This window comes from Streptomyces sp. NBC_00654 (assembly GCF_026341775.1).
Lineage (GTDB): Bacteria > Actinomycetota > Actinomycetes > Streptomycetales > Streptomycetaceae > Streptomyces.
Map to the genome: position 1 here is coordinate 1945614 of NZ_JAPEOB010000001.1, position 230686 is coordinate 2176299.

The following is a 230686-nucleotide window of genomic DNA, read 5'->3' on the forward strand; positions in this document are numbered from 1 at the left end:
GCTCCGGCACCGTCCCCTACGGCCGCGAGGTCCGCCCCACCGGCTGGAAGCCGTGGCGGGGCAAGCTCTCCGCCGCCCCGCTGGGCTGCGCGGCGGGCCGCTACGCCGTGGTCTGCCGCCGGACCGACGGATCGTACGAGGCGCTGTCGGCCGCCGACGGCAGGAAGCTGTGGGACTACGCGGCCGAGGAGGAGGGCAATGCCCCGGGCGCCCGGGTCAGCCCGACCGGACAGTTCTTCATGCCCGGCGGCTCCACGAGGCCGGCCATCCACGGTGACACCGTCTTCCTGGCCGCCGGGAACCGGCTGCTCGCGCTGGACTCCCGTACGGGGAAGACCCGTTGGGAGAGCCGGACCGGTGGGGCGTACTGGCTGGACAGCACTCCGGCGGTGGCCGACGGGCTGGTGTTCGCCGACATCGGCGACACCCCGTACGGCGCGCGGGTGGCCGCCTTCGACGTCCGCACCGGCAAGGAGAAGTGGCGCAAGCCCCTCGTCGGCGAGGACATCGCCAAGGCCGAGTGGTACGACTACTGGCCGCTGGCCACCGAGGACGGGGTGCTCTACATCCTCGGCCAGGACGGGGTGCGTGCGCTGCGGACGAAGGACGGCGAGGAACTGGGCCGGGCCACCGACGAGAACGCGTCCCGGTGCCAGGACGCGCTCGTGCGCCTGCCCGTCGTCTACTGCTCGGCCTACTCCTCCATCAAGGACGGGGCGGACCTCACCGTGTACCGGCTCCGGGCGCCCTCGCTCAAGCTGACCGGAGAGGTTCCCGTCCCGCCCGGACCGGCCGTCGCCACCGGACTGACCTTCGCCACCGGGCTGGTGGCCGTCGACGACGACGTCATGGTCCTCCGGCGCGGCAGCGCGCCCTGGGAGGGGGACGACGGGAACGCGGCGGAGATCGTCGTGGCCCCGCGCGACGGCGGCACCCCGCTCGGCCGGTACCCCCTGGACCAGGACGCGGGCGACGGCCGGCGCAATCCGGTCTCCGCCCCGGTGATCGTCGCCGACACCGTCGTCTGGGCGGACAGCACCACGCTCTACAGCGTCCCGCTGAACGGCGCCTCCACGCCCGGGAAGCTGCGCAGGACCCCGCTCAAGGGCGCACCCGGACCCTCGGTCCCGCCCGAGTACGACGAGCTCGATTGGGGCGTCCAGTTCGACCAGGAACTGCTGCCGCCGGAGATCCTGCCGGTCGGCGGTGCCGTGTACGTCCTGTACGACCAGGGCACCGTCCTGTCCGTGCCGCTGCCGGGACCGGCCGCGTCGTGATCGAACCGCTCGCCCCCGGCGCCCGTACCCGGGTCGGCCCGTACCGGCTGCTCGGCCTGCTCGGCGCGGGCGGGATGGGGGAGGTGTTCCTCGCCCGGCCGGGCGACCAGGTGACCGCGCCGGGCGATGATCCGCTCGCCGGGCTGGTCGCGCTGAAGACCGTGCGCGACGGGCTCGACCTCGACGACGGGTTCCGGATCCGCTTCCGCCGGGAGATCGCGGCGGCCGGAGCGGTCCGCAGCCCGCACTCGGCCGCGCTGGTCGGCGGGGACGCGACCGGGGCGCTGCCCTGGCTCGCCACCGAGTACGTCCCGGGCCCCTCGCTCGCCGAGGCCGTCTTCCGTACCGGGCCGCTGCCCGAACCGGTGGTACGGGCGGTGGGTTCGGGGCTGGCCCGCGCGCTGGCCGACATGCACGGGGTACGGGTGCTGCACCGCGACCTGAAGCCCGGCAATGTGCTGCTCGCCGCCGACGGGCCCAAGGTCATCGACTTCGGGATCGCGCAGGCCTTCGAGGCCACGCAGCTGACCCGGACCGGTGTGGTGGTCGGCACTCCCGGCTACATCTCGCCCGAGCACGTCAACGGTTCGCAGGCGCTGGTACCGGCCTCGGACGTGTTCTGCCTGGGGGCCGTGCTCGCGTACGCCGCGTCCGGGCGCGGCCCCTACGACGACCCCGACGTGGCCGCCGTCATCTTCCGCATCGCCCATGGGGAGCCCGAACTCGGCGGTGTGCCGGAGCGGTTGCGTCCGGTGATCGAACGCTGCCTGAGCCCCCGGGCCGAGGACCGGCCGACCCCGCAGGAGCTGGCGTGGCTGCTGCGGCCGGGGGAGTACCCGGACCCGTTCCCGTGGCACGACGCGGTGCGCGGGACGTTCGCCGCGTACGCGGAGGAGGCGCGCGCGTGCGCGCGCTCGGCCGCCGCGGAGCCGCCGCCCGCCGTGGCGCCCGCCCCCGTACCGCCCGTTGCCCCGCCACCCGCACCGCCCGCACCGCCTGTTCCCGCAGATTCGGCGCGGCCCCGGCGGCGGGTGCTGTGGACCGCGGTGGCCGCCGTCGCCGTGGCGCTGTGTGTGGTGCTCGGCGTCGTACTGCTGCCGGGGCTGCTGGACGGCGGGAAGAAGGGGAACGGAGCCGGTGGCGGCGGCGGGCCCGGGGCGTCCGCCTCCGCCTCGCCGTCCGCCCGGCCGGACTCCGCCACGGTCGTGCCGGGCGCGGACGCGGGGCAGACCGACGACTTCGGGGAGCGGGGCGCCGACCGCGCGGTCCGGCCCGCGGGCTGGAAGCCGTGGACCGGGCGGAAGGGCACCGGCGAGTACGGCTGTGCGCTGTCCGGGGCCACGCTGGTCTGTTCCGGCGAGCGCGGGGTGACCGCGCTGGCGGCGGCGACCGGTGTCCAGCGGTGGAACGTCCCGGAGAAGACCCCCGTGGCGGCGGGCACGGCCGGCCGCTCGATCGCGGCGGTCGCCGACGGCATCGTGTACGCCTTCCTGCCGGAGGCGCTGGTGGGTCTCCGCCTCACCGACGGCAAGGAGGTGTGGCGCAGACCGATGCGGAAGGGGTACCTGGGCACCGGGTCCGTGTACGCGGACGGGGTGGTCCACTATGTCTCGCAGATCCGGGGCGGCTCCACGGGCCGGCTGGTCGCGCAGCAGGTGACGGGCACGGAGCGGAAGGAGAAGTGGAGTGTGGAGTACAGCGAGTTCCAGTTCTCCCTGCTGGCCGCCGAGGGGCGGGTGGTGGCGGTCGGGTCGGACATCGAGGTCTTCGACGCGGAGACCGGAGAGCGGCGGCCGGGGGTCGTCCAGGGCGACCTCTCGTGCGGAGAGGCGGTGCTGCGGAAGGCCGAGCTGCTCTGTCCGGGCGAGGACGGCATCACCGTGATCGACATGGCGGCTCCCGCCCGGCGCAGGACCCTGGCCCCGTCGATGGCCCATGTCCACAAACCCGCCGTCTCCCGGGACGGCACCGTCGTGGTCTCCGCGCCGGGGCAGACGCGCGCGTTCCGGCTCTCCGACGGCAAGGAGCTCTGGCACCACGTCTCCGACCTGGCGCTCGCGGGCCGTACGTCGGTCTCGGGCGACACGGCCCTCGTCACCGACGGGCAGGTGGTGGACGGCTTCGCGCTGGACGCCGACGGCAGCGTCGACAGCCCGGAGCGCAAGCTCCTGAACGGCCCGCTCGGCGACGGTTCCCGCCTGATCGCCTCCGGGGACGTGCTGTATCTGTCCTTCGACAACGACGGGACGGTCCTGTCCGGCTTCACGCCCTGAACCCCGGCGGTCCGGGGTCCGGGGCGTGCGGGGCGTCCGCTCAGCTGTCGTCGCGGTCGTCGTCCCGGTCGTCCCGGTCGTCCGCGCGGTCGTCGTCCCGGTCGTCGTCATCCTGGTCCACCGTGACCTTGCCGTTCTTCGCGTCGACGCGCAGCTCGTGGTGCTTGCCGTCCTCGCCGGTGATGTCGATGTCCCAGCGCAGAACCTCGCGCCCGCGGCCGTCGTCGTCATCGTCGTCGTCCAGGTCGACGGAGGTCACGCTGCCGGGCGCGGTCCTCAGCGCGGACTGGACCGCGGAGTTCAGCGAGACGGAGGCCGACCGGGGCGCGTGCCGGTCGCGGTCGTCGTTGTCGTCGTCGCGGTCGGTGAGCACCGTGCCGTTGCGGGCGTCGACGGTCACGTCGTGCCAGACCTTGTCGGCGCCGAACACATCCAGCTCCCAGACGTCGCGGTCGTCGTCATCGTCGTCGTCCAGCTCGGCCCCGGTCACCTTGCCGGGCACGCTCTTCAGCGCGGCGGCGATGGCGTCGTCGAGGGTGACCCGGCCGTCGCCCCGCAGCGCGGCCTGGGCGTCGTCCCCGCCGGTGGTGATCGTCTTCGGAGCCGTACCGCCGCTCGTGCTCGTGCTCCCGTCGCGGCGGTCGCCGTCGTCGTCCGCGAAGGCCATGGTGGCGGCCGCTCCGCCGCCGATGAGCACGGCCGCGGTGACGGCGGCGATGGTGATGTTGCGCTTCATGAGGTTCCTCCCCGAGGGATGGGCCGGTTCGACGTGACCCACACTGCCGGGGCGATGCTGAACGCAGCCTGAAGCCACCTGAAGCCGTCTTCAGCTCCGGTTTGCGACCCTGTGCACATGCGCCTGTTGATCGTGGAGGACGAGAAGCGACTCGCGGTGTCCCTGGCCAGGGGGCTGACCGCCGAGGGCTTCGCCGTGGATGTCGTGCACGACGGCCTCGAAGGCCTGCACCGGGCGGCCGAGGGCGTGTACGACCTCGTCGTCCTGGACATCATGCTGCCGGGCATGAACGGCTACCGGGTCTGCGCCGCCCTGCGCGCCGCGGGCCACGAGGTACCGATCCTGATGCTCACGGCGAAGGACGGGGAGTACGACGAGGCGGAGGGGCTGGACACCGGCGCCGACGACTACCTGACCAAGCCGTTCAGCTACGTCGTGCTGGTCGCCCGGGTCCGCGCGCTGCTGCGCCGCCGGGGCACCGGCAGCGCCTCGCCCGTGCTGACCGTCGGCGCCCTGCGGATGGACACCGCCGCCCGGCGGGTGCACCGGGGGGAGGCGGAGATCGCGCTGACCGCCAAGGAGTTCGCCGTACTGGAGCAGCTGGCGCTGCGGGCGGGCCAGGTGGTGAGCAAGGCGGACATCCTGGAGCACGTCTGGGACTTCGCCTACGACGGTGACCCGAACATCGTCGAGGTCTACATCAGCGCCCTGCGGCGCAAGCTCGGCGCCGCGTCCATCCGTACGGTGCGCGGCGCCGGCTACCGGCTGGAGGCGCTGTGAGATCCGTACGGGCCAGGGCCGCGCTCGGGGCCACCCTGGTCGTCGCCCTCGCGCTGATCGGCGCCGGGCTCGCCGTCCTCATGGTGCTGCGCGCCAACCTGACCGACCAGGCGGACCTCCAGGCGGAGGTGGCCGCCCGCGAGGTGGCCGGGCAGCTCGCCCTCGACACGGCGTACGACGCGCTGGACCTGGAGGACGAGGAGGACCACCCGGTCCAGGTGACCGACGAGGACGGCCGGGTGGTGGCCGTCTCCCAGGACCTGGAGGCGATCTCGGGGACGGGCTCCGATGTCGTCCGCCCGGCCCCCTCGGCCCCGGCCGGCACGTCCGGCGATGACGACGACGATGACAGCGGCGAGGACGGGGACGACGACAGCGGCGACCCGGCCCGCGGCGAGGTGTCCTCCGACGACCCCGACTTCAGCAATGGCACCGCCACCGTCGACGGCCACGCCGCCGACTACCGCTTCGCGGCCGTCGAGGCGACCACCTCCGCCGGGGTGACCCTGACCGTGCACGCGGGCGCCCCGCTCGCGACCGAGCAGGAGGCCGTGGGCACCGTGCGCGGCGCCATGCTGACGGGGCTGCCCGTGCTGCTGGTCGTCGTCGCCGGGGTGACCTGGCTGGTGACCCGCAGGGCGCTGCGGCCGGTCGAGGGTATCCGCCGGGAGATGGCCGCGATCACCGCGTCCGAGGACCTCAGCCGCCGGGTGCCGGAGCCCGACTCCCGTGACGAGATCGCCCGGCTGGCCCGGACGACCAACGAGACCCTGACCGTGCTGGAGGCGTCGGTGGACCGTCAGCGGCGCTTCGTCGCGGACGCCTCGCACGAGCTGCGCAGCCCGATCGCCTCGCTGCGCACCCAGCTGGAGGTGGGCGCCGCCCACCCGGAGCTGCTGGATGTGCCGGGCGCGGTCGCGGACACCGTACGGCTTCAGGTCCTGGCGGCCGATCTGCTGCTGCTGGCCCGGCTGGACGCGGGGGAGAAGCCGGGGCGCACACCGCTGGACCTGGGCGCACTGGTGCGCGAGGAGGTCTCCCAGCGCGTCGGCGACCGGATCCCGGTGACGGTCTCGGTGCCGGAGGAGGGCGCGTACGGGGTGAACGGTTCGCGCGGTCAGCTGGCGCGGGTGATCGGCAACCTGCTGGACAACGCCGAACGCCACGCGGAGGGGCTGGTCGCGGTCTCGGTGAGCGGTGCCGGCACAGGTGCCGGTGCCGGAGTGAGCGTCGAGGTGCGTGACGACGGGGCGGGTGTCCCGGAGGACGAGCGGGAGCGGATCTTCGAGCGGTTCGTCCGTCTCGACGACGCCCGCAGCCGGGACGACGGCGGGGCCGGTCTCGGCCTCGCCATCGCCCGGGACGTCGCGGCCCGCCACGGCGGAACACTGACGGTGCACCGGGCGGCGGAGGGCGGCGCGCTCTTCCGGCTGCGGCTGCCCGCCACCGGGCCGTGACGAGGCTCGCGTGGCGGGGCCCATGACGCGGCCCCGTGACGACGGTGCCGTGACGACGCTGCCGTGACGACGGTGCCGTACGCCGTCCTGCCCCGCCGCCCTGCCCGCCCGGGTGCTACGCCTTTCCGCGCCGTCCGCGCAGATGCTCCGCGACCGGTGCCAGCGCCGCGTGGAGGTCCGCCAGGGCCTCGGGGGACAGCAGGTCCATGAAGTGCTTGCGCACCGAGGCGACATGGTGCGGCGCGACCTTCTGCATGGTCTCGGCGCCGAGCGCGGTCAGTACGGCGTACAGCCCGCGGCGGTCCGACTCGCAGTTCGTGCGGCGGACCAGCCCCGCGGTCTCCATGCGGGTGATCTGGTGCGAGAGCCGGCTCTTGGACTGCAGCGTGGCCGCGGCGAGATCACTCATCCGCATGCGCTGGTCCTCCGACTCGGAGAGATTGACCAGGATCTCGTAATCGTTGTTGGTCAGGCCGAACGGCTGGAGGTCCTTCTCCAGCTGATGCATCAGCAGCCTGCTGACGTCCAGGTGGGTGCGCCAGGCGCACTGCTCCGCGTCGTTCAGCCAGCGCGTGGCCGTCTCGGTCTCCATATATGGATTCTACCTAAGAAGTTGAAAGCCGGACGAAAATAAGGGATGTGATGCCCGGCACCGCCGGGCATCAGGGCCGGGACCGTACCCGGAGGCCGTGCCCGGAGGCCGGTCGCAGACGTTCGACGTCACACTCCGCAGACTACCGCTCACAAACCGAAGCGCCGCTGGAGGTCCCCCAGCTGGCCGGGCAGACGGGGGGTGGAGCCGGGTTGACCGGAGCCACCCGGACCACCCGCACCACCGGGCACGCCCGCCTGCTGCGCAGTCGCCCCCACGGCCCGCTCGGGCATCAGCACCTCGGTCGACTGGAGCAGTACCGTGCCCGCCCCGACGAACTCGAACTGGTGCTCCTCGCCCGACGCGCCGCCGATTCCGGTCAGTGACCGCAGCCCGCCCATGATCCCCGACATATAGCCGTGGTCGTAGTGGTGGCAGGGCGAGGGGCAGTCGGCCCAGCCCACCAGCGCCTGCGGATCGACCCGCAGCGGCGGCTCCATGAAGACCACCGGGCCGTTGGACGCCGCCACGAACTTCCCCGTACCGATCAGGGTCACGAAGCCCGGCACGATCGACTGCTTCAGCGCCAGCGTCGGCTGGTAGGCCAGCAGATTGCCGGAGCGGATCGTCAGGTTGCCGTTCTCCAGGTCGTAGGAGTTCACATCGAAGGCCCGGTCCGCGAGCAGCATCTTCCCGCTGCCCTCGGCCACCACCCAGTCGCTCGCGTGCAGGGGGGAGTGGAAGCTCGTACGGACCAGCCGCTCGAAGCGGCCGTGTCCGATCCCGTTGAACTCGATCCGCCCGTAATAGGCGATCATCTTTCCCTTCTGGAGGAACCACTGGCTCCCTTTGAGTTCCACACAGAAGGTGTACGCGTTGACGTTGTCGTCCGACGGCAGCGTCATCGGGTCGAGGACCACGGGCGTGCTCACAGCTTCTCCTCCGACGCCTGGACGTACACCGCGCCACTGCCGCTGAGCTCCAGCTGGAACGCCTCGCCGGAGCCGCGCCCCACCATGTCCCGCCAGCCGAGCGCGGTGGAGAGCTTGTTCCTCACGTCCCCGTGGTGGGCGACGTACGCCTGCGGATCCACGTGCACCTCCCGGCCCGGCACGATCGGCAGCTCGATCACCCCGCCGTGCGCCATCACCGCGACCGCGCCGTGTCCCTTCAGCGTGGTGGTGAACAGCCCCTGCCCGGTGACCTGCCCGCGCACCATGCCCATCACCCCGCCCTGCGAACCCATGAACATCGTGCCCTGGTCGAGGGTGCCGTCGAAGGCGAGCAGCCGGTCGGCCTCCACGTACAGGGTGTCGCCCTCCAGGTCGATCACCTGGATGTGATGGCCGCCGTGGCCGAACATCACGGTGCCACTGCCCTCGACCGTCATCAGCGGGGTCGCCTCGCCCGCCACCCGGCGGCCGATCATCGAGGAGATCCCGCCGCGGCCGCCCTGGAGGTTCGGGGTGAACGACACCTCGCCCCGGTAGGCGAGCATCGCGCCCCGCTGGCTGTACAGCTTCCGGCCGGGAACCACCGTGGCCTCGACCATCTTCGAGTTGATCTCACGGAACGGCATCAGACATCGCCCCCGACCGTGTTCCGCTCGCTCGGCTGTACGTAGACGAGCCCGTCGCCCTCGAAGCGGATCTGGAACGCCTCGCCGGACCCCTCGCCCATCAGCGTGCGGAAGTTCACCCCGGACTGGAAGTGCTGCTGGAGGCTGCCCTGATGGGCGATGTAGGCGCCCGGGTCGACCGTGAGCGGGTACTGCGGTGTCACCCGCAGCAGGACGGCCGAGCCGTCCGACACGATCGCCGCCTGGCCGGTGCCCTCCACCGTGGTGGTGAACAGCCCGTTGCCGCTCGCCCCGCCGCGCAGCCCGGTGAAGGTGGTCCCGGTGCGCAGCCCGGCGTCGGCGGCGAGCAGATTGCTCGCCTCGACGTACAGCTTGTCGCCGCGCAGCGAGACCAGGTTGATCTCGCTCGCCCGGTCGGCGAAGTAGCAGGTGCCCTGCCCCTTCACCTCCATCACGGTCATCTGTTCGCCGGTCAGCCGCCGGGTCACCATGCCGCGGACGCCCTCACCGCCGCCGGACATCTTCTTGAACGCCATCCGGCCGTCGTACGCGACCATCGAGCCGTTCTTCGCCTTGACGGCATCGCCCGTCAGATCGACGGCGAGCGTCTTGCTCCCCTGGAGCCGGAACATTGCCACGGTGCGACGGTAGCCGCACCGGTGGTGGCCGGACCAGTGCCCCGGGTCCCGAACCGCCCCCGACAGGCTCTGGGCGGACCCCGATGGGCGGCGACGGGTGATCCGGATGTCCGGCGGTACGTGACCTGGCACACGGACCGGCCCCCGGGGCCGGGAGCGCGGGGCGGCGATGCCACAATGGGCAACGCTTGTGCCTGCGTTCACAAGCCGTCACGACCCTCCCACCGAAGGTGCCCCCGTGGACATCAAGACCGCTACCGCCCTGCACCGGCTGCGCCTCATCTCGATTCCCGAGGCGCTGTCCTTCCCGGCCCTGATCCTCTTCGGCTCGATCCTCAGCCGCGTCTCGGACATCGACTTCCTGATGATGCCGCTCGGCATCCTGCACGGTGTGCTCTTCGTGATCTACGCCGTGCTGCTGCTCGACGTATGGGCCAAGACCAAGTGGCCGCTGAAGCGCGTCGCCCTGTTCTTCGTGCTGTCGCTGCTCCCGTTCGGCGGGCTCTACGGCGACAAGCTCCTCAAGCGGTACGAGGCCGACGGCGCCATCGCCGCCCGCGCCCGCCGCGAAGGGGTGGTCAGCGCGTGATCGTCGCCTTCTCGGTCTCCCCGCTGGGCGTCGGCGAGGACGTCGGTGAGTACGTCGCCGATGCCGTACGGGTCGTCCGCGAGTCCGGACTGCCCAACCGCACGGACGCCATGTTCACCTCCATCGAGGGTGAGTGGGACGAGGTCATGGACGTCGTCAAGCGCGCCGTCGCCGCCGTCGAGGCCCGCGCGGGGCGCGTCTCCCTGGTGCTGAAGGCCGACATCCGCCCGGGTGTCACCGACGGTCTGACCTCCAAGGTGGAGACGGTCGAGCGCTATCTGGCGCCCTGACGCCCACCCTCGGAGCCGTGCTCCGCGTCCACCCGACGAGCCCCCGGTGCCACACGGCCGGGGGCTTCGCGCGTCACGCGCTCACCGGCACGGGCTCACCGCGAGCCGCTCACCGTCACGTGCTCACGGAGACGCCGCCAGCGCGATCCCGAGCGGGGTGCGCTCGTAGAGCACCTGATGCCCGTACCGCCGCGAGACCAGCAGCCCCGCCCCGCGCAGCACCGACAGATGCGCCGATACGGAGGAGGGGGCCAGGGCGAGGCGGTGGGCCAGCGCGGTCGTCCCGGCCGGCTCGTCCAGCGCGCACAGCACCTCGGCCCGCACGCGGCCGAGCAGCCGGGCGAGGGCGTCGGGCGTCCGGTCACCGGCCTCGCTCCACAGCCCGCCGATCCCGCGCGCCGGATAGATCACCGCCGGCAGCCAGGGCTCCTCGTACCCCCCGACCACCTCCGGCCAGACGAAGGCGCTCGGCATCAGGACGAGCCCCTGCCCGCCGAGGACCCGGGCGTGGTTCCCCCGGGTCCCGACGATGGTGAGGGTGGACCGCGTCCACCGCAGCCGCGGACTCAACTCGCTCAGCAGCCGCTCGAAGCCGATCTCCGCCAGACGCCGTGAGTGGTAGGCGATATCGGCCTCCAGCAGGGCACGCAGCCGCGGCCAGTGCGGCTCGACCAGGGTCCGCCACGCCCGCTCCAGCAGATCGGCCAGCTCCCGCACCGTCCGTGCGGGATCGGCCAGCATCCGCTGCCCGGCGGCGGAGGCCAGGCCGCCGGGCCGGTCCGCCAGGGCCAGCGCCATGTCCGCCCGCGCGACCTCCGGGTCGACCGACCGGACCCCCGCGATCTCCTCCTCGAACGTGGCGAGGGGGCCGAGCGGCGGCGGGCAGATGAAGTCCGGATTGTGGCCGCCGTCCGGCATGAGCTGCCAGAGCGGCGAGAGGTCCAGTGCCGCGGCCTCGTCGCGGATCCGCCGCAGCCAGGGCAGGTGGTAGCCGTGGCGGTAGGCGCGGTCCAGGGTGCGCACGGCCTCCTGGGTCTCCCAGAGCGGCGAGAGTGCGAAGCGGCAGCGCCCCAGGTCCGCCTCGTCGAAGTGCAGTTGGAAGGGCATACCGGGCCTCGCGAAGATTCGGCGTCAGCCGAAAGTCTACCGACGGCCGCCGCCGCCGGGACAGGCTCGCCCCATGCCGAGCGATACCGACACCCCGGCGGGCACACCCCGCGACCAGTCCGCCCCCGAGGTACCGCCCTCGGCTACGCCCCCGGAGCGCGCCGCCCACCCCGACCCGGGCCCCGCGGCGCCGCTCCGGGAGGCCCCTGGCCCGACCGCCCCTGGTCCGACCGCCTCCGGTCCGACCGCCCCCGGCCCGACCGCCTCCGGCCCCACCGCCCCCGGTCCGACCGCCCCTGGCCCGGCCGCCTCCGGTTCGACCGCCTCCGGTTCGACCGCCTCCGGTCCGACCGCCCCTGGTCCGACCGCCTCCGGTCCGACCGCCCCCGGCCCGACCGCCCCCGGCCCCACCGCCTCCGGTCCGGCCGCCCCCGGTCCGACCGCCCCCGGCCCCACCGCCCCGGCACCCGGACGCGGCTACCGGTCCGTGTTCGCCGTGCGGGAGTTCCGGGCCGTCTTCGGCGCGCACCTCCTCTCGCTCCTCGGCGTCACGGTCAGCGAGCTGGCCCTCACCGTGCTCGTCTACAGCCTCACCGGCTCGCCCCTGCTCAGCGCCCTCACCTTCGCGCTCGGCTTCCTCCCGTACCTCGTGGGCGGCACCCTCTTCGCCGGGGTCGCCGACCGCTACCCGGCCCGCCGGGTCCTCGTCACCTGCGACCTGATCTGCGCCGCCTGCGTCGCCGTGATGGTCCTGCCCGGCACCCCCGTGGCAGGACTGCTGGCCCTGCGCTGTCTGGTCGCCGCGGTGGCGCCCGTGTTCACCGGGACCCGGATGGCCGCCCTCACCGACGTCCTCGGCGACGGGGACCTCTTCGTGCTGGGCCGCTCGCTGCTGCGGATCGTCTCGCAGAGCGCGGCCCTCATCGGCTTCGGCGCGGGCGGACTCCTGCTCGCGGTGGTGTCCCCGCGCGGGGCGATCACGATCACCGTCGGTACGTTCCTCTGCTCGGCGCTGCTGCTCCGCTTCGGCACCCGCGCCCGGCCCGCCCGGAGCGGCGGGGGCGGCGCGCTGCTCAAGGAGTCGCTGGCCGGGGCCCGTACCGTGCTCGGCGACCGCAGGATCCGGGCGCTGATGCTGCTCTTCTGGGTGCCCGCCCTGTTCGTCGTCGCCCCGGAGGCCCTCGCCGCCCCGTACGCGGACGCGATCGGCGCGGGGCCGGCCGCCCTCGGGCTGATGATGTGCGCGATGGCGGTCGGACACATCGGGGCCGAGCTGTACGCGGGCACCGCGCTCGGCCCCCGTACCCGGTCCAGGATCGTGCTGCCGGTCGCCGCGGCCGGGCTGCTGCCGCTGCTCGTGTACGCGGTCCGCCCCGGCGTGCCCCTGACCGTGGTGGCCCTCGCGCTGGCCGGGGCGGGCTCGGCGTACATCATCGGGCTCGACCAGTGGTTCGTCGACGCCGTCCCGCCGGAACTGCGCGGCCGGGCCATGACCCTGCTCACCGCCGGGCTGATGACGGGCCAGGGCATCGGCATGGCGCTGGCCGGGCTGGCCGCCGAGTTCTTCCCCGTGCACCAGGTGGTGACCGGGGCCGGGATCATCGGAACCGTGTGCACGCTCCTGCTGGTCGCCGAGGTCCGCGGAACCGCCCCCGTACCGGTCCCCGGTACCGAAGTGCGAGACACTGCTGACCGGCATATGACCAGTCGGTAAGGTCGGTGCCGTGCCGAAGCCGCTCAGCCTTCCCTTCGATCCCATCGCCCGTGCCGAAGAGCTCTGGCACCAGCGCTGGGGACCCATGCCCGCGATGGGGGCGATCACCTCGATCATGCGGGCCCAGCAGATCCTGCTCGCCGAGGTCGACGCGGTCGTCAAGCCGTACGGGCTGACCTTCGCCCGGTACGAGGCGCTGGTGCTGCTCACCTTCTCCAAGGCGGGCGAGCTGCCGATGTCCAAGATCGGCGAGCGGCTGATGGTGCACCCCACCTCCGTGACCAACACCGTCGACCGGCTGGTGAGGTCCGGGCTGGTCGGCAAGCGCCCCAACCCGAACGACGGGCGGGGCACCCTCGCCTCCATCACCGCCAAGGGCCGTGAGGTGGTCGAGAAGGCCACCCGGGACCTGGTGGCGATGGACTTCGGACTCGGGGCGTACGACTCCGAGGAGTGCGCCGAGATCTTCGCCATGCTGCGCCCGTTGCGGGTCGCCGCACACGATTTCGAGGAGCAGTAGTCCACGCGTGCTGCGGGACGGGGCGCTGCAAGATCGCCCCGGCGGTCCGGCTACGCTCGATGCCATGAAACGCAGCGTGCTGACCCGCTATCGGGTGATGGCATACGTCACCGCCGTCATGTTGTTGATCCTCTGCCTGTGCATGGTCTTCAAGTACGGATTCGACACCGGTGAGGGCGTCACCCTCGTGGTCTCGCAGATCCATGGCGTGCTCTACATCATCTACCTGATCTTCGCCTTCGACCTCGGCTCCAAGGCGAAGTGGCCGGTCGGGAAACTGCTCTGGGTGCTGATCTCCGGCACGATCCCGACGGCGGCGTTCTTCGTGGAACGCAACGTCGTCCGCGAGGTCGAGCCGCTGATCACGGACAGCTCCCCGGTGACCGCGAAGGCCTGAGCGGCGCCCGTCACCGGCACCGGACCGCACCGCCCGCACCACCCCGAACCGCCCCGTGCGAAAGCGCCGGGCGGTTTGCCATCGACATTTACTAGGACGTCCTAGTAAATTTGAGGTATGGACGCTGACGCGATCGAGGAAGGCCGCCACCGCTGGCAGGCCCGTTACGACAAGGCCCGCAAGCGCGACGCGGACTTCACCACGCTGTCCGGGGACCCGGTGGAGCCCGTGTACGGGCCCCGCCCCGGTGACACGTACGAGGGATTCGAGCGGATCGGCTGGCCCGGCGAGTACCCCTTCACCCGGGGGCTCCACCCCACCGGCTACCGGGGCCGTACCTGGACCATCCGCCAGTTCGCCGGCTTCGGCAACGCCGAGCAGACCAATGAGCGCTACAAGACGATCCTGGCCAACGGCGGCGGCGGACTCAGCGTCGCGTTCGACATGCCGACGCTCATGGGCCGCGACTCCGACGACCCCCGCGCGCTCGGCGAGGTCGGGCACTGCGGCGTCGCCATCGACTCCGCCGCCGACATGGAGGTCCTCTTCAAGGACATCCCGCTCGGCGATGTCACCACCTCGATGACGATCAGCGGCCCCGCCGTCCCCGTCTTCTGCATGTACCTGGTCGCCGCCGAGCGTCAGGGCGTCGACCCGGGTGTGCTCAACGGCACGCTCCAGACCGACATCTTCAAGGAGTACATCGCGCAGAAGGAGTGGCTCTTCCAGCCCGAGCCCCATCTGCGCCTCATCGGCGACCTGATGGAGCACTGCGCCCGCGACATCCCCGCCTACAAGCCGCTCTCCGTCTCCGGCTACCACATCCGCGAGGCCGGGGCGACGGCCGCGCAGGAGCTGGCGTACACCCTGGCCGACGGCTTCGGATACGTGGAGCTCGGCCTCTCCCGCGGGCTCGATGTCGACACCTTCGCCCCCGGGCTCTCCTTCTTCTTCGACGCGCACCTCGACTTCTTCGAGGAGATCGCCAAGTTCCGTGCCGCGCGCCGGATCTGGGCCCGCTGGATGAAGGAGACGTACGGCGCGAAGACCGACAAGGCGCAGTGGCTGCGCTTCCACACCCAGACCGCCGGGGTCTCCCTCACCGCCCAGCAGCCGTACAACAACGTCGTGCGCACCGCCGTCGAGGCGCTCTCCGCCGTCCTCGGCGGCACCAACTCGCTGCACACCAACGCCCTCGACGAGACCCTCGCCCTCCCCTCCGAGCAGGCGGCCGAGATCGCCCTGCGCACCCAGCAGGTGCTGATGGAGGAGACCGGCGTCGCCAATGTCGCCGACCCGCTGGGCGGTTCCTGGTACGTCGAGCAGCTCACCGACCGGATCGAGGCCGACGCCGAGAAGATCTTCGACCAGATCAAGGAGCGCGGCACCCGGGCCCACCCGGACGGACAGCACCCGATCGGGCCGATCACCTCCGGCATCCTGCGCGGCATCGAGGACGGCTGGTTCACCGGGGAGATCGCCGAGTCCGCCTTCCAGTACCAGCAGTCGCTGGAGAAGGGCGACAAGCGGGTCGTCGGCGTCAACGTCCACCACGGATCGGTCACCGGCGACCTGGAGATCCTCCGCGTCAGCCACGAGGTCGAGCGCGAGCAGGTGCGCCAGCTCGGCGGCCGCAAGGGAGCCCGCGACGACGCGAGGGTGAGTGCCGCGCTGGACGCGATGCTGGCCGCCGCCCGCGACGGCTCGAACATGATCGCGCCGATGCTGGACGCCGTACGGGCCGAGGCGACGCTCGGCGAGATCTGCGGGGTCCTGCGCGAGGAGTGGGGCACCTACACGGAGCCGCCGGGCTTCTGAGACCGCCGAAAGCCGTACGGGGGCGGGGCCGGGCCGTCCGGGGCCGCCCGCTCCCGTACGCGTCACCGGGCCCGGCCGGCCACTACCAGGTCTGGGCGCCGGCCAGTCCCAGCAGCAGCAGCGAGGTGAAGCTGTCCGCCCACTCGGCGTCCACCGGCTCGGCGCTCACCAGTGTCCGGTGCACCACGGCGCCCGCGATCACGTCGAAGATCAGGTCCGCGTTGCGGGCGGCGGAGGCGGCGTCGTTCTCGTAACTCAGCTCGCCGCGGGCCTGCGCGCGTTCCCGCCCGAGGATCACGAGCCGCTTCTGCCGGTCGACGATCGCCGATCTGATGCGCTCGCGCAGCAGCTCGTCCCGGGTCGACTCGGCGACCACCGCCATCAGCGCGGTCCTGGTCTCGGGCCGCTCCAGCAGCGCCGCGAACTGGAGCACCACGCCCCGCACATCGGCCGCGAGGCTGCCCCGGTCCGGGAGTTCCAGCTCGTCGAAGAGGACCGCCACCGCGTCCACGACCAGTTCGTTCTTGCCCGCCCAGCGCCGGTAGAGGGTCGTCTTGGCGACCCCCGCCCGGCTCGCCACATCACCCATCGTCAGTTTCGACCAGCCGAGGTCGACCAGGGACTCCCGCGTCGCCTCAAGGATCGCGGCATCGGCCGCGGTACTGCGCGGGCGTCCTGTTCGTGGGGGTTCGGGGTCGCCGTGGCTCAGCATGCGGCGACCATACCGGTGAGTAGGGAAAGGGGCCGGGCCCGGTACCCGTGAGACAGATCACCGGTACCTCCTGTCCGGGAGGGGCACCTGACAGTTACGCTACGGGTCGTAGCGTAAGGAAGGCGGTCCCGCCGTCCGCGCGCCACGAACGAGCGACAGCCACAGGCGCCGGGTGGGGACCCGGCAGCCGCACCGGGCCTTTCAGGGGCCCACCGGGTCTTCAGGGGCCCACCGGGCCCGACAAGGCCCGACCGGGGTCTTCTCTGGGCCCCGGGCACCGCGTCCGTCCGCCCGCCCCGCACTCCGGCCGGGGCGGCCGAGCGGACCGGTTCACGTATCGCTTTCCGGAACGGTGTGCTCAGGGGGGAGGATGTACGTATGCAGCCTAGGAACATGTCCATGAGCGGCGTCGTCGACCTCGCCGCTGTCAAGGCGGCCGGCGAGGCCAAGGTGAAGGCGGAGCAGGCCCGCGCGGAGGCCGCCCGCAAGGGAGGCACCGGCGCCGTGGCGCCCGCGGCCCTGGTGATCGATGTCGATGAGGCCGGCTTCGAGCACGATGTCCTCCAGCGCTCCGCCGAGGTCCCGGTCGTCATCGACTTCTGGGCCGAGTGGTGCGAGCCGTGCAAGCAGCTGGGTCCGCTCCTGGAGCGCCTGGCCGTCGAGTACAACGGCCGCTTCCTGCTGGCCAAGGTCGATGTCGACGCCAACCAGATGCTGATGCAGCAGTTCGGGATCCAGGGCATCCCCGCGGTCTTCGCCGTGGTCGCCGGGCAGGCCCTCCCGCTCTTCCAGGGCGCGGCCCCCGAGGCCCAGATCCGGGAGACGCTGGACCAGCTGATCCAGGTCGGCGAGGAGCGGTTCGGTCTCACCGGAATCCCCGTCGACCCGAACGCCGCCGAGGCGGGCGAGGGGGAGCCTGCCGAGGTGCCCGCCGGGCCGTACGACGCACTGCTGGAGGCGGCCGCGCAGGCGCTGGACGCCAATGACTTCGGCGGCGCGGTCCAGGCGTACAAGAACGTCCTCGTCGACGACCCGGGCAACCCGGAGGCCAAGCTCGGCCTCGCGCAGGCCGAACTGCTGGCCCGCGTCCAGAACATGGACCCGCAGCAGGTGCGCAAGGACGCCGCCGACGACCCGTCCGACGTGGCGGCCCAGATCGCCGCCGCGGACCTGGATCTGGTCGGCGGTCATGTCGAGGACGCCTTCGGGCGGCTCGTCGAGGCGGTCCGCCGGAATGTCGGTGACGACCGGGACGCGGCGCGGGTGCGGCTGCTGGAGCTCTTCGAGGTGATCGGCCCCGAGGACCCGCGGGTCAGCACCGCGCGGACCGCGCTGGCGCGGGTCTTGTTCTGATGTGACAACACGGCCGCGGTACCCGTCGGGTACCGCGGCCTTTTTCGCGCGCGGACGATAAGAGACGCCTCCGCTTTACCAAATCTTGATAAAAGTACGTGCTGTTACTCGCAGTAAATCGGTCTCAGTGTTCTGTCCGGTTCGGTACCCGATTCCCACCATTCATTCGCCCCTTTCGTGACACCCTGTGTGGCCGCGCGATGGCCATGGGTCGCGCCTCGGTTATCGGGCCGTTACTAGTGAGTAACGAGCCCCCTTGTGCCCCGGGCGCGAATGCACCACGATCGGCCACGCTCGGTCCAATACCTGCGTCCCGGTCTCCAGCCGGTGCCGGAGGGCCTGTTGGGTCCCCACCGGGTCGGCCGGCGGCTGTGACGCCGGCTGCGGACAGGGGGGTTCCTGCTGACCGGCAGGGCCTGTCCGACCGGTCGCGCAGAACGCGCGGCCAGTGGTTGTCGCTCGGGGGTGATCGCCGGTGAATCGGATGCGGTACGCGCCTCCGGTACGGGCGCTCTCCTTCCCGAGGACGTAGCACTTCTCCCATCCCAGGACGGGCACGATGCTCATCCGGAGATGTACGTCCGAGAAGGAGGAAATTTATGAGTTCCCAAGTTCGTGGTGGGACGAGATGGAAGCGCTTCGCTCTGGTCATGGTGCCGAGCGTCGTCGCGACCGCGGCTGTGGGTGTCGGCCTCGCGCAGGGCGCGCTCGCCGCGTCGTTCAGCGTGTCCGGCCAGAGCTTCAAGGTCAGTACGGACAGGCTCGTCGGTGAGAACTTCGTCCAGTACGGCAGCGTCGCTGTCGGCAAGGACCTTGAGGGCAAGGCGGCGGCGCACCCCGTCGCGGTGTCGGGCTTCAGCAAGGCCACGATCACCAACATGTGCCAGTCGGTGGTCACGCCGAACCTGCCCTTCGGTCTCGGCAGCGTCAGCCTGGAGCTGAACGCCGGTACGAACCCGAAGAAGCCGGTCAAGGCGACCAACCTGTATCTCGACATCTCGCAGCTCGACGCGGACGCGTACTTCGAGAAGATCGACATCGGGGTGGCGGCGGGTTCCCTCAAGGACCCGGACAACCCGGAGAGCATCGGCATCCAGCCCGGTACTCAGGCCAACCCCAACGGCTTCTCGCAGCGGGCCGACAGGGCTGTCCTGACCGGTGTCGAGCAGACGGCCTGGGCGACCACGGCCGGCACCTTCAAGCTCAGCAACCTGAGCCTGAAGCTGCACAAGGGCGTCAAGGAGTGCTTCTAGCACTCGCCCGGGTGGCCGGAACGCTCCCTGCGGGCCTCCGGCCGCCCACCCTTTCTCTTCTCACAGCAGTACCGGTTCCAGGGAGCTGTTTTCCATGAGCCCCGAGTCCACAGGGCAGAACGAGCACTACCTCACCGTCTTCCGGCGGGGATTCCGTACCTGGCGGGGTAACCGGCCGTTCTGGGCGGGTCTGTTCACCATGGTGGGCGGTGTACCCATCGCCTACTTCCCGTACGCCAACATGCACCTCGGCAATATGACGCTGGCGATGTCCACCACCGCCGGCGCCGGATCCCTCATCATCGGGATCCTGCTGATCACGCTGGGTATGACGATGTGGTTCCACCACATCGTCCGGGTGTTCGCCGGCGTCGCCGCGATCCTGCTGGCGCTGATCTCCATACCGGTCGCCAACATCGGCGGATTCCTGATCGGCTTCCTCTTCTCCCTGCTGGGCGGAGCGCTGTCCATCTCCTGGGCTCCGGGCGAGCCGGCGAAGGACGGGGCCGCACCCGGCGAGGACGCCGCCGCGAGCGGGGCGTTCGAGGCGCAGCGGCAGGAGGAAGCGTTCCACGGCGCGGCCGTTCCCCAGCAGCAGGGCGGGTACGACACATCGGCCGAGGCCGATGGCGGGAGGCATCATGCGGGGTGACGACGGACAGCGGATCGACTCCGCCACGGGCGAGGAACTCCGCGAGCGAAGAGGACCGCGTCACGCGGCCCCCAAGAAGTCGCTGCTGACCAAGCTGCACATGCCCAGCGGCAAGAAGGCGTTCGCGCTCGCCGCGATGCCCACGGCGGTCTTCGTGGGCATGGGCCTGACGCCCAAGCTGGCACTGGCCGACGACCACACGGACATCCCGTTCGCCCCCGGCCCGTGCGTGACCCGGTCCGACGAGCCGAGCGAGTCCGAGTCGCCGAAGGCCACACCGTCCCCGTCGGCCACGTCCACGGACGGGGCGGGCAAGGGCGAGGAGGCGGGCGAGGAGCCGGGCAAGGACGGCACCACGTCCCCGAAGCCCTCGGCCAGTTCCCCGGCGGGCGCGAGCCCGGCGGGCGACACGGCGAAGGAGAAGTCCGCCGCGACCGCCGCCCCCACACCGACGCCCACCACGTCGAAGAACCCGCTCGACCCGCTCGGTGTCGGCGACGCCCTCCGGGACCTCTTCGACGGCCCGGACGAGGAGACGGCGAGCCCGTCCCCGAGTGCCACCACCGAGACCCCGAAGCCGTCGGAGTCCGCCACCGACAAGCCCGCCGACAAGGCCGGGGACCAGGTGAAGGACGGGGCGAAGGGAACGGCCGACAAGACCGCGGACGCCATCCGCGACGCGGCGGACCGGGCGGGCAAGGACGTCGAGGAACTCGACGAGGACGTCAAGGGACTCGACCCCAAGAAGGACGAGGACATCCCGGACGGCGCCAAGCCGCGCTTCCCGTGCCCCACCGCCGACCCCGACGCGCTCGCCGCGGCCGACCTGGAGCAGGGCCTGCCGCTGCTTCCGACCGACCCGTGGATCCTGGAATCGTCGCTCCTCACGCTCAACGGCCTCGACTACAAGGGCATCGTCGAGGTACGGAAGGCGGACGGCAGCATCAAGAAGGTGCTGAAGTTCACCGCGAGTTCGATCGACATCAAGGATCTCCACCAGCTGACGACCGGCCCGGTGCCCGGCACCACGGGCCATGTGAAGTCACGTCCGGGGTCCACGTCGACGATCCGCGACGGCACGGTGACGATGTACACGGAGGAGCTGAAGGGCAATCTCTTCGGCCTCATCCCGATCACGTTCAACCCGCAGACCCCGCCGCCGCTGAACGTACCCTTCGCCTTCTTCACCAAGGTGAAGGTGGTTCAGGCCGGCCAGTTCGGCGGCTCGCTCACGGTGCCGGGTCTGGAGAACTTCTACACCGGCGGCAACGGCTGACCGCCCACCGGCCCGTACGGGAGCCGCACAACGGCTGTGGCCCGCACCCCTGGACGACGGGGTGCGGGCCACAGCCGGCTGTCACGCGGACAGGGATCAGTCGCGCTCGCCGCCGCCCAGGTGGTGGACCCGGACCATGTTGGTGGTGCCGGGGATGCCGGGGGGCGAGCCGGCCGTGATGACCATCGTGTCGCCGTCGTTGTAGCGGTTCAGCTTCAGCAGCTCCGCGTCGACCAGCTCGACCATGGCGTCGGTGTTGTCCACGTGCGGCACGACATGGGCCTCGACGCCCCAGCTCAGCGAGAGCTGGTTGCGGGTGGACTCGTCCGTGGTGAAGGCCAGGATCGGCTGCGCGACGCGGTAGCGCGAGAGACGGCGGGCCGTGTCACCGGACTTGGTGAAGGCGACCAGGGCCTTGCCGTCCAGGAAGTCCGCGATCTCGCAGGCCGCACGGGCCACCGAACCGCCCTGGGTACGGGGCTTCTTGCCCGGGACCAGCGGCTGGAGGCCCTTGGACAGCAGCTCCTCCTCGGCGGCGACGACGATCTTCGACATCGTCTTCACCGTCTCGATGGGGTACGCGCCGACGGACGACTCCGCGGAGAGCATGACCGCGTCCGCGCCGTCCAGGATGGCGTTGGCGACATCGGACGCCTCGGCGCGGGTCGGCCGCGAGTTGGTGATCATCGACTCCATCATCTGGGTCGCCACGATCACCGGCTTGGCGTTGCGGCGGCACAGCTCGACGAGGCGCTTCTGCACCATCGGGACCTTTTCGAGCGGATACTCGACGGCCAGGTCACCGCGGGCCACCATCACACCGTCGAACGCCATGACGACGCCCTCCATGTGCTCGACGGCCTGCGGCTTCTCCACCTTGGCGATGACGGGGACCCGGCGGCCCTCCTCGTCCATCACCTTGTGGACGTCCTTGACGTCCTCGGCGTCCCGCACGAAGGAGAGCGCCACCAGGTCGCAGCCCATCCGCAGGGCGAAGCGCAGGTCCTCGACGTCCTTCTCGGACAGGGCCGGGACGTTCACCGCCGCGCCGGGCAGGTTGATGCCCTTGTGGTCGGAGATGACACCGCCCTCGATGACGATGGTCCTGACCCGGGGGCCCTCGACCGCGACCACCTTGAGCTCGACGTTGCCGTCGTTGATCAGGATCGGGTCGCCCTTGGCGACGTCGCCGGGCAGACCCTTGTAGGTCGTGCCGCAGATCGACTTGTCGCCGGGGACGTCCTCGGAGGTGATGATGAACTCGTCCCCGCGGACCAGTTCCACGGGACCCTCGGCGAACTTCGCCAGGCGGATCTTCGGGCCCTGGAGGTCGGCGAGCACGCCCACCGCGCGGCCGGTCTCGGCGGCCGCCTTGCGGACCCGGTCGTAACGGCCCCGGTGCTCTTCATGGGTGCCGTGGCTGAAGTTGAAGCGGGCCACGCTCATGCCGGCCTCGATCAGAGCGACGAGCTGCTCATGGGAGTCGACGGCGGGACCGAGGGTGCAGACGATTTTGGAACGGCGCATGAGGCGGATCCTATCGGTTTGTTTCGCTGCGGAATATTCCGTCTGGTGGAAGATACAAAGGGGCGCGGGGGTGCTCAGTTGTCGACCTGTCCGACGCCGTTCGGTCCGATGAGGGCGAAGGTCTGGTTCGCGATCTCCAGCTCCTCGTCCGTCGGCACCACGGCGACGGCCACCCGTGCGTAGTCCGGCGAGATCAGCCGGGGTTCGGCGGACCGTACGGCGTTCAGACCGGCGTCCACCGCCATGCCGAGCTCCGCGAGCGGGGCGATGGCGGCCTCCCGTACGGGGGCCGAGTTCTCCCCGACCCCCGCCGTGAACACCACCGCGTCCACCCGGCCGAGGACCGCCGTATAGGCGCCGATGTACTTCTTCAGACGGTGGATGTAGATGTCGAAGGCCAGCGCGGCCCGTTCGTCGCCCTCGTCGACCCGGCGGCGGATCTCCCGCATGTCGTTGTCGCCGCACAGCCCGACCAGGCCGCTCCTCTTGTTGAGCAGCACATCGATGTCGTCCGCCGACATGCCCGCCACCCGCTTGAGGTGGAAGGTGACGGCCGGATCGATGTCCCCGGAACGCGTACCCATCACCAGCCCCTCCAAGGGGGTCAGCCCCATGGAGGTCTCCACGCACCGCCCGCCCGCCACCGCGGAGGCCGAGGCGCCGTTGCCCAGGTGCAGCACGATGAGGTTGAGGTCCTCCGGCGGGCGGCCCAGCAGCTCCGCCGCCCTGCGCGAGACATACGCGTGCGACGTGCCGTGGAAGCCGTAGCGGCGGATGCGGTGCGCGTCGGCGGTCTCCACATCGATCGCGTACCGCGCCGCGTGCTCCGGCATCGTCGTGTGGAACGCCGTGTCGAAGACCGCCACCTGCGGCAGATCGGGGCGCAGCGCCCGCGCCGTACGGATACCGGTGATGTTCGCCGGGTTGTGCAGCGGCGCCACCGGCACCAGCCGCTCGATCTCGGTGAGCACCTCATCGGTGATCACCGTCGGCTCGGTGAACCTCAGCCCGCCGTGCACCACCCGGTGGCCGATCGCCGCGAGTTCGGGGGAGTCCAGGCCGAGCCCGTCCGCCGCCAGCTCCTCGGCCGCCGCCTTCAGGGCCGCCTCGTGGTCGGGGATCCGGCCGGCGCGCTCCCGGGGTTCCGCGCCGCCGCCGCCGAGCGGGGTGTGCGCCAGGCGGGAGCTCTCCTCGCCGATCCGCTCGACCAGGCCGACCGCGAGCCGGGAGTGGTCGCGCATGTCGAGGAGCTGGTACTTCACCGACGAGGAGCCGGAGTTGAGGACGAGTACGCGATGGGGTTCCACAGGGGCCGGACCTTCGTCGGTGGGGGTGGTCGTGGGGGACATGGCGTTCACTCCTCGGCCTGCGCCTGGATCGCCGTGATGGCCACCGTGTTGACGATGTCCTGGACGAGCGCGCCGCGCGACAGGTCGTTGACCGGCTTGCGCAGGCCCTGGAGCACCGGGCCGACGGCCACCGCGCCCGCGGAGCGCTGCACGGCCTTGTAGGTGTTGTTGCCGGTGTTCAGGTCCGGGAAGATCAGTACGGTGGCCTGGCCCGCCACCTCGGAGCCGGGCATCTTCGTCGCCGCCACGGACGGCTCGACCGCCGCGTCGTACTGGATCGGGCCCTCGACGCTCAGGTCCGGCCGGGACGCCCGTACCCGCTCCGTCGCCTCCCGCACCTTGTCGACGTCCGCGCCGGAGCCCGAGGTGCCCGTCGAGTACGACAGCATCGCGATCCGCGGCGCCACCCCGAACCGGGCGGCGGTCGCCGCCGACTGCACGGCGATGTCCGCGAGCTGCTCCGCGTCGGGGTCCGGATTGACCGCGCAGTCGCCGTACACGAGCACCTTGTCGGCCAGGCACATGAAGAAGACGGAGGAGACGATCGAGGCGTCCGGCTTGGTCCTCCCATCGCCCGCCACCGCCCTGCCTGACGAGCTTCGCTCGGCCCCCTTCGTTCTGATGATCTCGAAGGCCGGGCGGATCGTCGCCGCGGTGGAGTGCACCGAACCGGAGACCATCCCGTCGGCCAGGCCCTCCTGGACCATCAGGGTGCCGAAGTAGTTCACATCGGCGACGACGTCGTACGCCAGCTCCACCGTCACCCCGCGGTGCGCGCGCAGCGCCGCGTACCGTTCCGCGAAGCTCTGGCGCAGTTCCGAGGTCTGCGGGTCGATGAGCTGTGTCCCGGCGAGATCGATGCCGAGGTCCGCGGCCTTCTTGCGGATCACGTCGACATCGCCGAGGAGGGTCAGCTCGCAGACGTCGCGGCGCAGCAGCACATCGGTGGCGCGCAGTACGCGCTCCTCGGTGCCCTCGGGCAGCACCACCCGGCGCCGGTCCGCGCGGGCCTGCTCCAGCAGTTCGTGCTCGAACATCATCGGTGTCACCCGGCCGCTGCGCGCCACCGAGATCCGGTCCAGGAGCCCGGCGGTGTCCACATGGCGTTCGAAGAGGCCGAGCGCGGTCTCCGCCTTCCGGGGCGTGGCCGCGTTCAACTTTCCTTCCAGCGCGAAGAGTTTCCCGGCTGTCGGGAAGGAGCCGTCGGCCACCGAGACGACCGGGGTGCCCGGTGCCAGCCGTGCGGCCAGCGTGAGTATCTCCTCGCCGGGCTGCTCGTCCAGGGTCAGCAGTACGCCCGCGATGGGCGGGGTGCCCGCGCTGTGCGCGGCCAGCGAGCCCACCACCAGGTCCGCCCGGTCCCCGGGGGTGACGACCAGGCAGCCCGGGGTCAGCGCGTTGAGCAGGTTCGGCAGCATCGCGCCGCCGAAGACGAAGTCCAGCGCGTCCCTGGCCAGGCCCGCGTCGTCGCCGAGCAGCACCGTGCCGTCCAGCGCGGCGGAGATCTGGGAGACGGTGGGCGCCGAGAGCGCCGGATCGTCCGGGAGCACCGAGACCGGGACGGGCAGCCGGGCCGCGAGCCGTTCGGCGATGATCTCGCGGTCCTCGGACGCGACCCGGTTCACCACCATCGACAGGACGTCGCAGCCGAGCCCGGCGTACGCGCGGTAGGCGTTGCGGGTCTCGGACCGCACGGACTCCGCGGTCTGCCCCTTGCCCCCGACCACCGCGATCACCGAGGCGCCGAACTCGTTGGCCAGACGGGCGTTGAGCGCCAGTTCGTCGGGCAGCTGGGTGGCGGCGAAGTCGCTGCCGAGGACCAGCACCACCTCGTACTCCCGGGCCACCCGGTGGAAGCCCTCGACGAGCCGGGAGACCAGTTCGTCGGTACCCTGTTCCGCCTGGATCGCCGAGGCCTCGTGGTAGTCCAGGCCATAGACGTCGGCGGGGCTCTGGGAGAGCCGGTAGCGGGCCCGCAGCAGCTCGAAGAGCCGGTCGGGACCGTCATGGACCAGCGGGCGGAAGACCCCGACCCGGTCCACCTGACGCGTCAGAAGCTCCATGACTCCCAGCTCGACGACCTGACGGCCGTCTCCCCGGTCGATCCCGGTCACGTACACGCTGCGCGCCACGCGTGCTCTCCCGTCCTTATTGGGCAGATTTGGCTGGCATTGCCTCTTGACGATACCTGCGCGGGCGACTACGCCGCCCGCCGGAGTGACCCATTCTCGGGGCCCGGACCGGGGTCCGGGCCGAGGGGTGCCCGAAGGACGGGTCAGAGGTCCCGCGCCACCCGGACACAAGGTCCCGGGGCGGCGGGACGTCCGGCCCCGTCCGCCGCGGGCCTTCGCCCCCGGTTGTCCCGTCGTGCGCCCACTGGAGTAGCCGAAAGCGCGGGGGCCGGACCCGGCGTGGGACAATCGTCACGGCTCACGGTACGGGGGATTCATCGGCTGGCCCCCGAACAGCGCGGCACTAGCGAGCAGGAGACACAGCACGATGCGCATCGGAATTCTCACCGCAGGCGGCGACTGCCCAGGCCTGAACGCAGTGATCCGGTCGGTCGTGCACCGCGCCGTCGTGGGTCACGGCGATGAAGTCATCGGATTCGAGGACGGGTTCAAGGGCCTGCTCGACGGCCACTTCCGGCCGCTCGACCTCAACGCGGTCAGCGGCATCCTGGCCCGCGGCGGCACCATCCTCGGATCGGCCCGGCTGGAGCGCGACCGGCTGCGCGAAGCCGCCGAGAACTGCGACGAGCTGAGCCGCCGTTACGGCATCGACGCACTCATCCCGATCGGCGGCGAGGGCACGCTCACCGCGGCCCGGATGCTGTCCGACGCGGGCATGCCGGTCGTCGGCGTACCGAAGACCATCGACAACGACATCTCCGCCACCGACCGCACCTTCGGCTTCGACACCGCGGTGGGCGTCGCCACCGAGGCCATAGACCGGCTCAAGACCACCGCCGAATCGCACCAGCGCGTCATGGTCGTCGAGGTGATGGGCCGGCACGCGGGCTGGATCGCGCTGGAGTCCGGAATGGCGGGCGGTGCGCACGGCATCTGTCTGCCCGAGCGGCCGTTCCAGGTCGACGATCTGGTCAAGATGGTCGAGGAGCGCTTCGCCCGCGGCAAGAAGTTCGCCGTCATCTGTGTCGCCGAGGGCGCGCACCCGGCCGAGGGCACCATGCCGTACGCCAAGGGCGAGATCGACCAGTACGGCCACGAGCGTTTCCAGGGCATCGGCAACCGCCTCGCCGTCGAGCTGGAGTCCCGGCTCGGCAAGGAGGCTCGACCGGTCATTCTCGGCCATGTCCAGCGCGGCGGCACGCCGACCGCGTACGACCGGGTGCTCGCGACCCGGTTCGGCTGGAACGCGGTCGAGGCCGCGCACCGCGGCGAATTCGGCCGGATGACGGCCTTGCGTGGAAACGCGATCGAGATGGTGCCGCTCGCCGACGCGGTCACCCGGCTGAAGACGGTGCCCGCGGACCGGATGTACGAGGCCGAGTCGGTCTTCTGACCGTTTCCGTGCCCGTGCTCCGGCCCGGGGCAGCACCAGCGGCCCTGACCGTCCCCCCTGGACGGTCGGGGCCGGAGCCCCGATCAGGGACCGGAGTGGCGCTGCACACCCGCCGTCCGCCAGAACTGGTCGACGGCCCGTGCCAGGAACGCACGCCCCGCGTCCCCCGTGGCTTCCGACCGTTCCTCACCGGTACTGCTCCAGCTCAGCGTCGACACCATCAGCGACCGGTAGTCGGCGTGCAGCTGCTCCAGCACGTCCTGGACCAGGCGCCGGTCCAGCGGGACGAGCTTGGACACCGGGCGCACATACGCCTGCCAGCGCGTCGTCAGAGCACTGCGCAGCAGCGCCGCCAGTTCCTCGTCCCGGCCCGCCGCCGTGAGGAACTGCGCCGCCGACAGGCCCAGCACCTCGCGCAGCGCGGCGGACTGCCGCTCGTTGCCCCGCCAGGGGCCCGACTCCTCCATCCGCAGATACGCCGACGCGGTCATCCCGACCTGCCGGGCCAGGTCGTCCACCGAGAGGTCCCGGGTCATCCGGTGCTCCCGCAACGTGGAGGCCGCGGCCAGCAGTTCGCCCGGTGCGCACCACAACACCCCGGCGAGCGCCGTGAGTTCCCGCTCGGACGGCGTCTCCGCTCCGCGCTCCCAGGCGATCACCGTCTCGGCGCTGACGCGGAGCCCGTACTGCGCGGCGAGACCGTAGGCGACATGGCCGGGTGCCATCCCCAGAGCCTCGCGGAGTCGGCGCGCGGCGGGGGAACTGAAGGGCGGGGTGGGGTGCACGGCCCCACCGTAGAAGTCGGGAACGGGCCTGGCTACGGTACGTTCCGCCCAGAACATGCTTCGTAGGAACCTCCTAGGGCGAATCGGGCCTGTTCGAGACCCCCCGGAACCCCCGGCCGCCCCTCACCCCTTGACCGCGCCGCCCAGTGCGAACCCGCCGCCCAGTCTGCGCGAGATCAGGAGGTACAGAAGCAGTACGGGGGTGGAGTACAGGATCGAGAACGCCGCCAGCTGCCCGTAGATCACCGAGCCGTGGTTGCCGAAGAACGTGAAGATCGAGACGGACGCGGGCAACTGCTCGGGAGAGAGCAGCAGCATGAAGGGGACGAAGAAGTTCCCCCAGAGCATGATGAAGGTGTAGATCGTCACCACCCCCACGCCCGGCCCCATCAGCGGCAGCACCACCCGCCACAGCGCCTGGGGCACGGATGCCCCGTCGGTCCAGGCCGCCTCCTCCAGGACCCTCGGTACGCCGTCCATGAAGTTCTTCATCAGCCAGATGGCGAACGGCAGTTGGGACGTGGCGAGGAACAGCGCCGTGCCGTGCGTCGTGTCGATCAGGTCCACCTGGACGAAGAGCCCGTACACCGGGACCATGACCGCGGTGATCGGCAGACACGTCGTGAACAGGACGGTCAGCAGGAACGGCCGGTTGAAGCGGGAGCGGTGGCGGGAGAGCGGGTACGCCGCGAGCACCGCGCACACCACCGTCAGCAGGGTCGCACCGCCGCACAGCAGCAGGCTGTTGAGCATCGGTGTGAAGGTGATCTCGTCGGTGAGCACCGCCTCGAAGTTGGCCGTCGTCGGCGATTTCGGGGGCCGCACCCGCAGGTTCGCCCCGCTGTCCAGCGAGGCGAACAGCAGCCACAGCAGCGGCAGCGCGAAGGACGCGCCCACCAGCAGCAGCGCCCCGTCGGCCGCGAGCCGGGCCCGGGTACGGCGGGCCGTCATCACACCTCCACCTTCATCAGCCGCAGATAGACGACGGAGAACAGCGCCCCGACCAGGAGCAGCAGCAGGGCGACCGCCGTCCCGTAGCCGATCAGGCTGTTGACGAACGCCTGGTCGTACATGAACACCGGGAGGGTCTGGCTGCGATTGCCCGGTCCACCCCTGGTCATGGCCCAGATCAGCCCGAAGACGGAGAGCGTGGAGAGGGTGTTCAGCATCAGATTGGTGCCGATGGAACGGCGGATCATCGGCAGCGTGACATGCCAGAGCCTGCGCGGCCCGCTCGCCCCGTCGACCGCGGCGGCCTCCCCGATCTCCTGCGGGATCCCGGAGAGCGCCGCCGAGTAGATCAGCATCGAGAACGCCGTGCCGCGCCACACGTTCGCGAAGGACACGGCCAGGATGGGCAGCGTGAACAGCCAGTTCTGGGACGGCAGATGGAGCCAGCCCAGGATCATGTTCAGAGTGCCCTCGCGGCGGAAGAACGCGTACAGCAGGAACGCCGCCACGATCTCCGGCAGCACCCAGGACGCGATGACGAGCGCCCCCGTCACCGTACGGACGGGACGGGACGCGGCCCGCATCAGTCCGGCCAGTGCCAGGCCCAGCGTGTTCTGGCCGACGATCGAGGACAGGAAGGTGAAGACGAGGGTGAGCAGGACGGCGTTGCGGAAGTCGCCGTCGGCGAACGCCCGGCGGAAGTTGTCGAAGCCGACGAAGGAGGAGCCGGACGCGCCGGTGAGCTGGGTGTCGGTGAACGCGATCCATACGCAGTAGCCGATCGGCCCGGCGAGGAAGAGCAGCAGCAGTACCGTGGCGGGGGCGAGGGGCAGCCACCGCACCACCCGCCGGTGTGCGCCGGTGCCATCCGTGCCCGGCCGCCCCCGCCGAGGACCCGCGCCGCCCGCCGTGCCGCGCGCCCCGTCGCCCGGCCCGGTCCCGCTCACCCGCCGACGACCGCGTCGCCGACGATCGTCCTCAGCTGCTCGTCGTACTCCTTCGCCGCCGACTCGGGCGAGCCGTCCCCCGTCGTCACCTTCTCCATCGCCTCGCCGATCGCCGTCGACACCTGCGGATAGACGGGCAGCGCCGGACGGTAGTGGGTGTGACCGACCAGTGCGGTGAAGAACGTGATGCCCGGCATGGACTTCAGATACTCCGGGTCCCGGGCCACGTCCTCCCGGACGGCGATCTGCGCACCCACCACATCCCACCTGACCGCGTTCTCGGCCGTCTGCAGCGTCTTGATGAACTCCCAGGCCAGGTCGGGGTTCTTCGCCTTCCGCGGGATGGCCCAGGCCCAGCCGCCGGACATCGACACCTTCCCGGGCGCCCGGCCGTGCTGCGTCGGCATCGGGGCCTGCCCGAGCGCCGTCTCCCACTCGGGCCACGCCCTCGGCCCGCCGTTGATCCAGTTCTGCCCCATCCAGGAGCCGTCCAGCGAGATCGCGAGCTTCCCCTCGGGGAACCACTCGGTGGCCACCTTGGTGCCGATGTTCGGGTCCAGGGCGTCCGAGGGGTCCGGGCCGAGCTTCTCCCCGTACACCGTCTCCACGAAGGCGAGCGCGTCCTTGAAGCCCTGGCCGCCCGCCACCCACTTCTTGGCCGTCGTGTCGTAGAGGGGGTCCGCGCCCGTCCCGTACAGCAGCATCTCGAAGCCCTGCATCACCGCCGCCTCACCCGGCCCCTTGCCCGTGTACACGTTCAGCGGGATGACGCCGGGGACCTTCTGCTTCACGGTGCGTGCCGCGTCCAGGACCTCGTCCCAGTTCTTCGGCTGCCAGCCGGCCGGCAGCCCCGCCCTCGCGAAGATCTCCTTGTTGAACCAGAGGCCACGGGTGTCGGTGCCGTCGGGGACGCCGTACGTCCGGCCGTCCCGCGCCTTCGCCGCCTCCTTCGCCGTGTCCACGAACCGGTCCCAGCTGTCCCACTTCGCCAGATACGGATCCAGCGGCCGCAGATACCCCGCCTCGATGTCGGAGCTGATCCGGAACGTGTCCTCGTAGACCAGGTCCGGGGCCGTCCTCGGCGAGCGCATCATCTGCTGCGCCTTGGTGGCGTAGTCGTTGTCCGGCGCCTGGATCGGCAGCAACTCGACCTTCTTGCCGGGGTGTTCCTTCTCGAACTGCTCCTTCACGGACTGGAAATGCTCGTCCTTGAAGCGGATCTTGTTGTCCGTGGAGCGGTTGTACGCGACCTTCACGGTGTCCGGGTCACTGCCGGAGCCGGAGGAACAGGCGGTGAGCGAACCGGCGGTGAGCACGGTGGCTGCGGCGGCGAGGATCAGTGGGGCGGTGGGGCGCACGGGCACGACCTCCTCATGGCCACGAGGGCTGACCGTGACCGTAGGTCCGGCCCGTCGAGGAGGTCAATGCCCGTGCGGCAAGCGCTTGTTGTGCCCCGGGGCCCGTGGGGTCAGCGCTCCTGCGCCAGCCACCGGTAGTGCAGTTCCGGGCGCCCCACCTGACCGTAGTGCGGGCGCCGTGCGGCGCTGCCCACCGTCACCAGATGCTCCAGGTAACGGCGCGCGGTGATCCGTGAGATCCCCAGCTCCTCCCCGGCGGCGGCGGCCGTCACCCCGTCCGGGGCCGCCCGCAGCACCCGGGTCACCGCCTCCAGCGTCGGGCCGCTCAGACCCTTGGGCAGCGCGGCCGGATGCGCGACGCGCAGCGCCCCGAGCGCCCGGTCCACCTCCTCCTGCCCGCTCGCCTCCCCGGCCGCCGCGCGGAACTCCGCGTACCGCACCAGCCGGTCGCGCAGGGTGGGGTACGTGAACGGCTTCAGCACGTACTGCACCACCCCGAGCGACACGCCCTCGCGCACCACCGCGAGATCGCGCGCCGACGTCACGGCGATCACATCGGCACCATGGCCGGCCGCCCGCAGGGCCCGCAGCAGCTGGAGCCCGTGCCCGTCGGGCAGATACAGATCCAGCAACAGCAGATCCACCGGCGTACGCTCCAGCGCGCGCACCGCCTCCGCCCGGGTGTGGGCCACCGCCGCCACCTCGAAACCCGGGACCCGCTCCACGTACAGCTGATGGGCGTCGGCGGCCACCGGATCGTCCTCCACCACCAGTACCCGGATCATGGGCCGACCTCCTTCGCCTCACGTACGTTGTCGCCGGGGTTCGGCGTACGGCCGCCGAGCGGCAGCCGCACCGTGAACCGCGCCCCGCCGTCCGGGCCCCGGTCCAGCTCGACCGTGCCGCCGTTGCGGTGCGCGGCCTGCCGCACCAGTGCCAGCCCGAGCCCGCGCCCGGCGCCGCGCGTCGACCAGCCCCGCCGGAACACCTCGGCCGCGTCGTCCGGGCCGATGCCCGCCCCCGTGTCGGCCACGCGCAGCAGGAGCAGACCGTCGACGGCGAGGGCGGTCACAGTCACCCGGGCGCGTGAGGAGGCCCGCGGGGCGGGCACCGGAGCGGGAGTCCGGGCGGGTGCGGGGACCTGGCCGGCCCCTGGTGCGGCACCAGCCCCCCGTTCGGCACTGTGCTTCGGTTCCGTACTGGCTCCCGGTTCGGCACCGGCCCCTGGTGCGGCATCGTGCTTCCGTTCGGCACCGTGCTCCGGTTCCGTACTGGCCCCCCGTTCGGCATCGTGCTTCTGTTCGGCACCGTGCTCCGGTTCCGTGCCGTCGTCCGGGGCCGGACGCTTCTCCGGTCCTCCGCTCGCCGCCTCCGACGCCGCGTCCACCGCGTTGTCGATCAGATTCCCCAGGATCGTCACCAGATCGCGCTGCGCCGGGCGGTCCGGCAGCGCCCCGTCGTCGATCAGGCTGTCGTCCGCCAGCACCAGCTCCACCCCCCGCTCGTGCGCCTGCGAGGCCTTGCCCAGGAGCAGCGCGGCCAGCACCGGTTCCGCGACGGCGCCCACGACCCGGTCGGTCAGCTCCTGTGCCAGCTCCAGCTCCGCCGTCGCGAAGCCCACCGCCTCCTCCACCCGGCCCAGTTCGATCAGCGACACCACCGTGTGCAGCCGGTTCGCCGCCTCGTGCGCCTGGGAGCGCAGCGCCTGGGTGAAACCGCGCTCCGAGTCCAGCTCGCCCGACAGCGCCTGCAACTCGGTGTGGTCCCGCAGCGTCACCACCGTGCCGCGCTGTTCCCCGCCCACCACCGGACGGGTGTTGACCACGATCACCCGGTCCGCGGTCAGATGGAGTTCGTCGACACGTGGTTCGGAGGCCAGGAGTGCCCCGGTCAGCGGGGCCGGCAGCGCGAGTTCGGCGACCGTCCGCCCGACCGCGCCCGGCCCGAGCCCCAGCAGCTCCCGGCCCGCGTCGTTGATCAACGCGATCCGGCGTCGCCCGTCCAGCATCAGCAGTCCCTCGCGCACCGCGTGCAGCGTGGCCTGGTGGTAGTCGTGGAGCCGGCTCAGTTCGGTGGCGTTCATGCCGTGGGTGTGCCGCCGCAGCCGGGCGTTGATCACATAGGTACCGAATCCGCCGAGCGCCAGCGCCCCGCCCGCCGCGAGCCCCAGCGCGCCCAGCTGGTCCCGTACCTGGGTGGAGACCCGCTCCACCGTGATGCCCGCGCTGACCAGGCCGGTGATCCCGCCGCCGTCCCGGACGGGGGTCACCACCCGGATCGAGGGACCGAGCGTGCCGGTGTACGTCTCCGTGAACGTCTCGCCGCGCAGCGCCTGTTCGGTGTGGCCCAGGAAGGTGTCGCCGATCAGCCCGGAGTCCGGGTGCGTCCAGCGCACTCCCTTCGGGTCCATGATCGTGACGAAGGCGATCCCGGTCTCCTCGCGCACCTGTTCCGCGTACGGCTGGAGCACGGCGGACGGATCCGGGGTGCGGATGGCCTCCCGTACGGAGGGAGAACCGGCCACCGCCAGTGCCGCCGCCCGCACCTGCCGGGCGGCGGTCTCCTCGGCCTGCGCGCTGCCGGAGACATACGCGAAGACCGCGCATCCGGCGACCACGGCGGCCACCAGCACGACCTGCATGGCGAAGAGCTGGCCGGCCAGGCTGCGGGGGCGGGTACGGGGGAGGCGCATGGCACCCAGTCTGCCTGCCCCGGCCGGCCGCTCACCGGGTGGCCGGAAAGCAGCTGTGAACGATATGAACGCAAGGGTGACCGGGGTCACAGGGAGGTGGATAGTCACCGGAGCCCCCAGGGACGGGGTGCGCCCACGACCGAGCCGAGGAGGCCCCCGTGGCAGTGTCAGCCGCACAGCGGGACCGAACCCACTATCTGTACATCGCCGTGATCGGTGCCGTGGTTCTCGGCATTCTCGTGGGCTTCGTGGCCCCCGGGGTCGCCGTGGAGCTGAAGCCGATCGGGACCGGCTTCGTGAACCTGATCAAGATGATGATCTCGCCGATCATCTTCTGCACGATCGTGCTGGGCGTCGGCTCGGTCCGCAAGGCCGCCAAGGTCGGTGCGGTCGGAGGGCTCGCACTCGGATACTTCCTGGTCATGTCGACGGTCGCTCTCGCGATCGGCCTGATCGTCGGGAACATCCTGGAGCCCGGCTCGGGCCTCCACATCACCGAGGCGGCCCGCGCGGCGGGCGAGAAGCAGGCGGCGGGCGCGAGCGAGTCGACCGTCGACTTCCTGCTCGGCATCATCCCGACCACCATGGTCTCCGCCTTCACCGCGGGCGAAGTGCTCCAGACGCTGCTGGTCGCGCTCCTCGCGGGCTTCGCGCTCCAGGCCATGGGGCCGGCCGGTGAACCGGTCCTGCGCGGCATCGGCCACATCCAGCGCCTCGTCTTCCGCATCCTCGCCATGATCATGTGGGCGGCGCCGGTCGGCGCCTTCGGTGCGATGGCGGCGGTGGTGGGAGAGACCGGTCTGGACGCGCTGAAGTCCCTCGCGATCATCATGGTCGGCTTCTACATCACCTGTGCGCTGTTCGTCTTCGTGGTGCTCGGCACGATCCTGCGGCTGGTCGCCGGGGTCAACCTGATCTCGCTGCTGAAGTACCTGGGGCGCGAGTTCCTGCTGATCCTGTCCACCTCGTCCTCCGAGTCGGCGCTTCCCCGGCTGATCGCGAAGATGGAGCACCTGGGCGTCAGCAAGCCCGTCGTCGGCATCACGGTGCCGACCGGCTACTCCTTCAACCTCGACGGCACCGCGATCTACCTCACGATGTCCTCCCTGTTCATCGCCAACGCGATGGGCGACCCGCTGAGCGCGAGCGAGCAGATCTCGCTCCTCGTCTTCATGGTGATCGCCTCGAAGGGCGCGGCGGGCGTCACGGGCGCCGGGCTCGCCACCCTCGCGGGCGGTCTCCAGTCGCACCGCCCCGAACTGGTCGACGGCGTCGGTCTGATCGTCGGTATCGACCGCTTCATGAGCGAGGCCCGCGCCCTGACGAACTTCGCGGGCAACGCGGTCGCCACGGTCCTGGTCGGCACCTGGACCAAGGAGATCGACAAGGACCGTGTCGGGCAGGTCCTCGCCGGAAAGGTCCCGTTCGACGAGAGGACGCTCGTCGACGACCATGCCCCGGCGGAGACGGCGGACGTCCCGGAGCCGCGCGGGGACGGCAAACTGCCGGCGAAGGTCTGACGTCCGGAACACCGACCCACCCGCTCCGACGCACGAGCACCGACGCACGAGCACCGACGCACCCGCACGGGGCGGCCGAACCGTAAACGGTCCGGCCGCCCCGGCCCGTTGGTGAACAGCGGTACAACCCCCGGGGGAGGGCAGCTGTCTTCCGTACAGCAACGAGATCCGTCCACGTGCCGCACAAGGGGACCCCATATGAACCAGACCCGGACCAGTCGTCGCGTCCTGCGCGGGGGAGTCGGTGCCCTGGCCGCCGTCGCCCTGACCGGGCTGGGCGCCACACCGGCGCTCGCCGACGAGGAGGAGCCCGACCTCGGGATCGGGAATCTCGCCCGGATCACCGGAGCCGAGCCCGGCGGCGGCTTCGGCATGCCGTTCTCGGTGCTGAACAAGGGGACCGAGGAGGTGGCGAAGGTCTGGGTCTCCTACGCCGTGTCGCCGGGCCTCCGCGCCGCCGACTCGTACTCCAACTGCGAGTACGCGACCGCCTACTCCCACGACGAGAGGCCGGACTCGCACTACGCGGTCTGCGCGATCGACCAGCCGCTGAAACCCGGTGTCGTCTACGTTCCCGAGCGGCCGGTCGGGCTCAAGGCGCTGGACAGCGCGATGTACGACGACGTCTACATGACGGTCAACGGCACCGAGCCGGCCCCCTCCGGCGACGGGGAATCCGACCCCGTACCGGGCACGGGCGCCCCGCTGAAGCTGGTGGAGAAGGGCCCGGCCGACGAGGCCGACCGCGAGAAGCACCCCGAGCGGTACGCCATGGCTGACGTCACCTCCGACAACACCGCCGACTACGCGCTGACCGGCGCGAAGCTCAGCGGCAAGGTGGGCGACAAGGTCACGGCCGCCGTGAAGTTCATCAACAAGGGACCGGCCTGGGTCTACCTCGAACAGGGACAGGGAGCCGCGACCGTCGACATCCGGATACCGGCCGGGACGTCGGTGGTGAAGCCGGACGGCTTCTGCGACAAGGTGACCACATCGCACTACCGGTGCGGGACGTCGCAGTCCTGGGTCGACGAGAACGCCGGCGAGACGTACTCCTTCGTGCTCCGGATCGACAAGGCCGTGGACAACGCGGTGGGCAAGGTGAAGTTCACCGGGAAGGCCCGGCCCTTCGACAGGAACCCGGCCAATGACACCGCCGAGATCGTGATCAACGCCGGTACGGGCGGTACGGGCGGCTCCACCGGCACCACCGGCGGCTCGTCCGGCTCCGCGTCCACCGGCGGCTCCACCGGCTCCACCGGCGGCTCGTCCGGTTCCACCGGCACCACCAGCGGCTCGTCCGGTTCCACCGGCACCACCAGCGGCTCGTCCGGCACCACCGGCGGCTCCACCACCGGCACCACCGGATCGCAGACGACGGCGGGCGGCGACCTGGCGGCGACCGGGGCCACCTCCACCGGTCCGATGATCGGCGCGGCGGCAGCGGCGCTGGCCGCCGGCGGCGGGATCCTCTACGCGGTGCGCAGGCGCTCGGCGGCACAGAGGTAGAGCGGCGCCCCGGCTCCGGGGGCACGGCGTGGCCGGTACGGGAACCACTTCCGTACCGGCCACTCGCATGCTCACGGAGAGTGAGTGGATCCGGCGCTTGCCTTGACGTCGGCGTCAAGGATTACGGTCATGTCATGCGAATCGGTGAGCTGGCCGAGCGGGCCGGGACGACGACACGGACTCTGCGGTACTACGAGTCACGCGGACTGCTCCGTGCGCGGCGTGCGGGGAACGGCTACCGCACCTACGACGAGAGCGACCTGCGGATGCTCCGGCAGATCCGGACCCTTCAGGACTTCGGGTTCGATCTGGAGGAGACCCGCCCCTTCGTCGAGTGCCTGCGCGCCGGGCACGCGGCCGGTGACGCCTGCCCCGCCTCGCTCGCCGTCTACCGGCGCAAGCTCGACGAACTCGACGCGCTGATCGGGCAGTTGCGCACGGTCCGCCACGAAGTCGGCGCACAGCTCGCACGGGCGGAGCTCGAAGCGTCCGCCGAACGTCCCGGCGGTCCGGAACCACGTTGTGAACTGGGAGGATGACAGATGATCCATGCAGAAGGTGTCGCCGAGGTCACCGATGAGACCTTCGACCAGGAGGTACTGGCGGCCACGGACCGCCCCGTCCTGGTGCAGTTCACCGCCGACTGGTGCGGCCCCTGCCGCCAGATCGCCCCGGTCCTGAGCCAGATCGCCCAGGAGGACGCCGACCGCCTCAAGGTCGTCCAGCTCGACGTCGACCACAACCCGGGCATCGCCATGCGGTACGGGGTCCTGTCGATGCCGACCCTGATGGTGTTCCGCGCGGGCGAACCGGTGAAGTCGATGGTGGGCGCCCGCCCGAAGCGGCGCCTGCTCCAGGAACTGGAGGACGTGTTCGCGCTCCGGGTCTGACCGGCCGGGGAGGGCCAGGTGTCCAACCGGCGTGCCCGGACGGAGGGGTGGGAGAGCCCTCCGCCCGGTTGCCGGTCTTGTTGCTGTGGCGTGGCTTGATTTCCGGCCGCCTGTTGAGATCGCCCGGCCCGGCTCCGATGATGGTCGTGAATCACCGGCGCCCCGCGTCCCTGCGAGCGGCGTTGTCCTCGGTGGTGCATGAGCGGGGGGCGCGGCGTGCGCGGAAGCGGCGAGAGCATGGACGGCGGCTCATGAGGCAGCGTCTGCAACTCGCGCTCCAGATCGTTCTGGTGCTTGTCGCCAGCCTGCTGGGCATCGTCACCAACTACGCCACCAACGTGGACGACGTGCCCTGGCTGTTACGCGTACTGCAGCAGGCCTCCGTGCCCGCCATCGGCCTGCTCGTCATCGCCATGGTGGTCGGGCAGGTCGTTGTCTACCGGCTGGAGAACCCCGCCCCGGCCCAGGTGGACTGGCCGCGTGACCGTGTGCCGTATCCGGGGCTCGACGCGTTCGACGAGGACGAGGCCGGGGCCTTCTTCGGCCGGGACGCGCAGGCCGCCGAGCTGACACGCAGGCTCCATACCTCGTCACGGCGACCCGGTGACCGGTATCTCGTCCTTGTCGGAGCATCCGGGAGCGGCAAGTCCTCATTGGTCAGAGCCGGCGTGATGCCGCGGTTGCGCGGGCGCCGATGGACGGTTCTGCCTGCCTTCGCGCCGGGGCCGAACCCGCTCGGTGCCCTGGCCGGGTCCCTCGTGACGGCCGGTGGAGGGCAGGAACAGGTGAGTACCGTCCTGAGGCGCCTTCGGCAGACCCCTGCCGCCCTGCCGGTGGAGTTGTCGAGGCTGCGCGGAGGCCGCTTCCGGCACACACTCCTGGTGATCGACCAGTTGGAGGAAGTGGTCACGCTCGCCGGGGAGCGGGAGCGGGAGCAATTCCTCGAAGCGCTGCAGACCTGTGTGGCGCAGGACTCCACGATCAGGGTTCTGGCCACTCTGCGAGTCGACTTTCTCGGGCAGCTTCTCGCCACCGGATTCGCCGATCTCGTACAACACCCCATTGCCATCGGTGCTTTGAGTTCAGGACAGCTCGCGCAGGCCGTGGAGAGGCCCGGAACGCTGGTGGGCCTTTCGTTCGCTCCCGGGGTGGTCAACAGCATCGTGGACGAGGTGGGCACGGACGACGCCCTGCCGCTGCTCGCCTACCTCCTTCAGGAGCTCTACTTCGCCTCCGGGCCCGGCGAGACCGTGACGGAGGAGCTCTACCGCGACCTGGGCGGTGTCGCCGGGGCACTCGCCCGGCAGGCCGACCAGACCGTGGCACAGATCGGAGCTGATTCCGGTGCGGGGGACGGCGGTATCGGTCTCGTACTCCGCGTTCTCCTCAAGTTCGTCACCGTCCAGGGGCAGGAGGTGGCACGCAGGCGCGTCCCGCTGTCCGAACTCACCGACCGGGAGCGCCATATCGTCGACGCGTTCGTGGACGCCCGGCTTCTGATGTCGGGCGTCCACGGCGAGGGCGCTTCCGGCCCGGAGCCCTACGCCCAGGTGACTCACGAAGCGCTCTTCCGCCAGTGGGCGCCCCTGCGGCAGGAAGTCGAAGCGCGCGTCGGGCAGCTGCGCCAGCGCGCCGAACTCGAACGATGGGCCGACGACTGGGCTCGATCCGGTCGCAGTACCGACTACCTGCTCACCGGTGAACGGCTGTCCCTCGCCCAGCGCTGGGTCGTGGCGCTGGAGGAGACCGGCCGGACGTCCGAGTCGGCGCGCCTGCTCATCGAGTCCTCGCAGCGACGCGATCAAGCCTTTTTGCGCCGTGTCTCCGACAACATCGGCAGGCATGTGCTCGAAACCGCCGCGAGCCATCCGGAGCAGGCGATACTCCTCGCCCTCGCCGCGGTCGGCGAGTGCGCGCCGGTGCCGTCCGCCCGCCGCGGACTGATGACGGCACTGGCATCCAGCCACGCACGCATGCGGCTCGACGGACACACCGACACGGTCCGCCACATTGCCTGGTCACCTGATGGTGACGCGCTGGCGACGGCATCCAGGGACGGCACCGCCCGTGTCTTCGACGCGAGGTCCGGACGCGTACGGGTGGTGCTCCCGTCGGACGGAGTGATGGTCGAGGGAATCACCTGGTCCCCTGACTCCTCCCGGATCGCCACCGCAGGCCGGGACAGGGTCGTACGGATCTGGAACGCGGTTTCGGGAGACCCCGTTCGGTTGCTGACCGGCGCCACCGACATCGGACGCCAGGTGGCCTGGTCGCCCGACGGCCGGTTCGTTGCCGCCACGTCGAAGGACCGCGTCGTCAGGGTCTGGGACGCCGGAACCGGTGAACTCGTCCACGAGCTGCACGGGCACCGCGACGACGTGTGGGGTGTCGCCTGGGCGCCGGACAGCACACGCCTGGCTTCGGCCTCCCATGATCAGACGGCGATCGTGTGGGATCTGGCAACGGCCTCGGCGCTGACGACGCTGACCGGCCACGCCGACTTCGTCGAGGGCATCGCCTGGTCCCCGGACGGACTCAGCATCGCCACCGGTTCGGGCGACCACACCGTGAGGATCTCCGACGCACGCAGTGGAGACCTGCGTATGCTCCTGCGCGGGCACGACGACTATGTGTGGAACGTCGCCTGGTCCCCGGACGGCCGGACACTAGCCTCCGCTTCTTCCGACCGGACCGTACGGGTAGTCCGTGTCAGCGATGCGCAGGTTCTGGCAGTACTTCGGGGCCACACCGAAACCGTATGGGGAGTTGCCTGGTCGCCCTCGGGGCGTCAGCTCGCCACCAGCTCGACCGACGGGACCGGTCATGTGTGGGATCTGAGGCCCAGAGGTGCCGAAAGCGTATTGTTCGACGGGCACGGCGGCCCCGTGAACCAGGCGGCCTGGTCCGGTGACGAGCGCCGCATCGCCACCGCCTCCGACGACGGCACCGTCCGGCTGTGGGACGCGACGACGGGCAGTCCCACCGGGCAGTGCGCAGAGGTGGACGACCGTGTATGGAGCGTGACTTGGTCGCCGCACGGGGGCCGGCTCGCCTTCAGCACCAACGCCGGGGCATTCCGTGTCATGGACCAGGACCTCACCACCGTCTTCGAGCACCGACGCGAGGTCATCGAGGCCTGCGCCTGGTCGCCCGACGGCAGCCGGATCGCCACCGGCGGCCATGACGGAACCGTACGGGTATGGGCGGCCCACTCCGGCACCGAACTCGTCACCCTGACCGGGCATCAGGACTGGGTCGGCCGCATCGCCTGGTCACCCAGCGGCCGGATGCTCGCCAGCTCTTCCGACGACCGCACGTGCCGGGTGTGGGACGTCGCGGAGAGCCGCCAGTTCACCGTCCTGCGGGGACACGAGAACTATGTGGACGATGTCGCGTGGTCTCCGGACGAGCTGCGCATCGCCACTGCCTCCGGTGACTGGACCGCCGGCGTATGGGACACCACCACAGGGCGCCGAATCGACACCATGAAGGGACACGAAGGGCGTGTCCGCGCCGTGGCCTGGTCGCCGGACGGGCGGCATATCGCCACGGGTTCCGACGACCGCACTGTACGGATCTGGTCCGCCGGTACCTTCGAGGAGGTCATGGTTGTCGGAGTCCATCAGGACAAGGTGACCTCTGTCGGCTGGTCGAGCGACAGCACCCGACTGTTGACGGCCTCCAGCGATGGAACGGCCCGGGTCTGGTGTGCGGAGCCGGACTTCGGCCAGTTGGAGGCGCACGCGCGAGGACGGGTCTTCCGGACACTCGGGGAGGAGGAACGGGGCCACCACATGCTTCCCCTCACGCCGCAGTAGCCGATGTCAGTAGCGCTCCTCCACGGTGCGGTCGTCGGTGTGCACCAGGTAGGTGTCGGGGTCGAGTCCCATCTCCTCACGGGCCGGTGAGGACCAGTAGAAAGCGTTGCGCTCGGCGAACGTCTCGGGACCGTCGTACGAGATCAGCCAGACGAAATGGCTGCGCTCCCGGTCGACCCACGCTCCGCCGATCGTGAAGCCCAACTCCAGTCTGAGCGGGACGATTTCCTCACGCCACCGTGTCACCCACTCATCAAGCATTCCTTCACGGACGGTGTAGGTGCGGAGCTGGGTGGTTCTGGGCATGGAACAGACCTCCTTGGTCCTGGTTCGACAGGCGGCAACAGCACATGACGACCACGAGCGGCGGCACTTGTGGGTTCGGACAGGCCGAGCGGCTGACACCGTACCGACTCCCCTCAGTAGGAGCCACCGCAGCCGCTCCCGGATGAGCAGCTGTGGTGGGCGGCGCCGTCGGGCGGGCTGCTGTGGCTGTCGCCGCTGTCGTCCGCTCCCGGTCCCGGGTGTCTGTCGTCCTCGCGGTCCAGGGCCTTGCCGAGCTTGACCAGGGTCCGCCCGACCGAGGGGAAGCCGTGGTGGGTCCCGGGAGGTGCCCGCCTCGGCGCGGGTTCCCCGGGCAGTCCGGTCCGTTCGCCCGCGATCACGGCCACGAGGTCCGAGGCTGCCCACGGGGCGCCGCGCCGCAGTCGGGCGAGCCACCGCCGGCCCGCCGGTGTCAGCTCGCCGTGTGTGGGGCACGCCACCCGTACGGTCAGGCCGCAGGCGGTGAGGGTGAGCAGTGCCACCGGGTGCGGCAGCTCCAGGGCGAAAGCGGACACCGTGAGCGCCGCTGTCGCGCACACGGTGCCGAGGAGTACCCGGCCTGTGATCCGCCGCGCCCGCGCGTGTCCGGGGCGGAGCAGCAGGCCGTCATGGACGAGACGGGTCCCGGTCTCCCGCACGGCGCCGCTGCGCACCGCACGGGCCCGCAGCCGCGCGGGCGCCGTACCGCCCGGGGCCCGCCATGCCGCGATCAGGGCGCGCTCCACCGGGCCGTCGATGCCCTCCGGCGGTGCGGGGAGCCGGAGCCGCCCCGCCGTACGGGCGGGCACGGCGCTGTCGCCCCACAGCCGGTGCAGAGCGGCTTCCACCACGCGCTCCGGTCCGCCCGCGAGACGCGCCGCCTCGTACGGATCGGGATCACGGGCCGGGGCGCGGCCGCTGCGCCGTCCGCGGAGCGCGAGCGAGAGGGCGCAGAGCACCGACACGGTCACACCGTCGGCCCATACGGCCATGGTCCACACAACGCCCCCGACTCCGTGAAACCCCCAGGAGCTGGATACTTGCCCGAATGTCGGTATCTGGCAAGCAAGTGGGTTCTCTGCAGGCCGCGTTCACCACAGGGACCGTGCCCGCCGCTTCGGCGGGCCGAGTGCGCGGTGTGTCCGGCGGACCGGTGTCAGGCGGGGCGGAACCACACCGTCGCCAGCGGCGGCAGCGTCACCGCGACGCTCGCCGGCCTGCCGTGCGCGGCCACCGCCTCCGGCCGCACCGGTTCCTCGTTGCGCACCCCGCCACCGCCGTAACGGACCGCGTCCGTGTTCAGCACCTCCACCCAGGCCTCCGGCGCCTCGGGGACGCCGAGGCGGTAGTCGTGCCGTACGACGGGGGAGAAGTGGGAGACCGCGAGCAGCGGTGAGCCGTCCGCGTCGTACCGCAGGAACGCGAACACATTGTCCTCGGACGCGCCCCCGTCCACCCAGCTGAAGCCCTCCGGCACCGTGTCGCACTGCCAGAGGGCGGGCAGCGCCCCGTAGACCGCGTTCAGATCGCCGACCAGGGTGCGTACGCCGCGGTGGTCGGCCGACGCCCCGTACGACGGGTCGAGCAGCCACCAGTCCGGACCGTGCCCCTCGGACCACTCGGCTCCCTGGGCGAACTCCTGTCCCATGAAGAGGAGTTGCTTGCCCGGGTGCGCCCACATGAAGCCCAGGTACGCCCGGTGGTTGGCCCGCTGCTGCCACCAGTCGCCGGGCATCTTGCTGACCAGCGAACGCTTTCCGTGCACCACCTCGTCGTGCGAGATCGGCAGAACGTAGTTCTCGCTGTACGCGTACACCATGGAGAAGGTCATCTCGCCGTGGTGGTACTTGCGGTGCACCGGCTCCTTCTCCACGTAGCCGAGCGAGTCGTGCATCCAGCCCATGTTCCACTTCAGCCCGAAGCCGAGACCGCCGAAGCCGCCGGGGCCCGCATGGTGCGTGGCGCGGGTGACACCGTCCCAGGCGGTGGACTCCTCGGCGATGGTGACGACCCCGGGGTTGCGCCGGTACACGGTCGCGTTCATCTCCTGGAGGAAGGAGACGGCGTCCAGATTCTCCCGGCCGCCGTGCTCGTTCGGCGACCACTCGCCGTCCTCGCGGGAGTAGTCGAGGTAGAGCATCGAGGCGACGGCGTCCACCCGCAGCCCGTCGATGTGGAACTCCTCGCACCAGTAAGTGGCGTTGGAGACAAGGAAGTTACGCACCTCCTTGCGGCCGAAGTCGAACTCCAGGGTCCCCCAGTCCGGGTGTGCGGCCCGCGAGGGGTCCGAGTGCTCGTACAGCGCGCGCCCGTCGAATTCCGCCAGCGCCCAGTCGTCGCGCGGGAAGTGCGCGGGCACCCAGTCGGCGATCACGCCGACACCCGCCCCGTGCAGCGCGTCCACCAGGAACCGGAAGTCGTCCGGCGTCCCCATGCGTGAGGTCGGCGCGAAGAACCCCGTGACCTGGTAGCCCCAGGAGCCCCCGAAGGGGTGCTCGGAGACCGGCATCAGCTCCACATGCGTGAAGCCCAGGTCCTTGACGTACGAGGGCAGTTGGTCCGCGAGCTGACGATAGGTCAGGCCCGGTCGCCAGGACGGAAGATGCACCTCGTAGACCGAGAAGGGTGCCTCGTGCACCGGACGGTCCCCCCGGTGTGCCATCCACTCGGCGTCCTGCCACTCGTGGTGCGAGGCCGTGACCACCGAGGCGTTGGCGGGCGGCACCTCGGCGTGCCGGGCCATCGGGTCGGCCCGCAGAGTGTGCGAACCGTCGGGGCGGCAGATGTCGAACTTGTACAGGGCGCCCTCGCCGACGGCGGGCACGAACAGCTCCCACACCCCCGTGGAGCCGAGCGAACGCATCGGGAAGCCCGTGCCGTCCCAGTAGTTGAAGTCGCCGCTCACCCGCACCCCGCGAGCGTTCGGCGCCCACAGGGTGAACCGGGTCCCCGCGACTCCCTGGTGTTCCATGGGCCGGGCGCCGAGCGCCGTCCACAGCTCCTCGTGCCGCCCCTCGCCGATCAGATGCAGATCGAGATCACCGAGCGCGGGCAGGAAGCGGTACGGGTCCTGTGCCTCGGCCTCGTTGTCCTCGTAGACCACGTGGAGCCGGTACTCGGGTACCGAGGGCATCGGCAGGATCCCGGAGAAGAAGCCGTCCCCGTCCTCGTGCAGTTCGGCACGCAGGCCCTTGCCGAGCACCGTGACCGAGCGGGCGAACGGGCGCAGCACCCGCAGGACCACCCCGCTCCGGGTCAGACGCGCTCCCAGCAGATCGTGCGGCGCGTGGTGCTCGCCGGCCAGCAGCCGGGCCCGTTCCCCGCCGTCCAGGGGAGGGGCCGGCCGGACACCCGCCCCGCCCCCACCGTGCCGGGGCCGGGGCGGGGCGGCTGCGGGTACGGCGGCCGGAGCGGTGATCCCGCCGGGTGGGGGCTGCTGAACGGGCGCGACCTCGACGGACTCGGCGGCCCGGACGGCCCGGACGGCCTCGGTGACCTCGGCGGCCTGGACGAACTCGACGGCCTCGGTGGCCCGGACGGCCTCGGCGACGGCCTCGACCGCCTCGGCGGACTTGCGTGAACGGGACGGCTTGCGGGACGGCTTGCGGGCGGTCACGGGGGACTGCCTCCTCGGAGGGTGTCGGGAACCAGGGGTGTGGAGGGGGCGGTGGCCAGGACGGTTCAGGCCGTGGGGGCCGTGGCCAGCCGGTGGATGGCGGCCATCGGGACCGGCAGCCAGTCGGGGCGGTGCCGGGCCTCGTACAGCACCTCGTACACCGCCTTGTCGGTCTCATGGGCGCGCAGCAGCTCCGGTTCGCTGCGCGGATCGGCGCCCGAGGCCTCCGCGTAGCCCTCGCAGTACGCGGCACGGCAGCGGGCCGCCCACTCCGCGTTCCACGGGTGGTGCGAGCGGGCCGCGTAGTCGAAGGAACGGAGCATGCCCGCGACATCGCGTACCGGTGGCTGCGGGCGGCGGCGCTCCGGGAGCGGGCGGGACGGCTCGCCCTCGAAGTCGATCAGTGACCAGAATCCGTCGTCGGCGCGGAGCGTCTGGCCGAGGTGCAGATCGCCGTGGATCCGCTGGGCGGCCCAGTCGCGGCCCTGGTGCCCGAGGGCGGTGACGGCGTCGAACGAGGTGCGCAGCCCGGGGACGTACGGCACGAGGTCCGGCACCGCCTGCGCCGCCGCCTCCAGCCGTCGGGTCATCCGGGCGACGAGGTGCGTGGTCTGCGGGCCCTGCAGCGCGGGAGTGGGCAGGGCGGCGGCGAGCGCGGTGTGCACCTCGGCGGTGGCCCGGCCCACCGCCCGCGCCTCGGGGACGAAGTCGCGGCCCTCGGCCAGCGCGGCCAGGGCCAGCTGCCAGCCGTCCCGGGCGCCGCGCAGAAAGGGCTGGAGCACCCCCAGGGTGAGCGGTTCGGGAGCGGCGGCCTCGAACCACGCGACCGGGGCCGGTACCCGCCCGCATCCCTCGCGGGTCAGCGCGAGGGGCAGTTCGAGGTCGGGGTTGGTGCCGGGGAAGACCCGCCGGAAGATCTTGAGGATGTACGCGTCGCCGTAGACGAGCGAGGAGTTGGACTGCTCGGCGTCCAGCACCCGTGGGGCGAGCCCGGCCGGGACCGGGGCGGTCCGCTCGAAGCGGAGGGGGCCGAGGGAACCGGGTCGGCGGAATCGTTCCAGCAGCAGGCCGGCCAGGCGTGGGTCGTGCAGCCCGTCGTACACGGTGCGCCCGGCCAGCGGCCCCTGGGTCACCTCGCCGATCAGCGCGGGTGCGAGCAGGGGAGGCAGTGACTCCCGTACGCCGAGCAGGAGTTGGTAGCAGTCGTCGGCGGGGCGGGCGGACAGGGACGGCTGCTGGACCTGGACGAGCAGATGGATCAGTCCGGGGCCGGGGCCGTCCACCGGCAGCATCTCCGTCGCCGATACGAGGGAGAAGCCGGTGACCGGCTGCCCCTTGCCGGCGAACCACCGCTGCCGGGGCAGCCATTCATGGAGCAGGGGGGCGAGGGACGGAAGCAGCGCTCCGTCCACCGGACCGCCCGGCGTCGGACCGTGCTTCGCCGCGCTGTTCCTTGTGCTCTTCGCCAGGGCGACGTGAGTGGATGCAGCCTCCGACATGGCATCGCGTCCTTTCCCCGGGCACACCACAGGATGCGAAGAGTGTCCCGGATTGCGGCAATGGCTGTCCGGCTGTGCGGGACGTGTCGGGTGAGGATGGTCCGTACGGACTCGGCCCGATGAGCCCCGAAGGGCCCGGCGGAGTCCGGAAGAGCTCGATGTGGGGGAGAGTGCCCCGTGCGGGTCGGTGGAAACCGCGGCGCACGGGGCGGCGGTGGCATCAGGCCGCCGGGGCGTCCTTGCGCAGCCGGAACCAGTAGAAGCCGTGTCCCGCGAGGGTCAGCAGGTAGGGCCACTGGCCGACGGCGGGGAAGCGGACCCCGCCGATCAGCTCCACCGGATGACGCCCGGTGAACGACCGCAGGTCCAGCTCCGTGGGCTGGGCGAAGCGCGAGAAGTTGTGGACGCACAGCACGAGGTCGTCCTTGTACTCCCGCGTGAACGCCAGCACCGCCGGGTTCGAGGAGGGCAGTTCGTCGTACGAGCCGAGGCCGAAGGCCGGATTCTGCTTACGGATCTCGATCATCCGCCGCGTCCAGTGCAGCAGCGAGGACGGCGAGGCCATCGCCGCCTCGACATTGGTGACCTGGTAGCCGTATACCGGGTCCATGATCGTGGGGAGGTAGAGCCGCCCGGGATCGCTGGAGGAGAAACCGGCGTTCCGGTCGGGTGTCCACTGCATCGGCGTCCGGACCGCGTCCCGGTCGCCCAGCCAGATGTTGTCGCCCATCCCGATCTCGTCCCCGTAGTAGAGGATCGGGGACCCGGGCAGGGACAGCAGCAGAGCGGTGAACAGCTCGATCTGGTTGCGGTCGTTGTCCAGGAGGGGCGCCAGCCGCCGCCGGATGCCGATGTTGGCGCGCATCCGCGGGTCCTTGGCGTACTCCGCGTACATGTAGTCGCGCTCTTCGTCCGTGACCATTTCGAGCGTCAGCTCGTCGTGGTTGCGCAGGAAGATGCCCCACTGGCAGTTCTTCGGGATCGCCGGTGTCTTCGCCAGGATTTCCGAGACCGGGTAGCGGCTCTCGCGCCGTACGGCCATGAAGATCCGCGGCATCACCGGGAAGTGGAACGCCATGTGGCACTCGTCGCCGCCGGCCCGGTAGTCGCCGAAGTAGTCGACCACGTCCTCGGGCCACTGGTTGGCCTCGGCGAGCAGCACGGTGTCCGGGTAGTTGGCGTCGATCTCCTTGCGGACCCGCTTGAGGAATTCATGGGTCTCGGGGAGGTTCTCGCAGTTGGTGCCCTCGCGCTGGTAGAGGTAGGGCACGGCGTCGACGCGGAACCCGTCGATGCCGAGGTCCAGCCAGAAGCGCAGCGCGGAGACGATCTCCTCCTGCACCGCCGGGTTCTCGTAGTTGAGATCGGGCTGGTGGGAGAAGAAGCGGTGCCAGTAGTACTGCTTGCGCACCGGGTCGAAGGTCCAGTTGGACGTCTCGGTGTCGACGAAGATGATCCGGGCGTCCTGGAACTGTTTGTCGTCGTCGGCCCAGACGTAGTAGTCGCCGTACGGGCCGTCGGGATCGCTGCGGGACTGCTGGAACCAGTCGTGCTGATCGCTCGTGTGGTTCATGACGAAGTCGATGATCACGCGCATGCCGCGCTGGTGCGCGGCGTCCACGAACTCCACGAAGTCGGCGAGATCGCCGAACTCCGGCAGCACGGCGGTGTAGTCGGACACGTCGTAGCCGCCGTCGCGCAGCGGTGACTTGAAGAACGGCGGCAGCCAGAGGCAGTCGACGCCCAGCCACTGTAGATAGTCCAGCTTGGCGGTGATGCCCTTGAGGTCGCCGATGCCGTCGCCGTTGGAGTCCTGGAAGGACCGGACGAGTACCTCGTAGAAGACGGCGCGCTTGAACCAGTCGGGATCGCGGTCCTTGGCGGGAGTGTCCTCGAACGTGTCGTGGACAGGCTCATTGACGATCATGGTGTGGGTGACCCTCCGGTCGGCGGGGACGGTCGCAGGACGACGATGTGCGCGGGCGTGATGCCCGGCTCTAGGCGCACATAGAAGGTCCTGCCCCAGTGATAGGTGTCGCCGGTGAGCTCATCGCGCACCGGTACGGTCTCGTGCCAGTCGAGGCAGAGCTTCGGCATGTCCAACGAGACCGTGGCCTCCTGGGTGTGGTGCGGATCGAGGTTCACCACGACCAGAACGATGTCCGGGCCGGAGCGCTTGCTGTACGCGATCAGCGCCTCGTTGTCGACGTCGTGGAAATGCACGTCGCGCAGCTGCTGGAGCGCGGGGTGGCGGCGCCGGATCCGGTTGAGCGAGGTGATCAGCGGGGCCAGCGAACGGCCCGCACGCTCGGCCGACTCCCAGTCCCTCGGCCTGAGTTGGTACTTCTCCGAGTGCAGGTACTCCTCGCTCCCCGGCCCCGCGGCGGTGTTCTCGCACAGTTCGAAGCCCGCGTACACCCCCCAGGACGGGGCCAGCGTGGCGGCGAGCACCGCACGGGCCTCGAAGGCCGGACGGCCGCCGTCCTGGAGATAGCCGGGCAGGATGTCCGGCGTGTTCACGAAGAAGTTGGGCCGCATGTACGAGGCGGTCTCGCCGGCCAGTTCGGTGACGTACTCCGTGAGCTCCCGTTTGGTGTTGCGCCAGGTGAAGTACGTGTAGGACTGCTGGAACCCGATCGCGCCGAGCGTCCGCATCATCGCGGGGCGGGTGAACGCCTCGGCCAGGAAGATCACATCGGGGTCGGTGCCGTTGATGTCGGCGATCACCTTCTCCCAGAAGACCACCGGCTTGGTGTGCGGATTGTCGACGCGGAAGATCCGTACCCCGTGGTCCATCCAGAACCGAAGGATGCGCACCGTCTCGGCGACCAGGCCGCGCAGATCCCTGTCGAAGGCGATCGGATAGATGTCCTGGTACTTCTTGGGCGGATTCTCGGCGTACGCGATGCTGCCGTCCGGCCGGTGATGGAACCACTCGGGGTGTTCCTTCACCCAGGGGTGGTCGGGGGAGCACTGGAGCGCGAAGTCCAGCGCGATCTCCATCCGCAGGGTGCGGGCCGTCGCGACGAAGTGGCCGAAGTCCTCCAGGGTGCCCAGCTCCGGGTGGACGGCGTCGTGACCGCCGTCGGCCGAACCGATCGCCCAGGGCACCCCGGGGTCGTCGGCGCCGGGGGAGAGGGAGTTGTCGCGGCCCTTGCGGTGGGTGGTGCCGATGGGATGGATCGGCGGGAGGTACACGACGTCGAAGCCCATCGCGGCGACGGCGGGCAGCCGCTCGGCGGCCGTCCGGAAGGTGCCGCTGACGAGGCGGGTGGGGGCGGGGCCCGGCCGGGCCGCCCTGCCCCGGGCCCTCTTCCCCGGGGGCTCGCACGGCTCCGCCCCGGCGCCCTCGGAGCGCGGGAACAGCTCGTACCAGGAGCCGTACAGGGCCCGCCGGCGCTCCACCATCACCGGCAGCGGGCGGGAGCGGGTGACCAGTTCGCGCAGGGGATGACGGGCGAGCGCCGCGTCCGCCGCCGGGGTCAGCGCCGCCGCCAGCCGCGACGCGGCCGGGCGGGCCGTGTCGCGCAGCGCGTCGGCCGCGGCCAGCACCGCCTCGCGCCCGTCCCTCTTCGGTACGCCGGCGGCGGCCCGCTCGTACAGCGCGGCGCCCTCCGCCAGCACCAGGGCCGTGTCGATGCCCGCCGGGATCTTGACCGCGGCGGCGCGGCGCCAGGTGGTGACCGGATCGCTCCAGGCCTCGACCGTGTACGTCCAGCGTCCCTCGCTGCCGGGTGTGACCCCGGCGCCCCAGCGGTCCGTACCGGGGGCCAGCTCACGCATCGGTGTCCAGGGGCCGGTGCGTCCGTTCGGATCGCGCAGCACGGCATTGGCGGCGACCGCGTCATGGCCTTCGCGGAAGACGGTGGCGGTGACCTCGAAGGTCTCGCCGACCACGGCCTTCGCCGGCCGTCTTCCGCAGTCGAGACGAGGACGGACGTCCAGGACGGGAATTCGACCGATCATGGAATCACCTGGGGGCTGGGCGTGCACGGGGTGCGGCACGGATGCGGAGGACCGACCGCGCATGTCGCGATGATGGGGATCTGTCCTTTTTAGCTGCTCCGTTGTCGGGTGACGGGCTGTGGGCATGGCCGCTCCTGTCCGCGTTCACTCCAATGGCACTCGAATGGATGGGTCGCGGGTGTTCACACACGGATGACGTGCGCGAAGAACGTGTGGGGGCCCGGGCGGGCCGCGTACCGGGAAAGCCTTCCCCGAGGCCTCGGGTGGGCAATCCGGCGCCCGTGTCAACGACCCGGTCGTGGCCGGGCTCCCGGCGCGCGCCCCGGTGGGCGTACGGGGCCGGGGCGCCTCCACAGGTTTCCGGATACCCGTTGTGCGGCGCCACACGGCAGCCTTCCCTGTGGTGCGAGGGTCCACAAGGCCGCGCACGGAGGAGAAACCGGCCAAACCCCCAGGTGAACGGTGAGGCGGAACGGTGCCCGCGGTGACAGTGGGGCGTCCGGGAGAGGTGCGCGAGAGGTGCGGGGGCGGGCGGGGCGGGAAGCCACCGGACCCTGTGAGCCGTCCGCGCGCCGTGGCCGCTGTCGGCGGGCCGCCACTAGGGTCGGTCGTCGAGGGTGACGGAGCGGCGCACACCGTGGTGCGTCCCCTCGGATCCGTACGTCCCCTGTAAAGGTGGAATACGTGAAGGCCATTCGTCGATTCACCGTGCGTCCCGTCCTCCCCGAATCCCTGCGACCCCTCCATGACCTCGCCCGCAATCTGCGCTGGTCCTGGCACAACGAGACCCGTGAGCTCTTCCGGTCCGCCGACCCCGAGGGCTGGCGGCCCGCGGACGCCGACCCCGTACGCCTGCTCGGCTCCCTGTCCGCGGGACGGCTCGCCGAGCTGGCCCGGGACGAGGAGTTCCTGACCCGGCTCGCCGGGGCGTCCGAGAACCTCCGGCAGTATCTGGAGGACCCCCGGTGGTACCAGAACCGACTGGCCGAGGGTGCTGAACTGCCCGCCGCCATCGCCTACTTCTCCCCCGAGTTCGGGGTGACGGCCGCACTGCCGCAGTACTCCGGCGGACTCGGCATCCTGGCGGGCGACCACCTCAAGGCCGCCAGCGACCTCGGCGTACCGCTCATCGGGGTCGGCCTGCTCTACCGGCACGGCTACTTCCGCCAGACCCTCTCCCGCGACGGCTGGCAGCAGGAGCACTATCCCGTCCTGGACCCCAACGAACTCCCGCTCGACCTGCTCAGGGAGGCCGACGGCACCCCCGCCCGGGTGGTGCTCGCCCTGCCCGGCGGACGCTGTCTGCACGCCTGCGTCTGGCAGGCCCGGGTCGGCCGCGTGCCCCTGCTGCTGCTCGACTCCGACGTCGAGGAGAACGCGCCGGGCGAGCGCGATGTCACCGACCGGCTGTACGGCGGTGGCAGCGACCACCGGCTCCTCCAGGAGATGCTGCTCGGCATCGGCGGAGTGCGGGCCGTGCGCACCTACTGCCGGCTCACCGGGACGCCGGACCCCGAGGTGTTCCACACCAATGAGGGGCACGCCGGATTCCTCGGCCTGGAGCGGATCCGGGAACTCTCCGGGGACGGCCTCGGGTTCGACGCGGCGCTGGAAGTGGTCCGGGCCGGCACCGTCTTCACCACGCACACCCCGGTCCCCGCCGGGATAGACCGGTTCGACCGGCAGCTGATCGCCCGCCACTTCGGCGAGGGCGGCGAACTGCCGGGCGTCGGCGTCGAGCGGATCCTCCGGCTCGGCCAGGAGACCCACCCCGGCGACGGCGCGCCGGACCTGTTCAACATGGCGGTCATGGGGCTGCGGCTCGCCCAGCGCGCCAACGGGGTCTCCACCCTGCACGGGGCCGTCAGCCGCGAGATGTTCTCCGGCCTCTGGCCCGGCTTCGACCCCGCGGAGGTGCCGATCACCTCGGTGACCAACGGGGTCCACGCCCCGACCTGGGTCGCCCCGGAAGTCCTCCGGCTCGGCGCCCGGCACTTCGGCACCGACCGGGCGCAGGACGCCCTGACCGGCGGCGAAGTGGCCGGTGAGCGCCGCTCCGGTACGCCCCGGCGGTGGAACGCCGTGACCGCCGTCCCCGACCGGGAGATCTGGGACCTGCGCCGGACGCTGCGCGAACAACTGGTGAGCGAGGTGCGCAAACGGCTCTACGCCTCCTGGCGCAGGCGTGGCGCCGGCACGGCCGAACTCGGCTGGATCGACGGTGTCCTCGACCCGGACGTCCTCACCATCGGCTTCGCCCGCCGCGTCCCCTCGTACAAACGGCTCACGCTGATGCTGCGCGACCGCGACCGGCTGCGGGCACTGCTCCTGCACCCGGGCCGGCCGATCCAGATCGTCGTCGCGGGCAAGGCGCACCCGGCCGACGACGGCGGGAAGCGGCTGGTCCAGGAGCTGGTGCGGTTCGCGGACGACCCGCAGGTGCGCCACCGCATCGTCTTCCTGCCGGACTACGGCATGGCGATGGCGCAGAAGCTCTACCCGGGCTGCGACGTCTGGCTCAACAACCCGCTGCGCCCGCTGGAGGCGTGCGGCACCAGCGGGATGAAGGCGGCGCTGAACGGCTGTCTCAATCTCTCGGTGCGCGACGGCTGGTGGGACGAGTGGTTCGAGCCGGACTTCGGCTGGGCGATCCCGACCGCCGACGGTTCGGCCGTCGACGAGGACCGGCGCGACGAGCTGGAGGCCAACGCCCTGTACGAACTGATCGAGAACCGGGTCGCGCCCCGCTTCTACGACCGCGACGGCGAGGGACTGCCCGAGCGCTGGGTCGAGATGGTCCGCCGCACCCTGGTCACGCTGGGCCCCAAGGTGCTCGCGGGACGCATGGTGCGTGAGTATGTGGAGCGGCTGTACGCCCCCGCCGCACGGGCCAGGCGGGCTCTGGGGCCGGAAGCGGCCCGGGAGCTCGCGGAGTGGAAGGCCCGCGTCCGGGCCGCCTGGCCGAAGGTGTCCGTCGACCATGTGGAGGCCGTGACCGGCAGCGCCGCGGGCGGTTCGGCGGAGCTGGGCTCCACCCTGGCGCTCCGGGTCCGCATCGCGCTCGGCGGTCTCGACCCGGACGACGTGGAGGTGCAGGCGGTCGCCGGGCGGGTCGATTCCGGGGACGCCATCGCGGACGCCCAGGTCTTCCCGCTGAAACCGGCGGGCGGCCATGACCTGGAGGGCCGGCTGCTGTACGGGGGGCCGCTGGCCCTGGACCGCACGGGACCGTACGGCTACACCGTGCGCGTCCTGCCGGCCCACCCGCTGCTGGCCTCCGGCGCCGAACTGGGCCTCGTCGCGCTGCCGACGGACGCGACGGGGGAGGGCGAGGGAGCGCCGACGCGCTGAGGGGCCGCCCCGGCGGGGTGCTCGGGAGACCCTGACGCACGCGGACGGCCCGGCCTGATCCGGGGGATGGCCGGCGCGGACGCCGGAACGGCCCGGGAGGACGGAATCCTCCCGGGCCGTTCCTGTGCGCGGTGCGTGCGACCCGTGCGGGCGATCGGAGGCGTCCGGCCTCCGCCCGCGACTAGAAGGTCAGCTTGAAGCTGTTGATGCGTCCGGTGTCCTGCGAGGCGATGTCCTGGACCTTGAGCTTCCAGGTGCCGTTGGCCACCTCGGACGAGGCGTTGACCGTGAAGGTCTCCACCACGTTGTCCGCGGAGTCGCCGGAGGAGGAGTTCTTCAGGCGGTACGCGGTTCCGTCCGGCGCGACCAGGTCGACGACCAGGTCACCGCGCCAGGTGTGGCTGATGTCCACGCCGACCTTGAGGGCGCTGGGGGCGTTGCCCGTACGGCCGGTGACGTTGACCGAGCTGGTGACGGCAGCGCCGTTGTCCGGGATGGCGACCGCGGTGGTGTTCTCGAAGACCACACCGCCCGGGTCGGTACCGCCGGGACGCGCACCGACGTTGATGCCGGCCCAGGCGTGGGCCACGGCCGCGTACTCGGGGCTGGTGGCGCCGTACAGCTCACTGGCCACGGCGAGCGTGCCGGTGCGGGCGGCGGCGTAGTTCGTCGTGGAGGTGAACTTGGTGGTGAGCGCCTTGAACCAGATCTGCAGGGCCTTGTCCCGGCCGATGCCGGTCACCGGCAGACCGTCGGAGGTCGGGGAGTCGTAGTTGACCCCGTTGACCGTCTTGGCGCCGCTGCCCTCGGAGAGCAGGTAGAACCAGTGGTTCGCCGGGCCCGAGGAGTAGTGGACGTCGACGTTGCCGATACCGGAGTACCAGGCGTCCTTGGACGCGCCGTCCTTGCTCGGCTTGTCCATGTAGCGCAGCGGGGTGCCGTCGCCGTTGATGTCGATCTTCTCGCCGACGAGGTAGTCGCCCGGGTCCTGGGCGGTGTTGGAGTAGAACTCCACGCCCGCGGCGAAGATGTCGGAGGTGGCCTCGTTCAGGCCGCCGGACTCACCGCTGTAGACCAGGTTGGCCGTGGCGGCGGTGACGCCGTGCGTCATCTCGTGGGCGGCCACGTCGAGCGAGGTCAGCGGTGCGGCGTTGCCGCTGCCGTCCCCGTACGTCATGCAGAAGCAGCTGTCCTGCCAGAACGCGTTGACGTAGTTGTTGCCGTAGTGGACGCGGGAGTACGCGCCGACACCGTCACCGCGGATACCGGTGCGGCCGTGCACGTTCTTGTAGTAGTCCCAGGTCTCGGCGGCGCCGTAGTGGGCGTCGGCCCCGGCGGTCTCGACGTTCTGCGGGGTGCCGTCGCCCCAGATGTCGTCGGAGCCGGAGAACAGCGTCCCGGTGCCGGACGAACCGTGGTTCAGGTTGTACGTCTTGTGGTTGCCGCGGGTGGTGTCCGTCAGGGTGTACGACGGCGCGGTGCCCAGCGTGACCTGGCCGCTGTACTGGGTGTTGCCGGTGCCGTTCTCGACACCCTGCCACTCGTACAGCTTGGCGCCGGTGGAGGCGTCGGTCACGACGTGCAGCTCGTTGGGGGTGCCGTCGTGCTGGAGACCGCCGACGACGGTCTCGTACGCCAGCTGCGGGGTGCCGCCGGCCAGCCAGACGACCTTGCGCGGGGCCTCGCTCGCCTCGGTCTGCTTCGAGCCCTCGGCCTTCGCCGCGCCGAGTGCCTGCTTCTCGGCGGCGGCCGGGGCCACGTCGGCCGAGAGGCCGACGGCCTTCAGCTGGGCGGTGGTCGCCCGCGATGCCTTGGTGACGCCCTCGGTCTTCCCGGCCTTGGTCTGCTGGACGACCAGGTCGCCGCCGAGGACGGGCAGCCCGGCGAGGGTGCGCTCGTAGCGGGTGTGCGTGGTGCCGTCCTGGTCCTGCACGACATCGCGGACGACGAGCTTCTCCCCGGACCCGAGTCCGAGCTCCTTGGCGGTGGCCGCCCTGGTGGAGTTGGCCTCGCTGATCAGCTCGGCGCGCTCGGCGGGCGAGAGCTTCGCGGGGAGCGAACCGGGGTCGGCCTTGGAGGCCGCCGCCGGGACGGCGCCGGGGGCGCTGCCGGGGGTGGCGGTCGCGGTGCCGGACTGGACACCGACAGCGAGGAGGGCTGCTGCGGCTATCAGAGCGCCGGTCGCGGTGGCACGACGGCTGGGCGTGGATCTCACGCGGACTCCTTCTGCGAGGGGGGTACCGGCGGCGCTGGTGGCCGTCCGGACAGTGCAGGCGGTGCGCAGAACGGGGGAAGAGTGTCAGCAGATGCGTACTCGTGTCAGGACCGCGTCAACAAGTTGGCCGGAATTCGTTCGTTGCCGAAAAGGTCATGTTCGTTAAGCGGACGTTTCGTCGATCATCACCGCAATGTCACCCGGGGGGCCCGGGAGCCCGTATTCACAGCGTGCGCACAGGATTGGCCGTCAGTCGTCGTGTTCGAACAGCGAACGGGGAAGCGGCATCCGACCACTTGTTGAGACCGAGCGCCGCTCTGGCGCGTTCCGGCCACCGCTCGCGTGCCGTTCGTGCGCCGCCCATGCGCCGTGCGCGAGTGCGGGAGCGGTCTCGGGCGGGCCGTCACCCGGGCATGGCGAAGCCGGCGCCGCCCGTTCGGCGGCACCGGCTTCGTCACGCCCCCGGCGACGGGGACGAGGGCCCGGGGGAGGGGAGCGGTCAGGCCAGGCTGTCCCGCCACGCTCGGTGCAGACCGGCGAACCGGCCCGTTCCGCCGATCAGTTCGGCCGGGGCGCCGTCCTCCACGATGCGGCCGTGCTCCATCACCAGCACCCGGTCCGCGATCTCCACGGTCGACAGCCGGTGCGCGATCACCACCGCCGTACGGCCGTGCAGCACCGTGTCCATGGCCTGCTGTACCGCGCGCTCACCGGGGATGTCCAGCGAACTGGTCGCCTCGTCGAGGATCAGTACCGCCGGGTCGGCCAGCAGGGCCCGCGCGAACGCGACCAACTGGCGCTGACCGGCGGAGATCCGGCCGCCCCGCTTGCGTACGTCCGTGTCGTAGCCCTCGGGGAGACCGGCGATGAACTCGTGCGCCCCGATGGCCCTGGCCGCCCGCTCGATGTCCGCGGGCGTCGCGTCCGGGCGGCCGATCGCGATGTTCTCGGCGACCGTGCCGGAGAACAGGAACGCCTCCTGGGTCACCATCACCACCCCCTTGCGCAGCCCGGCGGTGTCGAGGTCGCGCAGGTCGACGCCGTCCAGCAGGACCCGGCCGTCGGTCGGATCGTAGAACCGGGCCAGCAGCTTGGCGAGCGTCGACTTCCCGGCGCCCGTGGATCCGACCACGGCCACGGTCTGCCCGGCCGGGATGCTCAGGCCGAAGCGGGGCAGGACCTCGCCGCCCGTGCGGTAGGCGAAGCTCACCCCGTCGAACGTGACCTCGCGGCCCGGGTGTTCGCCGGAGCGGGCGGGCAGCTCCTTCGGATCGGCGGTCTCCGGAACGGTGGGCGTCTGCGCCAGCAGCCCGGCGATCTTGTCCAACGACGCGGCGGCCGACTGGTAGGAGTTGAGGAACATCCCGAGCCGGTCGATCGGGTCGTACAGCCGCCGCAGATACAGCACCGCCGCGGCCAGCACCCCCAGTGCCAGCGTGCCGGACGCCACCCGGTAGGCGCCCCACAGCACCATCCCCGCAACCGCCGTGTTGGCGACCAGCCGGGAGCCGACGACATAGCGGGCCATCTCCAGCAGCGCGTCCCCGTTCGTCCGCTCGTGGCGGTGGTTGAGCGTGTCGAACGCCGCGTCGTTGGTGCGCTCCCGGCGGAAGGCCTGGACCGGGCGGATGCCGTTCATCGTCTCCGCGAACTTCACGATGACCGCGGCGATCGCCGTGGACCGGGCCGCGAAGACCCGGCCCGCCCGTCGCCGGTACAGCTGCACCAGCAGATACAGCGGTACGAAGGAGAACACCGCGATCGCTCCGATGCCCAGGTCCAGCCAGAGCAGCATCACCGAGATGGAGACGAACGACAGGACCACGCCGATCAGTTCCTGCAGCCCCTCACCCAGGAGTTCGCGCAGTGACTCCACATCCGTCGTGGACCGCGAGATCAGCCGGCCCGAGGTGTAGCGCTCGTGGAAGTCCACGCTGAGGGCCTGGGCGTGGCGGAAGATCCGCCCGCGCAGATCGAGCAGGACGTCCTGGTTGATCCGTGCGGCCGCCCTGATGAACGCGTACTGGAGGACTCCCGCGCCGATGGAACAGAGCGCGTAGCCGACGGCCACCGCGATAAGCGGCCCGTAGTCGTGGTCCCGGAAGGCCGGCACACCGCGGTCGATGGCGTACGCCACCAGCAGCGGGCCCGCCTGCACGGCGGCCTGCTGGAGGAGCAGGAAGAGGACGGCGACGACGACCCGCCCGCGCATCGGCGCGAGCAGCGAGGCCAGCAGCGCCCTGGTCGCCCCGCGCGGTGCGGGCAGGGCGTCCCGGTCGAACGAGTCCCCGGAGTCCCCTGAGTCCCCCGAGTCCCCGGAGCCCTTGGTGTCCTCGGCGGCCCCGGGGCGCGGCGCGGCATCGCGCGCCAGGTCGTCGTCCGCGGGTGCGGCGTCGTCGGTGGTGGTCGTCATCGCGTACTGCCCTCCTTCGAGGGGGTGAGCTCGGCGCCCGACATCAGCCAGGCGTACTCGGCGTTGCCACGCAGCAGTTCCTGATGGGTGCCGACCGCGCTGATCCGGCCGTCGGAGAGCAGAGCCACCCGGTCCGCGAGCATCACGGTGGACGGCCGGTGGGCGACCACCACGGCGGTCGTGTGCTCCAGCACGCGCCGCAGCGCCGCCTCCACCAGGGTCTCCGTGTGCACGTCCAGGGCCGAGAGCGGGTCGTCGAGCACCAGGAAACGGGGCTTCCCGACCACCGCGCGGGCCAGCGCGAGCCGCTGCCGCTGGCCGCCGGAGAGGCTGAGCCCCTGCTCGCCGACCTGGGTGTCGAGCCCGTGCGGCAGGTCGTACACGAAGTCCGCCTGCGCGACCGAGAGCGCCCGCCGCAGCTCCTCCTCGCCGGCCCCCTCGGCGCCCATCAGCACGTTCTCGCCGACGGTCGCCGAGAAGAGGGTGGGCTCCTCGAACGCCACCGACACCAGTTCGCGCAGCCGGGGCCGCTCCATCGCGGCGATGTCCTCGCCGTCCAGGGTGATCCGCCCGGCGGTCAGCTCGTGCAGCCGCGGGACCAGCGCGGTGAGCGTGGTCTTCCCGGAACCGGTGGCCCCCACCAGGGCCATCGTCTCGCCGGGCCGGATGCGCAGATCGATCCGCTTCAGTACGGGCACGGAGCCGGGGGCGGCGTCGGGGTAGCGGAACCCGACCCCCTCGAAGGCCAGTCCGCCCCGGTCACGGTCACGGTCACGGTCGCCGGCACCGGATGGGGCGGGCAGAAGGCCCGGGGAGAGGGAGCGTGAGGAGGAGTGCGCGGGCGCGGGGCCGGTGTCCGGTCCGGCCTTGGCCGCCGCCTCCGTACCGAGCTCCTCCGCCACGTCCATGACCTCGAAATACCGCTCGGTCGCGGTCGCCGACTCCTGACTGATCGCCAGCAGGAAGCCGATCGACTCCACCGGCCAGCGCAGCGCGAGAGCCGTCGACAGGAACGCCACGAGCGTGCCCGCCGACAGGTCCCCGTCGGCCACCTGGACCGTACCGAGCACCAGCGCGGCACCGATCGCCAGCTCGGGGATGGCGGTGATGAGGGCCCAGATACCGGCGAGCAGCCTGGCCTTGCCCAGCTCCGTGGTGCGCAGCCGCCGCGAGAGCTCCCGGAAGGCCAGCGCCTGGCTGCGGTGCCGGCCGAAGCCCTTGATGATGCGGATGCCCAGGACGCTCTCCTCGACGACCGTCGTGAGGTCCCCGACCTGGTCCTGGGCCCGGCGCGCGACCACCGCGTACTTCGTCTCGAAGAGCGAGCACAGGATCATCAGCGGGACCGCCGGTGCCAGCAGCACCAGACCGAGCGACCAGTCCTGAGCGAACAGGATGAGGAAACCGACCACGATCGTGGTGGCGTTGACCAGCAGGAACGTCAACGGGAACGCCAGGAACAACCGCAGCAGCATCAGATCCGTGGTTCCGCGCGACAGCAACTGCCCCGAGGGCCAACGGTCGTGGAAGGCCACCGGCAGCCGCTGCAGGTGCCGGTAGAGGGCGGCGCGCATCGACGCCTCCACCCCGGCCAGCGGCCGGGCCACCAGCCATCGGCGCAGCCCGAACAGCAGCGCCTCCACGATGCCCAGCAGCAGGAGGTACAGCGCGCCGAGCCAGACACCGCCCGGGTCACGGTCCGCGACCGGGCCGTCCACCATCCACTTCAGCACGAGGGGGATCGCCAGCCCCAGACAGGAGGCGAGGATCGCCACGACAGCGGCGCTGACCAGGCGGAATCGGACGGGGCGGACATAGGGCCACAGGCGCAGGAGGGAGCGCACGGCGGACCGTTCCGTGTGCTCAGCAGGTTTTTCGGGCATCAGAGCCGACCCTACGTTTCACCACGGACATCGGTCCTGTGGATTTCCGACCGACGTCACCGGCCCGGAGGTCGTAGCCCGGCATCAACCGATCGGCTGATGCCGGTTCGAGCGGTCCGGCCGATACCGCCGGACCCCGCCCGCCGGAATCCTTGTGGTCATGGCGATCATCGAAGTGAACGGACTGCACAAGGCGTACGGGGGGCGGCCCGTGGTCGACGGGGTGAGCTTCCGCGTCGACGAGGGGGAGATCTTCGGGATCCTCGGTCCCAACGGCGCGGGCAAGACCACCACCGTCGAATGCGTGGAGGGACTGCGCGTCCCCGACGCCGGTACGGTCCGGGTCGCCGGGTTCGACCCCGTCGCCGACCACGACCGGGTGACCGGGCTCCTCGGCGCCCAGCTCCAGGAGAGCGAACTCCAGGCCCGGCTCACCGTGCGCGAAGCGCTGGAGCTCTACAGCGCGTTCTACCCGGCCCCCGCCGACTGGCGGCCACTCGTCGGGCGGCTCGGCCTGGAGGACCGGCTCACCACCCGCTTCGGGAAGCTCTCCGGCGGCCAGAAGCAGCGGCTGTTCATCGCGCTCGCCCTGATCGGCAACCCCCGGGTCGTCGTCCTCGACGAGCTGACCACCGGTCTGGACCCACGGGCCCGGCGAGACACCTGGAAGCTCATCGAGGACATCCGCGAGAGCGGGGTGACCGTCCTGCTCGTCACCCACTTCATGGAGGAGGCCCAGCGCCTCTGCGACCGGATCGCGGTCATCGACCGGGGCCGCGTCGTCGCCCTGGACACCCCGTCAGGACTCGTCCGGCAGGCCACCGGCTCCACCGTCGTCTCCTTCGTCCCCACCCGCGCCCTCACCGGACCGGAGCTCGCGGACCTCGCCGGGCTGCAGGGCGTCGCGTCCGTGACGCCCCCGGACGGCGACGGCACCGTCGTCCTGCACGCCACCGACGACACCGTCACGCCGCTCATCTCGCTGCTGGCCGGGCTCGGCATCACCGCCCACCGGCTGCGGGTCACCGAAACCACCCTCGACGAAGCCTTTCTCGACCTCACCGGACAGGACGCCTGACATGACCACCGCGCCCACCACCCGGGACACCCCGGCCCCCGCTCCCGCCGGCACCGGGACCGTCGCCCGGCGCCGCGGATCCGCACGCGCCGTCCTGAGGGCCGAGACCCGGCTGTTCCTCCGCGAACCGGGCGGTCTCTTCTGGACCCTGGCCTTCCCCTCCGCCCTCCTGGTGGTCCTCGGCTTCGTCCCGCCCTTCATGGAAGCGCAGGACGACCTGGGGGGACGCCGCGTCATCGACCTGTACGTCCCGGTCTCCGTCCTGCTCGCCATGATCATGGCCGGGATCCAGACCATGCCCCCGGTGCTCACCACCTACCGCGAACGCGGCATCCTGCGCCGGATGTCGACCACGCCTGTGCGGCCGTCCGCCCTGCTCACCGCCCAGATCGTGCTGCACGGAGCGGCCGCGCTCGGCTCGGCTGCCATGGCCCTCGCCGTCGGCCGGCTCGCCTACGGCGTCCGGCTGCCCGGACAACTCGCCGGATACACACTGGCGCTGCTGCTCGCCGTCGCCGGTGTGCTGGCCCTCGGCGCCACGATCAGCGCCCTGTCCCGCACGACGAAGGCGGCCGGAGCGGTCGGGTCGGTCTCCTACCTCGTGATGATGTTCACCGCCGGGGTGTGGCTGCCGGTCCAGACGATGCCCGGCACTCTGCGCCGTATCGTGGAGATCACCCCGCTCGGCGCCGCCTCCCAGGCCCTGGACCAGGCGGTCTCCGGTCAGTGGCCGAGCTGGGCCCACCTCGGGACCGTCGCCCTGTGGACCGTGGTGCTGAGCTTCACGGCCAGCCGCGTCTTCCGGTGGGAGTAGTGACGGGTACCGGGCGCCCGGGGGAGACTGTGCGCATGACGCAGGCGCTCCGTACCCCGAACATGCCCGGAGCGGGCGGTCCGAACCGGGCCGACCAGCGCTGGGAGCAGTTCTACCGCTACGGCTCCTACGCCATCCTCACCCTCGCCACCCTCGTCGCGGCCGTCGCGGCCGGCCTGATCATGACCCGTACCGAGATGTACGTGGCCGGGGTGCTGGTCGCGGCGGCGTACGCCCTTCAGTTCTGGTGGGGCCGTGTCCGCCCGCGCACCGCCCCCGGCGCCCCGGCCGGTCAGGTCTACTACGCCCTGCGCACCGTCCTCGCCTTCGCGCTGAGCTGGCTCAACCCCTTCTTCTCGATCTACGCGGGCCTCGGCTACTTCGACGTCGAACCCCTGCTCCCCAAGCGGCTGCTCCGTGTCGGGCTGTTCGCCACCGCGGTCACCATGGCCGGTTCGGAGAGCGGGGGACTGCCGCCCGCCTCCCTGCTGAACTGGGTCGCCTTCGGGGCGCTGTTCGTCCTCAACGCCTCGCTGGTCGAGTTCTTCAGCAACGTCGGGGCCAAGGAGGCGGAGAAGGCCCGGATCCAGGCCGAGACCATCGCCGAACTGGAGCGCACCAACCTCCGGCTGGAGGCGGCCATGGCCGAGAACGCGGCCCTGCACGCCCAACTCCTCGTCCAGGCCCGTGAGGCCGGGGTCGACGACGAACGCCGCAGGCTCGCCGCCGAGATCCACGACACCCTCGCCCAGGGCCTCACCGGCATCATCGCCCAGCTCCAGGTCGTCACCTCCCTCGCGGAGAGCGACCCGGCAGCCGCCCGCGTCCACCTCGACCGGGCCGTCGGGCTCGCCCGGCACAGCCTCGGCGAGGCCCGGCGCTCCGTCCACAATCTGGCCCCCGCCGCCCTCGACCACGACGACCTGGTGGGCGCGCTGAAGGGGATGGTGGCCGACTGGGGCCGGCAGCACCGGGTCCGGGCCGACTTCACCGTGACCGGCACCGTCGAGCCGGTCCACGACGAGATCGCCGCCACCCTGGTGCGCATCGCGGGCGAGGCCCTCGCCAACGCCGGGCGGCACGCCGGGGCGGGCCGGGTGGGCGTCACCCTGTCCTTCATGGACGACGAACTCGCCCTGGACGTCCGGGACGACGGACGCGGTTTCGACCCGGACGCCGTGCCCCCGGCGGGCCGCACCGGCGGATTCGGCCTCGGCGGCATGCGGGCGCGCGCCGAACGGGTCGCCGGTTCGGTCGACGTGGAGTCCGGACCGGGCCGGGGTACGGCGGTCTCCGCGCGGCTGCCCCTGGTCCGCCAGGGGTGATCACGCGTACCGTTCGGCCTGCCATGACTGAGGAATCCGCACGCGTCATCACACTCATCGTCGTCGACGACCACCCCGTCGTACGCGACGGTCTGCGCGGCATGTTCGCGTCGGCCCCGGGCTTCCGGGTCCTCGGGGAGGCCGGGGACGGGCCCGAGGGCGTCGCCCTGGCCGTCCGCCTGGACCCCGATGTCGTCCTGATGGACCTGCGGATGCCGGGCGGCGGCGGGGTCGCGGCCATCGCCGAGCTGACCCGGCGCGGCACCCGCTGCAGGGTCCTCGTCCTCACGACGTACGACACCGACTCCGACACGCTGCCCGCGATCGAGGCGGGCGCCACCGGCTATCTGCTCAAGGACGCCCCGCGCGAGGAGCTGTTCGCCGCCGTCCGGGCCGCCGCCGACGGCCGCAGCGTCCTGTCGCCCGCCGTCGCCTCCCGGCTGATGACCCGGGTCCGTACCCCCGCCGCCCCCGTCGACGACTCCCTCTCCGCCCGGGAACGCGAGGTGCTGGCCCTGGTGGCGCGGGGCACCACCAACCGGGAGATCGCCGCCGAACTGTTCATCAGCGAGGCGACCGTGAAGACCCATCTGACCCATGTCTTCGCCAAGCTCGGCGCCAAGGACCGGGCCGCGGCCGTTGCCGTGGGCTACGACCGGGGCATCCTCGGCTGACCGCCCGCCTCTCGCCGTCTCGCCCCACGCCGTCTCGCCCTTACCCGGTCACCCGCAGCAGCAGCACCGAGCGCGCCGGTACCGTCACCTCCGCGCCGCCCGGGTGGACCGTGCCGGGCGCGGCCGACTGGTCCTCCCGCGAGGTGTCCAGGAGCAGTTCGTAGCCCGCCCCCCAGGGCGGCCCCGGCAGCCGGAAGCGGATCGCCTCCTGACCGGCGTGCAGGACCGTCAGAAAGCTGTCGTCGGTGACCTGCTCGCCCCGGGCGTCCCGGCCGGGAATGTCGCGGCCGGAGAGGAAGAGCGCGAGTGCCGAGGCCGGTGCGTACCAGTCGGCCTCCGTCATCTCCGTACCGTCCCGGGTGAACCACGCCAGGTCCCGCAGCCCGTCCGGTGCCTGCGGGCGCCCGGCGAAGAACGCCCGGCGGCGCAGGACCGGGTGGGCCTGGCGCAGCGCCAGCACCCGCGCCGTCAGCTCGGTCAGCTCCCGCCACCGCGGGTCCTCCAGCAGTGACCAGTCCAGCCAGCCGGCCTCGTTGTCCTGGCAGTACGCGTTGTTGTTGCCGCCCTGTGTACGCCCCATCTCGTCGCCCGCCACCAGCATCGGGACACCGGTGGAGAGCAGCAGCGTGGTGAGGAGGTTGCGCAGCTGGCGGCGGCGCAGGGCGTTGATGTCCGGGTCGTCGCTCTCGCCCTCCGCACCGCAGTTCCAGGCGCGGTTGTCGTCGGTGCCGTCCCGGTTGCCCTCGCCGTTGGCCTCGTTGTGCTTGTGCTCGTAGCTCACCAGGTCGCGCAGGGTGAAGCCGTCGTGCGAGGTGACGAAGTTGACGGAGGCGTACGGCCGCCGGCCGCCCCAGGCGTACAGGTCGCTCGATCCGGTCAGCCGGTACCCGAGATCCCGTACGTCGGGCAGGGCACCGCGCCAGAAGTCCCGCACGGCGTCGCGGTAGCGGTCGTTCCACTCCGTCCACAGGGGCGGGAAGGCGCCCACCTGGTAGCCGCCGCTGCCGACGTCCCACGGTTCGGCGATCAGCTTGACCCGGCGCAGCACCGGGTCCTGGGCGATCACCGCGAGGAACGGGGAGAGCATGTCGACGTCGTGCATCGAACGGGCCAGCGCCGCCGCCAGGTCGAAACGGAAGCCGTCGATACCCATCTCCGTGACCCAGTACCGCAGGGAGTCCGTGATGAGCCGCAGCACCTGGGGCTGTACGACGTGCAGGGTGTTGCCGCACCCCGTGTAGTCCGCGTATCTGCGGGCGTCGGGCTGGAGGCGGTAGTAGCCGCGGTTGTCGATGCCGCGCAGCGACAGCATCGGGCCCAGCTCCCCGGCCTCGGCCGTGTGGTTGTAGACCACGTCGAGGATGACCTCGATCCCGGCGTCGTGCAGCGCGCGCACCATCCGTTTGAACTCGCCCACCTGCCGGCCCGCCGTACCGCTCGCCGCGTACCCGGCGTGCGGGGCGAAGTAGCCGATGGAGTTGTAGCCCCAGTAGTTGTGCAGCCCGCGCCGCAGCAGATGGTCCTCGTGCGCGAACTGGTGCACCGGCAGCAGCTCGACGGCCGTCACCCCGAGCCGTCGCAGATGGCCGGTCGCCGCCGGGTGCGCGAGACCGGCGTAGGTGCCCCGGAGCTCCGGCGGGATGCCGGGGTGCAGCTTGGTGAAGCCGCGTACGTGCAGCTCGTAGATGACGGAGTCCGCCCACGGCGTCTTGGGGCGGCGGTCCTCCACCCAGTCGTCGTCGTCATGGACGACGACCCCCTTGGGGACGAAGGGGGCGGAGTCCCGGTCGTCGCGCACGGTGTCGGCGACCTGCTGGTGCGGCCAGTCCCGCACATGGCCGTACACCTCGGCCGGAAGGGTGAAGGAGCCGTCCACCGCGCGGGCGTACGGATCGAGGAGCAGTTTCGCCGCGTTCCAGCGGGCCCCGGTCCAGGGGTCCCAGCGGCCGTGCACCCGGTAGCCGTAGCGCTGTCCGGGCCGTACGCCCGGCAGGAAGCCGTGCCAGATCTCATGGGTCAGCTCGGTCAGCGGGCGGCGCGTCTCGGTCCCGCGTTCGTCGAAGAGGCAGAGCTCGACGGCCTCGGCACCGCCGGCCCAGAGGGCGAAGTTGGTGCCCGCCACCCCGTCGGGGCCGACCCGGAAGCGGGCCCCGAGCGGCATGGACGCACCGGGCCACACGGCGGGGGCCGCCACCCCGTCCCCGGCCCGTTCCCGCTCCCCGGCCGGTTCCCGCGCGGTCTCCCGCTCGGCTGCGCTCGACACCTGTCGGCCTCCTGCGGCTCGTACGGACGGGTACCGGAGGGAGGGCGCGCGGCGTCCCGGCCGCGGCCCTCCCGGTGCGGTGCTCCCCCCCTGTTCTTCCCAGGGGACGACGGGGGCAGCCCTCGGGGCCGTCTGCGCGCCCACGTTTCCCCCGACCGGCCCTGGTCGTTGGGGGAGGCGTGAACCACGAAGCGAAGAGAGCACGGGCGGGTTCGGCCGCCGTGCTGACATGGGCAGGACTACTCACCGTGCTGGCCGTACTGACCGGCTGCACCGACGGAACACCCGCCGTCCTCAACGGCAAGCCGCGTACGCCGGACGACTCGATCCGGATCGTCCCCGCGGACGGTGCCAAGGATGTCGGGGCGGACACCCGGATCGAGGTGACCATTCCCGACGGGCACCTGGAGAGCGTGCAGGTGCGGCGGATCGAGGACGCGCAGCGGGAGGAGGTGGCGGGCCGGATCTCCCGGGACGGGCTGTCCTGGGCTCCCGAGCCCGGCGCGGTCCGGATCGGGCCGGCCGCGAAGTACAGCGTCGACGCGGTGGCCGTGGACGGCGAGGGACGCCGCTCGGCCCGCCACACCACCTTCACCACCGGAATCCCCGAACACCGCTTCATCGGCTACTTCAAGCCGGAGAACCGGTCCACCGTCGGGACCGGGATGATCGTCTCCTTCTCCTTCAACCGGCCGATCACGAACCGGGCCGCGGTTGAGAAGGCCATCCGGATCACCGCCGAACCGGCGGTGGAGGTCGTGGGCCACTGGTTCGGCAAGGACCGCCTCGACTTCCGCCCCGCCGGCTACTGGAAGCCCGGCACCGAGGTCACCGTGGACGTGGGGCTGCGCGATGTGCAGGGTGCCCGCGGTGTGTACGGCAGCCAGGACAAGAAGGTCGCCTTCACGGTGGGCCGGTCCCAGGTGTCCCTGGTGGACGCGGAGGAGCACACCATGGAGGTACGCCGCGACGGGGAGCTGATCAGCACCGTCCCGATCTCCGCGGGCGCCGAGAAGACGACCACGTACAACGGGAAGATGGTGGTCACCGAGATGCACGAGGTGACCCGGATGAACGGTGACACGGTCGGCTTCGGCGGTGAGTACGACATCAAGGACGTGCCGCACGCCATCCGGCTCACCGAGTCGGGCACCTTCCTGCACGGCAACTACTGGGCGTCGCACGACACGTTCGGCGAGGTCAACACCAGTCACGGCTGTGTGGGGCTGCGCGATGTGAAGGGCGGCAGCGGCGACACCCCGGCGGGCTGGTTCTTCGACCGGACGCTCATCGGGGATGTGGTCGAGGTGATCAACTCCCGCGACAGGAAGGTCGCTCCGGACAACGGTCTCGGCGGCTGGAACCTCGGCTGGAAGCAGTGGAAGGCGGGCTCGGCCCTGCGCTGATCCCCGGGCGGTACGGCGTCGGCTCCGGCCCGGTCCGGGGCCGGCGTCCCGGTCCGGCCCGCCCGCCGAACCCGGCACCCCGCACCACCTGCGCAGGTCCCGGACGGGTTGGGACTGAACGGTGACATTCGAGGCACAGACCTCCCACTCCCGGTGTGATTATCTTGCGCAATGCGTGCACGAACAGCGCGCGGGGGTGCGGGCCATGGCGGGGCCAGGCCGTGCGAGGGGAGACGACCACATTGAACGGGCAGCCGATATCGGGGGCATCGGCCGGGGCGGGCAGGGGACGGCGCGGGCGCGGGGGCCCGGGACTCCTGGCTCTGGTACTGGGTGCGCTGCTGTTGCTGGTGACGGCATGCGGCGGCGGGGACACCGCGGGGGGCAAGGGCGGCTCGGGTGACGGCGGGAAGGCCGAGGACACCAGCGCCTCGCAGGCGGTGGTGACCGTCGCGCCGAAGGACGGTGCCGAGTCCGTGGCGACCAGCGGAGCGCTGAAGGTCGCGGCCGAACAGGGCAAGCTGACCACGGTGAAGGTGGCCGACCCGAAGGGCAACGCGGTCGAGGGCAAGATCGCCGCCGACGGGGCCAGCTGGACGCCGGAGCGGCATCTGGCCGCTGCCACCAAGTACACGGTGCACGCGGTGGCCAAGGACGAGAAGGGCCGTGAGTCGGCCAAGGACACGTCGTTCACCACGCTGGTTCCGCAGAACACCTTCATCGGGCAGTACACGCCGGAGGACGGTTCGACCGTCGGCGTCGGGATGCCGGTGTCGATCCACTTCACCCGGGGCATCACGGACCCGGACGCCGTGAAGAACGCGATCAAGGTGACATCGGAGCCGGCCGTCGAGATCGCCGGCCACTGGTTCGGCAACGACCGCCTCGACTTCCGCCCGGAGAACTACTGGGCCGCGGGCACCAAGGTGACCGTGGAGCTCAACCTCGACGGCGTCGAGGGACGGCCGGGGGTCTACGGCAAGCAGTCCAGGACGGTGAAGTTCACCATCGGCCGCAGCCAGGTCTCCACGGTCGACGCGAGCACCCACCGGATGAAGGTGGTCCGGGACGGCACGGAGATCAAGGACATCCCGATCTCCGCGGGCGCCCCGGCGACGACCACGTACAACGGGCAGATGGTCATCAGTGAGAAGCTCAAGGTGACCCGGATGAACGGCGACACGGTCGGCTTCGGCGGTGAGTACGACATCAAGGACGTGCCGCACGCGATGCGCCTGTCCACGTCCGGCACCTTCCTCCACGGAAACTACTGGGGCAGCTCGGGCATCTTCGGCACGTCCAACACCAGCCACGGCTGCGTCGGTCTGCGCGATGTGCGCGGCGGCTACGACGGCCAGACCCCGGCCGCCTGGTTCTACAACAAGTCGCTCATCGGTGACGTGGTGATCGTGAAGAACTCCAACGACAAGACGATCGCGCCGGACAACGGCCTCAACGGCTGGAACATGGACTGGTCGGAGTGGACCAAGTAGGTCCGCCGCGGACGGAGAAGTGAAGGGGCCCGGTGCTGTGACCAACAGCACCGGGCCCCTTCGCGTTAGCGTTGGTTAACCTGCTTCCCATGACCGTAACCCTGGAAGTACGCGACAACGTCGGCACGATCCGGCTGGACCGGCCGCCGATGAACGCCCTGGACATCGCCGTCCAGGACCGGCTGCGCGAGCTGGCGGACGAGGTGACCCGGCGCGACGACGTGCGCGCCGTGATCCTCTACGGCGGTGAGAAGGTGTTCGCGGCGGGTGCGGACATCAAGGAGATGCAGCAGATGGACCACACGGCGATGATCGTGCGGTCCAAGGCGCTCCAGGACTCCTTCACCGCCGTCGCCCGCATCCCCAAGCCCGTCGTCGCCGCGGTGACCGGCTACGCCCTCGGCGGCGGGTGCGAACTGGCGCTCTGCGCCGACTTCCGGGTCGCGGCGGACAACGCCAAGCTCGGCCAGCCCGAGATCCTGCTCGGGCTGATCCCGGGGGCCGGGGGTACCCAGCGTCTGGCCCGGCTGGTCGGTCCGTCCAAGGCCAAGGACCTCATCTTCACCGGCCGGCAGGTGAAGGCCGACGAGGCGCTGGCGATGGGTCTGGTCGACCGGGTCGTGCCGGCCGCCGAGGTGTACGAGCACGCGCACGCATGGGCCGCCCGGCTGGCGAAGGGGCCCGCGCTGGCCCTGCGCGCGGCCAAGGAGGCGGTGGACGGCGGGCTGGAGACCGACATCGACACCGGGCTCACCATCGAGCGGAACTGGTTCGCCGGTCTGTTCGCCACGGAGGACCGCGAGCGCGGCATGCGCAGCTTCGTGGAAGAGGGTCCGGGCAAGGCCAGCTTCCTCTGACCGAACGTCAGTTGGGTTGTCCTTGACGGTGGTTCATCCGTGCGGGCGGATTATGCGGGCCTTAAGGCAGCCTTAAGGCCCGCGTGCGCTCCGGCGCGGCGATTCCCGACAGGGGGAGCGTCCCCGCAGGTCAGCCCGGCTGAAGGGGTGGACCTCTTGCCTGTGGTATATGCCGAACCGCCTGCCTGGAATTGGCCGTTCCGGGGGGCGGATTCCCCCGGAACGGCCCCGGAAGGCGCATGGTGCGGCCATGATGGTGGACATGGCGGGCCTGGAGGGTGTGGAACAGCCGCGACCGCGCAGCAGCGCGACAGCGGCACGCTTGACGTCGACGATCGAGGACGAACAGGCGTTCAAGGCACTGGAGTTGTACGGAAATCCGACCGAAGGTGAGGTCCGGCTCCCGTCCCGGCCGGAATCCGCGGCGACCGCGCGGCGGCTGACCTCCTGTGTGATGCTCCGGCAATGGGCGCTCTCCCCGCAGACCGCCGAATTCGCCGTGCTGCTCGTCTCCGAGCTCGTCGGCAACGCGGTGCGGCACACGGGCGCCCGGGTCTTCGGGCTGCGGATGCTGCGCCGTCGCGGCTGGATCCGGATCGAGGTGCGCGACCCCTCGCGCGGGCTGCCCTGCCTGATGCCCGTCCGCGAGATGGACGTCAGCGGGCGCGGCCTGTTCCTCGTCGACAAGCTCTCCGACCGCTGGGGGGTGGATCTGCTGCCGCGCGGCAAGACCACCTGGTTCGAGATGCGGATCGCCGACCGCTGACGCACGTGACACGTGTGACGCGCAGAAGCCCCCGGTCGGCCGTGGTGCGGCGCTGCGGGGGCTTCTGCGGGAGGCCGTGAGCTGGGGGGTGTGTTCACGGCCGCTTGTGACGACCTTGCCCGGGTCAATGGGGGTCGTGTCACCGACTATGGCAGACGGGCGACCCCGGTGCCAAAGTTGCATTTCGCCCCATAGTGCCCAAAAGCGGATGGGTGGTGGGTGAATCGTAGGTGTGTTGGGTCACTCGCCTGGTATTCGGTGAATTCTTATGGCATTCGATGGATATTTCATAGATCATCTATCGGATCGGTCAATCGTTAAATATCGGGCACGCCGCCTCTACTGTGTCGGCCATGAACGGTCGCGAACCAGAGGTGTGCCGACGCGGTGCCCTGCGCGCGGGCGCCGCGGCGCTCACGGCCGGCGCTCTCCTCGCGGGCTGTGCGGATCGCCGGGGCGACACGCGCCCCACGGTCGCCGCGACCTCCGCGACCTCCGCGACCTCCGCGACCTCCGCGACCTCCACGGCCGCCGCCCCCGCCCACGCCCCGGCCCCCACCCCACGCCGCTTCCCGGGGCAGCCGGTCCAGGTGGACCACGGCCCCCGGGCCCGGCCCCGCGTCGCCCTCACCTTCCACGGACAGGGCGACCCCGCCGTCGCCGGAGCCGTACTCGCCGAGGCCGAACGGGCCGGGGCCCGCCTCACCGTGCTCGCCGTCGGCAGCTGGCTCGACGAACACCCCGGCATGGCCCGCCGGATCCTCGACGGGGGTCACGACCTCGGCAACCACACCCAGCGCCACCTCGACATCAACACGATGAGCGAGAGCGAGGCGTACGCGGAGATCACCGCCTGCGCCCAGCGGCTGCGCCGGCTCACCGGGTCCATCGGCACCTGGTTCCGGCCCTCGCGCACCCGGTACGCCACCCCGCTCGTCCAGCGGCTCGCCCGCCGGGCCGGATACCCGCACGTCCTCTCGTACGACGTGGACTCCCTCGACTTCACCTCGCCCGGCGTCGCGGCCGTCACCCGTAAGGTCGCCGGGGAGATCCGCAACGGATCCGTGGTGAGCCTGCACTTCGGCTACGCGGACACCGTCGCCGCGCTGCCCCTTCTCCTCGCCGAAATCAACCGGCGCCGACTGCGCGCGGTGACGACCACGGAGCTGCTGACCTGATGCTTCCCACCACGCGCCCCACCACCACCGCAGGCACCGCCGTACTGCTCGGGGGCCTTCTCGTGGCCGCGCTCGCCGGCTGCGCCGGGCCCGCCGACCAGGACCGTCCCCGGGCCCGGAACACCGAGGCCGCCGCCCCCGCGAAGCCGGTCCGTGCCGCCACCCCGCCCGCACTGCCGGGAATGCCGCCGGTGCTCGACCCGAAGGACATCTACGCGGCCGACCGGCCGGGCAGGCTGGCCCCGGCGGTCAGGAACTTCCCGCCCCGCGTGTACGTCCCCAACACCAGCTCCAACACGGTGTCGGTGATCGACCCGAAGACGTACAAGGTCATCGAGACCATCCCGGTCGGCAACCAGCCGCAGCACGTGGTGCCGTCCTGGGACATGAAGACGCTCTGGGTCAACAACGACCTCGGCGACAGCCTGACCGCCATCGACCCGGCCACCGGGAGGACCGGCCGGACCGTCGAGGTCTCCGACCCGTACAACCTCTACTTCACCCCGAACGGCAAGTACGCCGTCGTCATGGCCTCCATGGACCGCGAGCTGGTCTTCCGCGACCCGCGGACCATGGACCGGGTCAAGACGGTCCCGGTGACCTGCGCGGGCGTCAATCACGCCGACTTCTCGGCGGACGGCAGGTACTTCATCGTCTCGTGCGAGTTCTCCGGCGAACTCCTCAAGGTCGACACGGAGCGGATGAAGGTCGTCGGGCAGCGGAAACTGCCGCGGGCGGGCGCGATGCCGCAGGACGTCAAGCTCTCCCCGGACGGGAAGACCTTCTACATCGCCGACATGATGGCGCACGGCATGTGGGTGCTGGACGGGGAGAAGTTCACCGCCCCGAAGCTGCTGCCCACCGGCAAGGGCTGCCACGGTCTCTACGTCAGCCGCGACTCCCGGGAGATGTACATCTCCAACCGGGGTGAGGGCTCGGTGTCCGTCTTCGACTTCGCGCGGAACCGGCTGACGAAGAAGTGGCACCTGCCGGACGGCGGCAGCCCCGACATGGGCGGCGTGTCCGCCGACGGCAAGGTGCTGTGGCTGTCGGGCCGTTACGACGCCGAGGTGTACGCGATCGACACCGGCAGCGGCAAGCAGCTGGCCCGCATCCCGGTGGGCGGCGGGCCGCACGGGCTCGCCGTGTACCCGCAGCCGGGCCGCTACTCGCTGGGCCATACCGGCATCTTCCGCTGATCCGGCCGCGGCGCCCCGGGCCGCCCCCGCCACGTCCCGCCGCACGGGGCGCAGGGGCGGCCCGATAATCTGACCTCGACAGTCGGCATGACGAAGGGGCGGAACAGTGGCGGACATCGAGTCGGCGCGCAAGGCATTCGAGCGGTTCGACCAGAACGGCGACGGCCTGATAACGGCAGCCGAGTACAAGAGCGTGATGGCCCAGCTCGGCGACCCCTATGTCACCGAGACGGTGGCACAGGCGGTCATCAACTCCCATGACGTGAACGGTGACGGACAGCTCACCTTCGACGAGTTCTGGGCAGCTCAGAACAAGGCCTGACCGCCGGGGGACCCCCGGCCCCACCGGCCGGGGTCCGTCGCCGCCCACGCACGCTCCCGAAGCCGCCGCGGGCCTACCGGGGCCAGCCGCCCAGCTCGTCGTCGCGCGGGGCCAGGACCACCGCGGGCGCGCCGGGGCCGAAGCCCATGACCGGGCGGGTCGCGTCCCAGGACTGCCACCCGGGATCGCCCGTGGCGGCGAACCCCACCCACGCCGCGTGCATCGCGTCCGCCAGCTCCTGCGGGGCGTCCGGGCCGGTCAGGGCCACGGTGTCGGGGTGGGCGAGGGTGTCGAACACGAAGCCGATCTCCAGCGCGTGGCAGGCTCCGAGGCCCTGCACGGGGGAGGGCCAGCCGAACTCGAAGAGGTACGTCGCCCCGGCGGCGTCCGTGCGGGCGTCGGCCAGCCGGTTCAGCGGCACCCGCAGCAGCAGGTCCGTGGCGAGCGCGCCCAGCAGCTCACCCGGCGTGGCACCCGGACGGTTGGCCCGGTAGGTGCGCGCGGTGGCGGCGGGCACCTTGAACTTCAGCAGGGCGAGCCGGAGCTTGAACCTTCCCAGCTTCTCGATCAGACCACTGGGGACGAACCAGAGCCGGTACTCCTCGGCGGTCGTCCCCATCAGCAGATCGACATCGGACGCCATGCCGTCCCGCAGCGCCTCGGCGGGGTGGCGCGGCAGCAGATCGCCGTCCACCACGATCTGGAAGGAATTCCCGCCGGTCAGCGGTGATCCGCCGCTCGTCACCGCGGTCTGCGCGGCGAGCAGCTCCGCCGGGTCCACGGCGGCCAGCGCGGCGGCCGTCGCCGGGACACCGAGCCGTTTCGCGATCAGTTCCGTCGTGCCGCGGCCGGCCTCCACGGAGAGCGCGGTGGGCGCCCCGCTCTGGAGCACCGCCCGCCGGAACAGCCCCGCCGCCCGGGGTGCGGCCAGCAGCGCCCCGATGCTTATCGCGCCCGCCGACTCACCGGCCACCGTCACCCGGTGCGGGTCGCCGCCGAACGCCGCGATGTTGTCCCGCACCCACTCCAGGGCCGCGATCTGGTCCAGCAGCCCCCGGTTGGCGGGCGCGTCCGGGAACACCCCGAAGCCCTCGATGCCCAGGCGGTAGTTGACCGAGACGAGCACCACCCCGTCCCGGGCGAACGCGGCCCCGTCGTACACCGGCACCGCACTGGAGCCGTGCAGCAGCGAACCGCCGTGGATCCACACGATCACGGGCAGCCCGGCCGGTTCCGTCGACGGAGTCCACACATTGAGGTTCAGCCAGTCCTCGCCCGGCACCTCCGGGTCCGGCAGCAGTTGGTCCAGCGGCGGGGAGTAGGGCCGCTTGGGGGCCGTCGGCCCGTAGGCCACCGCCTCCCGGACGCCCTGCCACGGCTCCGGCGGCTCCGGGGCCCGGAACCGGCGCGCGCCCACCGGCGGCGCCGCGTACGGAATGCCCCGGAAGACCGCCACGCCGTGTTCCACCGTGCCGCGCACGGTGCCGTGGGCGGTGTGCGCCCGCGGGGGTATCTCCACCTTGGTATCGGACATGGTGTGCATCAGCCCTTTCGCGGTTCGACGGCCGAGGCGCCGTGCGGATGATGGGTGGACCGGTGATCCGATACATACCCGTTCCGGCGCGGCGGCCGTCGGAACGCGGTGGCCGGGCCCGGGACGGGTGGCAGTGAGGACGGGGCGGCGGTCAGGACGGGGTGGCCGGGGCTCAGGACGCGGTGGCGGTCAGGGCCCGCTTGAGGATCTTGCCGGTCGGGCCGAGCGGCAGCCGCTCGGTGAACCGGACGATCCGCGGGTACTTGTGCCGCCCCAGCCGCTCCTTGGACCAGGCGATCAGCTCGTCCCCGGTGACCGGTTCCGCGTCCGGCCGTACCACCACGACCGCGCAGATCTCCTCACCGCGCTCCTCGTCCGGCACCCCGATCACCGCGACCTCGCTGACCGCCGGATGCCGTATTAGGACCTCCTCGACCTCGCGCGGGTAGATGTTGAACCCGCCCCGGATGACCAGGTCCTTCTTGCGGTCCACGATGCGCAGGAAACCGTCCTCGTCCCGCACGCCCAGGTCCCCGGTGCGGAACCAGCCGTCCACGATCGCCGCCGCCGTCGCCTCCGGGTCGTCCAGATAGCCCGCGAACACACAGTGCCCGCGCACCACGACCTCACCGGTCTCCCCGTCCGCCAGCAGCCGCACCTCGTCGTCCACCGCGGCGTCGGCGATCCCGATCTCCACCCCCCACACCGGATGCCCGACCGTACCGGGCCGCCGGCCCAGCTCCGGCTGGTTGAACGTCGCGGCCGGGGAGGTCTCCGTCAGCCCGTACCCCTCCAGGACCTGCGTCGAGAACGCCGCCTCGAACCGCTCCAGCACCGCCACCGGGAGCGCCGCGCCGCCCGACACGGCCGCCCGCAGGGTCGGCCCGGCCGCCGCCTCCCCGCTCCGCGCCGCCGCCTCGACCAGGGCGTGGTACATCGTCGGCACGCCCATGAAGACGCTCACGTTCTCCGCCGCCAGCGCGGACAGCGCCCCGGCACCGGTGAAGCGCGGCATCAGCACGAGCGTCGCGCCGACCCGCATCGTCGCGTTCATCGCACAGGTCTGGCCGTAGCTGTGGAACAGCGGAAGGCAGCCCAGCACCACATCGTCGGGGCCGAGACGGAGCAGGTCCGTGGTGATCACGGACGCGTTCATCACGATGTTGAGATGGGTCAGCAGGGCACCCTTGGGGCGGCCCGTCGTCCCGCTGGTGTACAGGATCACGGCGATGTCCTCGGCCCCGGCGGGCTCGGCGGCGGTGAGCGGCTCACCGTCCGGAGCCCCGTTCAGCCCCCGTACGCCCGCCGCCCGCGCGGCCTGTTCGGCCAGCGGCCACAGCGGTCCCGCACTGATCAGCGCCACCGAACCGCTGTGCCGCAGCACGTACGCCACCTCGTCCGCGACGAGCAGCGCGTGCACCGGGACCACCGTCGCCCCGGCGGCCAGCGCCCCGTAGTACGCGTACAGGAAGTCCGCGGAGTTCGGCAGCAGCACCGCCACCCGGTCGCCCGGCCGTACCCCGGAGGCCCGCAGCGCCCCCGCGCAGCGCAGCGACCGCTCCCACAGCTCCGCGTAGGTCAGCCGCACCTCGCCGTCCACCACGGCGGTACGGGCGGGATACCGGCGGGCGGACTCGCCCAGGACAGAGGCGACGGTGAGAGACATGGCACGCTCCGGGAAACAAGGCGTCAACACGGCTGATGCCCCCCAGAATCGGTCGTCGCCGTATCTCCGCACAATGTGCAGGTGCCCACCATCCAGCCCGCTCACCTGGGCAGCGGCACCCGCAGTCGTGCACCCGTCGCGGCATTCGCCTAATCTCGCTGTCATGGCGTCCGCACCAGCCCCCCGGAGTTCCCGGAGTGTCCCGAGCCCGCAGGACCCGCGGAGTGCGCGGTCCGACGGCGGCGAGGACATCGCGCTGCGGCGCACCCTCGCCGCCGCCCTGCTGCCGGAGCTCGACGAGCTGACCCACCGGGTCGTCGACGACATCCACGCGCACAGCGGCACGTACGCCGCGCAGAACCTCGTCAGCCGCGAGGACCTGTGGCGCATCTGCCGCGACAACCTGGTCTGCGCGCTGGAGGACTTCGGCGGGCTGCCGCCCACCGGCGGCGACCTCGAACACGCGGCGCGCGAGACCGGACGGCGCAGGGCCGAGCAGAACCTCCCGCTGGACACCGTGCTCCAGGCCTACCGGCGCGGCGGCCGGGTGATGTGGCAGGTCATGGCCGAATATCTGCGCGCGGGCACCGGCCGCACACCGGGAAACCCGCAGGAGCCGGAACCGGAACACGGGGGGCCGGGGCACGGGGGGCCGGGGCACCGGGAGGCCGCCAGGGTGGACCGCCGTGATCTGGAGCTCGACATGGCGGGCGCCGTCTGGGAGACCATCGACCGGTACTCCCTGGTCATGGCGGAGTCGTACCGGCTGACCCAGCTGGAGATGCAGGGCCGCCAGGACACCCGGCGCGTCGCCCTCTTCGAGGCGCTGCTCGACGGGCGCGGCTCCGACCCGGCGGTCGCCTCGGCGGCCGCCGCCGCACTCGGCGTACCGCTGCACGACCGGTATGTGATCGTGGTCGCGGCCCAGGACCCGGCCGCCCCGCCCAATCCCGCACCGGTGCTGGACGAGCACGGCCTCTGGTCGTTCTGGCGGCCGCGCTCGGGGCGGTACGCGGGCATCGTGCGGCTGGCCGCGGGGGAGTCGGGCATGCTGCTGGAGCTGCTGCGCGAGCGGACCGGGGCGACCGCCGGGGTGTCCCCGGAGTTCGACCGGCTGGACGGGGCCGGCCGCGCCCTGCGGCTGGCCGAGCAGACGCTGCGTACGCTGCCCGCCAAGAGCGGCGAGGCGGCGGCGTTCGACGACCGGCTGACCGAGGTCCTGCTCGCCGGGCGCCACGAGATCGCCGACCGGATCGTCGCCCGGTACCTCGGCCCGGTCCTGGACACCACGTCCGAACGCGAGGCCCTGCTCGGCACGCTGCGCATCTGGCTGGACAACGGCTGTTCGGCGGCGCGGGCCGCCGAGCTCCTCTACTGCCACCGCAACACGGTCCTCAACCGGATCGGCCGGGTCGCCGAACTCACCGGCGGATCCGCCGAGTCGGGTGAGGACCGGCTGGGGTGGGCACTGGCCCTGCGGGCCCTGCCGCTGTCGGGCACCGGCGGCGAACCGGTGCCCGACGACGGCTACTGGGAGGGAACTCCTCCCTGAGGCCTACTTGAGGTAGACGAGCCCGTCCGTGGTGAGGGCCGGCCGGCCCGTCGTGCCGACCACCACGATCTTGACGGTGTGCTTGCCGCTGGAGGCCCAGGACTTCGTCCAGATCGCCTCGCGGTACTTGGTGGTGGAGGACCTCAGGTCCACCGTGGCCGCCTTGACGCCGTCCACGTAGACGTACGCCTGACCGGAGGTCGAGGCCCGGGAGACCACCCAGGCGGCCGACCGGCCGGTGAACGTCCAGGTCAGGCTGGAGTTCTTGGTGCTGCTCGCGTACGACCTGCCGCCGAGGTAGCTGGAGGAGGACTTCGTCGACCAGGTGCCGGACTTCTTCGCCGCGGACTCCTGGAGGATCACCGGAGTGCCGGTGACCGAGGCGGCCGCGGTGTTGCCCGCACGGTCGTACGCCGTCAGCCTCCAGGCGGTCGCCACGGCGGGCTTCGCCGTGTGCGAGGCGCTCGTGGTGGCCGGGCCGTAGGTCTTCGCGACGGGGGCGGTGAGCCTGACCTCCTTGAGGGAAGCCGCGTCGGTGGCCTTCCACTTCAGCGTCAGCGGGACGGACGTGGTGCTCACCGTGCCCTTGCGCAGCGACAGGTTCGGCTTGGTGGAGAAGACCGGTGCCGTACGGTCGGCGACCACGGTCGCGACGGCCGAGAGGCTGGTGCTCCCCGACTGGTGGGTGGCGCGGACCTGGACCCGGTGGCTGCCGGCGGCGAGTGCGGCCCCGGCGGATACGGCGTTGCCCTGGGTGGTGGCCACGGCCTTGCCGTCGACCAGCAGTTCGTACTTCGTGATGAAGGCGGCGGGAGTGGCCGCCTTCCAGCCGACGGTGATGTTCGACTTGGTGTAGTACGTGCTGCCGGAGGCGCTCGCTCCGGTCACCGACGTGATGGCGAGACCGGTGACGGGCCCGGCGGCGAGAGCGCGGACGGCGGAGAGCTGTCCGTAGAGCTTCGTGCCGGGGCACTGGGTGTTGAAGCCGTCCCGGTGGCCGGAGATCTGCTTGAAGGTGTACGCGGACCCGGCGGTGAACTTGGTACCGGCGAAGTTGCCGCCCGCCGCACCGGCCGTCAGCGTCGTCGAGCCGGCCGGGTTTCCGCCGTACTGCCCGAGCTTCCAGGCGGCGATCCGGGCGACCGAGGCGGTCGCGGCGCTCGCGGCGTTCGTGTCGGTGTACATACCGATCACGGCGATACCGGCGGTGTCACGGTTGAAGCCGTAGGTGTGCGCGCCCTGGACCGGCCGGTCCACGCCGCCCTTGCGGCCTTCGAAGATCTTTCCGCACTTGTCGACCAGGAAGTTGTAGCCGAGGTCCTTCCAGCCGTTCGACTGCACATGGAAGGCGTGCAGACCGCGCACGATGGCGGCCGAATCGGCGCAGGAGTAGCTGTTGGTCTGTGCGGTGTGGTGGACGAAGACGGCCTTGACCTTGTCCAGGTAGTCCGGCTGCTCGCTGTTGAGCGATTCGACCGCGCCCCAGCCGGCCCGGGAGGTGATCGGCGGCTGCGGGACCGTGGACTGCGGGGCGGGCGGCAGCGCCGCCGTCGGCTCGGCGGTCACGGACGGCGCCGTGGAGGCCGGCCCGGACGGATCCGGGGACGTCGGGTCCGGTTCCGGTTCGGCACTGGGGGTTTCGGGGGGCTCCGTCGTCGCGGAGGGATCCGGAGCGGCCGTGGTCTCCGCCGGATCGGGCGACGGCGGGGTGACGGGCGGCTCCGTCGGCTCCTCGGTGGCCGCGGGGTCACCGGTGGGCTCGGCCGGCACGAGGTCGGCGGCCACGTGGGCGGCCGGTCCGGCGGCGGCGTACGCGGCCGGGGCCGAGCCCTTCCCGGGATCCACGGTGTCCAGCCGCAGTCCCGCGGGGAGTCCCGCCGACACGCCGTTCCCGGCGCTGACGCGGACCTCGACGCCGTTGGACGGGCCGACCCAGCGGGGTTCGGTGGTGCCCCGTACGCCGGGGCGGCCGGTCTCGGTGCGACCGTCGATCTCCGTGTCGAGCGGCAGCCAGCCGGTCCACCTGCCCGTGACGGCGGACCGGGTACGTGCCTCGACCTCACCCGTCACCCTGGCGGCCGGGTCGGTCCAGGTGACGCCGAGCAGGCTGAACGGTTCCGCGTCGGGCTGCCGCAGGGAGGCGGAGCCGCCGTCCGCGGACACCTTCAGCGCGGTCCTGCGCACATCGACCTGTGCGGGACCGGACTTGGCGTCGGAGCCCTCGCCCGAGGGGGATGTGCCGGTCACCCCCTGGAAGACCAGGACACCCGCCACGGCTGCCGTGGTGACGGCAGCCGTGGCCCATATTCTTCGTTTTGCTCTCACGTGATTCCCCGGGGACGTTGGTGGAAGGAACTGCGTTCCGACAGGTGATGCGCTGTCTGGGGGAACAGCGGCTCGATCGGCTCTGCCGACGGTCACCTGCGGATGTATACGCTTCAACAGTCTTCCATGCGATCATCTCTGATCTGTCCCGCCCTGTCCCGACCTGTCAGGACTCGGTCCGGTCACGGTTGAGCGGGACCCGGGGCCCCCTCGGCGGGGATTCCCCGGGTCCTGCGAGCGACGTCCGGTTCCGTGCGGTGCGGAACGGCTCTCTCAGGCGGCGAAGTACTGGGACAGCGAGTCCCGCTCGTCCGGCTCCACCAGATCGGGACGGGTGTACCGCTCGGCGCGCGCGTGGTAGTCGAAGTCGCCCCGCACGAGCCCTCGGTAGTCGTGTACGCAGCGTTCCAGGGCGGCCCGGGTGCGCCCGCCGATGCCGGCCGCGGCGATCTCCTCGGTCAGCTCCCGTTCCGCCCGCCGCACCCGCTCGGCGATCCGGGCCAGCTGGATCCCGGCTTCGTCCACCGCCTCCTGGAGGGTGGATCCCCGGTCCCGCTGGATGAGCCGTACGGCGTTGTGCTCGTAGCCGAGCGCGGCCTCCTTCTCGAACGAGCAGATGTCGTTGCAGAGTCCGGAGTGATCGGTCACCGCGTCGCGAAGGGCGATATAGGCGGGCAGACTGCGGGCGGAATCCGGGAGGTCGATTCCCGCGGCGATCTCGTGCAGATCCAGGAACGGCTGCATCGCCACCGAATCCCGGCGGTGCTTCACGAAGTCGGCCCGGCTCGGCACCTGTCCGGCCGCCCGCTCGACTGCCTCGGCGTAGTAGGTCCACAGCCAGGCGACGGTGTCCCGCCGGAACTGCCGTACCCAGCGCGCGGACCGGTCCCGGCAGGTCCGCTCGCGCAGCCCCTCCAGGGCGTGCTCCATGGGGCCGCGCGGTGCGGCTCCGTCGAGCACGGCGACCAGCCGGGCGATCGCCTCCTCGCACATGCGGGGATCACGCCCCGCCGGTCCGTCGTCGAACTCGTCGTCCACCAGGAACGCCCAGAACAGCCATTGACAGAAGAGATCGAGATGGCGCTGGGAAGCCGTGGGGAATATCAGCGAGATCCAGAGCTCGGGACGCGTCCGGAGCATCTTCTTGCGGGCCGGCGGATCCAGGAAAAGATCATGGGATTCCGCCCACTCCCAGGCGGCCTTCCTGGTCTCCTCCATTCCCGGATTGCACCCTGTGCTCTTGAACGGCATATGAAACGTCGGTAAGGCGATCTGGCTCATTGGTGCCCCTCGTCGAAACGGAACGGGTGAACGATGCGAGCGGGAATATCTCGTGATCGCGCATGGGGCCGACTCGGTGAGCGGGGGTGCGCCGGGCGCCCTCCGGCCGTGGCCAAAGGGTCACCGTGCGAGGTGGGGCGGTCATTACTGTCCTCTTTACTCCGCCGGGGGCCGGGGCATCGGAGCCGGTTCCGCGTGCCGGTGGGGGCGACCGCTTCACCATGCGTGAGCCCCAGTCAACCCCTTGTAGGTGTGTGTGGGAACCCTATTTGTGACCGAAATTGCTTGATCATCGCGAACGTCTGAACGGCAATGAGCAGTTGGTGAATCTCCGGGAGTGCCGACGCAGCCCGGGACGGGTGGGCCCGGCTCGTGTTATGGTCCTCCGCATGTCTACGTTGTTCGGGTGGTATCCGCGCTTTACGCCGGCTCCGGGTGGAGCCGGTGGTCACATGCGCTGATCACCGACCGAGCACCCGGAGCCAGCAGGGCAGAGACGTTCGTCTCTGCCTTTTCGTCGTTGAGGCGGCTGGTAGCGGGTGATGCGGACGTAGCACCGCGGGACCGGGACCCTGCCTCGGCACAGAGACAGGATCACCCCATGACCACGCCCACGACGGGCCACCCCCGCACCGACGCGCCGCGCACCAACGACCTGCGCGTCACCGGTTTCCAGCCCCTGATCGCCCCGTCCGCCCTGCTCGCGGACCTGCCGCTGGGTCCTGCCCGCGCCGCGCTGGTCCAGGACAGCCGACGCGCCGTCAGGGACGTCCTCGCCGGCGAGGACGACCGCCTGCTGGTGGTCGTCGGCCCGTGCTCCGTCCATGACCCGGCCGCCGCCCGGGAGTACGCGCAGCGCCTCGCCGCCGCCGTCGCCCCGCTCGCCGACGACCTCTGTGTGGTGATGCGGGTGTACTTCGAGAAGCCGCGCACGACGCTCGGGTGGAAGGGCCTCATCAACGACCCGCACCTGGACGGGACGCACGATGTCCAGCACGGGCTGCGGACCGCCCGCCAGGTGCTGCTCGATGTGCTCGACACCGGACTGCCGGTGGGCTGCGAGTTCCTGGAGCCGAACAGTCCGCAGTACATCTCGGACGCGGTGACCTGGGGCGCGATCGGCGCGCGCACTCCGGAGAGCCAGGTGCACCGCCAGCTGGCCTCGGGCCTGTCGATGCCCGTGGGCTTCAAGAACGCGACCGACGGCGTCGTGCAGCCCGCCGTCGACGGATGCCGGGCCGCCGCGGGCGAGCACGTCTTCTTCGGCCTCGACGAACAGGGCTGCGGCTCCATCGTCTCCACGAGCGGCAACCCCGACTGCCACATCATCCTGCGCGGCGGGCGCGGCGGCCCCAACTACGGCCCCGAGGACGTCCGCGACGCCCTGGCGGTGCTGGCCGGAGCGGGGATGCGCGAACGTCTGGTCATCGACGCCAGCCACGCCAACAGCGGCAAGGACCACCACCGGCAGGCGGCGGTCGTCGTCGAGATCGCGGAGCGGATCGCCGGGGGCGAGGAGGGGATCGCCGGGCTGATGGTGGAGAGCTTCCTGCGGGAGGGGCGCCAGGAGCCGGGCCCCCTCGACACTCTGACGTACGGGCAGAGCGTGACCGACGCCTGCGTCGGATGGGAGCGGACCGAGGCGCTGCTGGACGCGTTGGCGGCAGCGGTGCGCGGGCGCCGCGCGGCGCGGCGGGAGTCCGCGGCGCAGCACCCGCCCCGCTGATCACGCCGGGTCCGCCGGGCGGTCACAGGACAACGGGCAGTGCCCGGAACCCGTTCGAGATGAACGACTCCAGGGGCACCAGGTCCTGCGGCCCCCCGGCGAGCGCCAGACCGGGGAACCGCTCGAAGAGGGCCGGCAGGGCGATGCGTGCTTCGAGGCGGGCCAGCGGCGCCCCGACACACATGTGCACACCGTGACCGAACGCCAGATGCCCCTGCGCGGGCCGGGTGATGTCGAACGAGCCGGCGTCCGCCCCGTGCTGTGCGGGGTCCCGGCCCGCCGCGGCGTAGGCGGGGAGGATCGCCTCGCCCCGGCGGATCGTGCGGCCGTCGGGGAGCGGGATGTCGTCCACGGCGAAGCGCAGCGGCAGACTGGCCACGCTCGGTGCCCAGCGCAGGGTCTCCTCGACGACATCGCTCCACGAAGCCTCGCCCGCGACGACGAGCCGGAGCTGCCCGGGGTGGGTGAGGAGCGCGTGCACCGCGTTGCCGATGAGGTTCACGGTGGTCTCGAACCCGGCGGAGATCACGAGCCACAGCGTGTGCATCAGCTCCTCCTCGCTCAGCCGGGCGCCGCCCTCGTCCCGGGCGGAGATGAGGACACTGGTCATGTCGTCGCCGGGGTCGGGGCGCTTGAGCGCGACCAGTTCGCGCAGTACCTCCTGGATCTCCTGCCAGGTGGACGCGGCCTCCTCCGGGCCGATGTCGGTGTCGAAGATGCGGGCGATGACCGCCGCGGTACGGGGCCGCAGCCCTTCGGGGATCCCGAAGAGCCGGCACATGACCTGCATCGGCAGCGGGTGCGCGTACCGGGCGCGCAGATCCACCGTCCGGCCGGGCGGCTCGGCGGCCATGGAGTCGAGCAGCCGCCCGGCCACCTTCTCGATGTCGCCGGCCAGCTCCTCGGTGCGGCGGGCGGTGAACGCCGGGGCGACGAGTTTGCGCAGCCGCCGGTGGTCCTGCCCGTACGCCGTGAACATGTTGACCACGCCGAGCCAGGTGTGCAGCCAGGAGTCGGGGGTGATCTCCCCCCGCTGCCAGGTGGGCCAGTGCGCGCGGGGGTCCTTGCTCACCCGGTCGTCGGTGAGGAGCTGCTTGATCAGCGAGTGATGGCTGACGGCCCAGGCGGTGACCCCGCCGGGCAGGGTCACGGGAGTCGCGGGTCCGGCCGCGCGGAGCCGTGCGCCCTCGCCGGGAATGTCGCTCCCGGCCGGGTCGATGGCGAAGGGCACGTCCACGGTACGGCTCCTGTACTGGTCGTGGGGGGACCGGGGGTGGGTAACGGGCGAAACAGCGGGGGACGCCCGCCGGTATCAGGCTGTCCATGATCAGGCTACTGATCGGCCGCCGTCCGGTCCGCGACCGAGGGCGCATTGAGCACGATGGAAGACGTGCCCCCTGTACACCTTCGATGCGTGGGTGGACGCGGTCGCGGCGATCGTCGCCACACGGGCTCGAAGCACGGTCGAGGATGCCGCGACACGGACCGGCCGTCCGGGCGGGGACGTAGCCGCCCGTGCCGGTTCGAGAGGGCTTCGAGGAAGGCCCCGGCACGGCCCGGAGTCCTGCGCGGTGATGCCTCGCGCACGTGAGCCCAGACCGTGACTTGACCTCAAGTTTGGTTGAGGTAGCCCAATGGGGACCGGCTACCGGCCACGGCCGAACAACCGGAGGAGAGCGCTATGACGACTGAACACACCGACCGCGACCAGGTGGATTTCTGGTTCGACCCCCTGTGCGGCTGGACCTGGCTCGCGTACCAGTGGTTACGCCAGGTGGAAAGCGTGCGTGAGGTGTCGGTGCGCCTTCGTCCCACCGGGCTCGCGCTGATGCGCGCACGGACCGGGCAGGTGGATGTGAACCCGGAGTACCACGAGCTCGCGCAGGGCCCGGCACGGGTGATCGCGGCGGCCCACGCCCTGCGCGGCGACGAGATCCTGGCACCGCTCTACGACGCGGTCGGTTCGCGCCTGCACGCCCCGGGCGGCGTCCTGGAGGGCACCTTCGGGCGGGCGCGCGATCTGTCGCCCGAGGACCGCAGGCTGGTCCAGCTGGAGGTGCTGGGGAAGGCCGAAGGGGCGGTCGCCGCCGCACTCACCGAGGTGGGGCTGTCACCGGACCTGACGGAGCAGATGCGCTCCACGGAGTGGGACGGGGCCCTGAGCGACTCCCACGCCTCGATTCCCCTCGACGGCCGGCGGATCGAGCTCATCGGTGTCCCGGTGATCTCCGTCAAAGGCGGCAACGGCTGGTTCGGCCCCGTGCTCAGCGCGATCCCCGCGGGGGAACGGGCGGGGCGGCTGTGGGACGGTTTCCGGCTGGTCGCGGCCGAGGAGCTGGTCGGCGAGATGAAGGTGGTCGGGGACCGTACGGTGCCCCGGCCGCGGCTGGTGTTCTGACCGTCATGGCCCGATCCGAGGAGGGATGTACCAGCCATGGCTGAGGCAGTCGCCGCACATGAGGATCCGAAGTACCCCGAGCTCAGCCGGCGGACCATCACCCTGGTGGTGACGGGGCTCCTGCTCGCGGTCTTCATGTCCGCACTCGACGGCATGATCATGGCCACCGCGATGCGGACGGTCGCCGACAACCTGCACGGGCAGACCCTGCAGGCCTGGGCCACCACCGGCTATCTGATCACCGCGACCATTTCCCTGCCGCTCTACGGAAAACTCTCCGACATCTACGGCCGCAAGCGGCTGTACATGATCGCGATCGTGCTCTTCCTGCTGGGTTCGCTGCTCTGCGCGATGGCCCAGTCGATGTACGAACTCGCCCTGTACCGCGGCATCCAGGGGCTGGGCGGCGGTGGACTGGGCTCGGTCGCCCTGGCCGTGCTGGCCGACATGCTGCCGCCGGAGCAGCGGGTGCGCTACCAGGCGAACTTCGGCGCGGTCTTCGGGATCGCGAGCGTCCTGGGCCCGGCCGTGGGCGGGCTGTTCGCGGGCATGGACAGCTTCCTGGGCGTCGCGGGATGGCGCTGGATCTTCCTCATCAATCTGCCGATCGGTCTGATCACGCTCGTCGTCGTCGGGAAGCTGTTCACGTTCAGGAACGTCCGGATCCCCCAGCGCGTCGACTACCGGGGGGCCACCGCGCTGGTCGCCGGGCTGGTGCCGCTGCTGCTGGTCGCCGAACAGGGCAAGCAGTGGGGCTGGACGTCGCCGCTCTCGCTGGGGCTGTTCGTCCTGGGCGCGGCCGGCCTGGCGTGGTTCCTGCTCGTGGAGCGCAGGATGGGCGACGAGGCGCTGATGCCGCCCCGGCTCTTCCGCAACAGCGCGTTCACCCAGGTGAACGTGGTGAACTTCATCGGCGGTATCGGCGCCTTCACCTCCATGACGTTCCTGCCGCTCTACCTCCAGATCGTGCAGGGCCTGTCGCCCACCACCGCGGGCCTGCTGCTGCTTCCGCAGTCGCTGGCGACCACCGTGGGAGCCAAGTTCGCCGGCCCCGTCGTCGCCAGGACCGAGCGCTACAAGTTCATGCTGGCCGGCGGACTGGCCATGCTCGGCGCCACCTACCTGGTCCTGAGCACGGTCGGCGTGGACACCTCGCTGTGGGTCATGGGCGCGCTGGCCGTCGCGATGGGCCTGGGGCTCGGCATCTTCATGCAGACGGTCCTCACGGCCCTGCAGAACAGTGTTCCCCCGCAGGACATGGGTGTGGCCAGCGGGCTGTACAGCTTCTCGCGGCAACTCGGCGCGATCTCCGGTACGGCCGTCTTCCTCTCGGTCATGTTCGGTATCGCCGCCGGCCGGATCATCGACTCCTTCGCCTCGGTGCGGAACACGCCCGCACTGCAGGCCGCGATGAACGACCCGGCGGTGCTGTCCAGCGCGGCGGACCAGAAGGTGCTCACCGGGCTGCTCGGCGGCACCGAGGGCATCGACCTCGACAACACGGCGGTGCTCGACACCCTCGACCCGCGCGTCGCGCGCCCGATCCTGGAGGGCATGGGGAGCAGCATCAACACGGTCTTCCTCGTCCTGGGCGGCCTCGGCCTCCTCGCGGCACTCGTATCGCTCACGATCAGGGAGAAGGCCGGATCCAAGGCGCCGGCCGAACAGAGCGACGGGGCCGGGGAACGGCTCGCCGCCACGGAGTGAGCCCCGCGGCCGTGGCCGGGATCACCCAACGGGAGCCCCCACCGGACCGGGTCCGGTGGGGGCTCATTTCCCTAGCACTCGATGATGTTCACCGCGAGCCCGCCCCGCGCCGTCTCCTTGTACTTGACGCTCATGTCGGCGCCCGTCTCCTTCATGGTCTTGATGACCTTGTCGAGGGAGACCTTGTGGCTGCCGTCGCCGCGCAGCGCCATCTTCGCCGCGGTGACCGCCTTGACGGCCGCCATGCCGTTGCGCTCGATGCACGGGATCTGGACCAGGCCGCCGACCGGGTCGCAGGTCAGGCCGAGGTTGTGTTCCATGCCGATCTCGGCGGCGTTCTCGACCTGCTCGGGGGAGCCGCCGAGGACCTCGGCCAGCGCGCCCGCGGCCATGGAGCAGGCGGAGCCGACCTCGCCCTGGCAGCCGACCTCGGCGCCGGAGATGGAGGCGTTCTCCTTGAAGAGCATGCCGATGGCTCCGGCGGCGAGCAGGAAGCGGACGACGCTGTCCTCCTTCTCGGCCTCGGTGCAGCCGCCGGCCGCGAAGTTCATGTAGTAGTGCAGGACGGCGGGGATGATGCCCGCGGCGCCGTTGGTGGGGGCCGTGACGACGCGGCCGCCCGCCGCGTTCTCCTCGTTGACCGCCATCGCGTAGAGGGTGATCCACTCCATCGCGTGGGCCTGCGGGTCGCCCTCGGCGCGCAGCTGGCGGGCGGAGTTCGCGGCGCGGCGGCGGACCTTCAGGCCGCCGGGGAGGATGCCCTCGCGGGACATGCCGCGCGAGACACAGGCCTGCATGACGCGCCAGATGTCCAGCAGACCCGAGCGGATCTCGTCCTCGGTGCGCCAGGCCTTCTCGTTCTCCAGCATCAGCGAGGAGATGGACAGGCCGGTTTCGCCGGAGAGCCGCAGCAGCTCGTCGCCGGTGCGGAAGGGGTGCTTGAGGGCGGTGTCGTCCGGGACGATCGGGTTCTCGCCCTGGACCGCGTCCTCGTCCACGACGAAGCCGCCGCCGACGGAGTAGTAGGTCTTCTCCAGGAGCGGGGCGCCCTCGTGGTCGTACGCGAAGATCGTCATGCCGTTGGCGTGGTACGGCAGGGCCTTGCGGCGGTGCAGGACCAGCTGCTCGTCGGCGTCGAAGGGGATCTCGTGCGCCCCGAGCAGGTTGATCCGGCCGGTGGCGCGGATCTCCTCGACGCGGGCGTCGGCGGACTCCACATCGACGGTGCGGGGCGACTCGCCCTCCAGGCCGAGCAGGACCGCCTTGGGCGTGCCGTGCCCGTGGCCGGTCGCGCCGAGCGAACCGTACAGCTCGGCCCGTATCGAGGCGGTGTGGGCCAGCAGGCCCTCGTTCTTCAGGCGGCGCGCGAACATCCGGGCGGCGCGCATCGGTCCCACCGTGTGGGAGCTGGACGGGCCGATACCGACCGAGAACAGGTCGAAGACCGAGATGGCCACGGGATGACTCCTAAGGGTGGGAAGACGCCGTTGTCTGCCGGGTGGTGCGGTACGGGCCGGGTCGGCCCGAAGAGCGAGGACAAGGGTGGGGGCACCGCGCTCACTGTCCAGTGTGCGTGGTGCCCCGCCCGAAACGTGCGAACTGCTTCCGGACTACTTCAGACCGGGGTACAGCGGGAACTTCTCGGCAAGTGCCGTGACACGGGCCTTCAGGCCGGCGGCGTCGTACGACGGCTTCAGCGCGGCGGCGATGATCTCCGCCACCTCGGTGAAGTCCTCGTTCTGGAAACCGCGGGTCGCCAGGGCCGGGGTGCCGATCCGCAGACCCGAGGTGACCATCGGCGGCCGCGGGTCGTTCGGGACCGCGTTCCGGTTGACCGTGATGCCGACCTCGTGGAGGCGGTCCTCGGCCTGCTGGCCGTCCAGCTCGGAGTCGCGCAGGTCGACGAGGACCAGGTGCACGTCCGTGCCGCCGGACAGGACGGAGACGCCGGCCTCGGTGACGTCCGGCTGCACCAGACGCTCGGCGAGGATGCGGGCGCCGTCCAGGGTGCGCTGCTGGCGCTCCTTGAACTCCTCGGTCGCCGCGACCTTGAACGAGACCGCCTTGGCCGCGATCACGTGCTCCAGCGGGCCACCCTGCTGACCGGGGAAGACCGCCGAGTTGATCTTCTTGGCGAGCTCCTGCGTCGACAGGATGACGCCACCGCGCGGACCGCCGAGGGTCTTGTGCGTGGTGGTCGTGACGACATGGGCGTGCGGCACCGGGTTGGGGTGCAGACCCGCGGCCACCAGGCCCGCGAAGTGCGCCATGTCGACCATCAGGTACGCGCCGACCTCGTCCGCGATGCGGCGGAAGGCGGCGAAGTCGAGCTGGCGCGGGTAGGCGGACCAGCCCGCGACGATCAGCTTCGGCTTGGTCTCCTTGGCCAGGCGCTCGACCTCGGCCATGTCCACGGTGCCGGTGTCGTCGACGTGGTACGGGACCACGTTGTAGAGCTTGCCGGAGAAGTTGATCTTCATGCCGTGGGTCAGGTGACCGCCGTGGGCCAGGTTCAGGCCCATGATCGTGTCGCCCGGCTTCAGCAGCGCGAACATCGCGGCGGCGTTCGCCTGCGCACCGGAGTGCGGCTGGACGTTCGCGGCCTCGGCGCCGAACAGGGCCTTGATCCGGTCGATCGCGATCTGCTCGACCACGTCGACGTGCTCACAGCCGCCGTAGTAGCGGCGGCCGGGGTAGCCCTCGGCGTACTTGTTGGTGAGGACGGAGCCCTGGGCCTCCATGACGGCGACCGGAGCGAAGTTCTCCGAGGCGATCATTTCGAGGGTGGACTGCTGACGGTGGAGCTCGGCGTCGACGGCTGCGGCGACGTCCGGGTCCAGCTCGTGGAGGGAGGAGTTGAGAAGCGACATCAGGGGATCCCTAGGGTCTCAGTTGCCGGAGAACGCGGTGTATTCGTCGGCGGAGAGCAGGTCGTCCGGCTCCTCCGCCACCCGTACCTTGAACAGCCAGCCGCCCTCGAACGGAGCGGAGTTCACCAGCGACGGGTCGTCCACGACGTCCTGGTTCGCCGCGACGACCTCACCCGTGATGGGGGAGTACAGGTCGCTGACCGACTTGGTCGACTCCAGCTCGCCGCAGGTCTCGCCCGCGGTCACCGTGTCGCCGACGTCGGGGAGCTGCGCGTAGACGACGTCACCGAGCGCGTTGGCCGCGTACTCGGTGATACCGATCGTGGCGACACCGTCCTCGACGGCCGACAGCCACTCGTGCTCCTTGCTGTACCGCAGCTGCTGGGGGTTGCTCATGACCTGAATTCTCCTGTACGCGGGGGAGTGCTGATGAACGGTGGTCTTACGGTGTGAGACGCGATTACGTCACTTCCGGGGCGGTGCGATGCCCGGAATGTCACTTCTCGCGCTTGTAGAACGGCAGGGCGACGACCTCGTAGGGCTCGTGCGTGCCGCGGATGTCCACGCCGACGCCCTCGGTGCCGGGCGCGGCGAACGCCGCGTCCACGTACGCCATGGCGATCGGCCTGCCCAGGGTGGGCGACGGGGCGCCGGAGGTGACCTCGCCGATCACCTCGCCGCCCGCGACGACCTGGAATCCGGCGCGCGGGACCCGGCGGCCCTCGGCGATCAGGCCGACGAGCTTGCGGGGCGGGGCGGTCTCGGCGCGCGCGGCGGCGGCCACGAGGGCCTCGCGCCCGACGAAGTCGCCCTCCTTCTCGAACTTCACGACCCGGCCCAGGCCCGCGTCGAACGGGGTCAGCGCGGTCGTCAGCTCGTGCCCGTACAGCGGCATGCCCGCCTCCAGGCGGAGCGTGTCACGGCAGGAGAGCCCGCAGGGGATCAGGCCGTGCGCCGTACCGGCCTCGGTGAGCGCCCGCCACAGCTGCTCGGCGTGCTCGGGGGCCACGAACAGCTCGAAGCCGTCCTCGCCGGTGTAGCCGGTACGGGCGATCAGCGCGGGCACCCCGGCGACCGTGCCGGGCAGGCCCGCGTAGTACTTCAGCCCGTCCAGGTCGGCGTCCGTGACGGCCTTCATGATCGCGGGCGACTCCGGGCCCTGCACGGCGAGCAGCGCGTACGCGTCACGGTCGTCGCGCACCTCGGCGTCGAAACCGGCCACCCGGTCCCGCAGCGCGTCCAGCACGATCTGCGCGTTGCCCGCGTTGGCGACGACCATGTACTCGGTCTCGCCCAGCCGGTAGACGATCAGGTCGTCCAGGATGCCGCCGTCGCTCCCGACGATCATCGTGTAGCGGGCGCGGCCGGCGCCGACGGTGGCGATGTTGCCCACCAGCGCGTAGCTCAGGAAGGCGGCGGCCTGCGGCCCGGTGACCGTGATCTCACCCATGTGGGACAGGTCGAAGAGACCCGCCCGGGTGCGTACGGCGTTGTGCTCGTCGCGCTCGCTCGCGTACCGCAGCGGCATGTCCCAGCCGGCGAAGTCGGTCATGGTGGCGCCCAGCGAACGGTGCAGGGCGTCCAGGGCGGTGAGACGGGGGGCGTTGCTCATGGATTCGGCTCCAGGGCATGACGACAGAGGACGATCCCTCCCCATCTGTCATCGGAACCTGAGAGGTTCGCCGAAAGGCCCTGAAGGGGGTCAGCCCTCGCCGGGTTCGGCTTGCACCTTGGGTGGAGCCGCCGGGCGGCTCGCTTTTCAGATCTGCCTCATCCACGCGGTACGGGGCCTGAGAGATTCAAGGGAGGAACTTGCTCCTTCGGCGCCCGGTACACACAGTGACCGGAACTCTCCCGCGCGGATTCAAACGGCCGGTATGCAGTTGGCGGGGTCATCATCGCACGGCTTGCGGAAGAGTGGGGCGTCCGGTCTCCCACCCGACACGGGCCGCAGGCCCGGTTGTGCCGCATTACCTTTTCTTTACACTTCTTGGGCAGGTGTGGGTGACCCGACAGGGGGAGGGCGATGGACTTGCAGCGGTACGCGACGACCGCGGGGGTCGCGCACGGCGCGATGCCTGCGCAGCCGGGCGCACCCGCCCGGGAAATGCTGGGCACGCACGCGCCGGTGGTACGTGACCTCCGGGGGCGCGCCGGGCGCAGCCCGCACAGCCTGGACTTCGCGTCCGGCGATCTCGTGGTGGTCTCCGGGCTGCCCGGAAGCGGAAAGTCGACACTGATCCGGCGGGCCGTCACGGACCGCGCCATCGATTCCCAGAACACCCGGGACACCTGGGCCGGGGCCCTGCCCCGCTTACTCCCGTACGCCCTCTACCGCCCGCTGGTCCGGGTGGCCCACTACTACGGGCTGTGGCGGGCACTCCGCTCCGGCGAGTCCGTCGTGGTGCACGACTGCGGCACCCAGGCCTGGGTGCGCCGCTGGCTGGCCCGGGACGCCCGGCGGCGGGTCCGCACCCTCCACCTCGTCCTGCTCGACGTCACGCCCAAGGTGGCGCGGGAAGGGCAGCGCGAGCGCGGCCGGGGCGTCTCCGGGTACGCCTTCTCCCGGCACCGGCGCTCGGTCGGCCGGCTGCTGCACGACACGGAGCGGGGTCTGCTGCCCCCGGGATGCGCCTCGGCGGTGCTGCTGGACCGTGAGGCGGCGGGGGTGCTCGGCCGGATCTCGTTCGCGGACGAGTAGGGCTCGCGGGGCGTACGGGGCCGAGCGGGGCGTACGGGGGCCGAGCGGGGCGGGCGTCACGCGCGGGCCCCGTACGCAGGCGCACCGCCGGCGGGCTCACGGCCGGCGGGCGCCCGCCGGGCCGTCCGGCTGCCGGACGGCGGGCGGGCACGCCGTCGGACACGCCGCCGGGCAGTGGACCCGGGAGGCTAGGGTTTCCGCCGGAACGCAGGTCGAGAGAGGGACACAGGGGCAGTGGACATTCCGGTACCGGCACAGACATATCCGCACCAGGGATGGCCGGCCAATGAGCTCGAAGAGGTGCTCGCCGCCTCGATCGGAGTCCCGGAGGCGGGCGGCCGGCTCGTCGAGGTGCTCGGCCGCAGCGCGCTCTGGGTGCCGCTGCCCAACGGCGGCAGTCCCGAAAGCCCCGATCTCGACCTGCCGATGATGGAGATCGACGGCGTCGCCTACGTCCCCGTGTTCAGCTCCGAATCGCAGTTCCTCGGCTGCGTCGGCACCCAGATGTCCTTCACCGTGGCGCCCGCCCGGGACTTCGCCCGCGGACTGCCGCCGCAGGTCGGGATAGCCGTGAACCCGGGCGGCGCGGTCGGCGTGCCACTGCCGCCCCCCGCTGTCGCCGAGCTCTGCCGGGCCGGCCGCACGCCCCTGGACGGGCCCGCGAGCGGCGCCCGGGTCCGCCTGTTCGAGCCCGACTGGCAGGAGGAACCCGTCGACTTCCTCGCCGCGGTGGCCGGGGAGTTCCAGGAGAGCGGCGTGGTGAGCACCGCCCGCCGGACGCTCGCCAGCATCGAGGGCGGCGACCCCGTCCTTTTCATCGGCGTCGAGTTCGCCACCTGGGACGGCGCGGGACAGAGCGCCCCGATGGACGCGCTGGGCCGGGCGCTGGGCCGGGTCCAGGTGCCGTGGCCCGTCAACCTGGTCCTGCTCGATGTGGCCCAGGACCTCGTCGGCGACTGGATGCGGGAGAAGGTCCGGCCGTTCTACCGGCGTGAGGGGCACTGATCCACCGGTGTGAGGGGCTTTGACCGCACCGCCGGCGAGGGTGCCGGCCACACCCGGGGTCGGGGTCAACCGTCGTTGCCGGGTGGCGACGTCGATCCTTGGCGTCAAGTCGGTGTCAGCGGCGGCGCATAAGCTGGTTTGATGGCGGGGTCGCTCCCGTGTGCCCGGGAGCGGGGACGCGACACAGCGGATCGATGAGGGGCGGAACACAGGGTGAGTGCAGGCACTGCGGCGGCCGGGCAGGTCGAGCACATGCTGCGCCAGGTGACCCCCGGGCGCTACGACGCCTACGAGGCGCTGCTGGCGGCCCTCGCCGACGGCCGGATCTGGATGCTCCTCTGGCACGGCACGGCCGGTTCGCCCGACGCCCAGTACGGGAACATGGAGATCGACGGCCAGGGATACGCCCCGTGCGTGACCTCCGCCCAGGAGCTCTCCGCCAGCGGCTGGAACCGGGCCCACGAGCTCGTCACCGGCCGCGACATCGCCCGCGCCCTGTTCCCCGACCGCTGGGGAATCTGGCTCAACCCGCATGCCCCGGGCGGCGGCGTCGGTATTCCCTGGCTGGACCTGCGCCGTATCGCCACCGGCCTCGACCGGCTGCCCGCCGGACCCCTGCGGCTCTCCGAGCCCGCCGTCGACATCCCCCAGTTCTACGCGCTGCTCACGCAGAACGCCCACCGCACCCCGGCGGTCCGCTCGCTGCGCCGTGCCTGGGTGCATCCCGCCGTCGGTGTTCCGTACCTCGCGATCGGCCTCGATCTCTACGACACGGGCCGCGCCTCCGTCGACTCGGTGCGCGAGATGATGCGGCAGTCGATCGGCGCGGTCCCCGAGGGGCTGCCCGTCTCCACCGTCGCCATGTCCGACGAGTACGACCCGGTCGCGATGTGGCTGCGCGCCAACTCCCGCCCGTTCTACGACCGTGAGGCGCACGCCCAGGCCGGCCCGCCGCCCGCCGCCGTGCCCGGCTACGGGTACCCGCACCGGCCCCGCTGAACCGCGACGAGCGCGACGTTCGGTCACCGAGCGTCGAACACCCCTTGACGTCCGGCTTGTTGGCTTCCCGCGCGAGGATGTCCCGGAACTGGACGGTTTGTTTACTGTCCGGGTCTCGACTAGGTCTCACCGCTATCCGGACTGTTCTCTTGCGGCGGGCACCGTCTGTAGTGTGCGGCCATCAAACCTCACCACATGGCGAACCAGGGGTGGACCCATGCGAATATTCAAGTCCCGGGCTGTCCGGGCGATCACGACAGCGGTCGCTGTCGGTCTGATCGCCACGGGCTGTTCCAGCGAGCGGGACGAGGGCGGCTCCAAGGGGGGCGACAAGGACACCTTCGTCTTCGCCGGAGCTGGTGACCCCGGTTCCCTCGACCCGGCCCTCGCGAGCGACGGCGAGACGTTCCGCGTCACCCGTCAGGCCTTCGAGGCGCTCCTGGAGCACGAGCCCGGCGGCAGCAAGCTCGTCGGCGGTCTCGCCGAGAAGTGGGAGAGCGACAAGGCCGGCAAGGTCTGGACGTTCAACCTGCGCCAGAACGTGAAGTTCCACGACGGCGAGGCGTTCAACGCCGCCGCGGTCTGCGCGAACTACGACCACTGGTTCAACTGGAAGGGCACGTACCAGTCCAGCGCGGTCTCCTACTACTGGCAGACCATCATGGGCGGGTTCGCGAAGAACGAGGACGCCGAGGCGCCCAAGCCCAACTACAAGTCCTGCACCGCCAAGGACGAGAACACGGCCGTCATCGAGGTGAACGAGCCCTCGGCGAACCTGCCGGGCGGATTCTCCCTCCAGGCGCTCGCGATCCACTCGCCGAAGGCGATCAAGGAGTACGAGAAGCAGGACGCGACCGCCAAGGGCGACGCGATCACGTACCCCAAGTACAGCCAGGAGGCCGGCACGGTCGCCGGCACCGGCCCGTACAGGATCACGAAGTGGAACAAGGGGAACAAGGAAGTCTCCCTGCAGCGCTTCGACGACTACTGGGGCGCCAAGGCCAAGGTGAAGAACCTGGTCTTCCGCACCATCTCCACCGAGGAGACCCGCCGCCAGGCGCTCCAGGCGGGTGACATCGACGGCTACGACCTGGTCGCGCCGGCCGATGTGACCACGCTGGAGAAGGAGGGTTACGAGGTCCCGACCCGTGACGTCTTCAACATCTTCTACCTCGGCATGAGCCAGTCGGCGAACCCGGCGCTGAAGAAGCCCGAGGTCCGTCAGGCCATCACGCACGCCATCGACCGCGAGAACCTTGTCAAGACCCAGCTGCCCGAGGGCGGCAAGGTCGCGAGCCAGTTCATGCCCGACACGGTCGCCGGCTTCTCGGACAAGGTGAAGACGTACCCGTTCGACACCGCCCGGGCGAAGAACCTCCTCAAGCAGGCCGGCGAGGAGAAGCTGAAGATCGACTTCTGCTACCCGACCGAGGTCACCCGCCCGTACATGCCTGCCCCGCAGGACATGTTCGAGCTGATGAAGGCCGACCTGGAGAAGGCCGGCATCACCATCGTCCCGAAGGCCATGAAGTGGGCCCCGGACTACCTGGACGCCACCGAGGCGGGCTCCTGCGCCCTGCACATGCTCGGCTGGACCGGTGACTTCAACGACGGCTACAACTTCATCGGCACCTGGTTCGCCGGGCCCGACAAGCAGTGGGGCTTCAAGGACCAGAAGGTCTTCGACGCCGTGAACGCCGCCTCCGAGGTCGTCGACCCGGCCGCCCGTACCGAGGCCTACAAGAAGGCCAACGAGGCGATCGCGGAGTACGTCCCGGGCGTGCCGATCTCGTCGTCGCCCCCGGCCATCGCGTTCGCCAAGAACGTCAACCCGCCGAAGGTCTCCCCGCTGACACAGGAGAACTTCGCCGAGGTCTCCTTCAAGTAATCGCACACCAGCGGGTCCGCCCGGCCACAGCAACCAGGTGGCCGGGCGGACCCGCATCGATGCACGTGAGAAAGGGGCATGCGGGGTGCTGCGACTCGTCGTAAGAAGACTTCTCCAGCTCATTCCCACCCTGCTCGGCCTGTCGGTCCTGCTGTTCCTCTGGCTGAACCGACTGCCCGGCGGACCCGCGTCAGCGATCCTGGGCGAGCGGGCGACCGAAGCCGAAGTAGCGAGAATCAACCGGGCACTCGGGCTCGACGAGCCGGTCCACGTCCAGTACTGGCGGTTCCTCAAGCGCATCTTCGAGCTCGACCTCGGAACCTCCACCCAGACCGGCCAGCCGGTGTGGGACGAATTCACCCTTCGCTTCCCGGCCACCGTGGAGCTCAGCGTCGCCGCGATCCTGATCGCCGTGGTCGTGGGCATCCCGATGGGCTACCTGGCGGCCAAGCACCGCGGCGGCTGGCTGGACGTCGCCTCCGTCTCCGGATCACTGCTCGGCATCTGCATCCCGGTCTTCTTCCTGGCGATGCTGCTGCGCGGGATCTTCTCCGTGGAGCTGGGCTGGTTCCCGAGCCAGGGCCGGCTCACCACCGGACTCGACGCGACCGACATCACCGGATTCTCCGTCCTGGACGGGTTGCTGACCGGTGAGTTCGACGCGAGCTGGGACGCGATCATGCACTTGATCCTGCCCGCCGTCGCGCTGGCCTCGATCCCGCTCGCCGTCATCGTCCGGATGACCCGCGCCAGCGTCCTGGAAGTGCTCGGCGAGGACTACATCCGCACCGCCGAGTCCAAGGGCCTGGACAAGCGCGTCGTGCGTGGCCGCCATGTGCTGCGCAACGCCCTGCTGCCCGTGATCACCGCGGTCGGCCTGCTGACCGGCAGTCTGCTGTCCGGTGCGGTGCTCACCGAGTCCGTCTTCGACTTCGGCGGCATCGGATCCTTCATCCGTACCGCGATCGACGGGCGCGACTACCCGGTCCTCGTCGGGTTCATTCTCTTCATCGCGATGGTGTACGTGCTGATCAACCTGCTGGTCGACCTCGCGTACAGCATCATCGACCCGAGAGTGCGGGTGCACTGACGTGACGATCCTGACCAACAAGGCAGACAAGATCGACCGTCTCGCCGAGCTGACCCAGAGCTCCGAGACGGTCGCCGGCACCAGCCTGTGGCGCGAGGCGTTCCGCCGGATGCGCTCCAGCAAGATGGCGGTCATCGGCGCGGTGATCATCGCCGTGTTCGTCCTCGTCGCCGTCGTCGGGCCGATGCTGGCCCCGCACGGAGCCACCGCGCAGAACTGGCGCAGTGAAGTCTTCCCCAACCAGGGCAAGTTCGTCGGCATGCGCGGCGAGAACTGGTTCGGCCTGGACCACCTGGGCCGGGACATGTTCTCCCGCTGGCTCGTCGGGGCCCGGCAGACGCTGCTCGTCGGTGTCGTCTCCATGCTCATCGGCCTGATCGTCGGCGCCCTGGTCGGTGTGCTCTCCGGAGCCGCCGCCACCCTCGGCGGCAAGGCCGGGCAGCGCGTCGACACCGTGATCATGCGCTGCACCGACATCATGCTGTCGCTGCCCTCGCTGCTGCTCGCCGTCTCCATCGCCGCCGTGCTCGGCCAGTCGCTGACCACCGTGATGATCGCCGTGGGTGTTGTCCAGATCCCCATCTTCGCCCGCCTGCTGCGCGGTTCGATGCTCGTCCAGGGCGGCGCCGACTACGTGCTCGCCGCGAAGGCGGTCGGCATCCGGCGCAAGCGGATCGTGCTCACCCAGATCCTGCCGAACTCGCTGAGCCCCGTGATCGTCCAGGCCACCCTGAGCCTGGCCACCGCGATCATCGAGGCCGCGGCCCTGTCCTACCTGGGGCTCGGCAACCCCGACCCGGCCGTTCCCGAGTGGGGCGTGATGCTCTCCCAGGCACAGCGCTTCTTCGACAACGAGCCGATGATGGCCGCTTATCCGGCTGTCGGGATCATCATCACCGCCCTCGGCTTCACCCTGCTCGGCGAGGCCATGCGCGAAGCCCTCGACCCGAAGTTGCGAGGCTGAAGTCCCATGTCACTGCTCTCCGTTGAGGAACTCAGCGTCACCTTCACCGCGCGTGGCCGCAAGGACGCCACAGCCGTGGACGGCGTCTCCTTCGAGGTCGACCAGGGCCGGGTCGTGGGCCTGGTCGGCGAGTCGGGCTGCGGCAAGTCCGTCACCTCGCTCGCCCTGATGGGCCTGCTGCCCCGCAAGGGCGTGCGCGTCGGCGGCCGTGCCGAGTTCGACGGCCAGAACCTGCTGACCATGAACGAGCGGAAGCTGCGCGACCTGCGCGGCAGCCAGCTCGCCATGATCTTTCAGGACCCGCTCTCCTCGCTGAACCCGGTCGTCCCGATCGGCATCCAGGTCACCGAGATCCTTCAGCGCCACCGCGGGCTGAAGGGCGAGAAGGCCCGCAAGGAGGCCGCGTCGCTGCTCGACCGGGTCGGCATCCCCGACCCGACGCGGCGGCTCAAGGAGTATCCGCACCAGCTCTCCGGCGGTATGCGCCAGCGGGCGCTGATCGCCATGGCGGTCGCCTGCGCCCCCAGGCTGCTGATCGCGGACGAGCCGACGACCGCACTGGACGTGACCATCCAGGCGCAGATCCTGGAACTCCTGAAGGAACTGGTCGACCAGGAGGGCACCGCCCTGCTGATGATCACGCACGACCTCGGTGTCGTCGCCGGACTCTGCGACGAGGTCAACGTCCTCTACGCCGGACGGGCGGTGGAATCGGCGGGCCGCCGCGAGCTGTTCGCCCACCCCACCCACCCGTACGCGCACGGCCTGCTCGGTTCCATCCCGCGCCTGGACGCGCCGCGCGGCGAGCCGCTCAACCCGATCCGCGGATCCATCAACGACAAGATCGCCTGGGCCGACGGCTGCGCGTTCGCACCCCGGTGCGACCACTACACGATGGAGTGCCTCACCGGCACCCCCGAACTGACCGAACCACGCACGGCCGGACACCAGGTGCGCTGCGTCAACCCGGTCCTGCCCAAGGCGGAGGTCCCGGCATGAGCCTTCTCGAACTGGACGGCGTCAAAGTCCACTTCCCGGTCAAGAAGGGCCTCTTCTTCGACCGTACGGTGGGCCATGTCTACGCGGTCGACGGTGTCTCGCTGAGCGTCGAGGCCGGTCAGACGTACGGCCTGGTCGGCGAGTCGGGCTGCGGCAAGACGACGCTCGGCCGCGCGGTGCTGCGGCTGAACGACATCACCGAGGGCGGGGTCGTCTTCGACGGCACCGACCTGGCGAAGCTGCCGTCCGAGGAGATGCGGGCCTTCCGCCGCCGTCTCCAGATGGTCTTCCAGGACCCGCTGGGCAGCCTCAACCCCCGGCAGAACATCGAGTCCATCCTCGCCGAGGGCATGGCCGCCCACGGCATCGGCAAGGACCAGGCGGAGCGCCGGGAGAAGATCGAGTCCATCCTCGCCAAGGTCGGCCTGCCGTCCAACGCGATGTCCCGCTACCCGCACGAGTTCTCCGGCGGCCAGCGCCAGCGCATCGGCATCGCCCGCGCGCTGGTGCTGGAGCCGGACGTGATCATCTGCGACGAGCCGGTGTCCGCGCTCGACGTGTCGGTCCAGGCGCAGGTGATCAACCTGCTGGAGGAGCTCCAGGAGTCGCTGGGCCTGACCTACCTGGTCATCGCGCACGACCTCGCCGTGGTCCGGCACATCTCGGACGTCATCGGGGTGATGTACCTCGGCGGGCTCGTCGAGGAGGCCCCGAGCGACGCGCTGTACGCGGGGCCCCGGCACCCGTACACCAAGGCGCTGATGTCGGCGGTCCCGGTGCCCGACCCCGAGGTCGAGGACCGCCGCGAGCGGATCCTGCTCCACGGCGACCTGCCCTCCCCGGCGAACCCGCCGGCCGGCTGCCGGTTCCACACGCGCTGCCCGTGGGTGCAGGAGACCAAGTGCGCCACGGAGCGCCCGCCGCTGCTGGACACCGGCGACGGGCACAAGGTGGCCTGCCACTTCACGGCGGAGATCGAGGCCGGGACGGTGAAGCAGACCCTGGCCACGGGCATCGACGCGGTCACCGGCACGGAAACGGTGGCGGCCGAAGCGGTGGAGACCGCGGAGGGCGACGCACCCGAGACCTCCGCGGAGAAGCCCGCGAAGGTGCCGGGACAGGCCGGAGCACCCGTCGCCGCACCGGCGGAGGACAGTCCGAAGGGGTAGTACCGGCACAATTGCCCGGTGCTCAACGAACTGTTCACGCCCTCCGTCCAGCATGCGCTCGACATCGCCGGGATCTTCGTCTTCGCGATCTCCGGCGCACTGCTCGCCGTACGCAAGAACTTCGATGTCTTCGGCATCGCGGTGCTCGCCGAGGTGACCGCGCTGGGCGGAGGGCTGTTCCGTGACGTGATGATCGGCGCGGTCCCGCCGGCCGCCTTCACGGATCTCGGCTACTTCACGACGCCGCTGCTCGCCGCCGTGCTGGTGTTCTTCCTGCACCCCCACGTCGAGCGGATCCAGGTCGGCGTCAACGTCTTCGACGCGGCGGGGCTCGGCCTGTTCTGTGTCACCGGGACGGTCAAGGCGTACGACTACGGCCTCGGCCTCACCGCGTCGGCGGCCCTCGGCCTGGCCACCGCGGTCGGCGGCGGTGTGCTGCGGGACGTGCTGGCCAACGAGGTGCCCTCGCTGCTGCGCTGGGACCGGGACCTGTACGCGGTGCCCGCGATCGTCGGCGCCGCCATGGTCGTCCTGTGCATCCGCTTCGACACCCTCAACGCCTTCACCAGCGGTACGGCGGTGATCGCCGCGTTCGCCCTGAGGCTGCTGGCGATGCGCTTCCACTGGCGGGCCCCGCGCGCCTACAACCGGCGTTCGGCCACGGCCGAGGACGGCGGGTCCGGCTGATGGGCGACCCCCAAAGCTACCGCTCAGTAATGGGATCGGTGTACGGTGCATGGCATGGCACAGGCAGCAGCGCAGGCGGCGCAGAGCACGCGGACCACGCAGGCGACCATCGGGGACAGCGAGTTCGACCGCGACACCGCTGTCACGCTCCGCGAGGAAGGCGTCTACGACGCCGAGCTCTCCGCGGGCTGGACCATCATCCGCGCCGTCAACGGCGGCTATCTGCTGGCCCTGCTCGGCCGCGCCCTGGGCGACGCGCTGCCGCACCCCGACCCGTTCTCGGTCTCCGCGCACTACCTCACCGCCTCCGTGCCCGGCCCCGCGGTGATCAGGACCCAGGTCGTCCGGGCCGGCCGCGGCCTCTCCACCGGTTCGGCCTCCCTCTTCCAGTTCGCGGACGACGGCACCGAGGTCGAGCGCATCCGGGTCCTGGCCACCTACGGCGACCTGGACGCCCTCACCGACGAGGTCCGTACGTCGGCCGAGCCGCCCGCCATGCCGCCCCGGGAGCACTGCCTCGGCCCGGCCGACGGCCCGGCCCCGATCCCCGGCAGCTCGGCCATCACCGAGCGCCTCGACATCAGGCTCGACCCGGCGACGGTCGGCTGGGCCGTCGGCGCACCGTCCGGCAAGGGCGAGATGCGCGGCTGGTTCGGCCTGGCGGACGGCCGTGACGCGGACCCGCTGTCCCTGCTGCTCACCGTCGACGCGCTGCCGCCGACCTCGTTCGAGCTGGGCCTGAAGGGCTGGACCCCGACCGTCGAGCTCACCGCCCACATCCGCTGCCGTCCCGCCCCGGGCCCGCTGCGGGTCTCCATCACCACGCGCAACCTCGCGGGGGGCTTCCTGGAGGAGGACGCGGAGGTCTGGGACAGCACGGACCGTCTGGTCGCCCAGTCCCGCCAGCTGGCGAAGGCCTCGCGCGGCTGAAACGGCACCGCCTCGCTCAGGCGGTGCCGGTGCCCTGCTGCGCGGGCGGACGTGATCCCCCCGGGCATCACCGGCGTACATCCCTCCGGGCATCGCCCGCGCGTCGCCCGCGGACTGCCCGCGCACCGTCCGTGAACCGTGCGTGGGCGCCGGTGTGCGACGCACCGGTGTGCGTCCCGCCGGGGGCTCGTAGAATCGAGCCCACCATGGCCTACCTCGACCACGCAGCGACCACTCCGATGCTCCCGGAGGCGATCGCGGCGATGACCGCCCAGCTCGCCGTCACCGGCAACGCGTCCTCCCTGCACGCCGCCGGGCGCCGGGCCCGCCGTACCGTCGAGGAGTCCAGAGAGACCCTCGCCGACGCCCTCGGCGCACGCCCCAGCGAGGTGGTCCTCACCTCCGGCGGCACCGAGGCCGACAATCTCGCGGTGAAGGGTCTCTACTGGGCCCGCCGCGACGCCGACCCCCGGCGCACCAGGGTCCTCGCGGGCCCCGTCGAGCACCACGCCGTCCTGGACGCCGTCGACTGGCTCGCCGAGCACGAGGGGGCGACCGTCGAGTACCTCCCCGTCGACCGCTACGGGCGGGTGCACCCCGAGGACCTGCGCGAGGCCGTCCTGCGCAACCCGGACGACATCGCGATGATCACCGTGATGTGGGCCAACAACGAGATCGGCACTGTCATGCCGGTACGTGAACTGGCTTCCATCGCCCGCGAGTTCGACATCCCCATGCACGCCGACGCGGTACAGGCCTTCGGTCAGCTGGAGGTCGACTTCGCGCGGTCGGGGCTGTCCGCGATGACCGTCAGCGGGCACAAGATCGGCGGCCCGTTCGGGATCGGCGCGCTGCTCCTGGGCCGCGAGTACACCCCCGTACCCGTGCTGCACGGGGGCGGGCAGGAACGTCATGTGCGCTCCGGCACCCTGGACGTGCCCGCCGTCGCCGCGTTCGCCGTCGCCGGCCGGCTGGCGGCCGAGCGGCGCGAGGAGTTCGCGCACCGCGTCGGCGCCCTCCGGGACGACCTGATCACCGCCGTGCGCCGGGCCGTACCGGACGCCGTGCTCGGCGGCGACCCGGACCCGGGCGGGCGCCTGCCGGCCAACGCCCACTTCGGCTTCCCCGGCTGCGAGGGCGACTCGCTCCTGCTGCTGCTGGACGCACAGGGCATCGAGTGCTCCACCGGTTCGGCCTGCACCGCCGGGATCGCCCAGCCCAGTCACGTCCTGCTGGCCACCGGCACCGACCCCGACCTGGCCCGGGGCACCCTGCGCTTCTCGCTCGGCCACACCACCACGCGGCAGGACGTCGAGGACCTCGCACGCGCCATCGGCCCGGCGGTGGAGCGCGCCAGGACCGCGGGACTCAGCTGAGGGCCGGGGGCCGCTGCGAGGCCCTGAGCCCCGGGGGCCCGCTACGAGGACCGGATCACGCGGCCCCGGAGCCCGAGGGCTTCGCCGGCTCCGTCGGCTTCGTCGTCGCGGCCCGCCGCACCAGCTTCAGATAGCGGTCCCAGTCCCAGTGCGGACCGGGGTCGGTGTGGTCCGTGCCGGGCACCTCCACATGCCCGATGATGTGCTCGCGGTCCATGGGGATGCCGTACCGCCCGCATATCGCGGCCGTCAGCCGCGCCGACGACTCGTACATCTCCTTGGTGAGGTCCCCAGGGCGGTCCACGAAGCCCTCGTGCTCGATGCCGACGCTGCGTTCGTTGAACGACCTGTTGCCCGCGTGGTACGCCACGTCCAGCTCACGGATCATCTGCGCCACATGGCCGTCCTTGCGCACCACGTAGTGCGAGGCGGCGCCATGGGCGGGGTCCTGGAAGACCCGGACCGCGCTGGCGAAGCTGCCCTGGGTCACATGGATGACCACCCGGTCGATGCCGTAGTCGTCGGGGCGGTCCGCGCGCCGCCAGTTCGCCTCCGAGGCCGCGACCCACCGGGCGTCCGCGTAGTCCAGCTCGCCCGGCCTGCGGGGCTTCTCCACGCCGGGCACCCGCCACCAGACATGCCTGAGCTCGTCGCGGGCCAGCACGACGGCACCCGTCGCCGTCACACCGCCGCCGATCAGCAGGGCACGCCTGCTGATGCCCGGCGCGGGCCTCTTCCGCGAAGCCCGGTCGTTTCCCTTGGTCCCCATGTGAGCGACAACGCATATCCGCGAGCGTTCGGTTCCCGGCGACCCGTACCCTGGTGAGGCTATGACCCATACTTCCCAGCGCCCCCTCCGAGTGCTCGCCGCGATGTCGGGCGGTGTGGACTCCGCCGTCGCCGCGGCCCGCGCCGCCGAGGCGGGCCACGACGTGACCGGTGTGCACCTCGCCCTGTCCGCGAACCCGCAGTCCTTCCGTACCGGGGCGCGCGGCTGTTGCACGATCGAGGACTCCCGCGACGCCCGCCGCGCGGCGGACGTCATCGGCATCCCCTTCTACGTCTGGGACCTGGCGGAGCGCTTCCGCGAGGACGTCGTGGAGGACTTCGTCGCGGAGTACGAGGCGGGCCGCACCCCCAACCCGTGCCTGCGCTGCAACGAGAAGATCAAGTTCGCCGCGCTGCTCGACAAGGCTCTCGCGCTCGGCTTCGACGCCGTGTGCACCGGCCACTACGCCACGGTCGTACTCACCGAGGACGGCAGCCGCGAGCTGCACCGCGCCTCCGACATGGCCAAGGACCAGAGCTATGTGCTCGGCGTCCTGGACGAGAAGCAGCTCGCCCACGCGATGTTCCCGCTCGGCGACACCCTCACCACCAAGGACGAGATCCGGGCCGAGGCCGAGGCCCGGGGCCTCGCCGTCGCCAAGAAGCCCGACAGCCACGACATCTGCTTCATCGCCGACGGCGACACCCAGGGCTTCCTGGCCGACCGCCTCGGCGGCAGGGCAGAGGGCGACATCCTCGACGAGTCCGGTACGAAGCTGGGCACCCACGACGGCGCCTTCGGCTTCACCATCGGCCAGCGCAAGGGCCTGCGGATCGGCCGCCCCGCGGCAGACGGCAAGCCGCGCTACGTCCTGGACATCTCCCCGGTGAACAACACCGTCACCGTCGGCCCGGTCGAGGCCCTCGACGTGACCTCGCTGACCGCCATCAAGCCCCGCTGGTGCGGCACGCCCCCGGTGGGCCCCGGCACCTACACCGCCCAGCTCCGCGCCCACGGCGGCGAGACCGAGGCCGGCGCCGAACTCGTGGACGGCACGCTGCACGTCACCTTCACCGAGCCGGTACGGGGCGTGGCCCCCGGCCAGGCCGTCGTGCTGTACGACGGCACCCGGGTGGTCGGCTCGGCCACGATCGCGACGACGGCGCGGCGCGAGACGGTGGTAGCGGGCTGACCCGTCTGCAGGGCTGGCACCGGTCGGACAGGCGTCATAGGCTGCACCTGCGGATCGTCCGCAGGTGGTGTACGTACGACGGGGTCCGCCTCCCCGTCCTGCCGGGAGGCCGAGGGTGCTGCTGCGTTTCCGGGTGGCCAATCACCGCTCGATCCGTGATGAGTGCGAGCTGTCGCTCATCGGACCGGATCACGGTGGCGGCAACGCCCGAGTGACCGGACTCCGCCATGACGGGCACGACGTGTCCGCTCTGCCGGTCCTGGGCATCTTCGGTTCCAACGCTGCGGGCAAGAGCAACATGCTGAGCGCGCTGTCCGACATGCGTCACGCGGTCCGCACATCGTTCGCCGACTGGACGAAGCTGCCCGGTGTGCCCCGCGAGCCCTTCAAGCTCGACCCCGCGTGCGCGGAGGAGACCAGTCTGTACGAGGTCGACCTCTCCCTCGGCCGCAGCGGTACCCGCTTCACCTACGGCTTCGAGCTCTCGGACGAGCGCGTCGAGGCCGAATGGCTGCACGCCTACCCCGGGGGCGAGCGGGAGACCTGGTTCGACCGGGAAGCGGGCCGTCCCGATGCGGAGGGCGGGGAGTTCGTCTTCGAGGGCGAGGGCTTCAAGGGCAATCGCGAGCTCCTGGTGTCCGTCACCCGCGAGGACGCCCTGTTCCTGTCCACCGCCGCCACGCTGAACGACCCCCAACTCTCCGCCCTGCACCGGTGGTTCCTGGACAACCTGTGGCTCGTGACGCCCGGCGAGGACGTCGGGCACCGCACCAGGTGGACCCTCGACCTCATCGAGCAGAACGCGAAGGACGGATACCGCGAGCGGGTCCTCCATCTGCTGGCCGCCGCCGATCTCGGCGTCACCGGCATGGAAGTCGACCCGGATACCGGGGCGGTCAGGCTGCGGCACCGCACGGGGGACGGAACCGATACCCCGCTGGACTTCCTGACCGAGGAGTCTTTCGGCACGCACGCCTGGTTCGCCTTCCTCGGGCCGATGTTCACCGTGCTCGACAAGGGGGCGGTGCTGCTCGTGGACGAGCTGGATTCCTCCTTGCACCCGACGCTGGCGGCTGAGGTCGTGCGGATCTTCCAGGACCCGAAGGCCAACCCGCGCAACGCGCAGCTGATCTTCACCACGCACGACGCCACCCTCCTCGGCAGTGAGGTGCTGGACCGGCCGCTCGGCCTCGACCAGGTCTGGATCGCGGCCAAGGGCCGGTCGGGTGCGACGGAGATCTATCCGCTGACCGCCGCCCACCCGAAGGACGGCGAGAACCTGGAGCGCGGCTATCTGCGCGGGCGCTACGGCGGGGTACCCCGAGTCAGCGCGGGGGAGATCGCCCGCGAACTGTCCTGGCAGGAGGAGAAGGCAACAGCGTGAGTACGCGGGGCGGGCAGCAGGTACAGCACGACCACCAGGGGCAGACGGACGAGCAGCCCCGGCGGAAGCGTAAGAGCCGCAAGGGCGAGGAGAAGCCGCTGGTGGCCCCCGCGCCACCGCTACCGGCCGATACGCGGGCGCAACGGGTGCTGTACGTCGGCTGCGAGGGCGAGTCCACCGAGCCGGACTACCTCAACTACCTCAACGAACGCTTCGGGGACGGCAGCGTCACCGGCGGACGACGGTTCCGTATCCAGCCGGTGTACGCCAAGAACGGACTGACACCGGCCAGAGTGGTCGCCCAGGTTCAGGCCAAGGCGGAGGAGGACGAGGCCTGGGCCCTCTTCGACCGTGACCAGCACCACGACATCCCCGAGGCTCTGGATCTGGCGGCCGAGCAGGGCACCGAGGTCTGCTTCTCGCACCCGTCGTTCGACCTGTGGCTGCTGCTCCATTTCCAGGCGTTCGGTGGCAGGCGCAGCGGCAGCAGCGAACACGTGGTGGAAACGCTGCGGCAGGCGGACCCGGCGTTCAAGAACTTCGACAAACGGAACGACAAGAGCGTCAAGGACGGGCGTCGCGCGGCGTTGACGAAGAAGGAGTCCGCCGCCGTCAGCCATGCGCGGGGCCTGGTCGCCCAGTGCGAGCATGGCGCATGCAAGGCAAAGTCCACCCGGAAGGACCGCCACCAGTGGGAGGGCGCTCCGGAGCGCCCCGATCCACTGATCCCGCACTCGGGCCACGCCGACGACTGCCCGGTCCTCGACCGTGACCCGTCCACCGATGTCTGGCGGCTGCTGGTAAGTCTCGAAATCGTGGACGCCTGATCGCGCGGGAGCCCGCCCGATCCGGCCATCGGTCCGCGTCGCATCCGCGGGACGTCTACGCTTCCCTGAGCACTCCGATCCGCTCACCGTACGTACGAAGGAATGGCGCGTGGCCAGAATCACCCTGCCCGAGCTCGAACGGCACCTGTATTCGGCCGCCGACATCCTGCGTGGTCGGATGGACGCCTCCGAGTACCGGGACTACATCTTCGGGATGCTCTTCCTCAAGCGCGCCTCGGACGAGTTCCAGCCCGAGTGGGACCGCGTGTACCGGGAGGCCCTGGACCGGACGAAGGACGAGACGAAGGCGCTGAAGCGGGCCAACGACCCGGACTCGTACACCCAGGTCTTCTACGTACCGCCCCGGGCGCGCTGGTGGAAGGGACCCCACCGCGACCTGGAGGCCCCGAACAATTCCGCGCCCGGTATCCAGACCCTCACCAGCCAGGTCGGCGAGCGGCTCGACCAGGCGATGGTGGCGCTCAGTGAGGGCAACGAGCGTCTCGCCGGTGTGACCACGCACATCAGCTTCAACGAGGTCGTCGGCACGAAGCCCCGTTTCACCGACGCCGAACTGTCCCAGCTGATCCGCCACTTCACGCTCTACCGGCTGCGCAACGAGGACTTCGAGTTCCCCGACATGCTGGGCGCGGCCTACGAGTTCCTGCTGGGGGAGTTCGCCGACTCGGCCGGGCAGAAGGGCGGGGAGTTCTACACCCCGCGTGCTGTCGTACGCATGATGGTCCGGCTCGTCGACCCGAAGGCCCGGGAGTCCGTCTACGACCCGTGCGCCGGCTCCGGCGGCATGCTGATCGCGGCCCGCGAGCATGTGGAGGAGCATGGTGAGGACCCGACGCATCTCTCGGTCAACGGCCAGGACAAGAACGGCCCCTCCTGGTCCATGGCCAGCATGAATATGGTGCTGCACGGCATCCGGGAGTTCGACCTCCAGCACGGTGACACCCTCACCGAACCGCTGCACTTCCAGCCGGGCACCACGCGACTGCGCCGGTTCACCAAGGTCCTCTCCAACCCGCCGTTCTCCCTGAACTACGACGCCTCCCTGGTCAGGAAGGCCGATGAGGACCACGGGAAGCGGATGAAGCACTGGGCGCCGGAGGGCGGCAAGAAGGCCGACCTCATGTTCGTCCAGCACATGGTGGCCGTGCTGGAGGAGGAGGGCGTGGCGGCGATCGTCATGCCGCACGGGGTGCTGTTCCGGGGCGGCAAGGAACGTGACATCCGCGAGCAGCTCCTCAAGGACGACTGCATCGACGCGGTCATCGGCCTCGGCCCGAACCTGTTCTACGGGACGGGCATCCCGGCCTGCGTGCTGGTGCTCCGCCGCCCGCACCGCAAACACGAGGACCGGACGGGCAAGGTCCTGTTCATCAACGCCGACCGGGACTTCACGGTGGGCCGGAACCAGAACGAACTCCGCCCGGAGCACGTCGAGAAGATCGTCACCACGTACCAGCAGTGGCGCCAGATCCCCCGGTACTCGCGTGCGGTCGAGGTCGAGGACCTGCGGGCTGCCGAGGCCAACCTCAACATCCGCCGTTGGGTGGACAACTCGCCGCCCGCCGAACCCCAGGACGTACGAGCGCACCTGTACGGCGGCGTACCGGTGACCGAGGTCGCGGACCGGGCCGAGCTGTTCCGCTCGTTCGGCGTGGACGCGACGGAGCTGTTCGCCGTACGGGACACCGACCCGGACTACTACGACTTCATGCCGGAGGGCCCCGACGCGACGGCGGCCCGCATCCCGTGGCTGGCGGAGAAGAAGAAGTCGGAGCTGGACGAGGTGTACGGCGCGTGGTGGAAGGCCCACGCACCGCTCTTCGCGGGGCTGGCGGCCGACCGTGAGCTGATGAAGCTGCGGAGTGGGCTGCTGGACTCGTTCAAGCGGGACATCGGCGCCGTCGGTGTGATCGACGAGTTCACCACGGCCGGCATCATCGCGGACTGGTGGGCCACCAACCGCTACGACATGAAGGCGCTGGCGGCAGGCGGGTTCGAGCGGGTGCTGACCGGCTGGGTCGACTCGGTCGAGGCGATCGTCGAGCCCGTGATCCCAGACGACGACACCACTACCCGTAAGACAACGGTCACGGCCGCTGACCGCCGCCGCGCCATGGACCAGCCGGTCGTACGCGTACTGATTCCGGAGTTCCTGGACGCGGTAGCGGCGGCGGATAAGGCAGTCACCGAGGCCGACGTGGCGCACAAGACGGCTCTGGAAGCGCTGGCCGAGGCGGAGGGGCCGGAGGCGGCGGACGGGGACGCGGAGGCGGCTGCGGAGGGCGCGGAGCCGGAGGAGGACGCCGCTCCGGTGGCCTCTGCGGAGGAGATTACCGTGCTGGCCAGTGATGTCGCGGCGGGCAAGAAGGCTCTGGCGGCTGCCAGGAAGAAGCGGAAGGGCCTGGACGAGGTGTTCCTGCCCCAGTTGAGGGCCGCGCGGGACGTGGTGAAGGACGCGGAGGAGGGCGGCCCGGAGCGGGTGGTGCTGGAGGTCCTGGACGCGGACCTGTCCGGTCGCCTGGACTCGGCGACGGCCGCACGACGGCGCGAGTTGGTAGCGGCGTTCCGGAACTGGGTGGAGAAGTATGCGGTGTCGCTGACGGACCTGGAGGCGGAGAGCGACGGGGCTGCGGACGAGCTGGGGAAGTGGCTGGAGGAGTTGGGTTATGTCTGACCGCGCGAGTGATCGCGTCGACTGCCTGGTGCTGGACCACTATCTCCGCGATATCGACACTGGGAAGAGCCCGACAGCGGAGAACACACCGGCTGGAGACGGGGAATGGGGGGTGCTGAAGGTCAGCGCTGTCCAGGAGGGCTGGTTCCAGTCACATGAGAACAAGGTGATCCGAGACGCGGCACACATTCACCCCCGCTTTGAAGTACGTCCGGGTGACCTCCTCATGACCAGGGCGAACACCGAGGATCTGGTCGGACTGGCCTGTATCGCTGCAACGCCGTCGCCACGACTCATGCTGAGTGACAAGACACTTCGGCTGGTAGTCGATGAGGAGGTTGCCGACCCAGCGTTTGTCGCCCTCGCTCTGCTGCGCCCGTCCGCGAGAGGGCAAGTCCGGGCAATGGCTACGGGCACCAGCGCTGGAATGAAGAACATCAGCCAGCGACAGATCCGCAATTTGAAGGTACCGCGTGCATCCCTGGAGGAGCAACGCCGGATCGTCGCCGTGCACGCCGCCTTCGAGCGGCGGATCGGTGGGCTGGAGCGGGAACTAGACAAGCTCGATCATCTCCGGCGTGGCCTGCGAGATGGAGTCGTATCAGGGCCGCTGACGCGGCTCGGGGAGGTGCTTGCCGAGAAGCCCAAGAATGGATACTCCCCATCCGAAGTACGTGAGTGGACCGGCCTACTGGCTCTTGGCCTGGGGTGTCTCACCAGCGAGGGCTTTGTTCCCAAGCAGTTGAAACGAATTCCAGACAGCCCCATGGCTCACAGATTTAGGTTGGTGGACGGCGACCTGCTCATGAGCCGGGCAAACACCCGTGAACTCGTGGGGTTGGCCGGTCGCTACCAGGATGTCGGGCAGTCTTGCATCTACCCAGACCTCATGATGAGGCTGCGCCCGGACGAGCAGCGCTGCCTCTCCGCATATCTGGAAATGGCTTTGGCTTCTAGCTCTGTTCGCGCAGCCGTCCAGGCCGAGGCCCGAGGAACCAGTGAGAGCATGGTGAAGATCAGCGCGGGTGTGGTCGAAGCGCTGAGCATCCCGCTACCGAGCTTGGAGAGGCAACGCGAAGCCGTCGAGGCGGCTGAGTTGCTCGACAGTCGAATCGTCAAACAACAAGCGGTGGTTGCCAAGCTACGCACCGTCCAGCGGGGGGTTTGCGAGGACCTACTCAGGGGGTAGGAGTGCGACCCTGAATCGGCGTCTCCAGTCAGCTGAGGTCAGGTTGTCCGGCCTTGATTCCGACGATAAGTGCGCGCAGTGCAGCTCGGTTTGTCGACAGGATGACAGCTGGGCTGTCGCTCTCTCGGAGCGCGATGGCGCTGACGCTGTATGCGGCGACCTCGACACAGGCGTTGCCCGAAGCCTCCGAGAACGAGGACTTGGTCCAGTTCAACTCGGGTGATTCGGGCAAGTGAGTCTCCTCCTACAGTCCACCGGCGATCTCCAGGATGAGATCCCTGGACTCACTCGGATTCAACGCCACCTGTTCGACCAAGTCCAGTCGACGGCGGAAGTTGGCCAGCTGCGTTGGCGAGTCTATGAAGACAGCGCCGATTGGAGAGTCCACCTCTACGGTGTCCAGGTGGTGGCTGGCGGCGGATACGTACATCAGGGTGTCTCCGGCCATGGGGAAACCTTCGGCTGTGAAGGGGATCACCAGTAGTTTGACGTTCGGGCGCTCACTTTCCTCCATGAGGTGCGCCAGCTGCGCCTTGGCTACTCGGCGGCCCCCGATCCGGAGCCGAAGCGCCGCTTCATGCACCAGGCCCAGGTAGGGAACCCCATGTGCCTTCGTGACCACGTTGTGTCGCGCTAGCCGATGCGCCACCCGCAGCTCGATCTCAAGGCGAGGCAGCGGCGGCACGAAGAGGTCGAAGAGGGCGCGTGCGTGCTCCTCCGTCTGGAAGAGCCCAGGGATGTGGGCTGTCTGTAGGGTTCGCAGGCCAGTTGCGTGATGTTCGAGTTCTGCCACGTCCAGAAAGTCCGGCGGGATTTTTCCCCGGTATTCGTCCCACCAGCCTCGCGGTCTCCCTCCGGTCATGGCTGCGAGGGCATCGATGAGTTCAAGATCGTCGCACTCGTAGATGCTGGCCAGGCGCCGCAGGCGTTCGTTGCTGATACCGAATCGTCCCGACTCGATGTTGGAAATCATCGTTCGGTCCGTGCCGAGCCGCTCGGCTGCTGCGGGTGCCGACATGCCGACTGCATCGCGCAGCCGGCGTAGCTCGGCCCCGAAACGGCGCTGGCGAATCGTGGGGGAATGGCGTGGTGCCATGGATCAACTCCTTGCTCGCGCGCACATCTTGCCGACCTTGGAGGTAGAGGGTCCAGCAGAATCTTAGTTATTACCCGTTTTGGTGAATCCAGTAGCACGGGTAGTACTCATGGCTTAGGTTGTGACCTGTGCCACTCAGGCGGCTGTCGTCGTCGACGGAAGCGCACCGATCCACCCTGCCCACCCGGGAGAGCAGGCCCCGCACCGGCATTGCCACCGTCGCTCGCGGCACAACCGCCCCCAACAACCGCAACCACACCTGGCGCACGCCCACTTCACCCACCCACCCACCCACCCACTCGCACGCACCCCAGGAGGTGCCCGTGAGGACCGAGCCCACCCCCTACGCCCCGCGAGCCCCGTACGACGACACCCCGTACGTACTCCACCCCACTCCCATCCCCTTCGCCGACCCCTGGTGCTACGAACTCGTCTTCCCCCGCGATCCGCGCGGCCCGCGCATCGCCCGTACCACCCTCCGGGCCGTTCTCGGGGCGCACGAGCTGGTCGAACTCAGCTACCGCGCCGAGCTGTTGACCTCCGAGCTGACCACCAACTCCGTGCGGTACGCCCAGGGCCCCGCCGGTGTACGGCTCCAGTGGCGGCACCCCGTGCTCAGGATCAGCGTCTGGGATCTCAGCCCGGACCTGCCCAGGCCCTACACGCCACCCGCCGGGCCGGACGCGGAAGCCGGCCGGGGCATGGCCATCCTCGAACTCGTCGCCGACCGATGGGGCGGATGTGCCATAGGGGAAGGGGAGTTGGGCTCGGGCGGCAAGACCATCTGGTTCGAGCTGGCGCTCACCAGCTGACCCCTGCCCCCCGCTCGGCCGCCCCGCCCTCCGCCCTGGCCGATCCGGTGCCCGCCGGTAGAGTTCTGCGTACACCCATACGGGTGCGGGTGGGACGTACGGTGACGGGCGCGCGGGGAGACCAGGCATGGGGCAGCCGGAGTACGACAAGACCGAGAAGCCGCTGACCGGGCAGCTGACCGCCATGGGGTGGACGCACCTCGAAGGCGGCCCACCGCGCGGCACGGTCACCGAGCCGGGCTCTTCCGGGCGGACGAGCTTCGAGCAGGTCGTCTACGCACAACGGTTCCGGGACGCGGTGGCCCGGATCAACCCCGGCCCCCATGGAAAGACCTGGCTCTCCGACGCCCAGCTAGATCACCTCCTCGCCCGGGTCCAGGGCACGGCGCCGGGATTCGGAAGCCCGGGAAGAGGCGTCGCGGGCAACCTGGACGTGACCGACCTTCTGCGCAAGGGGATCCCCTCCCGGACCGTCCCCGGCTGGTCCAAGGGCAAGCCCGAACACATCAAACTCGTCGACTGGGACGGTGAGTTCGAGAACGGCAATGACTTCCTCGCCGTCTCGCAGTTCCGGGTGGAACGCAAGAATGCCGCACCCGTCGTCCCGGACATCGTCCTGTTCGTCAACGGTCTGCCCTGGGTCGTCATCGAGTGCAAGGCCCCCCTGGTGTCCGCCCGGAAGGAACAGCGCGCGGCGCTGGACGCGGCCGTCGAGCAGGTCATCGGCTATGCCGGCGTGGACGCGCCGGCGGCCGTCGCGGAGTTCGTGCGCTTCGCCCAGGTGCTGATCGGAACGGACCGGGACCACGCCGAGCTCGGCACCGTCACCGCCGACTCGCTGCGCTTCGCGCCCTGGCGGACCACCCTGCCCGCCACCGAGGAGCAGGTGCGCGAGGAGACCGGCAGGAGCATCGGCACCGCGCTGAGCGACCAGGACATCCTGGTGGCCGGTGTGCTGAGACCAGCACATCTGCTGTCCCTGGTCCGGGACTTCACCACCCAGGCCGGGAGCGGCCAGCGTACCGTCAAGATCATTGGCCGCTACCCGCAGTTCAAGGCCGTGCACAAACTGGCCCAGCGCCTGCTGGAACGGCGCAGGAAGATCGACGCCGGTGAGCCGGTCGACCAGCGGGGCGGAGTCGTCTGGCACACCCAGGGCTCCGGGAAGAGCCTCACCATGGCCTTCCTCGTACGCCATCTCCGCAGTACACCCGCTCTCAGGGAACACAAGGTCGTCGTGGTGACGGACCGGCTCGACCTGGAGAAGCAGATCCGGGGGAGCCTCGCCGCGAGCAACCAGAAGATCTACCGGGCCTCCAGCGTGGCGCAGGCGCGCGGCTACCTCGCGGTGCCCGTGCCCGACCTCGTACTCGTCACCCTGCAGAAGGCGCGCAGGGACGACTCGGAGTACGACGGCCGCGAGGAGAAACTTCCTGGAGGGGACGACGGCGAAGGCCATCTGTACAACCGCGTTCAGAACCCGAGCCCGGACATCGTCGTCCTGATCGACGAGGCCCACAGGGGCCAGGACCGGTGGCAGCACGCGCGACTGCGGGCCATGCTGCCGAACGCCATGATGGTCGGCTTCACCGGAACCCCGATCCTCAGCGACAACCGGAAGACCACCGAAGACATCTTCGGCCCCTTCGCCGACCTCTACACCCTGCGCGACGCCGAGCGGGACGGTGCCGTGGTTCCGGTGCGTTACGAGGCGTACAGCGTCCCGCTGGAAGTGATCGAAAAGGCGGCGCTGGACGCCGAGTTCGACGAGAAGGTGCCTGCCGACCCCAAGAAGCGCGAGCGCGTCCTGGAGAAGTTCGCGCGGCGCAAGGAGATCCTCGAAGCTCCCTCCGTGATCGAGGCGAAGGCCGATTACATGCTGCGGCACTGGGCGCGGAACGCGCTGCCCGACCGCTTCGGCGCCCAGCTCGCTGCTGTTTCCCGGCTTGCGGCGGTCCGATACAGGGACGCCCTCATCGCGGCACGGAACCGCCTGGTGGAGCAGATCGACGCCCTCGACCCGGAAATCATCCACGATCCGATGGCAGCCTTCGAGGCCGAAGGGGAGGAACGTGAGCTGCTGGACCTGGTCGCTCACCGGGACCTGCTCAGGTCCATCGAGGCCGCCGTGGTGATCTCCGAGGCCCAGCCGAACAGTGGGCGCAAGGACCCCGAGGCATGGAAGTGCTGGACCTCGAAGTCCCTGCAGGACGACTACATCGAGCGCTTCCAGAAGGGCATCGGCGACCCGCTCGCTGCTGCCGAGGACCCCGCGTGGAAAGTGTCCGCCCACGGGACCTCGGCGTCCGGACTGGGCACGCCCGGCGGAACGGGGGAGGTCTGGCACCCGGACAGCCGGCAGCCGGATCCTGCGGTGGCCGAGCAGGAGGAACCGGGCGAGGCACCCATGGCCTTCCTGGTCGTGCAGTCGATGCTGCTCACCGGCTTCGACGCCCCCGTCGAGCAGGTGCTCTACCTCGACCGGGCGCTGTCCGGCGCGGGGCTGCTCCAAGCCGTCGCCCGCACCAACCGCCCGTACCGGGACAAGCGTTGGGGCCAGGTCGTCGACTTCATCGGGATCGGCCCGGAACTCGCCCGCTCGCTCGGGGAGTACGACAAGGCGCACCTGCGCGAGCTGTACGGCTACGACACGTTCGTCGACCACCTCGACAAGAAGACGTTCACGGGCAATCAGCCGGTCCGGGACCGCCTGCTGCTCCAGGCCGACGCCGCTGCCGACGCCCTGCTCGCAGATCTGCGTACCCGCGTCGCCGACTTCCTGGAACGGGAGGGGATCACCTCCCTCAAGGCGGAGGAACAGCGGGAGGACCTGTTGGCGGCCCTTGAGGACCCCTTGTTGCGCGCCGATTTCGACGAGCTCGCGCGGGACTTCCTCACCGCCCTCAACGCCGTGCTGCCACGACCTGAGGCCTTGAAGTACGAGGCGTTCGCCGGGCTACTCGGCGAGGTTCAGTACCTGGCACGTCGCCGCTACCTCGACGGGCGTGACGACTTCAGCCCGCGCCGCTACGGTGCCAAGATCAGGCAGCTGATGGTACGGCATCTGAACGTGACGAACATCGAGCAGCGAGTGCCTCCCATCGAGCTCACTGCCGCGGATTTCATGGAGCGGGTCAACGCCAACAGCGACCCGCGTGCCCGGGTCTCCTACATGACCGGTTCGGTCAAGGTGCGCATCGCGGCGGAGATCGGCTCCGACCGGGCCCGCTACACCCGCTTCAGCCGACGTCTCGACGAGATCGTGCAGCAGATGCAGGACGACTTCGAGAAGGCCGCCGCCGAGCTCACCCAGCTGGTCGGCGACATGAACACGAACGAGGCCGAGGACACCGGTACCGGCAGCGGACTCGACCCGTTGACCGAGCGGCCGGTCCACGGACTGCTCGTACAGGAGTTGGAGGAAGGCGCGCTGACCCCGCCGGGTGCTGACCTGATGGCAGCCGCCCGTGCCCTCACCGTGGAGATCGCCGGACATGTGCGCTCACCGGACATCGTGCACCTGGTGGACACCAGGGACCGGGTCCGTAAGCATCTTCGTGTCAGTCTGGAGACGCACGTCTCCCTGGACTGGGAGGACACCGGCCCGCTCGCCGGGCTCCTGGTGGAGCTGGCCGTCGAGCGCCGCGACGACTTCCTTCGGTACGGGGGACGGACCGAGAGCTGAACAGCGGGTGGGGCGGGCCCGGGGAGCGCCGGGCCCGGGTGGTAGGAATGCCCGGTGAGTACTCCCGTACAGCAGGCGATCGCAGCGCTTCCCGTGCCGGGGGAGTGGGCGTGGCAGGTCGTTGTCCGGCCCCGGCGGCGCACCCTGGGTATCGAGGTGGCCGACGACGGCGGCGTGCTGTTCGCCGTGCCGCCGGATGCCGACCCGGCCGCCGTCGCCGCCGCCGTACGGTCGCGGCTGCCACGGCTCGCGCTCGAAGTGCGGCGCAGGCGGATCCGGCCGCCTGAACCGGTCAAGGAACTCGTCGGGGGCACCAGTTTCGCCTATCTGGGCCGCCGTCACCGGCTCAAGCTCGTACCGGCGGGTGAAGGGCGTCGCGTGCGGTTGTACCGGGGCTGGCTGGAGCTGCCCCGGCCAAAGACGCCGGACGAGGGTGCTCGCCTGATCGCTCAGTGGTATCAAGCCTGTGGCACCCGCTGGCTCATCGGTCGGCTGCCGTCGTACGCGTCACGGGTCGGGCTGCCTCCCCCTCCTGTCGAGGTCTGTGACCTCGGCCGACGCTGGGGGGCACTGGACCCGGACGGTTCCATCAGGGTGCACTGGGCGGTACTGCAACTGCCGACATCACTGGTGGACCTGGTCCTCGTTCATGAACTCTGCCATGCGCGGGTCGCCGGGCACGGTGCGGCGTTCCGCCGACAGGTGCGACGAGTGCTTCCCGACGCCGAGACACGCGAGAGGCAGTTCGCCGAGGCGGATCCCGAGCTGTGGCGTGGGGCGATTCGGTGACGTCGGTCAGCTGAAGCCGTCTCGAACCGGGCGAGAGAGCGCCGAAGCCTGTACAGGCTACGCCGCCCGGCAGGCGTACACGTCCTTGGCGAAGAAGGACGCCAGCACCGGGGCGATCACCTGGGGCGCCACCTCGCGCGTCTGGCCCGTCAGGGTGCGGTGGCGGGCGCGTGGCAGTGCGTCCGCGAGGCTGCGGGCCGTGTCGCGGGCCTGGAGGGGGCTGAAGCCGCCGACGACGACCATCGTGCGTGCGGTGACGGACGCCAGCCGCTCGGCCGGGAGCGCGCCGTTGCCCAGGATCGCGTCGTCGTACGCGAGGGTGTGCGCCACCGACTCCAGGCCGGGCCACATCGGTGCCCGCCGCATCCGGGCGATCATCCCGGCCGTGACACCGGTCGTGGACAGGTGCAGCTCCACGGCTCCGCCGAGATCCCCGGCGGACAGTAACCGGTGCAGCCGGTCCGTGTGGCGGGCCTTGTGCACCAGACCGGAAGGGCCCGGGGTGTACGGGGGTTCGTAGACCGCGAGCAGATCCACCGGCAGCCCCGCCGCCTGCGCCTCCAGGGCCAGGGCGCCGCCGGACAGCATGCCGAAGACGGAGACCCGCTCGCCCACCGCGCCCGCGACCGCGGCCAGGTCCTCGGTCTCCCGCCGCACCGCGTACCGGCCGCCGTCGCCACTGGCGCCCCGGCCCCGGCGGTCGTACGTGACGACGGTGAAGCGCGGTGCCAGCAGGGCCGCGAGGGGCGCCTCGGTGGCCGCCGTGCTCAGCGCCCCGCCCACCAGGACGACGGGGGGCCCGTCGCCCTGGCGGCGGTAGGCGATCGGGGTGCCGTCGGCGGAGAGAGTCTTGTCCATGTGACGGCTGACTCCGGCGGCGCCGAGAACTCATCGCCGCCGCCGGAGAATTTCCGGGGGAGTCTGCCAGGGCCCTCCGGTGCGGCTTTCCTGACGCTCCCGCCGGCCCTGTTCGCGGGCCGGCCTCCGGCCACGGGGTCGCCGGTGGCCGGGGCCCCCGTCGGCGTCCCCGGGCTGCTACCCGGTCACCCGCTCGGTCGCGTAGAAGCAGAAGTGGTCCTTGATCGCGGCGACTTCGGGCTTCGGGTCGGGGTAGGCCCAGACGAGGTCGGCGGCACCCGGCACCGACCAGTAGGCGGCGTCGCCCTTGAACGGGCAGTGGGTGATGGTGTCCGAGGCCGTGAGCAGCTCGGTGCGGACGTCCTGGGGCGGCAGGTAGTAGCGGACCGGGCAGCCCGTCTCGCGCAGCACGAGCGGGCGGCGGCTCTCGGCCAGCACCCGTCCGTCGTGCACCGCCCGGACGTGCTCGGTGCCCGGCTCGACGGTGATGCGGTGTCCTGGAGTGGAAGTCATGCCCGTTGCAGCGGTCCGGTGGCCCGAATTCTTCCCCGGATCCGTGGGCTGTCGGTGGCGGATCGTACGGTGGCTCCATGAACATCTGCGTCTTTCTCTCCGCCGCCGACCTCGACGACCGCTACACCGTGCCCGCCCGGGAGTTCGCCGAACTGCTCGGCAGAGGAGGCCACACTCTGGTCTGGGGCGGTTCGGAGAGCGGGCTGATGAAGGTCGTCGCCGACGGGGTCCAGAAGGCGGGCGGGCGGCTCGTCGGGGTGTCGGTGGACTTCCTGGCCGACCGGGCCCGGACGAACGCCGACGAGATGGTGATCGCCCGCGATCTGGCCGAGCGCAAGGCGCTGCTCCTGGCGAAGGCCGACGCGGTCGTGATCATGGTCGGGGGGACCGGGACGCTCGACGAGGCCACCGAGATTCTGGAGCTCAAGAAGCACGGCAAGCACGCCAAGCCGATCGTCCTGCTGAACACGGCGGGCTTCTACGACGGTCTGCGCCAGCAGTTCCAGCGCATGGAGGACGAGGGCTTCCTGCCGCTGCCCCTCACCGACCTGGTCTTCTTCGCCAAGGACGGTGTCGGCGCGCTCGCCTACCTGGAGGAGTCCGCCGGGCAGCGGTGACGGGCCGCCCCGGTGCGCCGGTGCCGGTGATGGGAGGATCGGCACATGTCTACCCACCTCATCACCGGCGCCGGTTCCGGCATCGGAGCAGCCGTCGCCCGCCGTCTTCTGGAACGCGGTGACGAGATCGTCCTGCTGGCCCGGGACGCGGGCCGGGCCAAGGAGCTCGCCGGTCTGCACCCCGGTGCCCGTACGCTCGTCGGCGACCTCGGCAATCCGGACCGGCTCTCCTGGGCGTTCGGCCAGCAGACGGTGCCCGAGCGCATCGACTCGCTGCTGCACATCGCGGGAGTCGTGGAACTCGGCCGTGTGGGCGAGCTCACCCCCAAGGCCTGGCACTTCCAGCTCAACGCCAACCTCGTCGCCCCCGCCGAGATCACCCGCCTCCTGCTGCCGCAACTGCGCGTCGCCCAGGGCCATGTGGTCTTCGTGAACTCGGGCGCCGGGCTCCAGGCGCACGCCGAGTGGGGTGCGTACGCAGCGAGCAAGCACGGCCTGAAGGCCCTCGCCGACTCGCTGCGCCACGAGGAGCACGGCAACGGGGTCCGGGTCACCTCCGTCTACCCCGGGCGCACCGCCAGCCCCATGCAGGCCAAGGTCCATCAGCAGGAGGGCAAGGAGTACGACGCCACCCGGTGGATCGACCCGGAGTCCGTGGCCACCACGATCCTGATGGCGCTCGACCTCCCGCGCGACGCCGAGGTCAACGACCTCACCGTCCGCCCCGGACGCTGAGAGCCGGCCTGTCGCCCCGCACCCGTAGGCTTCCCGGGTGAGCGAGAAGAGCAAGTTCAGCGGGTGTGCGGCGACCGGGGTCGGGTCCATGCCCGGGGGAGACGCGCGGGAGGCGGCGAAGACCGTCACCGGTTCCTTCGCGGACGGTCGGGGAATGCCGCATCTGGCGGAGCTGCCGGCCCGCGGTCCGGGCGCGGACATGATCGGCCGGACCATCGGGATGCTCGTCGAGATGTACGGCCATGTCGAGCCGAGCGGCTGGCGGATCAGCGACCGGCCCGGCCGTGACACCAAACGGGCCCGGTCCTGGCTCGGTGAGGACCTGGACGCCCTGGAGGAGTTCACCCAGGGCTACGAGGGGCTGCTCAAGGTGCAGGCCGTCGGCCCGTGGACCCTGGCCGCGGCCCTGGAGCTGCGGGGCGGCGAGGCCATGCTCGGTGACCCCGGCGCCTGCCGCGACCTGGCCGGTTCGCTGGCCGAGGGGCTGCGCGCGCACCTCGCCGACGTACGCCGCCGGGTGCCCGGAGCGCAGGTGGTGCTCCAGCTCGACGAACCGTCCCTGACGGCCGTGCTGCTGGGGCGGGTCCGGTCCGCGAGCGGCTACCGCACCTACCGGGCCGTGGACCGCCAGGTCGTCGAGGCCACCCTGCGCGAGGTGCTCGCCGTGCGGGGTGACGGGCCGGGGATCGTCCACTCCTGCGCCCCCGAGGTGCCGTTCGCGCTGCTGCGCCGGGCCGGTGCCGACGGGATCTCCTTCGATTTCTCCCTGCTCACCGAGCGTGAGGAGGAGACGATCGGGGAAGCGGTCGAGGGCGGCACCCAGCTGTTCCTCGGAGTCGTGCCCGGCACCGATGCGGCCTCGGCCGGATTGTCGGACCCGGGCGGTAGCGTCATGGGAGTCAGGACGCTGTGGAGCAGGTTGGGGCTGAATCCGGGGACTCTCACCCAGTCCGTCGTGATCACTCCGTCGTGCGGGCTCGCGGGGGCGTCCCCCGCGTACGCCCGCGCCGCGCTCGCCCACTGCGCCAGGGCGGCGAGATCGCTCGCAGACAACCCTGAGTGATGGGGACGACGGGTCAACGGGAGGACGGGATGATGGCCGGCGAACACCGGGCAGAGCAGTCGGGCACAGTGCCGGCGGAGGCGCAGGAGGAGCACGCGCGGCTCTCCGAGCAGGTCGAGGAGCACCGCTTCCGGTATTACGTGAACGACCAGCCGGTCGTCAGCGACGCGGAGTTCGACCGGATGCTGCGCGCGCTGGAGGCCCTGGAGGACCAGCACCCCTCGCTGCGTACACCGGACTCCCCGACCCAGAAGGTCGCCGGTCCGTACCGCACGGAGTTCACCTCCGTGGAGCACCGGGAGCGCATGCTCTCCCTGGACAACGCGTTCGACGACGAGGAGCTGGCGACCTGGGCCGAGCGCGTCGCCAAGGACGTCGGCACCACGGACCACCACTTCCTGTGCGAGCTCAAGATCGACGGGCTCGCCGTCAACCTCACCTACGAGAACGGCCTGCTGACCCGCGCGGCGACCCGCGGCGACGGCCGTACCGGCGAGGACATCACCCCCAACGTCCGGACGATCTCGGAGATCCCGCACCGGCTGAAGGGGGACCGGATCCCGGCCCTCGTCGAGATCAGGGGCGAGGTCTTCTTCCCGATGGAGGGCTTCGAGGAGCTCAACGCCCGTCTGGTGGCGGCCGAGGACAAGCCCTTCGCCAACCCGCGCAACGCGGCGGCGGGTTCCCTGCGCCAGAAGGACCCCAGGGTCACCGCGACCCGACCGCTGCACATGGTGGTGCACGGCATCGGCGCCCGCGAGGGCTTCGAGATCGACCGCCTCTCGCACGCCTACGAGCTGCTGCGCGAATGGGGCCTGCCCACGGCCCGGCACAACAGGGTCGTGGACACGCTCGACGGCGTACGGGAGTTCATCGCGTACTTCGGCGAGAACCGGCACTCCGTGGAGCACGAGATCGACGGCGTGGTCGTCAAGCTCGACGAGATCCCGCTCCAGGGCCGGCTCGGCTCGACCTCGCGCGCCCCGCGCTGGGCGATCGCCTGGAAGTACGCCCCGGAGGAGGTCAACACCAAGCTGGTGAACATCCGGGTCGGCGTCGGCCGCACCGGCCGCGTCACCCCGTACGCCCAGGTCGAACCGGTCGAGGTGGCGGGCTCCGAGGTCGAGTTCGCCACCCTGCACAACCAGAACGTGGTCAGGGCGAAGGGCGTCCTGATCGGCGACACGGTGGTGATCCGCAAGGCGGGCGAGGTCATCCCGGAGATCCTCGGCCCGGTCGTCGACCTGCGCGACGGCACGGAGAGGGCGTTCGTGATGCCCTCCGAGTGCCCCGAGTGCGGCACGGAGCTGCGCCCGATGAAGGAGGCCGATATCGACCTCCGCTGCCCCAACGCGCGCTCCTGCCCCGCCCAGTTGCGGGAACGGATCTTCTACCTGGCGGGCCGCAAGAGCCTGGACATCGACCACTTCGGCTACGTCGCGGCCGCCGCGCTGACCAGACCGCTGGAGCCCGCCGAGCCGCCGCTGCTGGACGAGGGCGATCTCTTCGGCCTGACCGTGGACCGGCTGCTGCCGATCCGGGCCTATGTCCTCGACCAGGACAGCGGACTGCCCAAGCGCGACCCGAAGACCGGCGAGGAGAAGATCGCGACGGTCTTCGCCAACCAGCAGGGCGAACCGAAGAAGAACGCCCTCGCGATGCTGGAGGGGATCGCCGCGGCGAAACAGGCTCCGCTGGCCCGGATCCTGACAGGGCTCTCCATCCGTCATGTCGGCCCGGTGGCCGCCCAGGAGCTGGCCCGTCAGTTCCGCTCCATCGACCGGATCGACGAGGCGTCCGAGGAGGAGCTGGCCGCCGCCGACGGGGTCGGCCCCATCATCGCCGACTCGGTGAAGCGGTGGTTCGCCGAGGACTGGCACCGCGAGATCCTGCGCAAGTGGCGGGAGGCCGGAGTGCGGATGGAGGACGAGGGCGCCGGGGAGGACGAGGGTCCGCGACCGCTCGAAGGGCTCACCGTCGTCGTCACCGGCACGCTGGCCTCGTACACCAGGGACGGCGCGAAGGAGGCGCTGCAGAGCCGGGGGGCGAAGGTCGCCGGATCGGTCTCGAAGAAGACGGCCTTCGTGGTGGTGGGGGACAACCCCGGCTCGAAGTACGACAAAGCGATGCAGCTCCAGGTGCCCGTGCTCGACGAGGACGGCTTCGCCGTGCTGCTCGGACAGGGGCCGGAGGCGGCGAAGGAGGCCGCACTGCCCGGCGCCGAAGAGACCGCACCGCCCGGCGCGGAAGAGGCGGCGCCGCCCGTCGGCGGGTGACCCGAACAGCGGACGGGAGCGTACGGGCGGTCCGTTGTGGCCGTCCGTACGGGGCGGGCGGGGCGGAGCGGCCGGTTCCGTACATCTCGAACACGGCAGCGATCGAGATGTCTTCGAGACGACATCGAGACACCCGACAGGCGTGGCGGCCGATCAGGGGGGAAGAAAACGGGCCAGAGGGGGCGAGTGGCGACCGGGAGGCCCGAATGGCCGACCGCTGCCACCCGTTCGGCGCATATCAGAAGGTGACGGGTGGTCGGCTCGCAATCGGGCAAGAGCTGTAGAGCGCTGCCCGTGGAAGCCCTTCGCGGCCTACTGTTGAGACGTGCGCCTGCCGTGCACGGCCGCTCGACGGACCGTGGTTGGCACGAGAGCGGGGGCCATCGTGGGACATCGGCACCGCCGGCTGTGAGAGGGACGGAATGAAACCGACCGAGAGCGCCGCACCGGTGGCGCGGCTGCAAGGTTTCGTCGGCCTCACGCCCAAAGTGGGTGCCGTCGTCGTGATGGTCGCCGCCGTCCAGCTGGCGACCGGCTTCTACCGCACGGTGCGCGAGGGCCACGCGCTCTTCCCGGACGGCTCCGTGGGCTGGTCCCTCGCACTGCTCACCGGAGTCATCGTCGGCCACCTGGTCGCGCTGGGACGCGACCGCTGGTGGGGCGGCACCGGCTCCGGGGCCGCCCTCACCCTGGCCGTGCTGCTGCTCTACGGCTGGGTGGCCGCGGGCCTGGTCAGCACGGTCGTCGTGGTCCTCGTCGGGACGGCCCGGCGGCACCGCTGGTGGCAGGGGCTGCTGCACGGAGCGGTCGACATCCTGGGCATCGGCGCCGCCGCCCTCGTCCTCACCGCCTTCGGCGAGGTCCCGACCGTCGAGAAGCCCTGGCAGCCACCCGACTGGGGCATCGACGCCGTTCCGGAAGTGCTCCTGGCCGCCTCCACGTATCTCCTCGTCACCCGGGTGCTGCTGTGGTACGCGCGGGCACCGCAGTGCGGCGGGCTGCCGACCATCGCCCGGACCGCGCTGCTGCGCCAGGGCCTCGTCGCCGTCGCCCTGCTCGGTATCGCCCCGCTGATCTGCGTCGTCGCGATCGCCATGCCCGTACTGCTGCCGCTCTTCGCGGTTCCCCTGATCGCCCTCGACTCCACGCTCTGGATCGCCCGCGCGCGGGCCGAGGAGCAGCTGCGGGACCCGTTGACCGGGCTGCCCAACCGGCAGTGGCTGCTGGAGCGGACCTGGTCGGCGCTGGAGGACGCCGAGAGCGTCGGCACCAGGTCCGCGCTGGTCCTGATCGACCTCGACCGCTTCCGTGCCGTCAACGACACCCTCGGCCATCTGGCGGGGGACCGGCTGCTGCTGCAGATAGCGGACCGGCTGCGGCTCGCCCTGCCGCGCGGAGCGGAGGCCGCCCGCCTGGGCGGGGACGAGTTCGCCGTGCTGCTGCCCCAGGCCGACTCCACCACCAGTGCCCAGCGGGTGGCCCGCCACCTGGTCGCGGAGCTCTCCTCGCCGCTCGACCTCGACGGCCTCACGCTGGTGCTGGAGGCGAGCGCCGGGGTCGCCGTCTACCCCGACCACGCGCTGGACGCCGAGGGACTGCTCAGGCGCGCGGACGTGGCCATGTACCAGGCCAAGCGGGACCGTACGGGTGTCGAGGTGTACGAGTCCAAGCGGGACAGCAACACCCCCGACCGGCTCGGCCTGCTGGGCGACCTGCGGCGCGCGCTGGACGCCGGCGAGGTGGAACTCCACTACCAGCCCAAGGTCCGCTTCGACGGGCAGGTCGCCGGGCTCGAAGCGCTGGTGCGCTGGGTGCATCCGGAGCGCGGCAGGGTCCCCCCGGACGAGTTCATCGCCATCGCGGAGTCGTCCGGCCTGATGCCGCACCTCACGGAGTACGTCCTGGAGACGGCGCTGGCCCAGGTCGCCAGGTGGCGGGCGCAGGGGCTCTTCGTCCCCGTCGCCGTCAACGTCTCCCCGCGCGATGTCCACACCCCGGGCTTCGCCGGCAGCGTCGCGGCCCGGCTGGCCCGGCACGGTGTCCCGGCCGGGGCGCTCCAGCTGGAGATAACGGAACACGTACTGCTGGAGGACCCGCAGCGCGCCGCCGACACACTCGCCGGGCTGACCGGCCACGGCGTGAAGATGTCCCTCGACGACTTCGGCACCGGCTACTCCTCCCTGGTCCATCTGCGCAAGCTGCCGGTCAGCGAGCTCAAGATCGACCGGTCGTTCGTCGCCCGGCTGGCCATCGACCACGAGGACGCGGAGATCGTCCGCTGCACCATCGACCTCGCGCACTCCCTCGGCCTGCTCGTCGTCGCCGAGGGCGTCGAGGACGACGAGACCTGGGAGCGCCTGCGGGACCTGCGGTGCGACGCGGTGCAGGGCTGGCTGGTCGCGGCCGCGATGCCGCCGCAGGAGGCCACGGCCTGGCTGCGGGCCCGCGGCGAGCACGGCTGGCGGCGGCCCGCCGAGCTGGCGGCGGCCGCCGCGGCCGCCGCGGCGGCGAACGGCAGCGCGGCGAACGGAACGATGACGAACGGTGCGGTGACCAACGGTGCGGTGACCAATGGCGCGGTCAACGGAGCCGCGCACGGCGCGGTGAACGGGGCCGCGCACGGGTCGGTCAACGGGGCCGTGGCGAACGGGGCCGTGAACGGAGCGGCGAACGGCGCGGTGCTGAACGGCGCCGCGGAGGCCGAGCAGCGGCCGTCGGGCCGCGCGGTGAACACTGGACCGGCCACCGCCTGACGCACGGCGCGGACGGACGCCCGCCGGGGGAACGGGCGGGTGGGGGACCGGGCCGTGGGCGACCCCATAGGATTGGGGGCCGGTGGCACATTTCCACCTGCCGCGCGACGCCTGGCACGCTCGCTCGCCGCGTTGCCGAAACGCCCACGTGGCTCCGCCACGAGGGCGCTCCGGCGCCTTGCGATCGCACGCACCGGACGCCGCGCGGTCCGTCCCTCGGACGGACGGTGCACATGTGCCGCCGGCCCGGCCAAAACCACACACCAACCCCTGAGGATCGCTGCATGCCTGGCATCACGCGCGAGGAGGTCGCCCACCTCGCCCGGCTGGCGCGTCTGGAGCTGAAGGGCGAAGAGCTCGATCACTTCGCCGGTCAGCTCGACGACATCATCGGCGCGGTCGCCCGCGTCTCCGAGGTCGCCGACCAAGACGTACCGCCGACCTCCCACCCGCTGCCGCTGACCAACGTCATGCGCGCGGACGAGGTCCGTCCGTCGCTCACCCCCGCGCAGGCACTCTCCGGCGCCCCGGCCCAGGAGCAGCAGCGTTTCAAGGTGCCGCAGATCCTGGGGGAGGACTAAACAGTCATGACGGATATCAGCACCATCATCAAGCTCACCGCCGCGCAGACCGCCGAGAAGATCGCCTCCGGTGAGCTCACGGCCGTCGAGGTCACCGAGGCCCACCTGGCCCGGATCGACGCCATCGACGAGAAGGTCCACGCGTTCCTGCACGTCGACCGGGACGGCGCGCTCGCGCAGGCCCGCGCCGTCGACGCGAAGCGGGCCGCGGGCGAGAAGCTCGGCCCGCTGGCCGGCGTACCGCTCGCGCTGAAGGACATCTTCACGACCAAGGACATGCCGACCACCGTCGGCTCGAAGATCCTCGAAGGCTGGGTCCCGCCGTACGACGCGACCCTGACGCGGCGCCTCCGGGCCGCCGACGTCGTCATCCTCGGCAAGACCAACATGGACGAGTTCGCCATGGGGTCCTCCACCGAGAACAGCGCCTACGGCCCGACCGGCAACCCGTGGGACCTCACCCGTATCCCGGGCGGCTCCGGCGGCGGCTCCGCGGCCGCGCTCGCCTCGTTCGAGGCCCCGCTCGCCATCGGCACGGACACCGGCGGCTCCATCCGCCAGCCCGCCGCCGTCACCGGCACCGTCGGCGTCAAGCCCACCTACGGCGGCGTCTCCCGCTACGGCATGGTCGCCTTCTCGTCCTCCCTGGACCAGGGCGGGCCCTGCGCCCGTACGGTCCTGGACGCGGCGCTGCTGCACGAGGCCATCGGCGGCCACGACCCGCTCGACTCGACGTCCATCGACGCCCCGGTCCCGCCGGTCGTCGAGGCCGCCCGCAACGGCTCCGTACAGGGCATGCGGGTCGGCGTCGTGAAGCAGTTCTCGGGCGAGGGCTACCAGGCCGGTGTCGTCCAGCGGTTCAACGAGTCGGTCGAGCTGCTGAAGTCGCTCGGCGCCACGGTCGTCGAGCTCGACTGCCCGTCCTTCGACCTGGCCCTGTCGGCGTACTACCTGATCGCGCCGTCCGAGTGCTCCTCGAACCTGGCCCGCTTCGACGCCATGCGCTACGGCCTGCGCGTCGGCGACGACGGCACGAAGTCCGCCGAGGAGGTCACCGCGCTCACCCGCGAGGCCGGCTTCGGCGACGAGGTCAAGCGCCGCGTCATCCTCGGTACGTACGCGCTCAGCTCCGGCTACTACGACGCGTACTACGGCTCGGCCCAGAAGGTCCGCACCCTCATCACCCGGGACTTCGAGAAGGCGTTCGAGCAGGTGGACGTCATCGTCTCCCCGACGACGCCCACCACCGCCTTCCCGATCGGCGAGCGCGCCGACGACCCGATGGCGATGTACCTCGCGGACCTGTGCACCATCCCGACCAACCTCGCAGGCAACTCCGCCATGTCGCTGCCCTGCGGCCTGGCCCCGGAGGACGGTCTGCCGGTCGGGCTCCAGATCATCGCCCCCGCCATGAAGGACGACCGTCTCTACAAGGTCGGAGCGGCCGTCGAGGCCGCATTCGTGGAAAAGTGGGGGCACCCGCTGCTGGAGGAGGCTCCGTCACTGTGAGCGCACTGACCAAGGCCAAGGGCTTCAAGAAGTCCAAGACCGGTACGTACCTGTCCATCGGCACCACCGCTTTCGGCGCAGTCGGCGTCATCAAGCAGGCCAGGAAGGCCCGCTTCGAAGGCGACACGCTCCGGCTGATCGACGCCGTCGTCTCCGCCGCCGCCATCGCCACCGGTGTCGCCCTGCTGCTGCGCGAGCTGAAGCGCATCGGCGACGACGACGTTCTGCTGGGCTGAGAGGGAAAGTTTCACCGTGACTGTCACTGACCTGGTGCCGTACGAGGACGCCCTCGCGTCCTACGACCCCGTCATGGGCCTCGAAGTCCATGTCGAGCTCGGCACCAAGACCAAGATGTTCTGCGGCTGCTCCACGGAGCTCAAGCAGGACGCCAACTCACAGACCTGTCCGGTCTGTCTCGGGCTGCCCGGCGCGCTGCCGGTCGTCAACGAGATCGGCGTCGAGTCCGCCATCAAGATCGGTCTCGCGCTGAACTGCGAGATCGCCGAGTGGTGCCGCTTCGCCCGGAAGAACTACTTCTATCCGGACATGCCGAAGAACTTCCAGACCTCCCAGTACGACGAGCCGATCGCCTTCAACGGCTATCTGGACGTCCAGCTGGAGGACGGCGAGATCTTCCGTGTGCAGATCGAGCGCGCCCACATGGAGGAGGACACCGGCAAGTCGACGCACGTCGGCGGTGCCACCGGCCGTATCCACGGCGCGTCCCACTCCCTGCTCGACTACAACCGCGCCGGCATCCCGCTCATCGAGATCGTCACCAAGCCGATCGAGGGAGCGGGCGCCCGCGCCCCCGAGGTGGCCAAGGCGTACGTCGCCGAGCTGCGCGAGCTCATCAAGGCGCTCGGTGTGTCCGAGGCCCGCATGGAGATGGGCCAGATGCGCTGCGACGTGAACCTGTCGCTGCGCCCCAACGGCACCGAGAAGTTCGGTACGCGCTCCGAGACGAAGAACGTGAACTCGCTGCGTTCCGTCGAGCGTGCCGCCCGCTTCGAGATCCAGCGGCACGCCGCCGTACTGAACTCCGGCGGCACGATCGTGCAGGAGACCCGGCACTTCCACGAGGAGGACGGCTCCACCACCGCCGGCCGCATCAAGGACAACGCCGAGGACTACCGCTACTTCCCGGAGCCCGACCTGGTGCCGGTCGCGCCGGCCCGCGAGTGGGTCGAGGAGCTCGGCCGGAACCTCCCCGAGCTGCCCCGGCTGCGCCGCGCGCGGCTCAAGGAGGAGTGGGGTGTCTCCGAGCACGACATGCAGTCCATCCTCAACGCGGGCGCGGTCGACCTGATCGTCGCCACGACGGAGGCCGGTGCCCCCTCGGACCAGGCCCGCAAGTGGTGGATGGGCGAGCTGGCCCGCAACGCCAACGAGACCGGCCGCGGCCTCGACGAGCTCCCCATCACCCCGGCGCAGGTCGCCAGGGTGGCCGAGCTCGTCACCTCGGGCGACCTCAACGACAAGCTGGCCCGCCAGGTCATCGAGGGTGTCCTCGCGGGTGAGGGCGACCCGGACACCGTCGTCGAGAAGCGCGGCCTGAAGGTCGTCTCCGACGAGGGCGCGCTGGGCACGGCCGTCGACGAGGCCATCGCCGCGAACGCGGCCATCGCGGACAAGATCCGCGGCGGCAAGGTCGCGGCGGCGGGCGCGCTCGTCGGCGCGGTCATGAAGGCGACCCGCGGCCAGGCGGACGCGGCCCGGGTGCGTGAGCTGATCCTGGAGAAGCTCGGCGTCGAGGGCTGAGCCCGTCCCGTACGTCCCTGGAGGGGCGGTGCACCCGTGGTCCGGGACGCACCGCCCCTTTCGACCGCTCCGGAGTGTCCGCTGAACACCGTCATGGCCGGGATCCTGTCCGCCGCGCTGCTGCTCGCGGTGCTGGCGTTCGCGGTCGTACGCCCCAGAGGGCTGCCGGAGGCGGTCGTGGCCGTCCCGGCCGCGCTGCTGGTCGTCGGGGCCGGGATGGTGCCGTTCGACGCGGCACTGGCCCGGACGGCAGATCTGCTGCCGGTCGTCGGATTCCTCGCGGCCATCCTCGTCCTGGCCCAGCTCTGCGCCGACGAGGGGCTGTTCACCGCGGCCGGGAACCTCGTCGCCCGCGTCTGCGGAGGCCGGACCGGTCCGTTGCTGGGCGGGGTCTTCGCCGTCGCCGCGCTGATCACCGCCGTCCTCAGCCTGGACGCGACGGTGGTCCTGCTCACCCCGGTCGTCCTCGCGACGGCCGCCCGCGTCGGCGCCCGGCCCCGCCCGTACGTCTACGCCTGCGCGCACCTGGCCAATTCGGCGTCCCTGCTGCTCCCGGTCTCCAATCTGACCAATCTGCTGGCGTTCACCGCGAGCGGGCTGTCCTTCACCCGGTTCGCGGCGCTGATGACCCTGCCCTGGCTGGGGGCCATCGCCGTCGAGTACGTGATCTTCCGCCGCGCGTTCGCCGCGGATCTGGCGGCCGGGGCGCAGCCGCCGGAGCCGCGGCAGGAGCGGGAGCCGAGGCGGGAGTGGGAGCCGGAGCCGCGGCTGGAACCGGAGCCGCGACAGGAGCGGGAGGAAACCGGAGTCCCCGTCTTCACGCTCGTCGTCCTCGCGTTCACCCTGGCCGGCTTCGTCCTCACCTCGTTCGCGGGCGCGGAGCCGCTGTGGGCGGCGCTGGCCGGCGCTTCGGTGCTCGCGGTCCGGGCCCTGGGGCAGCGCCGGACGACGGCCCGGGGACTGGTACGGGCCGCCAACCCGCTGTTCTGCCTCTTCGTGCTCGCTCTGGGCGTCGTGGTGGAGGCCGTCGTCGACCATGGGCTCGGCTCCGGCATCGGCGCGCTCCTGCCGGACGGCTCCTCGCTCCCCGACCTGCTCGCGGTCGCGGCGGTGGCCGCCGTACTGGCCAATCTGATCAACAACCTGCCGGCGATCCTGGCCCTGCTCCCGGTCGTCGCGGCGGCCGGTCCCGGACCAATGCTGGCCGCCCTGATCGGGGTCAACCTCGGCCCGAACCTCACCTACGTCGGCTCGCTGGCGACCCTGCTGTGGCGCCGCATCCTGCACGTCCACGGCATGGAACCGGAACTCGGCCATTTCACCCGGCTCGGGCTGGTGGCGGTACCCGCGACGCTGGCGGTGTCGACGGTCGCGCTGTGGGGGTCGCTGAGGCTGATCGGGGTGTGAGCAACGGCGGCCGGGCGGGCGGTCCGCCGGTCGCGGCCCGGGGGCTGCCGCTTGGACTTTCCGGGACCACCTCTTGGACGTTCACCGCCATGCCGTGCAGCGGTCTTCCCGCAGCCATCTGGCTTGACTAACTTCCCCGCCGTACCACCGGAATCGGGAGGCTCACTTGACCACGGACATTTCACGGCGTCGGCTCTTCGCGCTCGGCGGCGGCGCACTCGGCGCCGCGGCGGCCGGATCGTTCCTGCCACCGTCGCTCCAGGCCGCGATAGCCGCCCAGCCCGCTGCGGCGGGGGCGGGCCGTGACGGTCTGGGCGCCATCAAGCATGTGGTGATCCTGATGCAGGAGAACCGTTCCTTCGATCACTACTTCGGGACGCTGCGCGGGGTGCGCGGCTTCGGCGACCGCAACGCGATCGAACTCCCTTCGGGCAGGTCCGTCTTCGAGCAGCCGGGTCCGCTGGGCACCACCGTGCTGCCGTTCCCGGTGCGGGGGGCCGCCGAGACCCAGAAGAAGGACCTCCAGTACATCGGCGCCCTCGACCACTCCTGGAGCGGTGGCTCCAAGGCCTGGGCCGGTGGCTGGATGAACGGCTGGATCACCGCGAAGACGGCCGCCACGATGGCGTACTACGACCGCCGCGACATCCCGCTGCACTACGAACTCGCCGACACCTTCACGGTCTGCGACGCCTACCACTCCTCGATCCACACGTCGACCAGCCCCAACCGCAACCACCTGTGGAGCGGGAAGACGGGCAACGAGCCGAACGGCAAGCGGGCCGTCGGCAACGACGCGTACAACGAGGGCACCCACCCCGGCTACGACTGGAGCACCTACGCGGAGCGGCTGGAGAAGGCCGGGCGCAGCTGGCGGACGTACACCGAGTGGGAGAATTTCACCGACAACCAGATCGAGTTCTTCGCCACCTTCAAGGCCGTCGCCCGCAAGGCGCTGGCGAGGACCGGCGGGCACACCTTCATGGAGTCCTTCTACGCCGCCGTCCGGGACACGGACGACGCGGGCGAGCGGGAGCGGCTGCTGGGGCTCCTGGAGGAGGGGGTCGCCACGCTGACGAAGTCCGAGCGCAGCCTCTTCGAGCGGGCGCTGCGCCGGGTCGAGACCGGCACCCTGGCCGACGAGTTCGCCAAGGACGTGGCGGCCGGGACGCTGCCCGAGGTCTCGTATCTGGTGCCCTCCGCGATCGACTCCGAGCACCCGAGCGTCTCCTCGCCGGTGCACAGCGCCACGATCGTCTACAAGGTCCTCGACGCGCTCGGCAAGCACCCCGACGTGTGGCGGCACACCGCCGTGCTCATCAACTACGACGAGAACGACGGCTTCTTCGACCATGTTCCGCCGCCGGTCGCCCCTCCGGAGGTGACCGAGGAGCAGTGGGAGGGCAAGCCCACCGGCCTCGGGGTTCGGGTGCCGCTGCTGGTCGTCTCGCCGTGGACCGTGGGCGGATACGTCTGCTCCGAGGTCTTCGACCACACCTCCGTCATCCGCTTCCTGGAGCGCTGGACGGGGGTGCGCGAGCCGAACATCAGCGACTGGCGGCGCCAGGTCACCGGGGACCTCACCTCGGCCTTCGACTTCAAGCGGGCCCGCCGGCAGCCGGAGGTGGCCCACCCCGCCGCCATTCCGCCGTTCAGCGGCCGCTGGCAGCCCAAGCCGCCCGCCGTCCAGCAGCGCCCCGTGCAGGAGCCGGGTGCCCGCCCGGCCAGGGCCCTGCCGTACCAGCCCGACGCCCAGGTGCGCCGGGTGGACGGACAGCTGCGGGTGGCCCTCAGCAACACCGGCCGGTCCTCCGCCCACTTCGCGCTGTATCCGTACGCGGCGGAGTTCCCCGCTCCGCAGCACCGCGATGTCAGGGGCACCGCGCAGTGGACGGTGCCCCTGACCGGCGAGGCGTACCGGTTCACGGTGACCGGGCCGAACGGCTTCCGGCGGGAGTTCGAGGGGCCGGCCGAGGGCACCGCCGAGGTCGCGTCCCGGATCGACGCCCATGAGCGCGATCTGCATCTCACCCTGCGCAACACCGGCAGGCGGACGCTCACGTTCACGGTGCGGCCGCTGGCGTACGTCGACGAGGACGACCTCCGGGACTGGACCCGGAAGGTCCGGGTCAAGCCGGGGCGCAGCCGTACGGTCGTGCACTCCGCGGCCGACGCCCACGGCTGGTACGACCTCGAGGTGACGGCCGAGGGGGAGGGCACCTTCCGGCGCCGGCTGATGGGGCACATCGAGAACGGCCGGGCGAGCGTCTCCGGCTGACCCGGCTGACCCGGCTGACCCGGCCGACCCGGCGGGGCGCGGGCACGACGCGCGTGGAGGCGAAGCGACGCGTGCAGACGGCGGGCCCCATGCGTGCAGGAGTGATGTCAAGCCCTGTGACCATGGCCACGAAAGGGACAAACGATCACAGTTGGCTGTCAGAGTGACGGTTCTCAGGTGATGCGACGTTTACCGGAACTTCCTGCTATCTCCGGATAAGGGTCCACGAACCCGCAGGGAGCCGTCCGTTGGCCGCCATCGCTCGCTGGTGCATCAGGCGCCGCCTCGTCGCCGTTCTCATCTGGCTGTTCGCCCTCGGCGGCGCCGCCACGGCGGCGGGCTTCGCGGGGTCCGCGTACTCCAACGACTACGAGGCGCCCGGCACCGAATCCGGCCGGGCCACCGAACTTCTGCGGCAGGGCTTCACGGACCTGGGCGGCGACACGAACACCGTCGTGTGGCACACCACCGGCTCCACGGTCCGGGCCGCCGACGTCGAGCAGACGATGACCCGGACCCTGCACGCGATCGAGGACCTGCCCGGCATCGGGGACGTCACCGGCCCGTACGGGGCCTCCGGCACCGGGCAGATCAGCGAGGACGGCCACACCGCCTACGCCGCGGTCACCTTCGACCACCAGGCCGACGACATCCCGAAGGAACAGGCGCAGGCGCTCGTCGACACCGCGAAGGCGGCCGCGGGCGACGGGCTCCAGGTCGAACTCGGCGGCACCGCCGTCGCCCTCACCGAAGCACCCGCCCTCCATCTCGGGGAGGCCGTCGGGGTGGCCGTCGCCGGGGTCGTCCTCTTCCTGGCGTTCGGCTCGCTCGCGGCCAGCATGCTGCCCCTCGCCACCGCGCTCGTCTCCGTGGGCACGGCCTACGCGGGCATCGTGCTGCTCGGCCATGTGATGACCGTCGCCGACTTCGCACCGATGCTGGGCATGCTCATCGGGCTCGGCGTCGGCATCGACTATGCGCTGTTCATCGTCACCCGGCACCGCCAGGGGCTCAAGCGCGGGATGACGGTCGCCGAGGCGGCGCGGAACGCCGTCACGACGACCGGGCGCGCGGTCGTCTTCGCCGGGGCGACGGTCTGTATCGCCCTGCTCGGCATGCTGATCCTGCGGCTCGGCTTCCTCAACGGCGTCGCGATAGCCGCCTCGCTCACCGTCGTCCTGACCGTGGCCGCCTCGGTGACCCTGCTGCCCGCGCTGCTCTCCTTCATCGGCATGCGGGCACTGAGCCGGCGCGAACGCAGGCAGCTCGCCGAGCGCGGGCCGCAGCCCGAACTCCCCACCGGCTTCGCCGCCCGCTGGTCCGCGTTCGTCGAACGGCACCCCAAACTGCTCGGAGCGGCCGCCGCCGTGATCATGCTGGTCCTCGCACTGCCCACCACCGCGCTCCACCTGGGCACCTCCGACCAGGGCAGCAACCCCGCCACCTCCACCACCCGGCAGGCGTACGACCTGCTGGCCGACGGTTTCGGGCCCGGCGTCAACGGGCCGCTGACGATCGCCGCGCGGCTCGACGGCGCCGACGACCGGCTCGCCCTGGACGGGCTGCCCGCCGTTCTGCGGGCCACCGAGGGCGTCGCGTCGGTCGGTCCCGTCGTCCACAACAACGCCGGCGACACGGCGTTCCTCACCGTCGTACCCACCTCGGCACCGCAGTCGAAGCGGACCAGCGAACTGGTCGACCGGATCCGGGCCGACGTCCTGCCGCCGGTGAGTGACGGCACCTCGCTGCGCGCCCATGTGGGCGGGGTGACGGCGAGCTATGACGACTTCGCCGAGGTCGTCATCGGCAAGCTGCCCCTCTTCGTCGGCGTGGTCGTCGCGCTCGGCTGTCTCCTGCTGCTTCTCGCCTTCCGGTCCATCGGCATCCCGCTGAAGGCCGCCGTGATGAACGTGGCCGCCGTGGCCTCGTCCTTCGGTGTCGTCGTCGCGGTCTTCCAGTGGGGGTGGGGGAGCGAGCTGCTGGGACTGGGCAGCGCGGGGCCCATCGAGCCGTTCCTGCCGGTGATCATGGTCTCGGTGCTCTTCGGCCTCTCGATGGACTACCAGGTCTTCCTGGTGGGGCGGATGTACGAGGAGTGGCTGGAGACGGGGGACAACCGGCGGGCGGTCCGGGTCGGGCTCGCCGAGACCGGCCGGGTGATCAACTCGGCCGCGGTGATCATGATCTCGGTCTTCCTCGCCTTCGTGCTCAGCGGCGACCGGGTCATCTCGATGTTCGGCATCGCACTGGCCGTCGCGGTCGCCCTGGACGCGTTCGTCCTGCGCACCCTGCTGGTACCCGCGCTGATGCACCTGCTCGGCGGGGCGAACTGGTGGCTGCCCCGGCGGCTGGACCGATGGCTGCCGCGGATCAGCATCGAGCCGCCGGACCGCCGGGCGCCGCGTGCGAAAATCCCCGGAGCGCGCGTGGACGAGGAGACCGGACCGGTCGGACGGCGCGCCCACCGAGAACAGCCGTACGAGAAGGAGCACCACCATGTTCGCCGTATCCCTGGGTGACGACGGAGCCGAACTGCGCCCGCTGGAGGTCTGGCAGGCACCGGAGTTCCTGGCCCACATGGACCGGGCACGCGCCCTGGTCGACCCGTGGATCCCGTTCGCGGCCGCCGCCACCGACCTCGCCTCGGCGCGCACCCTGCTCCAGCGGTACGCGGACAAGCAGGCGGCCGACACGGGGCGGCTCTACGGCATCTGGCGCGACGGCACGCTCCTCGGCGGTGTTCTGTTCCGGATCTTCGACGCGGAGTCCGGCAACTGCGAGGTCGGCTGCTGGCTGGAGCCGGCCGGCCAGGGGAGCGGTCTGATCACCCGCGCGATGCGGCACCTGATCGACTGGGCGGTCGACGTCCGCGGAATACACCGGGTCGAGTGGGACGCCTCCGCCGCCAACACCTCCAGCATCGCCGTGGCCAAGCGGCTCGGCATGAAGCGCGACGGCGTCCTGCGCGAGAACTACCTGTACCGCGGGACGCGGCACGACTCGGAGATCTGGTCCGTCCTGGCACCGGAATGGCGTGCTCAGCGGGGCTGAGAGGCAGAGGAGCGCCGCAACGTTAAGAAGGTTCTCATCCGGGCCCCCTAGCGTGCGGCGCATGAACACCACCCCCTCCAAGACCTCCACCGCCCCCGGCACCGTCGACGGCCGCGAGGAGAAGACGGCCACGGAGCCGGACGCCGTGCGGGACACCCCGGGCACGGACGGCGACCGTGACGCACCGGCGAAGGACGACGGGCCGCGCGAGAGCGGCGCGGCCGAGGCGGACAGCGGCGCGGCCGAAGCGGCGGAGAAGGGCGACGCGGCCGAGGCGGACAGCGACGCCTCCGGCACCGTGGCGAAGGACGACGCGGCCGACGACGCCGAGGACCTGCACGACGACGCTCCGGACGACGAGGACCTGGAGCCCGACGCCTTCGCCGAGGCGTCCCGCGGCGTCGGCGCGGGCGCGGCGGCCGTCGTCGCCGCCGCACTCGGCGTCGTCTCCCTGACCGGCGCCTGGTCCGGCCGCGTCGCCGCCGAGCGCGAGACCCTGCTGGGCCAGATCCAGATGTCCGGCGGCGGCAGCGCCGTCCAGCAGATCAACGAGATCTACGGGGACGCCTGGCACACCACCGCCTTCGTCAACGGCCTGTTCGCGCTGCTCGCGCTGCTCGTCGGCGTCGTGGTCCTCGTACGCCCGGCCTTCGGCGCCCCCTCCGACCTCCCGCAGCCCGGCTGGATCCGTGCCGTCGCGCTGGCCGGTGTCGCACTCGGCGTACTCGGCGTCATCATCTCCGCCGGGATGTACCTCGACCTGTTCGTCGCCCTGCCCGACGCGCCCACCGCGCCCACCGGAGGCTGAGCCTCCCCCCGGCCCCGGGGCATGTACGGCGGCCCGAGTGCCCCGGGCCCGTGTCCCTAAGGCGTCCCTCCCCGCGCCTAAGGCCCCCCACCCGCGCGGATACGGAACTCGCCCGATGCGGCGGCACACCCCCGTGGACGACAGTGGGAGCACAGCGGACAGAGCGGGAACAGCGCCCCCGGCCGACCGGCCGGCGAGCCCCGCCGCCGCATGCTGTCATCGGGGAGAAGCACCGTGTACGCGTACGAGCTCCACCAGGTCAACGCCGCCGAGCTGATCCGCCGGGCCGAGGCCCAGCGCACCGTCCGCCGGGCCCTGGTCGCCCGCCGGGCGGAGCGCCGCCCCGGACGCGAGGATCCCGAGGGGCGGGTGACCACGGACCAGGACCGCTTCGCGCACGCCGCCTGAAGGCTGTCCCGCCATCCCTGTTGTCCGCGCCCGGCCAAAGGTGCCCCAGGCAGACCGCCGGATCCGAGCGTATGAAACACGATCTTGTTGAAGGTGCTGGTGGGGCGCAAAACGGTGTCACGGAGCGTGTGCGTACTCGGACGCCCCATCACCAGAAGTAACGATGTCGATTCGAAACCTTGAGATGGCGCCCCTGAGGATCCTCTAGCACCTCTCGCTCATAGGATCTCCTCGTGCTCATAGGGCACTTGGCATTGGTTTCGCGACTCTCCCACGTATCTCGTGTGGCGCATCTGTCGCGCCTCAAGGATGAGCCGCATCGGAGGGGACTGCTGTGTTTGCAACTTCAACATCCGTCACGCCCGCGCGAGGAACCGCCGGTCGTCGGATAGCCGCAACGGCGGCCACGGTTGGACTATTGGTCCTGGGATCCCTTGCTGGGGCCAACAGTGCCTCGGCCGATGGGGAGGACACGCATCACCAGGGTGGTGCGGTGGCCACTCTTGACGGACTGAAGACGTTCGACTCGGCCCGTCTCGACATCGGTGACGGTAGGACAAAGAACATCTCCGCAGGACTGTTCGAGATGACTGTCGAGGGCGGCGGTCGACTGCAGACATACTGCATCGACATCCACAACCCGACTCAGAGCAAGGCCAAATACCTTGAGACCCCGTGGGGTCAGACGTCGCTCGGCGTGAACAAGGACGCCGGAAAGATCCTCTGGATCCTCCGGAACTCGTACCCGCAGGCCGCCGATCTGGGGGCGCTCGCCCAGAAGGCGGGCGCCGGGGAGCTCACCTCCAAGACGGCCGCCGCCGGCACCCAGGTCGCCATCTGGCGGATCTCGGACGGGGTGAAGGTCGAGGCCAAGAACGAACAGGCCGAGAAGCTCGCGGACTGGCTCGAGTCTCAGGCCCAGAACCTTCAGGAGCCGAAGACCTCTCTGACGCTGGAGCCGAACGCGGTATCCGGCAAGTCGGGGGACAAGCTCGGTCCTGTGAAGGTGCGCACCGACGCCGACCGGGTTACCGTCGCTGCCAATGCCGACGGCCTGGCGGCAGGGGTCAAGGTGACCGACAAGAACGGTCAGCCCGTCACGTCGGCCGTCAACGGCACCGATCTGTACTTCGACGTGCCCGCGGGCACGGCCGACGGCAGGGCCTCGCTCACGGCCAAGGCGACCACACAGGTTCCGGTCGGCCGGGCGTTCGCGAGCCCGAGCAAGAGCCAGACACAGATATTGGCCGGCTCCACCGAATCCACGATCGCCGCGGAAGCAACGGCGAACTGGGCCTCGAAGGGTGCTATCCCCTCGGTCACGGCCGAGAAGAACTGCACCGCGGGCGGCATCGACGTCAAGGCCGCCAACGAGGGCGACGCCCCCTTCACCTTCGAGCTCGGCGGTGTCAAGCACACGGTCGGCGCAGGCGAGACGAAGAGCGTGACGGTACCTGTCGGTGAGGACGAGGCGTACGACTTCACCATCGTCGGCCCCAACGGCTTCTCAGAGCGTTTCCAGGGCGTCCTGGACTGCGAGACTCAGGGCACTCCGGCCCCGGGCACGGGCGGTGGCGGGGAGACCCCGTCTTCCAGCCCGAGCCCTACTCCGATCAAGGGCACGACGGGCGGCACGACCGGGGGCAGTGGTGATCTCGCGGAGACCGGCGGCTCCAGCGCCACACCGGTGATCGCAGGCGTAGCGGCGGCCTTCGTGGCCGCGGGCGGTGCGGCGGTATTCATCCTGCGCAGGAAGAAGACCGCTGGTCAGTAGTCGGCGGGTAGGTGACTGACAGGCCCGGCACGCCCACGCGTGCCGGGCCCGTCGCATTCACGTTGTCATCGGGATCCCATAGTCTGCGGAGGGACTGCCGCAGGGTGGGGTGACACCTGACCGGGCTTGCCGAGAGGCGGCCCGGAAGGATGTCGCAGTACCCAAGCCCGGTCCGGAGGAGTTCCGCGAGGACGTCGTGCGGGTCGCGCGTATCCGCGAGCCCGGCGTCACGCTGGAACAGATCGCCGCCGACCTCGGCGTCCACCCGATCACCCTGCCGAAGTGGCTGCGTCGCGCCGACACCGACGAGGACGCCAGGCCCGCAGGCGGACGAGCCGGTGCCGCGGGCCCGTGGGCGTACCGGAAGCGGACGAGTCGGGTCCGTGTGCGATGCTCGGCGATGTGGAGACCAGGTCCGTCAGCCCCGTGTTCGTCGGCCGAGCCGAGGAACTCGCCTCGCTCACCGATGCGCTCGCCCGCGCCGCCGCGGGCGAGCCGCAGGCGTTGCTGATCGGCGGAGAGGCGGGCGTCGGCAAGACCCGCCTGGTCGAGGAATTCCTCACCGCGGCCCATCGCCGCGAGGCGGTCGTCGCCGTCGGCGGCTGTGTGGAGATCGGCGCCGACGGACTCCCCTTCGCCCCCTTCTCCACGGCCCTGCGCGCCCTGCGCCGCACCCTGCCCGAGGAGATGGCCGCGGCCTGCTCCGGACAGGAGGGCGAGCTGGCCCGGCTGCTGCCCGAGCTCGGCGAGGCCGACCGGGACGCGACCGACGAGCACAGCACCGCCCGCCTCTTCGAACTCACCGCACGGCTCCTGGAGCGCATCTCGGCGGACCGTACGGCCGTCCTCGTCCTGGAGGACCTGCACTGGGCCGACGCCTCCACCCGGCATCTGCTCGCCTACCTCTTCCGCACCCTGCGCAGCGGCCGGCTCGTCGTTGTCGGCACCTACCGCGCCGACGACATCCACCGCCGTCACCCCCTGCGCCCGCTGCTGGCGGAGCTGGACCGGCTGCGCACCGTACGCCGGGTCGAACTGGCCCGGTTCAGCCATGCCGAGGTACGCCGCCAGCTCAGCGGCATCCTCTCCGTGGCGCCCGAGGCGGCCCTGGTCGACGACATCTTCGAGCGCTCCGACGGCAACGCCTTCTTCGTGGAGGAACTGGCCCGCAGCCTGGAGTGCTGCGGAGACAGCTCCGGCCTCTCCGATTCGCTGCGCGACCTGCTCCTGGTCCGTGTCGAAGCCCTCCCCGACGACGCCCAGAAAGTCGCCAGGATCGTCGCCGAGGGCGGCTCCACCGTCGAGCACGCACTGCTGGCCGCGGTGGCCGGGCTCACCGAGGACGACCTCATCGAGGCCCTGCGCGCCGCCGTGGGCGCCAACCTGCTGCAACCCGCACCCGACTTCGACGGCTACCGCTTCCGCCACTCGCTGGTCCGCGAGGCCGTCAGCGACGACCTGCTGCCCGGCGAGCGCTCACGCCTCAACCGCCGCTACGGCGAGGCCCTGGAGGCCGACCCCGCACTCGTCCGGGCCGACGAACGCGCCACCCGCCTCGCCAGCTACTGGTACGCCGCACACGACCCGGCCAAGGCCCTGCCCGCCGTACTGAAGGCATCCGTCGAGGCCCGCCGCCGCTTCGCCCACTCCGAGCAACTGCGGCTGCTGGAGCGGGCCATGGAGCTGTGGGACGAGGTACCCGACGAGGTACGCCGCACCCTGCGCCCCATCGACTACGCCGAGGTCTACCCGGGCTGCGGCGGTGACCCCGACAGCACCCCGCTGCGCTATCTCGACCTGATGGCCGAAGCCACTGTCGCCGCACGCTTCGGCGGGGACCGCGAGCGGGCCCTGGCCATCTCGAAGAAGGCCATGCGGGTCGTGGACGCCGAGGGCGACCCGCTGCGCGCCGCCTGGTTCTGGGTGCAGCGCTCGCGGCTCATGCAGGACCTCACCCGGGGCGACGGATGGGAGGAGCTGGCCACGGCCCAGGAACTGGTCCGCGGACTGCCCCCGTCCGCCGTGCACGCCGATGTCCTCACCAGTGTGGCGGGCTGGAGCGCCCTGCACCGCCCGGGGCCGCAGACGCTCGCCGACGCCGACCGGGCGGTGGAGTACGCCAGGCTCATCGGCGACGAGTACATCGAACTGCACGCCCGGCTCACCCGGGGAATGCTCATCGCCGACGCGGGCGGCATCGACGAAGGGATCGCGGAGATGTACGCGGTCCGCGACCGCGCCGACGAACTGCAGCTCGTCCACCTGGTGGGCCGGGCCGGAATCAACCTCCCGTCGTCGCTGGAATCCATGGGCCGCTCCCTGGAGGCCGTCGCCGCCGCCGACCACGGTATCGAGGTCTGCCACAACCACGGCCTCGCCGACACGGAGGCCTGGGTCCGCTCCAACCAGTCCCAGTCCTACTTCTCGCTCGGCCACTGGGCGGAGAGCCGGGCGGCCGCCGACGCGGCGGGCCTCCTGGCCCAGTCCCGCAAGTCCCGCGGGCTCGTCGCCGCCCGCCGTACCGAACTGGCCCTGGCCCGGGGCGACCTCGCCGAGGCCGAGGAGCAACTGTCCCTCACCCGGCGCATGTTCGGGCTCCATGACCCGCAGCCCCAGCATCTGATCACCCCGGTCCGGCACGCCATGGCCATCGCCGCCCAGCAGGGACGCCTGACCGAGGCACGGGCCGCGTTCGACAGCCTGGCCGAGCGGGACTTCGCCCCCGGCACCCAGTGGCACTCCCTGCCGCTGCTCCATGTCGCCGCGTCGATCGAGGCGGACGCCCGGGGGCTGCCCGCGGCCGACCCCGGCCGCCCCGCCGTTCTCGCACGCATCCGCGGCCACCTCAAGAAGCTGCCGATGCTGGTCCCGGTCTGGGCCGCCCACGGCGCCCTGGTCGAAGCCGAACTGGCCCGCGCGGAGGGCACCGACACCCCTGCCCACTGGTCCCGTGCCGCCGAGGCGTTCGCCCCGCTCCACCGCCCGTACGAGCTGGCGCAGGTACAGCTCCGCTGGGCCGAGGCGCTCCTGATCGCCCCCGGCGACCGGACCGACGCGACGGCCCTGCTGCGCGAGGCGCACTCCACCGCGGGGCGGCTGGGCGCCCGGCCGCTGGCCGAGAACGTCGAACTGCTCGCCGGCCGCGCGCGGATCGCGCTGGAGGCTCCGGCCCGGACCGGTGAGTCCGAGATCCACCCCGCGGTCCTGGTCCCGTCGAACGCCCCGGGAGGCACCGTACGGGACGGTGCCGGGCACCCGGGTGCGGGGGAGCCGGACCCGGCGCTGGCCGCAGTGGAGTCCTTCGGCCTGACCCCGCGCGAACAGGATGTGCACCGGCTGGTCGCGGCCGGGCACACCAACCGCCGGATCGCCGAGGAGCTGTACATCTCGCCGAAGACGGCGAGCGTGCACGTCTCCAACATCCTGGCCAAGCTCGGTGTCTCCAGCCGGGGGGAAGCGGCCGCACTCGCGCACCGGCTGCGGCTCTACCCGGCGCGCTAGGTGTATTGACCCTCAGCAACGGCGGGGTCCGCCTCCGTGCGGTCCGGTTAGTCCGTGTCCGTGCGGTCCGTGTCGTCCGTCTCCGTGTCGTCCCTCTCGCGGGCTGCCATCCCGGGGGCGCGCACCGTCACCTTCCCGGAGGCCAGGTCTATCGGCCCCCGCCCCGGATCGCCGACCCCGAGGTCGACCCGGCTCAGCTCCAGCCGCTTCTGCTCCTCGGACGTGTGCCGACGACCCGGGGCGAACAGCTCCTCGAAGAAATTGAACACCGGCCGTGCTCCCTCCGACACACCCCGCGTCACGCGTCAGCCGACCTCCAGCAACAGGATCCGGTCGTCCCCCGGCTTCGGGGTCCCGCGCCCGTCCGTATTGCTGGTGACCAGCCACAGCTTGTCGCCGCCCGCGCTCACCACCGTGCGCAGACGGCCGTACTTCCCTTCCAGGAACGACTGGGGTGCCGCCAATGGTTCCTTGTCCGCCGTCCCGGACAGCGGGATCCGCCAGAGCCGCTCCCCGCGCAGGCCCGCCATCCAGACCGAGCCCGCGGCGAACGCGATTCCGCTCGGCGAGGCCTCGGAGGTCTTCCACTGGGCCACCGGGTCGACGAACCCCCGCTCGCCCCTCCTGCCCTCGGCATCGGGCCAGCCGTAGTTGCGGCCGGGCTCGATCCGGTTCAGCTCGTCCCAGGTGTCCTGGCCGAACTCGGACGCCCACAGCTGCTTCTGCCCGTCCCAGGCCAGCCCCTGCACATTGCGGTGGCCGTACGAGTACACCACCGAGTCCGCCGAGGGGTTGCCGTGCACCGGCTCCCCGTCGGGGGTCATCCGCAGGATCTTGCCCGCCAGCGACTCCTGGTCCTGGGCCAGTCCGGTGTCCCCGGTCTCGCCCGTGCCCGCGTACAGCATGCGGTCCGGACCGAAGGCGATCCGGCCGCCGTTGTGGATGGCGCCCTTCGGGATGCCCCGCAGGATCGTGTCGGGTGCGCCCAGTTGCTGACCGGCCGGGCGTTGTTCGTCGTACTGCATCCGCGCGATCCGGTTGTCGGACTCGGTGGTGAAGTAGGCGTACACCAGATGGTCCGCACCGTACGTGGCGGACACCGCGAGCCCCAGCAGCCCGCCCTCACCTGCCGGGGACACCCCCGGGACGGAGCCCAGCAGGGTCTGCTTCCCGCTCTTCCCGTCGATCCGCCGGATCGTGGCCCCGTCGCGCGAGGCGACCAGCAGATCGCCACCCGGAAGAGCCGCCAGCCCCCAGGGCGACTTGAGCCCCTCGGTGAGTGTCGAGACCACCTTCACCGACCCCTTGGCCGGGGGCAGGCCGGGCGACGGGGTGGCCGGGGCCGGGGAAGCGGAACCCGTCCTCGGAGAGGGGGAGGCGTCACCGTCCCGTCCCTTCGTGCCCGCCGTCCCGTCCGTGGACGAACAGGCGGCGGAGAACAGCAGCGAGGCCGTGGCCAGCACGGCCACCGCCCCCCTGCGCACCGCGGGGACTTGCACAGACCCGAACACCGCACCGCGCACAGCACTGATCCTTTCCGAGGGCCGCATCACCACTGTTCTTACACCGTGGGCCCGCCCGGGGTTCGCGATGCCGCCGATTCTCCGGCTGTCGGCTCAGTCCCACGACTCGCGGGCACGCGGCAGGGCGGCGATCTCGGCCAGATCCCGGTCCAAAAGCCTCAGTTCCGCGGCTCCCGCGTTCTCCACGGCCCACTGCTCCCGCTTCGCACCCGGCACGGCCACCACATGCGGCCCCTGCCGCAGCACCCACGCCAGCGCCACCTGCGCCACCGTCGCGCCGTGCCGCTCCGCGATCCGGCGCAGCCCGGCGACCACCGGCTGGTTCGCGGCCATCATCTCCGCCGTGAACCGGGGGTGCCTGGCCCGCGGATCGTCCGGCTCGAAGCCCTGCCCCGGCTTCAGCGTCCCCGTCAGATAGCCGCTGCCCAGCGGCATCGCGGCCAGCAGGCCCACGCCGCGCGCCGCGCACCAGGGCAGCAGCGTCTCCAGCGCCTCCGGCGACCAGACGGAGAGCTCCGCCTCGACCGCGCTGACCGGAAAGACCTGCTGGACCCGCTCCAGCTGCCGGATCGTTCCGTCATGCATCCCCGCCCCGGACCGGCGCGGGGCCCGCGCCCCCACCGCGCACAGGCCCAGCGCCCGTACCTTGCCCGCGGTCACCAGGTCGGCCATCGCGCCCCAGGTCTCCTCCACCGGGACCTCGGGATCCGCCCGGTGCAGCTGGTAGAGGTCGATCACCTCGGTCTGGAGCCGCCGGAGCGAGGCGTCGCAGGCCCGCCGCACATAGCCGGGCCGCCCGTTGGCCACGATGTGCTGATCCCCCACCAGCAGCCCGCACTTGGTCGAGACGAACGCCTGGGAGCGGCGCCCCTTCAGCGCGCGGCCGACCAGCAGCTCATTGGTGAACGGGCCGTACATGTCCGCGGTGTCGAGCAGCCGGACACCCGCGTCGAGCGCGGCGTGCACGGTTCGCAACGAACGGTCACCGAGCCGCTGCGACGCGCTGTACCCCCAGCTCATCGGCATGCAGCCCAGCCCCACCGCGCCGACGGCGAGCCCTGCCGCACCGATAGTCCTGCGCTCCAACTCCCCGAACCCTCCCTCGGTCCCGCCGATGCGGGACCACACCGGACCCCAAAGTAACCTCTGCCGCCGCGCGGACTCCGGGCAGCCGCCGCGGAGCCGCCCGGGAGCGCTCGCACACCTGTCGCATAGCCTCCTGACCATGACTTCTGCGACCAATACCGACGTATGGCTGCCTTTTCCGGCAGCGGAGATCGACGGGCTTCCCGAGGGCCTCGACTACCGCCTCTGGGACGGCGGTCAGGACTACCCCGCCGATCCCGCGGACTGTGCCTTCTACGTCGTCCCGTACATGAAGGGTCCCGAGGTCGCGGTCCGCCCGCTCGCCGCCATGGGGGCGGTGCGGGTCGTCCAGACGCTCACGGCGGGGATCGACCACGTGGAGCCGGCCCTCGGCCTGCTGCGCCCCGGGGTACGGCTGTGCAACGCCAGGGGGGTGCACGAGGCGTCCACGGCGGAACTCGCGCTGGCCCTGGTCCTGGCCTCCCTGCGCGGTTTCCCCGGCTTCGTCCACGGCCAGGACGGCGAGGAGTGGCGCTCCGGCTTCTATCCCGCACTCGCGGACAAGTCCGTCCTCATCGTGGGATACGGCTCCATCGGTTCGGCGATCGAGGACCGGCTCGAACCCTTCGAGTGCGCGCGGGTGGTGCGCGTCGCACGCTCGGCCAGGACGACGGAGCGCGGCCCCGTGCACGCGCTCGACGACCTGCCCGCACTGCTGCCGGAGGCCGATGTCGTCATTCTGTCCACCCCGCTGAACCCCGCCTCGCAAGGCCTGGTGGACGCCCGCTTCCTCGCCGCCATGCCGGACGGTGCCCTGCTCGTGAACGTCGCACGCGGCGGTGTCGTCCGTACGGAGGCCCTGCTGTCCGAACTGGAGTCGGGCCGGCTGCGGGCGGCTCTCGACGTGACCGACCCGGAACCGCTGCCGGCGGGCCATCGCCTCTGGCATGCTCCGAATGTCCTCATCACTCCTCATGTGGGCGGCAGTACCTCGGCGTTCGAGCCCCGGGCCAAGCGCCTGCTGGCCGCTCAGCTCACCCGGTTCGCCGCGGGGGAGCCGGTGCGCAACGTCGTACGCACCACCGGCTGAGCGGCGCTCCGCGACGCTGCGGAGCGGTCCGGATGCGCCGGGTGCCGACGAAACCGCAGGTCGTCACGGAGAGTAGAGAAGCTATGGCCCTGAGTGACGAGTCTGGTGTATCGTCCAGTCCGGGGGGGCTGCGCCGTGGAAGGACGGCGCGGGGGGAGCACCGGAACGCGAGGGGGCGACGGGCGATGTGCTGGCCATGGAAAGACGATCCGACGCGGGGCGGGCGACGGCGGTCATCGGTGCCACCGGAGCGCGGACGGAGCCCTGAAGACGGCGCAGGCCGTCCCGTAGCCCCTGGCGGGCGGACGGGTTCCCGGACGGGCCCGGCGCCGGGCCCGAAGCCGGGGGGGCCGGGCCCGGTCCGGGGAGCCCTCCGGTGAGCGCCCTCGGGGCCCTGCTCACCCGGCCGCAGGTGGCCGGCGGCCGGACGGGACTGCTGTCCCAGGTCCTGCTGGCCCTTGTCTGCGCGGGGTACGGCGTGGGTGCGGCCACCGGCTGGGGCTCGCCGGAACTGGCCCTGTTCATGGGCGACTTCGGCCTCAGCGTCGCCGCGATGATCGCCGCCGTCTCGTGCTTCCTCTACGCACGCGCGAGCGTCAGCCGGCTGCGGCCTGCCTGGCTGCTGTTCTCGGTGTCCTCCCTGATGGCCGCCGGGGGCAACGCGATCTGGGGCTGGTACGAGGTGGTGCTGGGGCTCCCGGTGCCCACCCCTTCCCTGGCCGATCTGTTCTTCCTCTGCTTCGCGCCGCCCGCCATCGTGGGGCTGCTCGTCCTCGCCAAACGCCCGGTCACCCGGGCCGGCTGGGTCTGCCTGGCGCTGGACTCCTGGCTGATCGGCGGCTCGCTGCTGACGCTCTCCTGGAGCCTCGCCCTCGCCCACACCGCCCAGATGGCCCACGTCGAGGACATCAGCGTGGCCCGCGCGGCCCTCTCGCTGGCCTACCCGCTGCTCGACATCGTGCTGGTCTCCATGGTGCTCGCGCTGCACTTCCGCCGGGCCAACGCCAACCGCTCCGCGGTGAACACGGCCATCGCCGCGCTCGCCCTGACCGTCCTGAGCGACGCGGTGTTCACCTCACCGCTGCTCCGCTCCACCTACCGGTCCGGCGAGCTTCTCGACGCGGGCTGGTTCGCCGGATCGCTGCTCCTGGCCTACGCCCCCTGGGGCGCCCGGCGCAGCGCGCGCGAGGCGGACCGGTCCGGCGGCCAGCCGCGGGCCACCACGAGCCGCCCGATCGCCGGGTCCCTGGCCGCGCTGACACCGTATCTGGCCGCCGCCGTCTGCACCCTCGGCATCCTGTACAACGTGGTCGAGGGCCGCCGGGTGGACCAGGTGGTGGTCCTCACCGGCTGTACGGTCGTCCTGGCCCTGGTCGTCCGGCAGGGCATCATGCTCCTGGACAACATCTCCCTCACCCAGGAGCTGGCCCAGAAGGAGAACCACTTCCGCTCCCTGGTGCAGGGCTCCAGCGATGTCATCATGATCGCCGCGCCCACCGGCATACTCCGCTACGTCAGCCCCGCGGCCGCCGGGGTGTACGGGCGGGACGCGGAAGACCTCGTCGGCTGCGAGCTGGCCTCCATCATCCACCCCGACGACCTCGGGCGGGTGGTCCACGAGGTGCGCCGGTTCCTCGCCGCCCCGCCCCACGAGGAGCCCACCACCCGGATCGAGTGCCGCTTCAGATCCGGGACCGGCGACTGGCTCAACGTCGAGTCCACCGTCAACCGGCACCAGGGCGGGCTTCTCCTGAACAGCCGGGACGTGACCGAACGGGTCCGCCTCCAGGCCCAGTTGCAGCACAACGCCGAGCACGACCCGCTCACCGACCTGCCCAACCGGGCCCTGTTCACCGCCCGGGTGCGCCAGGCGCTCGGCGGCCGCCGCTCCGGCGACCCGGGCACCGCCGTGCTGTTCATCGACCTCGACGGCTTCAAGGCGGTCAACGACACCATCGGCCACCAGGCGGGCGACGAGCTCCTCATCCAGGCCGCCCGCCGGCTGGCGGACTCCGTACGGGCCGCCGACACCGCGGCCCGGCTCGGCGGCGACGAGTTCGCCGCGCTCATCATCGGCGACGGCACCCGCGACCAGGGCGCCCGGGAGTACCAGGTCCACGAGATCGCCGACCGGCTGCGGCTCACGCTCTCCCAGCCGTACCGCATCGGCGCCAGCGAGGTCAGGGTGGCCGCCTCCATCGGTGTCGCCTTCGCCGAGCCGGCCATCACCCCCACCGACCTCATGCGCAACGCGGACCTCGCGATGTACCGCGCCAAGGCGGGCGGCAAGGACCGCGTCGAGCTGTACGCCCCGCAGATGCAGGCCGATGTCGTCCGCCGCTCCGAGCTGGCCGCCCGGCTGCGGACCGCCCTGCGCGACGGCGAGTTCGCCCTGCTGCACCAGCCCGTCGTCCACCTCGCCAGTGGATCCGTCGCCGCCGTCGCCGCTCAGGCGCGCTGGCGCTCCGCACAGGGCATCCTGTTCACCCCGGCCGAATTCCTGCGCGTCTCCGACGACAGCGACCGCACCGCCGAGCTGGGCCGCTGGCTGCTCGAAGAGGCCGTCGAGCAGGCCGCCGAGCGGGCCAGGGCCGGGCACCCCGTCTCGGTCTCCGTACGGCTGTCCGCCGGGCGGCTCCTGGACAAGGCCCTGCCCTTCGGCTCCATCGAGGCGCTTCTCACCCGGCACGGCCTGCCGTCCGGAGCGCTGATGATCGAGGTCGCCGACAGTGATCCGCGGGTCTCCTTCGACGACCTGGAGCAGCGGCTGGTCGCGCTGCGCCGGCTCGGCGTGCGCATCGCGCTCGACGGTTTCGGCAGCGGTTACGCCGCGATCAACGCCCTGCGCCGGCTCCCCATCGACGTACTGAAACTGGACCGCGGTCTGGTCGAAGGAGTGGTGGAGTCCGCCCGGCTCCACAAGATCACGAGCGGGTTACTCCGCATCGCCTGTGACCTCGGCATGCAGTCCGTGGCCGACGGGGTGGACGTACCGGAGCAGGTCCTCGCCCTGCGCGCCATGGGGTGCACGCACGGGCAGGGAATGGCCTTCTCCGGCCCGCTGGACGAGTACCGGCTCCGCCGTGTGCTGGTCCGCGGGCAGTTCCCGGTGCCCGGCACTCCCGCCGCCAGGCCCGTTCTGGCGGGCGGCTCGATTCCGCTGCTCACCGGATCACATGCTGAGACGCCCGTCCCACCCACTTGACACGTCATGCGTGCCGGAGAGAGGGTCAATGCCATGCGCACCCGAATTCTCGTACTTGGAAAGCGCGTCGGCTGAAGCAGGGTCACTCCACGACACCCCGCAGACCGCACCGGCGCGCTCCCCTCGCTTGCCTCACGGCACGAGGGGTTTTTTGTTGCACTGACACCCCGCAAAACGCTGCAAAACACCCGCGAAAACCCTCAGCTTCGAGAAGAGAATGCCGATGACCGAGCAGGCCACCGGGGCCCACCACCCGCAGCCGCGCGCCCGTAGCGGCGGACCGTCGTCCGTCACCGTTGAGCACGTCACGGGCGCGCAGTCCCTCATCCGTTCTCTTGAGGAAGTCGGCGCCGACACGGTATTCGGCATTCCCGGCGGCGCCATCCTCCCCGCGTACGACCCGATGATGGACTCCACCCGGGTCCGTCACGTCCTCGTCCGTCACGAGCAGGGCGCGGGCCACGCCGCCACCGGCTACGCGCAGGCCACCGGCAAGGTCGGGGTCTGCATGGCCACCTCCGGGCCGGGCGCCACCAACCTGGTCACCCCGATCGCCGACGCGCACATGGACTCGGTCCCGCTGGTCGCGATCACCGGGCAGGTCGCCTCCAAGGCCATCGGCACGGACGCCTTCCAGGAAGCCGACATCTGCGGCATCACGATGCCGGTGACCAAGCACAACTTCCTGGTCACCAAGGCCGAGGACATCCCGCACACCATCGCCGAGGCCTTCCACATCGCCTCCACCGGCCGCCCCGGACCGGTCCTCGTCGACATCGCCAAGGACGCCCTCCAGGCGCGTACGACGTTCAGCTGGCCGCCCACCCAGGACCTGCCGGGCTACCGTCCGGTCACCAAGCCGCACGCCAAGCAGATCCGTGAGGCCGCCAAGCTCATCACCCAGGCCAAGCGCCCGGTGCTGTACGTCGGCGGCGGTGTCATCAAGGCGGGGGCCACCGCCGAGCTGAAGGTCCTCGCGGAGCTGACCGGAGCGCCCGTCACCACCACACTGATGGCGCTCGGCTCCTTCCCCGACAGCCACCCGCTGCACGTCGGAATGCCGGGCATGCACGGTGCGGTCACCGCCGTCACCGCGCTGCAGAAGGCCGACCTGATCGTCGCCCTCGGAGCCCGCTTCGACGACCGCGTCACCGGCAGGCTGGACAGCTTCGCCCCGTACGCCAAGATCATCCACGCCGACATCGACCCGGCCGAGATCGGCAAGAACCGTGCCGCCGACGTGCCGATCGTGGGCGACGCCCGCGAGGTCCTGGCCGACCTGGTCCAGGCGGTCCAGGCCGAGCACACCGAGGGCCACACCGGCGACTACGAAGCCTGGTGGAACGACCTCAACCGCTGGCGCGACACCTACCCGCTCGGCTACGACCTGCCCGAGGACGGCAGCCTCTCCCCGCAGCAGGTCATCCAGCGCATCGGCAAGCTCGCCCCCGAGGGCACGATCTTCGCGGCGGGCGTCGGGCAGCACCAGATGTGGGCCTCCCACTTCATCGACTACGAGCAGCCCGCCACCTGGCTGAACTCCGGTGGTGCCGGGACGATGGGGTACGCGGTCCCGGCCGCGATGGGCGCCAAGGCCGGCATGCCCGACCGCACCGTCTGGGCCATCGACGGCGACGGCTGCTTCCAGATGACCAACCAGGAACTCACCACCTGCGCGCTCAACAACATCCCGATCAAGGTCGCCATCATCAACAACGGCGCGCTCGGGATGGTCCGCCAGTGGCAGACCCTGTTCTACAACCAGCGCTACTCCAACACCGTGCTGCACTCCGGCGCCGACACGGACGGCATCCCGGCGAAGGGCACCCGCGTGCCGGACTTCGTCAAGCTGTCCGAGGCCATGGGCTGCTACGCGATCCGCTGCGAGGACCCGGCCGACCTGGACAAGGCCATCGAAGAGGCCAACTCCATCAACGACCGCCCCGTCGTGATCGACTTCATCGTCCACGAGGACGCCATGGTGTGGCCGATGGTCGCCGCCGGCACCTCCAACGACGAGGTCATGGCCGCCCGCGGTGTCCGCCCCGACTTCGGCGACAACGAAGACGACTGAGAGACAGAGAGAGACCGACTCCATGTCCAGCAAGCACACGCTCTCCGTCCTGGTCGAGAACAAGCCCGGTGTCCTCGCCCGGATCACCGCCCTGTTCTCCCGGCGCGGCTTCAATATCGACTCGCTCGCGGTCGGTACCACCGAACACCCCGACATCTCCCGCATCACCATCGTCGTGAATGTCGAGGACCTGCCTCTGGAGCAGGTGACCAAACAGCTCAACAAGCTGGTCAACGTCCTGAAGATCGTCGAACTCGAGCCCTCCGCTGCGATCCAGCGCGAGCTCGTCCTGGTGAAGGTCCGCGCCGACAGCGAGACCCGGTCCCAGATCGTCGAGATCGTCCAGCTGTTCCGCGCCAAGACCGTGGACGTCTCCCCGGAGGCCGTCACGATCGAGGCGACCGGAGGGGCCGACAAGCTGGAGGCCATGCTCAAGATGCTGGAGCAGTACGGCATCAAGGAGCTGGTCCAGTCCGGCACCATCGCCATAGGGCGCGGCGCGCGCTCGATCACCGACCGGTCCCTGCGCGCACTCGACCGCACGGCGTAGCCGGCCGGCGGTTCCGGCCGCCGGTCCGCCGCTCGCATGGCGAGACCCGAGAACGAATACGACGCACCCCGCCGTACGGTGGGACGCAACACCTGCACACCAAGGAGAAGACCCAGTGGCCGAGCTGTTCTACGACGACGATGCCGACCTGTCCATCATCCAGGGCCGCAAGGTCGCGGTCATCGGTTACGGCAGCCAGGGCCACGCCCACGCGCTGTCGCTCCGTGACTCCGGCGTCGACGTCCGCGTCGGTCTGCACGAGGGCTCGAAGTCCAAGGCCAAGGCCGAGGAGCAGGGCCTGCGCGTGGTGACCCCGGCCGAGGCCGCCGCCGAGGCCGACGTCATCATGATCCTCGTCCCGGACCCGATCCAGGCCCAGGTCTACGAGGAGTCCATCAAGGACAACCTCAAGGACGGCGACGCGCTGTTCTTCGGCCACGGCCTGAACATCCGCTTCGACTTCATCAAGCCGCCGGCCAACGTCGACGTCTGCATGGTCGCCCCGAAGGGCCCCGGCCACCTGGTCCGCCGCCAGTACGAGGAGGGACGCGGTGTCCCGTGCATCGTGGCCGTCGAGCAGGACCCGACCGGCAACGGCCTGGCGCTCGCCCTCTCGTACGCCAAGGGCATCGGCGGCACCCGCGCCGGCGTCATCAAGACGACCTTCACCGAGGAGACCGAGACCGACCTGTTCGGTGAGCAGGCCGTCCTCTGCGGTGGCACCGCCGCCCTGGTCAAGGCCGGTTTCGAGACCCTGACCGAGGCCGGCTACCAGCCGGAGATCGCGTACTTCGAGTGCTTGCACGAGCTGAAGCTCATCGTGGACCTCATGTACGAGGGCGGCCTGGAGAAGATGCGCTGGTCCATCTCGGAGACCGCCGAGTGGGGCGACTACATCACCGGCCCGCGGATCATCACGGACGCCACCAAGGCCGAGATGAAGAAGGTCCTCGCCGAGATCCAGGACGGCACCTTCGCCAAGGCCTGGATGGCCGAGTACCACAACGGTCTGCCCAAGTACAACGAGTACAAGAAGGCCGACAGCGACCACCTCCTGGAGACCACCGGCCGTGAGCTGCGCAAGCTCATGAGCTGGGTGAACGACGAGGAAGCGTAGGTCCTGTGCCGCGGGGGGCGGGTCCCACCGGACCCGCCCCCCGCGGCAATACCGTCCGCCTCACCACCCCCGTGTCACTGCGGGGAGAGGCGGTGGGGAAGGGGCGGCGCCGCACGTGTGTACACCATGTCCACCCTCGTGCGGGTGATCCTTCCACCGGGGCGCAGTATGCGCTCCGCCGCATGACTACACTTCTCCCCATACACGCGTCAGGGCCCACAGTGTCGTGCGTCTACCACGCGGCTAGCCCCTCCACCGCCTGCGGCCGTCGGGACGGCCGTCCGCACTGGACTTGTGAGGACTCACGTGAGCTCGAAACCTGTCGTACTCATCGCTGAAGAGCTGTCGCCCGCAACGGTCGACGCCCTGGGTCCGGATTTCGAGATCCGGCACTGCAACGGCGCGGACCGCGCCCAGCTCCTCCCCGCGATCACCGATGTCGACGCCATCCTGGTGCGCTCCGCCACCAAGGTCGACGCCGAGGCCATCGCCGCCGCGAAGAAGCTCCGGGTCGTCGCCCGTGCCGGCGTCGGTCTGGACAACGTCGACGTCTCCTCGGCCACCAAGGCCGGTGTGATGGTCGTCAACGCCCCGACCTCCAACATCGTCACCGCGGCCGAGCTGGCCTGCGGCCTGCTCGTCGCCACCGCGCGGAACATTCCGCAGGCCAACACCGCCCTGAAGAACGGCGAGTGGAAGCGCTCCAAGTACACGGGCGTCGAGCTCAGCGAGAAGGTCCTCGGCGTCGTCGGCCTCGGCCGTATCGGTGTGCTGGTAGCCCAGCGGATGTCGGCCTTCGGCATGAAGATCGTCGCGTACGACCCCTATGTGCAGCCGGCCCGCGCCGCGCAGATGGGCGTCAAGCTCCTCAGCCTGGACGAGCTGCTGGAGGTGGCCGACTTCATCACCGTCCACCTGCCCAAGACCCCCGAGACGCTCGGCCTGATCGGTGACGAGGCGCTGCACAAGGTGAAGCCCTCGGTGCGCATCGTCAACGCCGCGCGCGGCGGCATCGTCGACGAGGAGGCGCTCGCCTCCGCGCTCAAGGAGGGCCGCGTCGCGGGTGCCGGTCTGGACGTGTACACCAAGGAGCCCTGCACCGACTCCCCGCTGTTCCAGTTCGACCAGGTCGTCTGCACCCCGCACCTCGGCGCCTCCACCGACGAGGCCCAGGAGAAGGCGGGCATCGCGGTCGCCAGGTCCGTGCGTCTCGCCCTCGCCGGTGAGCTGGTACCGGACGCGGTCAATGTCCAGGGCGGTGTGATCGCCGAGGACGTACGCCCCGGACTGCCGCTCGCCGAGAAGCTCGGCCGCATCTTCACCGCCCTCGCGGGCGAGGTGGCGGCCCGTCTCGACGTCGAGGTGTACGGCGAGATCACCCAGCACGATGTGAAGGTGCTGGAACTCTCCGCGCTCAAGGGCGTCTTCGAGGACGTCGTCGACGAGACCGTGAGCTACGTCAACGCCCCGCTCTTCGCGCAGGAGCGCGGTGTCGAGGTCCGCCTCACCACCAGCTCCGAGTCGCCCGACCACCGCAATGTGGTGACCGTCCGCGGCACGCTGTCGAGCGGCGAGGAGGTCGCGGTCTCCGGCACGCTGGCCGGCCCGAAGAACCTCCAGAAGATCGTGGCGATCGGCGAGCACGATGTGGACCTGGCGCTGGCCGACCACATGGTCGTGCTGCGCTACCAGGACCGTCCCGGTGTCGTCGGCGCGGTCGGCAAGATCCTCGGCGAGGCCGGGCTGAACATCGCGGGCATGCAGGTCTCGCGGGCCGACGTGGGCGGCGAGGCGCTCGTCGTGCTCACCGTCGACGACAACGTCCCGCAGTCCGTGCTGAACGAGATCTCCGTGGAGATCGGCGCCTCCTCGGCCCGTTCGGTGAACCTCACCGACTGACCGCCGTACCGGCCGGACACCGTACCCGGCAGGTGGACGAACGCCCGGCGCGCGTCCAGCTGCCGGGTACGGTGCGTCAGGGAGCGGGGGCGGCGTCCGCGGGGCGCGGCCCCATGCCCCCGGCCGGACCCGGAACGGCGGCCGGGCCGGGTTCCGGAGCCGTCACCCAGCCCATGTCCCGTGCGTACCAGCCGAGTTGGAAGCGGGTCGTCGCCCCGGCCCGGTCCATCAGGCGTTTGATCCGGCGCTGCACCGTACGCGCCGACGCGCCCAGACGCTGCGCGATCGCCTCGTCGGTGAGCCCGCCGAGCAGCAGTCCGAGCACCGCCGTGTCGTCCTCGCCGCGCCACTCGGCCGGCATCGGACGGGACCGGGCCCATGTCTGCTCGAAGAGCCCGACCAGGGCCGCGACGATGCCCGAGGCATGGACGATGACCGCCCGGTCGTGCAGCCGCGCCGGGTCGGCCAGCAGGGGCAGCAGCGCCATTCTGCGGTCCACCACCAGGAGTTTGGTCGGCAGTTCGTCCGCCACCCGGATCTCCATGCCGTGACTGATGCCCTCGTGCAGGGTGTCCGGCATGGCTTCCAGGGCGTCCTTCGACACCAGCAGCCTGGCCCGTACCCCACGGGCCATCGCTATGCCGTCCCCCGGATTGTCCTGGCCCGTCACTGCCACCGGGAGCCCCTTGCTGAAGCAGAGCAGTTCGCTGCGCGCCCCCTGCTGCATCTGGATGAAGCGGTGCGCGATGGTGTCGCGTCCGTGCAGGATCTCGATGGCCCCGCCCTCGCCCCGGTGCCCGCTGGACTCCCGGTACGTTCCGTCGAGTTCGGTGATCTCGCCGGCCAGTGAGCGCAGCTCGTCCTGATGGATCGCGAGCAGGGCGCCGAGGGCCAGGGCGGGAGGCGCCGGTTCCCACAGTTCGCCGGCGCTGTCGCCGAGCCCCGTCCGGGCCGAGACCAGGCCCGACGCGCGCAGCGAGACCAGCGCCCGCTCGGTCCGCTCCCGCCCGGTCCCGCAGAGCCGCGCCGCGTCGGCGGCGGTGAGAGGGCCGTGTGCGACGAGCGTGCGATACAGCTCCTCGTCCTCCGGAGACATGCCCAGCCTGCCCAGCACGGTGTCCACCCCTTCTGTACCGGTCCCGGCGCGCCGGCCGGCACCTGCTCGGCGCCGTCGCGGTGCCGAGTTCCTGCCAAGGGCGTGGACCCGCCGGGAACCCCCATTGTCGCAGCCCTGTCACCACGGCAGACATCGGGCGACATCAGTTCCCTCCGCGTCTCCGGGAGGGCATGTCATGGGCAGACGTCACATACATCTGGCGGCCGCCCCCGCCCTTGACGTACCACCCCTCCCAGGGGGCGGCCCCGGCCGGGCCCGGCCGGGGCCGTGTGGGGCAACGGGGCGGGATGGGCCCTTTGTTGGGCCCTGGGGCCCACGACGGGAAAGGGGCCTTGGCCCTAGCGTGGGCGGTTGTCATGTCGCTCACTGACAGCGGGGGTTGGGGGCACGTATGTCTGCGATCGGTGGCATACCCATGTCAGGAGCGGCCGCTCCGGCGCACGGGCCGGCGCGGCGCGAGCTGCCCCGCCCGCTCGCCACGGCACGCGTCCTGCTCGTCGTGCTGTTCGGTGCGACGGTCATCGGCGGACTCGGGCTGTTCGGCTCGGCGCTCGCCGTCGACGCGATGGGCGCGCAGGTACTCGGAGTCCTGCTGTACGCCTCCGCTCCCGGAGTCCTCGCCCTGCTGCTGGCCCGGCACGTCCGGACCGGTGGCAAGCGGGTGTGGTGGGGGCTGACGGCCCTCCAGGCGTGGCTGGTCCTCGGCGGCGTGGCCAACATCGGTGACGGATCGGCGCACGGCTTCACCCAGTTGGTCCTGCCGGTACTGATCCTGGTGTTCCTCACCCGCAAGCAGAGCCGCGCGTGGTTCCTGCTGCCGCAGGGGCAGCGGGGGGAGAAGCCCAGGTTCTCGCTCCCGCACATGATCACCTGGCGGCGTGACCGGGGGCAGTCGGCCCTGGAGTATCTGGGCCTGGTCCTGATCGTCGTCGCCCTCATCGGGGCGATGACGGCGGGCGGCCTCGGCGGCCGTATCACCGAGGGCCTCCAGTCGGCGATCTGCTCGCTCACCGGTTCCTCGTGCCCGGTGTCCGGGGGCGGATCGGTGGAGGCCGGCGGTGGTACGGAGGGCGCCACCGGAGGTACGGAGGGCGGCTCCACCGAGGGCGCGGACGGCGGCTCCACCGGAGGTACGGAGGGCTCGACCGTCACGGGCGGCACCGGCTCCACCGGGGGCACGGACGGTTCCACGGGCGGTACGGGCGGCGACACGGGCGGCTCCTCCGGCAGCACGGAGGGCGGCTCATCGGGCGGTACGGGCGGCGACACGTCCGGCACCGGTACGGGCGGCGGTGAAGCGACCGGCGGTGAATCGACCGGCGGTGAATCGACCGGCGGTTCGTCCGGCGGTACGGGCGGCCCCGACGACGACGGCCGTCCGGGCACCGGTGAGGACACCTTCCCCGAGGGCGGCGAGGAGCCCGAGGCCGACCACGACCGGCCCGCGGCCGCCGAGGGTGACGACGAGGCCGGGAACGGCGGCGGCGACCAGGCCGAGGAGAAGGAGGACTGCGGCGGCTGGGGCTTCTTCGGATGCGCCTGGGACCGGACGACCCAGGTGGTCAAGGGTGTCGCGGTCGACGGTATCTGGGGCGACGTCACCGGCATCATCGATCTCTTCAAGCCGGAGACCTGGTCCGGCATCGCCGACTACGGCAGCCAGCTCGGCGACCAGTGGATGCAGGACTCCAAGGGCGCCGGCGACAAGTGGGACGACGGCGACTACCTCGGCGCGATCTGGGACTGGACCACGGCTTCCGGCAACACCGTGGGCAAGGTCGCCGACGACGTGTTCGTCGGCGACGAGGTCCGCGAGCGCTGGAACAACGGTGAGAAGACCCGGGCCGTCACGGACGTCGTCTGGAACATCGGCTCCCTCTTCATCCCCGGCTACGACGTCGCGAAGGTCGTCGGCAAGGTCGGCACGCTCGGCAGACTGGGCAAGATCGCCGAGCAGGTGGCCGAGGCCGCCGGGGACGCGGGCGCCGCGGCGCGCCGGGCCCGCAAGGCCGCCGACCTCGGGGACCTCGACGGGGTGCGCAAGGCGGCGAAGGAGGCCGACGACGCCGCCGACGCGGCCGAGGACGCGGCCCGCAGGACCGGCTGTGTCATCGCGTCCGGGCCGCCCCTGGTGCGTTACGGCGGCTCCACCGGAGGCGGTGGCTCCACCGGGGTCGCCGGTGCCGGTACCGGCGTACTGGCCTCCGGATCCACCGGCCGCGTCATCCTCGCGGACGGCGGGTGCGACGAGGCGGCCAAGGCCAAGGCCAAGGAGGCCCGCGACCAGGAACGCGCCGCCCACCTGGACCAGAAGCGGCTGGAGGAGCCGGAGCGGGCGCGCAAGGCCGAGCTGGAGAAGAAGCAGTACCCCGAGGCCAACCGCAACGACACCTCCGACCCGCGCAACTACAACCCGCCCTCCTGGGCCGAGGACCTGAAGGACCGCACGCTCGGCGACGCGGACCTCGGCGACGGCTACTGGGCCAGCCGCGACCGCAACCCGGCGCCCAACTGGAAGAACGAGTCCTGGCTCCGCTACCAGGAGCAGGTCACCGGGACCAACCGCGGCCAGGAGTACGTCGTACCGCACCCCAAGGAGGGCAAGCCCGCCGTGGAGTACGACGGCTGGGACTCCGGACGGCAGACCTTCCTGGAGGCGAAGAACGGCTACGGCAGCTACCTCTCGAAGACGGACAGCGGCACCCTCACCCAGTCGGGCCGGGACAAGTTCGTCACCGAGGCGCGGTCCCAGGTCGAGGCGTCCGGCGGGCGCGCCGTCGAATGGCACTTCTCCGACCCGGACGTCGCCAAGGCGGCCCGCAAGGCCTTCCGTGACGAGGGACTGCCGGTCAAGGTCGTCTACAGCAAGCCGAAGCCGAACGACAGCACCAGGAAACCGGGTGCCTTCGACGAGTAGCCTGCACGGCGTGGTGCCCCGGCCCGGCCGGGGGCCACGTCCGACGGACGACGGTCGACGGAGGAAGAGCGGATGCGACGTGTAGTGCGGGGTTTCTGGGGGCCCAGGCCGGAGCCGGCCCAGGCGCTGGCGGGACGCTGGAAGCGCGTGCTGGACGAACTCACGGAGCTGCTCCCGGCGGCGGCGGGTCCGCCGGCCGGGGCGGGTCCGGCGGGCGGGTGGCGGCAGATCCATCCGTCCGGACCCGACACGGAACTCCCGGCGACGGAGGACGCCCTTCTCGCGGCCCTGCTCACGGCACGGACGGCCGACGACTGGTCCGATGTCACCGGTACCGGACTGCGGCTCGCCCGCACGGGCGGGCCCGGCTGGAGGACGGAGATCAGCGGCCTGGCGGGCGGCGCCCCCGAGTTCCTGCTCCAGTCGTTCGTGATCACGCTCCACACGCCGGACGACGCGGCGGTCCCCGAGGCCGCGCTGCTCGCCGCGCTCGCCCGGGTGTGGGAGCCGGACTTCGGCGACGTGAGCGACGACGACCTGCTCGACGCGCTGGAGGACGACGCGGACCACTCGGTGGGCGACCCCCTGGTCGGCCGGGTCGGCCAGCTCTCCCCGGGCCGCGCCGCGCTGGTGCCGGACGAACTGAAGGCGTCCCGCGAGGAACTGCCCGGCGGCGGTGTGCTCCTGCGCATCGCGGAGCCCGGCGACACCGGCGCGGTGGTCCGCGCCTACGAGCGGCTGCGCGAGGCCGGGGCACTGCGCCCGCTGCCCCGCCCGATGGACCGGGCCGCGCTGTGAGCGCCCGCTCCGGCGAGCCGTTCGACACGGCACGGGCCGTCCGTGACATCGAGGACCTGCTGGCGGGCCCCGTACCGGCCACCGGGCCCACGGCGGGGGAGGGCGACCCGGACACCGGCGAGTGGACGGCGACCGGCGGCGCGGGCTTCCGGATCGTCCCGCTCTGGGAGGGCGACCCGCTCACCGGGGTGTACGCCCCCGAGTGGAACGACGCCGAGGAGGCGTCCGAGGCCCATCTCGCCGCCCTCGTCGGGGAACTGGACGCCCGGTGGGGCGCGCACCGGGCGGTGCCGATGCATGTGCCGCTCCTCCGGAAGCAGGAGGGCGCGCCCCTGCCGCCGCTGTTCGACGCGCTGCTCGGTGAGGACCTCTACGGCGACCTGACCGTATGGGGCCCGGTGCCGGAGGGCGCGCCGGACCGCTGGATCGGGGTGAGCGTCGGGCACAGCGACGGGGACGCGCCGCTGGTGATGGCGGCCCTCGTCAGTGACCGGCCGGTCACCGAACTGCCGGACGCGGCGCACTGAGCCGCCGGGACGGATGGGCCGGGGAGGCCGGAATGACCGGAACGGCAGTGGTCGTCGGAGCGGGAATCGGCGGGCTGGCGACGGCGATCGGACTGCGCCGCGCGGGGTGGTCGGTCTCGGTCGTCGAGCGGCGGACGGAGACGGCGCGTTACGGCACCGCGCTCGGCATCCACCCCACCGCGCAGTCCGCACTCGAACGCCTGGGCGTGGACGCGGCGTTCGGCGGCCGCGCGGTCCCCTACCGGGGAGCGCGGATCCGCACCCCGGAGGGCAGAGTGCTGGCGAGCCTCCCGCTGGAGCGGATCGAGCGGAAGGCCGGCCGCCCCGAGCTGCTGATCTCGCGGCCCCATCTGATCGACGCCCTGCTGGCCGCGCTGGACGCCTTCGGGGACGTACCGCTCACGTACGGGGAGAACGTCTTCGACGTCGAGGCGCTGGTGACCGGTCATGACCTGGTGGTGGGCGCCGACGGCATCCGCAGCGTCGTGCGCGCCGCGTACTTCGGTGAGCGCAGCGGCCCGCGCGAGGTGGGGACCGTCGCCTGGATCGGGACCGCCGACTTCGAGAGCGGCATCCACGGCGAGACCTGGGGCAGCGGCCGGTTCTTCGGCATGACGCCGGTCGAGCCGGGCCGCACCAACTGGTACGCCACCGTCCCCGGGACCGTCCCCGCCGGGGATCTGCCGGGGTACTTCGAGGGCTGGCACGACCCCATCCCGCGCATCCTGACCGAGACCGACCCGGCCGGCTGGATCAGCTACGGGATCCGGCACCTGTTCCCCGCGCTGCCGGCCTTCGTCCGCGCCGGGAAGGTCGCGCTGGTCGGTGACGCCGCGCACGCCATGACGCCCAACCTGGGCCAGGGCGCGTGCACGGCGGTCCTCGACGCGGAGGCCCTGGCCCGGAACGTCGCCCGGCACGGCCGGTCCGCACTGCCCGCCGCCCTGCGCGGCTACGACGCGGAACGCCGCCGCAGCGCCCAGCGGGTCGCGTTCGGCTCCCGCGGGCTGCACCGCTTCATGACCACCGGCCGCACCGGCCTGCGCGACTCGCTGGTCCGCCTGCTGCCGGGCTGAGCGGGGGCGGCACCGGCCCCGGTCCCGCCGCCGCTCACAGCCGGGCCCCCTTCAGGGCCATGTGCAGCAGCAGCCGGTCCTCGCCGTCGTTCAGGTCGAGGCCGGTGAGCTGCTGGACCCGGGAGAGGCGGTAGTAGAGGGTCTGGCGGTGGATGCCCAGCTCCGCCGCCGTCCGGCTCGCCTGGCCCGCGCAGTCGAGGAACACCTCGGCGGTCCTGGCCAGCTCCGTGTGCGGCGGGGTCAGCAGCGTGACGACCGCCGGGTCCGGGGCGCTGTCCGGGGGCCGGGGGAGCGCGGTCAGCAGGCGGTACGGGCCGATGGCCGACCACTCGGCGACCGGGCCGAAACGATTCTCCGCCGTCGCCGCGCGGGCGGCCGACGCCGCCTCGTGCCAGGAGCCGGCCAGCTCGGCCAGACCGCGCCGCGGCCGGGCGATGCCCCCCGCGGCGGACGGGCCCGCCGCGGTGCGGAGCCGGTCGGCGGCGCTCGTGGCCGGGTCCAGATGGCCGGCGGAGCGCAGCCGCACCAGGGCCGCCAGGGAGAGGGTGCCCGCACCGGACGGGGAGGGCACCGCCGCGAGGGCCGCCGCCGAGGGGACCGTACGCACCGATGGGGTGTCGTCCGCCCACGGCGTCACACACACCACGGTGTGCAGGCCGTCCGCGTCCGGGCCGAGCGCCTCGCGCAGCGCTGCCACGGCCATGTCGCGCTGCCAGCCGCGTTCCGCCGTGAGGACCGCGCCGAACTCCCGCGACAGGTCCGTGCCCGCCCGCGCCTCGTCGGAGAGCAGGGCACCGATCCGCGCCGCCACGTCCATCGCGGCGCCCAGCTGCTCGTCGGTGGGACCGGGGTCCGTGTCGAGCAGCCAGACATAACCGAGCACGACACCCCGATGGCGTACCGGGAGGCAGATCCGGCTCCGGAACACCCCGGCCTCCGGCGCGGCCGGAATCCGCACCGGTCCGGTCGCCCGTGTGATGCCGAAGCCCTCGAACCAGGCCCGGACCGCCGGGGTGGAGCGCCGGGTCAGGATCGAGCGCGTCCGGACGGGGTCCATGGCCGTGTCGTCGTCGCTGTCGTGCGCGCCGAAGGCGACCAGGCCGAAGTCCCGGTTCTCCAGGGTGGCCGGGGCATCGAGCAGGGTGGAGATCTCGTCGACCAGTTCCTGGTAATCGCCCTTCACCCGGCCATTCTCGCACCCCTTCAGACATATGTCTGAGGTCGTGGCCACAGATGCGTGACAGCTGTCGATGGCACAGGATCGGAGAGATCCCTAGATTTCACGGTGGTTCTCCGTGTCGTACCGGTTCGGTTCCCTTCGTCCCGGTACGGCCGTTCGTACGTACTTTCCGTGGAGGTGCCCCGTGCTGGGTCCCGTGATTCTCGCCGCGTCGCGCAGCGACAGGATGCGCCGGTTCATCTCGGCCGCGCCCGGCACCAAGCAGGTCGTCGACCGCTTCATCGCCGGTGAGACCGTCGACCAGGTCGTCCCGATCATCCAGGATGCCGCGGGCAAGGGCCTTGAGGTCACGCTGGACGTCGTGGGCGAGGACATCACCACCCCCGGGCAGGCCACCGCCGCGCGTGACGCGTACCTGGAGCTGGTCGGCCGCCTCAAGGAGCTGGGCCTGGGCACCAAGGCCGAGATGTCCGTGAAGCTGTCCATGTTCGGCCAGGCGCTGGAGGGCGGCCACGAGCTGGCCCTCGCCAATGTCCGCCCGGTCGTCGAGGCCGCCGCCGCGATCGGCACCACGGTCACCCTGGACGCCGAGGACCACACCACCCTCGACTCGATGTTCGCCATCCACGAGGAGCTGCGGAAGGACTTCCCGCAGACCGGATGCGTGATCCAGTCCTACCTGTTCCGCACCGAGGACGACGCCCGCCGCCTGGCCGCCGACGGCAGCCGCGTCCGCATCGTGAAGGGCGCCTACAAGGAGCCCGCCTCCGTCGCGTACCAGGACAAGGCCGAGATCGACAAGGCGTACGTCCGCATCGTCAAGATCCTCATGGAGGGCGAGGGCTACCCGATGATCGGGTCCCACGACCCGCGGCTCATCGCCATCAGCCAGGAGCTCGGCCGCAAGGCGGGGCGCAAACTGGATGAGTACGAGTTCCAGATGCTGTACGGCATCCGCAGCGACGAGCACGTCCGGCTCGCGGCCGAGGGCCACCGGATGCGCGTTTATACGGCGTACGGCACCGACTGGTACGGATACTTCATGCGCCGTCTCGCGGAGAAGCCGGCCAATCTGCTCTTCTTCGCCCGCTCCGTCCTCACCAAGGGCTGACCCACCCCCCGGCCGAACCCCATCCCGCCGAACCAAGGAGACAAGGCACTCATGGACGCTGTGACCCAGGTCCCCGCGCCGGTCAACGAGCCGGTCCACTCCTACGCCCCGGGCTCCCCCGAGCGCGCCCGCCTCGAAGTGAAGCTCAAGGAGCTCTCCGAGAACCCCATCGACCTGCCGATGACCATCGGCGGCGAGAAGCGGATGGGTGGCGGCGAGCGCTTCGACGTCGTACAGCCGCACAACCACAAGGCCGTCATCGGCACGTTCGCCGGTGCCACGCGGCAGGACGCGCAGGACGCGATCGACGCCGCGCTGGCCGCCGCCCCGGCGTGGCGCGCGATGTCCTTCGACGACCGCGCCGCGATCATCCTGCGCGCCGCCGAGCTGCTCTCGGGCCCCTGGCGCGAGACGCTGGCCGCGTCCACGATGCTCGGCCAGTCCAAGACCGCCCAGCAGGCCGAGATCGACACCCCCTGCGAGCTCATCGACTTCTGGCGCTTCAACGTGCACTACGCGCGCCAGATCCTCGCCGAGCAGCCCCCGGCCAACTCCCCGGGCGTGTGGAACCGCATGGACCACCGCCCGCTGGAGGGCTTCGTCTACGCGATCACGCCGTTCAACTTCACGGCCATCGCGGGCAACCTGCCCACCGCCCCGGCCCTGATGGGCAACGTCGTGGTGTGGAAGCCGTCCCCGACGCAGACCCACGCCGCGGTGCTGCTGATGCAGCTGCTGGAGGAGGCCGGGCTGCCCAAGGGCGTCATCAACCTGGTGACCGGTGACGGCATCGCCGTCTCCGAGGTGGCCCTGAACCACCGGGACCTGGCCGGAATCCACTTCACCGGTTCCACCCCGACCTTCCAGCACCTGTGGAAGACGGTCGGCAACAACATCGCCAACTACCGGACGTACCCGCGTCTGGTCGGCGAGACCGGCGGCAAGGACTTCGTCGTCGCGCACCCCAGCGCCGACCGTGCCGTACTGAAGACCGCGCTGACCCGTGGCTCCTTCGAGTACCAGGGCCAGAAGTGCTCGGCCTCCTCGCGGGCGTACGTGCCGGCCTCCATCTGGAACTCCGGTTTCCAGGAGGAGTTCGCGGCCGAGGTCGACGGCATCAGGATGGGTGACGTCACCGACCTGACGAACTTCATCGGCGCCGTCATCGACGAGCGTTCGTTCGCCAAGAACAAGGCCGCGATCGACCGGGCCCAGTCCGACCCGACCTGCACGGTCGTCGCGGGCGGCACGTACGACGACTCGGTCGGCTACTTCGTCCGTCCGACGGTCATCGTCTGCACCGACCCGGCCAACGAGGTCTTCACGACCGAGTACTTCGGCCCGATCCTCGCGATCCACGTCTACGAGGACGAGAAGTACGACGCCATGCTGGAGCAGATGGAGTCGGCCTCCGACTACGCGCTGACCGGCGCGGTCATCTCCAACGACCGTGCGGCGGCGGCGTACACGATGGAGAAGCTGCGGTACGCCGCGGGCAACTTCTACATCAACGACAAGTCGACCGGCGCCGTCGTCGGCCAGCAGCCCTTCGGCGGCGGCCGTGCCTCGGGCACCAACGACAAGGCGGGCGCCCCGCAGAACCTCCAGCGCTGGACGCTCACCCGCGCCATCAAGGAGACGCTGGTCCCGCCGACCGACTACACCTACCCCCACCAGGGCTGACCCTCCCTCCCGGGGCGCCGCAGCACGGCGCCCCGGGCCCTGAGTCCCGCCTCCCGACCGGCCCCCCTGCCGGCCGGGAGGCGGTTTCCATGTCCGGGCCCGTCACCGGGGCCGCGCGGCTCAGACCTCCACGATCACCTGGTCCAGCGACTTGCGCACCAGGTCCGGCACCTCGCAGTCCTCCGCCGGATATCCCACCGGGATCACCGCGAACGCCTTCTCGTTCTCCGGGCGGTCCAGCACCTCGCGCAGGAAGCGCATCGGGCTCGGGGTGTGGATCAGGGCCGCCAGCCCCGACAGATGCAGGGCCGACAGCAGCATCCCGACCGCGATGCCGACGGACTCGTCGACGTAGTAGTGCTTGTGCCTCGTGCCGTCCTCGCCCAGCCAGTACCGCTGCTGGAACACGACGATCAGGGCCGGCGCGTCCGTCATATGGGCCTTCACGGCGTCGGTGCCCAGCGGGCGGAGCGCCGCCAGCCACTCCTCGCCCAGCCTGCCGTCGTAGCTGATCTTCTCCTCGTGCTCGGCGGCCTCCCGGATCCGGCGCCGCACCTCGGGGTCCTTCACCAGAACGAATGTCCACGGCTGCTGGTGCGCGCCGGAGGGGGCGGTCGCCGCGCAGGCGATGGCGTCCCGCAGGACCTGTCCGGGCACCGGATCGGTGGAGAACCGGCGTACGGTCCTGCGTTCGTCCATCCGCTGTCGAAGCCGCTCGGCATGGGCCAGCGACTCCTCCGCGGGCATGCGCTCGGGGTGGTAGGGGACGGGTCGGTACGGGGTCCCGTGGAGCGGGGTCCACTGCTGGGGCGCGTCTGTCGTGTTCTCGGGCATGGCGGCAGTGTGAGGCGTGAACCGGGCGGGGAACAGGGGGCCTTCGGACAACGGAGCCGTCCGTCCCGGTCAGTGTCCGCGGAACGCGCCCGGCGCACGTCCCCGGGGTAATGCGCTCTTGCGGATTAGGTAATGGGCATGTCAAATTCCTTGCTCGGTACGTCCCCACGCGTCCCCCGAGAAGGAGCTCCCCATGAGACGCACCACCCGTGCCCGCGTCGGCGTTTCCCTTCTGCTCGTCATCGGTACCCTCGGCCTCGGCGCGGCTCCCTCCGGAGCCGCCGGTGTTCCCGCCGGTGTCCCCGCCGCGGACCCCGCCCCCACCCCCGCCGCGTACGCCCTCGACGCCACCCTGGAGCAGCGGCTCGGGGACGCCACCGCCGGGAGCTACCTCGACCGCGGGACCGGCGACCTCGTCGTCACCGTCACCACCGACCGCGCCGCCGAACAGGCCAGGGCGGCCGGCGCCACCGTGCGCCGGGTGACGCGCGGCGCCGCGGAACTGCGCGCCGCCATGGACACCCTGGAGGCCGAGGCGAAGATCACCGGCACCTCCTGGGGCATCGACCCCCGGACCAACCAGGTCGCGGTGGAGGCCGACCGGTCGGTCTCCGCCCGGGACATGGCCCGCCTCGGGGCCGTCGCGGACCGGCTGGACGGTGCCGTACGCATCGCCAGGGTGCCCGGCGTCTTCCACCGGGAGGTCCTGGGCGGCGGCGCCATCTACGGCGGCGGCAGCCGCTGCTCGGCCGCCTTCAACGTCACCAAGGGCGGCGCGCGTTACTTCGTCACCGCCGGACACTGCACCAACATCTCCGCCAACTGGTCGGCCAGTTCCGGCGGGGCGGTCATCGGGGTCCGCGAGGGCACCAGCTTCCCGACCAACGACTACGGCATCGTGCGGTACACGGACGGCTCCTCGCCCGCCGGCAACGTGGACCTGTACAACGGCGGCACCCAGGACATCGCCTCGGCCGCCGACGCCGTCGTGGGCCAGTCCCTCAGCAAGAGCGGTTCCACCACCAAGGTGACCAGCGGCACCGTCACCGCCGTCAACGTCACCGTCAACTACGGGGACGGGCCCGTCTACAACATGGTCCGCACCACCGCCTGCTCCGCGGGCGGCGACAGCGGCGGCGCCCACTTCGCCGGCTCCGTCGCCCTCGGCATCCACTCCGGCAGCTCCGGCTGCACCGGCACCAGCGGCTCCGCCATCCACCAGCCGGTCAAGGAGGCCCTGGCCGCCTACGGCGTGACCGTGTACTGACGGTCCCGCACCTCCGCCGCGGGCAGAACCGGTCCGCCCCGTCCGCCCGGTCCGCCCCGCCCCGTCCGCCCGGTCCGCCCCGCCCCGTCCGCCCGGTCCGCCCCGCCCCGTCCGCCCGGTCCGCCCCGCCCCGTACGCCCGGTCCGCCCCGCGCCGTCCGCCCGGTCCGCGCCGTCCGCCCCGCGCCGCGCCGCCCGGGGCGGACGGCTCAGGCCCACCCGTGCACGATCAGCGAGAGCCCCGCCGTGAAGCCGCCGCCCAGCAGCACCAGATAGCGCCCGTAGTGCCTGCGGTGGCGCCGCATCAGCAGCCCGAACGCCGCGAAGCCCAGGCCCACCGACAGCGTCCGCGCCCCGCGCGCCGTCGTGGACGCGAGGAGCCAGTCACCGGCCGGCACTCCGGCCCGGCCCGCCTCGGCGCCGTACACCTTGAACGGGATGCCGTTCCACGGCTGCTGCCGCACCGCCGAAGCCCCGTGGAGCGCCAGGCCCTGACGGACCTCCGCCCGCATCCGCTCCGTGGTCAGCGGCGCGGGCAACTGCACTCCCGCCGAAGCCAGTTGAAGGGCCAGCAGGCCGCCCGCCACGCTGCCCGCCAGCGCCCCCAGCGACATCCTCCACGCCGCGCGCGGCACCGCCACGCACACCACCCCGAGCAGCAGCTCCGGCATCAGCGGCCAGCTCAGCGCCTCCGCCAGTGCCCAGACGAAGGCCAGCGGCACCCCCCACCGGGAGGTGACGACCGAGGCCACCCGGCGGCGCGCCGCCGAGTCCACGAGCGGCTCGGCGACGGTACGGGAGTGCAGCGCCACGACCGCGTCCCGGGCCGCGTCCGGGGAGACGGCCGCGGGCAGCGGCTCCCCGATCGTCACCCGTACCAGGGCCGAGCGCAGCCGCCCGTGCTTGGGCAGCAGCCGGTCCGTACCCGCGATGCCGACCGGCACCACCGGCACCCCCGCACGCTCCGCCAGCACCAGCGCCCCGCGGTGGAAGGAGCCCAGTTCACCGTTCTGGCCCCGGGTGCCCTCGGGGAACAGCACGACCGCCCGGCCCGCCCGCAGCCCGTCCTCCATCGCGAGCAGATCGCCCATGCCGCCCCCGCCGCGCCGCACCGGGAACCCGGCCGCGAGCCTGCGGCAGATCCGGCGCCGCCACGGAGAGGCGAACCAGTAGTCCGCGGCCGCCCCGATGGCCGGGGAGTGCCGGGCGTCCAGTGCCGCGAGAAGAGCGGCGGTGTCGGCGTGCGAGGAGTGGTTCGCGACGACGACACAGCCGCCGCGCGGCAGCCGCCCGCGCCGCTCCACCCCGCCCGTCAGGCTCAGCACCGCCCACCACAGGCCCCGGCGCAGCGTGGCGGCGAAGCGGGAGCGCGCGGGGAGCACCACCCGGCCGGGCGCGGTGTCCAGGGTCGTCATCACATCATCACCATCGCCAGGAGAAGGGCCACGAGCAGGGAGTCGATCCGGTCCAGGAGGCCGCCGAACCCGGGCAGCCAGCTCCCCGCGTCCTTCACCCCGGACTCGCGCTTGACCATCGATTCGATGAGGTCGCCGAGGACACAGCCGCCGAGCACCGCGGCCCAGAGCCTCACCGAGAACTCCCCGAGCACGAGCAGGAGCACGGCCGTGGCGAGAGCCGCGCCCAGCACCCCCGCCCAGGTCTTGTTGGGGGAGAGCGGGGAGAGCCGCCGGGCGAGCGGACCCCGCCGCCCCAGGGCCGTACCGCCGCACCAGGCACCGACATCACCGAGCGCCACCGCGAGGCCCACCACCACCGCCGTCTCGCCCAGCGTCACCAGTCCGGTCAGCGCGACCGGGATCCACAGCAGCCCGAAGGCCGTGCGGGCACCGCGGGTGAAACCGGCGCCGTCGTCGCCCGACAGCACCGGGGGCAGCGCCGCCACGAGCGGCAGCAGGGCCGCCGCCCGCACATCCAGGAGCTCCGGAGCCAGCCACGCCAGGGCGGGCGCCCCCACCGCCGCCGCGATCAGCACCGCGTGGTCGCCCTGCCGCAGCCCGGCCATCCGGACGAACTCGGTCACCGCGACGACCCCGAGCCCGGCGGCCAGCGCGAACGTACCGCCGCCGCCCAGGAAGTACGCCCCCAGGAAGACCGGCGCCACCAGCGCCCAGGTCCTCCACCGTCTGCGCAGCTCGGCCCGCATCCGGACCTTCGACGGCAGTACGGCCACGGCCACCCCGCCCGCCCCCAGCACACCCGCGACCAGCGGAACGGCACGGGCCGCCGCCTCCTCGGCGATCAGTACGGCGCTCATGCCAGCTCCCGCCGGAGTCCGGCCAGCCGGAGCACCGCGGTGAGCAGCGAACCGACGGCGATCACGATGAGCACCGGGACGGCCCAGCCGCTCGCCGCCGCGACGACGGCCAGCAGACAGCGTTCGGTCTTGCCGACCGGGCCGCCGTTGCGCCGGGGCGCCCCGGCCGCCGCGCCCGCCAGCGACACCCAGGACGGCAGGGTCGCCGCCAGCGCGGCCACCGCCACCAGCCACAGCGGGGCGAGCGTCAGGAACCCGGCGAGCACGAGCAGATCGGCCGCGCGGTCGCCCAGTTCGTTGAGGACCGCGCCGCGCCGGGTGGTCCGGCCGGTGTCACGGGCCAGCGCCCCGTCGAGGTTGGCGCACGCGAGCCGCGCCGCGAGCAGCACGGCGACCGGCAGCGCCGCGGGTCCGGCGGGCAGCCAGGCCAGCGCGGCGGCCCCGCCGGCCGCCGCGGCCACGCCCGCCGCGGTGAGGGTGTCGGGCGACACCTCACGGCGGACGAGAGAGGCGCGGACACCGGCGAGCCGGTTCGCGTACCAGGGCTTGAGAGCGTAGAGGCCGTTCATGGGGGCAACTCTCGTGCGACGCACAGTTCTTCGAAACGGCCCGGATACTCAACCGGACACTGAGTACCCGGGGGAGGACGGCGGCAGGGCCTGGGTACATCACCGCCGCGGCCGCCCCGGACCCCGCCGGTGCTCTCCGGCGACGGGGCGGCCGCCGTCTCAGATAGTAGGAAGTCCGAGTAATTGTGGAGACAGAGCGGCCCGGCTGTCCTAGCTTTGTAGGAGCCGAACGACTCGCTCGATCCAGCGACGGGTGATGGTGAGCGCGCCACGGAGCAGGCAACCCCTGCGGCGTACACTCCCCACCCCTTCCGGCGCCTCGGAATCCCGCTCACGACTGCCGGCGTCCGCCTTCCCCGGATCCCGGAACCGGCATCCACGCGATCTCAAGGAGTCGATCCACCATGGCCGAGACGACTGTCCGCCGCCGCGTCCGTCACACCCCCCGCCCGACCGAGTCGGAGCGCGAGAACGCCGCCGCCGCCCTGCAGCGCGCCCTGGACCGCAGGGACAACGGCGGCTCCACCGGCCACTGAGCCCACCGGCGTCCGGTCCCGGTGACCTGGGCGATCCCGAAGCGGTCGACGCGTTCGCCCGGCTCGGGGGATGTCCGTGCCCCGAAGGATCAGCCCGCGGAGCATGTCCGTATGGTGGACATCGGATGTCATGGGATGGGACGCATGGTTAGGCTGGCGTCATGTCTCGCAGCATCGATCTCGCAGTGATCCCCGGTGACGGAATCGGCCAGGAAGTCGTGGCCCAGGGCCTCAAGGTCCTCAACGCTGTCCTCCCGCAGGACGTGAAGCTGGAGACCAAGGAGTACGACCTCGGCGCCCGGCGCTGGCACCGCACCGGTGAGACCCTCCCGGACGCGGAGCTCGACGCGCTGAAGAACCACGACGCCATCCTGCTCGGTGCGATCGGTGACCCGTCCGTGCCCTCCGGCGTCCTGGAGCGGGGGCTGCTGCTGAAGCTGCGTTTCGCCTTCGACCACTTCATCAACCTGAGGCCGTCGAAGCTCTTCCCGAACACCGCGACGCCGCTGGCCGGCCGCCCCGACATCGACTTCGTCGTCGTCCGCGAAGGCACCGAAGGCCCCTACACGGGCAACGGCGGCTCGCTGCGCACCGGCACCCCCGCCGAGGTCGCCACCGAGGTCAGCGTCAACACGGCGTACGGCGTCGAGCGTGTCGTCCGCGACGCCTTCGAGCGGGCGAACGCCCGGCCGCGCAGGAAGCTGACGCTGGTCCACAAGAACAACGTCCTCGTCTACGCCGGGCACCTGTGGAAGAACACCTTCGACCGGATCGCGGCCGAGTACCCCGAGGTCAGCACGGACTATCTGCACGTCGACGCCGCGACGATCTTCTTCGTCACCCAGCCGGAGCGCTTCGACGTCATCGTCACCGACAACCTCTTCGGTGACATCCTCACCGACCTCGCCGCCGCCGTGACCGGCGGCATCGGCCTGGCCGCGTCCGGCAACATCAACCCGACGGGCACCTTCCCGTCGATGTTCGAGCCGGTCCACGGCTCTGCCCCCGACATCGCGGGCCAGGGCAAGGCCGACCCGACCGCCACGATCCTCTCCGTCGCCCTCCTGCTGCGCCACCTCGGCTACGAGACCCAGGCCGCGCGCATCGAGGACGCCGTCTCCGCAGACCTCGCGGAGCGCGACGGGAGCTCCACCCGTACCACCGACGAGATCGGCGACGCCCTCGCGGTACGGGTAGCGAGCTGACCCGACGACTCCACTTCGAAGCCGCCGGGTCGCAACCGCACCCGGCGGCTTCACCCGTGCGGCCTCCGGATGCCACCATCGACCACTGGACCGCATTCGCGCCATTTCGTCCACGGCCACCCGCGAGCGATAATCGAACGCGGGGCCGTGGCTTGCGGTAAAGCTCGGACGTCCTAGGACCTGACCGGAAACAGTCGGGACAGGCGGGCGTGAGCGCGGTCCATCACACACAAGACCGGTGAAGGACACGCACTCATGACGACGCCCACGATCGAGCTCAAGCCCTCCTCGAACCCGCTGTCCGACGCGGAGCGCGAGGCGATCCTGGCCAACCCCGGATTCGGCCGCTACTTCACCGACCACATGGTGACCATCCGGTGGACCGAGGGCCGCGGCTGGCACGACGCCCAGCTCGTGCCCTACGGCCCGCTGTCGATGGACCCGGCCAATATGACCCTGCACTACGCGCAGGAGATCTTCGAGGGCCTCAAGGCCTACCGCCAGTCCGACGGGTCGGTCGCCACCTTCCGGCCCGAGGCCAACGCCGAGCGCTTCCAGCGCTCCGCCGCGCGGCTCGCGATGCCGCAGCTGCCGGTCGAGACGTTCATCGAGGCCTGTGACGTCCTGGTCCAGCAGGACAAGGCATGGGTTCCGGCGCACGGCGGCGAGGAGTCCCTCTATCTGCGCCCGTTCATGATCGCGGCCGAGGTCGGCCTCGGGGTGCGGCCCGCCAACGAGTACCTCTTCCTGGTCATCGCCTCGCCCGCGGGCGCCTACTTCCCCGGTGGCGTCAAGCCCGTCTCGATCTGGCTCTCCGAGAACCGCGTCCGCGCCGTCCCCGGCGGCATGGGCGACGCCAAGACCGGCGGCAACTACGCCGCCTCCCTGCTCGCCCAGGCCGAGGCGGCCGCCCAGGGCTGCGACCAGGTCGCCTACCTCGACGCCGTGGAGCACAAGTGGGTCGAGGAGCTCGGCGGGATGAACCTCTACTTCGTGTACGGGCAGGAGGACGGCTCGAAGCGGATCGTCACCCCGGAGCTGACCGGCTCCCTGCTCGCGGGTGTCACCCGGGACTCGCTCCTCAAGGTCGCCCGTGACCTCGGCTACACCTCCGAGGAGGGCCGCGTCTCCATCGGCCAGTGGCGCGACGACACCGCGAACGGCACGCTCACCGAGGTCTTCGCCTGCGGCACCGCCGCCGTCATCACGCCCGTCGGCACCGTCAAGTCCGCGGGCGGCGAGTGGACCCAGGGCGACGGCACGCCCGGCGAGGTCACGATGAAGCTGCGCGAGCGTCTGCTCGACATCCAGCGCGGAGTCGTCGAGGACACCCACGGCTGGATGCACCCGCTCGGCTAGGGCGTCGCGAGCCGGGCGGGACTTTCGACACACGCCCTGGGGCCCCTCTCGTTCGGAAACAGGCCGCGCCCGGCTCCCCGCCGGGCGCGGCCCTTTTTTGCGCCCGCGTATTGGAGTGCCGCTCTAAGCGTATGGTGTCAGGCTTCCCGTCACCCAGCACTCATGGTTAGAGTGCTGCTCTAAACAGGAGGTGCGGGGACATGCGACTGACCCCTACGGAACGCGACCGGCTGCTGCTCTTCGGCGCCGCCGAACTGGCCAGGGCCCGCCGTGCCCGGGGCCTGCGGCTCAATGTCCCCGAGGCGACGCCCCTGATCGCGGACACCGTCTCTTCGAGGCCAACCCCCGGCTCGACTTCGACCGGAGCGCGGCGTACGGCATGCGGCTGTGCGTGCCCGCCGCCGGGTCGCCGTCCGCGGCACCCGGGGCATCGGCCCTGCGGACCTGCGCCTCAACTCCCGTACCGGAGAGGTGGCCGTGGACGCGGACAGCGGCCTCGTCACCCTGGGCGGCGGCGGCCCTCTTCGGCCGGCTCTTCCCGGACCGCACGGTGACCCTCGTCGACGCCCGTACGATCTTCGCGGGCGGTGGAGGCATCCACTGCATCACCCAGCAGCAACCGAAGGTCTGACGCCATGCCCGCCGCACCCCGCCGCCGCAACACCGCCCCGCCGCGCGAGGAGGTGCTGGCCGCCGCCATGGCCACCATCGCCGAGCGGGGGCTCGACGGGCTCACCATGGCCGGCCTCGGGCGCGCGGTCCGTATGAGCAGCGGACACCTGCTCTACTACTTCCGCACCAAGGACGAGCTGCTGCTCCGGACCCTGGAGTGGAGCGAGGGCCGCCTCGGCGCGGAGCGCCGCGCGCTGCTCGCCCGGCCGGGCACGGTACGGGAGCGGCTGGACGCGTACATCGCCCTGTACCTCCCCGACGGACACCGCGACCCGCACTGGACCCTCTGGCTGGAGGTCTGGAACCGCTCGCAGAACGCGGACGACGAGGGCCGCGTCCGGCAGGCCGCCATCGAGGGCGCCTGGCACCGGGACCTGGTGGCGCTGCTGGCCGAGGGGGTCTCGCGCGGGGAGTTCCGGACCGTGGACGCGGACCGCTGCGCGACCCGGCTGCGGGCGCTCCTCGACGGATTCAGCGTCCATGTCACCGTGGGCATCCCCGGGACCGGCCGGGACCAGGCCCTGGTTCAGGTGGCGGAGTTCGTGGACGAGCTGCTGGCACCCGCCCCTTCATGAACGGCGTGTGACGTTCCGCGCCCACCGCCCGCATCCTGAGACGGGCCGGGGCACGGGAGCGGCGGTGTGCCAGACTGCTTCCGTGTCCTCGTTCGTCATGATTATTGGCAACAGGCGCGCCGGTCCGCAGTGATCGTTCCGTACCACCACGTACGGCACGGGCACCGTGCCCCAGACCCGCGCGCAGACCTCTCGCACCCGCGAGGGGTTTTTTCGTTTTCCGGCCCTCACCTCGGCCGGGGCGAGGCGCGCGGGATGATGGGGGCAAGTGGAGCCAGATCGTCCGGATCCACTCATCCGACAGGAGTCAGATCAGCATGACCACCAAGGCCAAGGCCACCGACGACAGTTTCCATGTCTTCGACACCACACTGCGCGACGGTGCACAGCGTGAAGGCATCAACCTGACGGTCGCGGACAAGCTGACCATTGCCCGGCACCTGGACGACTTCGGTGTGGGATTCATCGAGGGCGGCTGGCCGGGCGCCAACCCCCGCGACACGGAGTTCTTCTCCCGTGCCCAGCAGGAGATCGAGTTCCGGCACGCGCAGCTCGTCGCGTTCGGCGCGACCCGCAGGGCCGGTGGCAAGGCCTCCGAGGACCCGCAGGTCAAGGCGCTCCTGGAGTCGGGTGCCCCGGTGATCACGCTGGTCGCCAAGTCCCACGACCGTCATGTGGAACTGGCCCTGCGCACCACCCTGGAGGAGAACCTGGAGATGGTCCGCGACACCGTCTCCCACCTCCGGGAACAGGGCCGCCGGGTCTTCGTCGACTGCGAGCACTTCTTCGACGGCTACCGCGCCAACCCCGAGTACGCCAAGGCCGTGGTCCGGGCCGCCCACGAGTCCGGCGCCGATGTCGTCATCCTCTGCGACACCAACGGGGGCATGCTCCCCGCCCAGGTACAGGCCGTCGTCGGCACCGTCCTCGCCGACACCGGAGCCCGGCTCGGCATCCACGCCCAGGACGACACCGGCTGCGCCGTCGCCAACACCCTGGCCGCCGTGGACGCGGGCGCCACCCATGTCCAGTGCACCGCCAACGGGTACGGCGAGCGGGTCGGCAACGCCAACCTCTTCCCCGTCGTCGCCGCCCTGGAACTGAAGTACGGAAAGACCGTGCTGCCCGAGGGCTCGCTCGCCGACATGACCCGGATCTCGCACGCCATCGCCGAGGTCGTCAACCTCACGCCCTCCACCCACCAGCCCTACGTCGGGGTCTCCGCCTTCGCCCACAAGGCCGGACTCCACGCCTCCGCGATCAAGGTCGACCCCGACCTGTACCAGCACATCGCCCCGGAGCTGGTCGGCAACAGCATGCGGATGCTGGTCTCCGACATGGCTGGCCGCGCCTCCATCGAGCTGAAGGGCAAGGAGCTCGGCATCGACCTCGGGGGCGACCGCGAGCTCATCGGCCGTGTCGTCGAGCGGGTCAAGGAGCGCGAACTCAAGGGCTACACCTACGAGGCCGCCGACGCCTCCTTCGAGCTGCTGCTGCGCGGCGAGGTCGAGGGCCGGGCCCGCCGCTACTTCCGCACCGAGTCCTGGCGCGCCATCGTCGAGAACCGCCCCGACGGCACACACGCCAACGAGGCGACCGTGAAGCTCTGGGCCAAGGGCGAGCGGATCGTCGCCACCGCCGAGGGCAACGGCCCGGTCAACGCCCTGGACCGGGCGCTGCGCGTGGCCCTGGAGCGGTTCTACCCGCAGCTCGCCAAGCTGGAGCTGGTCGACTACAAGGTCCGCATCCTGGAGGGCCGCACCGGCACCGAGTCCACCACCCGGGTGCTGATCACCACGGGGGACGGGTCCGGTGACTGGGCGACCGTGGGGGTCGCGGAGAACGTCATCGCCGCGTCCTGGCAGGCGCTGGAGGACGCGTACACCTTCGGTCTGCTGCGGGCCGGGATCGAGCCGGCCGAGTAGCCGCCGTGCCGGAGCCGCCTTCGGCCGGCGGCTCCGGCGCGTGCGTTGCGGATGTACATCCGGGCCTTCGCTCTGTGCGCCCCACCCGGACCGGGACTCAGCGCCCGGGACCGGGACTCAGCGCCCGGAGGGGGCTCGGAGTGGGGCCCGACCGGGACTTCAGGGCCCGGAGCGGCGCCCGGACCGGCGCCCGGACCGGCTCAGGAACCCGGGCTGGGCTCAGGGCCCGGGACCGGGTGCCCGGCCAGGTGAGGGTCGCCGAGGCGCGGCCCGGGAGGGTGTGCGCCGCCGTTCCCGGCAGTGAAGGCGCGGGGGTCCGGGCCTGAAGGTCCCGGGTGACCTGCCGGCCACCCGTGCCGTACCGGAGGGGAGCCCGGTGGGACCCGCTGCGCCGAGTGCGGTGGCGCCCCGTACACAGACCGCTCCGCCGGACCGGATACATGGCCGGCTCCACCGGACCGGATCATGGGCTGCCGCCCCTCCCGGCAGGGTGCGTGGGGGTGATGCCGTCGACCGGTGCGTGAGTGAACTGCTGTTGCGGACTCACGTCAAGGGGGACGCGTTCAGAACTTGAACGCGTAACTCGCCCTGCCCGGTGGGGAGATGGGTACGGACCAATTTCGGTGTGAAGTATTGACGGCTGTGTTCCGGCGGGGTTAACTCCAGCCGCAACGCCGGTACCGGTTCCGGGACCGGTTGCGGAACCGGTACCGGCGACCGATGGTCACGGACTTCCGCGCCTCGTCCGCTTCACCTCGCCCGGTCCTGCTCCGCCCTGCTCAGCCTTGTCCCCGGAGGGCCCTGATGCGTGTCACCATCGCCGATGTCGCCCGTGAGGCCGGCGTCAGCAAGACGACCGTGTCCCGGGTCGTCAACCTCAAGGGCGAAGTGGACGGCTCCACGGCCTCCCGTGTTCGTGAAGTGATCGCACAGCTCGGCTATGTACCCAGTTCGGGTGCCGTCGGACTGGCCCGCGGCAGCAGCCGTACGGTCGGGATGCTGGTGCCCTCGCTGACCTGGCCATGGATGGGCGAACTGCTCCAGGGCGTCGTCGACACCGTCGAGGCCGCCGACTACGGACTGCTGCTCTTCACCTGCAACCGCGGCGCGGAGTCCGTACAGCGCTTCACCGACCAGGTGTCGGCGCGTGCCTTCGACGGACTCGTCGTCGTGGAGCCGGAGAACACGCTCGACCATCTGACCGCACTGCACCGCAAGGGCCTGCCGATCGTCCTGATCGACGACCGCGGCCACCACCCCGCATTCCCCTCCGTCGTGACCACCAATGACGAGGGAGGTGCCTCGGCGGCCCGCCATCTGCTGGCCTCGGGGCGCACCCGGCCGCTGGTCCTCACGGGTCCGCGGCACTTCGGCTGCGTACGTGACCGGCTCAGCGGTTTCCGTTCGGTCCTGCCCACCGACCTGGTCGCGGACGGGGACTTCACCGAACGGGGCGGCCGCCTCGCGGTCGAGGAACTCCTCGCGGCCGGCGTGGAGTTCGACTCGGTCTTCGCGCACAACGACATCAGTGCGGCGGGCGTCCTGCGGGCCCTGCGGGCCGCCGGACGCCGCGTGCCGGACGACATCGCGGTGGTCGGCTTCGACGACATCCCGATGGCCGAGCACACCGCCCCGCCCCTGACCACCGTGCGCCAGCCCACCCGGCGGATGGGTGAGACGGCGGCGCGGATGCTGCTGTCCCACCTCGGCGGCACGGCCGCACCGGACGAACCGGCCGTGCTGCCCACCGAACTGGTCGTGCGCCACTCGGCGCCGTAACGGGCCCGGCCCCGCCGGACACCCGCCCGCATCCCCAACCGCGCCCCACCGTGCGCCATCCGCACGTCTCGCACCGCCCCCGCACCTCGCACCGCCCCCGCACCTCCCGGCGCCACCCGCACCTTCCGGCGCCACCTGTGTCGCCCGCACCGCCCGCACCACCTGTACCCGGCGCGTCGAGCGCTGCCCGCCTCCCGGATCTCCCAGACCCGCAGTCCTTCTGGAGTCGTCATGTCCGTACGCCGTCGTCACACGCTGAGAGCGCTCTCAGTCGCCACCGCCGTGGTCGCGCTCGCCGCCGGCTGCTCGTCCGCCAACTCGGGTTCCGGCAAAGGGGGAGCCGGCGCCACCGGCGTACTGACCCTCGGCAAGCCGGACGGGCCGCAGACGAACAACAGCAACCCGTTCCTGAGCACCTCGGCGAGCGCCACCCTCGGCTACCGCCACATGATCTACGAGCCGCTGGCCATGACGAACCAGATCCGCCCCACCGACAAGGCGGCACCCTGGCTCGCCACCGACTGGACGTGGGAGTCCAACTTCACAAAGGTCACCTTCACCCTCGACGGCCGGGCGAAGTGGGCCGACGGCAAGCCGCTGACCGCCGCCGACGTCGAGTACACCTTCAGCCTGCTGAAGAAGCACCCGGCGCTCAACGGCAACGGCATCCCCTTCGACGGGATCGCCGTGGAGGGCGGGAAGGTCGTCCTGACCTTCAAGGAGTCCCAGTTCGTCAACCAGAACAAGATCATCCAGACCTATATCGTGCCCAAGCACATCTGGGAGAAGGTCGACAACCCGGAGACCTGGCCCAACCGCACCCCGGTCGGCTCGGGCCCGTACAAGCTGAAGACCTTCACCCCGCAGACCACCACGCTGACGGCGACCCCGGCGTACTGGAAGGGCGCGACGAAGGTCAAGGAGCTGCGGTACACCGCGTACAACGACAACAGCGCGGCGACCACGGCGCTGGCGAGCGGCAAGGTCGAGTGGTCGTTCGTCTTCATGCCGAACTACAAGCAGCTGTACATCGCCAAGGACCCCAAGCACCACCAGCTGTGGTTCCCCTCCGGGCTCGGCATCCACGGACTGTGGTTCAACACCGCCCGCAAGCCCTTCGACAACCCGGCGCTGCGCAAGGCGATGGCCATGGTCGTCGACCGCCGGGCGATCCACATCCAGGCCCAGGCGACGCTCTACCCGGAGATCACCAGCCCGACCGGCATCCCGCTGCCCGCCGGTGACCCCTTCCTCGCGCCGGAGTACAAGGGCGCCACCACCGAGCCCGATGTGGAGGGGGCCAGGAAGATCCTCGCCGACGCCGGGTTCACGCTCAGCGGCGGCGCACTCAAGGACCCGTCCGGCAAACCGGTGAAGCTGACCTTCACCGACCCGGCCGGCTGGAACGACTACATCACCGGACTCTCGATCATCAAGGACAACATCAAGCAGCTGGGCATCGAGGCCAAGGTCAGGACACAGACCGCCGACGCCTGGGGCGCGGATGTCGCGAACGGCAACTTCGACGCCACCCTGCACTGGACCAACAGCGGTGCCACGCCCTACGACATGTACCAGAACATGATGGACGGCTCGATCCTCCAGCCCGTCGGCAAGAGCTCCCAGCTCGGCAACTTCGGCCGCTTCAAGAGCCCGGAGGCCACCGCGGCGCTCAAGGAGTACGCCAACGCCACCGAGGACGCCACCCGCACCAGGGCGATGAACACCCTCCAGAAGATCTTCGTCGAGCAGGCGCCCGTGATCCCCACGGCGGCCGCCCCCATCGGCGCCGAGTACTCCTCGAAGAACTGGACCGGCTGGCCCACCGAGTCCGACCCCTACGCCCCGCCGCAGCACACCCAGCCCACCGCGCTGCAGATCGTGCTGAAGCTCAAGCCCACCAAGTGAGTACGGGGGAGGAACCGGCCATGACCACCGAACAGTCCGAGAGCGTGCGGGCGGGCACCGACGTGGTGCTCGAAGCACGCGGAGTCACCAAACACTTCCCCGTACGGCGCACCGGCCGCGATCTCGCCGCACGCCGCCGCCGCACCGTCCACGCCGTCGACGACGTCTCGCTGGAACTCCGGCGCGGCACCGTCACGGCCCTGGTGGGGGAGTCCGGCTCGGGCAAGTCCACCGTCGCCCGGCTGCTCGCCCAGCTCCATCCGCTCACCTCGGGCGAGATACGGCTGTCGGGCACCGCGGTCAAGGCCGGGCGCGGCCGGTCCTTCCGCCGTTACGTCAAGCAGGTCCAGCTCATCTTCCAGGACCCGTTCGCCTCGCTGAACCCGGTGCACACCGTGCGCTACCACCTCACCAGGGCGCTCAGGATCCACGGCCGGGCAGGCAGCGGGGACGCGGAACTGGAGGCCAACCTGTCCGCGCTGCTGGACCGCGTCCAGCTGACACCGCCGCACCAGTACCTGGACAAGTTCCCGCACGAGCTGTCCGGCGGGCAGCGCCAGCGCGTCGCCATCGCCCGCGCGCTCGGCGCCGACCCGCAGGTCCTCCTCGCCGACGAACCGGTCTCGATGCTCGACGTGTCGATCCGGCTCGGCGTCCTCAACCTGCTGCGCGACCTCAAGGAACGTCTGCGGCTCGCGATCCTCTACATCACCCACGACATCGCCTCCGCCCGCTACTTCGCGGACACCACGCTGGTGATGTACGCGGGCCGGATCGTCGAGGGCGGCGACAGCGAGACCGTCACCCAGCACCCCGCCCACCCCTACACCCAGCTCCTCATCGCCTCGGCGCCCGACCCGGACCGGGTGGTCGCCGAGGCGGAGCAGGAGGAGACCGGGACCGGCGAGCCGCCGTCGCTGATCGCCCCGCCGGCCGGGTGCCGCTTCCACCCGCGCTGCCCGAAGGCCATGGAGCGCTGCCGCACCGAACTGCCGCCGCGCTTCGGCCTGGCAGGGGGACAGTGGGCCGCCTGCTGGCTGTACGAGGGGACCGGCACACCGGGAACCCCCGCCGAGCGGACCTCCGCAGAGCGGACACCTGCCGAGCGGACCTCCGCCGAGCGGACCTCCGCCGAGCGGACCTCCGCCGAGCGGACCTCCGCCGAGCGGACCTCCGCCGAGCGGACCTCCGTCGAGCGGACACCTGCCGAGCGCACCCCCACACGGCACACCGATCTGCGGGGGGCCGGCGAGTGAAGTACCTGCTGCAACGGCTCACCTTCTACGCCGTCACCGCGTGGGCCGCCATCACCATCAACTTCCTCATCCCGCGCCTGATGCCCGGCGACCCGGTCCAGGCGCTGATGAGCCGCTACCAGGGCCAGCTCGACACCAACGCCATCGCCTCCCTCAAGGCCCTCTTCGGCCTCGACGAGAACCAGTCGCTCTGGCAGCAGTACACCGACTACTGGGCGCATCTGCTCGACGGCGACCTCGGGCTCTCGTTCACCTTCTTCCCGACACCGGTCAGCGAGGTGATCGCGCAGTCCCTGCCGTGGACGCTCGCCCTGGTCGGCATCACCACCGTGATCAGCTTCCTGCTCGGCACCGGCGTCGGCGTCTACAGCGGCTGGAAGCGCGGCTCCTGGCTGGACAGCCTGCTGCCCGTCACCACCTTCATCTCCTCGATCCCCTACTTCTGGCTCGGCCTCATCGCCATCGCGGTGTTCGCCGTGAAGTGGCCCGTCTTCCCGGCCGCCGGAGGGTACGACTCCTCGCTCGTCCCGGCGTTCGACTGGCCGTTCGTCTCCAGCGCGCTGTACCACGGGTTCCTGCCCGGCGTCACGATCGTGCTCAGCGCCGTCGCCGGCTGGATCCTCGGCATGCGCAACATGATGGTCACCGTCTCCTCCGAGGACTACGTCATGGTGGCGCAGGCCAAGGGGCTCTCCGAGCGGCGCGTGATGTTCGGCTACGCCGCCCGCAACGCGGTCCTGCCGAACATCTCCGGCTTCGCCCTCTCCCTGGGTTTCATCGTCGGCGGCACGCTCCTGGTCGAGATGGTCTTCACCTACCCGGGCATCGGATACCAGCTCTTCCAGGCCGTCGGCGGCAAGGACTACCCGCTGATGCAAGGCGTCTTCCTGATCATCACGCTGTCCGTCCTCGCCGCGAACCTGCTCGCCGACCTCGTCTACGCCGTGCTCGACCCCCGCACCCGGAAGGAGGCCTGACTCCAGATGTCCGTCACCGCCACCGACACCGCCGTCCTCGACGGCGCCCCCGCCCCCGCGGCGCCCAGCCGCCGGGCCCGGCTCCGGTTCCTGCGCGGCGGGAAGACCCGCACCGGGCTGATCATCCTGGCGTTCTTCGTGCTCCTCGCGATCGCCGGACCCTGGATCGCCCCGCACGACCCCGACGCGATGACCGACCAACTGCTCCGGCCGCCCTCCGCCGACCACTGGTTCGGCACCACGCAGACCGGGCAGGACGTCCTCTCCCAGATCCTCGTCGGCACCCGCGGCGTCCTGGTCGTCGGCTTCGTCGCCGGGATCTTCGCCACGGTCCTGTCCGTGCTCGTCGGGGTCAGCGCCGGATTCCTCGGCGGCGCGGCCGACGAGATCCTCTCCGCGCTCTCCAACATCTTCCTGGTGCTGCCCGGACTCCCGCTGATCATCATCATCGCGAGCTTCGTCCCGGACACCGGCGACCTGCTCATCGCCACCGCGATCGCCTTCACCTCCTGGGCCTGGGGGGCGCGCATCCTGCGGGCCCAGACCCTGTCGCTGCGCCGGCGCGACTACGTGGAGGCGGCCCGCGCCACCGGCGAGTCCACCTGGCGGATCATCCTCTTCGAGATCATGCCGAACCTCACCGCCGTCATCGCCTCCGGCTTCGTCGGCACGGTCATCTTCGCCATCCTCACCGAGATCACCCTCGCCTTCATCGGCGTCGCCGACATCTCGCACTGGAACTGGGGCACCGTCCTGTTCTGGGCCCAGTCCAACCAGGCCCTCGCCCAGGGCGCCTGGTGGTGGTTCGTCCCCGCCGGTCTGTGCATCGCCCTCCTCGGCACCGCCCTGGCCCTCATCAACTTCGGCATCGACGAGTTCGTCAACCCCCGCCTGCGCACCGCGACCGGCGCCTCCCGCAAGGTCAGGATGCGGGTCGGCTTCACCCCGGTCGCCCGGACGGCCGCCACGCCCAGCAAGGAGCAGAGCACATGACGGCCGAGCCGGTCCTCACCATCAGCGGACTCAACGTCGACTACGGCACCGGCGACCAGGCCGTGCACGCCCTGCGCGACATCGACCTCACCCTGCACCGGGGCGAAGTCCTGGGCCTGGCGGGCGAGTCGGGCTCCGGCAAGTCCACCCTGGCCTACGCCGTCACCCGGCTGCTCTCCCCGCCCGGGGTGATCACCGGCGGCGACGTCCACTACCACCGGCCGGGCGGGGACAGCGTCGACATCCTCTCCCTCGCACCGGACCGGCTCCGCGCCTTCCGCTGGCAGGAACTGTCCATCGTGTTCCAGGGCGCGATGAACTCGCTCAACCCGGTCCACACCGTGCACAGCCAGCTCACCGACGTACTCAAGGCCCACCGCCCGCAGATGCGCTCCGCCGCGCGGACCGCCCGCGCCGAGGAGCTGCTGAACCTCGTCGGGATCTCGGCGGACCGGCTCGCCGCGTATCCGCACCAGCTCTCCGGCGGGATGCGCCAGCGCGTGATGATCGCGATGGCGCTGGCACTGGAACCCGAGATCGTCATCATGGACGAGCCGACCACCGCGCTCGACGTCGTCATGCAGCGGCAGATCCTGCGCCGGCTGGTCGAACTGCGGGAACAGCTCAGCTTCTCCGTCGTGTTCATCACCCATGACATCTCGCTCCTGATCGAGTTCTCGGACCGGATCGCGATCATGTACGGGGGCCGGATCGTGGAGGAGGCGGGCGCGGCCGAGATCTACCGCGACCCCCGCCACCCCTACAGCGACGGGCTGCTCCACTCGTTCCCCGCGCTGCACGGACCCCGCCGCGAGCTGACCGGCATCCCCGGCTCGCCCCCGCACCTGTCCGCGATGCCCACGGGCTGCGCGTTCCACCCCCGCTGCGGCAAGGCGTTCGACCCCTGCTCCCGGCGGGTCCCGTCGCTGACCCCGCCCACCGGCGGGAGCGACCGCGCGGTCGCCTGCTGGCTGCACACGGAGAACCCGCGGGCGACGCCCGGCACACCGGCTCCGCGCGACGCGCACTCCCCCCACCCGGAACCGTCCAAGCCCGCCCCGGCCGCCTGACGCCCTCACCTACGGAGACCGATGAACCACCCCGTCACCACCTCCCCGAACCGGCGCCTCCCGCGGCCCGCCGCCGTCCCCGGGCTCCCGGCCGACTTCCGCTGGGGCGTGGCCACCTCCGCGTACCAGATCGAGGGCGCGGCGGCGGAGGACGGCCGCACGCCGTCCATCTGGGACACCTTCTGCGACGTCCCCGGTGCCGTCGAGGGCGGCGAGAGGGGGGACGTGGCCTGCGACCACTACCACCGGATGCCCCAGGACGTGGAGCTGATCGCCGGCCTCGGTGTCGACACCTACCGCTTCTCGCTGGCCTGGCCGCGCATTCAGCCCGGCGGCCGGGGCCCGGCCAACGCCAAGGGCCTCGACTTCTACAAACGGCTCGTCGACGAGCTCCAGGACAAGGGGATCACCCCCTGGATCACCCTGTACCACTGGGACCTCCCGCAGGAGCTGGAGGACGCGGGCGGCTGGCCGGTCCGCGACACCGCCCTGCGCTTCGCCGACTACGCGATGCTCGCGTACGAGGCGCTGGGGGACCGGGTCGCGCACTGGACGACGCTGAACGAGCCCTGGTGCTCGGCCATGCTCGGCTACGCCTACGGGCTCCACGCCCCCGGCCGCCAGCACCTCGGCGACGCCATCCACGCCGTCCACCACCTGCTCCTCGGCCACGGCCTGGCCTCCCGGCGCATCAGGGAGGCCGCGGGCGGCAACCCCCTGGAGCTGGGCATCACCCTCAACCTCGGCACCGCCACACCGGAGACCGACAGCGAGGCCGACCGCGAGGCCTGCCGCCGCGCCGACGGGCTCGGCACCCGCCTCTACCTCGACCCGGTCGTCCACGGCCACTACCCCGAGGACATCGTCCGGGACCTGGCCGCCCAGGGCATCGAACTGCCCGTCCAGGACGGCGACCTGGCCGCCATCGCCACCCCCCTCGACGTCCTCGGCGTCAACTTCTACCGGGGCGCGCTGTTCTCCGGCCTCACCGAGGACGGCTCGCCCACCGACGCCGAAGGCCTCCCCGTCACCCGCGCCGTGGAGCGCGATCTGCCGCGTACGGCGATGGACTGGGAGATCACCCCGGGCGAACTCACCGATCTGCTGCTGCGGCTGGAGCGCGACTACGCGCTGCCGACCGTCATCACGGAGAACGGCGCCGCCTTCGACGACACCGTCGCCGCCGACGGCTCCGTACCGGACACCGACCGCACCGCCTATCTCGCCGACCACATCGACGCCGTGGCCCAGGCCCGCGTCCGGGGCGCCGACGTCCGGGGCTACTTCGCCTGGTCGCTGATGGACAACTTCGAGTGGGCGTACGGCTACGACAAGCGCTTCGGCATCGTCCGCGTCGACTACGGCACACAGGCGCGGACCCTCAAGGACAGCGCCAAGTGGTACCGCGACACCATCCGCCTCACCCGCGACACCATCCACCTCAGCCGCGACTCCCGTACCGATTGACCGACTGGGAGCACCCCCACATGCCCTCTCGTACGACGTTGATCGCCACCGACTGGACGGACTTCTACACCGAGACGGACGGCACCGGCGGCACCGTCACCGCCCACACCCACCCGCAGGAGGTCACCGGACGCTACGTCCGCATGCGGGGCATCGAACGCGCCACCGCCTGGGGATACTCGCTGTTCTCCTTCCAGGTGTACGGGGGCGAGCCCGCCCCCGCCAACGTCGGAAGGTCCCAGACCTTCCCGGACGGGGGCCGCGCAGACCAGTGGCACACCTACGGCGTCGAGTGGACGCCCGAGGGCATGACGTTCACCGTGGACGACCGGGTCGTCCAGCAGACCTCCCGGCAGAAGCTGGAATCCACCCGGGGCCAGTGGGTCTTCGACCACAACCAGTACGTGATCCTGAACCTGGCCCTGGGCGGTGCGTATCCGGCCGGTCACAACAAGGTCACCCAGCCCTACTGGGGTCTCCCGCAGTCCAGCGTCGACCGCGTCGCGCAGGGAGGCATCAAGGCGGAGATCGACTGGGTACGGGTCGAACAGAAGTAGCCCGGCCCGCGCAGGGCCGAAACGGACAGCCCCGGGGCGCACTCCGGACGGGCAGCGGCGCGTGCTGCCCGTCTGCAGTAGCGTGAAGTATGAGGAAAAGGCTTTTTCCCACGCTCATGGCGGGCCTGCTGCTCATGCTGGCCGCGGTGGTCTTCGCTCTCGCCCCCGCTGCGTCCGCCGCCCCCGCCGCCACCATCAACGATGCCGCGCAGGAACTGCGGAAGGACCCGGTCTACGTCGACCCGGGCGCCCGTGACCAGCTCTCCACCGGCCAGGAGAAGGCTCTGGAGAACAAGATCACGGACGCCGACAAACCGGTGCTCGTGGCCGTCCTCCCCGCCACCTCGGCCTTCCCCGAAGAGGGCCTGCTCCAGACCCTGCGCGCCGAGACCGGCATCACCGGCGTCTACGCGATACGCCTGGGTGACGGGTTCAACGCGGGCGCGGACCCGCAGGTCATGCCCACCCGGGCGGTCCAGAACCTCTCGGCGGCCGTGAAGACACCGGCCACCGACACCGACACAGCGGCCCAGCTCAACGCCTTCGTCGACAGCGCGGTGCAACAGGCCCGGGGCAGCGCCCCCGCCGCCTGGTCCGGCGGGAGCGCGGACGACGGCGGATTCCCGGCCGGCGGCCTGATCGCCCTCGGCGCGGTCGCCGTGGCCGGCGGCGCGGGCGCGTACGCGATCTCCCGCCGCAACCGGCGCCGCAAGGAGGAAGAGGAACGGGCCGCCCTCGACAAGCTCCGCGTCGTCGTGGACGAGGACATCACCGCGTACGGCGAAGCCCTGGAGCGGCTGGACTTCCACCCGGCGGAGAAGGGCGCGGACGACGCCATGCGGGCCGACTACGAACGGGCCCTGGACTCCTACGAGAGCGCCAAGTCCAAGATGGAGCACGCCCAGCACCCCTCGGACGTCCGTCCGGTCACCCAGTCCCTGGAGGACGGCCGCTTCTCCCTCGCGGTCCTGGAGGCCCGCCGCACGGGCAAGCCCCTCCCGGCCCGCCGCCCGCCCTGCTTCTTCGACCCGCGCCACGGCCCCTCGGTCGCGGACGTGCTGTGGACCCCGTCCGGCGGATCGGCCCGCGAGGTCCCCGTCTGCGGCGCCGACAAGGTACGGCTGCGCGAGGGCGAGGACCCGATGAGCCGCACGGTCGACGTCGGCGACGGCCGCCGCCGCCCGTACTGGGAGGCCGGCCCGGCCTACGGACCGTGGGCGGGCGGCTACTTCGGCGGCGGCCTGCTGCCGGGCCTGCTGGTAGGCACGATGCTCGGCTCCATGCTCGCCACCCCGGCGTACGCGGGGGAGTACGGCGGCGGTGACTTCGGCGGAGGCACCGGCGGCGACTGGGGCGGCGGCGACTTCTCCGGCTCCGACTTCGACTCCTCCGGCTTCGGCGGCGGAGGCTTCGGGGACGGCGGCGGCTTCGGCGGGGGCGGCGGAGGCTTCGACGGCGGCGGCTTCTGACGTTGTCCGGGTCCCCGGTCCCCGGACTATGGACCCCGGACCCCCGGACCGGCCGGCGCGGCGGGGGTGCAGGCTACACCTCCATCAGGCCTGCTGCCCGGATGGTCCGGCGAATCCCGAGCGAGCAGGCTGAACACGTCCGGTTCTCCGAGGTAAGGAACTCTCAGTGTTCAGCTTGAAGTCGGCGCGCCGCCGCGCGGTACGCACCACTGCTGTCGGCGCCCTCGCCGTCGCGGCCTGCGCCACCCTGATGACCGGCAGCGCCGGGGCGATCGTCAACGGGTCCGATGCCACCGAGCGCTACCCGTTCATGGCGACGATCCCGGAGTCGGCCCCTGCCCACGGCCTGTACGACGGCACCTGCGGGGCGTCACTGATCGACCGGCAGTGGGTGCTGACGGCGGCCCACTGCGTCCAGGGCGACGGCCTTGAGCTGGACGGCATCGTCCGGATCGGCAGCTCGCACCGGAAGTCCGGGGGAACCGTCCGGGCCATCGAGCGGACCGTCGTGCACCCCGGCTATGTGAACGGCGCCGGGAAGGCCGCCAACAAGGACGACATCGCGCTGGTCCGCCTGGACCGTCCGGTCGCCGAGAAGCCCATCCGTATCGCCGAGCGGGCCGCGCGGCCCGGCACCCCGACCCGGATCCTGGGATTCGGCACCACCGTCGACACCGAGATGAAGTTCGCGGAGCGGTTGCAGGAGCTCGACACGCGCAGGGGCTCCATCGCCGAGTGCGCCCCCGGTTACGCGGACCGGACCCGGTTGTGCACGATCAGCCGCGTCCCCGAGGCCATGGCGTGCTTCGGGGACTCCGGGGGGCCGCAGCTCCAGAAGGGCCGGCACGGACGGTGGGAGCTGATGGGCGCCACATCGGGCCCCGGCGCCCCGGGCGTCGCCTGCTCGGACGGGCCCGGCCTCTACAGCAACGTGCCCGCCTACGCGGAGTGGATCCGGAAGACCGTCAAGCACCACGCCTGACCATGTACGGACGGCCAGGGCGTCGAGGAGACTGTCCCCTGTACTGCGGTGGTCAGTTCCAGGACCGGTATCGGTTCGACGTGCTCGAAGGAATCCAGTAGTGGCAACGCTTCCAGAGATAACAGCCCTGTTGGGCGAACCTCGGTTCACCTGGTCGGATCCGGCTCCGTGGATCGAGCTGGAGCGGGAACTCGGTATCGAGTTCCCCGCGGATTTCCGCGAGATCGTGGATGCCTACGGCTCGATCCAGATCAACAGGCAGCTCTATCTGAAGCACCCCGCCGGTCACCTTCTGCACAGTCTGGGCAGGTACATCAAGGGCGATCTCGAACTCTGGCGCGAGGAGGACATGGCGGAGTTCCTGCCGAGCCCGGTGGGAGCGAACCCCGGAGAGCTGATGCCGGTGGCGACGGCCACCACGGGCGAGGCAATCTTCCTCCGCCGTCCCGACACCCCCGCGTCGCCCTGGCGCGTCGTGGTCCAGGAGTTCGACAGCCCGGCCTGGACCCTCTACGAGATGACGTTCGGTGAATGGTTTCTGGACTACCTCAAGGGCTATGACGTGACGTTGTGCTCCCGCAACTTCGCGCCCGATGGCCCGTTCTACGATTTCCTGTCCTGAAACCCGTGGTCGCACGGACCGGATCGGCCGGCATCAGCGGCTCGATCCGGTCCCTCGCCGGCTGGACGCCGATCAGATGCCAGAACGTCCCCCGTCCGCTTCTCGCTCTTTGCCGAGTGGAGCCGTACAGGTCCGTTGGGCGACCTCCTGCGCACCGATACGCGCCAGGGACGTCGGATGACCCCGCCGACGCGAGCGGGCCGGCTCAACCCCCGTACTCCGTATGCCTCGTGAGCACCCACAGCAGGAACGCGAGGCCGCTGATCCCGGCGCCCAGTACGCACACGGCGCCCCACCCGGCCGCCGCGTAGAGGGACGTCGCGGCGAGGGCGCCGGTGGCGCTGCCGACCGCGTAGAAGATCATGTATCCGCCGATCAGCCGGCCGCCCGCGTCCGGGTGCAGTGCGTAGATCAGGGTCTGGTTGGTGACATGGACCGCCTGTACGGCCAGGTCGAGGATGATCACGCCGACGACCAGCGCCCAGAGCGAGCTGCGGGTGAGGGCCAGGGGCAGCCACGATGCGGCGAGCAGCGCCAGGCCGATACCCGTGGTCCGCCGGGAGAGCCCCCGGTCGTTCAGGCGGCCAGCTCCGGCTGCGGCGAGCGCGCCCACGGCCCCCACCAGACCGAATGCGCCGATGGCGGTGTGGGAGAGGGAGTACGGGGGCTCGCTGAGCGGCAGCGCGATGCTGCTCCACAGGGTGCTGAACGCGGCGAAGATCAGCAGGCCGAACGCGGCCCGGAGGCGGAGGAGCCGTTCCCGCGCGAACAGGGTGACCGTGGAACGCAGGAGCTGTCCGTAGCGCAGGGGAGTGGCCGGCGGTACGTCGCTGTGGCGTGGCAGCACCCGGTGCAGGACGAGGGCGAGTACGGCGATGAGCGCGGCCGATGCGAGGTAGACGGAGCGCCACCCCGCGAGGTCGGCCAGGAGACCGGAGACGGTACGGGCGAGCAGGATGCCGATGACCACGCCGCCGGTCACCAGTCCGACGACCCGTCCGCGCTCGGCGGGCGGGGCCAGCGACGCGGCGAAGACCACCAGTGTCTGCGTGACCACGGCGAGCAGCCCCACCGAGCCCATGCCCGCGAGCAGGACCGCCGCGCTGTGTGCGGTGCCGACCACGGCCAACGCCGCGACCAGCAGCAACAGTTGGGCCACGACGATCCGGCGGCGGTCGGCCACGTCCCCCAGCGGCACGAGGAGGAAGAGCCCCAGCCCGTATCCGATGTGCGTGAGCGTGACGACGCTGCCGACGAGAGCCGGGCTCATCCCGAGGTCGTGGCCCAGTGTCACCAGGAGCGGCTGCGCGAAATAGACGTTGGAGACGGCGGCCCCGCAGGCGACGGCGAACAGCATGACGATGCCAGGGGACAGGGCGAACGCGGGAGCGCCCCCGTCGCGCGCCATGGTCCTTGGTATCGCCGCCCTGCCGTCGCCGCTCATGGAGTGCCCTTCGCGATTGGTTTCATCTTGCTACCACTAGGGACGGTAATCATTTTGGTAGCATGTTGCAACCATCTTGGGAAAGAGAGGACGTCATGGTGAACCGGACACGTTTTGACGACAGCGACTGCCCCGTCGCGCGATCGGTCGACGCGATCGGTGACTGGTGGTCCCTGCTGATCGTGCGGGACGCCTTCGACGGAAGCCGCCGCTTCGGGGAGTTCCAGCGCAGCCTGGGCGTGGCGAAGAACATCCTGACCGCCCGCCTGCGTTCCCTGGTCGCCGGGGGTGTCCTCGAAACCGTCCCCGCCTCGGACGGCAGCGCCTATCGCGAATACGTGCTGACCCCGAAGGGTGAGTCCCTCTTCCCCGTCATCGTGGCCCTGCGGCAGTGGGGCGAGCGGAACTTCTTCGCACCCGGCGAACCGCACTCCGAGCTGGTCGACCGGCAGCGGGGCAGTCGACTGCGTGCGCTGGAAGTCCGGTCGGAGGACGGGCGGCTGCTGAGCCCGGACGACACCATCGTCCACAAGGTCGCCGCCGGAGCGGACCCGTCCGGCGCCTGACCTGCGGTGCCCCGTCAGGGGTCGTACGGTCCCGCTGTACGGCCCGACGTGCTGATGTCGCACGGTGGCGTCGTGTGACCTCGGGTGCAGGAACGAGCCGACCCGGCCTGTCGTCGGGCCGGGAGCGGGCCGGCCTGGCGGATGTCGTTCCCGGGGTTTGCTGTCTCGGCAAGTAGATTTGTCGTTCTGGGCGTTTCGTGCGCACTCTCTCCCGTAACAGGAGGTGTTTCGTATGAGCAGCGTGAACAGCGTGAACGACATGAAGCAGCGGTACGACGTGGTGGTCGTCGGAGGCGGGGCGGCCGGGCTGGGCGGGGCTCTCGCCCTGTCGCGGGCGCGGCGTTCGGTGCTGGTGATCGACGCGGGCGACCCGCGCAACGCGCCCGCCTCCCACGTGCACAACTACCTGGGCCGTGAGGGCACCCCACCCTCGGAGCTGACGGCGATCGGCCGTGCCGAGGTCGCCGGGTACGGGGGCGAGATCGTGCGGGGCGGCGTCGTGTCGGCGGAGCGGCTGCCGGGCGACGAGGGGTTCCGGGTCGTGACGGAGGACGGTTCCGCCGTTGTCGCCCGGCGGCTGCTCGTGACCACGGGGATCGTCGACGAGCTGCCCCCGGTGCCGGGTCTGGCCGAGCGGTGGGGGCGTGACGTGCTGCACTGCCCCTACTGCCACGGCTCGGAGGTCGCGGACCGCCCGGTCGGCGTGCTCTCGGCCGGCCCGCTCTCGGTGCACCAGGCGCTGACATGGCGGCAGTGGAGCGATGACGTCACCCTCTTCCGGCACACCGGGCCCGAGTTCGGCGACGAGGAGTACGAGCAGCTGGCGGCCCGGGGCATCGCCGTCGTGGACGGCGAGGTGACCGGCCTGGAGATCACGGACGACCGGCTCACCGGACTCCGTCTGGCCGGTGGCCGGGTGGCCGCGCGCGAGGTCGTGGTGGTCCAGCCCCGCTTCACGGCCCGGTCCGCCGTCCTGGAGAGTCTGGGGCTGGTCCCGGTCGCGCAGGAGGCGGCCGGGCATGTGATCGGGTCGTACATCGCGGCCGACCCGTCCGGGGCGACGGAGGTGCCCGGTGTCTGGGCGGCCGGCAATGTGACCAACCTGATGGAGCAGGTGATCGGCGCGGCCAACGCGGGACTGCGGGCGGCCGTGGCGATCAACGCCGACCTGATCGCCGACGACACCCGGCGCGCGGTCGAGGCGCGCCGGGCGGGGGTGGGAGTGGTTATCGGCTGATGCCGGTGGTGTGCGTGGTGCTGGTGGTTCCATCGGCTCCGGTGGTGCCATCGGCTCCGGTGGTGCCAGTGGTGCCGGTGGTGTCGGTGGTGTCGGTGGTGTGTGTGGTGCTGGTGGTTCCGTCGGCTCCGGTGGTGCCGGTGGTCCCGCCGGCACCGGTGGCCGTCGCGGGGCCCGTGATGCCGGTCACCGGGCCCCGGAGGAACACGGGTGACGTACCGGCCGCCAGGGTGAAGCCGCCGTTCGTCGGCTGCCTCACCGAACTCCGGCCCCAGGAGTCGACCAGTGTCACCGGGCCGGTCGCCGAGACGACCACGTCGCGGGGGCTGGTCGCCCAGACCACCCGGGTGGTCGTGCCGCCGTCGGTGAACCGGGCCGAGCGGGCCGGTGCGGCCAGGCCGTCGTCCCCCGCGTACGACGCGCCGCCGATCATCCGCGCGGTCACGGCCTGCGCGACCAGGGCGGGCTTGGGAGCGTTGGCGGTGACGGAGACCGGGTTCGCGGCGGTGGCGGTGACCGGCTGCCGGAGCATGCCGAAGTTCTGCTCCTTCTCGGCGGGGTCGCTGCCGTCGTTGACCAGGTCGTACCAGTAGATCCGGGTCACGCCGTTGGCGAGGCCGACCGCGTAGAGCCGGATCAGGTTGTCGGCCTGCTGGAGTTCACTGGTGCCGTGAGCGGTGTCGGTGGGCCAGCCCATCTCGCTGAGGATGATCGGCTTGTCCTCGCCGTGGTTCGCGTCACGGATCCGCTGCCGCAGCCCGGCGATCGTGTCGCCCGAGCCCGCCAGCCACTCCGGGCCGCCCGGATAGTGGTACGGGTGCACGCTGTAGGCGTCCATCTGTGTCAGGCCGCCACGGCCGATCAGATCCGGCGCGAAGCACGTGCGGCCGTCGGGAGGTGTGCAGTTGGCGATGCCGATGGTGGCCGGGCCGACCACCGTGGCCTGCGGGTTCACGGCCTTCACCGCCTTGTTGACGCCGGTGAGCACGTCCAGGTAGCACGCGGCGGTGCGTCCGCACGCGCTCTTGTTGAACGTGTCGCCGTTGTACTCGTTGAGTACCTCGACGTTGTTCTCGCCGTAGTGCTCCAGGACCGCCGCCGCGAACTTCCCGAAGGCGGCGATGCCCTCGGGGGTGCTGGGCGTCACCCCCTTGTCGTACAGCGGGTTGGCACCGTTGGCGATGATCAACGGCGTGATGCCCAGCGCACGGGCGCGCGTCATCCCGGCGGTGAACGCCGCAGGATAGGTGTAACTGCCCTTCGTGATCTCGAACTTGTTCCACCAGGCGTCCTCGCGGATGTGCGAGACACCCGCCTTCCGGGCCTCGTCGAGCACCTGTGTGCCCCAGCCGGTGCGCGCCAGGTGCACGGCCGCGCCGAACGGGGAGGACGGGCCGACCGCGCTGTCCGGCACCTTCTCGATGACGGCGAACGAGGTGCGGAGGTCGGTGGGCTCGGGTGCCGCGCCCGCGTGCAGGGCCAGCTCGAAGTAGCCGGGCGGGAGGTCGGCGACGGACAGCGAGGCCTTGCCGCCGGAGAGCCAGCTGGTTCCGCTGCGTACCCGGGTGCCGCGCTCGTCGGTGAACGACCAGGAGACCGAGGCGGCCGAGGAACCGAACTGCACCGCACCCTGGCCCCGTTGGAAGATCAGGCTCGGGGAGGTGACGGACAGCGTGTGTGCCGCGGCGGGGGCGGACGGCGGGAGCCCCACGATCAGCGAGAGCGCCAGCGTGAGGGTGAGCGCGAACGCGAGGGGCAGGGGCAGGGGGCGGGGGTGCCGGGGTGGGGCGGTACCGCGGGTTCTGGTCATGGGAGTCGCCCTCCAGGTGATCGCGACGGGGTGTGATGACCCGTCGGTGAGTGGGGGAAGGGGATGGCCGGGTGGCCGCCGTTCCTGCTCCGGCGGACACCCGGCCGCTGTGACGGGCAGTCGTCAGCGGGTCACGCCAGCGGACCACGCCAGCGGGTCACACCAGTGAGTCACGTCAGCGGGTCAGCTGCACCTGCTGATAGCGCACGAGCTTCCAGTTGTTGAGCCCGTCGCCCCAGGTCTGCCAGCCGTCCAGACCGAGCGAACGGTACTTGTCCCGCTGCACCCCGTCGTTCTTGTTGACCGTGAGGGTGAGCGAGAACGACGGGTCGGCGGGTGACAGCGGAGCGATCCGCTTCCACGGTACGGAGACCAGGTAGGTCGTCGTCCCGGCCACCGCGTCACGGGCCACCCGGACATCCGCGCCCTCCACGGAGCCCACCGGGTAGTCCTTCGGCAGCGATTCCACGAAGACCCCCGGGCCCTCCTGCGTGGTGTCACCGGCATAGAGCATGTACCAGTCGGCGCCCCAGCGGCCCAGGCCCTCGCCCGGCTTTCCGGGCTGCACCCCGATGCCGATGCTGTCGCCGGCGGGCAGCCAGGCCACCTTCTCCGGGGCCCGGTAGTCCTTCTCCCGGACCACGGCGGACACATACAGATTCCGCTCGTCCCAGGTCGCCCACATGTCCCCGTCGGTGACGGAGGGAGCGATTCCCTGGTACGTCCCGACCTCGGACAGGTCCACCTTCGGCACGCCCGCCAGACCGGTCAGCTTCCCGTCCACCAGCCGCGGGGTGGCCCGGCCGATCGGGCTGAAGCCGAAGGAGTCGTTGTCACCGGCCGTCTGTCCGTCCGCGAACTCGGCGGTCACCGCGACCGGTTGAACGGAATACGCGCTCGCGCCCTCGATCCCGGCACGGTAGGTGCGGCTGCCGAGCGGCGGAACGCGGTGCCGGTCGGCAGCGTTCTTGCCGCCCGCTCCTTCGGCGCCCGCTGCTTCGACGCCCGCGCCGTCGATCCTTCCGGTGCGGTCGCCGAAGGACCAGTCGATGCCGGTCACGGTGACCGGCTTGTCCGGCGAGTGGTTGGTGACGGTCACGGCCAGCCGGTCGGTGCGGCTGCCGTGCTTCACCGACATGTCCGGGGAGACGTCGACACTCACGGACCGCGCTGCCACTTCGGTGCCGGTCGCGACCGCTCCGGCCCGCTTCCCGCCGAGGGTGACGGCTGCCGCCAGCCCGCGGCTGCCGGGCGTCGCTCCGGCCGGGACCTTCAGCACGGCGCTCGCTCGCCGGCCGGGTGCCGCCGAGACGGTGACACGCTCGCCCTCGATCTCGAAGACGGCGGTGCGCCGGGCGGAAGCCGTGCCATGGCCGGCCGCCGCGCGGTTGTCGACGGTGGCGGTCACCGGCACGTCGGAGCCCGCCGCGATCTCGCGGGGGGTGGACAGCGACAGCAGCGACGACTTCTCGACCTTGCTCACCGCGGCCCGCAGGTAGACCGGTTCCCCGGTGGCCGTCAGATGGACCCAGCCGCCCACCGGCTCCAGTACCCGCTCGGCTCCGAGCATGTCCACCACGGTGACCGGCTTCGTGGCCCGTACGCGTACCGGCTTGTCGGTGCGGTCGCTGCTCCACAGCGCCGTGGTGCTCGCGCCCGCGCCGGGCGAGCCGGGCGCCGGGGCGAAGGCGTACGCGTGCAGGTCGCGGTCGCCCGTGCGCAGCCGCCCGGTGAACGCCGACCCGGTGAGTTCGCGGGCGGTGGTGGCGTAGGCGAGATAGGAGGGCTTCGGGTTGAGGCCGGTGGCCTCCGGTCCCGCGGCGCGGAGCAGGCCGAAGTTGTGCTCGCCGTTGCTCGGCCCGTTGCCGTCGTTGACCAGGTCGTACCAGTAGTAGCGGGCGATGCCCGCGGCCTTGGCCTCCAGCAGGGCGCGGGCGGTGGACTGCGCCTGGGTCTGCTCGCTGACCCCGATGCCGTTCCGGTCGGCGGAGGTCCAGCCCTGTTCGGTGATCCAGATCGGGAGTTCCTCGCCGTCGTTGTACTTGCGCATCAGCCGCTTCAGGCCCGCGATGTCCAGGTCGACACCTTCCGGGGTGCCGGGCGCCCGGTAGGGGTGGATGGAGACCGCGTCCATGTGCTTCAGCGCGCCCAGGCTGAACAGTTCCTCGAACCAGTCCAGCGGCACCTTGAACGACGAGGCGCCGACCATGGTGATCTTCGGGTCGGCGGCCTTGACAGCCGGGTAGGCGGCGGCGAGCAGCTTGGCGTAACACTTCGCGCTCTGCGAGCACACTCCGCTGGAGAAGCCGCCGTAGTACTCGTTCCAGACCTCCAGCGACTCGATACGGCCCCCGGCCTGCTCGGCGACCTTTCCGGCGTACTTTCCGAAGCCCTCGTACGCCGCTGGGGTGCTCGGGACACCGCCGTAGTCGCTGTTGCCGAAGCCCAGCAGCATCAGACCGTTCTGGCCGCGGTCGCCGAAGCCGGCGGTGACGCGCTCGGTGGCCTCGGGCCACTGGTACTGGCCCTTGGGGTTCTCGATGGAGCGCCAGTAGGTGGAGTCGACCCGCAGGGCGTCCATGCCGCCCCGCGCGGCGAGCAGGGTGGAGTCGTCCCAGGCGTCGCCGGGGGCGGAGCGGTGGTGGTGGTTGACGCCGAAGAAGGAGTCGGTGGTCAGCTTCGGGTCGGGCCCCGGGTGCTGTACGGCGAAGCCTGCCGTACGGGAGAGGGGGGCGCCGTCCGCGGAGCTGCCCCGCAGCGTCAACGTGTAGTAGCCGAGCGGGAGTTCACCGGCATCCACCGAGCCCTTGCCGGTGGCCGGGTCGACGGCGGCGGTACCGGACTCCACCGTGCGGCCCCGGTAGTCGCGGACGGTCCAGGGGACGCTGCGGTCACGGGCGGCGAGGACCCCGAAGGTCGCCCGCTGCCCCGGATCGAAGAGGTTGCCCGGGGTGGTCACCTCGACCTTGACGTCATCGGTGGCGGACGTGGCGGGAGTGGCGGAGGCGGCCGGCGCGGCGGAGGCGCGGCGATCGGCGTCCGCCGCTCCTGAACCTGTCGCCGCGGCGGAGGCGGGAGCGGGTGCGAGAAGGCCGAGGAGCAGGGGCAGCGCCAGCGCCACCGCTGTCCCCGCCCTCGCGGGACGCCGCCGTCTCTGCCGTCGCGATGGGCGCTGCCGTGATCGAAGTCGCATGGTGTGAACTCCCTGGTCGTCGCGCGGAACCGCCGCGCCGAAGCATGTGCGCAAGCGGTTGCTCATCGCGGCACAGACTGTTCCGGGCCCATGCTGGTGTCAAGAGTTAAACCGGTAAATCCCTTGAGCGAGCAAGCAGTTGCGCAGCTCGGTAGGGTGGGGCCATGTCGGAACGGAACAGGGTCACCCTGAGCGATGTCGCGGCGGTCGCCGGAGTGTCGCTCTCCACGGCGTCGCGGGCGCTGAACGGCGGCGGGCGGATCTCCCAGGCGACCCGGGCGCGCATCGCGGAGGCCGCCCTCCGGCTGGACTTCCGCCCCAACGCGCTGGCCCAGTCGTTCGCGCTGGGACGCAGCCGGACGATCGGCATCCTCGCCCACAACGCGCGAGGTGCGTTCACCGAACCGGTGCTGGTCGGCGCGGTCGCCCATCTGGGGAGCCGGGAACAGGCGTGCCTGCTCTACGACATGGGGCGCGACCCGGACGTGCTGGCCGAGAGCGTCCGCAGACTGCAGGCCCGCCGGGTGGACGGGCTGCTGGTCCTGGGTGACGGTCTGCATGCCCGACTGCGTTCCCTCACCGGCGAGTTCTCCGTCCCGGTGGTGTACGCGCACGGTCTCACCGACCGCCCGGACGACGCCTGTTACGTACCGGACAGCGAGATGGCCGGGCGGCTGGCCGGTGAGCATCTGCTGTCCCTCGGCAGGCGGCACATCGCCCACATCACCGCCGGGGAGCACGACACCGCGGCGACGGGACGGGAGCGGGGTCTGCTGGCCGTACTGGCCGAAGCGGGGCTGTCCGCCGCGGCCGACACGCTCCGGGGCGACTGGAGCCGGGCCTCGGGCGCGGCGGTCTGCCGCCGGCTGCTCGCGTCCGGAGTCCGGTTCGACGCGGTGTTCTGCGGCAATGACCAGATCGCCCTGGGCGTGGAGTCCGTCCTGCTGGAGGCCGGCAGGCGAGTCCCGGACGATGTCGCGCTGGTCGGGGTGGACAACTGGGAGACGGTGATCAGCGGCCAGGGCACCCGCCACCTGACGACCGTCGACACCGGCCTGGCGGGCCTCGGCGCGGCCGCGGGCGCACAGGTGGCGGACGGCCGTGACGACCCCGGCGTACACGCCCACCCGTGCACGCTGGTGGTCGGCGCGACGACGTCCGACGGCCCCGCCCCGCCGTCCCCCGTGTGAGCGCCGCCCGCGGAAACCCCGGACCGGACGGGAACTCCGACGGCACGGAGCCCGACAACTGGAGGAGAACGCCCCGGACCGGACAGGAGACCGTATGAAACCCATGAACCGACGCGAGGTGCTCCGTACCTCCACCGCGCTGGGCGCCACCGGCGTGCTGGCGGGCGTCGCGAGCCCAGCGGCAGCGGCGGCGGGGGAGCGGAGTGCGAGAGGGAAACCGGCCGGTCCCTTCCGGGTCCAGGTCGTCATGTACGAAGGGGTGGAGGAACTCGACTTCGCCGCACCGTACGAGGTCTTCTCCGCCGCCAAGTTCTTCACCTCGCGGCCGGTGACGGTCGACTACGTCAGGGCCTCCGGACCGGCCGGCGTCACCGCCGCCTACGGCACGCGCCTGCGCGACATCGGCCCCTGGGAGCCCGAAGAGGCCGATGTGCTGGTCGTGCCCGGCGGCGGCTACGCCCGGCGGGACAGCCCCGGAGTGTGGGCCGAGATCAACAGGGGCACCCTGCCGCGCGCGCTGGCGGCGGCGGTACGCCCCGGGCTCACGATCGGCGCGCTGTGCACGGGCGTCATGCTCTGCTCGGCCGCGGGCCTGACCCGTGGGCGCCCCTGCACCACCCATCAGCGCGCCCGTGCGGACCTGGAGCAGCAGGGCGGCGTACTGAAGAACGCCCGCGTCGTCGACGACGGCGATCTGGTGACCGCGGGCGGTATCACCTCGGGACTGGAGCTCGCGCTGTGGATCGTCCGCCGTGAGCTCGGCCCGGACGCCGCGACCGGCATCGAGAGCATGCTGGAGTACGAAGCACGGGGCACGGTCTGGTCGTCCCCGCGCTGAAGGCTGTCCCGCCGACCGTACGCACGGGCGGTGGGCCGGTGGTCCGCCGGCGCGCGCTCCGGGGCGGGGCGGTGGCCCGCCGGCCCGCGTACCGGCCCCGCACGCCGAGCGCCCGCCTCCCTCCCCGTGAGGGGAAGGGAAGGCGGGCGCGCTCGTTCCGGGGCGTGGCACCCGGGAGGATCAGGCCTGCGGTGCGGCGGCCTTGATCGCGGAGATGTCGAAGTTCAGCTTGACCTTGTCGCTGACCATCACGCCGCCGGTCTCCAGCGCCGCGTTCCAGGTCAGGCCCCAGTCGGAGCGCAGGATGTCCGCGCTGCCCTCGAAGCCGACGCGCTCGTTGCCGTAGACGTCGGTGGCGGAGCCGTTGAACTCCAGGTCGATGGCGAGGGGACGCGTGACGTCCTTGATGGTGAGGTCGCCGGTGACGCGGTACTTGTCGCCGCCGAGCTGCTCCGCCCGCGTGGAGCGGAACGTCATGAGGGGGAACTTCTGGGCATCGAAGAAGTCGCCGCTGACCAGGTGGCCGTCACGGTCCGCGATGCCGGTGTCGACGCTGGCGATCTTGACGTCGATGGAGGCCGCCGAGTTGGCCGGGTCGGCCCCGTCCAGCTTCAGGGAGCCCTCGTGCTCACCGAAGGAGCCCCGCACATTGGTGACCATGGCGTGACGCACGGTGAAGCCGATGCTGCTGTGGGCCGGGTCGATCGCGTAGTCGCCGGTCAGGGCGGCGAGCGCGGGGTCCACCGCGGGGGTCTCGGCGGCGGTCGGGGTGGCAGTGGACTTGCGGTTGAACAGAGCCATGGCTCCTCCTCGGGGGACGTTTCGAGCGGCGGGGTACCGATGTCGTCGGTGTTGTTTAACCTTCAACGAGATTCACTGTAGAGCAATCTAGTTCAATGTTCAACATTGAGGGGTTCGGGGGCTCCGGGCGCCCTTCGGTGACCGCCGGGCCGCCGTCCGGGCCCCTTGCGGTCGAGGGTCTCCCGGGTCATGCGCCGGGCCGGGTGTCGCGATGTTCACCGCATGGCAACATGCCGACCTCTGGCGGACGCGCGTAGATCTCGGGCACTATCTCCTTGCCCGGTGTGTGCGTTCCGCGCGCCCGGCCACCCCATAAATTGTCATGAGCAGGAGGAATCCCCCCATGGTGCCCCAGGCCACCCGCCCGAGACTCCGCTCCGCCCTCACCGCCCTGGCCCTTGTCCTCGGCGCGCTCTTCGCCCCCGGTATCGGCGTGCTCGGCAGCGGCGCCACCCAGGCGCACGCCGACACCAAGCTCACCCACGCGCAGGCGACCTCCCGGTTCAGCTCGTCCGGGATCACCTGGTCGTCGTCGGGCGGCTGCTCCGACCGGAACGTGCCCACGTGTACGTCCTTCGACCAGCTGAACCTGGCGACCGCCCAGGGCGCCCAGACCCTGAAGGGCGCCACGGGCTGTGCGCTCAACATCACCGGCGGCACCGAGACCGGGCACGCCGGCGGCACGTACTCCCACTGGAACGGCTACAAGCTCGACTTCGCCAAGAGCACCTGCGTCACCAACTACGTCAAGGGTGTCTTCACCTACATAGGCGTGCGGGGTGACGGTGCGCCCCAGTACCAGTCCGGCTCCGGCAACATCTACGCGGACGAGGGCAACCACTGGGACGTGACGTTCTACAACTGCGGCGGCTGCTGACCGAGCCTCCCGCGAACGTACGGGTGCCCCCGTCCCGCCGGACGGGGGCACCCGCGTGTGTGGAGGCGCCGGGGCCTCACCCGTCAGTAGATGGGGTCGACCGAGGGGCCTTCCTGTGCGAGCAGGTCGCGGGCGAACTGCTCCCACTGCGCGTACCGGTCGGGATAGGCGGAACGCTGCACCGCCTGGCACACCTCACCGGGCGCCATGGACTCCCAGCCGGCGATCTGGATCAACCCGGGGTTGTTGCCGAACGGGGCCACCCCGTAGAAGGACTTGGACGAGGTGGCGACATCCGTGATCTGCTCCGGAGTGCCCCAGCCCATGCTGGGCCGCTGCTGGAAGATGCCCAGCGAGTCATGGTCCACGGGGACCGTGTAATTGACGAACTTCGACTCCTGCATCGCCGTCATCAGGGCGATGACCTGACCCTGCTCCGGTATCTGCGCGCCTTTCCCGACGCCGATGACGGTACGGGCGTTGGCGAGTTCCTCCGGCCCGAGATCGGACGGCGCGGCGAAGACCGTGCGCAATTCGCTGTCCGGGGCGGCGTCGAGCAGCCGTGCGGTGGCGGCGTCCACGGAACCGGTGGGGCGGAGTCCGTGGTTCGCCTGGAAGGCGCGCAGGCCATGGGATGTGGGGTCGGGGGTGGGCGCGGCATGGGCGGTGGCCGGAAGGGCGAGCAGAATTCCGGCAGCGGCCAGGCTCGCGAACATGCGGTGGGGGGTTCTGTTCTTTCGCATACAGCACGGTGTCGCGCCCGGTATCGCAAAGTCAAGGCCGTTGCAGGAAAGGCGAGTTGGGCCTTCGGGGGATGCCCCGTCCGGCGGCATCCCTTTCAGCGGTCGGACCAATGGCAGAGAATTCGCGCCGGTCAACACCACCTGTTGCGCGCGGACTTCGCGCCCTACGATCCGAAAGGTGCGGCGGAGCGGCCGAATGGCCGGCCGTGTCGCACAGCCCGCAGCGAGCCCTCCCCACAGGAGCTGTCCATGCAGCAATCCCCCCAACCGCAGGGCCCTCATGCGCAGGGTCCCGATCCGCAGGACCTGGATCCGCGGGGCTCCCGCTCCCTGAGCCGCCGTTCCCTCCTGAGGGCCGGTACGGGCGCCGCCCTCGCCGCGGCGGGCATCGCCGCGGGCACCGCGCAGGCGACCGCCACCGAGCGCGGCGCGAGGCTGATCACCGGCGCCAGGATCCGCAACCTCACCGGCCCCGCGGAGACCGGCCGCTTCGCCGCCCCCTGGACCGACCTGGGCATCCCCGCCCGCTGCCCCGACGGCACCATGCTCCTCGTCGGTGGCGACACCTTCGACGGCGGTGGCGTCGGCGGCCCCGACTGGCGGGCCCCGGTGGGTCTGCGCGCCCGCAACCCCTCCCTCGGCTCGCTCGTCATCGACGACAGCGTCGGAGGCGCCCACGCCGAGAGCCTGGTTCCCGAAGGACACGACGGCGGCACCACCGCCATTCCCTCCGACGTGTTCACCATCGGCGACACGATGTACATGCACCTGATGCGCGGGGTGATCTACCAGACGCACCACTCCGACTTCTGGCGCTCCCGGGACAGCGGGGAGACCTGGGAATACCTCTGCCAATGGCCGGGCGACCAGTACAACGGGCAGTTCCAGCAGAAGACATACGCGGTGGCGGACGACGGGTACTGCTACGTCCTGTCCACCGTCTTCAATCGCGATGTGACATCGGACCTGCTGCTCCACCGGGTTCCGCAGGACGCCCTGGGAAATCCCGCCGCCTACGAACCCTGGGGTTACGCCAATGGCGCCTGGGCCTGGGGGAACCACCCGACCTCGGTCTCCGGACCGCGCCGCTGGGGCGAGATCTGTTTCCGGGCCATGGACGGGAAGTACGCCCTCACCTGGCTCAACATGGACCCGCTCGACATGCGCGCGCAGATCTTCCCGCTGCCGACATCCAACCTGTTCGCCACACCGGAACAGACGATCATCGTGCCCACCGTGCCCGGACTGGAATTCGGCAACGCGGTGGCGAGCCCGTACGGCGGGTTCATCATCCCGGGCTCGACCTTCGGCGACTTCCACATCGCGGTCAGCCAGTGGTACGACGACCAGAACTACCGGGTGATGCAGTACCGCATCAACGGGCTGAGCGTGTAATCAACGGGCTGAGCGTGTAAAGGCTGTCCCGTCATTCCTGGCGGGCGCGCGACGACTGCTACGGCACCTCGCGGCGTTTCCGGGACATCCGCATACATCCCGTATGCGGATGTCCCTGCGCCTTGCGATGCACCGCATCCGGCGCCGCGCGCTGATTGTCCAGGGACGACGGGACAGCCTGAGCGGCAGTACAGGCCACTGCCGAGCCGCCCCACGGCTTTCACCGAGGCGGGCGGGGGAGTCCGCGGACGGCTCCGATCAGCCGACGCGCCCCGCTGAACGCCGGCTGCGAGCGTTCCCCTGCGGCTTTACGAAACCATGCGATCGCCGGTTTACAAAACCACACGATTGGCAGGTCATGGCCGGGCGAACAGGGGGAATGCCTGGACAAAGGAGGTGACCAGGACAGCCGTACAGCCATGGGACCAGACACTTCCTGCTGTCCGTGAATCCGACTTCGCGTTGAGGGCAGCCGACGCAGGAAATGAGGACCCATGAATTCCCCTCGCCGGGTACGTCGGGACGAGGAACTGGGCGCACGGCAGAGCACCGAGGGAACAACGGCGGCGGACGACGCCGAAGAATTCCGGCCGGTGCGGGGCGCCGAGGGCCGATCGGTGCCCGACGGCCGGCTGGACGGTAGCGGCATCACGGAACTGCGGATCCTCCCGCCACTGGCCATCGGTCGCTTCGGGTCGTCCGGCGAGCCGATGGACAACTACCACGCCGTGGTCCGCGAACCGACCGGATATCGCGAGCTGCAGCCCGCGCCGACCTTGCACGTCGACCCTGACAGCGGAGCGATCACGGAGGAGACACAGCCGGCTGAGGTCCGATTCCGGGACAGCACGGGCCGGATCCGTCCGGTGGCGCCCTTCCTGGAATTGTGGGCCCGCTTCGGCACCGGCGACCTGGAACCCCTCACCACCGCACGCCTCGAAGCCGCCGGCCTGACCCCCGCCGACCTCCGCTGGCGGGTTGTGGTGGCCAACCTCAAGGCCGCGCGGCGCACGGGGGACGTCAAGGACGGGATCCACGCCGACACCGGGCCGTTCAACGACCACGCCGAGCATCCGCTCGCCGGGCGCGCCGACAATTTCCAAGCAGGTAAGTCGATTTCGCTCGGCACGGTCCGCTTCATCAGGCCGACGGCCGAATTCCCCGAGATCCGGATGCGTTTCGTGCCCAGCCGGGGCGCGGTGTTCGGGGCACGGCCGGGTGATCCACAGGTCAGCGACGACGTGTACGACCCCGCCGTGGGGCGCTGGGACGACCACTTCGACGGCGACCCGGCCGCGCCACTGGTGACCTTCCCGGCCCAGACCTACGAGGGCACGCTCGACCAACAGGGGCAGCGCTACATCTCCAAGGGCTACGTGGACGACGCCTGTGACGGAATCGTCGGTGTCGAGGTCACCATCGGCGGTCAGGTGCTCAGCGCGTCGGCCCGGATCTGCTCCGGGGTGCCCGACTTCGCGCCGGACAGTTTCCACGTCCGTACGTTGCAGGACGACCTCGTTCAGGCGCTGTTCGGGCCCACCGTGTCCGGTGAGCTGGACCGGGACGAAGTGGAGGACACCCTGCGCCGCGCCCTGGAGACGGTGCGCCTGATGAACACGATGGCCATGAACGCGGACCAGGGGATCGGCGGCGTCGCGACGAACGCCACCAACCAGGCGCGGCACGAGACCGCCGAGTACGAGCGCGCCTTCGAACCCGTCTTCGGCCAGGGCGAGGCTCCCTACCACCAGGTCCTGGCGATTCATGAGCAGCTCATGACGAGCTGGCAGAACGGCGTACTGCCCATCCCGCGTGATCTGATCCGTTCCTACGACGAAGCCGGTGATTTCTCGACCATGGCACGCCAGAAGATGCCGGCGCTCATGCGCGGCAGCGACACCCTGGAGCTGGCGCTCACCCGCCGTCAGATCGAGCTCCTGCGTCGTGCCGCCCTGGAGACGCAGGCCACGACCGAGCCCGAGCGCATGATGCTCCGTCTGGTGGAGTTCTTCCGCGCGATGGCTCCCCTCCATGAGCACATTCCCACGGAGTCGGGTCCGTTGTCGGACCTCTTCGTGCATCCCCTGGACCTGCTGGATCACGTCCGTACGGCGAACGCCCAGGGACCGCTCGCGGGAGCGGAGGCCGGGCAGCGCCTGGTGACCCCGGGCGACGTGGAGGCCTCGGCGTTCGTACGCCTGCTGCGCCGCGAGGACCACCCCATGCACGGACCGTTCAGCCGCACCGTGCCCGGCACCGACAGGACCGGCCTCGAGATCGTCGAGGCCTGGATCGCCGCGATGCAGCCGGACGGGGACGAGTGACGACCGCCATCCGCGCCGCCCCCATCACCGTCATCGCAGAGCCCAGGAGTAGCCGTGGAACCGATCGCGCCCCGGAACCTGACCGCCCAGCTCGCGTACCGGGCGCGTGGCAACCCTCCCGGTACGACCCCGGCGTCCTCCGTCGGCAACTTCTACCCGGGCCTTGAACTGGACCTGCGTAATCTGTGGCGCCGTGTCTTCGCCGGAATCCAACTGCACGAGGCGGTCGCCCTGGTCCTGGCCGTCGACGACGACGCGCCCGAAGAGGTGCGGGGGCTTGTCGGCGAGATCCTTCTCGCCGTGGACGGGCATCCGGTCTGGATCGAGGTCGTCGGCCCACGGTCACCCGGAGGGGCCGACGAGAGTCTGGGCAACTGGTCCTTGGAATGGTCGAACGCCCTTGCCGACGTCGCGCAGAAGGCAGGGCAGGAAGTCCGGTGCACGTTCACCAAGGGCGACGACGATCAGCAGGACGTCTCGCTGAGGGTCCGGAAGATCTTTGAGGAGTCCGGGCCCGAGGGCGGGGAGGATGCCCGCACCGCGGTGCTCAGCCGTCAGCTCGCCGAGCCCGGTGAGCTGACACAGAGCCTCTGTTCCCCGTGGCAGAACGACTTCATCGGCTGCGGTTGCTATTACTGGGCCGCCAGCCGGCCCGACTACGTCAACGTCGAGGCGGACGAGGCCAAGGGCAGCCGAGGCCACAACTGGCTCCAGCGCGATCGGACACCCACCACACCCAAGGTCTACACGCTTCGTCAGTCGGACCTGCTCCAGCACGAGGACATCATCGCCAGTTGGGAGGACAAGCTCAGCTTCGTCCTTGAGGGAAAGGACGACCATGACCGCGACGGTGACTGAGCCCCGGGTCCGCGGCTATCACTTGTTCGACGGAGGGAACGGCCCGCACATCCTTGTCTCCGCGGGTTCGCTCGTCTACGCGATTCCGCCGGAGGCCCGGGAGCTCTTCGAGGACGCGGCCGAGGCGCGGGACGAGGCCGCCGCGAGCGCCCTGCTCGCCCGGTTCGGTCTCGACGTCCCGGTAGCGCTCGACGAGGTCCCCGGCGAGGTCCCCCTGCGCTCCATCTCCCTCGCCATCGCGCAGACCTGCAACTTGGGCTGCACCTACTGCTATGCGGAGCAGGGCGACTTCGGCGGTGCCGCCAAGCTCATGTCCGAGCAGGTCGCCCACGCGACGGTCGACCGCCTGGTGGACGACGCGGCGGCCGGGGAGCGGATCACCATCGCGTTCCTCGGCGGCGAGCCGCTCGCCAATCGCCGTGTACTGCGGTCCGCCACCGAGCACGCCGCCGTGCGCGCCGCGGAGCGCGGAGTCCGCGTCGGATACTCGATCACGACGAACGGAACACTGGTCAGGCCCGATGACGCCGAATTCTTCGCACGGCACGGATTCGCCGTCACCGTCAGCCTCGACGGCGTGGGCGCCGTCCACGACCGGCTGCGCCCCGCAAGGAACGGACGGCCCACCTACGAACGGGTGCTCAGGCGTCTGGAGCCGCTGCTGAACGACCGACGGGGGACCATGAATGTCTCCGCCCGCGTCACCGTGACACCGCGGAACCTGTCTCTTCCGGAGACGCTGGAGGAATTCATCTCCCTGGGGTTCGACAGTGTCGGGTTCTCGCCGATGCTCAGCTCGCCCACCGGCGCCGACGAGATGGCCGGGTCCGACCTGAACATCATGCTCGAACAGATGACCGCCTGCGCCGAGCGCTTCGAGGAGCGGGTCGAGAAGGGCATCGCCTATCCGTTCCTCAACGCCGTCAACGCGCTGCGGGAGATCCACCGGGGTACCCACCGCCCGTACCCGTGCGGTGCCGGAGCGGGATATCTGGGCGCGTCCGCCGACGGTGAGCTGTTTGCCTGCCACCGTTTCGTCGGGGACGACGAGCGCAAGATGGGCGACGTCCTCACCGGGGTGGATCCAGCGCGGCAGCTGAAATGGCTGGACGACCGGCATGTGCATCGGCAGCAGCCGTGCTCCGACTGCTGGGCGCGGTACCTGTGCGGCGGGGGATGCCATCACGAGGTGATCGGGCGTGGCCGCCCGGCCTGTGACTACATCCGGGGCTGGCTCCACCATTGCCTGTGCATGTACGCGCGGCTGACGGAGAAGCGACCGGACTACCTCGACGTGATCGGCCCCGGCCGGTGACGATGTCCGTCCGGGCGGACATCTGCGTGATCGGCGGCGGGCCCGCGGGCTCGACCGCCGCCCGCCAGCTCGCCCTGCTGGGGCATTCCGTCCACCTTGTGGAACGTGCGGTGTTCCCCCGCCGCCGGCTCGGTGACTGTCTGGCGCTGGGGATCTCTCAGGTCCTGGGCGCCCTGGGCCATCCCGCCCCCGCCGGGGTGCGCCCCGCGGAGCTGCTCGCGCGGTGGGCGGGCGCCGAGCACCGCGCACCGACGTTCGTCGCCGACCGCGGCGTCTTCGACGCGTTTCTGCTGGACGCGGCGCGGACGGCCGGAGTACAGGTGTCGCAGCCCGCGCTCGCCCGGCGCCCGCGCCGGCATGACGACGGCTGGCGCATCGAGGTGCGGCAGGCCGACCGACGCTTCGATCTGGACTGCGGGTTCCTCATCGACGCCGGCGGACGGACGGGTCTGCTTCGCCAGAACCGCCGCCGCGCGGGGGCGCGTACCACCGCTCTCTACGGATACTGGCGACCGGGGGTGCGGGACGGTCCCGACGTCCGTGTCGAGGCGGGCTACGACGAGTGGCTCTGCGCCGCGCTGCTGCCGGACGACACGATCAACGCGATGGTCTTCGTCGAGCGCGCCCGGTGTGTCGCGCTGGACAAAGACGCACGGCGGCGGCTCTACCGTTCGATGCTGTCCGCCTCGGACCTGGTCGGTCCCTGGCTGGGCACACAGATCACCGGAACGTTCGCCTGCGATGCCACGAGCTCGATCGCCGAGGGCACCGTCGGCCGTGACTGGATCAAGATCGGTGAGGCGGCGCTGACCCTCGACCCACTGTCCGCGCAAGGCGTTCAGACCGCGATGACCACTGCCATGCAAGGCAGCCTGGCTGCCCACAGCATCCTCCGTCGGCCCGGCACCGCCGCCACGGTCGCCTCCTTCTACCAAGCGCACCTGCAGCGTCTCGCCCGACATCACGACGGGCTGGCCGCTGAGCACTACAAGCGTCAGTGCCGGGTACAGGACCGGCAGTTCTGGATCCCTCGGGCCATCGCACCATCCTGAGTACCCGTCCCCCGACCCGGGACCTCCGTGAGTCCCCGCCGAACCCGGAACGGTGCACTGTCAGCCGGCTCAGTCCTGAGGGCTGAGCGGGTGAGGGCCGCCCCGGGTCACAGGCCGAGCGTGCTGAGGCGGGCCTCGTACCGGATGGTGAGGTCCTCGGGCTCGTCGGCCGGGCTGTCCCACATGCTGTCCAGCTCGGCACGGACGGCGGCGGGCAGTGCTTCGTAGCGTTCGGTCCAGGAGTCGCCGTCCGGCATCCAGTAGCCGACGACCTTGAAGCGGTCGGCGGGAAGCTTCAGGTCCTTGCGCAGGTAGCGGCGTACGGCGCGCAGGGCGTCCGTCCGGCCCGCGACCCATACATAGCCGCCGGTCAGGTCCGTGCCGGGCGGGATCGCGGCGGCGACCAGTTCGGCCAGGCGGCTGGGGCCATGTCCGTTGCCGCCGTAGGTCCAGGTCGCCCGGACGTCGGGCCGGCCGGTGAGGGGCTGCACGCAGGAGGTGTCGGGCACTTCGAGGACGGCCCGGGTCGTGATGTGGTCCGGGGTGTCCTCGGCGATGCGGCCGACGGCGGGCAGACCGCTCAGATCGGAGACCAGGACCTGCCACGCCAGGTCGGCCGGGGGACTGTAGAGGCCGGTGGGGGAGTTGAGACCGATCACGTCTCCGGGCGCGGCGGCGGCGGCCCAGCCCGATGCCGTGCCGTGGCCGTGCAGTACGAAGTCGATGTCGATCTCGCCGGCCTCCGGGCGGACGGCCCGGATGGTGTACGTCCGTACGGGCGCCTCGGGCTGCCCTTCGGGGGTCTGCCAGCCGCCGTTCTCCGTCGGGTCGGGCAGGGAGACGTCCGTGCGGTCGGGGCCGTGGGGGAAGAACAGCCGGACGTACTCGTCGCCGACACCCGTGGACGTGAACGCGGCGAGGCCCCCGCCGTGGAACGTGACGCGGGCCATGGACGGGGTGAGCTGCCGGACGCGGGCCACCACGGCGCGGTGAATGGTCATGGGTGCTGCTCCTTCGTGTGCGGGGTCGGGTCGGGGGTGGGTGCTGCGGTCGGGGTGGGTGGAGGCGGGGCGGTGGTGGTCCTCACGGCTGCCGGGCCCCGCCGGTACCGGCGGCCGTGCCGGTGTACGCCTGCCAGAGCGCGGCGTACTCGCCCTCGGAGGCCAGCAGTTCGCTGTGCGTGCCGTACTCGGCGACCTCACCGTGGCGGAGGGTCAGGACGTGGTCCGCGTCGCGCGCCTGTTCCAGGTGGTGCGCCACGATCACACTGGTGCGTCCGCGGGCGACGCGTTCGAGCGCCGTCCGCAGAAGCGTGCGGGTCTGCGGACCGGACTGTGCGGTGGCCTCGTCGAGGATGACGACGTCCGGGTCGGCGAGCAGCGCGCGGGCCAGCGCGAGGTGCTGGACCGATCCGTCGTCCAGCGGGGTGCCAGCGGCGCCGAGGACGGTGTCGAGTCCCGATTCCGGTTCCAGCGCCCAGTCGGCTCCGGCCTCGCGCAGGGCGGCGCGGAGTTCCTCGTCGGTGGCGGTGGGCCGGGCGATCCTCAGGTTGTCGGCCAGGGTGCCGCCGAACAGATGGATCTCCTGGGTGACCAGATACCGGGTGGCGGAGTGAACGCCCTCCGCGTCCCCGGTGATGATCTCGCCGCGGTCCGGTTCGCCCAGGCCCGCGATCAGATGGGCCAGCGTGCTCTTGCCCGAGCCGCTGGCGCCCACGAGCGCGAGGCTCGTACCCGCGGGGATGTGGAGCGAGACATCGTGCAGGGCGGGGCGCGTTCCGTCGTACGAGAACGAGACCCCCTTCACGTCGATCGCCGGGCGGTGGCGCGTATCCGCCCGGCCGTCCCGCCCGTCGCCGGTGCCGGTGCTGTCGCTGTCGCGCCCGCGGCCCAGGTCGGTGATGCCCACGAGCCGGGACAGCCCCGCCGTCGCCCGCTGGATGTCGTCCAGACTCCCCAGCAGCGCCCCGACCGGACCGAAGAGACGGTGGAAGTAGAGGGCGGCGGCCGTGGCGGCGCCCACCGAGATGGCCCCGGAGTCCAGCAGCACGAAGCCCGTGACCAGCACGGCGGCCAGGCCGATGAACTCCGCCGCGTTGAGCAGGCCCGTGAACCGGTTGCGCAGCCGTACGCCGTCGCGCTGCCGTGCGATGGCCAGTTCGCTGTGTCCGGCCAGCTCGCCGAGGTGCTGGTCCTGGGTCCGGTACGTACGGATGGTCTCGGCGCCGTGCACCGCCTCGATCACGGACTGGCCGCGTGTGGACTCCAGCCGGCGGATGTCCCCGTACACGACGTGCGAGCGGGAGAGGAACTGCCGGGTGGCGAACACATGAACGGGCAGGCAGATCAGGCCGGCGAGGGCCAGACGGAGATCGAGGACCGCGAGGCCCACCAGGCTGAGGCCGATCGTGAAGCTCGCGTTGGTGACATCGGGAAGCACGTCCGAGGCCGCTTCGGAAACCGCTTCGACATCGCGGGTCACCCGGGAGACGACATCGGAACTGTCCGAGGACTCCAGCGTGCTCGCCGGAAGGTGGACCGCGGTCTCGAACACGTCCTCGCGCAGGGCGGCGAGGACGCCCTGGACGAGGACGACCAGCATCCGGCCGCCCGCGTAGGCGAGCGCGGCCCCGGCGACGGCGACGAGTACGAGGACGACGCCGAGCACGGTGATACGGCCCCGCCCCGCCCCGTCCGCGACGGCGTCCACGATGTCACCGAGGACCTGGGGGGTGGCGAGGGTGACGGCCGTACCGCCGAGCAGGGTGAGCAGCGACACGGCGAGCCGGCCGCGGTGCGCGCCGAGCCGGTGGACGAGCTCCTCGCGGGTGCGGCGGGGGCCGGCGATGGGCAGGGTGCCTTTCGCGGGGGTCACCTGGGGGTTCCGTTCGGTTCGGGGTGGACTCCGCCGAGGTCGACGACCCGGTCGCAGGCGGAGAGCAGGATCCGGCTGGTGGTGATCAGGAGCGTCGTGGCGGGCAGGCCGCGCAGGCCTTCGGCGATGCGCTGTTCGGTCACCGGGTCGACCGCGGTGGTGGGTTCGTCGAGGACGACGAGGTCGGCGTCGCTGTGCAGCGCGCGGGCGAGCAGCAGGCGCTGACGCTGGCCGCCGGAGAGCCTGCGGCCGTGCTCGCCGACCTCGGCCTGGTCGCCCCCGACCAGTTCGAGTACGTCGTCGAGCATCGCGGCCCGGAGTACGGCCGGGTCGCTCTCGCCCCCTCGGGGGGTGAGGTTGGAGCGCAGGGTGCCGGAGAACACCGCACCGTGGTGGGGTGGCGCCGCGATCCGGGCGCGCACCGCGTCCGGGCCGAGGTCGACGGCGTCGGCCCCGTCGACCAGGAGTTCGCCGCGGCGGAGCGGGACGCGGTAGCCGAGCCGGTCGCTGAGCTCCCTCGCGTGCCCGGGGTCACCGGGGACGACGCCGACGAGTTCGCCGGGCCGCAGATCGAGGGGCTCGCCGTGCTCGGACGGATGCCACCGCAGCGCGGGGCCACCGGATGCGGGACCGGCGGTGGCGGATCCGGAGGTGGTGGAGGGACCGGTGTCGGGCGCGCCGGTGGCTTCGGCGGGGCCGATCAGCGGCGGCTCGTCCAGCAGATCGCCCAGCCGCCGGGCGGAGGCACGCTTGTGGATCCAGTTGGAGGCGAACGTACCGACATGGGCCAGCGAGCCCTGGAGGAACTGGGCGAGCCCGAGGACGGTGACGAGCTGGCCGACCGTGATGCCGCCGTCCAGGGCGAGATACCCCGACGCCGTCGCGAGCGCCGCGAGGAACACCCCCGACAGCAGCAGGCTGAGACTGCCGTACGCCAGCATCGAGCGCGAGGTGGCCACGGCACCGCGCCGCGAATCCTCACTCGCGGCGCGGTAGCGACGGGCGGCCTCCGACCGGGCGTTCATGCCGACGACCACCCGGAGTCCGGTGATCATGTCGGTGGCCACGTCGCCGGCCCGCGCGGCCGAACTCTGCTCGGCCAGTCCCCGTGCCTCCAGCGGCATCGAGACCCGGCGCATCACGACGAGCACCAGGACCGTGCTGGCGATGACACCCAGGCCCAGGGGTACGGAGATCAGGAGCAGCGCCGTCGACGCGGTGAGGATCGCGGTGACGGTCGAGGCCTGCTGCACGACGCTCCAGGAGACCCCCGCGACCCGGTAGGTGTCGGACGAGACCAGGGAGAGCGCCTCTCCCGGACCGGGCCGGCGGCGCAGGGAGCGCGGGTCCAGCAGCCGGGTCATCGCACGCTGCCGCAGCTCGTGCTCGCCGTAGCCGTAGACGTCGACCATGGCCGTCGACGCCCGCTGGTAGGACAGCGACAGCACGACGAAGACCACGCCGAGCACGGTGAGCCACCAGAACAGGGCGGAGCGGTCCGAGGGAGCCAGCGCCCGGTCGATGACGACGCCGATGAGGACCGGCACCAGCGCCTCGCACAGCTGGTGGACCATGAACGCCAGGGCGGTGAGGGTCAGCCGGCGGCCGCGGCCGTCACGCAGGAGCGCGACCCGGAACAGTGCCGGGACGGAGTTCGGCCCGTCGGCGCCCTCGCGCGTACGGTGCCCGTCGGTGCGGGCGGTTCCGGTCGCGTTCACCGGGGGTCCCGCTGCCGGGCCAGGGGGATGACCATGGGCGTGCCGGTGACCGGGTCGGGGACGACCTGGCAGGGCAGATCGAACACTTCCTTCACGAGTGAGGCGGTCACGACCTCCTCCGGGGTGCCCTCGGCGATGACCCGGCCGTCGCGCATGGCGATGAGATGGGTCGCGTAACGGGCCGCGTGGTTCAGGTCGTGGAGTACGGCGACGAGCGTGTGCCCGGCGCGGTGCAGATCCGTGAACAGCTCCAGCAGATCGATCTGGTGGGCGATGTCGAGGAACGTGGTCGGTTCGTCCAGCAGCAGGATCGGGGTCTGCTGGGCGAGGACCATCGCCACCCAGACGCGCTGGCGCTGGCCGCCGGAGAGTTCGTCGACCGGCCTGTCGGACAGCTCCGTGACGGAGGTGGCCGCCATGGCCTCCAGTACGGCCTTCTCGTCCTGCGCGGTCCACTGGCGCATCAGCTTCTGGTGCGGGTGGCGGCCCCGGGCGATCAGATCGGCGACGGTGATCCCGTCGGGCGCCGACGATGTCTGGGGCAGCAGCCCGAGGGTCCGCGCCACTTCCCTGGAGCGGTACTCCGCGATGGACCGTCCGTCGAGGACGACCCTTCCGGCGCTGGGCTTCAGCAGCCGGGACACGGCGCGCAGCAGGGTCGACTTGCCGCAGGCGTTGGGGCCGATGATGACGGTGAAGGACTCGTCCGGGATACGGACGTCCAGGTGCTCCGAGATGGGCCGCCGGCCGTAGCCGATGGTCGCGTCGAGCACCTCCAGCCGTGCCGGGACCGGGGTCCGGGTGCGCTGCGTCGTGATGGTCACGGGTACTCCTCGCGGATGGGCGGCCGGAGCGGCGGGTGCGGGCAGGGCGGGCAGGTGCGACGGGATGTCCGGGTGCGACAGGTCCGGGCGGGCGCGGTGGGGCGGGCAAGGGCGACGGGCGGGACGGGGCCGGTACGGTCATCCGCGCCGTCCCGCGTACTGGCGGGCGAGCAGCCAGGCGAGATAGACCCCGCCGACGCACACCGTGATCACGCCCACGGGCAGGTCGACGCGCTGGGCGATGAAGTCGGCCCCGACCAGGACCGCGGCGCCGGTCAGCGCCGCCGGGACGATCCGTACGGTGGTGGAACTCCGCGTCAGCCGCAGGGCGATCTGGGGTGCGGCGAGCGCGATGAACGAGATCGGGCCGACGGCCGCGGTCACGAGCGCGGTGAGCGCGACCCCGACGAGGGTGGCCGCCAGCCGTGCGCGCTGCGCGTTGACCCCGAGGGCCACCGCCGCGTCGTCGCCCAGCTCCAGATGGACCAGGGGCCGCACCACGGCCGCCGAACAGATCAGCAGCACGACGAAGACCACGGCCGTCGTCCGCAGCTGCTCGAAGCCGAGCCCGCTGAGGGAGCCCGCCCCCCAGGTGGCCGCCAGCATCGCCTGCTGCGGGTTGACGGAGAGGAGCAGCATCGAGGTGAGGGAGCTGAGGAAGGCACCGACGGCGATCCCGACGATGATGAGACGGAAGGGGGCCAGCCCGCCCCGGTAGGCCAGCAGATACACCAGGAGCGCGGTGCCCGCTCCGCCGATCAGTGAACCCGTGGCGACGGCGAGGTAGTTGGCGGTGCCGATCAGCAGCATGACGACGCTCGCGCCCGCGTACGAACCGGAGGCGAAGCCGATCACGTCGGGGGAGCCCAGTGGGTTCTTGGTGAGTGACTGGAAGAGCGCGCCGCTGATGGCGAGCGCCGCTCCGCAGACGATCGCGAACAGCAGTCGGGGCAGCCGCCAGGTCACGACGACCAGCCGGTCACGGGAGTCGGCGCCCGGGTCGAACAGGGCGGACAGCACCTGTGCCGGGGTGAGCGAGATGGATCCGGTGCCCAGGGTGAGGACGCCGAGGGCGGCCACGGCGAGGGCCAGGGCGGCGCAGACGAGGACCGACCGCCGCTCGACGCGCAGCGCCATTCCGCTCCGGCGCCAGGCCCAGACGGTCCGTCCGAAGTCGACGCGGTCCGCCGCGGCTTGCTTCGTTGTTCCGGTGGTCACAGGGTGCTCACCTTCCGGCGCCGGACGAGCGCGACGAGGACGGGTGCGCCGACGAGCGCGGTGACGAGGCCGGCCCGCATCTCGCCGGACGGCAGGATCACCCGTCCGATGATGTCGGCGGCCAGCAGGAAGGCGGGCGAGACGATGACCGTGACGGGCAGGATCCAGCGCTGGTCGGGTCCCACGAACCAGCGCACGATGTGGGGCACCATCAGCCCGACGAACGAGATCGGACCGGCGACGGCCACGGCGGTTCCGGCCAGCAGGGTCACGGCGAGGACCAGGACCACCCGGGTCACCGCGAGACGGGTGCCCAGCGACCGGGCGATGTCGTCGCCCATCGCGAGGGCGTTGAGCGAGCCGGCGCTGCACAGTCCGAGCAGAAGACCGGCGCCGATCAGCGGCAGGGCGACGGGGAGGATGTCGAGCGACCGGCCGCCGATGGAGCCGACGCCCCAGAACCGCATGATGTCGAGCGTGGTCGTGTTCTTGAGCGCCATGGCGGAGGTGAGGCCGCCGCACACGGCGGTGAACGCGACTCCCGCGAGGGTGAGTTTCACCGGGCTGCCCCGGTCGGCGCCGATGGAGCCGAGCGTGTAGACGAGCACGGTGAGCCCGAAGGCACCCGCCAGCGCGAACCAGATGAACTGGCCGGCACCGGTGTACCCGAGTACGGCGACGGCGAACGTCACCGCGAGGCTCGCGCCCGCGTTCACACCGAGGATGCCGGGATCGGCCAGCGGGTTACGGGTGAACGCCTGGATCAGTGCGCCGCTGAGGCCGAGGGCCGCGCCGACGACCAGCCCGATCACGGTGCGCGGCACGCGCAGTTCGCGCACCATCACATGCTCGTCGGAGTCGTCGAAGTGGAACAGCGCGTCCCAGACGGTGCCGGGAGCGATGGAGCGGGCGCCGACCATCACGCTGAGGACGGCGACGACGAGCAGCAGCCCGATCGCGGTCAGCAGGATCAGCAGGCGGGACCGGTTGCGCCGGGCCGGGCCCGCGCCGTGGCGCGGGCCCGGCACATCGCGCGCCGTACCGGTGGTGAGGTCACCCGTGGGTGAGGCGGTCGTCATCGTGGTCCTTGGGGGAGGGCGTCACCTGGGGGAGCGGCGGACGGCGGTCAGGAGTCCGCGCCGGTGTTGCCCCTGCCCTCGACGGCGTCGACGAGCATCGGGACGTAGCGCTCCATCGCCCAGGGGATGGAGAGCACGGTCGGCCCGCTGGTGGCCATGGCCAGGGTGGGGTCCTGCACGAACGCGTAGTGCTTTCCGGCGATCGGCTTCCAGCGCGAGAACATCGGGTCCTTGAGGGAGTAGGGGACCTCGGCCGAGCCGTTGGCCCAGCCGACGAAGACGTCGGCCTCGATCGTGTCGAGCTTTTCCAGGCTGACCCCGCCGTACCAGTTGGTGCCCTTCACGGTGGAGGCGATCGCTTCCATCGACGGGGTGTTCTTGAAGCCCATCTCGGTGAGCAGCCGGACGCGGGCGTCGTAGTTGAGGTACAGGCCGAGGTCCGTCGATCCGGGGGTGAGGGCGACTCCGTAGGTGAAGGTCTTGTCCTTGAACTCCGGGTGCTCCGTGGCCACCGTGGCCAGCGTGCCCTGGACGTCGCCGACGATGCCCTGGGCCTTCCCGGTCTCGCCCAGCGCCTTGGCGATCGTGAGCGTCATCTCCTGCCAGGTCCCGCCGTCCCAGGGCTTCTTCATGTACGGGATGGTGGGAGCGATCTCGGCGAGGCGCTTGTAGTCGACATCGCTGATGCCGGAGTACAGGCCGAGGATGAGGTCCGGCTTCAGCGAGAGGATCTGCTCGAAGTCCATCTCGCCCGCGTCACCGTAGTTCAGCGTCTCGGGGAGCGGTCCGCCGAGCTTCTCGACCGTGCTGCGGAACCACGGGGTGTGGCCCTGCTTGTCGCCGCCCCACTGCTTGTCGACGCCGACCGGGACCGTGCCCAGGGCCGCGACCACGTCCTGTGACATCCAGCTGATCGTCACGACGCGCTGGGGCTTCTCCTTGATCGTCGTGGTGCCGTGGGCGTGCTTGATGCTCACGGGGAAGCTGCCCGCGGCGGCACCGGACTTGGCCTTCGCCGTGTCCGCTCCGGACTCGCCGCTGCCGCTGCCGCAGCCCGCCAGGACGACGACGGCCGCGATCACCAGCGCCGTGAGGCGGGCCACGGCGCCCGGTCCGCGTCCGGCCGGGATGGATATGGACATGCTTCTCCTCGGATCTGTGCACGACGCGATGGCGCGACGACGGTTGTACGGGGAAGGGGACCGCGGCGGGACGACACGCGTGCGACCGAACCCACACTGCAACTTAGGTAACCCTCACCTAACTGAACGCTAGGGAGTCGGGGCGCCGGCGGGGGACGCGGAGTGGCCATGGTGTGTCGAGAATCGGCCACGCATCCGATCCATGGCCGGTTCTCCGGGCACGGTGCCTCCGTACGGCGAAGGGCCCCCGCGTCGGCGGGGGCCCTTCGGGTGGTGGCGGAGCGCTCAGTGGCCGGCGGGCGACGGTACCGTCTGCTCGCGCAGGTACTCGGTCGGACTGGCTCCGGTCACCCGCCGGAAGGCGGCGGAGAACGCGCTCGTCGTGGAGTAACCGCAGCGGTGGGCGACCAGATTGACCGGACGGCCCTGTGCCAGCAGCGTCGTCGCCGCGGACATCCGTACCAGCGAACGCCACCGTGCGAAGGACATGCCGACATCGCGGCCGAACGCCCGGGTGACGGTGCGTACGCTCAGCGCGTGCCGCGCCGCCCATGCCTCCAGCGAGAGATCGCTCTCCGGGTCGCGCATGACATCGTCGGCCAGCGCGCGGATCCGCGCGTCCTCGGGGACGGGGACGTCGATGGCGGGATGCGGGTCCTCCTCCAGCAGTTCGATGACGACGCGCTGGGTCCGCAGCCGCAGGTCGTCGGGCATCGAGGTGGCGTCGAGGTGGAGCAGCATCTCCTGGAGGGCCCGCCGCACCCGCAGCGGACGCGGTGCGGACCAGTGCGGCGGAATGGCCGCACGGGTCACATAGGTGTAGCAGCTCACGCTGCCCGGGTCGGGCGAGGAGTCGTGCGGGGTGCCGGGCGGCAGCCAGATCCCCTGGCCGGGTACGAGCCGGCGCATCGTGTGACGGGTGTGCAGCGTCAGCGAACCGTGGTGCGGCCAGACCAGCAGCCCGTCGGGGTGGGTGTGCGCGCCGGTGATGATCGGTACCGGCGGCTTGGAGCCGTCGAAGACCGCGGTGGTCAGCAGATAGGGGGCGGACACTTCGGCACCGCCCGGCGACGGCTCGGCCCATCGGGGCGCGACCGCCGGGGGCGCCTCGCCGCGCTCGCGGCCCGGGACTGTTGCCAGCATGAACTTAGGTTAACCTAACCTGCCGCTCGTCCGGGAGGCCCGGAGGTGGCAGGCCTCACCCGGGGAGAGAGGTGGTACGCCTCATCCGGGCGACCCGGGCCCGCGACGCGCGACGCCCCCGCCCCGGAGAGCGGGGGCGGGGGCGCCGCGGAACCCCGGGCCGTGCCCGGCCCTGTGGGGGGAGGGTTCAGGAGCCCACGCTCACCGTGAAGCGGCGCGGGTTGCCGTCGTGGGCCGCGCCCGAGACGTCCGGCTGGCCGTCGGGGCGTACGTCGTCGTAGGGGAACGCGTAGCCGATCGGGCTGTTGGCGTGGACGACGCGGGACCAGTGGTTGGTCACCGTTCCCTTGTAGTAGTCCGCCACCGTGGTGCCGTTCGGCTGGTCCGGGTGGCTGAGCATGATCGAGCGGTTGAAGCCCGCCGCCAGCCGGGCCAGGATCGCCTTCTTGTCGTCGGAGTCGCCCGGGTTGTTGGTGAACGGTCCGTGGTTGCAGGTGAAGATGTCCTTCGACACCGGCTTGGTGAAGGTGTGGCCGCCCGCGAAGGTCAGGGTGTCGCCGCTGACCCGCCCGGCGAGCGTGCCCCGGCCGCCCTGGAGGTCGATGCGCAGATCGGTGGAGCGGTACTTGTTCCACACCTCGTCGATCTGTGCCGTGAACAGATCCCGGAACGGCATCTGGTCCGGCCGGTCGAAGAACGGGGCCATCAGGTTCTGCGGCGAGATCACCCGCAGCACACCGCCGTCCGGCCCCCGGGTGACCAGCTTGTCCCAGGGCTGCCCGTCGGCGGCGGCCTGCGCCGTGAGGCCGTCGGCGATCCGCCGCACCGCGCCGTCCGGCAGCGGGGCGACGGTGTGCGTGGCGTCGCCCTCCAGCCTCAGCCCGATCGGCAGCGAGGTCACCAGGTCGACGTAGCTGATGTTCGCGAACAGCTGCTGCGGGTTGAAGGTGAACTCGCAGAACGACCAGGTCCGCCCGTAGTTCGGGTCGGTGGGCGTGGCGAAGGCCGGTTCCACCAGGGAGGGGCCGGGGTTCAGATAGAAGTCCAGCTTGCCGTCGCGTACGAAGTAGACCCGGGCACCGAACATCTGAGGCAACGTCAGCACGACCGGACCGGCCCCCGCGCCCTTGAGCGGGATGGCGCAGTCGACCGGCAGCGGGGTCTGCGGCGCCCCGGGGGACTCCGGGCGGTACACGCCGCCGTCCGGACGCAGGAGCACCCAGCGGTCGGTGCCCTGCTCGTGGCCGGTGACATAGGCGTGCACCGTGCCGGGCAGCGAGCGGTTCTCCAGGGCCAGTTCGCAGGTCGCGGGTGCCGCGGCGGCGCGGGGGCTCAGCGCGCTTCCCCAGAGGGGGTAGCTCAGTGCCGCGGCCGAGGCGGCGGTGCCCGTCAGGAACGTTCTGCGCGAAATCACGAGGGACTCCCGAGGTGTGTGTGGGGGCCGCGGACGGTGGATCGCGGGGGCGGCGAGGGGGATGAGGGGAAGCGGCCAGGAGGTGGGGGGAGAGGTGGCGCCCCGGAGCGTCCGCGGTGCGCACCACTCTTGCGACGCCCGGGGTGAGCGTCAAGACTTGTGACTGAGAGCGCTCTCAGAAATGCGGAGTCTTCACAACTCGTCGCACACACGCCTCACTTGAACGGCTCCGTCCGGAAAGGGGGCGGGCAGGGTGGGACGGATCGCCGGATCCGGAGATCAAGAGATGAATGCGCCGGCCCGTCCGGTCCGGGCCCGTCCCACTTGGACTAACGCGTGGCGGTTGTTGGACTGCGACGGCCCATGACGCCGTACATCGTTGACGGTGTCCGGACACGAGGACTACTCAGGGCCCATGTCGCGAAGATTCACTTCGGCCGGCGCCGTCGCCGCCGCCTCAGCAGCCGTCCTGGCGCTCGTGGGGACCAGCCTCCCCGCCGCAGCCGCCGACCCGCTCCCCGCCGCAGCCGGGGCGGCCGCCCCCAGCGGCTCCGCCGTCATCGGATCCGCGCAGCTCTCCGTCGTCGTCGCCGACGACTTCCCGCGCGTCCTGTCGTACACCGACCGGGCCGGCGGGAAGCAGCTCCTCGGCAGTACGCGGCCGGTCACCACCATCACCCTCAACGGCACCGCCCACCCGGTGAGGCTCAAGGGCGCCCCCGAGGTCACCGCCTCCACCGCCCGCTACACCCTCACCCTCACCGACCTGCCCGGCATCGAGATCGACGCCACGCTCTCCGTCGCGGGACGCGCCACCACGTTCAGGGTGACCGCCGTCCGCGACACCGAGGCCTTCCGCGTCTCCACCATCGACATACCCGGGCACGACCTGGTCTCCGTGGGCTCCGAGGAGCCCGGTGCGGCGACCGCGTTCACCACGCTCGACCCGGACTCCACGCGCACCGCCGACGTCTTCGCGGAGGTCACCGCCGCGACGGCCCCCGACAGCGCACCCGTCGGCGCCACGTATGCCCTCGTGAACACGGGCTCGCTCGCCGCGGCCGTCGAGTCCAACTCCTCGTACGACAAGCCCGCGGGTGCCACCGGCGGCGACGACGCCCGCTTCTGGCACCAGGCCCGCGAGGCCGGGGACGGCAGCGTCCGGGTCGGCCTCTGGTCCGGCCAGTGGACCTACAGGGGCGAGGGCGCGCCGAAGCCCGCGAGCGGCGCGGACCTGCCCTGGGCGAAGGTCGTCGTCACCCCCGACGCCAACGGCGACAAGGCCGTCGACTGGCAGGACGGCGCCGTCGCGTTCCGTACGATCGGCATCGCCGCGCCCGGCGCGCGGGACACCCCGGACCGGGTGATCACCCACATCCCGTTCAACTTCGCCAGCCAGGCCACCCACCCCTTCCTGCGCACGCTCGACGACGTCAAGCGGATCTCGCAGGCCACGGACGGCCTCGGCCAGCTCGCCGTCCTCAAGGGATACGGTTCCGAGGGCCACGACTCCGCCCACCCCGACTACGGCGGCAACTACAACAAGCGCGCCGGCGGGCTGAAGGACCTCAACGAACTGCTCAAGGACGGGAAGAAGTGGGGCGCCACCTTCGGCGTCCATGTGAACGCCACCGAGTCCTACCCCGAGGCGAAGGCCTTCGACGAGAAGCTCGTGGACCGGACCAGGCCCGGCTGGAACTGGCTCAACCAGAGCTACTACATCGACCAGCGCCGCGACATCAACAGCGGCGACCTGGCCCGGCGCTTCCAGCAGCTGCGCGACGAGACCGACAAGAACCTCAGCCTGCTGTACATCGACGTCTACTACTCGCACGGCTGGATCGCCGACAGCACCCTGCGGGCCGTGCAGCGGCAGGGCTGGAACGTCGGCACCGAGTGGGCCGACAAGTTCGAGCGCGGCTCCCTGTGGTCGCACTGGGCGAACGACCTGAACTACGGCGGGGCCACCAACAAGGGCCTCAACTCGCAGATCATCCGCTTCATCCGCAACGGCGAGAAGGACATCTGGAACAACGACCCGGTCCTCGGCCAGACCGCCATCGAGGAGTTCGAGGGCTGGACCGGCGAGAGCGACTGGAACGCCTTCTACGCCAACATCTGGCAGAAGAACCTGCCCGCGAAGTACCTCCAGCAGCAGCGGATCACCCGCTGGAAGGGCCATGACATCACCTTCACCGGTGAGGTGCGCGGCACGGTCGAGGACGGAAAGCGCACGTTCTACGACCATGGCCGCAAGGTCCTCAGCGGCACCGACTACCTGCTGCCCTGGGACGGCGGGAAGAAGCTCTACCACTACAGCGAGAAGGGCGGCAGCAGCAGTTGGGCGGTGCCCGGCAAGGGCCCGTACACCGTCTACCGGCTCACCGACAACGGCCGGGAGAAGGTCACCACCGTCCGCCCCGTGGACGGGCGGATCACGCTGAAGGCCACCGCCGGACAGCCGTACGTCCTCTACCCGGACCGCGCCCCCCGCGCCGCCGACCCCCGGTGGGGCGAGGGCACCCCGGTCGAGGACCCCGGCTTCAACGACGGCGGGCTCGACGACTGGACCCGGACCGGCACCGTCACCCGTGACACGGACGGTCAGGGGCGCAACAGCGCCGCGCTCTCCGGTGCCGCCACCGCCGCCGTCTCCCAGCGGATCACCGGCCTCGAACCCGGCAGGCGCTACACCGCCTCCGCCCTCATCGAGGTCGAACCCGGCAGGAGCCGGCACACCACGCTCACGGCGGGCGGAAGGTCCGTCGCCGTGGACCGCTCCACCGCGAAGGACCAGGTCGCCGCCTCCGACCGGAACGGCACGTACTTCCAGCGGGCCAAGGTCAACTTCACCGCCCCCGCGAACGGCCGCACCACACTCCGCGTCGAAGCGGCGAGGGACGGCACCGGCGGCGGCACCGGCGCCGCCACGGTCCGCGCCGATGATGTCCGTATCGTCGAGAACGCTCCCGCGACCAGGAAGAACACGGTCGTGTACGAGGACTTCGAGGACGTCGACCAGGGCTGGGGCCCCTTCCTCAAGGGCGACGCGGGCGGCTCCACCGACCCCCGCACCAGCATCTCCCAGCTGAACGCCCCGTACACCCAGGCGGGCTGGAACGGGAAGCTCGTCGACGACGTGCTCGGCGGCAAGGAGTCGCTCAAGGCCCACGAGGAGAACACCGGCCTCGTCTACCGCACGGCCCCCTGGACCGTGCCCATGGCCGAGGGCCGCAGCTACCGGATCGAGTACGACTACCAGTCCAGCCACGCCGGGGCCTACGAATGGGCCGACGGCTACGACCGGACCGGCACGGACGGCACCCCCGTCACCACACAGACCCGGGCCACCCCCATCGGTGAGCAGCGCACCACCGGCCACTTCAGCCGGACACTCACCGCGGGCTGCGGCGACACCTGGACCGGGCTGCGCAAGCGCGGGGACGCCCCGGACGGCGCCGACTTCGTCCTCGACGGCTTCACCGTGACCGACCTCGGCCCCACCCCCGCCGGCCAGGAGGCCGCCTGCGGCACACTCGCCGTCGCCGCCGACGCGGAGGCGCTGGTGCCCGGCGAGGCCAACACGGTGAAGGCCACGTTCAGCAACCACGAGACCGTGGCAGCGACCGGCGTCGAGGTGGCCCTGACCGTGCCGGAGGGCTGGAGCGCCGAGCCCGTGGGAGCCGTCGCCTTCGACTCGGTCGCCCCGGGGGCGAAGGCCACCGGAACGTGGCGGGTCACCCCGCCGCCGGCCGCCGAGTACCGGACGTACCAACTGGGTTCGCAGGCCGTGTACACGGTCGGCGGCGCCGGGCGGAAGCTGGCCGCGCAGACCTCCGTACGAACCCTGCCGCCGCCGCCCACCGCGGACAGCTGGGCCAGTGACCTGGACTGGACGGCCTCCGAGAACGGCTGGGGACCGGTCGAGCGGGATCTGTCCAACGGTGAGACGGGCACCGGTGACGGCTCCCCGCTGAAGATCGGCGGAGTCATGTACGCCAAGGGCATCGGCACCCACGCCCCGGCCAGGGTCCGTTACTACCTGGGCGGGAAGTGCACCTCCTTCACCGCCGAAGTGGGTGTGGACGACGTCCAGGCCTCGCGCGGCAGCGTGCGGTTCTCCGTCACCGCCGACGGCACCGGGAAGGTGAAGTCGCCGGTGCTCGGGGCGGCCGACGCCGCCTGGCCGCTCACCGCCGATGTCACCGGCGCGGCGTACGTCGAGCTGGTCGTCGACGACGGCGGCGACAGCAACGGCAACGACCACGCGGACTGGGGCAACGCCCGCTTCCACTGCGGAAGCTGAGTGCCTGAGGGGGGCGCGGCCGGGAAGCCGGCCGCACCCTCTCGGCGCCCCTGATCCGACCCGGCCGGCCGCCTCTCCCACCCGCCTCTCCCACCCGCCTCTCCCACCCGCCTCTCCCACCCGCCCCTTCCGCCCGCCCCTTCCACCCCGCCCCGTCCCGTCGCTTCCATCCCGCCCCGGGCCCTTACCGACGCCGCGAGCGTGCGTGCTGGGCGGCGCGGCGGGGTAGGGGCTGCCGGGAGGGGCGCTGGACCGGCGGGCGCCCGGTGCACACCGTTCGGGGCCCGGCCGGTGGCCGGACCCCCGCCCCTGGAGGTTCTTCCGTGCCGCTCACATCCGCCGCCTGGTCGCGCCGCGCCTTCCTGGCCACCGGCGGCGCCACCGCCCTCGGTGCCGCCCTGCCCGGACCGGCCCTTGCCGCCGGTCCCCGGGACGCCCTCGCCGACGAGGAGTTCGACGCCCTCCGCCTGCGCTGGACCGGCCTGGCGCTCGGCACCGGCTACGACGCCGCCGCCGAGCCCTACGCCTCCCGCCTCACCGCGACCGGTGAACGCGCCGCCGGGTTCGCCGCGTCGATGAGCCCGGCCCCCGGATCCCTCTGGCCCGACCGGACCTTCGACCCGCCGTCCGGCATCACCCAGAGCTACAGCCGCCTGTGGACCATGACCCAGGCCTACGCCCAGCCCGGCACCGGGCACACGGGCGACACCGCTCTCCTCGCCGCCGTCGTACGCGGCCTCGACCACCTCGCCGCCACGGTCTACAACCCTTCCACCACCCGCTACGGGAACTGGTGGGAGTGGCAGATCGGCAGCCCCCGCCTCCTCATGGACATCGTCGCCGTCCTGCACGACCACCTCACGCGGGAGCAGCGGCAGGCCGCCTGTGCCGCCGTCGACCACTTCATCCCGGACTCCGTGCTCCGCGACTACAGCGGCATCTCCACCGGCGCCAACCGGGTCGACCTCTGCCGTTCCGTCGCCCTGCGCGGCATCCTCGGCCGGGACCCCGCCAAGATCGCGCTGGCCCGTGACGCCCTCTCGCCCGTCTTCCCGTACGTGACGAAGGGCGACGGGCTCTATGCCGACGGCTCCTTCGTCCAGCACACCTGGGTCGCCTATTCGGGGACGTACGGGCAGGTCATGCTCGACGGCCTCGGCCGGCTCTTCGCGCTGCTGGCCGGGTCCTCCTGGGCGGTCACCGACCCCGCCCGGCAGACCGTCCTCGACAGCGTGGAGCACGCCTACGCGCCCCTGATCTACAACGGCCTGGCGATGGACAGCGTCAACGGCCGAGCCATCAGCCGGGGCCTGCTCAAGGGTGACGAACGCCGGGTGCTGCGGGGCGACCACTTCCACGGGCAGGGCCTGATCGCGGCCATCGCGCTGCTCGCGGGCGGGGCGTCCGCCGCCGAGCGCGACCGGTGGAACGCCATGGTCAAGGGCTGGATCGAGCGGGACACCACCTCCCCGGTCCTGACCGCCCCGCAGTTCGACGTCGCCGACCTCGCCCGGCTGCACGCCGCCGCGGCGGCCCCCGTCCCCGCCGCCCCCGAACCGGTCGGCCACACGCTGTTCGCGGCCATGGACCGGGCCGTGCACCGCCGCCCCGGCTGGGCCGCGAACATCTCCATGTCCTCGGAGCGCATCAGCTCCTACGAGTGCGGCAACGGCGAGAACCCGCGCGGCTGGCACACCGGGGCGGGGATGCTCTACTGGTGGCCGGGGGCAGAGCGGGGCGACCAGTACACCGACTGGTTCTGGCCGACCGTCGACTGGTACCGCCTGCCCGGGATCACCGTCTCCACCAAGCGCCTCCCCGACCGGGCGGGCGGCGAATGGGGCGAACCCCGGCCCGCGGCCCGCTGGACCGGCGGCGCGCACGACGGCGAGTTCGCCGCGGTCGGGCAGCACGTCAAGGGCCTCGGCTCCACCCTGGAGGCCCGTAAGTCCTGGTTCTGCGCCGCCGACGCGGTCATCTGCCTGGGCGCGGGCATCACCGCCACCGACGGGGTGCCCGTCGAGACGGTCGTCGACAACCGCAACCTCGGCCCGGACGGCGCCGCCCACCCCTTCACCCTCGACGACCGGGAACGCCCGCGCTGGGCCCACCTGGAGGGACACGGCGGCTGGGTCCTGCCCGGTGGCGCCGCGCTGCGCACGCTGCGCGAGGCCAGGACCGGGGCCTGGGCCGACATCAACACCACCAGCTCGACCGCCCGCGAGACCCGCCACTGGCAGACGCTCTGGCTCGACCACGGCACCGACCCGGCCGACGCCGGTTACGTCTACCTGCTGATGCCGGGCGCCGACCGGCGCACGGTGGCCGCCCGGGGGGCCGACCGCGGCTGGCTGAAGGTGCTGGCCAACACGG

Annotated in this window: 175 protein-coding genes, 5 pseudogenes and 1 riboswitch (2 of these 181 only partly in view); of the genes and pseudogenes, 117 read left to right on the plus strand and 63 right to left on the minus strand. The window is 71.3% G+C overall.

Features of this window, described 5'->3' with window-relative positions:
- Positions 1–1277, plus strand: the 3' portion of a protein-coding gene (locus OHA98_RS08540) for a protein kinase (RefSeq protein WP_266923933.1). The gene continues 1264 nt to the left of window position 1, outside the view; 1277 of the gene's 2541 nt are visible here — the last part of the coding sequence; its start codon lies off the left edge, out of view; its stop codon occupies positions 1275–1277.
- Positions 1274–3550, plus strand: a complete 2277-nt coding sequence (locus tag OHA98_RS08545) for a protein kinase (protein ID WP_266923935.1) — start codon at positions 1274–1276, stop codon at positions 3548–3550. The genes OHA98_RS08540 and OHA98_RS08545 overlap by 4 nt, the downstream gene beginning before the upstream one ends.
- Before the next feature lie 40 nt (positions 3551–3590).
- On the opposite strand, the gene OHA98_RS08550 is transcribed toward OHA98_RS08545, so the two are convergent.
- The gene (locus tag OHA98_RS08550) at positions 3591–4286 is read right to left on the minus strand and encodes a PepSY domain-containing protein (RefSeq protein WP_266923937.1); all 696 of its coding nucleotides are present in this window, start codon (positions 4284–4286) and stop codon (positions 3591–3593) included.
- A gap of 117 nt (positions 4287–4403) precedes the next feature.
- On the opposite strand from OHA98_RS08550, the gene OHA98_RS08555 reads away from it, so the two are divergent.
- Positions 4404–5066 (plus strand): response regulator transcription factor, encoded by a 663-nt coding sequence (locus tag OHA98_RS08555; protein WP_266923939.1) that lies wholly within the window; start codon positions 4404–4406, stop codon positions 5064–5066.
- Positions 5063–6523, plus strand: a complete 1461-nt coding sequence (locus OHA98_RS08560) for a HAMP domain-containing sensor histidine kinase (protein WP_266923940.1) — start codon at positions 5063–5065, stop codon at positions 6521–6523. Before OHA98_RS08555 ends, OHA98_RS08560 begins: the two co-directional genes overlap by 4 nt.
- A gap of 115 nt (positions 6524–6638) precedes the next feature.
- Here the strand turns inward: OHA98_RS08560 and OHA98_RS08565 are convergent, their stop codons facing one another.
- From OHA98_RS08565 to OHA98_RS08580, 4 genes are all read right to left on the minus strand, one after another.
- Positions 6639–7115, minus strand: a complete 477-nt coding sequence (locus OHA98_RS08565) for a MarR family winged helix-turn-helix transcriptional regulator (protein ID WP_266923942.1) — start codon at positions 7113–7115, stop codon at positions 6639–6641.
- Positions 7116–7264: 149 nt separating this feature from the next.
- Complete coding sequence (locus OHA98_RS08570) at positions 7265–8047, minus strand: AIM24 family protein (RefSeq protein WP_266923944.1); 783 nt, start codon at positions 8045–8047, stop codon at positions 7265–7267.
- Entirely contained in the window at positions 8044–8694 is a 651-nt protein-coding gene (locus OHA98_RS08575) for an AIM24 family protein (protein WP_266923946.1), read from the minus strand. The genes OHA98_RS08570 and OHA98_RS08575 overlap by 4 nt, the downstream gene beginning before the upstream one ends.
- Positions 8694–9326, minus strand: a complete 633-nt coding sequence (locus OHA98_RS08580) for an AIM24 family protein (protein ID WP_266927807.1) — start codon at positions 9324–9326, stop codon at positions 8694–8696. The genes OHA98_RS08575 and OHA98_RS08580 overlap by 1 nt, the downstream gene beginning before the upstream one ends.
- 244 nt (positions 9327–9570) lie before the next feature.
- On the opposite strand from OHA98_RS08580, the gene OHA98_RS08585 reads away from it, so the two are divergent.
- Positions 9571–9921, plus strand: coding sequence for a DUF3817 domain-containing protein (locus OHA98_RS08585; protein ID WP_266923948.1), 351 nt, complete (start codon positions 9571–9573; stop codon positions 9919–9921).
- Positions 9918–10211, plus strand: coding sequence for an MTH1187 family thiamine-binding protein (locus tag OHA98_RS08590; protein ID WP_015611413.1), 294 nt, complete (start codon positions 9918–9920; stop codon positions 10209–10211). The genes OHA98_RS08585 and OHA98_RS08590 overlap by 4 nt, the downstream gene beginning before the upstream one ends.
- A 123-nt stretch (positions 10212–10334) precedes the next feature.
- Here OHA98_RS08590 and OHA98_RS08595 read toward each other — a convergent pair whose 3' ends face one another.
- Positions 10335–11318 carry a DUF5937 family protein gene (locus OHA98_RS08595; RefSeq protein WP_266923950.1) on the minus strand — a complete coding sequence of 328 codons (984 nt, stop codon included), beginning with the start codon at positions 11316–11318 and terminating at the stop codon, positions 10335–10337.
- A gap of 487 nt (positions 11319–11805) precedes the next feature.
- On the opposite strand from OHA98_RS08595, the gene OHA98_RS08600 reads away from it, so the two are divergent.
- From OHA98_RS08600 to OHA98_RS08615, 4 genes are all read left to right on the plus strand, one after another.
- The gene (locus OHA98_RS08600) at positions 11806–13032 is read left to right on the plus strand and encodes an MFS transporter (RefSeq protein ID WP_266927809.1); all 1227 of its coding nucleotides are present in this window, start codon (positions 11806–11808) and stop codon (positions 13030–13032) included.
- A gap of 10 nt (positions 13033–13042) precedes the next feature.
- Positions 13043–13552 carry a MarR family winged helix-turn-helix transcriptional regulator gene (locus tag OHA98_RS08605; protein WP_266923952.1) on the plus strand — a complete coding sequence of 170 codons (510 nt, stop codon included), beginning with the start codon at positions 13043–13045 and terminating at the stop codon, positions 13550–13552.
- Positions 13553–13616: 64 nt separating this feature from the next.
- Entirely contained in the window at positions 13617–13949 is a 333-nt protein-coding gene (locus OHA98_RS08610) for a DUF3817 domain-containing protein (RefSeq protein ID WP_266923954.1), read from the plus strand.
- Positions 13950–14066: 117 nt separating this feature from the next.
- Positions 14067–15767, plus strand: a complete 1701-nt coding sequence (locus tag OHA98_RS08615) for a methylmalonyl-CoA mutase (protein WP_266923955.1) — start codon at positions 14067–14069, stop codon at positions 15765–15767.
- Positions 15768–15849: 82 nt separating this feature from the next.
- On the opposite strand, the gene OHA98_RS08620 is transcribed toward OHA98_RS08615, so the two are convergent.
- The gene (locus OHA98_RS08620) at positions 15850–16479 is read right to left on the minus strand and encodes a TetR/AcrR family transcriptional regulator (RefSeq protein WP_266923957.1); all 630 of its coding nucleotides are present in this window, start codon (positions 16477–16479) and stop codon (positions 15850–15852) included.
- A gap of 378 nt (positions 16480–16857) precedes the next feature.
- On the opposite strand from OHA98_RS08620, the gene OHA98_RS08625 reads away from it, so the two are divergent.
- The 4 genes from OHA98_RS08625 to OHA98_RS08640 all read left to right on the plus strand — a co-directional run bounded on the left by OHA98_RS08625 (position 16858) and on the right by OHA98_RS08640 (position 21013).
- Positions 16858–17832: a tetratricopeptide repeat protein gene (locus OHA98_RS08625; RefSeq protein WP_266923959.1), complete on the plus strand. Its 975-nt coding sequence runs from the start codon at positions 16858–16860 to the stop codon at positions 17830–17832.
- 599 nt (positions 17833–18431) lie between these two features.
- Positions 18432–19085 (plus strand): DUF6230 family protein, encoded by a 654-nt coding sequence (locus tag OHA98_RS08630; protein WP_266923961.1) that lies wholly within the window; start codon positions 18432–18434, stop codon positions 19083–19085.
- A 94-nt stretch (positions 19086–19179) separates the two neighbouring features.
- Positions 19180–19737: a DUF6114 domain-containing protein gene (locus tag OHA98_RS08635; RefSeq protein WP_266923963.1), complete on the plus strand. Its 558-nt coding sequence runs from the start codon at positions 19180–19182 to the stop codon at positions 19735–19737.
- Complete coding sequence (locus OHA98_RS08640; protein ID WP_266923965.1) at positions 19727–21013, plus strand: hypothetical protein; 1287 nt, start codon at positions 19727–19729, stop codon at positions 21011–21013. The genes OHA98_RS08635 and OHA98_RS08640 overlap by 11 nt, the downstream gene beginning before the upstream one ends.
- A gap of 96 nt (positions 21014–21109) precedes the next feature.
- Here OHA98_RS08640 and pyk read toward each other — a convergent pair whose 3' ends face one another.
- The 3 genes from pyk to pta all read right to left on the minus strand — a co-directional run bounded on the left by pyk (position 21110) and on the right by pta (position 26021).
- The gene (pyk, locus tag OHA98_RS08645; protein WP_266923967.1) at positions 21110–22540 is read right to left on the minus strand and encodes a pyruvate kinase; all 1431 of its coding nucleotides are present in this window, start codon (positions 22538–22540) and stop codon (positions 21110–21112) included.
- Positions 22541–22614: 74 nt separating this feature from the next.
- Positions 22615–23889 carry an acetate kinase gene (locus tag OHA98_RS08650; protein WP_266923969.1) on the minus strand — a complete coding sequence of 425 codons (1275 nt, stop codon included), beginning with the start codon at positions 23887–23889 and terminating at the stop codon, positions 22615–22617.
- Between the two features lie 5 nt (positions 23890–23894).
- Positions 23895–26021, minus strand: a complete 2127-nt coding sequence (gene pta, locus OHA98_RS08655; protein WP_266923971.1) for a phosphate acetyltransferase — start codon at positions 26019–26021, stop codon at positions 23895–23897.
- 367 nt (positions 26022–26388) lie between these two features.
- Between pta and OHA98_RS08660 the strand changes: the two genes are divergently transcribed.
- Positions 26389–27414: an ATP-dependent 6-phosphofructokinase gene (locus tag OHA98_RS08660; RefSeq protein WP_266923973.1), complete on the plus strand. Its 1026-nt coding sequence runs from the start codon at positions 26389–26391 to the stop codon at positions 27412–27414.
- Positions 27415–27497: 83 nt separating this feature from the next.
- Here the strand turns inward: OHA98_RS08660 and OHA98_RS08665 are convergent, their stop codons facing one another.
- From OHA98_RS08665 to OHA98_RS08690, 6 genes are all read right to left on the minus strand, one after another.
- Positions 27498–28139: a helix-turn-helix transcriptional regulator gene (locus OHA98_RS08665; RefSeq protein ID WP_266927810.1), complete on the minus strand. Its 642-nt coding sequence runs from the start codon at positions 28137–28139 to the stop codon at positions 27498–27500.
- Between the two features lie 183 nt (positions 28140–28322).
- Positions 28323–29150, minus strand: a complete 828-nt coding sequence (locus tag OHA98_RS08670) for a carbohydrate ABC transporter permease (RefSeq protein ID WP_266923975.1) — start codon at positions 29148–29150, stop codon at positions 28323–28325.
- Positions 29150–29995, minus strand: a complete 846-nt coding sequence (locus OHA98_RS08675) for a carbohydrate ABC transporter permease (protein WP_266927812.1) — start codon at positions 29993–29995, stop codon at positions 29150–29152. The genes OHA98_RS08670 and OHA98_RS08675 overlap by 1 nt, the downstream gene beginning before the upstream one ends.
- 98 nt (positions 29996–30093) lie before the next feature.
- Complete coding sequence (locus OHA98_RS08680; RefSeq protein ID WP_266923977.1) at positions 30094–31455, minus strand: ABC transporter substrate-binding protein; 1362 nt, start codon at positions 31453–31455, stop codon at positions 30094–30096.
- A gap of 110 nt (positions 31456–31565) precedes the next feature.
- On the minus strand, positions 31566–32240 hold the full coding sequence (locus OHA98_RS08685) for a response regulator (protein WP_266923979.1): 675 nt from the start codon (positions 32238–32240) through the stop codon (positions 31566–31568).
- Entirely contained in the window at positions 32237–34147 is a 1911-nt protein-coding gene (locus tag OHA98_RS08690; RefSeq protein ID WP_266923981.1) for an ATP-binding protein, read from the minus strand. The genes OHA98_RS08685 and OHA98_RS08690 overlap by 4 nt, the downstream gene beginning before the upstream one ends.
- Before the next feature lie 158 nt (positions 34148–34305).
- Here OHA98_RS08690 and OHA98_RS08695 point away from each other — a divergent pair, with 158 nt between their 5' ends.
- The 5 genes from OHA98_RS08695 to OHA98_RS08715 all read left to right on the plus strand — a co-directional run bounded on the left by OHA98_RS08695 (position 34306) and on the right by OHA98_RS08715 (position 41884).
- Positions 34306–35667: a cation:dicarboxylase symporter family transporter gene (locus OHA98_RS08695; protein WP_266923983.1), complete on the plus strand. Its 1362-nt coding sequence runs from the start codon at positions 34306–34308 to the stop codon at positions 35665–35667.
- Between the two features lie 198 nt (positions 35668–35865).
- The gene (locus OHA98_RS08700) at positions 35866–37176 is read left to right on the plus strand and encodes a peptidase (RefSeq protein WP_266923985.1); all 1311 of its coding nucleotides are present in this window, start codon (positions 35866–35868) and stop codon (positions 37174–37176) included.
- A gap of 134 nt (positions 37177–37310) precedes the next feature.
- Positions 37311–37715: a MerR family transcriptional regulator gene (locus OHA98_RS08705; protein ID WP_266923987.1), complete on the plus strand. Its 405-nt coding sequence runs from the start codon at positions 37311–37313 to the stop codon at positions 37713–37715.
- Positions 37716–37718: 3 nt separating this feature from the next.
- Entirely contained in the window at positions 37719–38066 is a 348-nt protein-coding gene (gene trxA, locus OHA98_RS08710) for a thioredoxin (RefSeq protein ID WP_266923989.1), read from the plus strand.
- 251 nt (positions 38067–38317) lie between these two features.
- Positions 38318–41884, plus strand: a complete 3567-nt coding sequence (locus OHA98_RS08715) for an AAA family ATPase (protein WP_266923991.1) — start codon at positions 38318–38320, stop codon at positions 41882–41884.
- 6 nt (positions 41885–41890) lie between these two features.
- Here the strand turns inward: OHA98_RS08715 and OHA98_RS08720 are convergent, their stop codons facing one another.
- The 6 genes from OHA98_RS08720 to OHA98_RS08745 form a co-directional block, all read right to left on the minus strand.
- On the minus strand, positions 41891–42190 hold the full coding sequence (locus OHA98_RS08720) for an NIPSNAP family protein (RefSeq protein WP_266923993.1): 300 nt from the start codon (positions 42188–42190) through the stop codon (positions 41891–41893).
- A gap of 113 nt (positions 42191–42303) precedes the next feature.
- Positions 42304–43179, minus strand: a complete 876-nt coding sequence (locus tag OHA98_RS08725) for a TIGR04222 domain-containing membrane protein (RefSeq protein WP_266923995.1) — start codon at positions 43177–43179, stop codon at positions 42304–42306.
- Positions 43180–43343: 164 nt separating this feature from the next.
- Positions 43344–45803 (minus strand): 1,4-alpha-glucan branching enzyme, encoded by a 2460-nt coding sequence (glgB, locus tag OHA98_RS08730; protein ID WP_266923997.1) that lies wholly within the window; start codon positions 45801–45803, stop codon positions 43344–43346.
- A 65-nt stretch (positions 45804–45868) separates the two neighbouring features.
- On the minus strand, positions 45869–47302 hold the full coding sequence (locus OHA98_RS08735; RefSeq protein ID WP_266923999.1) for a maltokinase: 1434 nt from the start codon (positions 47300–47302) through the stop codon (positions 45869–45871).
- A 220-nt stretch (positions 47303–47522) separates the two neighbouring features.
- Positions 47523–49229 carry a maltose alpha-D-glucosyltransferase gene (gene treS / locus OHA98_RS08740; protein WP_266924001.1) on the minus strand — a complete coding sequence of 569 codons (1707 nt, stop codon included), beginning with the start codon at positions 49227–49229 and terminating at the stop codon, positions 47523–47525.
- Positions 49226–51268 carry an alpha-1,4-glucan--maltose-1-phosphate maltosyltransferase gene (locus OHA98_RS08745; RefSeq protein WP_266924003.1) on the minus strand — a complete coding sequence of 681 codons (2043 nt, stop codon included), beginning with the start codon at positions 51266–51268 and terminating at the stop codon, positions 49226–49228. Before OHA98_RS08745 ends, treS begins: the two co-directional genes overlap by 4 nt.
- Positions 51269–51952: 684 nt before the next feature.
- Here OHA98_RS08745 and glgP point away from each other — a divergent pair.
- A complete protein-coding gene (gene glgP / locus OHA98_RS08750) occupies positions 51953–54619 on the plus strand; it encodes an alpha-glucan family phosphorylase (protein ID WP_266924005.1) in 2667 nt (888 codons plus the stop codon).
- A gap of 181 nt (positions 54620–54800) precedes the next feature.
- Here the strand turns inward: glgP and OHA98_RS08755 are convergent, their stop codons facing one another.
- The 3 genes from OHA98_RS08755 to OHA98_RS08765 form a co-directional block, all read right to left on the minus strand.
- Entirely contained in the window at positions 54801–56834 is a 2034-nt protein-coding gene (locus OHA98_RS08755) for a M4 family metallopeptidase (RefSeq protein ID WP_266924007.1), read from the minus strand.
- Between the two features lie 499 nt (positions 56835–57333).
- Entirely contained in the window at positions 57334–59247 is a 1914-nt protein-coding gene (locus OHA98_RS08760; protein ID WP_266924008.1) for an ABC transporter ATP-binding protein, read from the minus strand.
- Positions 59244–61130: an ABC transporter ATP-binding protein gene (locus tag OHA98_RS08765; RefSeq protein ID WP_266924010.1), complete on the minus strand. Its 1887-nt coding sequence runs from the start codon at positions 61128–61130 to the stop codon at positions 59244–59246. The genes OHA98_RS08760 and OHA98_RS08765 overlap by 4 nt, the downstream gene beginning before the upstream one ends.
- 160 nt (positions 61131–61290) lie before the next feature.
- Between OHA98_RS08765 and OHA98_RS08770 the strand changes: the two genes are divergently transcribed.
- From OHA98_RS08770 to OHA98_RS08785, 4 genes are read left to right on the plus strand one after another with little or no spacing between them, the layout of a single operon-like run.
- Complete coding sequence (locus tag OHA98_RS08770) at positions 61291–62208, plus strand: ABC transporter ATP-binding protein (protein ID WP_266924012.1); 918 nt, start codon at positions 61291–61293, stop codon at positions 62206–62208.
- Position 62209: 1 nt separating this feature from the next.
- Complete coding sequence (locus OHA98_RS08775) at positions 62210–63022, plus strand: ABC transporter permease (RefSeq protein ID WP_266924014.1); 813 nt, start codon at positions 62210–62212, stop codon at positions 63020–63022.
- A gap of 35 nt (positions 63023–63057) precedes the next feature.
- Positions 63058–64347 (plus strand): sensor histidine kinase, encoded by a 1290-nt coding sequence (locus OHA98_RS08780; RefSeq protein WP_266924016.1) that lies wholly within the window; start codon positions 63058–63060, stop codon positions 64345–64347.
- Between the two features lie 23 nt (positions 64348–64370).
- Positions 64371–65021 carry a response regulator transcription factor gene (locus OHA98_RS08785; protein ID WP_266924018.1) on the plus strand — a complete coding sequence of 217 codons (651 nt, stop codon included), beginning with the start codon at positions 64371–64373 and terminating at the stop codon, positions 65019–65021.
- Positions 65022–65061: 40 nt separating this feature from the next.
- Here OHA98_RS08785 and glgX read toward each other — a convergent pair whose 3' ends face one another.
- Entirely contained in the window at positions 65062–67215 is a 2154-nt protein-coding gene (glgX, locus tag OHA98_RS08790) for a glycogen debranching protein GlgX (protein ID WP_266927814.1), read from the minus strand.
- 248 nt (positions 67216–67463) lie between these two features.
- Between glgX and OHA98_RS08795 the strand changes: the two genes are divergently transcribed.
- The 7 genes from OHA98_RS08795 (at position 67464) to OHA98_RS08825 (ending at position 74505) form a co-directional block, all read left to right on the plus strand.
- Positions 67464–68690 carry an Ig-like domain-containing protein gene (locus OHA98_RS08795; RefSeq protein ID WP_266924020.1) on the plus strand — a complete coding sequence of 409 codons (1227 nt, stop codon included), beginning with the start codon at positions 67464–67466 and terminating at the stop codon, positions 68688–68690.
- A 242-nt stretch (positions 68691–68932) separates the two neighbouring features.
- The gene (locus OHA98_RS08800; protein WP_266924022.1) at positions 68933–70183 is read left to right on the plus strand and encodes an Ig-like domain-containing protein; all 1251 of its coding nucleotides are present in this window, start codon (positions 68933–68935) and stop codon (positions 70181–70183) included.
- An 89-nt stretch (positions 70184–70272) separates the two neighbouring features.
- Entirely contained in the window at positions 70273–71040 is a 768-nt protein-coding gene (locus tag OHA98_RS08805) for an enoyl-CoA hydratase/isomerase family protein (protein ID WP_266924024.1), read from the plus strand.
- A gap of 250 nt (positions 71041–71290) precedes the next feature.
- On the plus strand, positions 71291–71806 hold the full coding sequence (locus OHA98_RS08810) for an ATP-binding protein (RefSeq protein WP_266924026.1): 516 nt from the start codon (positions 71291–71293) through the stop codon (positions 71804–71806).
- Between the two features lie 353 nt (positions 71807–72159).
- Positions 72160–72984: a polysaccharide deacetylase family protein gene (locus OHA98_RS08815; protein ID WP_266924028.1), complete on the plus strand. Its 825-nt coding sequence runs from the start codon at positions 72160–72162 to the stop codon at positions 72982–72984.
- Positions 72984–74183 carry a YncE family protein gene (locus OHA98_RS08820; protein WP_266924030.1) on the plus strand — a complete coding sequence of 400 codons (1200 nt, stop codon included), beginning with the start codon at positions 72984–72986 and terminating at the stop codon, positions 74181–74183. The genes OHA98_RS08815 and OHA98_RS08820 overlap by 1 nt, the downstream gene beginning before the upstream one ends.
- Before the next feature lie 106 nt (positions 74184–74289).
- The gene (locus OHA98_RS08825) at positions 74290–74505 is read left to right on the plus strand and encodes an EF-hand domain-containing protein (protein ID WP_266924032.1); all 216 of its coding nucleotides are present in this window, start codon (positions 74290–74292) and stop codon (positions 74503–74505) included.
- Between the two features lie 73 nt (positions 74506–74578).
- Here the strand turns inward: OHA98_RS08825 and OHA98_RS08830 are convergent, their stop codons facing one another.
- Together OHA98_RS08830 and OHA98_RS08835 are read right to left on the minus strand one after the other, a co-directional pair.
- Positions 74579–76039 (minus strand): carboxylesterase/lipase family protein, encoded by a 1461-nt coding sequence (locus OHA98_RS08830; protein ID WP_266924034.1) that lies wholly within the window; start codon positions 76037–76039, stop codon positions 74579–74581.
- Positions 76040–76211: 172 nt separating this feature from the next.
- Complete coding sequence (locus OHA98_RS08835) at positions 76212–77705, minus strand: long-chain fatty acid--CoA ligase (protein WP_266924036.1); 1494 nt, start codon at positions 77703–77705, stop codon at positions 76212–76214.
- A 163-nt stretch (positions 77706–77868) separates the two neighbouring features.
- Here OHA98_RS08835 and OHA98_RS08840 point away from each other — a divergent pair, with 163 nt between their 5' ends.
- Complete coding sequence (locus tag OHA98_RS08840; protein WP_266924038.1) at positions 77869–79257, plus strand: CdaR family transcriptional regulator; 1389 nt, start codon at positions 77869–77871, stop codon at positions 79255–79257.
- 3 nt (positions 79258–79260) lie between these two features.
- On the opposite strand, the gene OHA98_RS08845 is transcribed toward OHA98_RS08840, so the two are convergent.
- Positions 79261–81582 (minus strand): peptidoglycan recognition protein, encoded by a 2322-nt coding sequence (locus OHA98_RS08845; protein ID WP_266924040.1) that lies wholly within the window; start codon positions 81580–81582, stop codon positions 79261–79263.
- Between the two features lie 273 nt (positions 81583–81855).
- A complete protein-coding gene (locus OHA98_RS08850) occupies positions 81856–82833 on the minus strand; it encodes a terpene synthase family protein (RefSeq protein WP_266924042.1) in 978 nt (325 codons plus the stop codon).
- A gap of 631 nt (positions 82834–83464) precedes the next feature.
- On the opposite strand from OHA98_RS08850, the gene OHA98_RS08855 reads away from it, so the two are divergent.
- On the plus strand, positions 83465–84589 hold the full coding sequence (locus OHA98_RS08855; RefSeq protein WP_266924044.1) for a 3-deoxy-7-phosphoheptulonate synthase: 1125 nt from the start codon (positions 83465–83467) through the stop codon (positions 84587–84589).
- A 22-nt stretch (positions 84590–84611) separates the two neighbouring features.
- Here the strand turns inward: OHA98_RS08855 and OHA98_RS08860 are convergent, their stop codons facing one another.
- Complete coding sequence (locus OHA98_RS08860) at positions 84612–85826, minus strand: cytochrome P450 (protein WP_266924046.1); 1215 nt, start codon at positions 85824–85826, stop codon at positions 84612–84614.
- A gap of 444 nt (positions 85827–86270) precedes the next feature.
- Here OHA98_RS08860 and OHA98_RS08865 point away from each other — a divergent pair, with 444 nt between their 5' ends.
- Both OHA98_RS08865 and OHA98_RS08870 read left to right on the plus strand, forming a co-directional pair.
- Positions 86271–86987 carry a hypothetical protein gene (locus tag OHA98_RS08865; RefSeq protein WP_266924047.1) on the plus strand — a complete coding sequence of 239 codons (717 nt, stop codon included), beginning with the start codon at positions 86271–86273 and terminating at the stop codon, positions 86985–86987.
- A 36-nt stretch (positions 86988–87023) separates the two neighbouring features.
- Positions 87024–88694: an MDR family MFS transporter gene (locus OHA98_RS08870; RefSeq protein WP_266924049.1), complete on the plus strand. Its 1671-nt coding sequence runs from the start codon at positions 87024–87026 to the stop codon at positions 88692–88694.
- A 71-nt stretch (positions 88695–88765) separates the two neighbouring features.
- On the opposite strand, the gene OHA98_RS08875 is transcribed toward OHA98_RS08870, so the two are convergent.
- From OHA98_RS08875 to gcvT, 4 genes are all read right to left on the minus strand, one after another.
- Entirely contained in the window at positions 88766–90151 is a 1386-nt protein-coding gene (locus OHA98_RS08875) for an L-serine ammonia-lyase (RefSeq protein ID WP_266924051.1), read from the minus strand.
- Between the two features lie 153 nt (positions 90152–90304).
- Positions 90305–91564 (minus strand): serine hydroxymethyltransferase, encoded by a 1260-nt coding sequence (gene glyA / locus OHA98_RS08880; RefSeq protein WP_266924053.1) that lies wholly within the window; start codon positions 91562–91564, stop codon positions 90305–90307.
- An 18-nt stretch (positions 91565–91582) separates the two neighbouring features.
- Entirely contained in the window at positions 91583–91960 is a 378-nt protein-coding gene (gcvH, locus tag OHA98_RS08885) for a glycine cleavage system protein GcvH (protein WP_266924055.1), read from the minus strand.
- Between the two features lie 100 nt (positions 91961–92060).
- Positions 92061–93176, minus strand: a complete 1116-nt coding sequence (gene gcvT / locus OHA98_RS08890; protein WP_266924057.1) for a glycine cleavage system aminomethyltransferase GcvT — start codon at positions 93174–93176, stop codon at positions 92061–92063.
- A gap of 157 nt (positions 93177–93333) precedes the next feature.
- A riboswitch (glycine riboswitch) is annotated at positions 93334–93431 on the minus strand.
- A gap of 159 nt (positions 93432–93590) precedes the next feature.
- Here gcvT and OHA98_RS08895 point away from each other — a divergent pair.
- From OHA98_RS08895 to OHA98_RS08945, 11 genes are all read left to right on the plus strand, one after another.
- Positions 93591–94265, plus strand: a complete 675-nt coding sequence (locus tag OHA98_RS08895) for an AAA family ATPase (protein ID WP_266924059.1) — start codon at positions 93591–93593, stop codon at positions 94263–94265.
- Positions 94266–94499: 234 nt separating this feature from the next.
- On the plus strand, positions 94500–95270 hold the full coding sequence (locus OHA98_RS08900) for an enhanced serine sensitivity protein SseB (RefSeq protein WP_266924061.1): 771 nt from the start codon (positions 94500–94502) through the stop codon (positions 95268–95270).
- A 252-nt stretch (positions 95271–95522) separates the two neighbouring features.
- Entirely contained in the window at positions 95523–96269 is a 747-nt protein-coding gene (locus OHA98_RS08905; protein ID WP_266927815.1) for an enhanced serine sensitivity protein SseB C-terminal domain-containing protein, read from the plus strand.
- Positions 96270–96486: 217 nt separating this feature from the next.
- On the plus strand, positions 96487–98157 hold the full coding sequence (locus OHA98_RS08910) for an ABC transporter substrate-binding protein (protein WP_266924063.1): 1671 nt from the start codon (positions 96487–96489) through the stop codon (positions 98155–98157).
- Positions 98158–98242: 85 nt separating this feature from the next.
- Entirely contained in the window at positions 98243–99247 is a 1005-nt protein-coding gene (locus OHA98_RS08915) for an ABC transporter permease (protein ID WP_266924064.1), read from the plus strand.
- Position 99248: 1 nt separating this feature from the next.
- On the plus strand, positions 99249–100211 hold the full coding sequence (locus OHA98_RS08920) for an ABC transporter permease (RefSeq protein WP_266924066.1): 963 nt from the start codon (positions 99249–99251) through the stop codon (positions 100209–100211).
- 6 nt (positions 100212–100217) lie between these two features.
- The gene (locus tag OHA98_RS08925; RefSeq protein WP_266924068.1) at positions 100218–101210 is read left to right on the plus strand and encodes an ABC transporter ATP-binding protein; all 993 of its coding nucleotides are present in this window, start codon (positions 100218–100220) and stop codon (positions 101208–101210) included.
- Entirely contained in the window at positions 101207–102379 is a 1173-nt protein-coding gene (locus OHA98_RS08930; RefSeq protein ID WP_266924070.1) for an ABC transporter ATP-binding protein, read from the plus strand. Before OHA98_RS08925 ends, OHA98_RS08930 begins: the two co-directional genes overlap by 4 nt.
- A gap of 18 nt (positions 102380–102397) precedes the next feature.
- Positions 102398–103066, plus strand: a complete 669-nt coding sequence (locus OHA98_RS08935) for a trimeric intracellular cation channel family protein (RefSeq protein ID WP_266924071.1) — start codon at positions 102398–102400, stop codon at positions 103064–103066.
- Positions 103067–103120: 54 nt separating this feature from the next.
- The gene (locus OHA98_RS08940) at positions 103121–103996 is read left to right on the plus strand and encodes a thioesterase family protein (RefSeq protein ID WP_266924073.1); all 876 of its coding nucleotides are present in this window, start codon (positions 103121–103123) and stop codon (positions 103994–103996) included.
- A 206-nt stretch (positions 103997–104202) separates the two neighbouring features.
- The gene (locus OHA98_RS08945; protein WP_266924075.1) at positions 104203–105372 is read left to right on the plus strand and encodes a cysteine desulfurase family protein; all 1170 of its coding nucleotides are present in this window, start codon (positions 104203–104205) and stop codon (positions 105370–105372) included.
- A gap of 55 nt (positions 105373–105427) precedes the next feature.
- Here the strand turns inward: OHA98_RS08945 and OHA98_RS08950 are convergent, their stop codons facing one another.
- Positions 105428–106141, minus strand: a complete 714-nt coding sequence (locus OHA98_RS08950) for an N-acetylmuramoyl-L-alanine amidase (RefSeq protein WP_266924077.1) — start codon at positions 106139–106141, stop codon at positions 105428–105430.
- Between the two features lie 61 nt (positions 106142–106202).
- On the opposite strand from OHA98_RS08950, the gene mnmA reads away from it, so the two are divergent.
- The 5 genes from mnmA to OHA98_RS08975 all read left to right on the plus strand — a co-directional run bounded on the left by mnmA (position 106203) and on the right by OHA98_RS08975 (position 113428).
- A complete protein-coding gene (gene mnmA / locus OHA98_RS08955; RefSeq protein WP_266924079.1) occupies positions 106203–107333 on the plus strand; it encodes a tRNA 2-thiouridine(34) synthase MnmA in 1131 nt (376 codons plus the stop codon).
- A 115-nt stretch (positions 107334–107448) separates the two neighbouring features.
- Positions 107449–108717: an ATP/GTP-binding protein gene (locus tag OHA98_RS08960; RefSeq protein WP_266924081.1), complete on the plus strand. Its 1269-nt coding sequence runs from the start codon at positions 107449–107451 to the stop codon at positions 108715–108717.
- Positions 108714–109544 (plus strand): RloB family protein, encoded by an 831-nt coding sequence (locus OHA98_RS08965; protein WP_266924083.1) that lies wholly within the window; start codon positions 108714–108716, stop codon positions 109542–109544. Before OHA98_RS08960 ends, OHA98_RS08965 begins: the two co-directional genes overlap by 4 nt.
- A gap of 109 nt (positions 109545–109653) precedes the next feature.
- Positions 109654–112239 (plus strand): class I SAM-dependent DNA methyltransferase, encoded by a 2586-nt coding sequence (locus OHA98_RS08970; RefSeq protein WP_266924085.1) that lies wholly within the window; start codon positions 109654–109656, stop codon positions 112237–112239.
- Positions 112232–113428, plus strand: a complete 1197-nt coding sequence (locus OHA98_RS08975; RefSeq protein WP_266924086.1) for a hypothetical protein — start codon at positions 112232–112234, stop codon at positions 113426–113428. The genes OHA98_RS08970 and OHA98_RS08975 overlap by 8 nt, the downstream gene beginning before the upstream one ends.
- A gap of 28 nt (positions 113429–113456) precedes the next feature.
- On the opposite strand, the gene OHA98_RS08980 is transcribed toward OHA98_RS08975, so the two are convergent.
- A complete protein-coding gene (locus tag OHA98_RS08980) occupies positions 113457–113660 on the minus strand; it encodes a DUF397 domain-containing protein (protein WP_266924088.1) in 204 nt (67 codons plus the stop codon).
- A gap of 12 nt (positions 113661–113672) precedes the next feature.
- Positions 113673–114524: a helix-turn-helix transcriptional regulator gene (locus OHA98_RS08985; protein ID WP_266924090.1), complete on the minus strand. Its 852-nt coding sequence runs from the start codon at positions 114522–114524 to the stop codon at positions 113673–113675.
- A 323-nt stretch (positions 114525–114847) separates the two neighbouring features.
- On the opposite strand from OHA98_RS08985, the gene OHA98_RS08990 reads away from it, so the two are divergent.
- The 3 genes from OHA98_RS08990 (at position 114848) to OHA98_RS09000 (ending at position 119810) form a co-directional block, all read left to right on the plus strand.
- Positions 114848–115336, plus strand: a complete 489-nt coding sequence (locus OHA98_RS08990; RefSeq protein WP_266924092.1) for an ATP-binding protein — start codon at positions 114848–114850, stop codon at positions 115334–115336.
- Positions 115337–115463: 127 nt separating this feature from the next.
- A complete protein-coding gene (locus OHA98_RS08995; RefSeq protein ID WP_266924094.1) occupies positions 115464–119021 on the plus strand; it encodes a type I restriction endonuclease subunit R in 3558 nt (1185 codons plus the stop codon).
- A 54-nt stretch (positions 119022–119075) separates the two neighbouring features.
- Positions 119076–119810 (plus strand): M48 family metallopeptidase, encoded by a 735-nt coding sequence (locus tag OHA98_RS09000; RefSeq protein ID WP_266924096.1) that lies wholly within the window; start codon positions 119076–119078, stop codon positions 119808–119810.
- 57 nt (positions 119811–119867) lie between these two features.
- On the opposite strand, the gene OHA98_RS09005 is transcribed toward OHA98_RS09000, so the two are convergent.
- Both OHA98_RS09005 and OHA98_RS09010 read right to left on the minus strand, forming a co-directional pair.
- Positions 119868–120668 (minus strand): alpha/beta fold hydrolase, encoded by an 801-nt coding sequence (locus tag OHA98_RS09005; RefSeq protein WP_266924098.1) that lies wholly within the window; start codon positions 120666–120668, stop codon positions 119868–119870.
- 177 nt (positions 120669–120845) lie between these two features.
- On the minus strand, positions 120846–121181 hold the full coding sequence (locus OHA98_RS09010) for a DUF427 domain-containing protein (RefSeq protein ID WP_266924100.1): 336 nt from the start codon (positions 121179–121181) through the stop codon (positions 120846–120848).
- 77 nt (positions 121182–121258) lie between these two features.
- On the opposite strand from OHA98_RS09010, the gene OHA98_RS09015 reads away from it, so the two are divergent.
- The 18 genes from OHA98_RS09015 to OHA98_RS09100 all read left to right on the plus strand — a co-directional run bounded on the left by OHA98_RS09015 (position 121259) and on the right by OHA98_RS09100 (position 145703).
- On the plus strand, positions 121259–121798 hold the full coding sequence (locus OHA98_RS09015; protein WP_266924102.1) for a TIGR00730 family Rossman fold protein: 540 nt from the start codon (positions 121259–121261) through the stop codon (positions 121796–121798).
- A 45-nt stretch (positions 121799–121843) separates the two neighbouring features.
- Positions 121844–122533 (plus strand): SDR family oxidoreductase, encoded by a 690-nt coding sequence (locus tag OHA98_RS09020; protein ID WP_266924103.1) that lies wholly within the window; start codon positions 121844–121846, stop codon positions 122531–122533.
- A gap of 37 nt (positions 122534–122570) precedes the next feature.
- Entirely contained in the window at positions 122571–123596 is a 1026-nt protein-coding gene (locus OHA98_RS09025) for a methionine synthase (RefSeq protein WP_266924105.1), read from the plus strand.
- 32 nt (positions 123597–123628) lie between these two features.
- Positions 123629–125872 carry an NAD-dependent DNA ligase LigA gene (ligA, locus tag OHA98_RS09030; RefSeq protein ID WP_266924107.1) on the plus strand — a complete coding sequence of 748 codons (2244 nt, stop codon included), beginning with the start codon at positions 123629–123631 and terminating at the stop codon, positions 125870–125872.
- 506 nt (positions 125873–126378) lie between these two features.
- On the plus strand, positions 126379–128625 hold the full coding sequence (locus OHA98_RS09035; RefSeq protein ID WP_266927816.1) for a bifunctional diguanylate cyclase/phosphodiesterase: 2247 nt from the start codon (positions 126379–126381) through the stop codon (positions 128623–128625).
- Positions 128626–128909: 284 nt separating this feature from the next.
- Positions 128910–129206, plus strand: coding sequence for an Asp-tRNA(Asn)/Glu-tRNA(Gln) amidotransferase subunit GatC (gene gatC / locus OHA98_RS09040; protein WP_003966094.1), 297 nt, complete (start codon positions 128910–128912; stop codon positions 129204–129206).
- A gap of 6 nt (positions 129207–129212) precedes the next feature.
- Entirely contained in the window at positions 129213–130715 is a 1503-nt protein-coding gene (gene gatA / locus OHA98_RS09045; RefSeq protein ID WP_266924109.1) for an Asp-tRNA(Asn)/Glu-tRNA(Gln) amidotransferase subunit GatA, read from the plus strand.
- Positions 130712–130951 carry a hypothetical protein gene (locus OHA98_RS09050; RefSeq protein WP_266924111.1) on the plus strand — a complete coding sequence of 80 codons (240 nt, stop codon included), beginning with the start codon at positions 130712–130714 and terminating at the stop codon, positions 130949–130951. The genes gatA and OHA98_RS09050 overlap by 4 nt, the downstream gene beginning before the upstream one ends.
- Before the next feature lie 16 nt (positions 130952–130967).
- Positions 130968–132476, plus strand: a complete 1509-nt coding sequence (gene gatB, locus OHA98_RS09055) for an Asp-tRNA(Asn)/Glu-tRNA(Gln) amidotransferase subunit GatB (RefSeq protein WP_266924113.1) — start codon at positions 130968–130970, stop codon at positions 132474–132476.
- A gap of 93 nt (positions 132477–132569) precedes the next feature.
- A complete protein-coding gene (locus OHA98_RS09060; RefSeq protein WP_266924115.1) occupies positions 132570–133883 on the plus strand; it encodes an SLC13 family permease in 1314 nt (437 codons plus the stop codon).
- A gap of 166 nt (positions 133884–134049) precedes the next feature.
- A complete protein-coding gene (locus tag OHA98_RS09065) occupies positions 134050–136161 on the plus strand; it encodes a phosphocholine-specific phospholipase C (RefSeq protein WP_266924117.1) in 2112 nt (703 codons plus the stop codon).
- A 248-nt stretch (positions 136162–136409) separates the two neighbouring features.
- A complete protein-coding gene (locus tag OHA98_RS09070) occupies positions 136410–138680 on the plus strand; it encodes an MMPL family transporter (protein WP_266924119.1) in 2271 nt (756 codons plus the stop codon).
- A complete protein-coding gene (locus tag OHA98_RS09075; protein ID WP_266924120.1) occupies positions 138658–139212 on the plus strand; it encodes a GNAT family N-acetyltransferase in 555 nt (184 codons plus the stop codon). Before OHA98_RS09070 ends, OHA98_RS09075 begins: the two co-directional genes overlap by 23 nt.
- 61 nt (positions 139213–139273) lie before the next feature.
- The gene (locus OHA98_RS09080) at positions 139274–140020 is read left to right on the plus strand and encodes a hypothetical protein (RefSeq protein ID WP_266924122.1); all 747 of its coding nucleotides are present in this window, start codon (positions 139274–139276) and stop codon (positions 140018–140020) included.
- Positions 140021–140254: 234 nt separating this feature from the next.
- Entirely contained in the window at positions 140255–140428 is a 174-nt protein-coding gene (locus OHA98_RS09085; RefSeq protein ID WP_266924124.1) for a hypothetical protein, read from the plus strand.
- A 388-nt stretch (positions 140429–140816) separates the two neighbouring features.
- Positions 140817–142202 carry an LAETG motif-containing sortase-dependent surface protein gene (locus tag OHA98_RS09090; protein ID WP_266927818.1) on the plus strand — a complete coding sequence of 462 codons (1386 nt, stop codon included), beginning with the start codon at positions 140817–140819 and terminating at the stop codon, positions 142200–142202.
- Between the two features lie 196 nt (positions 142203–142398).
- On the plus strand, positions 142399–142713 hold the full coding sequence (locus OHA98_RS09095) for a hypothetical protein (protein WP_266924126.1): 315 nt from the start codon (positions 142399–142401) through the stop codon (positions 142711–142713).
- Positions 142605–145703, plus strand: coding sequence for a helix-turn-helix transcriptional regulator (locus OHA98_RS09100; RefSeq protein WP_266924127.1), 3099 nt, complete (start codon positions 142605–142607; stop codon positions 145701–145703). Before OHA98_RS09095 ends, OHA98_RS09100 begins: the two co-directional genes overlap by 109 nt.
- A 47-nt stretch (positions 145704–145750) precedes the next feature.
- Here OHA98_RS09100 and OHA98_RS09105 read toward each other — a convergent pair whose 3' ends face one another.
- The 3 genes from OHA98_RS09105 to OHA98_RS09115 all read right to left on the minus strand — a co-directional run bounded on the left by OHA98_RS09105 (position 145751) and on the right by OHA98_RS09115 (position 148312).
- Positions 145751–145972: a DUF6191 domain-containing protein gene (locus tag OHA98_RS09105; protein WP_266924129.1), complete on the minus strand. Its 222-nt coding sequence runs from the start codon at positions 145970–145972 to the stop codon at positions 145751–145753.
- A gap of 36 nt (positions 145973–146008) precedes the next feature.
- On the minus strand, positions 146009–147226 hold the full coding sequence (locus tag OHA98_RS09110; protein ID WP_266924131.1) for a sorbosone dehydrogenase family protein: 1218 nt from the start codon (positions 147224–147226) through the stop codon (positions 146009–146011).
- Positions 147227–147319: 93 nt separating this feature from the next.
- Positions 147320–148312 (minus strand): aldo/keto reductase, encoded by a 993-nt coding sequence (locus tag OHA98_RS09115; RefSeq protein ID WP_266924133.1) that lies wholly within the window; start codon positions 148310–148312, stop codon positions 147320–147322.
- Between the two features lie 139 nt (positions 148313–148451).
- Between OHA98_RS09115 and OHA98_RS09120 the strand changes: the two genes are divergently transcribed.
- The 6 genes from OHA98_RS09120 to serA all read left to right on the plus strand — a co-directional run bounded on the left by OHA98_RS09120 (position 148452) and on the right by serA (position 158247).
- On the plus strand, positions 148452–149402 hold the full coding sequence (locus tag OHA98_RS09120) for a 2-hydroxyacid dehydrogenase (protein WP_266924134.1): 951 nt from the start codon (positions 148452–148454) through the stop codon (positions 149400–149402).
- A gap of 376 nt (positions 149403–149778) precedes the next feature.
- Positions 149779–152607 carry a bifunctional diguanylate cyclase/phosphodiesterase gene (locus OHA98_RS09125; RefSeq protein ID WP_266924135.1) on the plus strand — a complete coding sequence of 943 codons (2829 nt, stop codon included), beginning with the start codon at positions 149779–149781 and terminating at the stop codon, positions 152605–152607.
- Positions 152608–152824: 217 nt separating this feature from the next.
- The gene (locus OHA98_RS09130; protein WP_266924136.1) at positions 152825–154681 is read left to right on the plus strand and encodes an acetolactate synthase large subunit; all 1857 of its coding nucleotides are present in this window, start codon (positions 152825–152827) and stop codon (positions 154679–154681) included.
- Positions 154682–154703: 22 nt separating this feature from the next.
- A complete protein-coding gene (gene ilvN, locus OHA98_RS09135) occupies positions 154704–155231 on the plus strand; it encodes an acetolactate synthase small subunit (protein ID WP_073727039.1) in 528 nt (175 codons plus the stop codon).
- A 115-nt stretch (positions 155232–155346) separates the two neighbouring features.
- Positions 155347–156348, plus strand: a complete 1002-nt coding sequence (ilvC, locus tag OHA98_RS09140; RefSeq protein WP_266924137.1) for a ketol-acid reductoisomerase — start codon at positions 155347–155349, stop codon at positions 156346–156348.
- A 306-nt stretch (positions 156349–156654) separates the two neighbouring features.
- On the plus strand, positions 156655–158247 hold the full coding sequence (gene serA, locus OHA98_RS09145) for a phosphoglycerate dehydrogenase (protein WP_266924138.1): 1593 nt from the start codon (positions 156655–156657) through the stop codon (positions 158245–158247).
- Positions 158248–158323: 76 nt separating this feature from the next.
- Here the strand turns inward: serA and OHA98_RS09150 are convergent, their stop codons facing one another.
- A complete protein-coding gene (locus OHA98_RS09150) occupies positions 158324–159361 on the minus strand; it encodes a helix-turn-helix domain-containing protein (RefSeq protein WP_266924139.1) in 1038 nt (345 codons plus the stop codon).
- 394 nt (positions 159362–159755) lie between these two features.
- Between OHA98_RS09150 and OHA98_RS09155 the strand changes: the two genes are divergently transcribed.
- The 4 genes from OHA98_RS09155 to OHA98_RS09170 all read left to right on the plus strand — a co-directional run bounded on the left by OHA98_RS09155 (position 159756) and on the right by OHA98_RS09170 (position 164682).
- Positions 159756–162281, plus strand: coding sequence for a Tox-REase-5 domain-containing protein (locus OHA98_RS09155; protein ID WP_266924140.1), 2526 nt, complete (start codon positions 159756–159758; stop codon positions 162279–162281).
- A 72-nt stretch (positions 162282–162353) separates the two neighbouring features.
- Positions 162354–163079 (plus strand): hypothetical protein, encoded by a 726-nt coding sequence (locus OHA98_RS09160; RefSeq protein WP_266924141.1) that lies wholly within the window; start codon positions 162354–162356, stop codon positions 163077–163079.
- The gene (locus OHA98_RS09165) at positions 163076–163606 is read left to right on the plus strand and encodes a hypothetical protein (RefSeq protein ID WP_266924142.1); all 531 of its coding nucleotides are present in this window, start codon (positions 163076–163078) and stop codon (positions 163604–163606) included. The genes OHA98_RS09160 and OHA98_RS09165 overlap by 4 nt, the downstream gene beginning before the upstream one ends.
- A gap of 32 nt (positions 163607–163638) precedes the next feature.
- On the plus strand, positions 163639–164682 hold the full coding sequence (locus OHA98_RS09170) for an NAD(P)/FAD-dependent oxidoreductase (protein WP_266924143.1): 1044 nt from the start codon (positions 163639–163641) through the stop codon (positions 164680–164682).
- Between the two features lie 34 nt (positions 164683–164716).
- Here OHA98_RS09170 and OHA98_RS09175 read toward each other — a convergent pair whose 3' ends face one another.
- Positions 164717–165865, minus strand: coding sequence for a CdaR family transcriptional regulator (locus OHA98_RS09175; protein WP_266924144.1), 1149 nt, complete (start codon positions 165863–165865; stop codon positions 164717–164719).
- A 181-nt stretch (positions 165866–166046) separates the two neighbouring features.
- Between OHA98_RS09175 and OHA98_RS09180 the strand changes: the two genes are divergently transcribed.
- Both OHA98_RS09180 and pruA read left to right on the plus strand, forming a co-directional pair.
- Positions 166047–166973, plus strand: coding sequence for a proline dehydrogenase family protein (locus tag OHA98_RS09180; RefSeq protein WP_266924145.1), 927 nt, complete (start codon positions 166047–166049; stop codon positions 166971–166973).
- Positions 166974–167024: 51 nt separating this feature from the next.
- Positions 167025–168656 (plus strand): L-glutamate gamma-semialdehyde dehydrogenase, encoded by a 1632-nt coding sequence (gene pruA / locus OHA98_RS09185; RefSeq protein ID WP_266924146.1) that lies wholly within the window; start codon positions 167025–167027, stop codon positions 168654–168656.
- A 120-nt stretch (positions 168657–168776) separates the two neighbouring features.
- On the opposite strand, the gene OHA98_RS09190 is transcribed toward pruA, so the two are convergent.
- Entirely contained in the window at positions 168777–169490 is a 714-nt protein-coding gene (locus OHA98_RS09190) for a nitroreductase family protein (protein ID WP_266924147.1), read from the minus strand.
- Between the two features lie 193 nt (positions 169491–169683).
- On the opposite strand from OHA98_RS09190, the gene OHA98_RS09195 reads away from it, so the two are divergent.
- Positions 169684–170757 carry a S1 family peptidase gene (locus OHA98_RS09195; RefSeq protein WP_266924148.1) on the plus strand — a complete coding sequence of 358 codons (1074 nt, stop codon included), beginning with the start codon at positions 169684–169686 and terminating at the stop codon, positions 170755–170757.
- Positions 170758–170965: 208 nt separating this feature from the next.
- On the opposite strand, the gene OHA98_RS09200 is transcribed toward OHA98_RS09195, so the two are convergent.
- The 3 genes from OHA98_RS09200 to OHA98_RS09210 are packed head-to-tail and all read right to left on the minus strand — an operon-like array spanning position 170966 to position 173600.
- Positions 170966–172171 (minus strand): 1-acyl-sn-glycerol-3-phosphate acyltransferase, encoded by a 1206-nt coding sequence (locus tag OHA98_RS09200; protein WP_266924149.1) that lies wholly within the window; start codon positions 172169–172171, stop codon positions 170966–170968.
- Positions 172171–173031 carry a phosphatidate cytidylyltransferase gene (locus tag OHA98_RS09205; protein WP_266924150.1) on the minus strand — a complete coding sequence of 287 codons (861 nt, stop codon included), beginning with the start codon at positions 173029–173031 and terminating at the stop codon, positions 172171–172173. The genes OHA98_RS09200 and OHA98_RS09205 overlap by 1 nt, the downstream gene beginning before the upstream one ends.
- Positions 173028–173600 carry a CDP-alcohol phosphatidyltransferase family protein gene (locus OHA98_RS09210; RefSeq protein WP_266924151.1) on the minus strand — a complete coding sequence of 191 codons (573 nt, stop codon included), beginning with the start codon at positions 173598–173600 and terminating at the stop codon, positions 173028–173030. The genes OHA98_RS09205 and OHA98_RS09210 overlap by 4 nt, the downstream gene beginning before the upstream one ends.
- Positions 173601–174004: 404 nt before the next feature.
- Between OHA98_RS09210 and OHA98_RS09215 the strand changes: the two genes are divergently transcribed.
- The 19 genes and pseudogenes from OHA98_RS09215 (at position 174005) to OHA98_RS09300 (ending at position 192952) form a co-directional block, all read left to right on the plus strand.
- Positions 174005–174136: a hypothetical protein gene (locus OHA98_RS09215; protein ID WP_266924152.1), complete on the plus strand. Its 132-nt coding sequence runs from the start codon at positions 174005–174007 to the stop codon at positions 174134–174136.
- Positions 174137–174297: 161 nt separating this feature from the next.
- Positions 174298–175341 carry a 3-isopropylmalate dehydrogenase gene (locus tag OHA98_RS09220; RefSeq protein ID WP_266924153.1) on the plus strand — a complete coding sequence of 348 codons (1044 nt, stop codon included), beginning with the start codon at positions 174298–174300 and terminating at the stop codon, positions 175339–175341.
- A gap of 255 nt (positions 175342–175596) precedes the next feature.
- Positions 175597–176700: a branched-chain amino acid aminotransferase gene (locus tag OHA98_RS09225; RefSeq protein WP_266924154.1), complete on the plus strand. Its 1104-nt coding sequence runs from the start codon at positions 175597–175599 to the stop codon at positions 176698–176700.
- A 200-nt stretch (positions 176701–176900) separates the two neighbouring features.
- A pseudogene (locus tag OHA98_RS09230) lies at positions 176901–177029 on the plus strand (urease subunit gamma); the annotation flags it as partial.
- 182 nt (positions 177030–177211) lie between these two features.
- A pseudogene (locus OHA98_RS09235) lies at positions 177212–177331 on the plus strand (agmatine deiminase family protein); the annotation flags it as partial.
- 4 nt (positions 177332–177335) lie between these two features.
- Positions 177336–177947: a TetR/AcrR family transcriptional regulator gene (locus tag OHA98_RS09240; RefSeq protein ID WP_266924155.1), complete on the plus strand. Its 612-nt coding sequence runs from the start codon at positions 177336–177338 to the stop codon at positions 177945–177947.
- Between the two features lie 317 nt (positions 177948–178264).
- Positions 178265–179872, plus strand: a complete 1608-nt coding sequence (gene cimA / locus OHA98_RS09245; RefSeq protein WP_266924156.1) for a citramalate synthase — start codon at positions 178265–178267, stop codon at positions 179870–179872.
- Between the two features lie 804 nt (positions 179873–180676).
- On the plus strand, positions 180677–181651 hold the full coding sequence (locus OHA98_RS09250) for a LacI family DNA-binding transcriptional regulator (RefSeq protein WP_266924157.1): 975 nt from the start codon (positions 180677–180679) through the stop codon (positions 181649–181651).
- A gap of 231 nt (positions 181652–181882) precedes the next feature.
- A complete protein-coding gene (locus OHA98_RS09255; RefSeq protein WP_266924158.1) occupies positions 181883–183559 on the plus strand; it encodes an ABC transporter substrate-binding protein in 1677 nt (558 codons plus the stop codon).
- 20 nt (positions 183560–183579) lie between these two features.
- Positions 183580–184608 (plus strand): annotated as a pseudogene (locus OHA98_RS09260) (ABC transporter ATP-binding protein); the annotation flags it as partial.
- A pseudogene (locus OHA98_RS42870) lies at positions 184581–184697 on the plus strand (pentapeptide repeat-containing protein); the annotation flags it as partial. The pseudogenes OHA98_RS09260 and OHA98_RS42870, both read left to right, overlap by 28 nt.
- Positions 184698–184811: 114 nt before the next feature.
- Positions 184812–185792 (plus strand): ABC transporter permease, encoded by a 981-nt coding sequence (locus tag OHA98_RS09265; protein ID WP_266924160.1) that lies wholly within the window; start codon positions 184812–184814, stop codon positions 185790–185792.
- Positions 185793–185798: 6 nt separating this feature from the next.
- Positions 185799–186785: an ABC transporter permease gene (locus OHA98_RS09270; protein ID WP_266924161.1), complete on the plus strand. Its 987-nt coding sequence runs from the start codon at positions 185799–185801 to the stop codon at positions 186783–186785.
- The gene (locus tag OHA98_RS09275) at positions 186782–187855 is read left to right on the plus strand and encodes an ABC transporter ATP-binding protein (protein ID WP_266924162.1); all 1074 of its coding nucleotides are present in this window, start codon (positions 186782–186784) and stop codon (positions 187853–187855) included. Before OHA98_RS09270 ends, OHA98_RS09275 begins: the two co-directional genes overlap by 4 nt.
- 21 nt (positions 187856–187876) lie before the next feature.
- Positions 187877–189322, plus strand: coding sequence for a GH1 family beta-glucosidase (locus OHA98_RS09280; protein ID WP_266924163.1), 1446 nt, complete (start codon positions 187877–187879; stop codon positions 189320–189322).
- Positions 189323–189546: 224 nt separating this feature from the next.
- A pseudogene (locus OHA98_RS09285) lies at positions 189547–189879 on the plus strand (family 16 glycosylhydrolase); the annotation flags it as partial.
- An 89-nt stretch (positions 189880–189968) separates the two neighbouring features.
- Positions 189969–191348 (plus strand): hypothetical protein, encoded by a 1380-nt coding sequence (locus OHA98_RS09290; RefSeq protein WP_266924165.1) that lies wholly within the window; start codon positions 189969–189971, stop codon positions 191346–191348.
- Positions 191349–191514: 166 nt separating this feature from the next.
- A complete protein-coding gene (locus OHA98_RS09295) occupies positions 191515–192330 on the plus strand; it encodes a trypsin-like serine protease (protein WP_266924167.1) in 816 nt (271 codons plus the stop codon).
- A gap of 130 nt (positions 192331–192460) precedes the next feature.
- The gene (locus OHA98_RS09300) at positions 192461–192952 is read left to right on the plus strand and encodes an SMI1/KNR4 family protein (protein ID WP_266924168.1); all 492 of its coding nucleotides are present in this window, start codon (positions 192461–192463) and stop codon (positions 192950–192952) included.
- Between the two features lie 205 nt (positions 192953–193157).
- On the opposite strand, the gene OHA98_RS09305 is transcribed toward OHA98_RS09300, so the two are convergent.
- Positions 193158–194360, minus strand: coding sequence for an MFS transporter (locus OHA98_RS09305; protein WP_266924170.1), 1203 nt, complete (start codon positions 194358–194360; stop codon positions 193158–193160).
- A 131-nt stretch (positions 194361–194491) separates the two neighbouring features.
- Between OHA98_RS09305 and OHA98_RS09310 the strand changes: the two genes are divergently transcribed.
- Together OHA98_RS09310 and OHA98_RS09315 are read left to right on the plus strand one after the other, a co-directional pair.
- Positions 194492–194962: a helix-turn-helix domain-containing protein gene (locus OHA98_RS09310; RefSeq protein WP_266924171.1), complete on the plus strand. Its 471-nt coding sequence runs from the start codon at positions 194492–194494 to the stop codon at positions 194960–194962.
- A gap of 259 nt (positions 194963–195221) precedes the next feature.
- Complete coding sequence (locus OHA98_RS09315; RefSeq protein ID WP_266927819.1) at positions 195222–196199, plus strand: NAD(P)/FAD-dependent oxidoreductase; 978 nt, start codon at positions 195222–195224, stop codon at positions 196197–196199.
- Here the strand turns inward: OHA98_RS09315 and OHA98_RS09320 are convergent.
- Both OHA98_RS09320 and OHA98_RS09325 read right to left on the minus strand, forming a co-directional pair.
- Positions 196189–198009 (minus strand): hypothetical protein, encoded by a 1821-nt coding sequence (locus tag OHA98_RS09320; protein ID WP_266924173.1) that lies wholly within the window; start codon positions 198007–198009, stop codon positions 196189–196191. The two genes, OHA98_RS09315 and OHA98_RS09320, sit on opposite strands and share 11 nt — an antisense overlap.
- Before the next feature lie 175 nt (positions 198010–198184).
- Positions 198185–201130: a glycosyl hydrolase gene (locus tag OHA98_RS09325; RefSeq protein WP_266924175.1), complete on the minus strand. Its 2946-nt coding sequence runs from the start codon at positions 201128–201130 to the stop codon at positions 198185–198187.
- A gap of 236 nt (positions 201131–201366) precedes the next feature.
- Between OHA98_RS09325 and OHA98_RS09330 the strand changes: the two genes are divergently transcribed.
- Both OHA98_RS09330 and OHA98_RS09335 read left to right on the plus strand, forming a co-directional pair.
- Positions 201367–202392: a LacI family DNA-binding transcriptional regulator gene (locus OHA98_RS09330; RefSeq protein WP_266924176.1), complete on the plus strand. Its 1026-nt coding sequence runs from the start codon at positions 201367–201369 to the stop codon at positions 202390–202392.
- Positions 202393–202495: 103 nt separating this feature from the next.
- Entirely contained in the window at positions 202496–203230 is a 735-nt protein-coding gene (locus OHA98_RS09335; protein WP_266927820.1) for a DJ-1/PfpI family protein, read from the plus strand.
- A 180-nt stretch (positions 203231–203410) separates the two neighbouring features.
- On the opposite strand, the gene OHA98_RS09340 is transcribed toward OHA98_RS09335, so the two are convergent.
- Positions 203411–204031: a YceI family protein gene (locus OHA98_RS09340; RefSeq protein WP_266924178.1), complete on the minus strand. Its 621-nt coding sequence runs from the start codon at positions 204029–204031 to the stop codon at positions 203411–203413.
- Positions 204032–204374: 343 nt separating this feature from the next.
- On the opposite strand from OHA98_RS09340, the gene OHA98_RS09345 reads away from it, so the two are divergent.
- Positions 204375–204908: a hypothetical protein gene (locus OHA98_RS09345; RefSeq protein ID WP_266924180.1), complete on the plus strand. Its 534-nt coding sequence runs from the start codon at positions 204375–204377 to the stop codon at positions 204906–204908.
- Positions 204909–204991: 83 nt separating this feature from the next.
- Here OHA98_RS09345 and OHA98_RS09350 read toward each other — a convergent pair whose 3' ends face one another.
- Complete coding sequence (locus OHA98_RS09350) at positions 204992–205651, minus strand: peptidoglycan-binding protein (protein WP_266924182.1); 660 nt, start codon at positions 205649–205651, stop codon at positions 204992–204994.
- 249 nt (positions 205652–205900) lie between these two features.
- Here OHA98_RS09350 and OHA98_RS09355 point away from each other — a divergent pair, with 249 nt between their 5' ends.
- From OHA98_RS09355 to OHA98_RS09375, 5 genes are all read left to right on the plus strand, one after another.
- Positions 205901–207046, plus strand: coding sequence for a DUF4185 domain-containing protein (locus tag OHA98_RS09355; protein WP_266924184.1), 1146 nt, complete (start codon positions 205901–205903; stop codon positions 207044–207046).
- A gap of 494 nt (positions 207047–207540) precedes the next feature.
- Positions 207541–209370: a hypothetical protein gene (locus OHA98_RS09360; protein WP_266924186.1), complete on the plus strand. Its 1830-nt coding sequence runs from the start codon at positions 207541–207543 to the stop codon at positions 209368–209370.
- Between the two features lie 54 nt (positions 209371–209424).
- A complete protein-coding gene (locus OHA98_RS09365) occupies positions 209425–210228 on the plus strand; it encodes a hypothetical protein (RefSeq protein WP_266924188.1) in 804 nt (267 codons plus the stop codon).
- The gene (locus tag OHA98_RS09370) at positions 210209–211543 is read left to right on the plus strand and encodes a radical SAM protein (protein WP_266924190.1); all 1335 of its coding nucleotides are present in this window, start codon (positions 210209–210211) and stop codon (positions 211541–211543) included. Before OHA98_RS09365 ends, OHA98_RS09370 begins: the two co-directional genes overlap by 20 nt.
- A 2-nt stretch (positions 211544–211545) precedes the next feature.
- Positions 211546–212595, plus strand: a complete 1050-nt coding sequence (locus OHA98_RS09375; RefSeq protein WP_266927822.1) for an NAD(P)/FAD-dependent oxidoreductase — start codon at positions 211546–211548, stop codon at positions 212593–212595.
- A 107-nt stretch (positions 212596–212702) separates the two neighbouring features.
- On the opposite strand, the gene OHA98_RS09380 is transcribed toward OHA98_RS09375, so the two are convergent.
- The 9 genes from OHA98_RS09380 to OHA98_RS09420 form a co-directional block, all read right to left on the minus strand.
- The gene (locus tag OHA98_RS09380; RefSeq protein ID WP_266924191.1) at positions 212703–213596 is read right to left on the minus strand and encodes a siderophore-interacting protein; all 894 of its coding nucleotides are present in this window, start codon (positions 213594–213596) and stop codon (positions 212703–212705) included.
- Between the two features lie 82 nt (positions 213597–213678).
- Complete coding sequence (locus OHA98_RS09385; protein WP_266924193.1) at positions 213679–215469, minus strand: ABC transporter ATP-binding protein; 1791 nt, start codon at positions 215467–215469, stop codon at positions 213679–213681.
- On the minus strand, positions 215466–217187 hold the full coding sequence (locus OHA98_RS09390; protein WP_266924194.1) for an ABC transporter ATP-binding protein: 1722 nt from the start codon (positions 217185–217187) through the stop codon (positions 215466–215468). The genes OHA98_RS09385 and OHA98_RS09390 overlap by 4 nt, the downstream gene beginning before the upstream one ends.
- Positions 217184–218005, minus strand: a complete 822-nt coding sequence (locus tag OHA98_RS09395) for an ABC transporter ATP-binding protein (RefSeq protein ID WP_266927824.1) — start codon at positions 218003–218005, stop codon at positions 217184–217186. Before OHA98_RS09395 ends, OHA98_RS09390 begins: the two co-directional genes overlap by 4 nt.
- Positions 218006–218149: 144 nt before the next feature.
- Positions 218150–219148: an iron chelate uptake ABC transporter family permease subunit gene (locus OHA98_RS09400; RefSeq protein WP_266927826.1), complete on the minus strand. Its 999-nt coding sequence runs from the start codon at positions 219146–219148 to the stop codon at positions 218150–218152.
- A gap of 77 nt (positions 219149–219225) precedes the next feature.
- Positions 219226–220308 (minus strand): iron ABC transporter permease, encoded by a 1083-nt coding sequence (locus OHA98_RS09405; protein WP_266924196.1) that lies wholly within the window; start codon positions 220306–220308, stop codon positions 219226–219228.
- Positions 220309–220355: 47 nt separating this feature from the next.
- The gene (locus tag OHA98_RS09410; RefSeq protein ID WP_266924198.1) at positions 220356–221450 is read right to left on the minus strand and encodes an iron-siderophore ABC transporter substrate-binding protein; all 1095 of its coding nucleotides are present in this window, start codon (positions 221448–221450) and stop codon (positions 220356–220358) included.
- Between the two features lie 285 nt (positions 221451–221735).
- Positions 221736–222593, minus strand: coding sequence for an AraC family transcriptional regulator (locus OHA98_RS09415; protein ID WP_266924200.1), 858 nt, complete (start codon positions 222591–222593; stop codon positions 221736–221738).
- 187 nt (positions 222594–222780) lie between these two features.
- Complete coding sequence (locus tag OHA98_RS09420) at positions 222781–224007, minus strand: glycoside hydrolase family 64 protein (protein ID WP_266924202.1); 1227 nt, start codon at positions 224005–224007, stop codon at positions 222781–222783.
- Between the two features lie 415 nt (positions 224008–224422).
- Here OHA98_RS09420 and OHA98_RS09425 point away from each other — a divergent pair, with 415 nt between their 5' ends.
- Complete coding sequence (locus OHA98_RS09425; protein ID WP_266924204.1) at positions 224423–228313, plus strand: endo-alpha-N-acetylgalactosaminidase family protein; 3891 nt, start codon at positions 224423–224425, stop codon at positions 228311–228313.
- Positions 228314–228711: 398 nt separating this feature from the next.
- Positions 228712–230686 carry the 5' portion of a polysaccharide lyase 8 family protein gene (locus OHA98_RS09430; RefSeq protein ID WP_266927828.1) on the plus strand. The gene runs 311 nt beyond the window's last position, so 1975 of the gene's 2286 nt are visible here — the first part of the coding sequence; its start codon is at positions 228712–228714; the stop codon falls past the right edge of the window.

Coding starts and splice junctions, on each gene's coding strand:
- OHA98_RS08550 (WP_266923937.1), bottom strand. CDS start 4,286: ATGAAGCGCAACATCACCATCGCCGCCGTCACCGCGGCCGTGCTCATC.
- OHA98_RS08555 (WP_266923939.1), top strand. CDS start 4,404: ATGCGCCTGTTGATCGTGGAGGACGAGAAGCGACTCGCGGTGTCCCTG.
- OHA98_RS08565 (WP_266923942.1), bottom strand. CDS start 7,115: ATGGAGACCGAGACGGCCACGCGCTGGCTGAACGACGCGGAGCAGTGC.
- OHA98_RS08575 (WP_266923946.1), bottom strand. CDS start 8,694: ATGCCGTTCCGTGAGATCAACTCGAAGATGGTCGAGGCCACGGTGGTT.
- OHA98_RS08580 (WP_266927807.1), bottom strand. CDS start 9,326: ATGTTCCGGCTCCAGGGGAGCAAGACGCTCGCCGTCGATCTGACGGGC.
- OHA98_RS08595 (WP_266923950.1), bottom strand. CDS start 11,318: ATGCCCTTCCAACTGCACTTCGACGAGGCGGACCTGGGGCGCTGCCGC.
- OHA98_RS08610 (WP_266923954.1), top strand. CDS start 13,617: ATGAAACGCAGCGTGCTGACCCGCTATCGGGTGATGGCATACGTCACC.
- OHA98_RS08615 (WP_266923955.1), top strand. CDS start 14,067: ATGGACGCTGACGCGATCGAGGAAGGCCGCCACCGCTGGCAGGCCCGT.
- OHA98_RS08620 (WP_266923957.1), bottom strand. CDS start 16,479: ATGCTGAGCCACGGCGACCCCGAACCCCCACGAACAGGACGCCCGCGC.
- OHA98_RS08625 (WP_266923959.1), top strand. CDS start 16,858: ATGCAGCCTAGGAACATGTCCATGAGCGGCGTCGTCGACCTCGCCGCT.
- OHA98_RS08630 (WP_266923961.1), top strand. CDS start 18,432: ATGAGTTCCCAAGTTCGTGGTGGGACGAGATGGAAGCGCTTCGCTCTG.
- OHA98_RS08635 (WP_266923963.1), top strand. CDS start 19,180: ATGAGCCCCGAGTCCACAGGGCAGAACGAGCACTACCTCACCGTCTTC.
- OHA98_RS08640 (WP_266923965.1), top strand. CDS start 19,727: ATGCGGGGTGACGACGGACAGCGGATCGACTCCGCCACGGGCGAGGAA.
- pyk (WP_266923967.1), bottom strand. CDS start 22,540: ATGCGCCGTTCCAAAATCGTCTGCACCCTCGGTCCCGCCGTCGACTCC.
- OHA98_RS08650 (WP_266923969.1), bottom strand. CDS start 23,889: ATGTCCCCCACGACCACCCCCACCGACGAAGGTCCGGCCCCTGTGGAA.
- OHA98_RS08660 (WP_266923973.1), top strand. CDS start 26,389: ATGCGCATCGGAATTCTCACCGCAGGCGGCGACTGCCCAGGCCTGAAC.
- OHA98_RS08665 (WP_266927810.1), bottom strand. CDS start 28,139: ATGGCACCCGGCCATGTCGCCTACGGTCTCGCCGCGCAGTACGGGCTC.
- OHA98_RS08670 (WP_266923975.1), bottom strand. CDS start 29,150: ATGACGGCCCGCCGTACCCGGGCCCGGCTCGCGGCCGACGGGGCGCTG.
- OHA98_RS08685 (WP_266923979.1), bottom strand. CDS start 32,240: ATGATCCGGGTACTGGTGGTGGAGGACGATCCGGTGGCCGCCGACGCC.
- OHA98_RS08690 (WP_266923981.1), bottom strand. CDS start 34,147: ATGCGCCTCCCCCGTACCCGCCCCCGCAGCCTGGCCGGCCAGCTCTTC.
- OHA98_RS08700 (WP_266923985.1), top strand. CDS start 35,866: ATGAACCAGACCCGGACCAGTCGTCGCGTCCTGCGCGGGGGAGTCGGT.
- OHA98_RS08705 (WP_266923987.1), top strand. CDS start 37,311: ATGCGAATCGGTGAGCTGGCCGAGCGGGCCGGGACGACGACACGGACT.
- trxA (WP_266923989.1), top strand. CDS start 37,719: ATGATCCATGCAGAAGGTGTCGCCGAGGTCACCGATGAGACCTTCGAC.
- OHA98_RS08715 (WP_266923991.1), top strand. CDS start 38,318: ATGAGGCAGCGTCTGCAACTCGCGCTCCAGATCGTTCTGGTGCTTGTC.
- OHA98_RS08720 (WP_266923993.1), bottom strand. CDS start 42,190: ATGCCCAGAACCACCCAGCTCCGCACCTACACCGTCCGTGAAGGAATG.
- OHA98_RS08725 (WP_266923995.1), bottom strand. CDS start 43,179: ATGGCCGTATGGGCCGACGGTGTGACCGTGTCGGTGCTCTGCGCCCTC.
- OHA98_RS08735 (WP_266923999.1), bottom strand. CDS start 47,302: ATGTCGGAGGCTGCATCCACTCACGTCGCCCTGGCGAAGAGCACAAGG.
- treS (WP_266924001.1), bottom strand. CDS start 49,229: ATGATCGTCAATGAGCCTGTCCACGACACGTTCGAGGACACTCCCGCC.
- OHA98_RS08745 (WP_266924003.1), bottom strand. CDS start 51,268: ATGATCGGTCGAATTCCCGTCCTGGACGTCCGTCCTCGTCTCGACTGC.
- OHA98_RS08760 (WP_266924008.1), bottom strand. CDS start 59,247: ATGACGACCACCACCGACGACGCCGCACCCGCGGACGACGACCTGGCG.
- OHA98_RS08765 (WP_266924010.1), bottom strand. CDS start 61,130: ATGCCCGAAAAACCTGCTGAGCACACGGAACGGTCCGCCGTGCGCTCC.
- OHA98_RS08770 (WP_266924012.1), top strand. CDS start 61,291: ATGGCGATCATCGAAGTGAACGGACTGCACAAGGCGTACGGGGGGCGG.
- OHA98_RS08775 (WP_266924014.1), top strand. CDS start 62,210: ATGACCACCGCGCCCACCACCCGGGACACCCCGGCCCCCGCTCCCGCC.
- OHA98_RS08780 (WP_266924016.1), top strand. CDS start 63,058: ATGACGCAGGCGCTCCGTACCCCGAACATGCCCGGAGCGGGCGGTCCG.
- OHA98_RS08785 (WP_266924018.1), top strand. CDS start 64,371: ATGACTGAGGAATCCGCACGCGTCATCACACTCATCGTCGTCGACGAC.
- OHA98_RS08805 (WP_266924024.1), top strand. CDS start 70,273: ATGACCGTAACCCTGGAAGTACGCGACAACGTCGGCACGATCCGGCTG.
- OHA98_RS08810 (WP_266924026.1), top strand. CDS start 71,291: ATGATGGTGGACATGGCGGGCCTGGAGGGTGTGGAACAGCCGCGACCG.
- OHA98_RS08815 (WP_266924028.1), top strand. CDS start 72,160: ATGAACGGTCGCGAACCAGAGGTGTGCCGACGCGGTGCCCTGCGCGCG.
- OHA98_RS08820 (WP_266924030.1), top strand. CDS start 72,984: ATGCTTCCCACCACGCGCCCCACCACCACCGCAGGCACCGCCGTACTG.
- OHA98_RS08830 (WP_266924034.1), bottom strand. CDS start 76,039: ATGTCCGATACCAAGGTGGAGATACCCCCGCGGGCGCACACCGCCCAC.
- OHA98_RS08835 (WP_266924036.1), bottom strand. CDS start 77,705: ATGTCTCTCACCGTCGCCTCTGTCCTGGGCGAGTCCGCCCGCCGGTAT.
- OHA98_RS08840 (WP_266924038.1), top strand. CDS start 77,869: ATGGCGTCCGCACCAGCCCCCCGGAGTTCCCGGAGTGTCCCGAGCCCG.
- OHA98_RS08850 (WP_266924042.1), bottom strand. CDS start 82,833: ATGCCGTTCAAGAGCACAGGGTGCAATCCGGGAATGGAGGAGACCAGG.
- OHA98_RS08855 (WP_266924044.1), top strand. CDS start 83,465: ATGACCACGCCCACGACGGGCCACCCCCGCACCGACGCGCCGCGCACC.
- OHA98_RS08865 (WP_266924047.1), top strand. CDS start 86,271: ATGACGACTGAACACACCGACCGCGACCAGGTGGATTTCTGGTTCGAC.
- OHA98_RS08870 (WP_266924049.1), top strand. CDS start 87,024: ATGGCTGAGGCAGTCGCCGCACATGAGGATCCGAAGTACCCCGAGCTC.
- glyA (WP_266924053.1), bottom strand. CDS start 91,564: ATGTCGCTTCTCAACTCCTCCCTCCACGAGCTGGACCCGGACGTCGCC.
- gcvH (WP_266924055.1), bottom strand. CDS start 91,960: ATGAGCAACCCCCAGCAGCTGCGGTACAGCAAGGAGCACGAGTGGCTG.
- gcvT (WP_266924057.1), bottom strand. CDS start 93,176: ATGAGCAACGCCCCCCGTCTCACCGCCCTGGACGCCCTGCACCGTTCG.
- OHA98_RS08895 (WP_266924059.1), top strand. CDS start 93,591: ATGGACTTGCAGCGGTACGCGACGACCGCGGGGGTCGCGCACGGCGCG.
- OHA98_RS08905 (WP_266927815.1), top strand. CDS start 95,523: ATGCTGCGCCAGGTGACCCCCGGGCGCTACGACGCCTACGAGGCGCTG.
- OHA98_RS08910 (WP_266924063.1), top strand. CDS start 96,487: ATGCGAATATTCAAGTCCCGGGCTGTCCGGGCGATCACGACAGCGGTC.
- OHA98_RS08925 (WP_266924068.1), top strand. CDS start 100,218: ATGTCACTGCTCTCCGTTGAGGAACTCAGCGTCACCTTCACCGCGCGT.
- OHA98_RS08930 (WP_266924070.1), top strand. CDS start 101,207: ATGAGCCTTCTCGAACTGGACGGCGTCAAAGTCCACTTCCCGGTCAAG.
- OHA98_RS08940 (WP_266924073.1), top strand. CDS start 103,121: ATGGCACAGGCAGCAGCGCAGGCGGCGCAGAGCACGCGGACCACGCAG.
- OHA98_RS08945 (WP_266924075.1), top strand. CDS start 104,203: ATGGCCTACCTCGACCACGCAGCGACCACTCCGATGCTCCCGGAGGCG.
- OHA98_RS08950 (WP_266924077.1), bottom strand. CDS start 106,141: ATGGGGACCAAGGGAAACGACCGGGCTTCGCGGAAGAGGCCCGCGCCG.
- mnmA (WP_266924079.1), top strand. CDS start 106,203: ATGACCCATACTTCCCAGCGCCCCCTCCGAGTGCTCGCCGCGATGTCG.
- OHA98_RS08975 (WP_266924086.1), top strand. CDS start 112,232: ATGTCTGACCGCGCGAGTGATCGCGTCGACTGCCTGGTGCTGGACCAC.
- OHA98_RS08985 (WP_266924090.1), bottom strand. CDS start 114,524: ATGGCACCACGCCATTCCCCCACGATTCGCCAGCGCCGTTTCGGGGCC.
- OHA98_RS08995 (WP_266924094.1), top strand. CDS start 115,464: ATGGGGCAGCCGGAGTACGACAAGACCGAGAAGCCGCTGACCGGGCAG.
- OHA98_RS09005 (WP_266924098.1), bottom strand. CDS start 120,668: ATGGACAAGACTCTCTCCGCCGACGGCACCCCGATCGCCTACCGCCGC.
- OHA98_RS09010 (WP_266924100.1), bottom strand. CDS start 121,181: ATGACTTCCACTCCAGGACACCGCATCACCGTCGAGCCGGGCACCGAG.
- OHA98_RS09015 (WP_266924102.1), top strand. CDS start 121,259: ATGAACATCTGCGTCTTTCTCTCCGCCGCCGACCTCGACGACCGCTAC.
- OHA98_RS09020 (WP_266924103.1), top strand. CDS start 121,844: ATGTCTACCCACCTCATCACCGGCGCCGGTTCCGGCATCGGAGCAGCC.
- ligA (WP_266924107.1), top strand. CDS start 123,629: ATGGCCGGCGAACACCGGGCAGAGCAGTCGGGCACAGTGCCGGCGGAG.
- OHA98_RS09035 (WP_266927816.1), top strand. CDS start 126,379: ATGGTCGCCGCCGTCCAGCTGGCGACCGGCTTCTACCGCACGGTGCGC.
- gatC (WP_003966094.1), top strand. CDS start 128,910: ATGCCTGGCATCACGCGCGAGGAGGTCGCCCACCTCGCCCGGCTGGCG.
- gatA (WP_266924109.1), top strand. CDS start 129,213: ATGACGGATATCAGCACCATCATCAAGCTCACCGCCGCGCAGACCGCC.
- OHA98_RS09060 (WP_266924115.1), top strand. CDS start 132,570: ATGGCCGGGATCCTGTCCGCCGCGCTGCTGCTCGCGGTGCTGGCGTTC.
- OHA98_RS09075 (WP_266924120.1), top strand. CDS start 138,658: ATGTTCGCCGTATCCCTGGGTGACGACGGAGCCGAACTGCGCCCGCTG.
- OHA98_RS09080 (WP_266924122.1), top strand. CDS start 139,274: ATGAACACCACCCCCTCCAAGACCTCCACCGCCCCCGGCACCGTCGAC.
- OHA98_RS09120 (WP_266924134.1), top strand. CDS start 148,452: ATGACTTCTGCGACCAATACCGACGTATGGCTGCCTTTTCCGGCAGCG.
- OHA98_RS09130 (WP_266924136.1), top strand. CDS start 152,825: ATGCCGATGACCGAGCAGGCCACCGGGGCCCACCACCCGCAGCCGCGC.
- ilvN (WP_073727039.1), top strand. CDS start 154,704: ATGTCCAGCAAGCACACGCTCTCCGTCCTGGTCGAGAACAAGCCCGGT.
- OHA98_RS09155 (WP_266924140.1), top strand. CDS start 159,756: ATGTCTGCGATCGGTGGCATACCCATGTCAGGAGCGGCCGCTCCGGCG.
- OHA98_RS09160 (WP_266924141.1), top strand. CDS start 162,354: ATGCGACGTGTAGTGCGGGGTTTCTGGGGGCCCAGGCCGGAGCCGGCC.
- OHA98_RS09170 (WP_266924143.1), top strand. CDS start 163,639: ATGACCGGAACGGCAGTGGTCGTCGGAGCGGGAATCGGCGGGCTGGCG.
- pruA (WP_266924146.1), top strand. CDS start 167,025: ATGGACGCTGTGACCCAGGTCCCCGCGCCGGTCAACGAGCCGGTCCAC.
- OHA98_RS09190 (WP_266924147.1), bottom strand. CDS start 169,490: ATGCCCGAGAACACGACAGACGCGCCCCAGCAGTGGACCCCGCTCCAC.
- OHA98_RS09195 (WP_266924148.1), top strand. CDS start 169,684: ATGAGACGCACCACCCGTGCCCGCGTCGGCGTTTCCCTTCTGCTCGTC.
- OHA98_RS09200 (WP_266924149.1), bottom strand. CDS start 172,171: ATGACGACCCTGGACACCGCGCCCGGCCGGGTGGTGCTCCCCGCGCGC.
- OHA98_RS09205 (WP_266924150.1), bottom strand. CDS start 173,031: ATGAGCGCCGTACTGATCGCCGAGGAGGCGGCGGCCCGTGCCGTTCCG.
- OHA98_RS09210 (WP_266924151.1), bottom strand. CDS start 173,600: ATGAACGGCCTCTACGCTCTCAAGCCCTGGTACGCGAACCGGCTCGCC.
- OHA98_RS09215 (WP_266924152.1), top strand. CDS start 174,005: ATGGCCGAGACGACTGTCCGCCGCCGCGTCCGTCACACCCCCCGCCCG.
- OHA98_RS09220 (WP_266924153.1), top strand. CDS start 174,298: ATGTCTCGCAGCATCGATCTCGCAGTGATCCCCGGTGACGGAATCGGC.
- OHA98_RS09225 (WP_266924154.1), top strand. CDS start 175,597: ATGACGACGCCCACGATCGAGCTCAAGCCCTCCTCGAACCCGCTGTCC.
- OHA98_RS09240 (WP_266924155.1), top strand. CDS start 177,336: ATGCCCGCCGCACCCCGCCGCCGCAACACCGCCCCGCCGCGCGAGGAG.
- cimA (WP_266924156.1), top strand. CDS start 178,265: ATGACCACCAAGGCCAAGGCCACCGACGACAGTTTCCATGTCTTCGAC.
- OHA98_RS09250 (WP_266924157.1), top strand. CDS start 180,677: ATGCGTGTCACCATCGCCGATGTCGCCCGTGAGGCCGGCGTCAGCAAG.
- OHA98_RS09255 (WP_266924158.1), top strand. CDS start 181,883: ATGTCCGTACGCCGTCGTCACACGCTGAGAGCGCTCTCAGTCGCCACC.
- OHA98_RS09270 (WP_266924161.1), top strand. CDS start 185,799: ATGTCCGTCACCGCCACCGACACCGCCGTCCTCGACGGCGCCCCCGCC.
- OHA98_RS09275 (WP_266924162.1), top strand. CDS start 186,782: ATGACGGCCGAGCCGGTCCTCACCATCAGCGGACTCAACGTCGACTAC.
- OHA98_RS09280 (WP_266924163.1), top strand. CDS start 187,877: ATGAACCACCCCGTCACCACCTCCCCGAACCGGCGCCTCCCGCGGCCC.
- OHA98_RS09290 (WP_266924165.1), top strand. CDS start 189,969: ATGAGGAAAAGGCTTTTTCCCACGCTCATGGCGGGCCTGCTGCTCATG.
- OHA98_RS09305 (WP_266924170.1), bottom strand. CDS start 194,360: ATGGCGCGCGACGGGGGCGCTCCCGCGTTCGCCCTGTCCCCTGGCATC.
- OHA98_RS09310 (WP_266924171.1), top strand. CDS start 194,492: ATGGTGAACCGGACACGTTTTGACGACAGCGACTGCCCCGTCGCGCGA.
- OHA98_RS09315 (WP_266927819.1), top strand. CDS start 195,222: ATGAAGCAGCGGTACGACGTGGTGGTCGTCGGAGGCGGGGCGGCCGGG.
- OHA98_RS09320 (WP_266924173.1), bottom strand. CDS start 198,009: ATGACCAGAACCCGCGGTACCGCCCCACCCCGGCACCCCCGCCCCCTG.
- OHA98_RS09330 (WP_266924176.1), top strand. CDS start 201,367: ATGTCGGAACGGAACAGGGTCACCCTGAGCGATGTCGCGGCGGTCGCC.
- OHA98_RS09335 (WP_266927820.1), top strand. CDS start 202,496: ATGAACCGACGCGAGGTGCTCCGTACCTCCACCGCGCTGGGCGCCACC.
- OHA98_RS09340 (WP_266924178.1), bottom strand. CDS start 204,031: ATGGCTCTGTTCAACCGCAAGTCCACTGCCACCCCGACCGCCGCCGAG.
- OHA98_RS09345 (WP_266924180.1), top strand. CDS start 204,375: ATGGTGCCCCAGGCCACCCGCCCGAGACTCCGCTCCGCCCTCACCGCC.
- OHA98_RS09350 (WP_266924182.1), bottom strand. CDS start 205,651: ATGCGAAAGAACAGAACCCCCCACCGCATGTTCGCGAGCCTGGCCGCT.
- OHA98_RS09355 (WP_266924184.1), top strand. CDS start 205,901: ATGCAGCAATCCCCCCAACCGCAGGGCCCTCATGCGCAGGGTCCCGAT.
- OHA98_RS09360 (WP_266924186.1), top strand. CDS start 207,541: ATGAATTCCCCTCGCCGGGTACGTCGGGACGAGGAACTGGGCGCACGG.
- OHA98_RS09370 (WP_266924190.1), top strand. CDS start 210,209: ATGACCGCGACGGTGACTGAGCCCCGGGTCCGCGGCTATCACTTGTTC.
- OHA98_RS09375 (WP_266927822.1), top strand. CDS start 211,546: ATGTCCGTCCGGGCGGACATCTGCGTGATCGGCGGCGGGCCCGCGGGC.
- OHA98_RS09380 (WP_266924191.1), bottom strand. CDS start 213,596: ATGACCATTCACCGCGCCGTGGTGGCCCGCGTCCGGCAGCTCACCCCG.
- OHA98_RS09400 (WP_266927826.1), bottom strand. CDS start 219,148: ATGGCGCTGCGCGTCGAGCGGCGGTCGGTCCTCGTCTGCGCCGCCCTG.
- OHA98_RS09405 (WP_266924196.1), bottom strand. CDS start 220,308: ATGACGACCGCCTCACCCACGGGTGACCTCACCACCGGTACGGCGCGC.
- OHA98_RS09410 (WP_266924198.1), bottom strand. CDS start 221,450: ATGTCCATATCCATCCCGGCCGGACGCGGACCGGGCGCCGTGGCCCGC.
- OHA98_RS09415 (WP_266924200.1), bottom strand. CDS start 222,593: ATGCTGGCAACAGTCCCGGGCCGCGAGCGCGGCGAGGCGCCCCCGGCG.
- OHA98_RS09425 (WP_266924204.1), top strand. CDS start 224,423: ATGTCGCGAAGATTCACTTCGGCCGGCGCCGTCGCCGCCGCCTCAGCA.